The 215,972-nt window shown below is 61.9% G+C and carries 196 protein-coding genes, 2 tRNA genes, 1 other RNA gene, 2 pseudogenes and 1 riboswitch; of the genes and pseudogenes, 119 read left to right on the top strand and 82 right to left on the bottom strand.

The genetic code is table 11. From position 1 onward, the window contains the following. The 4 genes from NCCP436_RS17640 to NCCP436_RS09245 all read right to left on the bottom strand — a co-directional run. Positions 1-139 (bottom strand): hypothetical protein (locus NCCP436_RS17640; protein ID WP_259651436.1); only part of this gene is annotated, 139 nt, incomplete at its 3' end. 76 nt (positions 140-215) lie between these two features. Continuing rightward, positions 216-1,043 carry a phosphonoacetaldehyde hydrolase gene (gene phnX, locus NCCP436_RS09255; RefSeq protein ID WP_220803701.1) on the bottom strand — a complete coding sequence of 276 codons (828 nt, stop codon included), beginning with the start codon at positions 1,041-1,043 and terminating at the stop codon, positions 216-218. A 38-nt stretch (positions 1,044-1,081) separates the two neighbouring features. After that, complete coding sequence (locus NCCP436_RS09250) at positions 1,082-2,428, bottom strand: MFS transporter (RefSeq protein WP_220803700.1); 1,347 nt, start codon at positions 2,426-2,428, stop codon at positions 1,082-1,084. Between the two features lie 146 nt (positions 2,429-2,574). Continuing rightward, complete coding sequence (locus tag NCCP436_RS09245) at positions 2,575-3,735, bottom strand: 2-aminoethylphosphonate--pyruvate transaminase (protein ID WP_220803699.1); 1,161 nt, start codon at positions 3,733-3,735, stop codon at positions 2,575-2,577. A 130-nt stretch (positions 3,736-3,865) separates the two neighbouring features. On the opposite strand from NCCP436_RS09245, the gene NCCP436_RS09240 reads away from it, so the two are divergent. Genes NCCP436_RS09240 through NCCP436_RS09225 form a run of 4 tightly spaced genes read left to right on the top strand, consistent with a single transcriptional unit; the run spans position 3,866 to position 7,109 of the window. Next, positions 3,866-4,783: a LysR substrate-binding domain-containing protein gene (locus NCCP436_RS09240; protein WP_220803698.1), complete on the top strand. Its 918-nt coding sequence runs from the start codon at positions 3,866-3,868 to the stop codon at positions 4,781-4,783. 51 nt (positions 4,784-4,834) lie between these two features. Then, positions 4,835-6,190 carry a UDP-N-acetylmuramate:L-alanyl-gamma-D-glutamyl-meso-diaminopimelate ligase gene (mpl, locus tag NCCP436_RS09235; RefSeq protein WP_220803697.1) on the top strand — a complete coding sequence of 452 codons (1,356 nt, stop codon included), beginning with the start codon at positions 4,835-4,837 and terminating at the stop codon, positions 6,188-6,190. Further along, positions 6,191-6,820, top strand: a complete 630-nt coding sequence (gene ubiX / locus NCCP436_RS09230) for a flavin prenyltransferase UbiX (protein WP_220803696.1) — start codon at positions 6,191-6,193, stop codon at positions 6,818-6,820. Next, positions 6,813-7,109 carry a YceK/YidQ family lipoprotein gene (locus NCCP436_RS09225; RefSeq protein WP_220803695.1) on the top strand — a complete coding sequence of 99 codons (297 nt, stop codon included), beginning with the start codon at positions 6,813-6,815 and terminating at the stop codon, positions 7,107-7,109. Before ubiX ends, NCCP436_RS09225 begins: the two co-directional genes overlap by 8 nt. A gap of 8 nt (positions 7,110-7,117) precedes the next feature. Here the strand turns inward: NCCP436_RS09225 and NCCP436_RS09220 are convergent, their stop codons facing one another. From NCCP436_RS09220 to NCCP436_RS09195, 6 genes are all read right to left on the bottom strand, one after another. After that, positions 7,118-7,603 carry a YbaK/EbsC family protein gene (locus NCCP436_RS09220; RefSeq protein ID WP_220803694.1) on the bottom strand — a complete coding sequence of 162 codons (486 nt, stop codon included), beginning with the start codon at positions 7,601-7,603 and terminating at the stop codon, positions 7,118-7,120. Positions 7,604-7,709: 106 nt separating this feature from the next. Then, positions 7,710-8,576, bottom strand: a complete 867-nt coding sequence (locus tag NCCP436_RS09215) for an MBL fold metallo-hydrolase (protein ID WP_220803693.1) — start codon at positions 8,574-8,576, stop codon at positions 7,710-7,712. Between the two features lie 78 nt (positions 8,577-8,654). Beyond that, positions 8,655-9,833, bottom strand: coding sequence for an acetyl-CoA C-acetyltransferase (locus tag NCCP436_RS09210; protein WP_220803692.1), 1,179 nt, complete (start codon positions 9,831-9,833; stop codon positions 8,655-8,657). A 163-nt stretch (positions 9,834-9,996) separates the two neighbouring features. Continuing rightward, the gene (locus NCCP436_RS09205) at positions 9,997-11,769 is read right to left on the bottom strand and encodes an acyl-CoA dehydrogenase C-terminal domain-containing protein (protein WP_220803691.1); all 1,773 of its coding nucleotides are present in this window, start codon (positions 11,767-11,769) and stop codon (positions 9,997-9,999) included. Between the two features lie 59 nt (positions 11,770-11,828). Further along, positions 11,829-13,202 (bottom strand): solute carrier family 23 protein, encoded by a 1,374-nt coding sequence (locus NCCP436_RS09200; protein WP_220803690.1) that lies wholly within the window; start codon positions 13,200-13,202, stop codon positions 11,829-11,831. Between the two features lie 98 nt (positions 13,203-13,300). Continuing rightward, positions 13,301-14,920: an acyl-CoA synthetase gene (locus NCCP436_RS09195; protein ID WP_220803689.1), complete on the bottom strand. Its 1,620-nt coding sequence runs from the start codon at positions 14,918-14,920 to the stop codon at positions 13,301-13,303. A 140-nt stretch (positions 14,921-15,060) separates the two neighbouring features. Here NCCP436_RS09195 and NCCP436_RS09190 point away from each other — a divergent pair, with 140 nt between their 5' ends. Both NCCP436_RS09190 and NCCP436_RS09185 read left to right on the top strand, forming a co-directional pair. Then, positions 15,061-17,361: a PAS domain S-box protein gene (locus NCCP436_RS09190; RefSeq protein ID WP_220803688.1), complete on the top strand. Its 2,301-nt coding sequence runs from the start codon at positions 15,061-15,063 to the stop codon at positions 17,359-17,361. A 22-nt stretch (positions 17,362-17,383) separates the two neighbouring features. After that, the gene (locus NCCP436_RS09185; RefSeq protein WP_220803687.1) at positions 17,384-18,016 is read left to right on the top strand and encodes a response regulator transcription factor; all 633 of its coding nucleotides are present in this window, start codon (positions 17,384-17,386) and stop codon (positions 18,014-18,016) included. A 20-nt stretch (positions 18,017-18,036) separates the two neighbouring features. On the opposite strand, the gene NCCP436_RS09180 is transcribed toward NCCP436_RS09185, so the two are convergent. The 4 genes from NCCP436_RS09180 to NCCP436_RS09165 all read right to left on the bottom strand — a co-directional run bounded on the left by NCCP436_RS09180 (position 18,037) and on the right by NCCP436_RS09165 (position 21,366). Next, positions 18,037-18,354, bottom strand: coding sequence for a DUF5629 family protein (locus NCCP436_RS09180; RefSeq protein ID WP_220803686.1), 318 nt, complete (start codon positions 18,352-18,354; stop codon positions 18,037-18,039). A gap of 3 nt (positions 18,355-18,357) precedes the next feature. After that, entirely contained in the window at positions 18,358-18,999 is a 642-nt protein-coding gene (locus NCCP436_RS09175) for an oxidoreductase (RefSeq protein ID WP_220803685.1), read from the bottom strand. 62 nt (positions 19,000-19,061) lie between these two features. Then, on the bottom strand, positions 19,062-20,777 hold the full coding sequence (locus NCCP436_RS09170) for a C13 family peptidase (RefSeq protein ID WP_220803684.1): 1,716 nt from the start codon (positions 20,775-20,777) through the stop codon (positions 19,062-19,064). Positions 20,778-20,910: 133 nt separating this feature from the next. After that, positions 20,911-21,366, bottom strand: a complete 456-nt coding sequence (locus NCCP436_RS09165) for a MaoC family dehydratase (RefSeq protein WP_220803683.1) — start codon at positions 21,364-21,366, stop codon at positions 20,911-20,913. 266 nt (positions 21,367-21,632) lie between these two features. On the opposite strand from NCCP436_RS09165, the gene NCCP436_RS09160 reads away from it, so the two are divergent. The 3 genes from NCCP436_RS09160 (at position 21,633) to NCCP436_RS09150 (ending at position 23,420) form a co-directional block, all read left to right on the top strand. Then, positions 21,633-21,992, top strand: coding sequence for a CidA/LrgA family protein (locus NCCP436_RS09160; protein ID WP_220803682.1), 360 nt, complete (start codon positions 21,633-21,635; stop codon positions 21,990-21,992). Then, positions 21,989-22,705: an LrgB family protein gene (locus NCCP436_RS09155; RefSeq protein WP_220803681.1), complete on the top strand. Its 717-nt coding sequence runs from the start codon at positions 21,989-21,991 to the stop codon at positions 22,703-22,705. The genes NCCP436_RS09160 and NCCP436_RS09155 overlap by 4 nt, the downstream gene beginning before the upstream one ends. 127 nt (positions 22,706-22,832) lie before the next feature. Continuing rightward, positions 22,833-23,420, top strand: a complete 588-nt coding sequence (locus tag NCCP436_RS09150; RefSeq protein WP_220803680.1) for an LON peptidase substrate-binding domain-containing protein — start codon at positions 22,833-22,835, stop codon at positions 23,418-23,420. Here the strand turns inward: NCCP436_RS09150 and NCCP436_RS09145 are convergent. Together NCCP436_RS09145 and NCCP436_RS09140 are read right to left on the bottom strand one after the other, a co-directional pair. Then, on the bottom strand, positions 23,414-24,730 hold the full coding sequence (locus tag NCCP436_RS09145; RefSeq protein WP_220803679.1) for a bifunctional DedA family/phosphatase PAP2 family protein: 1,317 nt from the start codon (positions 24,728-24,730) through the stop codon (positions 23,414-23,416). The two genes, NCCP436_RS09150 and NCCP436_RS09145, sit on opposite strands and share 7 nt — an antisense overlap. After that, positions 24,727-25,443: a DNA-3-methyladenine glycosylase gene (locus NCCP436_RS09140; protein WP_220803708.1), complete on the bottom strand. Its 717-nt coding sequence runs from the start codon at positions 25,441-25,443 to the stop codon at positions 24,727-24,729. The genes NCCP436_RS09145 and NCCP436_RS09140 overlap by 4 nt, the downstream gene beginning before the upstream one ends. 158 nt (positions 25,444-25,601) lie before the next feature. Between NCCP436_RS09140 and NCCP436_RS09135 the strand changes: the two genes are divergently transcribed. The 11 genes from NCCP436_RS09135 to lipB all read left to right on the top strand — a co-directional run bounded on the left by NCCP436_RS09135 (position 25,602) and on the right by lipB (position 35,788). Beyond that, positions 25,602-26,867 carry a glutamate-5-semialdehyde dehydrogenase gene (locus NCCP436_RS09135; protein ID WP_220803678.1) on the top strand — a complete coding sequence of 422 codons (1,266 nt, stop codon included), beginning with the start codon at positions 25,602-25,604 and terminating at the stop codon, positions 26,865-26,867. Continuing rightward, positions 26,868-27,551 (top strand): nicotinate-nucleotide adenylyltransferase, encoded by a 684-nt coding sequence (nadD, locus tag NCCP436_RS09130; protein ID WP_220803677.1) that lies wholly within the window; start codon positions 26,868-26,870, stop codon positions 27,549-27,551. 69 nt (positions 27,552-27,620) lie between these two features. Further along, the gene (gene rsfS / locus NCCP436_RS09125) at positions 27,621-27,974 is read left to right on the top strand and encodes a ribosome silencing factor (RefSeq protein ID WP_259651473.1); all 354 of its coding nucleotides are present in this window, start codon (positions 27,621-27,623) and stop codon (positions 27,972-27,974) included. Between the two features lie 9 nt (positions 27,975-27,983). After that, positions 27,984-28,451, top strand: coding sequence for a 23S rRNA (pseudouridine(1915)-N(3))-methyltransferase RlmH (gene rlmH / locus NCCP436_RS09120; RefSeq protein ID WP_220803675.1), 468 nt, complete (start codon positions 27,984-27,986; stop codon positions 28,449-28,451). An 18-nt stretch (positions 28,452-28,469) separates the two neighbouring features. Next, positions 28,470-30,365, top strand: coding sequence for a penicillin-binding protein 2 (mrdA, locus tag NCCP436_RS09115; protein ID WP_220803674.1), 1,896 nt, complete (start codon positions 28,470-28,472; stop codon positions 30,363-30,365). Positions 30,366-30,403: 38 nt separating this feature from the next. Next, positions 30,404-31,507, top strand: coding sequence for a rod shape-determining protein RodA (gene rodA, locus NCCP436_RS09110; RefSeq protein WP_220803707.1), 1,104 nt, complete (start codon positions 30,404-30,406; stop codon positions 31,505-31,507). 17 nt (positions 31,508-31,524) lie between these two features. Beyond that, a complete protein-coding gene (mltB, locus tag NCCP436_RS09105) occupies positions 31,525-32,535 on the top strand; it encodes a lytic murein transglycosylase B (RefSeq protein WP_220803673.1) in 1,011 nt (336 codons plus the stop codon). Continuing rightward, positions 32,532-33,545, top strand: coding sequence for a septal ring lytic transglycosylase RlpA family protein (locus NCCP436_RS09100; protein ID WP_220803672.1), 1,014 nt, complete (start codon positions 32,532-32,534; stop codon positions 33,543-33,545). Before mltB ends, NCCP436_RS09100 begins: the two co-directional genes overlap by 4 nt. 109 nt (positions 33,546-33,654) lie before the next feature. Then, on the top strand, positions 33,655-34,815 hold the full coding sequence (locus tag NCCP436_RS09095; protein ID WP_220803671.1) for a D-alanyl-D-alanine carboxypeptidase family protein: 1,161 nt from the start codon (positions 33,655-33,657) through the stop codon (positions 34,813-34,815). Positions 34,816-34,886: 71 nt separating this feature from the next. Beyond that, the gene (locus NCCP436_RS09090; protein WP_220803670.1) at positions 34,887-35,165 is read left to right on the top strand and encodes a DUF493 domain-containing protein; all 279 of its coding nucleotides are present in this window, start codon (positions 34,887-34,889) and stop codon (positions 35,163-35,165) included. Continuing rightward, positions 35,165-35,788 carry a lipoyl(octanoyl) transferase LipB gene (gene lipB, locus NCCP436_RS09085; RefSeq protein WP_220803669.1) on the top strand — a complete coding sequence of 208 codons (624 nt, stop codon included), beginning with the start codon at positions 35,165-35,167 and terminating at the stop codon, positions 35,786-35,788. Before NCCP436_RS09090 ends, lipB begins: the two co-directional genes overlap by 1 nt. Positions 35,789-35,832: 44 nt before the next feature. On the opposite strand, the gene NCCP436_RS09080 is transcribed toward lipB, so the two are convergent. Continuing rightward, positions 35,833-36,264, bottom strand: a complete 432-nt coding sequence (locus tag NCCP436_RS09080) for a YhcB family protein (protein WP_220803668.1) — start codon at positions 36,262-36,264, stop codon at positions 35,833-35,835. A 274-nt stretch (positions 36,265-36,538) separates the two neighbouring features. Here NCCP436_RS09080 and NCCP436_RS09075 point away from each other — a divergent pair, with 274 nt between their 5' ends. From NCCP436_RS09075 to zapE, 3 genes are all read left to right on the top strand, one after another. After that, positions 36,539-37,168, top strand: coding sequence for an alpha/beta hydrolase (locus NCCP436_RS09075; RefSeq protein ID WP_220803667.1), 630 nt, complete (start codon positions 36,539-36,541; stop codon positions 37,166-37,168). Between the two features lie 37 nt (positions 37,169-37,205). Next, positions 37,206-38,552, top strand: coding sequence for a tryptophan--tRNA ligase (locus tag NCCP436_RS09070; protein WP_220803666.1), 1,347 nt, complete (start codon positions 37,206-37,208; stop codon positions 38,550-38,552). Between the two features lie 107 nt (positions 38,553-38,659). Further along, a complete protein-coding gene (gene zapE, locus NCCP436_RS09065) occupies positions 38,660-39,754 on the top strand; it encodes a cell division protein ZapE (RefSeq protein ID WP_220803665.1) in 1,095 nt (364 codons plus the stop codon). Positions 39,755-39,778: 24 nt separating this feature from the next. Here the strand turns inward: zapE and NCCP436_RS09060 are convergent, their stop codons facing one another. After that, on the bottom strand, positions 39,779-40,684 hold the full coding sequence (locus NCCP436_RS09060; RefSeq protein WP_220803706.1) for a GlxA family transcriptional regulator: 906 nt from the start codon (positions 40,682-40,684) through the stop codon (positions 39,779-39,781). A gap of 241 nt (positions 40,685-40,925) precedes the next feature. On the opposite strand from NCCP436_RS09060, the gene NCCP436_RS09055 reads away from it, so the two are divergent. Next, positions 40,926-42,062, top strand: a complete 1,137-nt coding sequence (locus tag NCCP436_RS09055) for an acyl-CoA dehydrogenase family protein (protein ID WP_220803664.1) — start codon at positions 40,926-40,928, stop codon at positions 42,060-42,062. Between the two features lie 48 nt (positions 42,063-42,110). On the opposite strand, the gene NCCP436_RS09050 is transcribed toward NCCP436_RS09055, so the two are convergent. Next, a complete protein-coding gene (locus NCCP436_RS09050) occupies positions 42,111-43,148 on the bottom strand; it encodes an NADP(H)-dependent aldo-keto reductase (protein ID WP_220803663.1) in 1,038 nt (345 codons plus the stop codon). A 278-nt stretch (positions 43,149-43,426) separates the two neighbouring features. Here NCCP436_RS09050 and rplM point away from each other — a divergent pair, with 278 nt between their 5' ends. The 7 genes from rplM (at position 43,427) to NCCP436_RS09015 (ending at position 48,298) form a co-directional block, all read left to right on the top strand. Then, complete coding sequence (gene rplM / locus NCCP436_RS09045; RefSeq protein WP_220803662.1) at positions 43,427-43,855, top strand: 50S ribosomal protein L13; 429 nt, start codon at positions 43,427-43,429, stop codon at positions 43,853-43,855. A 14-nt stretch (positions 43,856-43,869) separates the two neighbouring features. After that, positions 43,870-44,262 (top strand): 30S ribosomal protein S9, encoded by a 393-nt coding sequence (gene rpsI, locus NCCP436_RS09040; RefSeq protein ID WP_220803661.1) that lies wholly within the window; start codon positions 43,870-43,872, stop codon positions 44,260-44,262. 254 nt (positions 44,263-44,516) lie between these two features. Then, the gene (gene petA / locus NCCP436_RS09035; protein ID WP_220803660.1) at positions 44,517-45,110 is read left to right on the top strand and encodes a ubiquinol-cytochrome c reductase iron-sulfur subunit; all 594 of its coding nucleotides are present in this window, start codon (positions 44,517-44,519) and stop codon (positions 45,108-45,110) included. Next, positions 45,110-46,321: a cytochrome bc complex cytochrome b subunit gene (locus NCCP436_RS09030; RefSeq protein WP_220803659.1), complete on the top strand. Its 1,212-nt coding sequence runs from the start codon at positions 45,110-45,112 to the stop codon at positions 46,319-46,321. The genes petA and NCCP436_RS09030 overlap by 1 nt, the downstream gene beginning before the upstream one ends. Continuing rightward, the gene (locus NCCP436_RS09025; RefSeq protein WP_220803658.1) at positions 46,321-47,100 is read left to right on the top strand and encodes a cytochrome c1; all 780 of its coding nucleotides are present in this window, start codon (positions 46,321-46,323) and stop codon (positions 47,098-47,100) included. Before NCCP436_RS09030 ends, NCCP436_RS09025 begins: the two co-directional genes overlap by 1 nt. 151 nt (positions 47,101-47,251) lie before the next feature. Beyond that, entirely contained in the window at positions 47,252-47,869 is a 618-nt protein-coding gene (locus tag NCCP436_RS09020; protein WP_220803657.1) for a glutathione S-transferase N-terminal domain-containing protein, read from the top strand. Positions 47,870-47,884: 15 nt separating this feature from the next. Next, positions 47,885-48,298 (top strand): ClpXP protease specificity-enhancing factor, encoded by a 414-nt coding sequence (locus NCCP436_RS09015; protein ID WP_220803656.1) that lies wholly within the window; start codon positions 47,885-47,887, stop codon positions 48,296-48,298. A 71-nt stretch (positions 48,299-48,369) separates the two neighbouring features. Here NCCP436_RS09015 and NCCP436_RS09010 read toward each other — a convergent pair whose 3' ends face one another. The 4 genes from NCCP436_RS09010 to NCCP436_RS08995 are packed head-to-tail and all read right to left on the bottom strand — an operon-like array spanning position 48,370 to position 51,686. Then, on the bottom strand, positions 48,370-48,903 hold the full coding sequence (locus NCCP436_RS09010) for a BON domain-containing protein (RefSeq protein WP_220803655.1): 534 nt from the start codon (positions 48,901-48,903) through the stop codon (positions 48,370-48,372). Continuing rightward, the gene (locus tag NCCP436_RS09005; RefSeq protein WP_220803654.1) at positions 48,900-49,493 is read right to left on the bottom strand and encodes a phosphoheptose isomerase; all 594 of its coding nucleotides are present in this window, start codon (positions 49,491-49,493) and stop codon (positions 48,900-48,902) included. The genes NCCP436_RS09010 and NCCP436_RS09005 overlap by 4 nt, the downstream gene beginning before the upstream one ends. A gap of 28 nt (positions 49,494-49,521) precedes the next feature. Next, positions 49,522-49,878, bottom strand: coding sequence for a YraN family protein (locus NCCP436_RS09000; RefSeq protein WP_220803653.1), 357 nt, complete (start codon positions 49,876-49,878; stop codon positions 49,522-49,524). Next, on the bottom strand, positions 49,875-51,686 hold the full coding sequence (locus tag NCCP436_RS08995; RefSeq protein ID WP_220803652.1) for a penicillin-binding protein activator: 1,812 nt from the start codon (positions 51,684-51,686) through the stop codon (positions 49,875-49,877). The genes NCCP436_RS09000 and NCCP436_RS08995 overlap by 4 nt, the downstream gene beginning before the upstream one ends. A 90-nt stretch (positions 51,687-51,776) precedes the next feature. Between NCCP436_RS08995 and rsmI the strand changes: the two genes are divergently transcribed. From rsmI to lpxC, 18 genes are all read left to right on the top strand, one after another. Continuing rightward, on the top strand, positions 51,777-52,676 hold the full coding sequence (rsmI, locus tag NCCP436_RS08990) for a 16S rRNA (cytidine(1402)-2'-O)-methyltransferase (protein ID WP_220803651.1): 900 nt from the start codon (positions 51,777-51,779) through the stop codon (positions 52,674-52,676). Between the two features lie 47 nt (positions 52,677-52,723). Further along, positions 52,724-53,073: RNase P RNA component class A (gene rnpB / locus NCCP436_RS08985), an RNA gene on the top strand. A gap of 306 nt (positions 53,074-53,379) precedes the next feature. Further along, a complete protein-coding gene (gene mraZ, locus NCCP436_RS08980; protein ID WP_220803650.1) occupies positions 53,380-53,835 on the top strand; it encodes a division/cell wall cluster transcriptional repressor MraZ in 456 nt (151 codons plus the stop codon). A gap of 3 nt (positions 53,836-53,838) precedes the next feature. After that, complete coding sequence (gene rsmH / locus NCCP436_RS08975; RefSeq protein ID WP_220803649.1) at positions 53,839-54,783, top strand: 16S rRNA (cytosine(1402)-N(4))-methyltransferase RsmH; 945 nt, start codon at positions 53,839-53,841, stop codon at positions 54,781-54,783. Then, positions 54,780-55,070, top strand: a complete 291-nt coding sequence (gene ftsL / locus NCCP436_RS08970; RefSeq protein WP_220803648.1) for a cell division protein FtsL — start codon at positions 54,780-54,782, stop codon at positions 55,068-55,070. The genes rsmH and ftsL overlap by 4 nt, the downstream gene beginning before the upstream one ends. After that, positions 55,067-56,794, top strand: coding sequence for a penicillin-binding protein 2 (locus NCCP436_RS08965; RefSeq protein ID WP_220803647.1), 1,728 nt, complete (start codon positions 55,067-55,069; stop codon positions 56,792-56,794). The genes ftsL and NCCP436_RS08965 overlap by 4 nt, the downstream gene beginning before the upstream one ends. Beyond that, positions 56,794-58,257: a UDP-N-acetylmuramoyl-L-alanyl-D-glutamate--2,6-diaminopimelate ligase gene (locus NCCP436_RS08960; protein ID WP_220803646.1), complete on the top strand. Its 1,464-nt coding sequence runs from the start codon at positions 56,794-56,796 to the stop codon at positions 58,255-58,257. Before NCCP436_RS08965 ends, NCCP436_RS08960 begins: the two co-directional genes overlap by 1 nt. Further along, the gene (gene murF, locus NCCP436_RS08955; RefSeq protein ID WP_220803645.1) at positions 58,250-59,620 is read left to right on the top strand and encodes a UDP-N-acetylmuramoyl-tripeptide--D-alanyl-D-alanine ligase; all 1,371 of its coding nucleotides are present in this window, start codon (positions 58,250-58,252) and stop codon (positions 59,618-59,620) included. The genes NCCP436_RS08960 and murF overlap by 8 nt, the downstream gene beginning before the upstream one ends. Continuing rightward, the gene (gene mraY, locus NCCP436_RS08950; RefSeq protein ID WP_220803644.1) at positions 59,620-60,702 is read left to right on the top strand and encodes a phospho-N-acetylmuramoyl-pentapeptide-transferase; all 1,083 of its coding nucleotides are present in this window, start codon (positions 59,620-59,622) and stop codon (positions 60,700-60,702) included. The genes murF and mraY overlap by 1 nt, the downstream gene beginning before the upstream one ends. Before the next feature lie 6 nt (positions 60,703-60,708). Further along, positions 60,709-62,055: a UDP-N-acetylmuramoyl-L-alanine--D-glutamate ligase gene (gene murD / locus NCCP436_RS08945; protein ID WP_220803643.1), complete on the top strand. Its 1,347-nt coding sequence runs from the start codon at positions 60,709-60,711 to the stop codon at positions 62,053-62,055. Beyond that, the gene (ftsW, locus tag NCCP436_RS08940; RefSeq protein ID WP_220803642.1) at positions 62,055-63,272 is read left to right on the top strand and encodes a putative lipid II flippase FtsW; all 1,218 of its coding nucleotides are present in this window, start codon (positions 62,055-62,057) and stop codon (positions 63,270-63,272) included. The genes murD and ftsW overlap by 1 nt, the downstream gene beginning before the upstream one ends. Next, positions 63,262-64,332 carry an undecaprenyldiphospho-muramoylpentapeptide beta-N-acetylglucosaminyltransferase gene (gene murG / locus NCCP436_RS08935; RefSeq protein WP_220803641.1) on the top strand — a complete coding sequence of 357 codons (1,071 nt, stop codon included), beginning with the start codon at positions 63,262-63,264 and terminating at the stop codon, positions 64,330-64,332. The genes ftsW and murG overlap by 11 nt, the downstream gene beginning before the upstream one ends. Before the next feature lie 34 nt (positions 64,333-64,366). Further along, a complete protein-coding gene (murC, locus tag NCCP436_RS08930) occupies positions 64,367-65,767 on the top strand; it encodes a UDP-N-acetylmuramate--L-alanine ligase (protein WP_220803705.1) in 1,401 nt (466 codons plus the stop codon). Then, positions 65,764-66,705 carry a D-alanine--D-alanine ligase gene (locus tag NCCP436_RS08925; protein ID WP_220803640.1) on the top strand — a complete coding sequence of 314 codons (942 nt, stop codon included), beginning with the start codon at positions 65,764-65,766 and terminating at the stop codon, positions 66,703-66,705. The genes murC and NCCP436_RS08925 overlap by 4 nt, the downstream gene beginning before the upstream one ends. Before the next feature lie 3 nt (positions 66,706-66,708). Then, positions 66,709-67,575 (top strand): cell division protein FtsQ/DivIB, encoded by an 867-nt coding sequence (locus tag NCCP436_RS08920; protein ID WP_220803639.1) that lies wholly within the window; start codon positions 66,709-66,711, stop codon positions 67,573-67,575. A 15-nt stretch (positions 67,576-67,590) separates the two neighbouring features. Next, entirely contained in the window at positions 67,591-68,838 is a 1,248-nt protein-coding gene (gene ftsA / locus NCCP436_RS08915; protein ID WP_220803638.1) for a cell division protein FtsA, read from the top strand. A gap of 42 nt (positions 68,839-68,880) precedes the next feature. Beyond that, positions 68,881-70,074 carry a cell division protein FtsZ gene (gene ftsZ, locus NCCP436_RS08910; RefSeq protein WP_220803637.1) on the top strand — a complete coding sequence of 398 codons (1,194 nt, stop codon included), beginning with the start codon at positions 68,881-68,883 and terminating at the stop codon, positions 70,072-70,074. A gap of 111 nt (positions 70,075-70,185) precedes the next feature. Next, a complete protein-coding gene (gene lpxC / locus NCCP436_RS08905; RefSeq protein WP_220803636.1) occupies positions 70,186-71,097 on the top strand; it encodes a UDP-3-O-acyl-N-acetylglucosamine deacetylase in 912 nt (303 codons plus the stop codon). 124 nt (positions 71,098-71,221) lie between these two features. On the opposite strand, the gene NCCP436_RS08900 is transcribed toward lpxC, so the two are convergent. Next, positions 71,222-71,677, bottom strand: coding sequence for a DUF721 domain-containing protein (locus NCCP436_RS08900; RefSeq protein ID WP_220803635.1), 456 nt, complete (start codon positions 71,675-71,677; stop codon positions 71,222-71,224). Positions 71,678-71,754: 77 nt separating this feature from the next. Between NCCP436_RS08900 and NCCP436_RS08895 the strand changes: the two genes are divergently transcribed. The 4 genes from NCCP436_RS08895 (at position 71,755) to NCCP436_RS08880 (ending at position 78,169) form a co-directional block, all read left to right on the top strand. Next, positions 71,755-72,675, top strand: a complete 921-nt coding sequence (locus tag NCCP436_RS08895) for a M23 family metallopeptidase (protein WP_220803634.1) — start codon at positions 71,755-71,757, stop codon at positions 72,673-72,675. A 225-nt stretch (positions 72,676-72,900) separates the two neighbouring features. Next, positions 72,901-75,636: a preprotein translocase subunit SecA gene (gene secA / locus NCCP436_RS08890; RefSeq protein WP_220803633.1), complete on the top strand. Its 2,736-nt coding sequence runs from the start codon at positions 72,901-72,903 to the stop codon at positions 75,634-75,636. Between the two features lie 150 nt (positions 75,637-75,786). Then, the gene (gene argJ / locus NCCP436_RS08885; RefSeq protein WP_220803632.1) at positions 75,787-77,004 is read left to right on the top strand and encodes a bifunctional glutamate N-acetyltransferase/amino-acid acetyltransferase ArgJ; all 1,218 of its coding nucleotides are present in this window, start codon (positions 75,787-75,789) and stop codon (positions 77,002-77,004) included. Between the two features lie 217 nt (positions 77,005-77,221). Further along, positions 77,222-78,169 carry a Nudix family hydrolase gene (locus NCCP436_RS08880; protein ID WP_220803631.1) on the top strand — a complete coding sequence of 316 codons (948 nt, stop codon included), beginning with the start codon at positions 77,222-77,224 and terminating at the stop codon, positions 78,167-78,169. A gap of 30 nt (positions 78,170-78,199) precedes the next feature. Here NCCP436_RS08880 and NCCP436_RS08875 read toward each other — a convergent pair whose 3' ends face one another. The 4 genes and pseudogenes from NCCP436_RS08875 to NCCP436_RS08860 all read right to left on the bottom strand — a co-directional run. Further along, the gene (locus NCCP436_RS08875; protein ID WP_220803630.1) at positions 78,200-78,775 is read right to left on the bottom strand and encodes a cob(I)yrinic acid a,c-diamide adenosyltransferase; all 576 of its coding nucleotides are present in this window, start codon (positions 78,773-78,775) and stop codon (positions 78,200-78,202) included. 3 nt (positions 78,776-78,778) lie between these two features. After that, positions 78,779-80,794, bottom strand: a complete 2,016-nt coding sequence (locus NCCP436_RS08870) for an ATP-binding protein (protein WP_220803629.1) — start codon at positions 80,792-80,794, stop codon at positions 78,779-78,781. Between the two features lie 72 nt (positions 80,795-80,866). Next, a complete protein-coding gene (locus NCCP436_RS08865) occupies positions 80,867-81,778 on the bottom strand; it encodes a putative 2-dehydropantoate 2-reductase (protein WP_220803628.1) in 912 nt (303 codons plus the stop codon). Further along, a pseudogene (locus NCCP436_RS08860) lies at positions 81,775-82,746 on the bottom strand (response regulator); the annotation flags it as partial. The pseudogene NCCP436_RS08860 and the gene NCCP436_RS08865, both read right to left, overlap by 4 nt. Positions 82,747-82,875: 129 nt before the next feature. Here NCCP436_RS08860 and NCCP436_RS08855 point away from each other — a divergent pair. Beyond that, a complete protein-coding gene (locus NCCP436_RS08855; protein ID WP_220803626.1) occupies positions 82,876-83,355 on the top strand; it encodes a YajQ family cyclic di-GMP-binding protein in 480 nt (159 codons plus the stop codon). Positions 83,356-83,417: 62 nt separating this feature from the next. Here the strand turns inward: NCCP436_RS08855 and NCCP436_RS08850 are convergent, their stop codons facing one another. Both NCCP436_RS08850 and NCCP436_RS08845 read right to left on the bottom strand, forming a co-directional pair. Further along, entirely contained in the window at positions 83,418-85,229 is a 1,812-nt protein-coding gene (locus NCCP436_RS08850; RefSeq protein WP_220803625.1) for an AmpG family muropeptide MFS transporter, read from the bottom strand. A gap of 187 nt (positions 85,230-85,416) precedes the next feature. Then, positions 85,417-85,779 carry an MGMT family protein gene (locus tag NCCP436_RS08845; protein WP_220803624.1) on the bottom strand — a complete coding sequence of 121 codons (363 nt, stop codon included), beginning with the start codon at positions 85,777-85,779 and terminating at the stop codon, positions 85,417-85,419. A 136-nt stretch (positions 85,780-85,915) separates the two neighbouring features. Here NCCP436_RS08845 and NCCP436_RS08840 point away from each other — a divergent pair, with 136 nt between their 5' ends. Then, positions 85,916-86,929, top strand: a complete 1,014-nt coding sequence (locus NCCP436_RS08840; RefSeq protein WP_220803623.1) for a DUF481 domain-containing protein — start codon at positions 85,916-85,918, stop codon at positions 86,927-86,929. A 35-nt stretch (positions 86,930-86,964) separates the two neighbouring features. Here the strand turns inward: NCCP436_RS08840 and NCCP436_RS08835 are convergent, their stop codons facing one another. Both NCCP436_RS08835 and upp read right to left on the bottom strand, forming a co-directional pair. Further along, the gene (locus NCCP436_RS08835; protein WP_220803622.1) at positions 86,965-88,236 is read right to left on the bottom strand and encodes a uracil-xanthine permease family protein; all 1,272 of its coding nucleotides are present in this window, start codon (positions 88,234-88,236) and stop codon (positions 86,965-86,967) included. 2 nt (positions 88,237-88,238) lie between these two features. Next, positions 88,239-88,877, bottom strand: a complete 639-nt coding sequence (gene upp / locus NCCP436_RS08830; protein WP_220803621.1) for a uracil phosphoribosyltransferase — start codon at positions 88,875-88,877, stop codon at positions 88,239-88,241. Positions 88,878-89,115: 238 nt separating this feature from the next. Between upp and NCCP436_RS08825 the strand changes: the two genes are divergently transcribed. After that, positions 89,116-89,673, top strand: a complete 558-nt coding sequence (locus NCCP436_RS08825) for a hypoxanthine-guanine phosphoribosyltransferase (RefSeq protein WP_220803620.1) — start codon at positions 89,116-89,118, stop codon at positions 89,671-89,673. A gap of 6 nt (positions 89,674-89,679) precedes the next feature. Here the strand turns inward: NCCP436_RS08825 and dauA are convergent, their stop codons facing one another. Beyond that, the gene (gene dauA, locus NCCP436_RS08820) at positions 89,680-91,428 is read right to left on the bottom strand and encodes a C4-dicarboxylic acid transporter DauA (RefSeq protein WP_220803619.1); all 1,749 of its coding nucleotides are present in this window, start codon (positions 91,426-91,428) and stop codon (positions 89,680-89,682) included. A gap of 158 nt (positions 91,429-91,586) precedes the next feature. Between dauA and NCCP436_RS08815 the strand changes: the two genes are divergently transcribed. Continuing rightward, positions 91,587-91,877: a PA4642 family protein gene (locus tag NCCP436_RS08815; protein ID WP_220803618.1), complete on the top strand. Its 291-nt coding sequence runs from the start codon at positions 91,587-91,589 to the stop codon at positions 91,875-91,877. Positions 91,878-91,942: 65 nt separating this feature from the next. Here NCCP436_RS08815 and NCCP436_RS08810 read toward each other — a convergent pair whose 3' ends face one another. Continuing rightward, positions 91,943-92,149 carry a hypothetical protein gene (locus NCCP436_RS08810; RefSeq protein ID WP_220803617.1) on the bottom strand — a complete coding sequence of 69 codons (207 nt, stop codon included), beginning with the start codon at positions 92,147-92,149 and terminating at the stop codon, positions 91,943-91,945. A gap of 273 nt (positions 92,150-92,422) precedes the next feature. Here NCCP436_RS08810 and NCCP436_RS08805 point away from each other — a divergent pair, with 273 nt between their 5' ends. Next, positions 92,423-92,707 (top strand): hypothetical protein, encoded by a 285-nt coding sequence (locus NCCP436_RS08805; protein WP_220803616.1) that lies wholly within the window; start codon positions 92,423-92,425, stop codon positions 92,705-92,707. Between the two features lie 39 nt (positions 92,708-92,746). On the opposite strand, the gene NCCP436_RS08800 is transcribed toward NCCP436_RS08805, so the two are convergent. Continuing rightward, the gene (locus NCCP436_RS08800; RefSeq protein WP_220803615.1) at positions 92,747-93,910 is read right to left on the bottom strand and encodes a 1-acyl-sn-glycerol-3-phosphate acyltransferase; all 1,164 of its coding nucleotides are present in this window, start codon (positions 93,908-93,910) and stop codon (positions 92,747-92,749) included. A gap of 127 nt (positions 93,911-94,037) precedes the next feature. On the opposite strand from NCCP436_RS08800, the gene NCCP436_RS08795 reads away from it, so the two are divergent. Together NCCP436_RS08795 and NCCP436_RS08790 are read left to right on the top strand one after the other, a co-directional pair. Continuing rightward, positions 94,038-94,298, top strand: coding sequence for a putative signal transducing protein (locus tag NCCP436_RS08795; RefSeq protein WP_220803614.1), 261 nt, complete (start codon positions 94,038-94,040; stop codon positions 94,296-94,298). 27 nt (positions 94,299-94,325) lie between these two features. Next, positions 94,326-94,943, top strand: a complete 618-nt coding sequence (locus NCCP436_RS08790; protein ID WP_220803613.1) for an SOS response-associated peptidase — start codon at positions 94,326-94,328, stop codon at positions 94,941-94,943. Between the two features lie 22 nt (positions 94,944-94,965). On the opposite strand, the gene NCCP436_RS17830 is transcribed toward NCCP436_RS08790, so the two are convergent. The 6 genes and pseudogenes from NCCP436_RS17830 to NCCP436_RS08765 form a co-directional block, all read right to left on the bottom strand. Continuing rightward, positions 94,966-95,808 (bottom strand): methyl-accepting chemotaxis protein, encoded by an 843-nt coding sequence (locus NCCP436_RS17830; protein ID WP_375709480.1) that lies wholly within the window; start codon positions 95,806-95,808, stop codon positions 94,966-94,968. Between the two features lie 12 nt (positions 95,809-95,820). After that, a pseudogene (locus NCCP436_RS17825) lies at positions 95,821-96,024 on the bottom strand (HAMP domain-containing protein); the annotation flags it as partial. 1,245 nt (positions 96,025-97,269) lie between these two features. Then, entirely contained in the window at positions 97,270-97,713 is a 444-nt protein-coding gene (locus NCCP436_RS08780; RefSeq protein WP_220803611.1) for an ester cyclase, read from the bottom strand. Positions 97,714-97,802: 89 nt separating this feature from the next. Next, a complete protein-coding gene (locus NCCP436_RS08775) occupies positions 97,803-98,396 on the bottom strand; it encodes a TMEM165/GDT1 family protein (RefSeq protein WP_220803704.1) in 594 nt (197 codons plus the stop codon). Between the two features lie 80 nt (positions 98,397-98,476). Continuing rightward, a riboswitch (yybP-ykoY riboswitch) is annotated at positions 98,477-98,606 on the bottom strand. A 39-nt stretch (positions 98,607-98,645) separates the two neighbouring features. Further along, a complete protein-coding gene (locus NCCP436_RS08770) occupies positions 98,646-99,644 on the bottom strand; it encodes a class I SAM-dependent methyltransferase (protein ID WP_220803610.1) in 999 nt (332 codons plus the stop codon). A 29-nt stretch (positions 99,645-99,673) separates the two neighbouring features. Then, positions 99,674-100,639 (bottom strand): 2-hydroxyacid dehydrogenase, encoded by a 966-nt coding sequence (locus NCCP436_RS08765; RefSeq protein ID WP_220803609.1) that lies wholly within the window; start codon positions 100,637-100,639, stop codon positions 99,674-99,676. Between the two features lie 79 nt (positions 100,640-100,718). On the opposite strand from NCCP436_RS08765, the gene NCCP436_RS08760 reads away from it, so the two are divergent. Then, complete coding sequence (locus NCCP436_RS08760; RefSeq protein ID WP_220803608.1) at positions 100,719-101,348, top strand: LysE family translocator; 630 nt, start codon at positions 100,719-100,721, stop codon at positions 101,346-101,348. A gap of 48 nt (positions 101,349-101,396) precedes the next feature. Here NCCP436_RS08760 and NCCP436_RS08755 read toward each other — a convergent pair whose 3' ends face one another. The 5 genes from NCCP436_RS08755 to NCCP436_RS08735 form a co-directional block, all read right to left on the bottom strand. After that, positions 101,397-103,235 (bottom strand): long-chain-acyl-CoA synthetase, encoded by a 1,839-nt coding sequence (locus tag NCCP436_RS08755; RefSeq protein WP_220803607.1) that lies wholly within the window; start codon positions 103,233-103,235, stop codon positions 101,397-101,399. 103 nt (positions 103,236-103,338) lie between these two features. Continuing rightward, complete coding sequence (locus NCCP436_RS08750; RefSeq protein ID WP_220803606.1) at positions 103,339-103,998, bottom strand: iron-containing redox enzyme family protein; 660 nt, start codon at positions 103,996-103,998, stop codon at positions 103,339-103,341. A gap of 67 nt (positions 103,999-104,065) precedes the next feature. Continuing rightward, entirely contained in the window at positions 104,066-104,491 is a 426-nt protein-coding gene (locus NCCP436_RS08745) for an ester cyclase (RefSeq protein WP_220803605.1), read from the bottom strand. Beyond that, positions 104,488-105,231, bottom strand: coding sequence for a hypothetical protein (locus tag NCCP436_RS08740; protein WP_220803604.1), 744 nt, complete (start codon positions 105,229-105,231; stop codon positions 104,488-104,490). Before NCCP436_RS08740 ends, NCCP436_RS08745 begins: the two co-directional genes overlap by 4 nt. Positions 105,232-105,657: 426 nt before the next feature. Then, a complete protein-coding gene (locus tag NCCP436_RS08735; protein WP_220803603.1) occupies positions 105,658-106,833 on the bottom strand; it encodes an acetyl-CoA C-acyltransferase in 1,176 nt (391 codons plus the stop codon). Positions 106,834-107,024: 191 nt separating this feature from the next. On the opposite strand from NCCP436_RS08735, the gene NCCP436_RS08730 reads away from it, so the two are divergent. The 7 genes from NCCP436_RS08730 to NCCP436_RS08700 all read left to right on the top strand — a co-directional run bounded on the left by NCCP436_RS08730 (position 107,025) and on the right by NCCP436_RS08700 (position 117,567). Next, on the top strand, positions 107,025-108,707 hold the full coding sequence (locus NCCP436_RS08730) for a fatty acid--CoA ligase (RefSeq protein WP_220803602.1): 1,683 nt from the start codon (positions 107,025-107,027) through the stop codon (positions 108,705-108,707). Between the two features lie 222 nt (positions 108,708-108,929). Beyond that, complete coding sequence (locus tag NCCP436_RS08725) at positions 108,930-110,930, top strand: DUF1302 domain-containing protein (RefSeq protein WP_220803601.1); 2,001 nt, start codon at positions 108,930-108,932, stop codon at positions 110,928-110,930. A gap of 32 nt (positions 110,931-110,962) precedes the next feature. Beyond that, positions 110,963-112,330 carry a DUF1329 domain-containing protein gene (locus tag NCCP436_RS08720; RefSeq protein WP_220803600.1) on the top strand — a complete coding sequence of 456 codons (1,368 nt, stop codon included), beginning with the start codon at positions 110,963-110,965 and terminating at the stop codon, positions 112,328-112,330. A 148-nt stretch (positions 112,331-112,478) separates the two neighbouring features. After that, complete coding sequence (locus tag NCCP436_RS08715) at positions 112,479-115,223, top strand: LuxR C-terminal-related transcriptional regulator (RefSeq protein WP_220803599.1); 2,745 nt, start codon at positions 112,479-112,481, stop codon at positions 115,221-115,223. A 165-nt stretch (positions 115,224-115,388) separates the two neighbouring features. Further along, the gene (locus NCCP436_RS08710) at positions 115,389-116,033 is read left to right on the top strand and encodes an MBL fold metallo-hydrolase (RefSeq protein WP_220803598.1); all 645 of its coding nucleotides are present in this window, start codon (positions 115,389-115,391) and stop codon (positions 116,031-116,033) included. A 65-nt stretch (positions 116,034-116,098) separates the two neighbouring features. Then, positions 116,099-116,767: an OmpA family protein gene (locus NCCP436_RS08705; RefSeq protein ID WP_220803597.1), complete on the top strand. Its 669-nt coding sequence runs from the start codon at positions 116,099-116,101 to the stop codon at positions 116,765-116,767. A gap of 143 nt (positions 116,768-116,910) precedes the next feature. Beyond that, on the top strand, positions 116,911-117,567 hold the full coding sequence (locus tag NCCP436_RS08700) for an OmpA family protein (protein ID WP_220803596.1): 657 nt from the start codon (positions 116,911-116,913) through the stop codon (positions 117,565-117,567). Positions 117,568-117,612: 45 nt separating this feature from the next. Here the strand turns inward: NCCP436_RS08700 and NCCP436_RS08695 are convergent, their stop codons facing one another. The 4 genes from NCCP436_RS08695 to NCCP436_RS08680 all read right to left on the bottom strand — a co-directional run bounded on the left by NCCP436_RS08695 (position 117,613) and on the right by NCCP436_RS08680 (position 122,435). Continuing rightward, positions 117,613-118,509, bottom strand: a complete 897-nt coding sequence (locus NCCP436_RS08695; protein WP_220803595.1) for an acyltransferase — start codon at positions 118,507-118,509, stop codon at positions 117,613-117,615. A gap of 222 nt (positions 118,510-118,731) precedes the next feature. Beyond that, positions 118,732-120,825, bottom strand: a complete 2,094-nt coding sequence (pta, locus tag NCCP436_RS08690) for a phosphate acetyltransferase (RefSeq protein ID WP_220803594.1) — start codon at positions 120,823-120,825, stop codon at positions 118,732-118,734. A 7-nt stretch (positions 120,826-120,832) separates the two neighbouring features. Then, on the bottom strand, positions 120,833-122,017 hold the full coding sequence (locus tag NCCP436_RS08685) for an acetate kinase (RefSeq protein ID WP_220803593.1): 1,185 nt from the start codon (positions 122,015-122,017) through the stop codon (positions 120,833-120,835). Between the two features lie 10 nt (positions 122,018-122,027). Then, positions 122,028-122,435, bottom strand: coding sequence for a DUF3565 domain-containing protein (locus tag NCCP436_RS08680; protein WP_375709479.1), 408 nt, complete (start codon positions 122,433-122,435; stop codon positions 122,028-122,030). Here NCCP436_RS08680 and NCCP436_RS08675 point away from each other — a divergent pair. The 4 genes from NCCP436_RS08675 to clpB all read left to right on the top strand — a co-directional run bounded on the left by NCCP436_RS08675 (position 122,328) and on the right by clpB (position 126,989). Further along, on the top strand, positions 122,328-122,813 hold the full coding sequence (locus NCCP436_RS08675; protein ID WP_220803591.1) for a peptidylprolyl isomerase: 486 nt from the start codon (positions 122,328-122,330) through the stop codon (positions 122,811-122,813). The genes NCCP436_RS08680 and NCCP436_RS08675 overlap by 108 nt on opposite strands. Before the next feature lie 146 nt (positions 122,814-122,959). Continuing rightward, on the top strand, positions 122,960-123,469 hold the full coding sequence (locus NCCP436_RS08670) for a glutathione peroxidase (RefSeq protein WP_220803590.1): 510 nt from the start codon (positions 122,960-122,962) through the stop codon (positions 123,467-123,469). A gap of 88 nt (positions 123,470-123,557) precedes the next feature. Further along, a complete protein-coding gene (locus NCCP436_RS08665; RefSeq protein ID WP_220803589.1) occupies positions 123,558-124,295 on the top strand; it encodes a nitroreductase family protein in 738 nt (245 codons plus the stop codon). A 129-nt stretch (positions 124,296-124,424) separates the two neighbouring features. Beyond that, positions 124,425-126,989, top strand: coding sequence for an ATP-dependent chaperone ClpB (gene clpB / locus NCCP436_RS08660; RefSeq protein WP_220803588.1), 2,565 nt, complete (start codon positions 124,425-124,427; stop codon positions 126,987-126,989). A gap of 283 nt (positions 126,990-127,272) precedes the next feature. Here clpB and NCCP436_RS08655 read toward each other — a convergent pair whose 3' ends face one another. After that, a complete protein-coding gene (locus tag NCCP436_RS08655; RefSeq protein ID WP_220803587.1) occupies positions 127,273-127,593 on the bottom strand; it encodes an RnfH family protein in 321 nt (106 codons plus the stop codon). After that, positions 127,586-128,020, bottom strand: a complete 435-nt coding sequence (locus NCCP436_RS08650; RefSeq protein WP_220803586.1) for a type II toxin-antitoxin system RatA family toxin — start codon at positions 128,018-128,020, stop codon at positions 127,586-127,588. The genes NCCP436_RS08655 and NCCP436_RS08650 overlap by 8 nt, the downstream gene beginning before the upstream one ends. A gap of 161 nt (positions 128,021-128,181) precedes the next feature. Here NCCP436_RS08650 and smpB point away from each other — a divergent pair, with 161 nt between their 5' ends. Beyond that, entirely contained in the window at positions 128,182-128,664 is a 483-nt protein-coding gene (gene smpB / locus NCCP436_RS08645; protein WP_220803585.1) for an SsrA-binding protein SmpB, read from the top strand. 25 nt (positions 128,665-128,689) lie between these two features. Here smpB and NCCP436_RS08640 read toward each other — a convergent pair whose 3' ends face one another. Next, positions 128,690-129,457 carry an FCD domain-containing protein gene (locus NCCP436_RS08640; RefSeq protein WP_220803584.1) on the bottom strand — a complete coding sequence of 256 codons (768 nt, stop codon included), beginning with the start codon at positions 129,455-129,457 and terminating at the stop codon, positions 128,690-128,692. A gap of 286 nt (positions 129,458-129,743) precedes the next feature. Here NCCP436_RS08640 and NCCP436_RS08635 point away from each other — a divergent pair, with 286 nt between their 5' ends. From NCCP436_RS08635 to dld, 3 genes are all read left to right on the top strand, one after another. After that, a complete protein-coding gene (locus NCCP436_RS08635; RefSeq protein WP_220803583.1) occupies positions 129,744-131,438 on the top strand; it encodes an L-lactate permease in 1,695 nt (564 codons plus the stop codon). 81 nt (positions 131,439-131,519) lie between these two features. Continuing rightward, on the top strand, positions 131,520-132,659 hold the full coding sequence (gene lldD, locus NCCP436_RS08630; RefSeq protein ID WP_220803582.1) for an FMN-dependent L-lactate dehydrogenase LldD: 1,140 nt from the start codon (positions 131,520-131,522) through the stop codon (positions 132,657-132,659). Positions 132,660-132,663: 4 nt separating this feature from the next. Then, positions 132,664-134,397 (top strand): D-lactate dehydrogenase, encoded by a 1,734-nt coding sequence (gene dld / locus NCCP436_RS08625; protein WP_220803581.1) that lies wholly within the window; start codon positions 132,664-132,666, stop codon positions 134,395-134,397. Positions 134,398-134,842: 445 nt separating this feature from the next. Here dld and NCCP436_RS08620 read toward each other — a convergent pair whose 3' ends face one another. Then, positions 134,843-135,361, bottom strand: coding sequence for an outer membrane protein assembly factor BamE (locus tag NCCP436_RS08620; RefSeq protein ID WP_220803580.1), 519 nt, complete (start codon positions 135,359-135,361; stop codon positions 134,843-134,845). Positions 135,362-135,455: 94 nt separating this feature from the next. Between NCCP436_RS08620 and fur the strand changes: the two genes are divergently transcribed. Continuing rightward, positions 135,456-135,860, top strand: coding sequence for a ferric iron uptake transcriptional regulator (gene fur / locus NCCP436_RS08615; protein ID WP_220803579.1), 405 nt, complete (start codon positions 135,456-135,458; stop codon positions 135,858-135,860). Positions 135,861-135,943: 83 nt separating this feature from the next. On the opposite strand, the gene recN is transcribed toward fur, so the two are convergent. Next, positions 135,944-137,620, bottom strand: coding sequence for a DNA repair protein RecN (gene recN, locus NCCP436_RS08610; RefSeq protein WP_220803578.1), 1,677 nt, complete (start codon positions 137,618-137,620; stop codon positions 135,944-135,946). Between the two features lie 156 nt (positions 137,621-137,776). Between recN and grpE the strand changes: the two genes are divergently transcribed. From grpE to NCCP436_RS08570, 8 genes are all read left to right on the top strand, one after another. Then, positions 137,777-138,355: a nucleotide exchange factor GrpE gene (grpE, locus tag NCCP436_RS08605; RefSeq protein WP_220803577.1), complete on the top strand. Its 579-nt coding sequence runs from the start codon at positions 137,777-137,779 to the stop codon at positions 138,353-138,355. A 98-nt stretch (positions 138,356-138,453) separates the two neighbouring features. Then, positions 138,454-140,370, top strand: a complete 1,917-nt coding sequence (dnaK, locus tag NCCP436_RS08600) for a molecular chaperone DnaK (RefSeq protein WP_220803576.1) — start codon at positions 138,454-138,456, stop codon at positions 140,368-140,370. Between the two features lie 116 nt (positions 140,371-140,486). Next, a complete protein-coding gene (gene dnaJ, locus NCCP436_RS08595) occupies positions 140,487-141,611 on the top strand; it encodes a molecular chaperone DnaJ (protein ID WP_220803575.1) in 1,125 nt (374 codons plus the stop codon). 62 nt (positions 141,612-141,673) lie between these two features. Further along, the gene (dapB, locus tag NCCP436_RS08590) at positions 141,674-142,477 is read left to right on the top strand and encodes a 4-hydroxy-tetrahydrodipicolinate reductase (protein ID WP_220803574.1); all 804 of its coding nucleotides are present in this window, start codon (positions 141,674-141,676) and stop codon (positions 142,475-142,477) included. Between the two features lie 360 nt (positions 142,478-142,837). Next, entirely contained in the window at positions 142,838-143,986 is a 1,149-nt protein-coding gene (carA, locus tag NCCP436_RS08585) for a glutamine-hydrolyzing carbamoyl-phosphate synthase small subunit (RefSeq protein ID WP_220803573.1), read from the top strand. 36 nt (positions 143,987-144,022) lie between these two features. Continuing rightward, positions 144,023-147,244, top strand: coding sequence for a carbamoyl-phosphate synthase large subunit (gene carB, locus NCCP436_RS08580; RefSeq protein ID WP_220803572.1), 3,222 nt, complete (start codon positions 144,023-144,025; stop codon positions 147,242-147,244). Next, on the top strand, positions 147,241-147,717 hold the full coding sequence (gene greA, locus NCCP436_RS08575) for a transcription elongation factor GreA (RefSeq protein WP_220803571.1): 477 nt from the start codon (positions 147,241-147,243) through the stop codon (positions 147,715-147,717). The genes carB and greA overlap by 4 nt, the downstream gene beginning before the upstream one ends. 94 nt (positions 147,718-147,811) lie before the next feature. Next, positions 147,812-148,138: a DUF4149 domain-containing protein gene (locus NCCP436_RS08570; RefSeq protein WP_309295059.1), complete on the top strand. Its 327-nt coding sequence runs from the start codon at positions 147,812-147,814 to the stop codon at positions 148,136-148,138. Between the two features lies 1 nt (position 148,139). Here NCCP436_RS08570 and yhbY read toward each other — a convergent pair whose 3' ends face one another. Then, positions 148,140-148,451, bottom strand: coding sequence for a ribosome assembly RNA-binding protein YhbY (yhbY, locus tag NCCP436_RS08565; protein WP_220803569.1), 312 nt, complete (start codon positions 148,449-148,451; stop codon positions 148,140-148,142). A gap of 347 nt (positions 148,452-148,798) precedes the next feature. Between yhbY and ftsH the strand changes: the two genes are divergently transcribed. From ftsH to pnp, 14 genes are all read left to right on the top strand, one after another. Further along, positions 148,799-150,712 carry an ATP-dependent zinc metalloprotease FtsH gene (gene ftsH / locus NCCP436_RS08560; protein ID WP_220803703.1) on the top strand — a complete coding sequence of 638 codons (1,914 nt, stop codon included), beginning with the start codon at positions 148,799-148,801 and terminating at the stop codon, positions 150,710-150,712. A gap of 8 nt (positions 150,713-150,720) precedes the next feature. Next, entirely contained in the window at positions 150,721-151,572 is an 852-nt protein-coding gene (gene folP / locus NCCP436_RS08555; protein ID WP_220803568.1) for a dihydropteroate synthase, read from the top strand. 126 nt (positions 151,573-151,698) lie between these two features. Next, positions 151,699-153,036: a phosphoglucosamine mutase gene (glmM, locus tag NCCP436_RS08550; RefSeq protein ID WP_220803567.1), complete on the top strand. Its 1,338-nt coding sequence runs from the start codon at positions 151,699-151,701 to the stop codon at positions 153,034-153,036. Between the two features lie 65 nt (positions 153,037-153,101). Continuing rightward, the gene (gene tpiA, locus NCCP436_RS08545; protein ID WP_220803566.1) at positions 153,102-153,857 is read left to right on the top strand and encodes a triose-phosphate isomerase; all 756 of its coding nucleotides are present in this window, start codon (positions 153,102-153,104) and stop codon (positions 153,855-153,857) included. A 3-nt stretch (positions 153,858-153,860) separates the two neighbouring features. Then, positions 153,861-154,238 carry a preprotein translocase subunit SecG gene (gene secG / locus NCCP436_RS08540; protein WP_220803565.1) on the top strand — a complete coding sequence of 126 codons (378 nt, stop codon included), beginning with the start codon at positions 153,861-153,863 and terminating at the stop codon, positions 154,236-154,238. A gap of 7 nt (positions 154,239-154,245) precedes the next feature. Then, positions 154,246-154,331, top strand: a tRNA-Leu gene (locus NCCP436_RS08535). Between the two features lie 97 nt (positions 154,332-154,428). Continuing rightward, positions 154,429-154,505, top strand: a tRNA-Met gene (locus NCCP436_RS08530). A 259-nt stretch (positions 154,506-154,764) separates the two neighbouring features. Then, on the top strand, positions 154,765-155,223 hold the full coding sequence (gene rimP, locus NCCP436_RS08525) for a ribosome maturation factor RimP (RefSeq protein WP_220803564.1): 459 nt from the start codon (positions 154,765-154,767) through the stop codon (positions 155,221-155,223). A 117-nt stretch (positions 155,224-155,340) separates the two neighbouring features. Next, a complete protein-coding gene (gene nusA, locus NCCP436_RS08520) occupies positions 155,341-156,822 on the top strand; it encodes a transcription termination factor NusA (RefSeq protein WP_220803563.1) in 1,482 nt (493 codons plus the stop codon). Positions 156,823-156,849: 27 nt separating this feature from the next. Continuing rightward, positions 156,850-159,336, top strand: a complete 2,487-nt coding sequence (gene infB / locus NCCP436_RS08515; RefSeq protein WP_220803562.1) for a translation initiation factor IF-2 — start codon at positions 156,850-156,852, stop codon at positions 159,334-159,336. Between the two features lie 110 nt (positions 159,337-159,446). Beyond that, positions 159,447-159,833: a 30S ribosome-binding factor RbfA gene (rbfA, locus tag NCCP436_RS08510; protein ID WP_220803561.1), complete on the top strand. Its 387-nt coding sequence runs from the start codon at positions 159,447-159,449 to the stop codon at positions 159,831-159,833. A 2-nt stretch (positions 159,834-159,835) separates the two neighbouring features. Continuing rightward, positions 159,836-160,756 (top strand): tRNA pseudouridine(55) synthase TruB, encoded by a 921-nt coding sequence (truB, locus tag NCCP436_RS08505; RefSeq protein WP_220803560.1) that lies wholly within the window; start codon positions 159,836-159,838, stop codon positions 160,754-160,756. Between the two features lie 195 nt (positions 160,757-160,951). Further along, complete coding sequence (rpsO, locus tag NCCP436_RS08500; RefSeq protein WP_220803559.1) at positions 160,952-161,221, top strand: 30S ribosomal protein S15; 270 nt, start codon at positions 160,952-160,954, stop codon at positions 161,219-161,221. Between the two features lie 171 nt (positions 161,222-161,392). Next, positions 161,393-163,495, top strand: coding sequence for a polyribonucleotide nucleotidyltransferase (gene pnp / locus NCCP436_RS08495; RefSeq protein WP_220803558.1), 2,103 nt, complete (start codon positions 161,393-161,395; stop codon positions 163,493-163,495). A 59-nt stretch (positions 163,496-163,554) separates the two neighbouring features. Here pnp and adeC read toward each other — a convergent pair whose 3' ends face one another. The 3 genes from adeC to NCCP436_RS08480 are packed head-to-tail and all read right to left on the bottom strand — an operon-like array spanning position 163,555 to position 169,292. Then, the gene (adeC, locus tag NCCP436_RS08490) at positions 163,555-164,988 is read right to left on the bottom strand and encodes an AdeC/AdeK/OprM family multidrug efflux complex outer membrane factor (protein WP_220803557.1); all 1,434 of its coding nucleotides are present in this window, start codon (positions 164,986-164,988) and stop codon (positions 163,555-163,557) included. Next, positions 164,985-168,128 carry an efflux RND transporter permease subunit gene (locus tag NCCP436_RS08485; protein WP_220803556.1) on the bottom strand — a complete coding sequence of 1,048 codons (3,144 nt, stop codon included), beginning with the start codon at positions 168,126-168,128 and terminating at the stop codon, positions 164,985-164,987. The genes adeC and NCCP436_RS08485 overlap by 4 nt, the downstream gene beginning before the upstream one ends. Positions 168,129-168,143: 15 nt before the next feature. Next, on the bottom strand, positions 168,144-169,292 hold the full coding sequence (locus tag NCCP436_RS08480; RefSeq protein ID WP_220803555.1) for an efflux RND transporter periplasmic adaptor subunit: 1,149 nt from the start codon (positions 169,290-169,292) through the stop codon (positions 168,144-168,146). Between the two features lie 179 nt (positions 169,293-169,471). On the opposite strand from NCCP436_RS08480, the gene NCCP436_RS08475 reads away from it, so the two are divergent. Further along, positions 169,472-170,110: a TetR family transcriptional regulator gene (locus NCCP436_RS08475; protein ID WP_220803554.1), complete on the top strand. Its 639-nt coding sequence runs from the start codon at positions 169,472-169,474 to the stop codon at positions 170,108-170,110. A gap of 3 nt (positions 170,111-170,113) precedes the next feature. On the opposite strand, the gene NCCP436_RS08470 is transcribed toward NCCP436_RS08475, so the two are convergent. Further along, entirely contained in the window at positions 170,114-171,130 is a 1,017-nt protein-coding gene (locus NCCP436_RS08470; RefSeq protein WP_220803553.1) for a zinc-binding alcohol dehydrogenase family protein, read from the bottom strand. Between the two features lie 116 nt (positions 171,131-171,246). On the opposite strand from NCCP436_RS08470, the gene NCCP436_RS08465 reads away from it, so the two are divergent. From NCCP436_RS08465 to NCCP436_RS08440, 6 genes are all read left to right on the top strand, one after another. Then, on the top strand, positions 171,247-172,161 hold the full coding sequence (locus tag NCCP436_RS08465) for a LysR family transcriptional regulator (RefSeq protein ID WP_220803552.1): 915 nt from the start codon (positions 171,247-171,249) through the stop codon (positions 172,159-172,161). A 97-nt stretch (positions 172,162-172,258) separates the two neighbouring features. Beyond that, complete coding sequence (locus NCCP436_RS08460) at positions 172,259-172,645, top strand: DUF2946 domain-containing protein (RefSeq protein WP_220803551.1); 387 nt, start codon at positions 172,259-172,261, stop codon at positions 172,643-172,645. An 81-nt stretch (positions 172,646-172,726) separates the two neighbouring features. Next, positions 172,727-174,121, top strand: coding sequence for a PepSY domain-containing protein (locus NCCP436_RS08455; RefSeq protein WP_220803550.1), 1,395 nt, complete (start codon positions 172,727-172,729; stop codon positions 174,119-174,121). A 45-nt stretch (positions 174,122-174,166) separates the two neighbouring features. Then, positions 174,167-174,661 (top strand): copper chaperone PCu(A)C, encoded by a 495-nt coding sequence (locus NCCP436_RS08450; RefSeq protein WP_220803549.1) that lies wholly within the window; start codon positions 174,167-174,169, stop codon positions 174,659-174,661. After that, the gene (locus tag NCCP436_RS08445; RefSeq protein WP_220803548.1) at positions 174,661-175,035 is read left to right on the top strand and encodes a DUF2946 domain-containing protein; all 375 of its coding nucleotides are present in this window, start codon (positions 174,661-174,663) and stop codon (positions 175,033-175,035) included. The genes NCCP436_RS08450 and NCCP436_RS08445 overlap by 1 nt, the downstream gene beginning before the upstream one ends. A 59-nt stretch (positions 175,036-175,094) precedes the next feature. Next, positions 175,095-177,179, top strand: a complete 2,085-nt coding sequence (locus NCCP436_RS08440; RefSeq protein WP_220803547.1) for a TonB-dependent copper receptor — start codon at positions 175,095-175,097, stop codon at positions 177,177-177,179. Between the two features lie 45 nt (positions 177,180-177,224). Here NCCP436_RS08440 and NCCP436_RS08435 read toward each other — a convergent pair whose 3' ends face one another. From NCCP436_RS08435 to dksA, 14 genes are all read right to left on the bottom strand, one after another. After that, positions 177,225-178,172, bottom strand: coding sequence for an adenosine deaminase (locus NCCP436_RS08435; protein WP_220803546.1), 948 nt, complete (start codon positions 178,170-178,172; stop codon positions 177,225-177,227). A 116-nt stretch (positions 178,173-178,288) separates the two neighbouring features. Next, positions 178,289-179,467: an acetyl-CoA C-acetyltransferase gene (locus NCCP436_RS08430; RefSeq protein ID WP_220803545.1), complete on the bottom strand. Its 1,179-nt coding sequence runs from the start codon at positions 179,465-179,467 to the stop codon at positions 178,289-178,291. 84 nt (positions 179,468-179,551) lie between these two features. Continuing rightward, positions 179,552-180,418: an oxygenase MpaB family protein gene (locus NCCP436_RS08425; protein ID WP_220803544.1), complete on the bottom strand. Its 867-nt coding sequence runs from the start codon at positions 180,416-180,418 to the stop codon at positions 179,552-179,554. A 70-nt stretch (positions 180,419-180,488) separates the two neighbouring features. Then, entirely contained in the window at positions 180,489-182,426 is a 1,938-nt protein-coding gene (gene acs, locus NCCP436_RS08420; RefSeq protein WP_220803543.1) for an acetate--CoA ligase, read from the bottom strand. Positions 182,427-182,632: 206 nt separating this feature from the next. After that, complete coding sequence (gene pgi / locus NCCP436_RS08415; protein WP_220803542.1) at positions 182,633-184,297, bottom strand: glucose-6-phosphate isomerase; 1,665 nt, start codon at positions 184,295-184,297, stop codon at positions 182,633-182,635. Between the two features lie 78 nt (positions 184,298-184,375). Continuing rightward, positions 184,376-185,233 carry a pantoate--beta-alanine ligase gene (gene panC, locus NCCP436_RS08410; RefSeq protein WP_220803541.1) on the bottom strand — a complete coding sequence of 286 codons (858 nt, stop codon included), beginning with the start codon at positions 185,231-185,233 and terminating at the stop codon, positions 184,376-184,378. Further along, complete coding sequence (gene panB / locus NCCP436_RS08405; RefSeq protein ID WP_220803540.1) at positions 185,230-186,030, bottom strand: 3-methyl-2-oxobutanoate hydroxymethyltransferase; 801 nt, start codon at positions 186,028-186,030, stop codon at positions 185,230-185,232. Before panB ends, panC begins: the two co-directional genes overlap by 4 nt. Positions 186,031-186,235: 205 nt before the next feature. Then, positions 186,236-186,736 carry a 2-amino-4-hydroxy-6-hydroxymethyldihydropteridine diphosphokinase gene (gene folK, locus NCCP436_RS08400; protein ID WP_220803539.1) on the bottom strand — a complete coding sequence of 167 codons (501 nt, stop codon included), beginning with the start codon at positions 186,734-186,736 and terminating at the stop codon, positions 186,236-186,238. A 2-nt stretch (positions 186,737-186,738) separates the two neighbouring features. Beyond that, on the bottom strand, positions 186,739-188,136 hold the full coding sequence (locus NCCP436_RS08395; RefSeq protein ID WP_220803538.1) for a polynucleotide adenylyltransferase PcnB: 1,398 nt from the start codon (positions 188,134-188,136) through the stop codon (positions 186,739-186,741). 834 nt (positions 188,137-188,970) lie between these two features. Continuing rightward, positions 188,971-190,398 (bottom strand): sigma-54 dependent transcriptional regulator, encoded by a 1,428-nt coding sequence (locus NCCP436_RS08390; protein WP_220803537.1) that lies wholly within the window; start codon positions 190,396-190,398, stop codon positions 188,971-188,973. A gap of 53 nt (positions 190,399-190,451) precedes the next feature. Further along, positions 190,452-193,406: a sensor histidine kinase gene (locus NCCP436_RS08385; RefSeq protein WP_220803536.1), complete on the bottom strand. Its 2,955-nt coding sequence runs from the start codon at positions 193,404-193,406 to the stop codon at positions 190,452-190,454. Then, positions 193,390-193,566: a hypothetical protein gene (locus tag NCCP436_RS08380; protein WP_220803535.1), complete on the bottom strand. Its 177-nt coding sequence runs from the start codon at positions 193,564-193,566 to the stop codon at positions 193,390-193,392. Before NCCP436_RS08380 ends, NCCP436_RS08385 begins: the two co-directional genes overlap by 17 nt. A gap of 84 nt (positions 193,567-193,650) precedes the next feature. Next, positions 193,651-194,535: a tRNA glutamyl-Q(34) synthetase GluQRS gene (gluQRS, locus tag NCCP436_RS08375; RefSeq protein WP_220803534.1), complete on the bottom strand. Its 885-nt coding sequence runs from the start codon at positions 194,533-194,535 to the stop codon at positions 193,651-193,653. Between the two features lie 176 nt (positions 194,536-194,711). Beyond that, positions 194,712-195,158 (bottom strand): RNA polymerase-binding protein DksA, encoded by a 447-nt coding sequence (gene dksA, locus NCCP436_RS08370; RefSeq protein WP_220803533.1) that lies wholly within the window; start codon positions 195,156-195,158, stop codon positions 194,712-194,714. Positions 195,159-195,405: 247 nt separating this feature from the next. Between dksA and NCCP436_RS08365 the strand changes: the two genes are divergently transcribed. Together NCCP436_RS08365 and sfsA are read left to right on the top strand one after the other, a co-directional pair. Then, the gene (locus NCCP436_RS08365; protein WP_220803532.1) at positions 195,406-196,587 is read left to right on the top strand and encodes a pyridoxal phosphate-dependent aminotransferase; all 1,182 of its coding nucleotides are present in this window, start codon (positions 195,406-195,408) and stop codon (positions 196,585-196,587) included. Continuing rightward, the gene (gene sfsA, locus NCCP436_RS08360; RefSeq protein ID WP_220803531.1) at positions 196,577-197,284 is read left to right on the top strand and encodes a DNA/RNA nuclease SfsA; all 708 of its coding nucleotides are present in this window, start codon (positions 196,577-196,579) and stop codon (positions 197,282-197,284) included. Before NCCP436_RS08365 ends, sfsA begins: the two co-directional genes overlap by 11 nt. A 54-nt stretch (positions 197,285-197,338) precedes the next feature. Here sfsA and NCCP436_RS08355 read toward each other — a convergent pair whose 3' ends face one another. Then, positions 197,339-197,662, bottom strand: a complete 324-nt coding sequence (locus NCCP436_RS08355) for a Rieske (2Fe-2S) protein (RefSeq protein WP_220803530.1) — start codon at positions 197,660-197,662, stop codon at positions 197,339-197,341. A gap of 117 nt (positions 197,663-197,779) precedes the next feature. Continuing rightward, the gene (locus NCCP436_RS08350) at positions 197,780-199,993 is read right to left on the bottom strand and encodes a TonB-dependent hemoglobin/transferrin/lactoferrin family receptor (protein WP_220803529.1); all 2,214 of its coding nucleotides are present in this window, start codon (positions 199,991-199,993) and stop codon (positions 197,780-197,782) included. Between the two features lie 186 nt (positions 199,994-200,179). Here NCCP436_RS08350 and NCCP436_RS08345 point away from each other — a divergent pair, with 186 nt between their 5' ends. The 6 genes from NCCP436_RS08345 (at position 200,180) to NCCP436_RS08320 (ending at position 205,379) form a co-directional block, all read left to right on the top strand. Next, positions 200,180-201,244: a hemin-degrading factor gene (locus NCCP436_RS08345; RefSeq protein WP_220803528.1), complete on the top strand. Its 1,065-nt coding sequence runs from the start codon at positions 200,180-200,182 to the stop codon at positions 201,242-201,244. A gap of 64 nt (positions 201,245-201,308) precedes the next feature. Next, positions 201,309-202,208 carry a hemin ABC transporter substrate-binding protein gene (locus NCCP436_RS08340; protein WP_220803527.1) on the top strand — a complete coding sequence of 300 codons (900 nt, stop codon included), beginning with the start codon at positions 201,309-201,311 and terminating at the stop codon, positions 202,206-202,208. Positions 202,209-202,258: 50 nt separating this feature from the next. Next, a complete protein-coding gene (locus NCCP436_RS08335; RefSeq protein WP_220803702.1) occupies positions 202,259-203,245 on the top strand; it encodes an iron ABC transporter permease in 987 nt (328 codons plus the stop codon). After that, positions 203,245-204,012 (top strand): heme ABC transporter ATP-binding protein, encoded by a 768-nt coding sequence (locus tag NCCP436_RS08330; protein WP_220803526.1) that lies wholly within the window; start codon positions 203,245-203,247, stop codon positions 204,010-204,012. Before NCCP436_RS08335 ends, NCCP436_RS08330 begins: the two co-directional genes overlap by 1 nt. Before the next feature lie 13 nt (positions 204,013-204,025). Then, positions 204,026-204,910 carry a ChaN family lipoprotein gene (locus NCCP436_RS08325; protein WP_220803525.1) on the top strand — a complete coding sequence of 295 codons (885 nt, stop codon included), beginning with the start codon at positions 204,026-204,028 and terminating at the stop codon, positions 204,908-204,910. Positions 204,911-204,971: 61 nt separating this feature from the next. After that, positions 204,972-205,379 carry a nuclear transport factor 2 family protein gene (locus NCCP436_RS08320; protein ID WP_220803524.1) on the top strand — a complete coding sequence of 136 codons (408 nt, stop codon included), beginning with the start codon at positions 204,972-204,974 and terminating at the stop codon, positions 205,377-205,379. Positions 205,380-205,603: 224 nt separating this feature from the next. Here NCCP436_RS08320 and NCCP436_RS08315 read toward each other — a convergent pair whose 3' ends face one another. The 4 genes from NCCP436_RS08315 to NCCP436_RS08300 form a co-directional block, all read right to left on the bottom strand. After that, on the bottom strand, positions 205,604-206,401 hold the full coding sequence (locus tag NCCP436_RS08315) for a cyclic nucleotide-binding domain-containing protein (RefSeq protein WP_220803523.1): 798 nt from the start codon (positions 206,399-206,401) through the stop codon (positions 205,604-205,606). 105 nt (positions 206,402-206,506) lie between these two features. Next, on the bottom strand, positions 206,507-206,779 hold the full coding sequence (locus NCCP436_RS08310) for a TfoX/Sxy family protein (RefSeq protein ID WP_220803522.1): 273 nt from the start codon (positions 206,777-206,779) through the stop codon (positions 206,507-206,509). Positions 206,780-206,862: 83 nt separating this feature from the next. Further along, positions 206,863-207,207: a pentapeptide repeat-containing protein gene (locus tag NCCP436_RS08305; protein WP_220803521.1), complete on the bottom strand. Its 345-nt coding sequence runs from the start codon at positions 207,205-207,207 to the stop codon at positions 206,863-206,865. An 82-nt stretch (positions 207,208-207,289) separates the two neighbouring features. After that, positions 207,290-208,852, bottom strand: a complete 1,563-nt coding sequence (locus NCCP436_RS08300) for a bifunctional aminoglycoside phosphotransferase/ATP-binding protein (RefSeq protein WP_220803520.1) — start codon at positions 208,850-208,852, stop codon at positions 207,290-207,292. Between the two features lie 115 nt (positions 208,853-208,967). Between NCCP436_RS08300 and mrcB the strand changes: the two genes are divergently transcribed. Genes mrcB through NCCP436_RS08285 form a run of 3 tightly spaced genes read left to right on the top strand, consistent with a single transcriptional unit; the run spans position 208,968 to position 212,348 of the window. After that, complete coding sequence (mrcB, locus tag NCCP436_RS08295) at positions 208,968-211,286, top strand: penicillin-binding protein 1B (protein ID WP_220803519.1); 2,319 nt, start codon at positions 208,968-208,970, stop codon at positions 211,284-211,286. A 43-nt stretch (positions 211,287-211,329) separates the two neighbouring features. After that, positions 211,330-212,019, top strand: a complete 690-nt coding sequence (locus NCCP436_RS08290) for a tetratricopeptide repeat protein (RefSeq protein WP_220803518.1) — start codon at positions 211,330-211,332, stop codon at positions 212,017-212,019. After that, a complete protein-coding gene (locus NCCP436_RS08285; RefSeq protein ID WP_220803517.1) occupies positions 212,019-212,348 on the top strand; it encodes a YqcC family protein in 330 nt (109 codons plus the stop codon). Before NCCP436_RS08290 ends, NCCP436_RS08285 begins: the two co-directional genes overlap by 1 nt. An 18-nt stretch (positions 212,349-212,366) precedes the next feature. Here NCCP436_RS08285 and NCCP436_RS08280 read toward each other — a convergent pair whose 3' ends face one another. Continuing rightward, positions 212,367-212,801, bottom strand: coding sequence for a DUF4124 domain-containing protein (locus NCCP436_RS08280; RefSeq protein ID WP_220803516.1), 435 nt, complete (start codon positions 212,799-212,801; stop codon positions 212,367-212,369). 403 nt (positions 212,802-213,204) lie between these two features. Here NCCP436_RS08280 and NCCP436_RS08275 point away from each other — a divergent pair, with 403 nt between their 5' ends. Both NCCP436_RS08275 and ilvN read left to right on the top strand, forming a co-directional pair. After that, the gene (locus tag NCCP436_RS08275; RefSeq protein ID WP_220803515.1) at positions 213,205-214,929 is read left to right on the top strand and encodes an acetolactate synthase 3 large subunit; all 1,725 of its coding nucleotides are present in this window, start codon (positions 213,205-213,207) and stop codon (positions 214,927-214,929) included. Next, positions 214,930-215,421, top strand: a complete 492-nt coding sequence (gene ilvN / locus NCCP436_RS08270) for an acetolactate synthase small subunit (protein ID WP_220803514.1) — start codon at positions 214,930-214,932, stop codon at positions 215,419-215,421. Between the two features lie 304 nt (positions 215,422-215,725). Here the strand turns inward: ilvN and NCCP436_RS08265 are convergent. Then, the coding region (locus tag NCCP436_RS08265) for an integrase core domain-containing protein (RefSeq protein ID WP_220803513.1) at positions 215,726-215,972 on the bottom strand (247 nt) is incomplete at its 5' end.

Here is a 215,972-nt window from a genome sequence, read left to right as displayed (position 1 = left end):
TTACCGAGCCATCGACCGGGCTGGTGTTGGTGAAGTACTGGCCGCTGAGCGGGGCGACGAACTCACCGCCGATGTAGTTGCCATAGCGCGGCTTGAGGGTAACGAGGGAGCCTGGGGTACCCGGTTTGGCGTAGATCATGGGTTCTGTCCTCTGTTGTTATAGGCGTGAGGCTGCGGCATCCCGGCCGCCAGTGACGGCCGGGAGCGGGGCAGGGTCAGCTGTTCTGGGGCATCTCGCCACGCGCCAGGCGTGCGTTGATGTCCGCGATCACCGCCGGCAGTTCGGCGATGGTGTCGATCAGGTAGTGCGGACGAGCGCCTTCGAACATGGCGGCGATGCGGGCGCGCTCCTGCTCGAGTTTTTCCTGGGGCAGAGCCTTGTACTCGTCGTAGGTCAGCCCCAGAGCGTTGCCGGAGCAGGTCAGGGCAACGGTCCACATACCGGCGCTACGGCCTTCGAGGATGCCCGGCCAGGTGTCGTCGACCTTGACGCAAGCAGCGACATCGCTGATGCCGAGGGCGATGACGTTGGCCAGTGACTGTGCCGGATGGGGACGGCCGTTGGGCACCTCATCGGTGGCGACCACGTGGTCGGGCTTGTAGCCGTTGCGCTCGGCCAGCTCGACGACCTTGCTCATGACCACGGCGGGGTAGCCGGAGCAGGTACCGATCTTCAGGCCTTCTTCGCGCAGTTGGGCGATGACGTCGAGGGCGCCCGGGATCAGCGCCGAGTGTTCGGCAATTTTTTCGATCTGCAGGGGCATGAAGCGCTCGTAGATGGCGGTGACATCGTCATCGGTCGGAGTGCGGCCGAACTTGGCGCGGTAGCGCTCGGCGATTTCCGGGATGTCGCAGAGTGTGCGGATGTGATCCCACTTGCCCATGCCCATGGGGCCGCGAGCTTCGGCGAGGCTGACCTGTACACCGAACTCGGCGAATGCCTCAACGAAGATCTGGGTCGGGGCGAAGGAACCGAAATCGACGACGGTGCCGGCCCAGTCGAGGATCACGGCTTGCAGTTGGCTGGGTTGCTGGTAGTTCATGTGGATAACTCCGTTCAATGGTATTGGGGTAGAGGGCTTCAGGCCTTGACGCGTACGTCGCTGACCGAGCCAGAGGCTGCGGACGGGTTTTGGGGTTGGGGGGTGTTATCGGGACGCTTGTTCCAGTACGGGATCATCATCACCGTGGCGACCAAGGCGGTGCCGGTGAAGACGATGAACACGGTCTCGGTGTCGAAGTAGCCGGGCAGCAGGCCGCCGAGGATGGCGCCGATCGAGCCGCAGCCGTTGACGAAGCCCGCAGCGGTACCGGCGGTACCCTTGCCGAAGTCGATCGCGGCCGCACCGCTGATCATGGCGTCCGGGCCGTAGAGAGTCAGGCCCATCATGAACAGCAGGCCGACAACCAGATAAACATTGCCACTGGCCATGGTCGGCACGAACAGGGCCAGGCACGCTGCCAGTGCCAGCAGACTGACGATGCAGGCGGGGAAGCGACGAGCGCCGAATACCTTGTCCGAGATCAGGCCGAGGATGATCGGACCAATCAGACCGGCCACTTCAAAGGAGGTCGGCACGATGGCCGAGGCGACCTTGCCGATTTCCGGCATGCGCTCGTAAACCATCACCGGGCCCCAGAACAGGATCGCGTAGCGCGCCGGTTTGAGCAGGAAGTAGGCCAGACCGAGGATCAGTACGGTGCGGTTGCCGATGATGGTTTTCAGGCATTCGATGAAGCTGGCCCGCTTGCCGTTGGCGTCGGTTTGCGGGGTATCCGGGGTTTCACCTTCCACGGGCGGCAGTCCGACGTCGGCCGGGGTGTTGCGCTGGAAGATGAAGAACAGCACGGCCACACCCAGCACGACGATGGCGCTGGAAATGAAGGCCGCCTTCCAGTTGCCGTATATCTGATAGGCCCACCAGCCGGCGAAGGGCGAGGCCACCAGGCCACCAAAGGCGTAGCAACTGCTCCACAGGCCGAGAATACGGCCGCGTTCGCGGGTGGCGAAGAAGCTGCCGATGTTCTTGCACAGGCCGGACCAGCCGGTGGACTGCGCCAGACCCTGAACGATCATGCAGGTGACGAAGATCGGCAAGGTGGCAAAGGTACCCATCAGCAGAGCAGCCAGTGCGGAAATGATCAGGCCTCCCAGCACTACGACGCGCGGGCCGAAGCGGTCGGCGAGGATACCCCAGGTGAACTGACCAACCGCGTAGGCGCCCAGGTAGAGGGCGTCGAGGTTGGCCATGGTGGCCCGATCAAGTTCGAAGTTTGGATCGTCCTCAATACCCAGCTTGGCAACCGAGAACGCCTTGCGGGTGAAGTAGAAGGCGGCGTATGCAATCCAGGTGATGGCGAAGATCTGCCATCTCCAGCGGAACAGGGAGCCAGGGCCGAACAAGGAAAAACCTTGAGACTGATTCACGCTACTAATCTCCGATATGAAGGTGCTGGCAGTTCGTCGACTGCCTGTTTTGTTCTTGTCAAAGCACTTCAGTCGCCATCAGGCGTTTTGTGCCCCGCATGCAAGCACGCGGGGCAGACGGTGCATCCATGCACCGCCTTGCGGGCTCAGGCTGCAGGGCTGCAGTCGTCGACGCCCATTACTTCCAGGCTTTCGCGGATGGCTTCCAGCAACTGACCGACGATGTGGGTGTCGATCTGACCGATACAGCCGATGCGGAAACTCTCGGCGATGGTCAGCTTGCCGGGGTAGATCACAAACTGGCGGGCCTTCAGTTCATCGTAAAAACGCTTGAACTCGAAGTTCGGGTGTGCCGGGCAGAAGAAGGTGGTGATGATCGGCGACAGCCAGTTGTCTTCCAACAGGGTTTTGAAGCCCATGGCGCGCATGCCAGCGACCAGTTTGTCGCGGTTGCTGGTGTAGCGTGCCAGACGACCGGCTACACCACCTTCAGCGGCATGTTGCTCGAGAGCCTTGTGGAACGCCACCACGCTGTGAGTCGGTGGGGTAAAGCGCCACTGTCCGGTGCGCTCCATGTAGCGCCACTGCTCCAGCAGATCCAAGCTCAGTGAGTGCGCGCGACCGGTGGCCTGTTCCAGCAGAGCGCGACGGATAATGACGAAGCCGAAGCCGGGAATGCCTTCGATGCACTTGTTGGCCGAAGAAACCAGCACGTCGAACGGTACCTGATCCACGGTTACCGGAACCGCGCCGAAGGAACTCATGGCATCAACAATCAGGCCCTTGCCGCGTGCTTTAACTACGGCGGCGATTTCGCGCAGCGGGTTGAGGATGCCGGAGCTGGTCTCGCAGTGAACGAGGAATACGTCGGTGATTTCCGGGTGAGCGTCGAGCAGTTCGGCCACTTCCTCCGGTTGCGGCGGCAGGTAGTCACCCTTGTCCAGAGTCAGGTAGTCGCGACCCAGATAGTCGAGGGTCTGCGCAGCCCGCTTGCCGTAGGCACCGTTCATCAGCAGCAGAGCCTTGCCATTGCGGGCGATGGCGGTGGCCAGGGCGGCCTCGACGGAGAAGGTGCCGCTGCCCTGCAGGGGGACGCAGGTGTAGCTGTCGTCCTGCACGCCGGCCATGGCGACCAGTTGCTTGCGGACTTCGGCGGTAACACGGTTGAAGTCGGCATCCCACGAGCCCCAGTCACGCAGCATGGCTTCCTTGGTGGCCATGGAAGTGGTCAGCGGGCCAGGCGTCAGCAGATAGGGTTCACCCAGGGCGGGGGCGGGGATGGCTTGCAGGAGTTCAGCTTTGCTCATGTCGGGTCTCCAGAGCTGTTGGGGATGTGGCGATGTGCCGCGCTGGAGATGATCAAACCAAGCTGCATTGAATAAATAAAATCGATTTATAGTATTTCAGAAATAAGTTCTTGTTATTAGTGAGGTGGTCATGGCGGTATCCAACGCTCAATTGCGCGCCTTTCACGCTGTTGCCGTATATGGCAGTTTCACCAAGGCGGCTGAGCACCTGTTTCTAAGCCAGCCAGCGATATCTGACCAGGTACGCAAGCTGGAAGAGCACTACGGAGTTCTGCTGTTTCAGCGCAACAAGCGTTCGGTGCAGCTAACTGAACTGGGCGAACAGTTGCTGGGAATCACCCAGCGTCTCTATGCGGTAGTGGCCGAGGCGCAGGAGCTGCTAGCCAGCTCGCAGGCCCTGCGCAAGGGGCGGCTGATCCTGGCGGTCGATTCGCCTCTGCACGTGTTGCCCTATATCGCCAGATTCAACGAACTTTATCCGGGGATTCAATTCAATCTGGTCACGGGCAACACCGACGAAGCCCTGGCGCGGTTGTTTGAGTACAAGGCCGACTTCGCCGTACTGGGGCGTCCGGTGGAGGATGATCGGCTGGTTTCCCATGTGCTCAGCCGTGCGCCGCTGGTGGCCTTCGTCGCTCCCAGCCACCCCTGGGCACAGCGCAAGTCCATCACCCTGTCTGATCTCGATGGCACGCCGCTGGTGCTGCGTGAGCGTGGCTCTATGACCCGCCAACTGATTGAAGAGGAAATGAACGAGGCAGGACTGCGGATCACCCCGTCGATCGAGGTGGAGGGACGCGAGGCGGTGTTCGAACTGGTGGCCGCAGGCCTGGGGGTCGGCATCGTCTCGGCGGCGGAGCTGGGCGTCGGGCACAGGCTCCATGTGCTGCCGATCAGTGATGGAACGCGCAGCATGACCGAGACGCTGGTGTGCCTGCGTGACCAACGTGATCGGCGCATCGTGGTGACCTTTCTCGATCTGGTGCGGTCTGACGCCGGCAGCCAAGGCAGCACCGGCGGGATTGCGCCGGCGGGACAAGGCTCCTAAGCTGCCTCGAGTTTTTACCGGCTCCCTGCGGGCCCGTTGCAGAGGTTATTCATGCATATCCACATTCTCGGCATCTGCGGCACTTTCATGGGCTCGCTGGCCGTTCTGGCCAAGGAGTTGGGACACCGCGTCACCGGTTCCGACGCCAACGTCTACCCGCCCATGAGCACCCAGCTCGAAGCCCAGGGCATCGAGTTGATGCAGGGCTACGAGCCGGCGCACCTGCAGCCCGCACCGGATCTGGTGGTGATCGGCAATGCCATGAGTCGCGGCAATCCTGCAGTGGAATATGTGCTCGACCGGGGGCTGCCCTATGTCTCCGGCCCGCAGTGGCTGGCCGACCACGTGCTGCAGGGACGCTGGGTGCTGGCGGTGGCCGGCACTCACGGCAAGACCAGCAGCTCCAGCATGTTGGCCTGGGTTCTGGAGTATGCCGGCATGGCGCCGGGTTTTTTGATCGGTGGCGTTCCGCAGAACTTTGGGATTTCGGCGCGCTTGGGTGACACGCCGTTCTTCGTGGTCGAGGCCGATGAGTACGACAGTGCTTTCTTCGACAAGCGCAGCAAGTTCGTTCACTACCGTCCGCGAACCACCATTCTCAATAATCTTGAGTTTGATCATGCGGATATCTTTCCGGATCTTGCGGCGATTGAACGGCAGTTTCACCATCTTGTGCGTACCGTGCCGGGCTCTGGCCTGATCATCCATCCGGCTGCCGAAACGGCGCTGGTCAGGGTCATCGAAATGGGCTGTTGGACCCCGGTGCAAACCACAGGCGAGGGTGGCCAGTGGCAGGCGCGCCTGCTCAGTGCCGATGGCTCGCGCTTCGAGGTGAGCTTCGAGGGCAAGATCGAGGGTGTGGTGGACTGGCAACTGACCGGCCGGCACAACGTCGCCAATGCTCTGGCGGTGCTGGCGGCAGCGCGCCATGTGGGCGTGCTGCCGGCGCTGGGCATCGAGGCGCTGGGCAAATTCATCAATGCCAAGCGGCGCATGGAAAAGGTCGCCGAGGTGAACGGCGTGACCATCTTCGATGATTTCGCCCACCACCCGACCGCCATCGCCACTACTCTGGACGGCCTGCGCAAGCGTGTCGGTGACGACACCCAGGTGATCGCCGTCATCGAACCGCGTTCCAATTCGATGAAGCTCGGTGCCCATCGCGACGGTCTGGCTGAATCCGCCGAACAGGCCGATGCGGTGTTCTGGTATGCGCCGCCGAATCTGGGTTGGGATCTGGCCGCCACCGTGGCGCAGGCGCGCAACCCGACGCGCGTGTGCGATTCGCTGGAGTCGATCATCGAGGGTGTGAAGGCCTTGGCGCGCCCCGGCACCCAGGTGGTGGTGATGAGCAACGGCGGTTTCGGTGGCCTGCATGGCAAGCTGGCCGAGGCTCTGGAGGGATAGATGTCGGGACCGGAACGCATAACGCTGGCGATGACCGGCGCCTCAGGCGCGCAATACGGTCTGCGCCTGCTCGATTGCCTGGTGCAGGAAGAGCGTGAGGTGCACTTTCTGATCTCCAAGGCCGCACAGCTAGTGATGGCCACCGAGACCGACGTGGCACTGCCGGCCAAGCCGCAGGCGATGGCGCAGTTTCTCACCGAGTACACCGGCGCTGCACCCGGGCAGATCCGCGTCTACGGCAAGGAGGACTGGATGGCTCCGGTGGCCTCCGGCTCCGGGGCGCCGGCGGCGATGGTGGTGGTGCCGTGCAGCACCGGCACGCTGTCGGCGATTGCCAGCGGTGCCTGCAACAACCTGATCGAACGTGCCGCCGACGTGGCACTGAAGGAGCGGCGCCAACTGATTCTGGTGCCTCGCGAAGCGCCCTATTCGAGCATCCATCTGGAGAACATGCTCAAACTGTCGAACCTGGGCGTGACCATTCTGCCGGCATCGCCCGGTTTCTATCATCAGCCGCAGACGCTGGATGATCTGGTGGATTTCGTGGTGGCGCGGATTCTCAACTGCCTGAATATTCCCCAGGACATGCTGCCACGCTGGGGCGAGCATCATTTGGTGTCGGATGACTAAGAAAACCCGCCTGTTTGTATGCGCCGTACTGCTGTTGAGCCAGGGCGGCTGCGCCACTGTGCGCACCTTGGATGCGGCCAAGCCCGGTGCGCCGGTGGTCTACGCTGGTACGCGGCTGGACTGGTATGCGCTCACTGATGGCTGTTGCCCAATGGATCACTTCGGCGCTGAGGCACCGCGCTATCCGGGGCTCGATCTGCCTGGCAGCGTGCTGCTCGATACCCTGTTGCTGCCCCTGTCGCTGCCTGCGGCAATAGGGGCCAGCGTGCGCATTTCCGGCGGCAGTTGAAGGCCGTCTCAGCCGGCTTCGGCCTCGGCGGTTACCTCCTGGCAGACATCGATCCATTGAGCGTCGACCAGTTCGGCCATGCGCAGCGGGGTGATGCGCACTGCGCTGTGAATGTCGCCGGCGGCGGGTATTACTTCATCGAAGGCCAGCAGTGAGCGGTCGCAATAAACGCTCAGCGGGGTGGCCAGGCCGAACGGGCAGACGCCGCCGACCGGATGCCCGGTCAGGGCCATCACGGTTTCGGCATCGAGCATCTTGGCCTTGGTGCCGAAGCATTCTTTCATCTTGCGGTTGTCGATTCGGGCATCGCCACGGGCGACGATTAGCACCTCACGCTCGCCGATGCGAAAGGCCAGAGTCTTGGCGATCTGCCCTGGAGCGACGCCGTGAGCGGCTGCGGCCAGTGCCACGGTGGCGGTGCTGGTTTCCAGCTCGATGATGGTGATGTCCGGCGCCTTGTCGGCAAGAAAGGCGCGCACGGATGCCAGGCTCATGTAATGACTCCCGATCTGTGGTAACTGGAGTGGCCCGAAGCACTTCGGGCCACTGAGAAAAATGCCGATGCTGTCGCCACAGTCCGTGCAGCGTCAAGCGCCGGCATTAGCCGGCCAGGGCGCGAACTGTCGGATATTGCTCGCTGAGGCAGTAGCGACCCTTGTCGTCCCGGGCCACGCGGCCCATGGCGGTGGTCGGGTCATGGGTGAACACCAGGCGGCCGCCGCGCTCCAGCAAGTCCGCCAGCAGTGCCTGCTTTTCCTCAATCAGGCCTTCGGGGAAGCGGTCGTAGCCCATGGTGATTGGCAGGTGAACCCAGGGCGCACCGGGGATCAGGTCGCCCGGGAAGACCACCGGGCCGCCCGGCATGGCGACTTCCGGCAGCAGCTGGCCCGGGGTGTGGCCGTCGCTCCAGTGCAGGCGCCAGTCCGGGCCGAGCAGCTCGCAGTGGCTGCCTTCGTCGATCAGCTCCAGACGGCCGCTGGCCTCCAGCAGGTCGAGCAACTCCGGAATATAGGAGGCACGGTCACGGGCGTGCGGCTGGCGCGCACGTAGCCATTGACGACGGCCGGTGAGGAAACGGGCGCTGGGAAACAGCAGGCGCGCCGGCTGGCCTTCTTCCCAGGCCGCGAGCAGGCCACCGGCATGATCGAAGTGCAGGTGGGTCAGCACCACGATATCGATGTCGGCATCGCTCAGGCCGAGCTTTGCCAGCTCGTCGAGCAGTACGTGATGGTCTTCCTGCACGCCGAAGCGCTGCTTCATCTCGGGGCTGAAGAAGGCGCCGATGCCGGTTTCCACCAGGATGTTGCGTTCATCCTCCTGCACCAGCAGGGCGCGGCAGCCGAGGTCGATGCGGTTCAGCTCGTCGGCCGGCATCCAGCGCTGCCAGAGCGCCTTGGGCGCGTTGCCGAACATGGCGCCACCATCGAGTTTCTGGCTGTTGCCGGTCAGGGTGGTCAGGGTTCGCATGGGGTCTCTCTTGTTCTTGTCAGTGAAGGAAAGGGGCGGGGGATCGGCAGCTGCGATCCACCCGGGTTGGCGATTGTTTCAGCGTTCGACCGCCAGCGCCACGCCCTGGCCGCCGCCGATGCACAGCGTGGCCAGGCCGCGGCGAGCGTCGCGGCGCTGCATTTCGTGGAGCAGGCTGACCAGGATGCGGCAGCCGGAGGCACCGATGGGGTGGCCGAGGGCGACGGCACCGCCGTTGACGTTGACCTTGGCGCTGTCCCAGTGCAGTTCGCGGCCGACGGCAATGGCCTGGGCGGCGAAGGCTTCGTTGGCCTCGATCAGGTCCAGCTGCTCCAGGCTCCAGCCAGCACGCTCCAGCGCCTTGCAGCTGGCGAACACCGGGCCGATGCCCATCACCGCCGGGTCTACCCCGGCGCTGGCGTGAGCAGCGATGCGCGCGAGCACCGGCAGTTGCAGTTCGGCGGCCTTCTCGGCGCTCATCAGCAGTACGGCAGCGGCGCCGTCGTTGAGGGTCGAGGCGTTGCCGGCGGTCACCGTACCCTCACCCTTGAATGCCGGACGCAGCTTGGCCAGGCTTTCCAGGCTGGTGCCGGCGCGTGGTTGTTCGTCCTGGGCAAAACGCAGCGGCTCGGCGCCGCGCTGGGGAATTTCCAACGGGACGATCTCGTCGTCGAAACGACCGGCCTCGATGGCGGCCTGGGCGCGCTGCTGCGAGCGCAGGGCGAAGGCGTCCTGCTCGGCGCGTGACACGCCGTACTGTTCGGCCAGGTTCTCCGCGGTGATGCCCATGTGGTAGTCGTTGAAGGCGTCCCACAGGCCGTCCTGAATCATCGTATCGACCAGTTGTGCATGGCCCATGCGCAGGCCGCTGCGTGCGCCCGGCATGACGTAGGGCGACAGGCTCATGTTCTCCTGGCCACCGGCGATGACGATCTCGGCATCGCCGCCGCGAATGGCCTGGGCGCCGAGGATGACCGCCTTGAGGCCGGAGCCGCAGACCTTGTTCAGAGTCATGGCCGGCACGGTGTGCGGCAGACCGGCGAGCAGTACGCTCTGCCGCGCCGGGTTCTGCCCGCTGCCGGCGGTGAGCACCTGGCCGAGGATCACCTCGTCGACCTGTTCGCCCTCGATGCCGGTACGAGCCAGCAGTTCGCGGATCACGGTCGCACCCAGCTGCGGTGCGGGAATACGGCTCAACGAGCCCTGGAAGCTGCCGATGGCGGTACGGCAGGCGGCGACTATCACAACTTCACGCATAACATTTCCTCGCCGATGTCCGGCGCATGCTTGGGTCGCGCGACCCACTACGGGAATAAAAAAGCGCGGCGCCGAGGCAGCCGCGCAACACGCTCAACAGTTGCTGAATCTGTTCTTGGTCTTGCGAGTCGGGGCCGACGCGCAGCTGACCATGCGCAGGTTCTCAGAATTGCTCGGCGGCCAGGCCATACAGCGGCTGGCTACCGGCACGGATGCTCGCTTCCAGGCTTAGAGTGCGTGGCAGCAGGCGGGTGAAGAAGAACTCGGCGGTGGCGAGCTTGCCGCCGTAGAAGGCTTCATCCTCTGCCTGCTTGTTCTGCGCCACCGCCGCCATGCGTGCCCACATGTAGGCGTAGGCGACGTAGCCGAACAGGTGCAGGTACTCCACCGAGGCTGCGCCGACTGCGTTGGGCTCAGTCTTGGCCTGCTCCAGCAGCCAGCCGCTGACGGCTTCCAGACGCTCCAGCGCCTCAAGCAGCAGGGCGCCGTAGGTGGCTTCGTGATCATGGGCGAAGGCGCGCACCTCGGCGGCGAACAGGCGCAGCGCGGCACCGCCGTTGGCCACCACCTTGCGCCCGAGCAGGTCGAGGGCCTGGATGCCGTTGGTGCCTTCGTAGATCTGTGCGATGCGCACGTCGCGCACCAGTTGCTCCTGGCCCCATTCGCGGATGTAGCCGTGGCCGCCGAACACCTGCTGGCCATGCACGCAACTTTCCAGGCCGGTGTCGGTGAAGAAGGCCTTGGCCACAGGAGTGAGCAGGGCGACCAGTGCCTCGGCATTCTGCCGCTCGTCGGTATCGTCGGCGTACTTGGCCAGATCCAGCTGCTGGCCGACATAGCAGGCGAACGCGCGGCCGCCTTCGGTCATGGCCTTCATGGTCAGCAGCATGCGGCGCACGTCCGGGTGCACGATGATCGGATCCGCCAGCTTGTCCTTGGCTACCGGGCCGGTTGGTGCGCGGCTTTGCAGACGATCACGGGCGTAGGCCACAGCCGACTGATAGGACGCTTCGGCGCAGCCGATGCCCTGGATGCCGATGGACAGGCGTTCGTAGTTCATCATGGTGAACATCGCCGCCAGGCCGCGGTTGACCTCGCCGATCAGGTAGCCGGTGGCGCCGTCGAAGTTCATCACGCAGGTCGCCGAGGCCTTGATGCCCATCTTGTGCTCGATCGAGCCGCAGCTGACGGCGTTGCGTTCGCCGAGACTGCCGTCGGCACCCACCATCACCTTGGGCACCAGGAACAGCGAGATGCCCTTGGGACCTGCCGGGGCGTCCGGTAGTTTGGCCAGCACCAGATGGATGATGTTCTCGGTCAGATCCTGCTCGCCGCCGGTGATGAAGATCTTGCTGCCGGTGACCTTGTAGCTGCCGTCGGCCTGAGGCTCGGCGCGGGTTCTGATGATGCCCAGGTCGGTGCCGGCATGGGCCTCGGTCAGGCACATCGAGCCGGCCCAGCGGCCTTCGTACATCGGCGGCAGGTAGGTGGACTTCAGTTCCTCGCTGGCATGGGCGTCGATGGCCAGGCAGGCACCGGAACTCAGCGCCGAGTACAGCGCAAAGCTGGAGCCCGCGGCGTAGAGCATTTCCTCGAAGGCCACGGCGAGCATCTTGGGCATGCCCATGCCACCGTACTCCGGGTTGCCGGACAGGCCCACCCAGCCGCCTTCGGTGTAGGTGGCGTAGGCCTCCTTGAAACCCTGCGGGGTGGTAACCACGCCGTCATGCCACTGTGCGCCTTCCTCGTCGCCGCTGCGGTTGAGCGGAGCGATCAGGCCGCCGGTGACCTTGGCCGCCTCTTCGAGGATGGCGTCGGCGGTGTCGGCGTCCACCGTTTCCGCCAGGGCCGGCAGGCGTGCCCACAGGTTGGGGGCCTGGAACACCTCATGGAGGACGAAGCGCATGTCGCGCAGCGGGGCGTTGAACTCGGGCATGGTGCAACCTCGACAGCTGAGGCGCCGCGACAGGCACGGCGCTGGGTGAACGGATGAACTCAGTCGGCTTCGGCCGCTTCGTTCGGTTTGTCCTTGATGCTGGTGAATTTAAGCAGATGGGTGCGCTCGACCAGGATGTACAGCGCGGCACCGGCGGCCAGGCCCCAGCCCGCGCCGTAGACGGCAAGCACTACCCCCATGGTGCCGGCGATGCCGCGCTCGGTGTTGTTGTTGAGCTGCTCGAACCCGACCATCAAGCAGATGTAACCGGTGAGGATCAGGGTCAGTGACAGGGCGATCGGCAGTACCGGCTGGAAGAAACTGACCAGCGGCAGCATGAACAGGGCGGCGAAACCGGTGATCCAGAAGGTGCCGGCGCCGCTGTAGATGGAATCCATTGCCTTGCGCCCGTACTTGTAGCGCTCGGCCATGGTTGCCGCCACTGCCGTCCACAGCGGGCCGGCCAGGCCCGGGTAGGGCGCGAAGAAGGCGTGCAGGGCGTTGCGGATGGCGGTTACCAGGTGTACACGGTCGACGTTGTTTTCGATCACTTCGTCGGTACGCAGTTCATCGGCGCGCTGCATCAGCGACTGGCCGACGATGATGTCACCGAAGGCGATCACGTAAGCGATCACCGCGGTGGGAACGGCCAGCAGGAAGACATCCAGGCCGGGGAAACCGACGTTGAACGGCAGGTAGTTCCACATCTCGCCGAAGGCCGGCGCAGTGATGCCCCACTTCACGTCCGGCATCTTGTACTCGCCCACACCGATGCCGATGAAAATGGCGATCAGCATGCCCGGCACCATGCCGTAGTTGACGATCTTGCGGGCGAAGGGCACGCGCTCGGTCAGCCCCTTGAACGACACCGAGAACATCAGGTACAGGCAGATCAGGCTGCCCAGCACCAGGGAGATCGGGGTGTTGGCCAGGCGGCCGCCGGCGCTGATCTCGCCCATCAGTGCCGCGATACCGGCACCGATGATGATGCCGCCCTTCATCGAGTTGGGAATCAGCCGTACCAGGGCACTGCCCAGGCGGGTGACGCCAAGCACGAGGAAGATCACGAAGACCAGGAACTGCAGGGCGAACAATGCCTGGATCGCCTGCGGGCCGGGCTCGTAGTTGCCGAGAAACAGCAGTACCACGGGGATGCCGGGGGTGATCCAGCCGGGTACGAAAGGTACGCCGAGCAGCGCCGGCAGCATGAAACCGATGCCGCACACCACCACGTAGGCCAGGGCCACGTCATAGGGCAGGCCGAGATACTTTTCCAGCAGCGGGATCATCGCCAGGCTGACCACGAACATGATCAGCGCCTGCAGCATCTCCGCGGTTTCCCAGCGGTAATGCACGAAGGGCAGGCGCACCTTGAACGGGCCGAAGGGCCAGTGCGGTTGTTCGTCGCCGTCACGGCGCTTGAAAATTTGCATGAGGGATCTCCGTCGGCCGCCTGGGCCGTTTCTTGTTGTTGTGAAAACGGTTCATTCGGCTCTCCCCCGCGAGTGGGGGAGAGCGAGAGGAGGTGTCGTTACAGAGCCTTGGCCATGTCGCGCAGGACGAACTTCTGGATCTTGCCGGTGCTGGTCTTCGGCAGTTGGGTGAAGACCACGGTCTTGGGTACCTTGAACCCGGCCAGGTGTTCACGGCAGAAGGTCATGATCTCGCTGTCGCTGACCTGCTGACCGCTCTTCAGGGTGATGAAGGCGCAGGGCGTCTCGCCCCATTTCTCGTCCGGGCGGGCGACTACGGCGGCTTCCAGCACGGCAGGGTGGCGATAGAGCACGCCTTCGACCTCGATGGTGGAGATGTTCTCGCCGCCGGAAATGATGATGTCCTTGAGGCGGTCGCGGATTTCCACGTAGCCGTCCGGATGGCACACGGCCAGGTCGCCGGTATGGAACCAGCCGCCCTCGAAGGCTTCGGCGGTGGCGCTGGGGTTCTTCAGGTAGCCTTTCATCACAGTGTTGCCGCGCATGAAGATCTCGCCGATGGTCTGGCCATCGCGTGGTACCGGCTCGAGGGTTTTCGGGTCGGCGACCATCACCCCTTCCAGAGTCGGGTAGCGCACGCCCTGGCGGGCCTTGATGGTGGCGCGTTCCTCCAACGGCAGTTCGTCCCATTCGGCGTGCCAGGCGCACAGGGTCACCGGGCCGTAGACTTCGGTGAGACCGTAGACGTGAGTGACGTGGATGCCCATTTCCTCCACCGCGCCGATTACCTTGGCCGGTGGCGCGGCGCCAGCGACCATGGCCTTGACCGGGTGGTCGATGGCAGCCTTGGCTTCTGGCGGCATGTTGACCAGCGCATTGAGCACGATGGGCGCGCCGCACAGGTGAGTGACTTGCTCGTCGCGAATCAGGTTGAGGATCTTTGCCGGGTCGACGCGGCGCAGGAACACGTGCACGCCGGCCAGCGCGGTCACCGTCCAGGGATAGCACCAGCCGTTGCAGTGGAACATCGGCAGGGTCCACAGGTAGACCGGGTGGTTGCCCATGTTCCAGGTCATCTGGTTGCCCAGCGAGTTCAGGTAGGCGCCACGGTGGTGATAGACCACACCCTTGGGATTGCCGGTGGTGCCGGAGGTGTAGTTGAGGCTGATGGCCTGCCATTCGTCTTCCGGCCACTGCCAGGCGAACTCGGGGTCGCCCTCGGCGAGGAAGGCTTCGTAATCCAGGTCGCTGACCGGCTGGCCTTCGCCGTACTCGGGGTCATCGACGTCGATCACCAGTGGCGGGTGGTCGAGCATGCCGATGGCGGCGTGAATGACATCGAAGAACTCGCGGTCGGCGATCACCACCTTGGCTTCGCCGTGCTGCAGCATGAAGGCGATGGCCTCGGCGTCCAGGCGCACGTTGAGGGTGTTGAGCACCGCGCCGATCATCGGTACACCGAAATGCGCTTCGAGCATGGCCGGGATATTTGGCAGCATCACTGCCACCGTGTCGCCCTTGCCGATGCCGCGGCCGGCCAGTGCCGAGGCCAGGCGGCGGCAGCGCGCGTAGGTCTCGGCCCAGTTGCGGCGGATCGAACCATGCACCACGGCCGGGTAGTGCGGATATACCGCCGCGGTACGCTCGATGAAGCTCAGCGGGCTGAGGGCAACGTGGTTGACGGCGGCGCGGCCGAGGCCCTGTTCGTAGATCGACATGGCGGATACACCTTTGGCTGATTGTTAGCTCTGGTAATACCGGTAATGATGTGGGCTTTACCGGATTGCTCGGGACGGATTTATAGGATCTTTTCCTGGATTATGGAAATAGCACCAAGGTTTTATAGAATAATTACTATATGAAAGCCGATGACCTGTCCCTTTCGGCTGCAGCCCTGCAGTCCTGGCTGCGTGTCCAGCGCGAGGCGCCGCCGCTCGCGGCGCGTGCCACGGCGTTGCGCGGTGCCCTGCTGGGCTGTCCGCAGGTACGTCAGGTCTGGTACCTGGCCTGGCAGCCGAGCAGTTGTACCTATGCCCAGGAAGACGACGGGCCAAGTCTGCCGCCCGGGCAGGGCGATCCACTGCAAGCCAGTGACCAGGCACTGATCGAGGCGCTGGAGGCACGGCCCTGTCTAAGTTTCGAGGTGCTGCGCCAGTTGCCCTGCTGGCTGGCCGGGCGGTTGCGCCGGGCGGCGCTGCACCACGGCCAGGCGCTGGCGCTGGAACTGCAGCCCGGCCAGCCCGGGCTGCTGCTGCTGCAGGTGGATGAGGCCGCCGGGCTGGAGTGGCTGCCCTGGCTGCGCGAACTGCTGGAGCAGATGATCCGCCTGGCCAGCGGGCTGGCGCGCACGGCGCCGCTGTTGTCGGACGATCCACTGCCGGCTGTGCTGCTCGATGCTGAGGCCCGGCCGTTGGATAGCAACGTCGCCCTGCAGTCCTTGCTGGGCCAGCGCTCGCTGGCCCAGCTTGGCGAGCTGCTGCCGGTCAATCACCTGCCGCTGATTCGCGCCTGTCTGCAGCAGAACCGCGCCATCGAGTCGGTGGAAACTCAGGACGGTGAGCGCGTACTGGTCTGGAGTTTTATCCCGGATCAGGCCGACAGGCGCGTGCTGGCCCGTTGCCGCGAGGCTACCCGGGAGATCCGCGAGAGCCGCGAGGCGGCGCGGGCTCAGCGGTTGTACCGGCTGATTACCGAGAACACCACGGATCTGATTTCCAGACATACCCCTGACGGGGTTTTCCTCGATGCCTCGCCGGCCAGCTGGACGCTGCTCGGCTACTGGCCGGAAGAACTACGCGGAGTGTCCGTGACCAGTCTGCTGCACCCGCAGGAGTCAGGCCTGCAGATTCGCCAGGCGGCCGAGGCGCTGGAGCAGGACGGCTACCACACCATGAGCTTCCGTATTCGCCATCGCGAAGGCCACTACCTGTGGTTCGAGACGGCCAGCCGGGCGATCCGCGAGACCTATACCGGCGCGGTGGTGGAGGTGGTCAGCGTTTCGCGTGACATTACGGCGCGGATCCAGGCAGAGGAAAACAAGCGCCGTCTGGCCGAGGTGGTGGAAGCCAATACGGATCTGGTGCTGTTTGTCGAGCCGGGTGGGCGCCTGACCCATCTCAATCCCTCTGCCCGCCGGGCGCTGGGCATTGCTTCGGAGCAGGTGCTGCCGGAGCTGGGCTGCTTGCTGCTGAGTGAGGACCTGGCGCGTTTGGAGCGTGAAGGCTGGACGCGTGCCGACGAGTGCGGAGTGTGGAGCAGCGAGGCGCGCCTGCTGCCGCTGAGCGGTGGTTCGTTGCCGGTGTCGCTGGTGCTGCTGGCGCACCGTGGCGCGGGGGAGGAGCGCTACTATTCGCTGGTGGCACGCGACATGACCGAACGCGAGCTGCGCGAGGCGCAGCAGCGCAGGCATCAGGACGAACTGGCACATACTGCTCGGCTGGTGACGCTGGGCGAACTGGCCTCGGGCATTGCTCACGAGATCAATCAGCCGCTGGCTGCGGTGGTCAACTATGCCAGTGCCAGTCAGCGCTACCTGCAGCAGGCGGCCAGTGATACGGCGGCGCTGGACAAAGTCAGCCAGGGGCTGGCGCGCATTACCGAGCACGCCAACCATGCCTCGGAGGTGATCAAGCGGTTGCGTGCTTTCCTGCGCAAGGGCCAGCGGCGCATGCAGGCGCTGAATCTGGCCGAGGTGGCGCGTGAGGCGGTGCGACTGTGCCAGTGGGAGGCTGGAGCGACGCAGGTGGCCGTGCTCGACCTGCTGCCGGACGATTTGCCGCCGGTCTATGCGGATCGGGTATTGCTTGAGCAGGTGCTGCTCAATCTGCTGCGCAATGCCATCGACGCCAACCGTGAAGTCCATGCCGGGTCTGCTTCGCAGATTCGTCTGGAGGTCCGCGAGCACGTCGGGAGTCTTGCAATACGGGTGATTGATCAGGGGCCCGGGGTCAGCGAGGAGCATCTGGGCAAGCTGTTCACTCCGTTCTACACCAGCAAGGCCGAGGGGCTGGGGCTGGGCCTGTCGATGAGCCGCAGCATCATCGAGGGGTTTGGCGGGGCACTGGAGGCCAGTCCGGCGGCCGGTGGCGGCTTGTGTCTGGAATGCCGTCTGCCGTTGGGGCGTGGGGAAGAGGCCGAGGGCGAAGCTGGCCAAACATAACGACAAGAGGAGCTACAAGCAGATGCGACAACTGGTTTACGTGGTCGATGACGATCAGGGCATGCTCGAATCGACCCTCTGGCTGCTGGAGTCGGTGGGGCTGACCGGCGTGCCCTTCACCAATGGCCGCGATTTTCTCGAAGCCTGTGATCCACGGGCCCACGCCTGTGTTCTGCTCGATGTGCGCATGCCCGGTATGGGCGGGCTGAACGTGCAGGAGGCCATGCGTGCCCGTGGCATTGAGCTGCCGGTGATCTTCGTCAGTGGGCATGCCGATGTGCCTATTGTGGTCAGGGCGTTCAAGGCCGGCGCGGTGGATTTTATCGAGAAGCCCTACAACGAGCAGTTGCTGCTCGACAGCGTTCAGCAGGCGCTGGAGCAGCGACCGCGTTCGGGCCGTCATGACCCGCGATTGGCCGAGGTGCAGACGCGACTGAAGCAGCTTACTCCACGCGAGCGTGACGTGCTGTTGCCACTGGTGCGTGGCTACACCAATCGCGAGGTGGCCGAGCAACTGGCTATCAGCGTGAAGACGGTCGATCTGTATCGCTCGCGGGTGATGAAGCGGATGCAGGCCGAAACCCTGCCGGAGCTGGTGGGCATGGTGATTGCCGCCGGACTGGTCGATCCTCTGGCGCTGCGCGCCGGCAGCTGAGCTGTCCGGGCGGCGTAGCTTCAGATTGCAGCGTCGTCTTCCTCGTCGAGGTTGTCGCCGCAGAAGGCGGCAAAGCATCTGAGCAGGTGCGAACTCCCGGCATCGGCGAGCAGCCAGGCGTCGCTTTGCGCATCATGGCTGGCCGCCTGCACGGCCGCCAGGCTGAATTGCCAGCGCCGTGGCGTGCGGCCGTCGATGCATTCGATCCACAGTACCGGTTGTTGCGCATCAGCCTGCGGATCGCTCAGCAGCGCACTGTCCAGCTCGAACTGCCAGGCATGCAGGCCGTCGATCTCGAGCATGTCCGCATTGTTCAGTGCTTCGATCAGGGTGCTCATGCTCTACCTCCCCAGGCGCCGCAGTTCGGCGGATTCGACGATACGCACGCCGTTGCCGGTTTCCAGTGCCAGGCGCCACAGTGCCCGCGCCAGGACACTGGCCTCGATGGCACGGTAGCGTCCCGGCAGACAGCGCAGCAGCGGAGCGGCCAGACGTTCGCCGAGGCGGAATTCGCGCCGCGCACCGAGCAGCAGCGACGGTCGGGCAATGGTCAGCTGTGGCCAGTCCATGGCGCGTAGGGAAACTTCCGTCTCGCCCTTGACGCGGTTGTAGAAAACCGAGGACTGCGGATTGGCACCAAGGGCGCTGATCAGGATCAGGTGGCGGGCTCCCAGTTCACGGGCGCGGTGGGCGAAGGCCAGTATCAGGTCGTGATCGACACGACGGAAGGCGGTCTGCGAACCTGCTTGGCGCAAGGTGCTGCCGAGGCAGCAGAAGACCGTATCCAGCGGGCCGTTCAACGCCGGCAGCAGTGTCTCCAGTTCGCCCACCGGGTTTTCCAGGTGCGGATGATCTGCCAGTTGCCGTCGACTGGGAGCCAGTACGCGAGTCACGGTGGGTTCGTTGAGGAGGCGGTCGAGCAGGTACTCACCGGTCAGGCCGGTGGCACCAGCGATAAGGATGTGTTGCGGAGTCTGGTGCATTCAGTCGTCTCGTATCTGTGAACGGGTCGGATGCAGCCCCTGCTGGCCTGAGCTTAGCCCTTTCAGCGGGCCTCGGTCACGTTCTCCAGTGCCCGTTTGGCCTGACTTTCGCGCAGGCTCCGCCAGTGCTCGAGAACCCCGCGTGGAGCCCAGATCTGCGGTTCGGAGGCTTCGAAACCGTCGCTTTGTTCTCGTTCGGCGACTCGCTCGCTGGCGAGCTCGAAGGCGCGCTCAAGGTTGTCGGTCTCGCCCAGGGCCTCAGCAAACAGGGCACGGCCGAAATAGGTGAAGTCGTTTTCCTCGCTGCAACCGAAGGACACTCGATCGGCACGCGCGGCAGTCATTACCAGGGTCTTGTCGTCCTTCAGTGGCGGGATGAAGCCGCCGGAATAGCAGGCCGAGATCACCACTACCTTGTTGCGATCACGCAAAGGCTGCAGCAGGGCGGCCAGCTCGGTGGCCGGCAGATCCGCCAGTTGCAGGCGTGGCAGGTCGAGGTTGAGTTCGTGACGGTGCGAGCCGTGGCTGGTCAGGTAAATGAAGATCAGGTCTTCCGCGCCGCTGCGCTCGGCCAGAGCCTGTATGACGCGCGTTAGGTTCTCGCGGGTGGCCAGTGGCCGATCGGCAAGATGGTCGCGGTGGTTGATCAGGCTGATGCTGCCGTGGGCGCCGAAGCGCTCGCGCATCAGTTGGGCGACGTACTCGGCCTCGCGCATGAACACGCTCTGCCTGCCGTCGCCGGCCAGCGTCAGGGCATAGAGTTCGCGTTCGGCGGTGGAGGCGGGCAGGGCGGCAATGGCTTCGTCAAGCAGACGGCCCTGCAGCAGCAGACCCAGTTCCAGGCTGTCCGGCACGGACCGGCCCTGCTCGTCGCGCACCAGGCGGCCGCGCTGCCAGATGCCGCTCTGGCGGCTGCCGTCGGCCAGGGTCAGGGTGCCCTTGCCATGGTATTCCCCCATGGCAAAGCTGCCCTGGTAGACACTGCCATCGGTCAGGGTCAGCAGACCTTCGCCTTCGTAGCGCCAGTCTTCGAACTGGCCGAGGTAGCGACTGCCATCGCTGCGCTGGTGCTCGCCATTGCCCTGCAATGCCCCTGCGACAAATTCCCCGGTCCAGATATCGCCGTCGGCGCTCTGGTAGCGACCTTTGCCGTGAAACTCGTCATTAGCTAACTCGCCGTTGTAGCTGTCGCCGTCGGCTCCGCTGTAGTTGCCCTGGCCGTTGAGCGCGCCCTCGCTGAATTCGCCACTGTAGCGGTTGCCGTAAGCGTCGGTGCGTACGCCCGGGCCATGGGGAACGCCTTTGGCGAACTGGCCCTGGAAGCTGCTGCCATCGGTCAGCTCCAGTTTGCCCAGTCCGTCGAACAGATCATTGGCAAAGCCGCCCTGATAACGCAGGCCGTTCTGTTCTAGCTGGCCCTCGCCATTGAAGCGGTTCTGCACGAATTCGCCGCTATAGCGGCTGCCGTCGGTGTAGGTCAGGGTGCCCTGGCCGTGGAACATGCCCTGCCGGAATTCGCCCTGATAATGCTCGCCGGCAGGCCCTTGCCATTCGCCCGGACCTTCGTAGAGGCCGTCCTTGAACTGGCCTGAGAACCAGCTGCCGTTGGCATATTCGAGGCGTCCGGGGCCCTGTAGCAGGCCATCGACGATCTCGCCGTGATAGCGGGCGCCGTCAGGCAGGATGGCATCGGGCGGTGTCAGCTGGCGAACCTCGTCGCAGGCGACGAGCAGGAAACTCAGGCAGAGGGGCGCTAGGCGCAGGGCAGGCGAGATCATCAGGGCATCCGGGTCGGGACATAGGCGGTCAGTATGCCGCAAGCGCAGACGGCGGCGCGGATGCGCCGCACAGTTGCGGGTGTTGCGACCTGTTATCGCCGCTGGCGCGGCAGGTCGTCAACCGGAGGGCGGATCAGATGAAGCAGAGGGTCAGCGGCTCGGCGATGTAGGCCGGTTTCTCCTGGCCTTCGATCTCCAGCACGGCGCGGGCCTTGAGCAGCCACTGGCCCGGGTTCTTCTCTGTCGCTTCGGTAAGGCTGAGTGCCAGGCGAACGCGCGAGTTGACCTTGACCGGCTGGATGAAACGCACACTGTCCAGACCGTAGTTGACGGCCATCTTCAGGTCGTCGGGCAGCACCATGATGTCCTGGATCAGCATCGGGATCAGCGACAGGGTGAGGAAACCGTGCGCGATGGTGGTGCCGAAAGGAGTCAGCTTGGCCTTTTCCGGATCGACGTGGATGAACTGGTGGTCGCCGGTGCAGTCGGCGAACTGATTAATGCGTTGCTGATCGATGGTCAGCCACTCGGATTTGCCGAGCTCCTTGCCAACATAGTCCTTGAGTTGCGCTACGGGTACTGACGGCATGGTTCCTCCTGGAGGATGCGTGTGTTGTTATTATGGTCTGCCTGTTCCGGCGGCTGCTCGCGGAGTCAGGCAGGCGGCCGTTGCGCGCTAGGTCCGCATGCGGGCGGCAACGGGGCAAGCTCGTACCATGGTACTGAATGGCACGTCATGAAAAGGCAAGAGCCGGGCTGGCATGCTTATAATGGCCGGGATGCCCTCAAGGATGCCCGTTATCCCCTGTCCCGGGGCGATGATGGCTCCTGCCTGTTTTCTCGGAGACTTCAATCATGCTGCTTCGCGGCCTGTCCTGGCTGGTGCTGTGCCAGTTACTCGGTACTGCTCTCAACGCACTGCTGCTGCCCATGCTGCCAGGGCCGATCATCGGCATGCTGCTGCTATTTGCCTTTCTTCTGCTACGTGGTGAGGTGGGCGAGTCGCTTAATGAAGCCTCCACCAGCCTGCTTCGCTATTTGCCGCTGATTCTGGTGCCTCCGGCCGTGGGGGTGATGGCTTATGCGTCCGATATCGCTGCCGATTTCTGGGCGGTGGTCGGCGCGCTGGTTCTCTCACTGCTGTTTTCCGTGGCCCTGTCCGGCTGGTTGATGCAGCGCCTGATCGATCGCCAGCAATCGCGGGAGGACGCATGAATCTCGACTGGGCAGGCGCCTGGCAGGCGCTGACGCATCACCCACTGTTCGGCATCGGTATTACTTTGGGGGGCTATCAGTTGGCCATGGCTGCCTACGAGCGCACTCGCTGGGTGTTTCTGCAGCCGGTGCTGGTGTCAATGCTGGCTGTGATAGGAATCTTGCTGCTATGCGGACTGAGTTTTGCCGAGTACCGCCGCAGTGTCGAGGCGCTGACCCTGCTGCTCGGGCCAGCCACGGTGGCACTGGCCGTGCCGCTTTATCTCAATATGCGGCGTATCCGCCAACTGCTCTGGCCGATTCTGATAACCCTCGGCGTGGCCGGGACTATGGCCACCGTGCTGGGTTTTGGTCTGGCCTGGCTGTTTGGGGCCGAGTCGCTGATGATTCGCAGTATGGCGCCGAAGTCGGTGACCTCGCCCATCGCCATGCTGGTAGCCGACCAGATTGGCGGGATTGCCGCGCTGGCCGCGGTGTTCGTGATGCTTACCGGGGTAATTGGAGCTATCATTGGCCCGTCGCTGTTGCGCCTGTGTCGTGTCCGTCACCCGGCAGCGCAGGGTATGGCGCTAGGTATTACCGCTCATGCGGTGGGTACGGCGCGGGCGTTGCAGGAGAGCGACGAATGCGGTGCCTTTGCCGCCCTGGCCATGAGCCTGATGGGGGTGATTACCGCCGTGTTGCTGCCGCTGGCCTTCGTTCTGCTGGTTTAGCCCCGGCTGGAAAAGTGTCTGGCCTCGCCTCCGGCCGCCGGGGGCGAAGTCTGTGGTTGCCGCGGCTGGGAAGCAGCGGGCGGGGCTGGCACACTGCAGGCGGAGTTCCTGCTGAAGGCGTGCGACCATGATGCTGCCCCTGTTTCCTCTCAACACGGTTCTGTTCCCGGGCTGTCTGCTCGATTTGCAGATCTTCGAGGCCCGCTATCTGGACATGATCAGTCGCTGCATGAAGCAGGATAGCGGCTTTGGCGTAGTGTGCATTGTCGAGGGTGAGGAGGTCGGCACTGCAGCCAGCCGCTTTGCTGCTGTGGGCTGCGAAGCGCGGGTGTGTGACTTCCAGCAGCGGCCCAATGGCTTGCTGGGTATCAGGGTCGAGGGCAGACGGCGCTTTCGGGTCGGGCGAGCGCAGGTGTTGCCGGATCAACTGACTATTGCCGAGGTGCAGTGGCTCGACGAGGGTGAGGATCGTCCGCTGCTCGGAGAGCATGCCGAACTGGCGGCACTGCTCGCCGCGCTGGCGCAGCATCCGCTGGTGACAGGCCTGGGGATGTCCGGTTTGGCTGCCAGCCAGTCGCAACTGGCCAATCAGCTTGCCTACCTGCTGCCATTCGAGGCCCAGCAGAAGCAGCAGTTGCTGCAGCTCGACGATCCTCGGCAGCGTCTGGAACGCCTGCGGGCTCTGCTCGACGGCCTGCAGCAGGAGTTTCAGTAGCTATAGCGCAGCAGCGCGGCGGAAAACTGCCAGGTGGCCATGACCCCGAGCAGCGCCAGGCAGGCTGGCAGCACCAGCCACCAGACCCGGGCGGGCAGAGGTTGTAGCGGCGCGGCGCGTTGGCACAGTGTCAGGCATAAGGCGCAGCCAGTGCTTGCCAGCAGAGCGCCGGCAATGATGTCGGTGGGCCAGTGGACGCCCAGGTAAACGCGCGACAGGGCAATGGCCAGCGCCGGCAGGCTGGCGATCACTAGCCAGGCCAGGCGGGTGCGTGCGGCGCTCCCGCGTCCGGCCAGTATCCCCAGCACCAGGAAGAAGGCGAAGGCCGCCGAGCTGTGGCCGCTGGGCATGCTGTAGCTCTCCAGCGGCTGGAGCAGTATCTCCGGGCGGGGGCGCTCCAGCAGATGCTTAAGGGCAGTTGTGACGCAGGCAGCCAGCAGCAGGCTGCTTCCGGCCAATATCCCGGCTTGCCATTGGCGGCAGGCCAGCAGCAGCGCCACCAGCAGCACCCCGGCGGCCAGTTGCAGATTAAAATCGCCAAAGCGGGTGATGAATACGGCGACCGGATCGAGGGGCGCCTGACGTTCTGACTGTAGCAGAGCCATCAAGCCCTGATCGAAGCTGTCCAGTTGGCTGAATCCGGCCAGCAGTGCGGCCAGCGTCATGGCACCCAGCAAAGTGGCCAGGGCGCTGCTCCAGCGCCGCTCGTGCAGACTGGCCTGGATCACCAGCAACAGGCATGTCGCCAGCACGCCGCAGACAATTCCGGCGGCACTCCAGAAGCCTTCCGGCAATGGCAGGCGCAGTGCTGCTCCAGTGGCCCAGCCAGGCAGCAGATAGGCCACGGCCCAGCCGGCAGCGGCCAGCAGGCTGACCAGCATGAAGCGCAGCAGCGGCATGTCGAGCATGCCTGCCACCATTGGCAGCATTGGGCGTAGCGGGCCGATGTAGCGCCCAATCAGCAGGCTCATCACTCCGTAGCGTTGGAAATAGCGCTCTGCCGTCACCAGCCATTGCGGATGCTCGCGTAGTAGCGGTAGTCGCCGGATGTTCTGATGGAAGCACCGCCCCAGCCCGTAGGACAGTGCATCGCCAAGCAGCCCGCCGGCATAGCCCAGCAATAGCACCTGCCACAGTGGCACGGCACCGCTGCCGGCCAGAACCGCCAGGCTGAACAGCAACAGGACACCGGGCACCACAATTCCGGCCACGGCCAGGCATTCCAGGCAGGCGCTCAGGAAAATGGCCAGAGCCAGCCAGTGCGGGTTGCCCTGCAGCCACAGGGTGAGTCCGTCGAACCAGTGCATCATGCTTGCGAGGGCTCCGCTGTCAGCATTCGATAATCACGACCTTCGACCTGGCCGCGACGCAATGGGTTGCGTGTGCAGTGACGGGTGTAGTCGGCATCGACGAAACGGTAAGGCAGATGCTCGTCGCGGCCTTTAGGAATTCCCAGGCGTGCGCACTGGATGATGGCCGCAGGCTGTTCGCCAACGTCCTCGACGAACAGGCGCTTGAGGTCGAAGCGTTGCGCATCCCAGTCCCGTACTTTCAGGCCCAGAGCCCGGCACAGCAGGGTCTGGCCAGCGCACAGGCGCTCGGCTGGCCTGGGTTGGCCGTGGCCGTCCGGATTGTTGCGCTGCATCGTGGCCAGGGCTTCGGGGCCGCTGTGCGCGTCCAGCCAGGGGTAGGCGGATTTGATCAGAACTGCGTTGCCCGGACCATGGGCGCTGAAGTTCAGGGAGTCGCCACCACGGGCGTAGTACATGTAGATATGGCCGCCGTCGGCGAACAGCGCACGGCGCTTTTCGGTGTAGCCGAGTGAGGCATGACTGCCCTTGTCGACCAGATAGTAGGCTTCGGTCTCGATGATGCGGGCGCTGAGCCAGAGTCCGCCGAAGCGGTGGCGGATCACCTTGCCGAGCAGTTCGCGCGCCAGTGTCTGGGCATCGCGGTTGAAAAAGGCGTCAGGCAGTGGTCGAGCTCCGGGCCAGGGTAGATCCGGAGCAAGGGCGACAGGCATGGTTGGTTGCATGGTCTTTCAGCTTGATTCGGAGGCGCGAGCATATCAGTCGGGGCTCTGTAGCTGCATTCGGAGCTAGGCCGCCAGACGCCGCTGGGCGTGGCTCTGCGAGCCGGCTATAATCAGCCCCTTTTTCCATTTCCCAGATCTACTCCGCCATGACCGAGTCCGTGCACGATTACATGTCCCGCCTGGGCCAGGCCGCCCGTCAGGCTTCGCGGGTACTTGCCCGGGCCAGCACCGCGCAGAAGAACCGCGCATTGCTGGCCGCCGCTCAAGCCCTCGACGCCGCCCGCGCCGAGCTGGCTACCGCCAACGAACAGGACCTGGCCGCTGCGCGCGCCAATGGCCTGGCGCCGGCCATGATCGACCGGTTGGCGCTGACTCCGAAGGTGATCGACGGCATGATCGAGGGCCTGCGCCAGGTAGCCACGCTGCCTGACCCGATTGGCGAGATCCAGGACATGCGCTACCTGCCTTCCGGTATCCAGGTGGGCCGTATGCGCGTACCGCTTGGGGTGATCGGCATCATCTACGAATCGCGGCCGAACGTGACCATCGAGGCGGCCAGCCTGTGCCTGAAATCCGGTAACGCCACCATCCTGCGCGGCGGCTCCGAGGCCATCCATTCCAATCAGGCGATTGCCCGCTGCATTCGTCAGGGGCTGGCGGAGGCCGGCTTGCCGGACGCCAGCGTGCAGGTCGTGGAAACCACGGATCGCGCCGCGGTGGGTGAGTTGATCAGCATGCCGGAGTTCGTCGACGTAATTGTGCCGCGCGGTGGCAAGGGGCTGATCGAACGTATCAGCCGCGATGCCAAGGTGCCGGTGATCAAGCATCTGGATGGCGTCTGCCACGTCTATGTGGATATTGCGGCTGACCTCGACAAGGCTATTCGCGTTTGCGATAACGCCAAGACCCAGCGCTATTCGCCGTGCAACGCCATGGAAACCTTGCTGGTGCACCAGGCTATTGCCGAGCGTCTGCTGCCGCCGCTGGCTGCCATCTATCGCGAGAAGGGCGTGGAGCTGCGTGGCGATGCGGCTACCCGTGCGCTGCTGGGTAGTGATGTGCTGGAGGCGAGCGAGGACGACTGGTACGCCGAGTACAACGCGCCGATCCTGGCGATTCGTATCGTCGACTCGCTGGACGCGGCGATCGAGCATATCAATCACTATGGTTCGCAGCACACCGACTCGATCATCACCGAGAGCCTCACGGATGCGCGGCGCTTTCTCACCGAGGTGGACTCCGCCTCGGTCATGGTCAACGCCTCGACGCGCTTTGCCGATGGCTTCGAGTACGGCCTGGGGGCGGAGATCGGTATCTCCACCGACAAGCTGCATGCGCGTGGCCCGGTTGGCCTGGAGGGGCTGACCAGCCAGAAGTACGTAGTATTCGGCGACGGACATATCCGCACCTAGATGAAGCATAGCGACGCCTCTGGCGCCCGAACCCCGTACGCCCGGCGCATTGGCCTGTTGGGCGGAACCTTCAATCCGGTGCATAACGGCCACCTGCGTGCAGCGCTTGAGGTGGCCGAGTTAATGGTGCTGGACGAGCTGCGGCTGGTTCCCAGTGCGCGGCCGCCGCACCGCGAGATGCCGCAGGTCAGTGCCGAGCAGCGACTGGCCATGGTCAAGCTGGCGGTGGCCGATGAATCACGGCTGTCGGTGGACGACCGAGAGCTGCGACGCGACCGGCCGTCCTACACCATCGACACCCTGGAGTCGCTGCGTGCAGAGTTGAGTGCGAGCGATCAGGTATTTCTGCTGCTGGGCTGGGATGCCTTCTGTGGTCTGCCGAGCTGGCATCGCTGGCAGGCGCTGCTGGAACACTGTCATCTGCTGGTGTTGCAGCGGCCGGATGCCGGCAGCGAGGCGCCGGAGGCGCTGCGCGATCTACTGGCGGCACGTAGTGTCAGCGACCCGCTGAGCCTGGCCGGGCCTGGCGGACAGATCAGTTTCATTTGGCAGACACCGCTGGCGATTTCCGCTACGCAGATCCGCCAGTTGCTGGCCACCGGCCGCTCGGCGCGCTACCTGCTGCCGGACGCGGTGCTGGCCTATATTCAGGCGCATCGGCTTTATGCCGTGCCCGAAGCTTGAAGCGCGGCGCTCGAAGGCGCAGCGTCCACCCTATATGAGGCAAATGAGTCGAACATGAGTAAACAGAAAATGCCCAGCGCTGAGCTGGTCAAGATTGCCGTTGCGGCACTGGAAGAAATCAAGGCGACGGATATCACCGTCATCGACGTCAAGGAAAAGACCAGCATCACCGATTTCATGGTTATTGCCAGCGGCAGCTCCGGCCGACAGGTCAAGGCTCTGGTGGACAACGTGCTGGAAAAGGTCAAGGAACAGGGCGTGCGGCCGATTGGCAGTGAAGGTCTGGATGCCGGTGAGTGGGCGCTGCTCGACCTGGGCGACGTGGTGGTGCACGTGATGCTGCCGGCCACTCGCCAGTTCTACGATCTCGAGCGCCTGTGGCAGGGCGCCGAGCAGAGCCGCGCCCAGCACAGCGCCGAGTAAGGTTCGCTCATGCGCATCAGGCTGATTGCCGTCGGCTCGCGCATGCCGCGCTGGGTCGAGGAGGGCTGGCAGGAGTATGTCAAGCGCCTGCCGCCGGAGCTGCCGCTGGAGCTGGTGGAAATCCCGCTGCAGACGCGCGGCAAGAATGCCGACGTTGCCCGGTTAATCCGCCAGGAAGGCGAGGCCATGTTGAGCAAGGTGCAGCCGGGCGAACGCATTGTCACTCTGGAGGTCAATGGCAGGCCATGGAGCACCGAGCAACTGGCTGCCGAACTGGATCGCTGGCGCCTGGAGGCGCGCAACGTCAACCTCATGGTCGGCGGGCCGGAAGGGTTGGCCCCGGAAGTCTGCGCGCGCAGCGAGCAGCGTTGGTCGCTGTCGCCTCTGACCTTGCCGCATCCGTTGGTTCGAGTGTTGCTGGGCGAACAAATCTACCGTGCCTGGACCGTGTTGTCCGGCCATCCCTACCACAAGTGAAGTAGGCACTGCCTGGCGATGCCCCACCAGCCGATTCGCATCAAGGACCACGAGAAAGACGCGCGCGTAGTGCGCGGCCGTGTGCTGATTGGGGTGATGCTCATTGTGCTGCTGATCTGCGTACTGATTGCGCGCATGTACTACCTGCAGGTGATCCAGTACGAGCATCACAGCACCCTGGCGGAGAACAACCGCATTCATGTGCAGCCGCTGCCGCCGACCCGTGGTCTGATCTTCGACCGCAACGGGGTGATCATCGCCGACAACCGGCCCAGTTTCAGTCTGACGGTGACTCGTGAGCGTGCCGGAGACTGGCTCAGCGTGCTTGATACCGTGGTCGAAGTGCTGGAACTGAGCGCTGACGAACGCGAGTTGTTCGAGCGCCGCGTGCGTCAGGGGCGCCGGCCATTTGAGCCGGTGCCGATCCTGTTCGAGCTGAGCGAGGAGCAGATCGCCCGTGTGGCGGTCAACCAGTTCCGCCTGCCAGGTGTGGAGGTGGCAGCACAATTGGTACGCCACTATCCGCAGAGGGAGCATTTCGCTCATTCGGTCGGTTATGTCGGACGTATCAACGAACAGGAGCTGAAGCGCCTGGATCCGACCGACTATGCCGGCACCCACCACATCGGCAAGACCGGTATTGAGCGTTTCTACGAGGATGAGTTGCACGGCGAGGTAGGCTACGAGGAGGTCGAGACCAATGCTCGTGGGCGGGTGCTGCGGGTGCTCAACCGCATTGATCCGAAACCGGGCAAGGACATTGTTCTGAGTCTCGATGTACGCCTGCAGGAGGCCGCAGAGAGTGCCTTGGGTGGTCGACGTGGGGCGGTGGTGGCCATTGACCCGAACACTGGCGAGGTGCTGGCGATGGTCAGCCAACCGAGCTTCGACCCCAATCCCTTCGTTACAGGGATCAGCTTCAAGGCTTACGGCGAGTTGCGTGATTCCATCGATCAGCCGCTGTACAACCGGGTACTGCGCGGGCTTTATCCGCCAGGCTCGACGATCAAGCCGATGGTGGCTGTGGCAGGCCTGGATGCCGGCGTAGTCACACCCACCTCGCGGGTGTTCGACCCGGGCTTCTACCAACTGCCCAACCACAGTCACAAGTACCGCAACTGGAACCGCAATGGCGACGGCTGGGTGGATCTGAACCTGGCGATTGCCCGTTCCAACGACACCTATTTTTACGATCTGGCGCACAAAATGGGCGTGGATCGTTTGCACGAGTACATGAGCCGCTTCGGTCTCGGCCAGCGCGTGGCGCTGGACATGTTCGAGGAGACCGCCGGGCTGATGCCTTCGCGCGAATGGAAGCGGGCCCGTTACCGCCAGCCCTGGTACCCGGGCGAGACGTTGATTCTCGGCATCGGTCAGGGCTACATGCAAACTACGCCACTGCAGCTGGCTCAGGCCACGACACTGATGGCCACCCGTGGCAAGTGGATTCGCCCGCATCTGGCCAAGAGTATCGATGGTCGCCGTCCGGTGGACGAGAATCCGCTGCCGGATATCGTGCTGCGTGATCCGAAGTTTTGGGACTACGGTATCCGCGCTATGGAGGAAGTCATGCACGGTGCTCGCGGTACGGCACGCAAGGTGGGTGAGGAGGCGGCCTACCGTATTGCCGGCAAGAGTGGTACGGCGCAGGTGGTGGCCATCAGGCAGGGCGAGAAGTATGACCGCAACAAGCTGCAGGAGCGTCATCGCGATCATGCCCTGTTCGTTGCTTTTGCTCCGGTGGAAAACCCGCAGATCGCGGTGGCGGTGATGGTGGAAAACGGCGAGTCTGGTTCCGGGGTCGCCGCACCGGTGGTCAAGCAGGTGATGGATGCCTGGCTGCTGGATGACAACGGGCAGCTCAAGGCCCAATTCGCCAGTTCACCTGCCAATGCCGAGGTTACCCAGCGATGAAGAGCAATTTCGACCGGGTGCTGTCCGACGAGGATGTGCTGCGCCGCCGTGCCAGTCTGCTGCAGCGTCTGCACCTCGATGGCTGGCTGCTGCTGTTGCTGCTCATGCTCGGCGCCGGCGGTTTGTTCATCCTCTATTCGGCCAGTGGCAAGAATGTGGATCTGCTGCTCAAGCAGGCCTCCTCTTTCGGTATCGGCATGGCCGCTGTGGTGGTGATTGCCCAGCTCGATCCACGTTTTATGGCGCGTTGGGTGCCGCTGGCCTATGTGATCGGCGTCGCTTTGCTGGGGGTGGTTGAGGTAATGGGGCACACGGCGATGGGGGCCACGCGCTGGATCAACATTCCCGGGGTGATCCGCTTTCAGCCCTCGGAACTGATGAAAATCATCATGCCGATGACCATTGCCTGGTACCTGTCCCGGCACAGCCTGCCGCCGAGGTTCAAGCATGTGCTGATCAGTCTGGCGATGATCGGCGTGCCTTTCGTGCTGATCGTCAAGCAGCCGGATCTGGGCACTTCGCTGCTGATTCTTGCTTCTGGCGCCTTCGTTGTTTTTATGGCCGGGCTGCAGTGGCGCTGGATTGCTGGCGCGGCGGCTGCGGTGGTGCCGATTGCCGTGGGCATGTGGTACTTCGTCATGCATGACTACCAGAAGCGCCGGGTGCTGACTTTCCTCAATCCGGAAAGTGACCCTCTGGGTGCGGGCTGGAACATCATTCAGTCGAAAGCTGCCATCGGTTCCGGCGGAGTGCTGGGCAAGGGCTGGCTGCTGGGTACTCAGTCGCACCTGGACTTTTTGCCGGAAAGCCATACGGACTTTATCATCGCCGTGCTGGCTGAAGAGTTCGGGCTGGTTGGTGTCTGTTTGTTGCTGTTGTTGTATTTGCTGTTGCTCGCGCGTGGTTTGGTAATTACCGTCCAGGCTCAGTCGCTGTTTGGCAAGCTGCTGGCCGGAGCGCTGACCATGACCTTTTTCGTCTATGTCTTTGTCAATATCGGGATGGTCAGTGGGTTGCTGCCAGTCGTAGGGGTGCCGTTGCCGTTCATCAGCTATGGGGGTACTCATCTGGTGACGCTGTTGGCCGGCTTTGGAGTTTTGATGGCGATCCATACCCATAGAAAGTGGATCGCCCAGGTTTGATCGGGAGTTTTGAATCGATGCATGCATTGCGCAGTTGGGCGGCTCGAACGCTGCTGGGGATTGGCCTGGCCGGTGCGTTGGGTACCGCTGCCCAGGCCGTGGCGGCCGACTATCAGGGGGCGCCGCAGGTGGCCGAGTTCATCGACGAACTGACCCGCGACTACGGCTTTGCCAGCGAGCAGTTGCAAGGGCTGTTTGCTGAAGTGGAGCGCAAGCAGGCGATTCTCGACGCCATTTCGCGTCCGGCGGAAAAGGTCAAACCGTGGAAGGATTACCGGCCGATCTTTATCACCGACAAGCGCATCAGCCAGGGAGTGGAATTCTGGAGCCGCAACCAGGCTGCGCTGGAGAAGGCCGAGGCCGAATATGGTGTGGCACCTCAGTTCATTGTCGCCATCATCGGTGTGGAAACCTTTTATGGCGGCAATACCGGTAGCTGGCGGGTAATGGATGCCTTGTCGACCCTGGCTTTCGACTATCCGCCGCGTGCGCCGTTCTTCCGCAAGGAGCTGCGCGAGTTTCTGCTGTTGGCCCGTGAGGAACAGGTCGACCCGCTCTCGCTCAAGGGTTCTTATGCCGGCGCCATGGGACTGCCGCAGTTCATGCCCAGCAGCTTCCGGGCCTATGCCGTGGATTTCGACGGCGATGGACGCATCAATATCTGGAGCAACCCGACCGATGCCATTGGCAGCGTCGCCAGCTATTTCAAACGCCACGGCTGGCAAGCAGGCGGCCAGGTGGCCAGTCGTGCCGAAGTCAGCGGCGAGCGGGTCGATGAAGGGCTGACCCAGGGGCTTGATCCGGTAAAGAGCGTTGCTGAGCTGCGTGAGCTGGGCTGGCGCAGTGCCGATGTACTGGCCGATGAGACACCGGTCACGGCGTTTCGTCTGGAAGGTGCTGAAGGTGACGAATACTGGTTCGGTCTGCCCAACTTTTTCACCATCACCCGTTACAATCGCAGCGTGATGTACGCCATGGCCGTCAATCAGCTGGCCGAGGCGCTGGTCGAAGCACGGGGTAAGCAATGACTGTGTCCAAACTCATGCCGCTGGCTGCCCTCCTGGGTGCCACCCTGCTGCTGGTGAGCTGTTCCAGCAATCGCCCGGCGCAAAGTACCGTTGCGCCTAACCAGGGCGGCTCGATCTCCGGTCCAAGCGATTTCAGCCGGCCGCACCAGGATGGCGCGCCCTGGTGGGATGTGGACGTGTCGAAGATTCCGGATGCCATCCCCATGCCGCACTACGGGCCGGTCAAGGCCAGTCCCTACGTGGTGTTCGGCAAGCAGTACTATCCGATTCAGGATGCCCGTCGCTATGTCGCGGTGGGCCCGGCCTCCTGGTACGGTACCAAGTTCCATGGCCAGGCCACTGCCAACGGTGAAACCTACGATCTGTACGGTATGACCGCTGCACACAAGACTCTGCCGTTACCCAGCTACGTACGGGTGACCAATCTGGAGAATGGCAAGAGCGTGATTCTGCGGGTCAACGACCGTGGGCCGTTCTACTCTGATCGCATAATTGACCTGTCCTTTGCGGCGGCCAAGAAGCTTGGTTATGCCGAGAAGGGAACCGCACAGGTGCGGGTCGAGGGTATTGATCCGCACGAATGGTGGGCTCAGCAGGGGCGGCCAGTGCCGATGGTGCTGGCCAATGCGCAGCCAGCCAAGGCGATGGTCGCCGAGCCGGTGGCCAAGGCGATACCACAGGTGGTCGAACAGTACTCGCCGCCGCCCGAGCAGCATGCCGCGGCCATCCTGCCGGTACAGGTGGACGTAAAAAAAAACGATTCACTCGCAGCCTCTGGCCTGTATCTCCAGGTGGGAGCCTTCGCCAATCCGGACGCTGCGGAGCTGCTCCGGGCCAAGCTGAGCCAGACTACCAGTGTCCCGGTATTCGTCAGCTCAGTGGTACGCAACCAGCAGATCCTGCATCGCGTACGTCTCGGGCCGCTGAGCAATCAGGGCGAGGCTGAGCAGCTGCAGAGCAGCGTCCGCCTGGCTAACCTGGGGCAGCCGACTCTGGTACAGGGTGACTAACTGGCAACTTAAGCGTTTTTTACCGGACTAACTTCCTGGCCTGCTCGGGCAGGCCAGTCGATGACCCTGAGGGGTCGCTCAACTCAAGCAACACATTTTCGAGAGACGGATGAACATCACCAGCTTCGCGCAACGTGCTTTCTTCTTCCTGGGTCTGTTGACTGCTCCGCTCGTCGGAGCCAGCCAGCAAGTGATCCCCGCGCCGCCGCAACTGGCGGCGACATCCTATGTGCTGATGGACGCGGCCAGCGGCCAGGTGCTGGTGGAAAGTAACGGTGACCAGCGTCTGCCACCGGCCAGCCTGACCAAGCTGATGACCGCCTATATCGCCACGCAGGAGATCAATCGCGGCCAGATCAAGGAAACCGACATGGTGCGCGTCAGCGAGAAGGCCTGGCGCATGGGCGGCTCGAAGATGTTCATCGAGGTTGGCAAGGAAGTCTCGGTGAACGACCTGCTGCACGGCATCATCATCCAGTCCGGCAACGATGCCAGTGTCGCCATTGCCGAGCACATCGCTGGTAGCGAGGACGCCTTTGCCGACATGATGAACACCCATGCCCGGCGCCTGGGGATGACCAACACGTTCTTCGTCAACTCCACCGGCTGGCCGGATCCGGATCACTACTCCTCGGCACATGACATGGCCAAGCTGGCTCGCGCAATCATCTTCGATGATCAGGAGCACTACGCCATCTACAAGCAGAAGGAGTTCCTCTGGAACGGTATCAAGCAGCCCAATCGCAACCTGCTGCTGTGGCGCGACAGTACCGTTGACGGGCTGAAGACCGGTCATACCGAGGAGGCCGGTTACTGCCTGGTGGCCTCTGCCGTGCGTGACGGCCAGCGACTGATCGCCTCGGTGTTCGGTACCGTTAGTGAGCAGGCGCGGGCGGCCGAGGTGCAGAAGCTGCTGACCTATGGTTTCCGCTTCTTCGAGAGTCGCACCTTCTACCAGAAGGGCGCTGAACTGGCTCAGGCAATCGTTTGGAAGGGCCAGGCTTCGCAGGTCAAGGCCGGTCTGGCCGAGGATTTGACCCTGACCATGCCCAAGGGGCAGTTGGAGAAATTGCAGGCGAGCATGGTGCTGGAGCCGCAACTGGTGGCGCCTATCCAGCAGGGCGACGTGATTGGCAAGGTCGAGGTTCGACTCGGTGACGAGGTGGTGCGCAGTACTGACCTGGTTGCGCTGGAAACTGTCGAGGAGGGCGGCCTGCTGCGCCGTCTGTGGGACAGCATCCGCCTGTTCTTCTACGGCCTGTTCAACTAGAGAGCCACGACACGAGCCGGCCGCTTGCCATGGGCGGCCACCGGAGGACGGGCCGTGGGCCCGCATGAGATATGAGTGATAGCGACATTCAAGCGCCGAAGATCGAGTTTCCCTGCGATCGCTACCCGATCAAGGTGATCGGTACTGCTGGCGAGGGCTTTTCCGAGCTGGTCATCGAAGTAATCCGCCGCCACGCCCCGGATCTGGACAGCTCTACCCTGATGATGCGTGACAGCCGCAACGGCAACTTTTTGTCGGTACAGGTACTGATCACCGCCACCGGGGTTGAACAGTTGCAGGCCATCCATGCTGACCTGCGTGCCACCGGGCGCGTGCATATGGTGCTCTAGTGGCGTCGCTGATCGTTCGCCATCTGGGCCTGGTCGACTACCAGCCGACGCTGGAAGCCATGCGTCGGCTGACCCGTGAGCGTGATGAGCAGACGCCGGACGAGATCTGGTTGCTGCAGCATCCGCAGGTGTTCACCCAGGGCCAGGCCGGCAAGGCCGAGCATCTGCTGGCGCCGGGCGATATTCCGGTGGTGCAGGTCGAGCGCGGCGGCCAGGTGACCTACCACGGCCCCGGCCAGCTGGTGGCCTATCTGATGCTCGATTTGCGCCGCCTGGATCTGGGCGTGCGCGAGCTGGTCACCGCGATGGAGCAGAGTCTGGTCGATCTGCTGGCTGGTTACGGCATCGTTGCAGCACCCAAGGCCGATGCTCCAGGGGTCTATGTCAATGGCGACAAAATCGCCTCGCTGGGACTGCGGGTCAGCCGCGGCTGTTCCTTCCATGGCCTGGCGCTGAACGTAGACATGGACATGACCCCCTTCCTGCGCATCAATCCTTGCGGCTACGCCGGGCTGAAGATGGTACAGATGAAGGATTTGCTGAACAGTCCGGTCTCGCTGGACGAGGTGGCTCAGCGCCTTGAGCAGGCGTTGCGGAATCGCCTGGGTTACAGCGCCGGTTGAGGCGCAAATGAAGAGCCCCGCCGGAGCGGGGCTCTGTGCAATGGTTACTTCTTCAGACCGTAGCTCTCGTCGAGCATGCCCGGGCCATCGCTTTTCGGCGCATAGTCTTTGGGCATCTCGTAGTTCTTTGGCGGAGTCAGGCGCTCGCGCTTTTCTCCTGTATCAACGCTATTGAGCGTGGCCAGCAGACGCTGTCGGGTCAGTTCGTCCAGGGCCAGACGGTTGGCGCCGTCTGACAGGTGCTCCTGGACCTCCTGGTAGCTCTGGGTGAGCTTCTTCACCAGGCTGGCGGTGGTATTGAAGTGAGTTACCACTTCGTTCTGGTAGGCCTCGAAGCGTGCCTGCATTTCGTCCATCTGCCGCTGGCTGCGTCCCGGTGCTGCATTGGGTGCCAGTCGGGCGAGGAGAAAGCCCACGGCGATGCCGACCACCAGGGTCAGGGCGGGTATCAACCAGGCAGTAAGTGTCTGTTCCACGAGTCCTTCCTCTCAAAACGGCTTTGCTTTACGTTAGCGGCTTGAGCCTGCGCTGTATACGGTCCGGAGTGATTCGGCGCCGGCAGCACCCGGCTGCGAATGCGCACAATCGGCTCGGAATGGAGGTTTACACCGCGTAAACTCCCTTTCCTCGCTTTGCCATCGGGCTGCCGGTTGGGCTGCCCTTGGCGGCGCAGGATTTTCTGTGTTCACGTCTGCTTTGCAGGCAGTCTGCTAGACGAGTCGACCCGTTACGGGGTCACGGAGTTCAGTGTTGCTCAGTCGCGAAACCCCCGTTTTCATTCCAGGTCCACAGGGCCAGCTGGAAGCCCTCCATCTCGAAGTGCCGGCCGCCCGTGGTGTGGCGCTGGTTTGTCATCCCAATCCGGTGCAGGGCGGAACCATGCTCAACAAGGTGGTCTCAACCCTGCAGCGCACCGCGCGCGACTGCGGTTATCACACCTTGCGCTTCAACTATCGCGGTGTGGGTGCCAGTGCCGGTAGTCATGACATGGGCAATGGCGAGGTGGATGACGCCGAGGCGGTGGCCGACTGGTTGCGGGAGCGCTATCCGGACTTGCCCGTAACCCTGCTTGGTTTTTCCTTCGGTGGTTTCGTTGCCGCCGCGTTGGGCGGCCGGCTGGAGGCCCGAGAGCGGGTTCCGCAGGCTCTGTTCATGGTGGCACCTGCCGTGCACAGGCTGACTGCAGACAATCCGCCGGCCAGCCGCTGTCCGCTAGTTGTGATTCAGCCGGAAGACGACGAAGTGATCGAAGCTCAGGCCGTTTACGACTGGTCGGCCGGCCTCGGGCGTGCCCACGAGCTGCTGAAAGTGGCAGAATGCGGCCACTTTTTTCATGGCCGGCTGACGGATCTGAAAGAACTTCTGCTGCCGCGCCTGTAAGTTTCCGATCCTTTGCGTACGAATTCAGGCAAACCTCATGACAACCCGTATTCTTACCGGTATCACCACTACTGGCACTCCGCATCTGGGCAACTACGCCGGTGCCATCCGTCCGGCCATTGCTGCCAGCCGCGATCCGCAGGCTGACTCTTTCTACTTTCTGGCCGATTACCACGCGCTGATCAAGTGCGACGACCCGGCGCGTATCCAGCGCTCGCGCATGGAGATCGCTGCCACCTGGCTGGCCTTGGGGCTGGATACCGACAAGGCGACCTTCTATCGCCAGTCCGATATCCCCGAGATTCCCGAGCTGTGCTGGCTGCTTACCTGTGTCGCCGGCAAGGGCCTGCTCAACCGTGCCCACGCCTACAAGGCTTCGGTGGACAAGAACGTCGAGGTCGGTGAAGACCCGGACGCGGGTGTCACCATGGGCCTGTTCAGCTATCCGGTGCTGATGGCTGCTGACATCCTGATGTTCAATGCGCAGAAGGTGCCGGTTGGTCGTGACCAGATCCAGCACGTAGAGATGGCCCGCGACATCGGCCAGCGCTTCAATCACCTGTTCGGCAAGGGGCGTGAGCTGTTCGTCCTGCCCGAGGCGGTGATCGAGGAAAACGTGGCTACACTGCCGGGCCTCGACGGCCGCAAGATGAGCAAGAGCTACGACAACACCATCCCGCTGTTTGGCAGCAGCAAGCAGCTCAAGGATGCAGTCGCGCGGATCGTCACCGATTCGCGTGCGCCGGGCGAGCCGAAAGACGCCGACAGCTCGCACCTGTTCAGCCTCTACCAGGCCTTCGCAACTCCGGAGCAGCAGGCAGGGTTCCGAGCTGATCTGGAGGGCGGATTGGCCTGGGGCGAAGCGAAGAACCGTCTGTACCAGTTGCTTGAAGACACCCTGGGTGAGGCGCGTGAGCGCTACAACACGCTGATTGCCAAACCGGCCGACCTGGAGGACATCCTCCTCGCCGGTGCCGCCAAGGCGCGCAGGATTGCCACGCCTTTCCTTGGTGAGCTGCGTGAGGCAGTGGGCCTGCGCTCGTTCCGTGAGCAGGTGCAGGTGGCCGGTAGCGAGAAGAAAAAGGCAGCCAAGAGTGCGCGCTTCGTCAGTTTTCGCGATGAAGACGGCAGCTTCCGTTTCCGGCTGCTGGACGCCAGTGGCGAGCAGTTGCTGCTGTCGAAATCCTTTGCCGATGGAAAAACCGCTGGTCAGGCCAGCAAGCGCCTGCAGTCTGGTGAAACGCTGGATGTGCGCAGTGAGGGACTGGGTTTCACGGTCTGGATTGATAACCAGGCAGTCGCCTCCAGTCCCGAGTTTGCCGATGCGATGGCACTGGAGGTGGCCATCGCTCGTCTGCGCGAAACGCTGGCTGTGCAGGACTGACCCGTGGTTCCCGCCGGACGAGCATCCGTCCGGCGTGCCCCGATTGCCATTCAGCGGGGGCGTCGCTAAAGTGTCGCCCCCGTTTTTAGTTGCCCGGCTAACGAATCATGACTCCTCTCGAGCGCTATCAGGCCGACCTCAAGCGGCCGGAATTCTTCCATGATGCGGCCCAGGAAAACGCCGTTCGCCATCTGCAGCGTCTGTATGACGATCTGCTCGCGCGCGAGCGGGGCAAGTCCGGGCTGCTGGGCAAGCTGTTCGGCAAGAAGCCGCAGGAGCCGGTCAAGGGCCTGTACTTCTGGGGTGGCGTAGGCCGTGGCAAGACCTATCTGGTCGATACTTTCTTCGATGCGCTTCCCTTCGAGCAGAAGATGCGTACGCACTTCCACCGCTTCATGAAGCGCGTGCACGAGGAGATGAAGACTCTCAAGGGAGAGAAGAACCCGCTGACCATTATTGCCCGGCGCTTTGCCGACGAGGCGCGGGTGATCTGTTTCGACGAGTTCTTCGTATCCGACATCACCGATGCGATGATCCTTGCCACCTTGCTGGAGGAGCTGTTCAACAACGGCGTCTCGTTGGTGGCCACCTCCAACATCGTGCCGGACGGTCTTTACAAGGACGGCCTGCAGCGCGCCCGCTTCCTGCCGGCGATTGCTCTGCTCAAGCAGCACACCGAGATCGTCAACGTCGATAGCGGCATTGACTATCGTTTGCGTGCGCTGGAGCAGGCCGAGCTTTATTACACGCCGTTGGGCCCGGAAGCCGATGCCAGTCTGGAAAAGAGCTTCCGCAGTCTGCTGCCGGAGAAGGTCGTTATTCGTGATAACGATGTGCTGCTGATCGAGAATCGCGAGATTCGAGCGCGCAAGGTGGCCAGTGACGTGGCTTGGTTCGAGTTCCGCGAGCTTTGTGATGGGCCGCGCAGCCAGAACGATTACATCGAGCTGGGTAAGATCTTCGGTGCAGTGATGCTCTCCAATGTCGAGCAGATGGGCGTGGCCAAGGATGATATGGCGCGGCGCTTTATCAACCTGGTGGACGAGTTCTACGATCGCAACGTCAAGCTGATCATTTCCGCCGAAGTGGAACTCAAGGATCTCTACAGCGGCGGGCGGCTGAACTTCGAGTTTCAGCGAACCCTCAGCCGTCTGCTTGAGATGCAGTCGCACGAGTTCCTCGCCCGGCCGCACCGTCCCTGACGGCGGCGCGGCAGTGCGGCCGTTTCAGGCGCCGCTGTCCTTGTGGCGGAACTGGCGACGATACTGGTTGGGTGACAGTTCGGTGTGCTGGCGGAACAGCCGGGCGAAGAAGCTGGCATCGTCATAACCCACTTCGTAGCTGATTGTCTTGATGCTTTTGCGGGTGGACGAAAGCAGGCTCTTGGCCGTTTCAATGCGCAGTCGTTGCAGGTAGTGCAGCGGTTTGTCGCCAGTAGCGGCCTGGAAGCGGCGCATGAAGTTGCGAATGCTCATGCCATGCTCGCGGGCTACGTCCTCGAAGCGGAATTTATCGGCGTAGTGCTCCTCCAGCCACTGCTGGATCTGCAGTATGGCAACGTCCTGATGCAGTTTTTGTCCGCCGAAACCAAGGCGCCCGGGGGTGTAGCTGCGCTGCACCTCGTAGAGGATGTCGCGGGCCACGCCCTGTGCCACGCCGGCGCCGCAATAGCGCTCTATCAGGTAGATGTAGAGATCGCACGCCGAGGTGACGCCGCCGGCGCAGTAGAGGTTGTCGGCGTCGGAGATGTGCTTGTCCTGATTCAGGTTTACGCGCGGAAAGCGCTCGGCGAACTCCTGGAAGAAACGCCAGTAGGTGGTCGCCTCCTTGCCGTCCAGCAGGCCGGCTTCGGCCATCCAGAATACCCCGGTGGCTTCACCGCAGATGGCCGTACCGGCGGCGTGACGCTCGCGCAGCCAGTCCAGAATCTGCGGATGGCGCCGGCTTAAGGTGTCGAAGTCGTCCCAGAAGGGCGGCAGGATGATTACGTCACAGGGCTCCAGTGCGGCATCGACTGGAACCCGGACCGTGCTGAAGCTGTTCACGGGCTGTCCGTCAGGGCTGACCAGAAGGATCTCGAAAGGGGGTTCGTGGCCGAGCCCCTGTTGTCTGGCATAGCGGATGCCTGCCATGTGAAAGAAATCCTTGGCTTGCATCAGGGTGGAAGCAAAGACACCGTCGGTAGCGAGAATGCTGACGCGTCGCAGGGGGGCGCTGGGCTGGGGGATCACCATAGGTATTGTTCTTATTCAAGGCTAAGTGGTCATGCAGCGGCTGGATCGTCTTATTTTTTGGCGCTTGTGTCCAGTGTGACCAAGCGTTTGCTTGGCTAAAGTCAGGGCCTGACTTTTTTGGCCTGACACAGGTAGCGCCATGATCCCCAGAACCCTATTCAGTTCCGATCACGAGTTGTTTCGCGACAGTGTGCGCAAGTTCTTCGAGCAGGAGGCGGTGCCTTACCACGCTCAGTGGGAGAAGGATGGCCACATCGATCGTGCCCTGTGGAACAAGGCAGGCGAAGCGGGGCTGCTCTGCTCGCACATTCCCGAGGAATACGGCGGTATGGGCGCCGACTTCCTCTACAGTACCGTGGTCATCGAGGAGCAGGCGCGTCTGGGGCTGACCGGGGTCGGCTTTTCCCTGCATTCCGACATCGTTGCGCCCTACATCCTCCATTACGGCTCGGAAGAGCAGAAGCGCCACTATCTACCCAGGCTGGTCAGTGGCGAGCTGGTTACTGCCATCGCCATGACCGAGCCGGGCACCGGTTCCGATTTGCAGGGGGTGAAGACCACCGCCGTGCTGGATGGCGACGAGTATGTGATCAACGGTTCCAAGACCTTTATCACCAACGGCTGGCTGGCCGACCTGGTGATAGTCGTGGCCAAGACCGATCCCAGGGCCGGCGCCAAGGGCATCAGTTTGTTCCTGGTGGAAGCCGGCACGCCGGGCTTTTCCAAGGGCAAGCGTCTGGAAAAGGTCGGCATGAAAGCTCAGGATACCTCCGAGCTGTTTTTCCAGGATGTACGTATTCCCAAGGCCAATTTGCTCGGCAGAGAGGGCATGGGCTTCGTCTACCTGATGCAGGAACTGCCGCAGGAGCGTCTGACCGTGGGGGTCGCGGCACTGGCATCGGCCGAGGCAGCGTTGAAGTGGACGCTCGATTACACCCGCGAACGCAAGGCTTTCGGGCGTGCTGTGGCGGACTTCCAGAACACCCGTTTCAAGCTGGCGGAAATGGCTACTGAAATCCAGGTTGGCCGGGTATTCGTCGACCGCTGTCTGGATCTGCATCTGAACAAAAAACTCGATGTGCCGACTGCGGCAATGCTCAAGTACTGGGGAACCGACCTGCAGTGCAAGGTGATCGACGAATGCGTACAGCTGCATGGCGGCTACGGCTTTATGTGGGAGTACCCTATCGCTCGAGCCTGGGCCGACTCGCGGGTGCAGCGTATTTATGCCGGCACCAACGAGATCATGAAGGAAATCATCAGCCGCTCGCTGTAAGCACGACTGCTGCGAAAGAAAAGCCCGGTATCTACCGGGCTTTCTCGTTCAGGGGGCCGGGTTCGGCTGCGCCTTGTGAATCGCCTCGATGCCGGCGAGCACCTCTTCAGAGAGCTTCAGCTCGGCGCTGGCCAGGTTGCTGTTCAGTTGTTCCAGGCTGGTGGCTCCGATGATGTTGCTGGTCACGAAGGGCTGCGCGGTAACAAAGGCCAGTGCCATCTGAGCCGGATCCAGGCCGTGTTCTCGGGCCAGGCTGACGTAGCGAGAGCAGGCCGCCTCCGCCTGCGGGTTGGTATAGCGGGAGAAGCGGCTGAACAGGGTAATGCGGGCGCTGGCCGGGCGGGCGCCGTCTTCGTACTTGCCGCTGAGCATGCCGAAGGCCAGTGGCGAGTAGGCCAGCAGGCCGCATTGCTCACGGATCGCCACTTCCGCCAGGCCCACCTCAAATGTGCGATTGAGCAGGTTGTAAGGATTCTGGATCGAGACTGCCCGCGGCCAGCCGCGGCTTTCAGCCAATTGCAGGAACTTCATGGTGCCCCAGGGCGTTTCGTTGGACAGGCCGATGTGACGGATCTTGCCGGCGCGCACCTGCTCGTCGAGCACTTCCAGGGTTTCCTCCAGCGGGGTGAACTCCGTCTCCTGGTGGCGGTAGCCGAGCTGGCCGAAGAAGTTGGTTGGACGCTCCGGCCAGTGCAGCTGGTAGAGGTCAATCCAGTCGGTCTGCAGGCGCTTGAGGCTGGCGTCCAGTGCGGCGACGATGTGCTTGCGGTCGAACTTCAGCTGTCCATCGCGGATGTGACTGATGCCGTTGCCGGGGCCGGCGACCTTGCTCGCCAGGATCCAGTCAGCACGGTCACCGTGTTGGCGGAAGTAGTTGCCGATGATTTGCTCGGTGCGGCTGTATGTTTCGGCGCGAGGTGGTACCGGGTACATCTCGGCGGTGTCGATGAAATTGATCCCGCCGGCCTTGGCGCGCTGAATTTGGGCGAAGCCCTCGGCCTCGCTGTTCTGTTCTCCCCAGGTCATGCTGCCCAGGCACAGGGCGCTGACTTTCAGGTCGGTGCGGCCGAGCTGACGGTATCGCATTGAATACTCCTCGTTGACTGCAGGTGAAGGGTTCACATCAAAGCAGGTTGCTATTTTCGCTGCAATCGGCATAATTTCGCAGCTCTCGACGCGGGAATGCCTAGCTCGCCAAGAGAGAAGGTGGGGATGCCTAGTCCACCGAACCCTCCGCCGTAGCGGACGCGCTGACCCGAGCCCCCGATAGCGTCTGTTTCCGGCCGTCTTTGACTTGTCAAAGCAAGCACCATTCAGTAAGATCCGCCGTCTTATTTTCAGGGCGGCCCCTGAGGCTATAGCGAATGAAGACTTTTACTGCAAAACCGGAAACTGTTAAGCGCGACTGGTATGTCGTCGACGCTGCAGGCCAGACCCTGGGTCGTCTGGCCACCGAGATCGCAAGCCGTCTGCGCGGCAAGCACAAGCCCGAGTACACCCCTCACGTCGATACCGGCGACTACATCGTCGTCATCAATGCCGAGCAGGTTCGTGTCACTGGCGCCAAGTCTAGCGACAAGAAGTACTACTCCCACTCCGGTTTCCCGGGCGGCATCAAGGAAATCAGCTTCGAGAAGCTGATCGCTCGTGCCCCTGAGCGTGTGATCGAGACCGCGGTTAAAGGCATGCTGCCGAAGAATCCGCTGGGTCGCGACATGTACCGCAAGCTGAAGGTGTACAAGGGTGCTACTCACCCGCACACTGCCCAGCAGCCCCAAGAACTGAAGATTTAACGGAATAGTTCACTATGTCGGCGACTCAAAATTACGGCACTGGCCGTCGTAAGACCGCAACCGCTCGCGTATTCCTGCGTCCGGGTACCGGTAACATCTCCATCAATAATCGCAGCCTGGACAACTTCTTCGGTCGCGAAACTGCTCGCATGGTCGTACGTCAGCCGCTGGAGCTGACCGAGACTGTCGAGAAGTTCGACATCTTCGTCACCGTTGCCGGTGGTGGTGTCAGTGGTCAGGCCGGTGCCATCCGTCACGGCATCACCCGCGCTCTGATCGAGTATGACGAAACTCTGCGCAGCCCGTTGCGTAAGGCCGGTTACGTCACTCGTGACGCCCGTGAAGTCGAGCGTAAGAAGGTTGGTCTGCGCAAGGCGCGCAAGCGTCCGCAGTACTCCAAGCGTTAATTTCGACTACGCTTGCAAAGGCGCCCAGTTTCCTCACGGAGCTGGGCGTTTTTTATGGTGGCGCGGAAGTTGTGCGACAACGTGCCGCAGCTGCGCAAGGCGCGTGCGACAAGGGTTTCGCCGAAGGGGTGGCGGGTAATTACCTTGTCAGAAAAGGGGCTTTTCTTTACCATTTGGCGAATTTTTTGCGCGGCCCGATTTTTATTTAGTAGAGGCCTGAACAACAGGCCACAAAGCTGATGGGAGACGACTGAATGAGCAATGACGGCGTGAATGCAGGCCGGCGTCGCTTTCTGGTTGCAGCCACCTCTGTGGTGGGTGCGGCAGGAGCGGTAGGTGCTGCGACTCCGTTCGTGGGGTCATGGTTCCCCAGTGCCAAGGCCAAGGCGGCCGGGGCACCGGTGAAGGTGAACGTCAGCAAGATCGAGGCGGGTCAGCAGATGGTTGCTGAGTGGCGCGGTCAGCCGGTATTCATCGTGCGCCGTACCGAGGAGATTCTGGCGAACCTGAGCAAGATAGAAGGTAGCGTGGCCGATCCCGAGTCAGCCGCGTCCGTGCAGCCGGAATACGTCGACAAGAAGACTCGTTCGATCAAGCCGGAATTGCTGGTGCTGGTTGGTCTGTGCACTCACCTGGGTTGCGCACCGTCCTTCCGTCCGGAAGTGGCGCCGGCCGACCTAGGCCCGGACTGGGTCGGCGGCTATTTCTGTCCCTGCCACGGTTCCCGTTACGACCTCGCAGGCCGCGTGTACAAGGCGCAGCCGGCTCCGCTGAATCTGCCGGTGCCGCCGCACAGCTACGAGACGGATGATGTGATCATCATCGGTGTGGACCAGGAGAACGCCTGATGAGCAAATTCATGGAATGGGTGGATGCGCGCTTCCCGGCCACCAAGATGTGGGAAGACCATCTCTCCAAATACTATGCACCGAAGAACTTCAACTTCTTCTACTTCTTCGGCTCGCTGGCCCTGCTGGTGCTGGTCAACCAGATCCTTACCGGCATTTGGCTGACCATGAGCTTCGAGCCGTCCGCCGAAGGCGCCTTCGCTTCCGTCGAGTACATCATGCGTGACGTCGAATACGGCTGGATCCTGCGCTACCTGCATTCCACCGGTGCTTCCGCGTTCTTCATCGTGGTGTACCTGCATATGTTCCGCGGCCTGCTCTACGGCTCCTACCAGAAGCCCCGCGAGCTGGTGTGGATCTTCGGCATGCTGATCTACCTGTGCCTGATGGCGGAAGCCTTCATGGGTTACCTGCTGCCCTGGGGGCAGATGTCCTACTGGGGTGCCCAGGTGATCATTTCGCTGTTCGGTGCCATCCCGGTGATCGGTGATGACCTGACCCAGTGGATCCGTGGTGACTACCTGATTTCCGGGATTACCCTGAACCGCTTCTTTGCCCTGCACGTGATCGCTCTGCCGATCGTTCTGCTCGGCCTGGTTGTGCTGCATATTCTCGCGCTGCACGAAGTCGGTTCGAACAACCCGGACGGCGTCGAGATCAAGAAGAATAAGGACGAGAACGGCGTTCCGCTGGATGGCATTCCGTTCCACCCGTACTACACCGTTAAAGATATCGTCGGTGTCGTGGTCTTCCTGTTCGTGTTCTGCTTCGTGGTGTTCTTCTTCCCTGAGATGGGCGGTTACTTCCTCGAGAAGCCGAACTTCGAAGCAGCCAACCCGTTCAAGACCCCTGAGCACATCGCTCCGGTTTGGTACTTCACCCCCTTCTACGCAATTCTGCGTGCGGTACCGGACAAGCTGCTCGGCGTTATCGCCATGGGCGCCGCCATCGCCGTGCTGTTCGTGCTGCCATGGCTCGACCGTAGCCCGGTCAAGTCGATGCGTTACAAGGGATGGCTGAGCAAGATCTGGCTGCTGGTATTCTGCATCTCCTTCGTCATCCTCGGCGTACTGGGCGTGCTGTCTCCGACCCCGGGTCGTACCCTGCTGTCGCAGATCTGCACAATCCTGTACTTCGCGTATTTCATCCTGATGCCGTTCTACACCAGGATGGAGAAGACCAAACCGGTTCCGGAAAGGGTGACTGGCTGATGAAAAAGCTCTTCGCTGCATTTGTATTCGCTGCGCTGCCGGCGCTGTCCATGGGGGCTGCCAGTGACTATCCGCTGGACAAGGTCGATATCGATCTGACCGACAAGGCTGCCATGCAGGACGGTCTGCGTACCTTCGCCAACTACTGCATGGGTTGCCACTCGGCCCAGTACCAGCGTTATGAGCGTGTTGCCGACGACCTCGGCATCCCGCACGAGGTCATGCTGGAGAACGTCGTATTCAATGATTCGAAGATCGGCGACCACATGAAGATCGGCATGACGCCGAATGACGCCAAGGCCTGGTTTGGTGCTGCTCCGCCCGACCTGACCCTGGTGGCGCGTGTTCGCGGTACCGACTGGTTGTACACCTACCTGCGTACTTTCTACGAAGATGAGAAGCGTCCGCTGGGTGCCAACAACAAGCTGTTCCCGAACGTCGGTATGCCCAACGTGCTGGTCGGCCTGCAGGGCCGTCAGGTGATCGGCTGCAAGCAGGTGCAAGTGGTTGAAGACGGCAAGAAGCAGTATGACCCGCTGACTGGTGCGGCGATTACCGCTGAGTCGTGCGATCAGCTCACCGTTGTGCCGAACACTGGCAAGCTGAGCGAGGCTGAGTTTGACGAGAAGGTGAAGAACCTGGTGACCTTCCTCGCTTATTCGGCCAACCCGGTCAAGCTGGAATCTCAGCGCATCGGTACCTACGTGCTGCTGTACCTGGCCTTCTTCTTCGTGTTCGCCTACCTGCTCAAACGCGAGTACTGGAAGGACGTTCACTGAGTCGTTCCGTAACCTGCGCACCCTTTAGGGCGCGCAGGTGCTTCTACCCTGCCATTTCGTTGCCGCTCCAGCGGAGTTACGGCAGCGGCATCTGAAAATTGCTGCGGCAATTTTTCGTGTTTCTGAAAAGCCGAAAGCGAGGAGGATCGCCATGGCGGTGACCAATCGGTTGACCTGCTATTCCGACCCCGCCGATCACTATTCCCATCGTGTGCGCATGGTGTTGGCCGAGAAGGGCGTCAGTGTCGAGATAATCGACATCGAGGCCGGGCAGTGTCCGCCGAAGCTGGCCGAGCTCAATCCCTACGGCAGCCTGCCTACTCTGGTTGATCGAGACCTGGTTCTGTACGAACCGGGCGTGGTGATGGAGTACCTGGACGAGCGCTATCCGCATCCGCCGTTGCTGCCGGTCTATCCGGTGGCGCGTGCCAACAGCCGTCTGCTGATGCATCGCATCCAGCGCGACTGGTGTGTTCTGGTTGACCGGATTCTTGAGCCGCGCAGCAAGGAGAGCGAGCGTCAGCAAGCACGTAAGGAGCTTCGCGAGAGCCTGAGTGGCGTCTCGCCGCTATTTGCCGAAAAGCCGTTCTTCCTCAGTGATGAGCTGAGCCTGTTGGACTGTTGCTTATTGCCCATCCTTTGGCGCCTGCCGTTGCTGCAGATTGAGTTGCCGCGTCAGGCCAGGCCGTTGCTTGAGTATATGGATCGGCAGTTTTCTCGTGCCAACTTCCAGGCGAGCTTGTCTGCAGCCGAGCGCATCATGCGCTGAATTTTGGAGAATGCCATGAATTCCAGTCGTCCCTATCTCGTTCGTGCCCTCTATGAATGGATTGTCGATAACGATTGCACTCCGCACTTGCTGGTTAATGCCGAATATCCGGGCGTACAGGTACCGGCCGGGTTTGCCAGTGATGGCCAGATCGTGCTGAACGCATCGCCCAGCGCGGTGCGTCATCTGCATATGGACAATCAGGCGGTGAGCTTTGAGGGGCGTTTTGGCGGCGTGGCCCACAGTCTGTACATCCCTGCCGAAGCCATCATGGCTATCTATGCGAGGGAAAACGGCCAGGGCATGGTTTTCGACATGGAGCCGCCCCTTGCCGGCGGGTCGCAAGAGTCCGGTCCGGAGGATGACGGCCCAGGTGGTAACGAGCCGCCACGCCCCAGTGGCCGGCCCAGCCTCAAGGTGGTCAAATAAGGCTCGTGGAGTACAGGTTGTGAACGAAAAACGGGCGCCATTGGCGCCCGTTTTTTATTTCGCAGTTGGCTTCAGTTGGTGTATTCGAAAAGTCGTACGACCTTCTGCACCCCGGATACGCCCTGAACGACGCGAGTGGCGGCGTTGGCTTCCTCACGGCTGATCACGCCGAGCATGTAGACGATGCCGTTTTCGGTGATGACCTTGATGCGAGTGCTCGGCACATTGCTGTCAGCGAGCATCTGGGTTTTGATCTTGGTAGTCAGCAGCGAGTCGTTGCTGCGTGCCAGTAGTGAGGAGGGCTGCTGCACCTGCAGTTCGTTGTAGATCCGCTTCACGCCTTGCACGCGGCGGGCGGTCTGAGCGGCTAGATCCTTCAGTTCGCTGCGTGGTGTCTGGCCGGCCAGCAGGATGACGCCGTTGTAGCTGGTAACGACAATTCGGGAGGTCGGGCTGGACAGATCTGCATGAGCCTTGCTGATCTGCGAGGCAACATCCGGGCCGAGGAACTGGTCGTCGATCTTGTTGCCGATGCTGCGGTTACCGCAGCCGGCCAGGCTCAGCATCAGGGTCAGGATGGTTAGAATTAGGGCGCTGCGCTTCATTCTTCACTCCCAAACAGTTGGCTGTCGATCAGGTCGCACAGGCAGTGGATGACCAGCAGGTGGACTTCCTGGATGCGTGCGGTGATTTTGGACGGTACGCGAATCTCTACATCTTCCGGCAGCAGCAGCGAGGCCATGCCGCCGCCGTCGCGGCCGGTGAGGGCTACTACGGTCATCTCGCGGTCGTGGGCGGCCTGGATGGCCTGGATGACGTTGGCCGAGTTGCCGCTGGTGGAGATCGCCAGCAGCACGTCGCCAGGTTGGCCGAGTGCCCGGATTTGCTTGGAGAACACCTCGTTGTAGCTGTAGTCATTGGCGATCGAGGTGATGGTCGAGCTGTCAGTGGTCAGGGCGATGGCCGGCAGGCTGGGTCGTTCACGCTCGAAACGGTTGAGCAGCTCCGAGGAAAAGTGCTGAGCATCGCCGGCCGAGCCGCCGTTCCCGCAGGCGAGGATTTTCCCTTCATTGAGCAGCGCCTGAACCATCACCATGCTGGCATGCTCGATGTAGGGGGGCAGGACTTCCATTGCCTGCTGCTTGGTTTCGATGCTGGCTTGGTAGAGCTGGCGGATTCGGAATTGCATGTCCATCGGATAAACCTTGAATGTGGTGCGATCGTCAGGCGTCGAAGGCGTTCTGGATCCAGTCGAGGTGAGCGCTGCCGGTTTGGATGGCAACGACGTCGAAGCGGCAGGAGTGACGTGCCCAGCGAGGCTGTTGCTGGAGAAAGAGCTCTGCGGCCCGGATCAGCTTGCCGCGCTTGCGCGCATCGACACTCTCCAGAGCCCCGCCCCAGGCGCTGTGACGGCGGGCGCGGACTTCGACGAATACTACTGTATCGCCGTCGAGCATGACCAGATCGAGCTCGCCCAGGCGACATCTCCAGTTCTGTTCGATCAGGCGCAGGCCATTATGTTCCAGATGTAGCCGTGCCGCTTGTTCGGCGGCGCGGCCCTGGTCGTTATGACTGCTCAAAATGTGTCGTCGGGAAGCCGTTGGATCCGCCCACCACGGAACTCAGCCCAGGGCAGTTGCCGTTCGATGCGCTGAGCAGGATTCAGGCTGAGATTGCCTGACAGGCCTTCGATGCGCGACTCCGGCAATGCCTTGAGCTGGGTCAGGCGCGGTGCCAGGCGGTAGGCATCTACACCCATGGCATAGAGCCGGCCAAGACTGCCACCGGCCTGCGGCCATTGCTGGCTGACTGCCTGGCGCAGCGGGGCATGGTTGTCCAGTAGCCAGGGAGTTTCGCAAAAGCGGATACCTTCCAGATCCTGATACTGAGCGTGGCTATGGTTGCCGGTAAACAGATGCGAGGTGGCATAGACTGGAACGTCACCAGCGTACTGGAAGGCCAGTGTCGGCTTGATTTGCTGGGCCTGTTGCGGCGTCGCGGCGAGGAATATGAAGTCGATGTCCTGGCGGCGTGCCGGCTGGGCTTCGATGCCGGTGCCGAGGGTGGCCTGCAGGCGTTGGGCGCGGGCTTCGCTCTCGCGCAACTTGAATAGCTCGCCAATCTGTCGGGCCAGCTCTACTGGCTGATCGATGTGTTCGGCGGCGATCAGCGTGCCGCCTTGAGCCTGCCAGTGCTGACGGAAGGCTTCCAGTACGCGGTCGCCCCATTCGCCGCGCGGCACCAGAGCGACAGCGCGGCGCATGCCGTCGGCCCAGGCGCGGCGAGCCGCTTCGCGGGCTTCGTCTTCAGCAGCCAGGCCGAACTGGAACAGCTGGGCCGGGCCTTCGCCGCCAACATCGCTGTAGTTCAGCGCCAAGGTGGTGATTGGCAACTGCTCGCGGTCGCTGAGCTGCTTGACCAGCGGCTTTTCCAGTGGGCCGACTACCAGCTGTACGCCGTCGGCCTGCGCCTGCTGGTAGAAAGCGTCCAGTGAGCCGATACGGGAGCTGTCATAGAGACTGATCTGGGGTGTCTGCTGATAGTTTTGCTGTGCTTCGTAATGAGCTGCCAGAAAGCCGTCACGCAGGGCACGGGCTACGCTGGCGAGTTGGCCTTCCTGAGGTAGCAGCAGGGCGATGTGGGTCAGCGGCTGGCTGGCCAGTTCACGCAGTTTGATCAGCGCTTCGGGAAGTTGTACGGCGGCTGGGTGCTGTGGATTACGGCTAATCCACTGGTCGATGGCCGTCTGCTGCTGCTCAAGAGTGGCGCTGCCTTTTGTGATGCGGGCCAGTTCCAGCCAGCCGGCGAGATCGTTGTCGAGGCTGCTCGGGGTGTCCTGAGCTGGCAGTCGGGTCGCCAGAGTCCAGATGCTCTCATGGTTGTCGTGGGCCGTCTCGCCGCTGAGCAGTGGTGCAATAAATACGCGTTCGCGTATGGCAGCCAGTAGCTGGCCGTTGGCCTCCAGAACGCGTGCGTGTACCAACTGGGTGCGCGCCTGCTGTTCCAGGGGTAGTTCGCCCAGGCGTTCGAAACTAGGATGTTGCAGCGCTTTCAGAGCGCTTCTCGGTTGCTGGCGAGCCATGGCCAGTTCGGCCTGTAGGGTGCTGGCAAAGATCTGCTGCGCCGGTTGCAGGCTGGTAATGTCGACCAGCTCGAGGATGCGCGCAGAGCGGGCGATGTCCTGCTGCTGATAGGCCTGATCAGCGGCGGAAAGGCGCAACAGGGCGGCCTGCTCCGGCTTGCTCGAGTCGGCCTGCTGGAGCATCTGCTCGATGCTGGCCTGTGGCGTGCGCGGCAGTTGGCCCAAGGTGTTGGTCGGCGAGTTGGCGCAAGCGGCGAGCAGGCCGGCCAGAACAAGGGCGGAAAGTGGGCGCAGGCTGGCGATCATCGGGTCATCCTGATACGTAAGCAAAAACGAGTTGGGATTGTACCCAAGGGGCGACATCCATGCGATGCCGCCTGGCATTAACCGGCTAGAATGAGCGCTCTTTCAATAAGTGAGGTGTTTCCCGTGACTCAGCCCGCTGCCGACAGTGTTCGCTCTGGCATTCTTTATGTGGTGGCGACGCCCATTGGCAATCTGGACGACATCAGTGCCCGGGCCTTGCGGGTGCTGCGAGACGTAGCGCTGATCGCTGCCGAGGATACTCGTCACTCCTCCCGGCTGTTGCAGCACTTTGGTATCACGACGCCGCTGGCAGCCTGTCATGAGCATAATGAGCGTGAGCAGGGAGGACGCTTTCTGGCTCGCCTGGCGGTGGGTGAGGATGTGGCGCTGATTTCCGATGCCGGAACGCCGCTGATTTCAGATCCGGGTTTCCATCTGGTGCGCCAGGCGCGGTCTGCCGGTTATTCGGTGGTGCCGGTGCCCGGGGCCTGTGCGTTGATTGCGGCGCTGTCGGCTGCGGGGCTGCCGTCGGATCGTTTCGTCTTCGAGGGCTTTCTGCCGGCTAAGGCAGCGGCGCGTCGGGGGCGTCTGGAGCAGGTTCGTGAGGAGGCACGTACGCTGATCTTCTACGAGGCGCCGCACCGCATCCTCGAATGCCTGCGGGATATGCGAGAGGTGTTCGGCGGCGCACGCCAGGCTGTGTTGGCTCGTGAGTTGACCAAGACCTTCGAGACCCTTAAGGGACTACCGCTCGATGAGCTTTGTGCCTGGGTGGCTGCCGATGCCAATCAGCAGAAGGGCGAGTGCGTGGTGCTGGTGGCCGGCTGGCAGGCACCGGAAGGTGAAGAAACCGTCAATGTTGAGGCGCTGCGCGTGCTTGATCTGTTGCTGGCGGAAATGCCTCTCAAGCGAGCGGCGGCGCTGGCGGCGGAGATCACCGGTGTGCGCAAGAACCTGCTCTACCAAGTGGCACTGGAGCGCAAGGGTTAGTCGTTCGGCTTGCAGCTTGCCATCACCCTCGGTACCCTTGCCGGCGGAGAGTCGATCGGACAGTCGCTGCCTTCTTTGATGAAGGGGGAGGAAAGTCCGGGCTCCATAGGGCGGAGTGCCAGGTAACGCCTGGGAGGCGTGAGCCTACGGAAAGTGCCACAGAAAACAACCGCCTAAGCGCTTCGGCGCCGGTAAGGGTGAAAAGGTGCGGTAAGAGCGCACCGCACGGCTGGTAACAGTCCGTGGCTAGGTAAACCCCACTCGGAGCAAGACCAAATAGGGTTCCATCGGCGTGGCCCGCGCTGGAACCGGGTAGGTTGCTAAAGGCGTGCAGTGATGTACGTCGTAGAGGAATGACTGTCCTCGACAGAACCCGGCTTACAGATCGACTCTCCTTCCTTTTCGCTTCTGCTTCTTCTAATTCCCGCTCGTCTGATACTGAAAAATTCTTACTCTTAAGAAATTACTTTAAGTTCGAACTTCAGCTGTTTGGAGTGGCTGGTATTTGCCTGTCATTTATCCGGTTCGACGTCCTTTTTTCCTTCCTCTTTGTTGGCTAAATCTCCGTCCTGTAAGGATTTTTCCGTTCTGGCGCGCCTTGACGGTGGGGTACGCGCATTCCTATAGTGTGCGCAGGTGGTAAAAAGTGGATTGAAGTGGGTTTTTATGGGTGCGGTAAGCTAGTTACAGGGGAAGTGCAACCGTGTTTCGCGGAGCTAACGCCATTAGTCTCGACGCCAAGGGGCGCCTCGCGATGCCGAGTCGGTATCGCGATGAGCTCGTTTCGCGTTTTGGCGGCCAGCTCATCGTCACCATCGATATCAATGACCCCTGTTTGAACATCTATCCCCTCAGCGAGTGGGAGCGGATTGAAGAGCGACTCAGTGCCCTTGCTTCTCTTGACGAGAAAAACCGCATCCTCCAGCGCCTGCTGGTGGGCAATGCGGTGGATCTGGAGATGGATGGCAGTGCGCGGATACTGATCCCTTCCCGCCTGCGCGAGCATGTCAGGCTGGACAAGCACGCGATGCTTGTCGGTCACCTGAACAAATTCCAGCTCTGGGATGAGCAGACCTGGAACGATCAAGCAGCAAACGACCTGGCCGCCATCAAGCAGCCGGGAGCTCTTTCCGATGAACTTCGTAGTCTGATTCTGTAAACCATGACCGATAGCAGCTTTCGCCATGTCACCGTGCTGCTCGACGAGGCTGTCGAGGGTCTCGCCGTGCGCGAGGGCGGCTGCTACGTCGATGGTACCTTTGGCCGTGGCGGGCACAGTCGGTTGATCTTGCAGAGACTTGGGCCAGAGGGGCGGTTGCTGGGGTTCGATAAAGATCCTCTGGCGATAGCCACTGGGGAAGCGCTGGCGGCCGAAGACGGCCGCTTTGTCGTTGTGCAGCGCAGTTTTGCGGAACTTGCCGAGGAGCTTGTTGTCCGCGGCTTGGCTGGCTCGGTCTCGGGGGTTCTGCTGGATTTGGGCGTTTCCTCGCCTCAGCTCGATGATCCCGAGCGCGGCTTCAGCTTCCTCAACGATGGTCCGCTGGACATGCGCATGAACCCGGATGCCGGGCAGAGCGCGGCGCAGTGGATTGCCACGGCGGAGGAAGAGGAAATCGCCCGCGTGCTAAAGGATTACGGCGAAGAACGCTTTGCCCGTCGCATGGCGCGCGCCGTGGTGCAGCGCCGTGTCGAGCAGCCCTTCACCCGCACGGCCGATCTGGCGCAGGTGCTGGCTGCGGCCAATCCTGCCTGGGAGAAGGGCAAGAACCCGGCTACCCGGGCATTTCAGGGCATTCGCATCCACATTAACAACGAACTGGGTGACCTTGAGCGTGGTCTGGCTGCTGCTCTTGAAGTACTGGAGGTGGGCGGTCGTCTGGTGGTGATCAGTTTCCATTCGCTCGAAGACCGCATCGTCAAGCAGTTCATGAAGCGTCAGGCCAAGGGCGAGGCGGACAAGCTGCCGCGTGACTTGCCTATTATCCCCAAGGCCTTCGAGCCGCGTCTGAAACTGATCGGTAAGCCGGTCTATGCCAGCGAAGCCGAGGTTCGCGCCAATCCGCGCTCGCGCAGCGCGGTAATGCGTATTGCGGAGAAGCTGCGATGAGTCGGTTGAACCGCAGTATGCCGGCCGGCAGCTTCCTGCTGCTTGTGCTGTTTATCTTCATTCTGTCGTCGGCGCTGGCAGTGTCCTACAGCGCACACTGGAATCGCCAGTTGCTCAATGAGCTGTATGCGGAGCTCAGCGTGCGTGACAAGGCGCAAGCCGAGTGGGGACGGCTTATCCTGGAGCAGAGCACCTGGACCGCGCACAACCGCATCGAGGTGCTGGCCACCGAGCAGTTGAAGATGCACATCCCTGATCCCGCCGCCGTGCGCATGGTGCAGCCATGATCGGGCTTGAAGGCGCGCTCTATCCCTGGCGTTTCCGTCTGGTGCTGGCGTTGCTGGCGCTGATGGTTGGTGTCATCGCCTGGCGCATGCTTGATCTGCAGGTGCTCGACCATGACTTTCTCAAGGCCCATGGTGATGCGCGCAGTGTGCGACATATCCCGATTCCGGCACATCGTGGTTTGATCACGGATCGCAATGGCGAGCCGCTGGCCGTCAGTACGCCGGTTACTACCCTGTGGGCCAATGGCAAGGAGCTGCAGGCAGGACGCGAACACTGGCCGGCGCTGGCCGCTGCGCTGGGGCAGGAACCGGCCGGTTTTGCTGCACGCCTTGAACAGAACAAGGAGCGCGAGTTCATGTATCTGGTGCGCGGTCTTACCCCGGAAAAGGGGCAGAGCGTGCTGGATCTGAAGGTGCCTGGGGTCTACGCGATGGAGGAGTTCCGTCGTTTCTACCCGGCGGGCGAGGTGGCTGCACATGTGGTCGGCTTCACCGATATCGACGATCGTGGCCGCGAGGGCATGGAGCTGGCCTACGAGGAATGGCTGGCCGGTATTCCCGGCAAGCGCCAGGTACTCAAGGATCGGCGCGGCAAGTTGATCAAGGATGTGCAGGTCACGCAGAACGCCAAAGCCGGCAAGTCGCTGGCGTTGTCCATTGACTTGCGGTTGCAGTATCTCGCCCACCGAGAGCTGCGCAATGCCTTGCTTGAGAACGATGCCAAGGCTGGCAGTCTGGTGATGGTTGATGTGAAAACCGGCGAAGTGCTGGCGATGGTCAATCACCCCACTTACAACCCGAACAATCGTCGCAATCTGACTCCGGCGGCAATGCGTAACCGGGCCATGATCGATGTGTTCGAGCCCGGCTCTACCATCAAGCCGCTGAGCATGGCGGCAGCACTGGAAACCGGCCGCTGGAAATCCAGTGACGTGGTGCAGGTGGGCAACGGCAGCCTGCAGATCGGCCGCTACACCATCCGCGATGTCTCCCGTACTCAGGGGGCGGCTCTGGATCTGACCGGCATTCTGATCAACTCCAGTAACGTCGGGATGAGCAAGATCGCCTTCGACGTGGGGGGGGAAACGTTGTACCAGGTCATGAGCAAACTTGGCTTTGGTCGCGACACCGGCCTGGGTTTTCCTGGCGAGCGGGTCGGCAACCTGCCAAATCACCGGCAGTGGCGTCAGGCCGAGACAGCCACGCTGTCCTACGGTTACGGCTTGTCGGTCACTGCAGTGCAGTTGGCTCATGCCTATGCGGCCCTGGCAAACGGCGGCGACATGGTGCCGCTGTCGATGATTCGTGTGGACGCGCGCCCGGATGCCATGCAGGTGGTCTCGCCCGAGGTGGCGAAGACCCTACAGGGCATGCTGCAACAGGTGGTCGAAGCGCCGCGAGGTGTGTTTCGCGCCCAGGTGCCGGGCTATCACGTGGCCGGCAAGAGCGGTACTGCGCGCAAGACCAATACCGGGGCCAAGGGGTATCAGAGCAACTCCTACCGCTCGCTATTCGCCGGTTTTGCCCCGGCGCAGGATCCGCGTGTGGCTCTGGTCGTGGTGATCGACGAGCCGGGCAAGGGTGCCTACTACGGCGGACTGATTTCTGCTCCGGTGTTTAGCCGGGTGATGGCTGGCACGCTGCGTCTGATGAACATCGCACCGGACAACCTGCCGCCAGCCGAGCAGAAGACCGTGGCTCTTGGTTCGGGAGGTCGACGCTGATGCCCATGCCTCTGAATCAGTTGCTGCCGCTGGCTGAAAGCCCGGTGCTGATCCGCGAACTGACTCTCGACAGTCGCAAGGTGCGCCCGGGCGATCTGTTCCTGGCTGTGCCCGGGGTTCAGCAGGACGGTCGCAATCATATTGCCGATGCCATTGCCCGTGGTGCGGCTGCAGTGGCCTACGAGGCAGATGGCGCACCATCGCTGACTGCCGGAGAGGCTCTGCTGGTTCCTGTGCGCGGCTTGGTCGGGCAGTTGTCGGCGATTGCTGGGCGCTTCTATGGCGAGCCGAGTCGTGGCGTACGCCTGCTAGGCGTAACAGGCACCAACGGCAAGACCAGTGTCAGTCAACTGCTAGCGCAGGCTCTGGATCTGCTCGGTGAGCGGTGCGGTATTGTCGGCACCCTGGGCAACGGCTTTTATGGTGCCCTGGAGCAGGGGCGGCACACCACGCCGGATCCAGTTGGTTTGCAGGCAACCCTGGCGGGGCTGAGGCAGGCCGGTGCCCGCGCTGTGGCCATGGAGGTGTCCTCCCACGGGCTGGATCAGGGGCGCGTGGCGGCTCTGGACTTCGACGTAGCGATATTCACCAACCTGTCGCGTGACCATCTCGACTACCACGGCAGCATGGAGGCCTATGCCGAGGCCAAGGCCAGGTTGTTCGCCTGGCCGGATTTGCGCTGCCGGGTGATCAATCTTGACGATCCGTTCGGTCGTAAGCTGGCTGATAGGCCTCATCCGTCGCGCCTGATCGGCTACAGCCTGGATGATACCAACGCCTTCCTTTATTGCTGTGAGGCGCGTTTCGACGATCACGGTGTGCAGGCGCGTCTGATTACGCCACGCGGTGAGGGGGTACTGCGTAGCAGCCTGTTGGGCCGCTTCAACCTGAGCAACCTACTGGCGGTGGTCGGTGCGTTGTTGGGCATGGGCTACGCGCTGGACGAGATTCTCAGGGTGCTGCCGCAGTTGCAGGGGCCGATCGGCCGCATGCAGCGCCTGGGCGGCGGCGACAAGCCTCTGGTGGTGGTGGACTACGCGCACACGCCGGATGCTCTGGAGAAGGTGCTTGGAGCCCTGCGTCCGCACGTGACCGGGCGCCTGCTGTGTCTGTTCGGCTGTGGTGGCGACCGCGACCGCGGCAAGCGCCCGCTGATGGCGGCCGTAGCCGAGCGCCTGGCCGATGTGGTGTGGGTGACCGATGACAACCCGCGTGGCGAGAAGCCGGCACATATTCAAGACGAAATTCGCAGTGGCTTTGTCGCGCCGGAGCAGGTGATGTTTGTGCTCGGCCGCGGACAGGCTATTGCCGGCCTTATCAGGCAGGCGGCTGCCGGTGACGTGGTGGTGTTGGCTGGCAAGGGGCATGAGGACTATCAGGAAATCCACGGTGAGCGCCTGCCGTTTTCCGATCTGATTGAAGCGAGCAAGGCCCTGGCGGCCTGGGAGACAGCTCATGCTTAAACCCTGGTTGCTGAGTGAAGTCGCTGCCGACCTGAGCGCCCGCCTGATTGGCGCGGATGTAGCCTTCTCCGCTGTTGCCACCGACAGTCGCAGCATTGCCGCCGGTCAACTGTTCGTGGCGTTGACCGGGCCGCGTTTTGACGGTCATGACTATCTGGCCGAGGTTGCAGCCAAAGGCGCGGTGGCGGCACTGGTGGAGCGTGAGGTGGAGAATGTCCCGCTGCCACAACTGCTGGTGCTCGACACTCGGCTCGCGTTGGGCCAGCTTGGGGCGCTGAATCGTCAGGCCTTTCCCGGCCCGCTGGCGGCAGTAACGGGCTCCAGCGGCAAGACCAGCGTCAAGGAGATGCTGGCTTCCATTCTGCGTGCCGGCCTGAATGGCCCGGTACTGGCCACTCGAGGCAATCTCAATAACGATCTTGGGGTGCCCCTGACGTTGCTGGAGCTGGCTGCAGAGCACCGTGCCGGAGTGATCGAGCTGGGCGCCAACCATATCGGTGAGATCGCCTATACCGTCAGCCTGACGCGGCCACAGGTGGCCATCATCACCAATGCCGGCAACGCCCACGTTGGCGAGTTTGGCAGTCCGGAGCGGATCGTCGAGGCCAAGGGTGAGATCCTCGAGGGGCTGTGCCGGGACGGCGTGGCTGTGCTTAATCTCGAAGATCGCGCGTTTCCCGTCTGGCAGCAGCGGGCTGCCGGGCGAAAGATCCTCAGTTTCGCCTTGCGCGATGTCCGTGCCGATTTCCATGCCAGCGAACTGACTCGCGATCAGCGCGGCTGCCTGGGTTTCACCTTGCACAGTCCGCAGGGCAGTGCACGCATCCAGCTGAACTTGCTGGGCGAGCACAATGTAGCCAATGCTCTGGCCGCCTGTGCCGCCGCGCATGCCCTGGGCGTACCGGTGCAGGCCATGGTGCGTGGTTTGGAGATGGTGCAGCCGGTCAAGGGGCGTGCCGTGGCCCAGATGACGACGGGCGGCGTGCGGGTGATCGACGACAGTTACAACGCCAACCCCGTATCCATGTGTGCGGCGGTGGATATTCTCGTCGGTTTCTCCGGTCGTACCGTGCTGGTGCTTGGCGACATGGGTGAGCTGGGCGAGTGGGCCGAACAGGGGCATCGCGATGTCGGCCGCTATGCTGCCGGCCGGGTCGATGCGCTGTACGCAGTGGGGCCGCTGATGCGCCATGCGGTGGAGGCGTTCGGCGACAAGGGGCGTCATTTTGCCGATCAGGCTGCTCTGATCGAGGCGCTGCGTGTCGAACAGACTGGTAGCACATTACTAATCAAGGGTTCACGCAGCGCAGCCATGGACAAGGTCGTGGCGGCGCTGTGCGGCGTATCTGGGGAGAATCACTAATGCTGCTGCTGCTGGCGGAGTACCTGCAACAGTTCTACAAGGGCTTTGCCGTCTTTCAGTACCTGACCCTGCGCGGCATTCTTGGCGTGCTTACCGCGCTGGCGCTGGCGCTGGCGCTGGGGCCCTGGATGATCCGCACGCTGCAGGTTCGGCAGATCGGCCAGGCCGTGCGCAACGATGGCCCGCAATCGCACCTGTCGAAGAAGGGCACGCCGACCATGGGCGGTGCGCTGATTCTTACCTCCATCGCCATCAGCACGCTGCTTTGGGCAGATCTGTCCAATCGCTACGTCTGGGTGGTGCTGGCCGTGACCCTGCTGTTCGGTGCCATCGGCTGGGTCGACGACTATCGCAAGGTGATCGAAAAGAACTCGCGGGGCTTGCCGAGCCGCTGGAAGTATTTCTGGCAGTCGGTATTCGGCCTGGGCGCGGCCTTCTTCCTTTATATGACGGCGCAGAATCCGGTAGAAACAACCCTGATCGTGCCGCTGCTCAAGGATGTCAGCATCCCGCTGGGCATCGGCTTCGTGGTGCTGAGCTACTTCGTCATCGTCGGTTCGAGCAATGCGGTGAACCTTACCGACGGCCTGGACGGCCTGGCCATTCTGCCGACCGTGATGGTCGGCGGGGCCTTGGGGATCTTCTGCTACCTGTCGGGTCACGTGAATTTTGCCGAGTACCTGCTGATCCCCTATGTGCCGGGAGCCGGTGAGCTGATTGTGTTCTGCGCTGCGTTGGTCGGGGCCGGTCTGGGCTTTCTGTGGTTCAACACCTACCCGGCGCAGGTGTTCATGGGGGACGTAGGTGCGTTGGCGCTGGGGGCTGCACTGGGAACCATCGCGGTGATAGTTCGCCAGGAGATCGTGCTGTTCATCATGGGCGGCATTTTCGTGGTTGAGACGCTGTCGGTAATCATCCAGGTCGCCAGCTTCAAGCTGACCGGCAAGCGCGTATTCCGTATGGCACCGATTCATCACCATTTTGAACTCAAGGGCTGGCCCGAGCCGCGAGTGATCGTCCGCTTCTGGATCATCACCGTGATTCTCGTGCTGATCGGCCTGGCCACCCTGAAACTGAGGTAATTGAGCGTGTCGTTGATCGCTTCCGACCAGTTCCGCATCGTTGTCGGCCTCGGCAAGAGCGGTATGTCCCTGGTGCGCTTTCTGGCGCAGCAGGGCGTGCGCTTTGCCGTGGCCGATACGCGCGCGAACCCGCCGGAGCTGGAAACGCTCAAGCGTGACTACCCGCAGGTGGAAGTCCGTTGCGGCGAACTGGACGTGGATTTTCTCTGCCGCGCCTCGGAGCTCTACGTGAGCCCGGGTCTGGCCATCGCCGCCCCGGCGCTGGCCGAGGCCGCCGCGCGTGGTGTGAAGCTGTCCGGCGACATCGACCTGTTTGCCCGTCATGCCAAGGCGCCGATCGTCGCCATCACCGGCTCCAATGCCAAGAGCACCGTCACCACCCTGGTCGGTGAGATGGCAGCAGCGGCCGGCAAGCGCGTCGCCGTGGGCGGCAATCTCGGTACCCCGGCGCTGGACCTGCTGGCGGATGATGTCGAACTGTACGTGCTGGAGCTGTCCAGCTTCCAGCTGGAGACCACCGACCAGCTCAATGCCGAAGTGGCCACCTGTCTCAACGTCAGCGAAGACCATATGGACCGTTACAGCGGCCTGCCGGCCTATCACCTGGCCAAGCACCGGATCTTCCGTGGTGCCCGACAGGTGGTGATCAACCGTGATGACGTGCTGTCGCGTCCGCTGATCGCCGATCAGGTGACCTGCTGGGAATTCGGTCTGGGCAAACCCGACTTCAAGCGCTTCGGCCTGCTCGAAGAGAACGGCGAGAAGTGCCTGGCGTTTCGTTTCGACGCGTTGCTGCCGGTGAGCCAACTGAAGATCCGTGGTGCACACAACCAGTCCAACGCCCTGGCGGCGCTGGCGCTCGGTCATGCCGTCGGCCTGCCGATGGACGCCATGCTGGCCACCTTGCGCCAGTTCGCCGGCTTGCCGCACCGCTGCCAGTGGGTCGGTGAGCGCGCCGGAGTGAATTACTACGACGATTCCAAGGCCACCAACGTGGGTGCTGCGCTGGCGGCCATCGAAGGCCTGGGCGCGGACATCGCTGGCAAGCTGGTGCTGATCGCCGGCGGTGATGGCAAGGGCGCCGATTTCTCCGCGCTAAAGGCGCCAGTTGCGCGCTTCTGCCGCGCTGTGGTGCTGTTGGGCCGTGATGCCGAACTGATCGCCGCATCCCTGGGCGACGCTATAGCGCTGCTGCGAGTTGGCACATTGGATGAAGCCGTGCTGCGCTGTGCCGAGCTGGCCGAAGCCGGTGATGCAGTACTGTTGTCGCCGGCCTGTGCCAGTCTCGACATGTTCAAGAACTTCGAGGAGCGCGGGCAACTGTTTGCCCGGGCGGTGGAGGGACTGGCCTGATGCTGAGCTTCCTCCGTGTCCGTCCCTCCCCGCTACTGGGGCGCGGCCTCGATGTCGATTTCCCGATGCTGGCCGGCTGCCTGGCGCTGCTTGGTCTGGGGCTGGTGATGATCGCTTCGGCATCTTCTGAAGTGGCGGCGGCGCAGTCGGGTAACCCGCTCTATCACATGGTGCGCCATCTGGTTTACCTGGCTGTCGGCTTGGGCGCGGCAGGTGTGGTGCTGATGATTCCGATGAGCTTCTGGCAGCGCTATGGCTGGATGATGCTTCTGGCGGCCTTTGGTCTGTTGGTGCTGGTGCTGATCCCGGGCATCGGACGCGAGGTCAACGGTGCGCGGCGCTGGATCGGCTTCGGCGCATTCAACGTACAACCGTCGGAAATCGCCAAGGTGTTCGTGGTGGTCTATCTGGCCGGCTATCTGGTGCGCCGTCAGGAAGAGGTGCGCGAGAGCTGGGCCGGTTTCTTCAAGCCGTTCGTGGTGCTGCTGCCGATGGCCGGTCTGCTGCTGCTGGAGCCGGATTTCGGTGCCACCGTGGTGATGATGGGCTCGGCCATGGCCATGCTGTTCCTCGGTGGTGTCGGCCTGCTGCGCTTCGGCCTGATGGTGGCGTTGGCGGTGGGGGCGGTGTTCGTCCTGGTGCAGACTCAGGAGTATCGCCTGCAGCGGCTGATCACCTTTACCGACCCCTGGGCCGACCAGTATGGCTCGGGCTACCAGTTGACCCAGGCGCTGATCGCCTTCGGCCGTGGCGAGTGGTTCGGCGTCGGCCTGGGCAACAGCGTGCAGAAACAGTTCTACCTGCCGGAAGCACACACCGACTTCGTCTTCTCGGTACTGGCCGAGGAGCTGGGGCTGGTTGGTGCGCTGCTGACTCTGGCGCTGTTCGTCTTTGTTTGCGTGCGTGGCTTGTACATCGGTCTGTGGGCGGAGAAGGCCAGGCAGTATTTCGCCGCTTATGTGGCCTACGGCCTGTCGTTCCTGTGGATCGGCCAGTTCCTCATCAATATTGGCGTGAATACCGGTTTGCTGCCGACCAAGGGGCTGACCCTGCCGTTCCTCAGTTATGGCGGTTCGTCGCTGGTGATCTGCTGCGTCAGCCTGGCGCTTCTGCTGCGTATCGAGTGGGAGCGACGCAACGTGCTGGGCAGCGAGGATGTGGCATTCAGCGAGGACGATTTCGCCGAATTGGAGCAGGAGGTATCCCATGCGCGGTAACGTGCTGATCATGGCCGGCGGTACCGGCGGGCACGTGTTCCCGGCCCTAGCCTGCGCCCGTGAGTTCCGGGCGCGCGGTTATAGCGTGCACTGGCTGGGCACTCCGCGCGGTATTGAGAACGAGTTGGTGCCGCAGGCAGGTCTGCCGCTGCACCTGATTGATGTCAGCGGCCTGCGAGGCAAGGGCAAGCTGTCTCTGCTCAAGGCTCCGTTCCAGTTGCTGCGTGCACTGTGGCAGGCGTGCCGCATAGTGCGCCGTCTGCAGCCAGTGTGCGTACTGGGCATGGGCGGCTATGTCACCGGGCCTGGCGGTTTGGCGGCGCGTCTGGCCGGTGTGCCGCTGGTGATCCACGAGCAGAACGCCGTGGCCGGCACTGCCAACCGCCTGCTTTCGCACATTGCCACGCGCATCTGCGAGGCATTTCCGAACACCTTCAAGGCCTCCGATAAGCGTCGTACCACCGGCAATCCGGTGCGCGAGGAATTGTTCCTGGAAACTCCGCGCGAGCCGCTGGCCGGTCGCCGGCCGAAGTTGCTGGTACTCGGCGGCAGCCTTGGCGCCGAGCCTCTGAACAAGTTGCTGCCCGCCGCGTTGGCAAAACTGCCGGAGGCACTGCGGCCGCAGGTGTTCCATCAGGCTGGCCGGCAACATGCCGAACTTGCTATGGAGCGTTATCGAGAGGTCGCGGTCGAAGCGCAGGTTGCGCCCTTTATCCAGGACATGGCCCGGGCCTACGGCTGGGCCGACCTGGTTATCTGCCGTGCTGGTGCGCTGACTATCAGCGAGCTTGCCGCCGCAGGTCTGCCGTCGTTTCTCGTGCCCTTGCCGCATGCCATCGATGATCACCAGACCCGCAATGCCGAGTTTCTGGCGAAGGAGGGCGCGGCTGTCCTTCTTCCACAACATGCTACTGACGCGGACAGGCTTGCCGCGCAGCTTTCCGAGGTTTTGATGCAGCAGGAAAAAATTACCGCCATGGGCGCTACCGCGCGTCGTCTGGCCAAGCCCGATGCCACCCGCACGGTGGTCGATACTTGCCAGGAGGTGATGCGTGGCTAAGTCGCCTGCTGCAGTCAAGGCCGAGGTGCGGCGCATGCGCCGTATCCGCCGCATCCACTTCGTCGGCATCGGTGGTGTGGGTATGTGCGGTATCGCTGAGGTGTTGCTGAACCTCGGTTATGAGGTGTCGGGTTCCGATCTCAAGGCATCAGCGGTGACTGAGCGTCTGGAAAGCTTCGGTGCCACTGTGTTTATCGGCCATCGTGCCGAGAATGCCGAGCAGGCCGACGTGCTGGTGGTTTCCAGCGCAATCAATACCAGTAACCCGGAAGTTGCCACCGCTCTGGAGCGGCGTATTCCGGTCGTACCGCGGGCCGAGATGCTTGCCGAACTGATGCGCTATCGCCACGGTATCGCCGTGGCCGGAACCCATGGCAAGACCACTACCACCAGTCTGCTGGCCTCGGTGTTCGCCGCCGGCGGTCTGGATCCGACCTTCGTCATCGGTGGCCGTCTGAACGCGGCCGGCACCAATGCTCAGCTCGGTTCCAGTCGCTTCCTGATCGCCGAGGCCGACGAGAGCGACGCCAGCTTCCTGCATTTGCAGCCGATGGTTTCGGTAGTCACCAACATCGACGCCGACCATATGAGCACCTATGGCGGCGATTTCAATGTGCTGAAGAAGACCTTCGTCGACTTCCTGCACAACCTGCCGTTCTACGGTCTGGCGGTGCTCTGTGTGGACGATCCGGTGGTGCGTGAATTACTGCCGCAGATCGGTCGTCCCACCGTGACCTATGGCTTCAGCGAAGACGCTGACGTGCGCGCGATCAACGTCCGCCAGGAGGGCATGCGCACCCATTTCACCGTACTGCGCCCGGACTGCGAACCGCTCGACGTGTCGGTCAACATGCCGGGCAATCACAATGTTCTGAATGCGCTGGCGACCATTGCCATCGCCACAGACGAAGGCATCGACGATGCTGCCATCGTCAACGGTCTGTCTGGCTTCCAGGGCGTGGGCCGGCGCTTCCAGGTCTACGGCGAGCTGCCGGTGGACGGTGGCAGCGTAATGCTGGTGGACGACTACGGTCATCACCCGCGTGAAGTGGCTGCGGTGATCAAGGCCGTGCGTGGTGGCTGGCCGGAGCGCCGTCTGGTGATGGTCTACCAGCCGCACCGCTATACACGGACCCGCGACCTGTACGACGACTTCGTGCAGGTGCTGAGCGAGGCCAATGTCCTGCTGCTGGTGGAGGTCTATCCGGCCGGCGAAGAGCCGATTCCGGGAGCCGACAGCCGGCAGATGTGCCACAGCATTCGTCAGCGCGGTCAGCTCGACCCGATCTATGTCGAGCGAGGCACGGATCTGGCTCCGCTGCTCAAGCCGCTGTTGCGTGCCGGTGACATCCTGCTGTGTCAGGGCGCTGGCGACATCGGCGCGGTGGCGCCGCAACTGATCAAGCACCCGCTGTTTGTGGGAGAGTCTAAATGAGTCTGCACAATACCCTCGATCCCAGGGCCTTCGGACGTGTCGCCGTACTGTTTGGTGGCAACAGCGCTGAGCGTGAGGTCTCGCTGAAGTCCGGCAATGCGGTACTCAGTGCGCTGCAGTCGGCCGGGGTGGACGCCTTCGGCATTGATGTCGGTGCTGACTTCCTGCAACGCTTGGCCAATGAACACATCGACCGCGCCTTCATCGTCTTGCACGGGCGTGGGGGCGAGGATGGTTCCATGCAGGGGCTGCTCGAGTGTGCCGGCATCCCCTACACCGGCAGCGGTATCCTGGCCTCGGCACTGGCCATGGACAAGCTGCGTACCAAGCAGGTTTGGCGCAGTCTCGGCCTGCCGACCCCGCGACATGCGGTGCTGAGCAGTGTGGCCGATTGCGAGGCTGCGGTGGCCGAACTGGGTTTCCCGCTGATCGTCAAACCGGCCCACGAGGGTTCCAGCATCGGAATGGCCAAGGTGGAAAGCCTTGAGGCGTTGGTTGCTGCCTGGCAGGACGCAGCCTGCTACGACAGTCAGGTACTGGTTGAACAGTGGATCACCGGGCCGGAGTACACCATTGCCATGCTGCGCGGTGAGGTACTGCCGCCAATCCGGCTTGGCACCCCGCATACCTTCTACGACTACGACGCCAAGTATCTGGCTGATGACACCCAGTACTGCATTCCCTGCGGCCTGTCGGCAGAGAAGGAAGCGGAGTTGAAGGCATTGACTGCGCGCGCCTGCGAAGCAGTCGGCACCCAGGGCTGGGCCCGTGCCGATGTGATGCAGGATGCCGACGGTCAGTTCTGGCTGCTGGAGGTGAATACCGTGCCAGGCATGACCGATCACAGTCTGGTGCCAATGGCCGCGCGTGCCGCTGGGCTGGACTTCCAGCAACTGGTGCTGGCGATTCTGGCCGATAGCGTCGAGGCGAGGGGTTAAGTCATGACAGTGGCTTTGCGTCACCAGGACTCGCTGAGGGCTCCGCTGCGCGGCAAGCCCGCGCCGCGCGGTGCCAGCCGTCTGGTGGCCAAGGAACCGCTGCGCCAGCGCTTGCCCAGGCCGGATTTCTCCTGGATGCGGCGGTTGCTCTGGCCGCTGTTGCTGGTCGGACTGGGTGTCGGTGCCTACGAGGGCGCACAGCGGCTTCTGCCTTATGTGGATCGGCCGATTGCGCGAATCAGTGTGCAGGGTGATCTGGCCTATGTCAGTCAAGAGGCTGTACAGCGGCGTATTGCACCGTTTATCGAGGCGAGCTTCTTCCGCGTCGACCTCGCCAGCATGCGTGAGGAGCTCGAGCGTATGCCCTGGATCGCCCATGCCGAAGTACGGCGGGTCTGGCCGGATCGGATCGAAGTGCACCTAGATGAACAATTGCCCATCGCCCGCTGGGGCGACGAAGCATTGCTCAACAACCAGGGGCAGGCTTTCGCTCCGCAGGAGCTGAATAACTATCAGCATCTGCCACAGCTTTCGGGGCCGACCCGGGCGCAGACCAGGGTGATGCAGCAGTATCAGATGCTCAGTCAGCTTCTGCGGCCGATGGGCTTCACCGTGGCCGGACTGCAGCTGCGCGAGCGTGGCAGCTGGTTCCTTTCGGCCATCGAGAATACCAGCGGACAGCGCATCGACATCCTGCTGGGGCGTGATCACGTGGTGGAAAAGATGCGTCGCTTCGCCGCCATCTACGAGCGGGAACTAATTGATAAGAGCGCGAACATCGCGCGCATCGACCTGCGCTACGCCAATGGCCTGGCCGTGGCCTGGCGCGAGCCGATGGAGCCGGCTGCGGCCGAGCAGAAAGTGAATTGAGGAGAGACAGGACTAATGGGTAGCGCGCAGAGCGGCAAGATGATCGTTGGCCTGGATATCGGGACCTCCAAGGTAGTGGCGCTGGTAGGTGAGGTGACGGCCGATGGCCAATTGGAGATCGTCGGTATCGGCACTCACCCGTCGCGTGGGTTGAAGAAGGGGGTGGTGGTCAATATCGAGTCCACCGTGGCGTCGATTCAGCGCGCCGTGGAAGAGGCGCAACTGATGGCTGGTTGCCGTATTCACTCGGCTTTCGTCGGCCTGGCCGGCAACCATATCCGCAGCCTCAACAGCCACGGAATTGTCGCCATTCGCGATCGTGAGGTGAGCCCGGCGGATATCGAACGCGTGCTCGACGCCGCCCAGGCTGTCGCCATTCCGGCCGACCAGCGCGTGCTGCATACCCTGGCGCAGGACTATGTGATCGACAACCAGGAGGGTGTACGCGAACCGCTGGGCATGTCCGGAGTGCGCCTGGAGGCCAAGGTGCATGTGGTCACCTGCGCCACCAATGCTGCGCAGAACATCGAGAAGTGTGTGCGCCGCTGTGGTCTGGAGGTGGATGACATCATTCTCGAACAGTTGGCTTCGGCCTATTCGGTACTGACCGAGGACGAGAAGGAGCTGGGCGTGTGCCTGGTGGACATCGGTGGCGGCACCACTGACATCGCCATCTTCACCGAAGGTGCGATCCGCCACACTGCGGTGATTCCGATTGCCGGCGACCAGGTCACCAACGACATCGCCATGGCCCTGCGTACCCCGACCCAGTACGCCGAGGAAATCAAGATCCGCTATGCCTGCGCCCTGGCCAAGCTGGCCGGTGCAGGGGAAACCATCAAGGTGCCGAGCGTCGGTGACCGGCCGCCGCGTGATTTGTCGCGTCAATCGCTGGCCGAAGTGGTCGAGCCGCGTTATGACGAGCTGTTCACCCTGATCCAGGCCGAACTGCGACGCAGCGGTTACGAGGATCTGATTCCGGCCGGCATCGTGCTGACCGGTGGTACGGCGAAGATGGAAGGTGCGGTGGAACTGGCCGAAGAAATTTTCCACATGCCCGTGCGTCTGGGCGTGCCGCACAGCATCAAAGGCATGGCCGACGTAGTGCGCAACCCGATTTATTCCACTGGCGTGGGACTGCTGCTGTACGGGCTGCAGAAGCAGAACGATGGCATTTCCATGTCGGTGGGCAGTCCTTATCAGGACGAAGGCAAACCCCCGGTACTCGAGCGCATCAAGCGCTGGGTACAAGGCAATTTCTGATTTGCAGTAGGCGTTACAACTAAAAAGGAAAGGAGAGGGATCATGTTCGAACTCGTAGACAATATTCCGCAGAGCGCGGTGATCAAGGTCATCGGTGTCGGTGGTGGCGGCGGCAACGCGGTCAATCACATGGCGGCCAGCAACATCGAGGGAGTCGAGTTCATCTGCGCCAACACCGATGCTCAGGCGCTGAAGAACATCGGTGCGCGCACCGTGCTGCAGCTCGGCCCGGGCGTGACCAAAGGACTGGGTGCCGGCGCCAATCCGGAAGTAGGCCGTCAGGCTGCCCTGGAAGATCGTGAGCGCATCGCTGAAGTGCTTGCCGGCACCGACATGGTGTTCATCACCACTGGTATGGGTGGTGGTACCGGTACCGGCGCTGCTCCGGTGATCGCCGAGGTGGCCAAGGAACTGGGCATCCTCACTGTGGCCGTGGTTACCCGGCCGTTCCCGTTCGAAGGCAGAAAGCGTATGCAGATTGCCGAAGAAGGCATTCGTGCGCTGGCCGAGAGCGTTGATTCGCTGATCACCATTCCCAACGAGAAGCTGCTGACCATCCTCGGCAAGGACGCCAGCCTGCTGTCTGCCTTTGCCAAGGCTGACGATGTGCTGGCCGGTGCCGTGCGGGGCATTTCCGACATCATCAAGCGTCCGGGCATGATCAACGTCGACTTTGCTGACGTGAAGACCGTCATGAGCGAGATGGGCATGGCGATGATGGGCACTGGCTGCGCCAGTGGTCCGAACCGTGCCCGCGAGGCCACCGAAGCGGCCATTCGCAACCCGCTGCTGGAAGACGTCAACCTGCAGGGCGCCCGCGGTATTCTGGTGAACATCACTGCTGGTCCGGATCTGTCGCTGGGTGAATACTCCGACGTAGGTAGCATCATTGAGCAGTTCGCCTCCGAGCATGCCACTGTCAAAGTCGGTACCGTGATCGACGCCGACATGCGCGATGAGCTGCACGTGACCGTGGTTGCCACTGGTCTCGGTGCGCGCATGGAGAAGCCGGTCAAGGTAGTCGACAACACGGTACAGGTCGCCGTCAGTCAGCCGGCTGCCCAGCAGACTGCCGCGCCCGTGCGCAGCGAGCAGACGGTGAACTACAAGGACTACGAGCGTCCCACCGTGCAGCGTCAGAGTCACAGCGGCGCGGCCACTGCGGCCAAGCTCAATACCCAGGAAGATCTGGATTATCTGGATATTCCGGCGTTTCTGCGTCGTCAGGCTGATTGATGGAGTGTATCAGGAGTATAGGGCTGATTGGTGTTCAGCAAAGATCGGTTCTGCTATCATCACCGACCATTGTTGAAAACAGTTCGCAACTAGCGCTATAGCGGCCAAGCCATGATCAGACAACGCACCCTGAAGAACATCATCCGTGCCACCGGCGTTGGCCTGCACTCGGGGGAGAAGGTCTACCTGACCCTGAAGCCGGCACCGGTGGATACCGGCATCGTGTTCCGTCGCACCGACCTCGACCCCGTGGTGGAAATCCGCGCGCTGGCCGGTAACGTCGGTGAAACCACCATGTCGACCACTTTGGTCAATGGTGATGTCAAGGTGGATACGGTAGAGCATTTGCTTTCGGCCATGGCAGGCCTGGGCATCGATAACGCCTACGTCGAGCTCTCCGCATCCGAAGTGCCGATCATGGATGGCAGCGCCGGTCCCTTTGTATTCCTGATTCAATCCGCCGGCCTGCAGGAGCAGGACGCGCCGAAGAAGTTCATCCGCATCCTGCGCGAAGTGACTGTGGAGGAGGGCGACAAGCGCGCCACCTTCGTGCCCTTCGACGGGTTCAAGGTGAGCTTCGAGATCGACTTCGATCATCCGGTGTTCCGCAACCGCACGCAGAGCGCCAGTGTGGACTTTTCCAGCACCTCCTTCGTCAAGGAGGTCAGCCGGGCCCGCACCTTCGGCTTTATGCGTGACATCGAGTTCCTGCGTTCGCAGAACCTGGCACTCGGCGGTAGCGTGGAAAACGCCATCGTGGTCGACGAGAACCGCGTGCTCAACGAAGACGGCCTGCGTTACGAGGACGAGTTCGTCAAACACAAGATTCTCGATGCGATCGGCGACCTGTATCTGCTGGGTTACAGCCTGATTGGCGAGTTCAAAGGCTTCAAGTCCGGTCATGCGCTGAACAATCGTTTGTTGCGCAGCCTGATCGAACAGACTGATGCCTGGGAGATGGTGACCTTCGAGGACGCCACGCTCGCGCCAATCTCCTACATGCGTCCGGTTGCGGCCGTGTAGCGAACTCTCTTTCCTGTTCCAATTGGCGGCCACCTTCGGGTGGCCGTTTTTTTGGGGCCACCGCATTTTGTTCGGATGGTTCGGTTGGGGCTTTCCGGATTATCCGACGAATGGCAAGTTTGTCTCAGGCGTCCTTTTTTCCATGACTGGCCAGTCGCTCAAGGGCAGCACGCAGGCGCGGATCACGGATGCCTTCGGCGGTGGACTGGAGGTATTCGGCTGCCAGGCTCGACAGTTGCGGAGTGCGCGCAGCTTCACGGTTATGACCTGTGCGCGGTTGCACCTTGAACAGAATTTTCGTTAAGTTCGCGAATTCTTCGAGCGTCTGCAATTGACGCAGCAGTCTTTTCTGCTGGTAGCGCAGGCGTGTTGCCCAGTGACCGTCGGTCACAATCAGGAGTAGGCAGCCATTGTTCCAGGACGCAACATGACAGTGCGCCCGGGCAGCAGGCTGCAGCTGGCTTTCGACAAGACGCTGCAGATGTGTCAGGCGCTGGGTCTGACCGAATAGCGCTTTCAGGGGCTTGGCTTCGCGTAGCAGCGTAGCAGGCGCCTGGGCCGGCAAGGGACGGAACGTCATGGCAGGAGGCCTTGAATTACAGAACCCTCATGGTAGCAGAGCCTGCTGCCGCTTCGTGCTCTGTCGGGAGGGGCATCATGCATATCATTCTTCTCAACGGTCGGAACGGCTCGGCCCGCACCATCAGCCTGAACCTGGGCTGGCTGTTGCTGGCGCTCTTCCTGCTCCTGGCTGCCAGCATGGGCGTTGGTGCCACATTGGGGGCCCGCTGGCTGATGCCCGAGGTGGCAGTCGATAACTCTCTGGCCGAGGCGCTGGATCGTCAGCGTGAGCAGGTCGGGATGCTGCGCCAGGATGCCCAGCGCCAGCTGGATGCCTTTGCCGTGCATGTGGCCGAGCTGCAGGCGCGTCTGACGCGGCTTGACGCTTTGGGGGAGCGACTGACCGAGCTGGCGGAGCTGGATGCCGGAGAGTTCGACTTTTCTCTCAGCGTCGGTCAGGGGGGGGGCGAGGAGGCGTTTGGCGCTCCGGCCTATGCAGCACCGCCGTTCATGGAGACCCTGGATGAGCTGGCACTGCAGGTCGAGAGTCGTGAGCATCAGTTGAAGGTTCTTGAGCAGGTGCTTGGCGAGCGACGCCTGAGTGAGGCCGAGACACTTTCCGGTCGGCCGGTGCTGCAGGGCTACGTGTCGTCACCGTTTGGCCGTCGCGTGCATCCCCTGACGGGGCGAGTCAGTATTCACAGAGGCATGGACTTCGCCGCCAAGCCCGGTAGCGATGTCGTTGCGGTTGCTGCCGGGGTGGTGACCTACTCCGGCAGAAAGAGTGGCTATGGCAATACCGTGGAGATCAGCCACGCCGACGGCTACGTGACGCTCTATGCGCACAACCAGAGCAATCTGGTGCAGATCGGAGATCTGGTGCGGCGCGGTCAGACCATTGCCAAGGTGGGGCGTAGCGGTCGCTCCACCGGTTATCACGTGCATTTCGAAGTCAGCAAGGATGGCCGTCAGGTCAATCCGGCCCTGTACATCGCGAGGGCGGACGACAGTGAGTGACAGGGCAGCTTGCCCCCTTGAATTGTGCGCCAGCGTCCCCATCTCGACCTTCATGCCTGGTCGCGGCGACGTTACCGTCGTGCCCGGTTCGTGTCACTTTGGGGGCACATTGGGCTGACAACGTCACTTTCCTCCCCGACTTTTCCGGGTAGAATGATCCCTTCGCCCGCAGCCATGGCCGGTTTTTCGCCGGCCTCCATCCATTCGCTGGAAGATCCTGTCGATATGTTTGCGCCTCTTTTGAAAAAACTTTTCGGAAGCAAGAATGAGCGTGATGTAAAACGCATGCTCAAGACGGTACAGGCCGTCAACGCCCTCGAAGAGCAGATGATCGCCCTCTCGGACGAGCAACTGCGCGGCAAGACCGAAGAGTTCAAGGCCCGCCTGGCCAAGGGCGAAACACTCGATCAGTTGCTTCCCGAAGCTTTTGCCGTGTGCCGTGAGGCTGGCAAGCGGGTGATGGGCATGCGCCACTTCGATGTTCAGCTGATCGGCGGTATGACTCTGCACGAGGGCAAGATCGCCGAAATGCGCACCGGTGAGGGCAAAACCTTGGTGGGCACCTTGGCTGTTTACCTCAATGCTCTGTCCGGCAAAGGAGTGCACGTGGTGACGGTGAACGAATACCTGGCCCGCCGTGATGCCAACTGGATGCGTCCGCTATACGAGTTCCTCGGCCTGTCGGTGGGCATCGTCACGCCCTTTCAGCCGCCGCAGGAAAAGCGTGCCGCCTACGCCGCCGACATCACCTATGGCACCAACAACGAATTTGGCTTCGACTACCTGCGCGACAACATGGCCTTCAGCCTGGAAGACAAGTTCCAGCGTGAGCTGAATTTCGCAGTGATCGACGAGGTGGACTCCATTCTTATCGACGAGGCCCGGACTCCGCTGATCATCTCCGGTCAGGCCGAGGACAGCTCCAAGCTGTATATCGAAATCAACAAGCTGATCCCGCGCCTCAAGCAGCATATTGAGGAAGAGGAGGGCGTGGTCACCCAGGAAGGTCACTACAAGGTCGACGAGAAGGTTCGCCAGGTCGAGCTCAATGAGGCCGGTCACCAGTATGTCGAGGAAATGCTCACCGCAGCCGGTCTGCTGACTGAAGGAGAGAGCCTGTACTCGGCGCACAATCTTGGTCTGCTGACCCATGTCTACGCTGGTCTGCGCGCGCACAAGCTGTTCCATCGCAACGTCGAGTACATCGTACAGAACGGCCAGGTAATCCTGATTGACGAGCACACCGGCCGTACCATGCCGGGCCGCCGACTGTCCGAGGGCCTGCACCAGGCCATCGAGGCCAAGGAAGGAGTGCAGATTCAGGCCGAGAGCCAGACCCTGGCCTCGACTACCTTCCAGAACTACTTCCGCCTCTACAGCAAGCTGTCCGGCATGACCGGTACTGCTGACACCGAGGCTTTCGAGTTCCGTCAGATCTATGGTCTGGATGTGGTGGTGATTCCCACCAACAAGCCGATCGCCCGTAAGGACTTCAATGACCTAGTCTATCTGACTCAGGAGGAGAAGTATCAGGCGATCATTGCCGACATCAAGGAGTGCCAGGGCCTCGGTCGCCCGGTTCTGGTCGGCACGGCCTCGATCGAGACCTCCGAGTACGTCAGTCAGCTGCTGCAGCGTGAAGGTATTGAGCACAAGGTGCTTAATGCCAAATACCATGACAAGGAGGCAGAAATCATTGCCCAGGCCGGTCGTCCTGGGGCAGTGACCATCGCCACCAACATGGCCGGTCGCGGTACCGACATCCTTCTCGGCGGAAACTGGGAGGTGGAAGTTGCCGCGCTGGAAAATCCGACCGACGAGCAGGTCGCGCAGATCAAGGCCGACTGGCAGAAGCGCCACCAGCAGGTAATCGAGGCTGGCGGTCTGCACGTGATTGCTTCCGAGCGTCACGAATCCCGCCGCATCGACAACCAGTTGCGTGGTCGTGCCGGTCGTCAGGGCGACCCGGGCTCCAGTCGCTTCTACCTGTCGCTGGAAGACAGTCTGATGCGCATCTTCGCCTCGGATCGGGTGAAGAACTTCATGAAAGCGCTCGGCATGCAGTCCGGCGAGGCCATCGAGCACCGCATGGTCACCAATGCCATCGAGAAGGCCCAGCGCAAGGTCGAAGGGCGCAACTTCGACATGCGTAAGCAGTTGCTGGAATACGACGACGTGGCCAACGAGCAGCGCAAGGTTATCTACCACATGCGCAACAGCCTGCTGGCCGCCGACGATGTTGGTGAGACCATCGCCGAATTCCGCGAGGAAGTGTTGACTGCGGCCATCAACAACCACATTCCACCGCAGTCTATGGCCGAACAGTGGGACATTCCGGGGCTGGAAGCCACGCTGTACAGCGATTTTGGCCTGCAGTTGCCGCTGCAGCAGTGGCTTGACGAGGACGACAAGCTCTACGAGGAGACCCTGCGTGAGCGCATCCTCGCCGAGCTGTTGGCTGCCTATCAGGAGAAAGAAGCCCTGGCCGGCGCCGAGACCCTGCGTGCTTTCGAGAAGCAGATGCTGCTGCGGGTGCTGGACGACCTGTGGAAGGATCACCTGTCCACCATGGATCACCTGCGTCATGGCATTCATCTGCGCGGTTATGCGCAGAAGAACCCGAAGCAGGAGTACAAGCGCGAATCCTTCAGCCTGTTCCAGGAGTTGCTCGAGTCCATCAAGCGCGACACTATCCGCGTGCTGTCCCATGTGCAGGTTCGTCGTGAGGATCCGGCCGAGGAGGAGGCGCGTCTGCGCCGCGAGGCCGAGGCGCTGGCCGAGCGTATGCAGTTCCAGCATGCCGAGGCATCGGCTCTGGCGACCGAGCAGGACGGTGGCGAGGAGTCCGAGGTAGCGGTGGCCAATGCTCCGCTGCGAGTCGAGAAGCGGGTCGGCCGCAATGAGCCGTGCCCCTGCGGTTCCGGCAAAAAATACAAGCACTGCCACGGCCAGATCAGCTGATCCGACGGCCTGACAGCTTGCAGTAGAAGGCGCTTCGGCTATGCTGTTGGCGCCTTAATGGACGCCGCGACCGGTTTTTCCGCTCGCGGCGTTTTGTCTTTCCCGTCAGGCCGCTACGGCGGCCGCCCCCGTACTGAAGGAGCGTTCCTCATGGCTGTTGGTCTTGGCCCGCTGTCTACCCTGCATCCGGTTCCAGGTTTTGAACTGGGCGTCGCTTCAGCCGGTATCAAGCGACCCGGACGCAAGGATGTGGTGGTGATGCGATGTGCCGAAGGCTCGCGGATTGCCGGGGTGACCACCACCAATGCCTTCTGTGCCGCGCCGGTACTGATTACCCGCGAGCGCTTGGGGGGTGAGGTGCGCTATCTGCTGACCAACACCGGTAACGCCAACGCCGGTACAGGTGCCGACGGCCTGGCCCGTGCCCGCCGTGCCTGCGCCCGCCTGGCCGAGCTGGCCGGAGTGGCGGAAAGTGCCGTACTGCCGTTCTCCACTGGGGTGATCGGCGAGCCGCTGCCGGTGGAGAAAATCGAGGCCGTACTTCAGGCTGCTCTGGACGATCTGCGCGAGGATAACTGGGAAGCTGCTGCCACCGGCATCATGACCACCGACACCCAACCCAAGGGGGCCAGTCGCCAGTTCGTTCATGACGGTGTGACCATCACCGTTACCGGTATCTCCAAGGGTGCCGGGATGATCCGGCCGAACATGGCCACCATGCTCGGTTACATTGCCACCGACGCGAAGGTGGCCAAAGGCGTGCTGCAGGATCTGGTGCGCGATGCGGCGAACAAGTCGTTCAACCGCATCACCATTGATGGAGATACCTCCACCAACGACTGCTGCATGCTGATCGCCACCGGCCAGGCGGCGCTGCCGGAAATCACCGAGGCCAGCGGCGAACTGTTCGCCAAGCTCAGGCAGGCAGTGTTCGAGGTGTCCATGGAGGTGGCGCAGGCCATCGTCCGTGACGGTGAGGGGGCTACCAAGTTCGTCACCGTACAGGTCAACGGTGGAGGCACCCATCAGGAGTGCCTGGATGTCGCCTACGCCGTGGCTCACTCGCCGCTGATCAAGACCGCGCTGTTTGCTTCTGACCCCAACTGGGGGCGTATCCTCGCGGCTGTCGGCTATGCCGGTGTTCCGCAGCTGGACGTGGGCAAGATCGATGTGTTCCTCGGTGAGGTCTGCATTGCCAGCAAGGGTTGTCGTGCCGCCAGCTACACCGAGGAGCAGGGCGCTGCGGTGATGGCTCGCGAGGAAATCACCATTCGCATCGAGCTGGGGCGTGGTAGCTGCAGTGAGACTATCTGGACCACAGATCTGTCCCACGAGTATGTGAAAATCAACGCCGAATACCGCACCTGAGCGCTTTTCGGCTCCGCTATTCCCGCCGCCCATGCCCGAGGAGCAGCGGGAATTTGTGTTTTGCGGCAGGGGCTTTCAACGTCCGCAAGCTCGGCTATTTGCCGAGAAGAGCCGCTGCCGCAGCTACCGCCTGGCGGAATGGCGGCGATTATGTCGAGACCTTCTATCGGTGGCCGGCTTTTAAGAGCTGGCAGGCCGACCTTAAGGAGATTCGTGGATGAAGCGCATTCATGTGGCCGTAGCGGTCATTCAGGCCGAAGATGGTCGCATCCTTATTGCCCGCCGTCCGCAGGACAAGCATCAGGGCGGGCTTTGGGAGTTCCCGGGGGGCAAGGTGGAAGACGGCGAAGATGTGCGCCTCGCCCTGGCCCGTGAGCTGGAAGAGGAGCTGGGAATCCGTCCGACTGAAGCGCGTCCGCTGATTCAGGTTCGTCACGATTACCCGGATAAGCGGGTACTGCTGGACGTGTGGAAGGTCACAGCCTTTAACGGTGAGCCGCATGGCGTCGAAGGGCAGCCACTGGTCTGGGTGCGCCCGCGGGAGCTGGGTAGCTACGAGTTCCCTGCGGCCAACCAGCCGATCGTGGCCGCTGCCAGCCTGCCATCGCGCTATCTGATCACTCCGGACGGGCTTGAGCCTGCCGAGCTGATCGCGGGGGTGCGCGCGGCACTGGAGCAGGGGGCGCGGATGATACAGCTGCGTGCGCCCGGAATGTTCGATCCGCAGTACCGTGATCTTGCCGTGGATATCCAGGGCCTGTGCGCCGGCAAGGCGCAACTGATGCTCAAGGGACCGTTGGAGTGGCTTGGCGACTTTCCTGCGGCCGGCTGGCATCTGACGGCCGAACAGCTGCGCCGCTATGCTGCCAATGGACGTCCCTTCCCGTCTGAGCGCTGGCTGGCTGCTTCCTGCCATGGAGCCGAAGAGTTGGCGCTGGCGGCGCAGATGGGGGTGGATTTCGTCACCCTGTCGCCGGTACAAGCCACGGCCAGTCACCCCGAGGCCGCCCCGCTGGGCTGGGAGGCCGTCACCGAGTTGCTGCAGCAGAGCAATATTCCCGCCTATCTGCTCGGTGGTATCGGCCCGCAGGACGAGGCAAGGGCCTGGCAGACCGGTGCGCAGGGGGTAGCCGGCATCCGGGCCTTCTGGCCGCGGCAGGGCTGAGAAGCGGAACTCTCGCGTTCCTGCTGTGATCTAGGGCTTGGTGGCAGCCCGCCAGAGGATTTCGGCTACGCCGGTGCGCCGTGCAATCAGGCGGGCGGCGACGAACAGCAGGTCGGAGAGCCGGTTGAGGTAGGCCAGCCCCTCAGCGCGCAGCGGCTCCTCGGCGTTGAGGTGCTGGCAGTGGCGTTCGGCGCTGCGTGCCTGGCTGCGGCAGACATGGGCCATGGCCACCAGCCGTGAGCCGCCGGGAAGAATGAAGTTTTCCAGTGGGCCGACTTCTTCGTTCCAGCGGTCTATGGCTGTTTCCAGACGCTCCACCTCGTCCATCTGCAGGGCCTGGTAGTCAGGCATTGCCAACTCGCCACCGAGGTCGAACAGGCGATGCTGGCAGGGTGCAAGTACTTCGTGTAGTTCACCCAGCGAAGGGTGCCCGGAACCGGCCAGTTGTAGCTCTGCCAGCAGTAGGCCGAGCTGGCTGTTGAGCATGTCGAGCTCGCCGATGGCGGTGATTCGCGGGTGATCCTTGCTGACGCGGCGGCCGTCGGCCAGGCCGGTTTCACCGCGGTCGCCGGTGCGGGTGTAGATGCGGGACAGGCGGTAGCCCATGAGTCATTGTCCTGTGCTGGAAGGAGAATTGAGAGGCAGGCGCAGAGTGAAGCAGGTGCCTTGTCCGGCAACCGATTGCACTTCCATCTGGCCTTTGTGGTTGTTGGTGATGATGAAGTAGGAAACGGCCAGGCCAAGCCCGGTACCCTGACCCACCTCCTTGGTGGTGAAGAAGGGCTCGAAAATACGCTTGCGCACGGCTTCGCTCATGCCGGTGCCGTTGTCCTCCACCTGGATCTCTGCCCAGTTGCCGACCTGGCGTGTGCGCAGAGTGATGCGCCCGGCTTCACTGGCATCGTCGCGCTGGTGAATGGCCTGGGCGGCGTTCTTCAGCAGATTGAGCAGCACTTGTTCCAGTTCGTTGGCGGTAGCCGGCACGCTGCCTAAACCTGGGTCGAATTCACGGTTGATCTGCAGCGTCTTGAAGTCGAAGCTGTCGGCCAGATCGAAGTCGTTGCTGGCGATCTCCAGTGCCTGATCGATCAGCGCGGGGAGTTCGCAGGGGGCCAGTTGGCGGTCGCTGCGGCGGCTGAAACTGAGCATGTGGGTGACTATTTTGGCGGCGCGTTGACCGGCGTGCTGGATACCGTCGAGCAAGCGTGGGATCTCGCGAGCCTGCAGGTAGTGTTCGATTGCCTGCAGACTGATACCGGAGTGTTCCGCCTGCTCGCGGTTTTTCTCCAGTTCGGGCGACAGGCGCCGGCGAATGTTCTGCACGTTGTGCAGGATGGCACCCAGCGGATTGTTGATTTCGTGGGCCATGCCGGCCGCCAGACCGCCGACCGAGAGCATCTTCTCCGACTGCACCATCATTTCCTCAAGCGACAGGCGCTGGGTGATGTCATCAATGCGGATCACCACGCCGCGACCGTTGCCTCCCATCAGCGGATAGAAGGTCAGGGCGTAGTGGCGGGGTTCGTCGTCCTTGGGCCAGGTCACTCGTTCGATCTTCTCTACCCGGTGCTGTTCTGCGGTGTTGCGCAGCTTGTCGAGATAGGGCTTGAGTGGTGGAAAGGCAAGAAACACCGGCTGGTTCATTGCCTCGTTCAGGCTGGTACCGGACAGGGTGCTGGCCTCCTGATTCCACTGGGTGACGTAGAGCTGTTCGTCGAGCGCGATCAGTGCCGAAGGCATGGAGTCGATGATACTGTTGAGGTAGTTCTGGAAACCGGTGAGCTTTTGCTCGATCTTGCTGCGCACCTGTACTTCCCGTTCCAGCTTGCGGTTGGAGTGGCGGGTTTCCTCGGCCAGGCTCTGGGCCTGATCAAAGGCCCGCTGGGCATCGTCGCGGGCGCGGCGGAGCTGCTGCTCGCGAGCCTCCATGCGCATCAGCATGGTGTTGAAGGCGTCGGCCAGGCGGCCGATTTCGTCAGCGTTGCCACGCTCGGCGCGCAGGGCGTAGTTTTCCTCGCGGGTGACCTGGCGGGACAGTTCCTCAAGGTTGCGGATCGGCCGGGTGACCAGGCGCTTGATCTGCCGCGCCACCAGCAACCAGAGCAGCATGCTTAGTGCCAGGATCCCCAGGCTGGCGGTCAGGGTGCCGGTATAGAAAGCCCCCGGCAGTTCACTGGAGGCCACCAGCAGCAGAGCCCCGGGTCTGCCGCTCGGATGTGGCAGCTCCACCAGCAGGTTGGTGCGAAAGGCTGTTTCACGCCAGCTTTCCAACTCATCAAGCTGCTGCGGTACGCCCAGTTTCTCGCCGCGATGCAGTTGCGCCAGGCTGTGACCGTTGCTGTCGTAAATCACTGCGGCGCGCAGTGGTGTGTAATCATCCAGCCGCTTGAGCAGCGCTTCGGCCGAGGCAGAAGAGTGCAGGGCTTCCTGGCTCAGCGCCGGGCTGGCAATCAGTCTGCCCAGGGTATGCAGGGCCTGGGGCGCCATGCTCTGTTGGGTGATCCAATAGGCAGCACTGATAAAGGCCAGGTTGGCGATCAGCAGCACGGCGGCTACCAGTACCAGCAGGGCGGCGAGCAGCTTGTGGCCAACCGGAAGATTCTCAAGGTGCTTGCGCAGGCGCATGGTGCAGTCGCAGGTTCAGGATCTGCAGGCAGGGTAACGCGCCAGGGCTGCCTTTTCCATGTCTGTGGTGGCTCAGTCCAGAGGCAGACCACGTGCCTGTAATGCGGATTGCAGACGTTGCTGCAGCTCTTGCAGGTGTGGCAGTTGCAGCTCCTGCCGCCGGGCAGCGCTGCAGGCGTAGCCGAGCAGGTAGCGAATTTCTGTGCGTCGGCCACGGGCTACATCCTGGTGCATGGAGGAATAGTTGGCAGCCGTAGCGGTAATCACCCGCTGCACCTCCTCGTGCAGACCTTCCGCTGCAGCATTCTGGCCACAGGCACGCAGCAACAGTTGCAGTTCGTCGCATAAGGTTGCCACCTCGCTGGCCAGATTGCGCAAGTCGCCGTTGCGGCAGTCGTGCAGCACTGTCAGCGGGTTTATCGCGCAGTTCAGCGCCAGCTTGCGCCATAAGCGCATGAGGATGTCCGGACTCCATTGGTGGGGGATGCCCGCCAGTTGCAGATCCGCTAGCCAGGCTGGTGGCTGGGGATCTTTTGGGTCGCCAAGCCAGGTCATACCCTGGCCGGCAAATACTACGTCGAAGTCGCCCTGGCGGAATGCGCCTTCCGTGCTGGAGGCAAACAGGCAGCGGCGTCCCGGCAGCAGATCCGCCACGGCCTGTTGGCTTCCCAGGCCGTTCTGCAGCAGGATCAGTTCGGCATCTGCTGCCAGTCGCGGAGCCAGTTCGGTGATGGCAGGCTCTGCATCATAGGCCTTGCAGGCCAGCAGCAGTCGATGGATGGGCATTTCTCCGGCCGGTAGCTCGGCTTCCAGGGCATGACACTGCGTGTTTCCTGCCTCGCTCAGGCGCAGGCCACCTGCCGTTCGGTAGGCAGCCAGACGAGCGGGATCACGTAGTATCAGACGCACTGGCAGGCCGGCTCTGGCCAGGCGAGTCGCCCAGAGTGTACCCAGACTGCCGGCGCCGAGTATGTGCCAGATCATGAGCGGTGCAGGCGCGTGGTGGTTACCCGGCCACTGGCATAGGATTCGCTGAGCAGGGCTTCGGCTTGCTGCATCAGCTGTTCGGGAGTGGTGGGCAAGGCCTTGGCATCGAGACCGATCAGGCCGATGCCGGCCTTGAGCGAGATAAAGCCTTCACTGGTCTTGAACGCCTTCAGATTGAGCCCTTCATGCAGGCGTTTGAAACTGCCTGGCGAGCATTCCTGAAGCTCGTCGATGAGGGTGAGCACGGCAAAGTGCTCGTCGTCCAGTCGGGCCAGCACGTCCAGCGGGCGTACCAGTTGCTGCAGGCGCCGTGCCGTGTTCTGTAGCAGCTCGTTGTAGAACTGGTCGCCATACTGGTGGCGTAGACGGCTGATTTCCGGCAGGCCGATCAGCAGGTAGCAAAGTGCGCCGCCACGTGACTCGATCTGGCGCAGGGTGTCACTCATTTTTTGCCGTAGATAGCGTGGGTTGCCCAGGCCAGAGAGCGGGTCGATCAGGTTGCGTTGCTCCAGGCTGGCGATGTTCTGCGCCAGCATGCGGTTTTCATTGAGCAGGCGCTGCAGCGTATTGCACAGCCGGTCGGCAGCGTAGACGCGCGGCACCAGTTGCTCGTTCATCGCCGCCTTGCTGATGAAGTCGTCGACACCGCGGTCGAAGGCCTCGCTCTGGACGTTTTCGCCCTCCTTGCCGGTCAGCAGCACGACGTAGGTGTAGTGGTTGGCCTGTTCGTCCAGCTGGCGTACCCGTGAGGTCAGTTCCAGGCCATCCATTTCCGGCATCAGCCAGTCGGCCAGCAACACGCTGGCGGGACGCTGTTCCAGTTGCCGCAGCGCTTCGGCGGCACTGCTGGCAAAGCGCAGATCCTGATAGCCGGCCTGGGTCAGGGTGCGGCCGATCATGGCACTGGAAAACTTGGCATCGTCCACCACCAGAATGCTGAGATGGGGATTGGGCATGGGCAGGCTCGCGATGTGGAAAGGAAGGCCGCCAAACGGCGGGTACTGAGTGCGGTTATAATGATCGCCTCAAAGTCAACGTCAAGTCGGGCGCGTTCACTCCGTGAAGAGGGTCGCGCCAAGCAACAGGAGCAAGCCATGCCTTCTTTCGACGTGGTGTCGGAACTGGACAAACACGAATTGACCAACGCGGTCGACAATGCCATCAAGGAAGTCGAGCGGCGTTTCGATCTGCGCGGCAAGTGCAGCATCGAAAGCAAGGACAAGACCCTGACCGTGACGGCAGAGGCCGAGTTCATGCTCGAACAGGTGCTGGACATCCTGCGCAATAGCCTGGTCAAGCGCAAGATTGATTGTCAGTGCATGGAGATCAAGGATGCCTACGCTTCGGGTAAGGTGATGAAGCAGGAGGTGATCTTCCGCGAGGGCATCGACAAGGAGCTGGCGAAGAAGATTGTCGCTCATATCAAGGATGCCAAGCTGAAGGTGCAGGCCGCTATCCAGGGTGAGCAGGTACGGGTTACCGGCAAGAAGCGTGACGACCTGCAGGAAACCATCGCTCTGCTGCGTGGCCATGAGTTCGGCATGCCGTTGCAGTACACCAACTTCCGCGACTGATCTGCCTGCGGGGCCGAAGGCGACAGAAAAACCGCGACTGCCGTCAGGTATCGCGGTTTTTTTCAGGTTCTGACCGTGTCGGAGTCTTTGGCGTCTGTCGCTAGCGGTTCGCCAGGCCCTTGCTGGCGGTCGCGGCGCCACTGCATCAGGATCAGAATCAGTGTCGGGATACCCATCAGCGCGGTGACGAGGAAGAACTGTGCGTAGCCGAGTTTTTCCACCAGCACCCCGGAGTAGCCGCCAATCAGTCTGGGCAGCAGCAGCATGATGGAGCTGAGCAGGGCGTACTGAGTGGCGGAGAACTTCAGGTTGGTGAGGCTCGACAGGTAGGCAACGAAGGCTGAGGTGGCCAGGCCGGCACTGAAGTTGTCGGCGGAGATGGTCAGTATCAGCATCGGCAGATGGGCGCCCATACTCACCAGCAGCATGAACAGCAGGTTGGTCAGCGCCGAGGCGGCGGCACCGACCAGCAGGATCGGCATGATGCCGAAGCGCACGATCAGAAGGCCGCCCACGCCGGCCCCGAGCAGGGTCATGACTAGGCCGAACAGCTTGCTCACACTGGCGATCTGATCCTTGCTGAAACCCTGGTCTATATAGAAGACGTTGGCCATGACGCCCATGACCGTATCTGACAATCGATAGGTGGCGATCAGTGCCAGTAGCAGCAGGGCCTGCCAGCGATAACGCAGGATGAAATCGTTGATGGGGGTTAGCACTGGCGCCATGCCGCCCCAGAACAGGCTGGAAATGGAAAGCCCAGCGAGAATGGTGTAGAGCAGGGCGCGCAGGAAGGCGCGATCTTCGTAGAGCAGTTCCGTCAGGCTGAGCTGACCGTGCCAGACCAGGTGCAGATCGCTATCGTAATACTGGGTGAACATTGCCGGCAGCGAGATCAGCAGGATGATCAGCAACAGCACCGACAACAACTGGTGGAAGAAACCGTAACGCTCGGTGGCGGTTTTCAGTACCGGCGCCAGTCCACCCCAGGCCAGCCCCGACACCGAGATGCAGGCCAGTGTGGTGTAGAGCATGGCACGTAGGAAGGCGCGATCCTCATACAACAGTGCCTGCGGGGTGAGGTGCCCCTGCAGCATCAGCATCAGGTCGCTCCGATAGAACTGGATGAACATGGTCGGCAGCGACACCACCAGAGTGAAGACCGCCAGCAGAGCCAGTGTCTGGTGCAAAAAGCCATGTCTGGGAGGAGTGCTGCGAATCGGTGCCGGAACGATGGGCTCGCGCATCCACAGGGTGGTGATCAGTCCCGGCAGCATAAGCAGGGCGAACACCAGGTAGGTGCCGGTCCAGGCGCTGAACTGGTAACTGTCTACGGTTGAGCCAAAGCCTTCGGCCAGGTATAACGCGCCAGCGGTGGCCAGCAACGCTGCAACCCGGTAGCCGGCCATATAGGCTGCAGCCAGTGCGGCCTGGCGGCTGTCTTCGGCGATCTCCAGGCGATAGGCGTCCACAGCGATGTCCTGGGTGGCCGAGGCGAAGGCCACCAGCACGGCCAGGGCAATCAGAGTGCTGAGGTGGGTCTGCGGGTCGAAATGGGCCATCCCCAGCAGCCCCGCGGCAATCAGGCACTGCGATAGTACCAGCCAGGATCGGCGCCGGCCGAGCTTGCCCAGCAGCGGCAGCCGCCATTGGTCGAGCATTGGCGCCCAGACCCACTTGAAGGCGTAGGCGAGGCCGATCAGACTGGCGAAACCGATGGTTTCCCGGGCTACGCCGGCCTCGCGCAGCCACACCGAGAGGGTTGAGAAGACCAGCATGTAGGGCAGGCCGGCGGCAAAACCGAGCAGGAGCAGCGCCAGTGTCGCGGGACTGGCATAGGCAGCGAGGGCTTCTCGCCAGGATGTGCGTGGCATTGGCTCGAATCTGGGACGGGGTGGTTCGAAGCCCGCACTCTAGGGGCTGTTGCCGCTGCAGTGCAAGCCGTGTCGCTGCGTCAGATGATGCCCGGTCAGGTGCGTAATGCCGGTTGTAAGATGTTCTTGGCACGTTCTGCAGCAAGGCAGGCAGTGCATCTTCTCGCAAGCTGAAATGGCACAGTCTCTAGTTTTGCTCCGTCGGTTTCCAGCCGTGTCGGCGCATATCCACGCGGTCGTTCAGGATACTGACACCTTCGGCGCGCAGGCGAGCACGCTGCTCGGTGCCGGAAGGTGTACCGGGTGCCAGGCTCAGGCGGCCATCGGCGGCGATGACCCGGTGCCAGGGCAAGCGCGAGCCTTCCGGCAACTGGCTCAGAGTGCGTCCGACCCAGCGTGCCGCACGTCCCAGTCCGGCCATGCGTGCCAGCTCGCCGTAGCTGACCACCCGCCCCGAGGGAACCTGCGCCAGAACCAGAAACAGCGCCTCGCGGCGAGCTTCTGCGCTCTCCGTTGAGGAGGTCGGCCAGGCAAAATCCGAGGTAGGCATGAGGTTGATGTTCCTGCTGGGCGATACAGCCGGAGGTCGGAACTCTGCCGGCGTATGCCGGTCACCTGTTGTTCTTGAGCCGGCTGCTCGATAATGCCTGGCTTTTCCATTGACTCTCAACCTGACTCTCACGTCCATGTCGCGTTCCTTATCCTTGCCCCTGTTTGGCCTGAGCCTCGTGCTGGCTAGCACCGTTTCTTACGCCGATACCGTCTGGCTGACCAATGGCGACCGTTTGACCGGCACCATTCGCTTTTTCGATGGCAGCAAGCTGCTGCTGCAAACCGACTATGGCGGTGCCATCGCGCTGGACTGGAAGAAGATTGCTACGCTGCAAAGTGAGCACGAGCTGCTGGTCAAGCTCGGGCCGGTCGAGGGCAAACGTGCCCGCGCGCTGCTGGCCGCAGACACTGGCCGCGTGACCCTGGCCAATGGTGAAGCACCGCAAACTATAGAACTGACGAAGATCGAGCAGATAATGAAGCCCAAGCCACTGGTGGAGGACTTTACCTGGAAGGGCAACATTGACCTGGGGGTTGACTACAAGCGCGGTGAGCGCGACTCCGACGACTATGACATTAGCCTCAAGACTCAGGCGCGTCATGGCCTCTGGCGACACAATGCAACGGCAGAGTACAACCGCGAACTGAAAAACGACGTGGTCAGTACCGACAATTGGAGTGCGGAATACGCGCTGGATCGCTTCATTACCGAGCAGTGGTTCTGGCAGGGGCGTTTCGAATACAAGCGCGACCGCATTGAGGAAGTGGAGCGTCAGCGCACCCTTGGTAGTGGTCCTGGCTACCAGTTCTGGGACGACGAACTGGGGGCGCTGTCCGTGGCAACGCTGATAAACCGCAGCGACTACCGCTACGACAACGGCAGGCAGGATCGTTTCTACGCGCTGAGCCTCAAGTGGGACTACAACCGCTACCTGGTCGGCAAGAGTATCGAGCTGTTCAGTGTCGGGGAACTTGGCCGACCGCTCGGAAATGTGGCCGACTACAGCCTGGATGCCGAGGTGGGGCTGCGCTACAAGGTCACCGACTGGGCGTCGCTGAATATGAAGGCAGAGAAGGATATGGTTAGCGGTGCCGAGGGGGATCTCGATGAGACCCGCTATACCCTGGGCTTCGGCGTGGGCTGGTAGAAGAGCCGCCCCGGGAAGCCGGGGCGGCAGGGCGCTCAGGAGTCCTGCGAGTCTTCCAGCGCCTTGTTCCGCCAGCCGGTCCCGCCCGGCAGTAGCAGGTTGAGCAGCAGGGCGACGATGGCGCACAGGGAAATACCGGAGAGCGCGAACTCTTCGCTGCCGATCACCATGCCGCCGATACCGAATACCAGGGTGACCGAGACGATAATCAGGTTGCGCGCCTCGGACAGATCCACCTGATGGCGAATCAGCGTGTTCAGGCCGACCACGGCAATGGAGCCGAACAGCAGACAGAGAATGCCGCCCATTACCGGAACCGGAATGCTCTGCAGTGCAACACCGAACTTGGCGATGAAGGCCAGGGCGATGGCGAACAGGGCTGCCCAGGTCATGATCTTCGGGTTGTAGCTCTTGGTCAGCATCACCGCGCCGGTCACTTCCGCGTAGGTGGTGTTGGGCGGGCCGCCGAACATTCCAGCCGCGGAGGTGGCCAGTCCGTCACCCAGCAGGGTGCGGTGCAGTCCCGGCTTTTTGACGAAGTTCTTGCCGGTGACCCCGCCGATGGCGACGATGCCGCCGACGTGCTCAATGGCCGGCGCCAGAGCTACCGGTACCATATAGAGGATTGCTCCCCAGTGCAGCTCTGGGGCAACGAACGCCGGCAGTGCCAGCCAGGGCGCGTTGGCTATGGCGGTGGTGTCGATCACACCTAGCAGACCGGCCAGTACGCAGCCAACGACGATACCGGCGATGATGGGTACCAGTCGGAAGATGCCACGGCCGAGCACGGCGACCAGCAGGGTGGTGATCAGTGCCGGCATGGAGATCATCATCGCTGTACCATAGGGCACCAGTTGCACGCTGCCATCGCCGGCCTTGCCCATGGCCATGTTCACCGCCACTGGCGACAGCGCCAGACCGATAGAGATGATTACCGGGGCGATCACCACGGGAGGCAGCAAACGGTCGATAAAACTTGGGCCTTTTACTTTGACAGCTGCCGACAGCAGTACGTAGACCAGTCCCGAGGCGATGATGCCGCCAAGCACTGCCGGTAGGCCAAACTGTTCCTTGGCTACCAGAATCGGCGCGATAAAGGCGAACGAGGAGGCCAGGAACACCGGTACCTGACGCCCTGTGGCAAGCTGAAACAGCAGGGTACCGATACCGGCGGTGAACAGTGCCACGTTGGGATCCATACCGGTGATCAGCGGCATCAGCACCAGTGCGCCGAAGGCGACGAAGAGCATCTGAGCGCCGGACAGTCCCTGGCGCCAAAGCGGATCGTTGAATTCCTGCTGGCTCATGTTCAGGCGTCCTTCTGCTTGGTTCCGAATATCTTGTCGCCGGCATCACCGAGCCCGGGGATGATATAGCCGTGCTCGTTGAGGCACTGGTCGACCGAGGCGGTGTAGATGAGCACGTCCGGGTGGGCGTCCGCGACCTTTTTGATGCCTTCTGGAGCGGCGACCAGGACCATGGCGCGAATTTCCTTGCAGCCGGCCTTCTTCAGCAGGTCGATGGTGGCGACCATGGAGCCGCCGGTGGCTAGCATCGGATCGACGATCAGGGCCAGGCGCTCATCGATTTCCGGGGCCAGCTTTTCCAGATAGGTGTGAGCCTGCAGGGTCTCCTCGTTACGGGCGATGCCCACGGCGCTGACCTTTGCGCTGGGGATCAGGCTGAGCACGCCGTCGAGCATGCCGATGCCGGCGCGCAGGATCGGCACCACGGTGATCTTCTTGCCGGCGATCTTCTCCACCTGCACCGGACCGGCCCAGCCATCGAGCTGGTAGTTCTCCAGCGGTAGATCCTGGGTTGCTTCGTAGGTCAGCAGTGCGCCCACTTCCTGGGCCAGTTCACGGAAGTTCTTGGTGCTGATGTCGGCACGGCGCATCAGGCCGATCTTATGACGGATCAGCGGGTGGCGGATCTCGCGGACGGGCATAGGCTGGGGTCTCCAACGGGTCTGGTAAAAATCGCGTTAGAGTAAAGCATTGCCGGCGGCAAGTGGTGAGTGACTAATCGGTCATCACTGCGGATGAATCGGTCTGACAAGACGGTTTCGCCAACGCTTGGCAAGTTCGATGCGGAACTGTACCTTTGCCGGCTTTTACCTGACGAGATGATCAGCTTTTTAGTGGCCGATCCTCCCAGACACCGCTCCCAACAAGAGGGAAATCATCATGCCCGCCGATCTCGAGCACATTCGCCAAGTCATGGCGGAGGCCGATTGTCTATACACCGAAGCCGAAGTCGAAGCAGCCATCGACCAGGTAGCCAGGCGTATCAGCGCAGATCTGGCCGAGCGCAATCCGGTGGTATTTTGCGTCATGAACGGCGGCCTGATCTTTTCCGGCAAGTTGTTGACGAAGCTGGACTTTCCGCTGGAGGCGTCATACCTCCACGCCACCCGCTACCGCAACGAAACCAGTGGTGGTGAGCTGTTCTGGAAGGCCAAGCCGGAAATATCCTTCATCGACCGCGACGTGCTGATCATCGATGACATTCTCGATGAAGGGCACACCCTGAGTGCAATCATCGACTTCTGCCGGCATGCCGGCGCCCGTGCAGTGCATACGGCTGTGCTGATCGACAAGGATCACCAGCGCAAGGCGCATCCGCAGCTGAAGGCCGATTATGTCGGCCTGCGCTGCGTCGATCGTTATATCTTCGGCTACGGCATGGACTACAAGGGCTACTGGCGCAACGCTGCCGGTATCTACGCGGTCAAGGGCCTGTAGCAAAGCCTAGGAGGAGGTCGGCGCTGTCTGTCCTGTCTCCTCGGCACGCAGCCAGCGCAGGGCCTTCTCCCGCGCCTGCGGCAGATCGTGAACGTAGGCGAGCTGGCTAGCCTTGCGATGGATGCCGGCACGGCGCAGCTTTAGCCGCACCTGAGCGCTGGGGCCACAGAGGATCAGCGCTACGCCCTGGCGACGGTATTCGCTCAGCAGGCTCTCCAGTGCGGCGATGGCGGTCATGTCCAGCAGAGGGACGGCGCTGATGTCGACGATCATCACCCGTACCTCGGGGTTTAAACGTCGCAGAGTGCTCAGTGCCTTCTCGGCGGCGCCGAAGAACAAAGGCCCGCGGATCACATAGACCATCACTTGTTCCGGCAGATCCTGCAGGATTTCGAGTTGGCGGCGATTCGGCGCGGCGGTGTCAGTCAACTCGCTCATGCGTTTGATGAACAAGCCGGCAGCCAGCAACAGGCCGACGGCCACAGCCAGCACCATATCGAACAGCACTGTCAGTACCAGGCAGGTGAGCAGCACCAGTACGTCGCCCCGTGGGGCAATGCGCAGGGTATGGACGATATGCCGGGCCTCGCTCATGTTCCAGGCCACCATCAGCAGCAATGCAGCCAGTGCGGCCATCGGCAGATAGCTGAACAGCGGTGCCAGCAACAGTACTGCGGCCAGCACGACGCCGGAGTGAATGATCGCCGCCAGTGGGGAAAAGGCTCCGGCCCGTACGTTGGCAGCGGTACGGGCGATGGCGGCGGTGGCGGTGATACCGCCGAAGAAGGGGGCTACCAGGTTGCCGATTCCCTGGCCGACCAGCTCGGCATTCGGATCGTGCTTACTGCCGGTCATGCCATCGGCCACTACCGCGCAGAGCAGCGACTCGATGGCGCCGAGCATGGCGATGGCGAAAGCCGGCGCCAGTAGTTGGCGGAACAGTTCGAACGACAAACGGAGCGGCTCGCCGTTCGGGCCTGGTAGAGTCCAGGGCAGCGCCGGGGTTGGCAGCATCGGCGGGATGCCCGGGTGCTTGAGACCATCGAGCACGTAGCTGAAGCGTTCTCCGAGGGTGGCCACCGGCAGACCCAGGTTTTCCAGACCCAGAGCCAGTACAGCGCCGATGGCTAGGGCCAGCAGCGGTGCCGGCAGACGCGGTAGGCGACGTGGAGCAATCAGCAGAATGGCCAGGGTACAGAGACCGACCATGGTGTCACCGGCCTGTACGCCAGGCAGAGCCTCGGAAAGCAGTACCAGCTTGTCAACAAAGTGTTCGGGCGTGGTGGACAGCTCCAGACCGAGCAGATCCTTGATCTGCAGGGTAGCGATGACGATGCCGATACCGGCGGTAAAGCCCAGAGTGACCGGGTAGGGGACGAATTCGATCAGACGGCCGGCGCGCAGGAGTCCTAGGCTGATCAGGATGCCGCCCGCCATCATGGTGCATAGCAGCAGACCGCCAAGGCCGTGCTGCTGGGTGATCGGCAGCAGGATCACCACGAAGGCGGCGGTGGGGCCGGAAATGTTGAAGCGTGAGCCGCCGCACAGAGCAATCAGTGGCGCTGCAATCAGTACGGTGTAGAGGCCGTGTTGTGGCGCAGCTCCGACGGCGATTGCCAGCGCCATGGCCAGTGGAATGGCAATGATGCCGACTGTGAGGCCGGCACCGAGATCGCCACGTAGAGCCTTCCACGAATAGCCGGCACGTAGTGCCTGGCGCCAGGCAACGAACAGCGGTAACGGTCTTGAGGACATGGACTCTCCCGGGAGACGAGGGGGTGTTACAGGCAAGAGAGATCGTAGCGCGTCTGTATCAGCCTGTCGGCGAATGCAGACCAGCGCGCAGCGCGTTGAGCCAGGCAGGTGTCAGCGCTAAACTGCCGACCCTCTGTAATATTTGGTTGGAGCGGGCGATGCGTAAAGACAAGAAGCAGGTCATCGGGGAAGAAATCAGTGATGACGCGATCAAGGTGTTTCTCACTTTTGAACCGGCCGATGAGACCACGCCGCCCTCGCTGCACAAGCTGATCAAGGCCTACCGTGGGCTGCGGGTCGATGATTTCGAGCGTTTCGTCGGCTTCTTTATCGAGGCAGGTTATGACCTGTCTGCGGTAGATGCCAAGGGCAACGATTTCGTTGCCCTGATCGAGGATCAGCGCAACGCCGCGCCCTATATTGACATCATTCGCGCAGTCCGGGGTTGATCCGGATCAATCCGGCTGTAGGCAGGCGCCCCGGCTGAGCCGGGGCGTTTTGTTTTGTGGCCGGGTCAGGCTGCCTCGTCGTAGAACTCCGGCAGGCTCAGGCCAGTGCGGTTGTCGATGTGCGGCTGATCATGCTGTTCGTGTCCACCCAGGCAGCAGTACACCAGCCAGTGCTGATCCTGAACGTTGAAGGAGAGCTCATTGACCACTGCGTCCACTTCATCCAGTGAGTCGATCGGGTATTTGCGATCCAGCGGTTGAGGGTTGAGCATGACAAGTCCTCCGAGGACAGGAGATGGGGCTCCCGTGACAGTCTCTACTGTCCGGTCAGCTCGGTAGATTCAAGGCTCGGGCCAGGCTCCTGGCGGTTCTCATACGAATTGGAGATAGTCACTCGCGTTCGTCGGAAACGAACCGCATAAAAGCGGGAATTCAGTACACTGCGCGGCGATTTTTTGCGAGTCGAAAGCCTTGTGTTTCCGACCAGGTTCCCCATTTTGGTGCGGTTTCGCTCTTGCTGCGCCATGCTGATTCCGAGGTGCTGCATGTCGCTGCAGGTGTTGTGGTCGCTGGTTGTCGTCCGTCCGGCAGGTGCGCTGAACGCGCTGGCACTGTTTTTTGCCCTGGCGGGCGCCTGGCTCTGGCTGATGACGCGCCTACGTGAGCAGCGAGGGCAGGCGCGCGTGCTGGCTCAGGGGCAACTGGAGGAACTCGGTGAGGAGAGTGGGGCGGATGAACGTGCCCAGCGCATCAACCGATTCTTCTATCGTTTCGGTGGCTGCTGCCTGGGCATGGCGCTGATCCTGTCCTGGGGCAGCACTCATTTATAAAGGCTGGCGCTGTCGGCCGCCGGGGCGGCCGGGCAGTCGTTAAAGAGGCAGACCTGCCTTGATTCGGTACTGATTGCGCACCGGATTGGCGTACTGCAGGATCAGGTACGGTCTTTCCTCGGTGCTGCAGCCAGCCAGCCGGCGTTTCCACTCGACTTCGGCCTTGGCTAGTTCGGCAGTACCGAACAGCTCACTGGCTGGCGGCACATCCAGTTCGGCTTCGCGGCTTTCCCACATGGCATAGGCCAGGTAGTGCACCGGGAACAGCCGGTATTGGCCGAGGATGTGTCGATCCAGCTCCTGCGCCAACTGCTTGGTATCCTCCATGCCGGCCACCGGCTGGCCGAAGTGAATGTGCACCCGCCCCTTGTAGCCGGTGATGCCCAGGGCAATGCTGGCGTCGTCCTCGCCTGGCGCCTTGGTATAGCTGCCGGTGCTGGCGCGAATGTGCAGCTCGCGGGCCTTTGCCTGGTCGCAGGGGTCGTATTCGTAGCTGATTGACACCGGGATCAGGTTCAGCGAGTCGATCACCTCGGCGAACGGCTCATCCTTACGGCTCATGTGGAACATCTTGAGGATGGCTGAATCGGTGCGATCGTCACCGTCCTTGGCGCGTCCCTCGGCCTGAGCGATCCACACCGATTCACCGTCAACCCGGATCGAATGGTTGATATAGGCCGACAGTAACTGGTAAGCCGCCAGCTTCTCGCGCCGACCGCTGATCGAGCGATGGACGATGAAGCTCTTGTTCAGGCGCATCAGGTCGCTGACGAAAGGTCGTTGCAACAGGTTGTCGCCGATGGCGATGCGTGGGGTCTGCAATCCGGCATGGTAAACGGCGTAATTGACGAAGGCCGGATCCATGACGATGTCACGGTGATTGGCCAGGTACAGGTAAGGCTTGCCGGCCTGCAGGTGTTCCAGCCCTGAATAGGTTATGCCGTCCGTGGCCCGCTCAATGCTGCGGTCGACGTAGGGCTCGATCCGATCCTGCAACGCAGCCACCGAGTCGATGTCCTTCAGTTCATGGCGCAGCCGGTTGGCGACCAGCGGTTTCAGCAGCCAGCCCAGAGGTCCGGCCAGGCGCGGGAAGCGGAAGCGGGTAAGGGTGTCGAGAAATGCCGGATCGGCGATCAGGCGTGCCAGTACGGGGCGTACCTCGGCATCGGCATAGGGTCGGATGGCATCGAATGCGCCCATCATGCTCTCTTGTTCTAGAACGGCTATGGTTGAAGTCGTGTAAGCGGTTCAGCAGTAGACCGGCGATTATAACGCCAAGTCACAGCCGAACCGCGAGGTCGCCCGTCCTGGACCGTGGTGGAGGGTCTCGATGCAGCGAATTTATGAGCCGGAAAACCTGCTGGAAGGCCAGCTGCTGGTCGACATGCTGGCCAGCGAAGGCATTGAAGCACATCTGCTGGGGCAGCATTTGCTCGGCGCAGTCGGAGAGTTGCCGGCTGGAGGCCTGCTCGGGTTGCTGGTATGCGACGCCGATGCCAAGCGGGCGCGACAACTGATAGCCGGTTACAATGCAGCACAACCTGTGACCGGTGACGAGCCGGAATCCTACCTGGGCGTGCTGTTGTGCTGAGACGCCCGTTGCCTGCCGAGTCGTTTCATGTGTGGACGTTATGCCTTGTTCCGCTGGTCGCCTGCCTTTGCGGCTTTGTCAGGTTTTCCGGCTGGCCAGCAGCCGCGCTGGAATCTGGCACCCGGCGATCCGGTATTGATGTTGCGAGCTGGTGCTCAGGGGCCTGAACTGGCTCAGGCTCGCTGGGGGCTGACTCCGATCTGGCTGCAGGATCTGTCGAAAACTCCGGCCCATGCCCGGGCGGAAACCCTTGCCGAGCAGCCAATGTTCCGTGAACCGTTCCGCCTGCGTCGTGCGCTGCTTCCGGCCAATGGCTTCTATGAGTGGCGCGGCTCGGCCCGCAAGCGCCCCTACTGGATGAGCAGCGGCGAATCGCTGATGTACTTCGCCGCGCTGTGGGAGGTCTATCCTGTGGCCGAGCACAATTACCTGAGCGTCGCGCTGGTCACTCAGGCCGCAGCCTCGCTGCGCCGCCCGCTTATCCTCGATGCTGACGAGCAGGCGCTCTGGCTGGACGCGAACACTCCGCGAGAAACGCTGCTAGCACTGCTCGGCAAGCCGCCTGTGGCGCTGCGCGAGCGTGCGCTGGCGACACTGGTCAATGATCCGCAGCTCGATGCGCCGGAGTGCCTGACCCCGGCCTGAGCCGGGATCTGCACGGCTTGTGCTACACCCTGAACTGATTGATCAGGCGCCGCTGCTGCTCGGCCAGGCTGGTCAACTGAGCGCTGGCCTGACTGGCCTCATCGGCACCGCCGGCTACCTCGTTAGCGACCTGACCGATATTGGTGACGTTGCGGTTGATGTCCTCGGCTACTGCGCTTTGCTCCTCGGCGGCACTGGCGATCTGGGTATTCATGTCGTTGATCACCGACACCGCCTGTGTGATGGACTCCAGCGAGTCGGCGGCCTGGCTGGCATGCGCGACGCTGTCGTCGGTCTTTTGCTGGCTCTGCTCCATCACCTTGACCACCTCGCGGGTGCCCTGCTGGAGCTGTTCGATCATGCTCTGGATTTCTTCGGTGGCCTGCTGAGTTTTCTGCGCCAGATTACGCACCTCGTCGGCCACCACGGCGAAGCCGCGGCCCTGTTCGCCGGCACGGGCGGCCTCAATGGCGGCGTTGAGCGCCAGCAGGTTGGTCTGTTCGGCGATGCTGCGGATGGTGACTAGGATGGCGTTGATGTTCTCGCTGTCTTTGGCCAGGTTCTGCACCACAGCCACTGCTCGGGTGATCTCGCCGGCCAGTACGGTGATCGCGGCCGAGGTTTGCTGAACCACCTGCTTGCCATGGTTGGCCGCCTGGTCGGCATGGTTGGCTGCCTCGGCAGCATGGGTGGCGTTGCGCGCGACATCCTGAGCGGTTGCCGTCATCTCATGTACGGCGGTGGCCACCAACTCGATTTCTGCCAGTTGTCGCTGTACGCCCTGGTTGGTGCGGATGGCGATATCGGCAGTATGTTCGGACGAGTCGCTGACCTGCTGCACCGAAGTCACCACTGCGGCGATCATGGCCTGCAGTTTGCTCAGGAAGGCATTGAAGCCGCGAGCGATCTGGCCCAGCTCGTCGGCACGATCCACCTCCAGACGAACAGTGAGATCGCCTTCGCCTTTGGCGATATCTTCGAGCATGCCGACCATCTGGCGCATCGGACGAGCGATGCCGTAGCCGACGAACCACACCACCAGCAGGCCAAGAGCGGCGATCAGCAGGCCCACCAGGGTCATGCCGATGGCATCGTTGCGCGCCTGCTCGGCCAGGCCTGCCTGCAGTTGCTGGAGTTCGGCAAATACCACGGCGGTGGGCAGGGTGATGGCCAGTGTCCAGCGGGTGGCGGTACCGGCTACTTCGAAGGGGAACAGCAGCTCAAATGATTGCTGGGACTGGTTGTGATGCACGATAGGCGTATTGCCGGTGAGCCCCTGAAGCAGATTCAACAGTTCACTCGATAGTGCTTGCGAGGCTGGCTGGCTAATCAGCGAGGCATCCTGGGTGGCGGCAATCAGGCTGCCGTTGGCGGCGATCAGGGCCAGTTCGCCGGCACCGTCGTAGAGATCGCCCTTGACCGATTGCAGCAGCTCCTGAATGAAGTCCAGAGCCAGGTCGTTGCCGACGGAGCCGAGGAACCTGCCCTCCACCACGATAGGGGCGTTGAAAGAGGAAACCAGAATCTGCCGGCCACCGTAATCATAGGCAGCCGGGTCGATAACGCAGGGACGCAGGGTGTTTTTCGGGCACAGGTAGTACTCGCCCTCGCGGATGCCGGTGGGCAGCCGTTTTTCGCTTTCCATCTGCTCGGCAGTTAGTGGCAGTACCTTGAAGTCGTTACCCTCGCGGTACCACCAGGGCATGAAGCGGCCGGTGTGGTCATAGCCCTCGGCTTCGCGGCCGGCGTAGCGCTGGTCATCCTGATCGAAGACGTTGGCTTCCCAGCCGATGAAGAAATCCAGCAAAGCCGGGTTGTCGCGCAGGTAACGAACCAGAAGGGCGGACAACTCTTCGCGGCTCACGGACAGCGTTGCAGTGCCATCGGCGCGCCGAGCCATCTGGCTATTCAGGCTGGCGACCGACTTGGCCAGAGTCATGGGAATCTCGAACTGGCGTTGCAGCTTGCCGACTTCGGCTTCGGCCAGTGCAACCAGACGTTTTTCGATAACCTGCTGCAACAGGTACTCGGTGCGCTCGTTGACCACCTGTTGGGTGCGCGAACTGGCAAACAGCGCGTAAAGCACCAGGGCGATGACGACCGTAAGGATGCTGGCTCCGGCCAGTACGGCGATGGAAAACTGGATCGACCTGAACTTCATGGGAGCCCCCGGCTCGTTGAAAACTCCTGTGGTTAACGGCCATAAGGTGGTGGAACTTGAGCCCAAAGGCGCAATTGGCTCAGATGATGGCGTTTTTGAATTATTCCATCGGCAGGTTTGATCTTGACTGCTTCGGTGCGCAGGAAGGCTGCCGTTGATGAAGGATCAAGGCAGAGCCTTCTCGGAGAAGGGGCGGGTATCCAAACCCAACTGCGAACGGAAACTTTCCATGTCGAACATGGTGCAAATTTCCTGGATCTCGTTGCTGGGCGTCAGCGTCCAGAAGGCCATGGCGGAGATGGTCAGGATCTTATCGCTGGGTGTGTAGCCCAGTGCGGGCTTCTCCAGGGTGCCGATCAGGGTGCTCCAGGTCACCACCTTGTAGCCTTCGGCGATACATTCTTCCACTATCACCTGCAGATCCGGCATGGCCTCGCGGATTTCCTGCAGCGTCCGCATAAAACCGGCACTGTTCAGGGGCTGACCGACGAAAGAGCTTTTGTAGACAAAATCGCGGCTGTGCAGTTGTTCAGCCAGTGCCAGGCGACCCCGATTCCAGGTCAGCTCCACATGCTGGCGTACTACCTTTTTGCGTTCTTCCAATGGCATTGGATCCTCCTGGCGCGAGTCCATTCCCTATGGGCTGCCGCCTACTTTTACCGCAGGCGGCTGGGGCGCAGGATTGGCCGAACTGCCGGTTATCCGGCTGCTGGGGCCAGTGCGCCCAGGTTCAGTGCCTGATAGGCAGCGTAGAGGGCCAAGGCGGCAAAGGCTGCTGCGGCCAGGCGACGAATCAGCGTCAGAGGCAGGCGCTCGGCAGCGAAGTTGCCGGCCAGCACCACCGGCACGTTGGCCAGCAGCATGCCCAGAGTGGTGCCAATTACCACCAGCACGAAGTGCGGGTATTGCGCTGCCAGCATGACTGTGGCGACCTGAGTCTTGTCGCCCATCTCGGCCAGGAAGAAGGCGATCAGCGTGGTAAGGAAGGGGCCATATTTCTTCAGCCCTGAGGTTTCGTCGTCATCCAGCTTGTCGGGCACCAGTGTCCAGATGGCAACCGCGATAAAGCTGGCGGCAAGAATCCAGCTCAGTGTGGCAGGCGAGAAGAAGCCGGCTACCCAGTTGCCGATGGCGCCTGCAGCGAAGTGATTGGCCAGAGTGGCGACGACGATACCCCAGATAATCGGCCAGGGGCGGCGAAAACGTGCAGCCAGCAGCAGGGCAAGTAACTGGGTCTTGTCGCCGATTTCCGCGAGGGCAACGATCAGGGTCGGAATGAAGAGGGATTCCAGCATCAGGCTTCCTAAAGGGGCGGGTCGACACGGCTTATGACACGAACGACCTTCCCGCCCCGGGTGAGGTCGTTCGTGTCATAGGTCTTGTCAAACCGCAGGCCTCTACGTGGGCCTTGGGTCGCATGCGCCATGCTCTGCGGAGCAAGTGTGTTGACGCATGCCGGGCGAGCTGGCGCTCGCGGGAGACTACTCCCCTAGGACGGGCGCCATTGTGCCCAAGGTCCGGCGGCAGGGCAAGCCCGTTGCTTAGCGCCGGTATGCCGAATAGATGCGAAAACCGTCGGCTTCGGCCAGTGTGCGGCAGGGGCCAAGATGCTGTTCGATCAGTGGCGGATACCTGAGGAAGCTGTTGGCGACGATGCGCAGCTCGCCGCCGGGCTGCAGATGTTGAGTCGCCCGCAGCAACAGGTCTTCGCTGGCCTGATAGTGGGTATGTACGCCCTGATGGAAGGGCGGGTTGCTGACTATGGCGCTGAGTTTCTGCGGTGCTGATTCGATACCGATGCCGGCGATCAGTTCAGCCTCCAGACCGTTGCGGATCAGGGTCTGCCGGCTGCTTTCCAGAGCGAAGGCATCCACATCAAGCAGACTCACATGGCTGTCCGGGTAACGCCGTTTCAGTGCGGCGCCGATTACGCCGGCGCCACAGCCGAAGTCCAGCAGATGACCTGAGGGCAGATCCTGCAGGTGTTCGAGTAGCAGAGCACTGCCGCGATCCAGCCGGCCATGGGCGAAAACGCCGGGCAAGGTGACGATCTCAAGGTTGCCGTCACTCAGGGGAAGTTCGTAACACTGCGCAAGAGCCTGCAGATCCGGCTGAGCGGGTGCCTGTTCGACATGCACTGCCCATAGTTGACAATGCCGAGCGCTGTCCAGCTTGCGCGGTTTGCCGTAGATGTTCAGCTGCTTGGCCGCTCGCTCGATGCCGCCGCGCTTTTCACCGACCAGGTAGAGTTCGCCACCCTGCAGGCCCGCCGCCAGGCTCTGCAACAGGTATTCACCCAGCTCGCGTGATTTCGGCAGAAACAGCACGGCTGCGCTGTAGTCGCCAGCCGGGCGCTGCGTGTCGAAATGGCTGCGTCCGGGAAAGCGGGCCTCGAGCATCGCCTGCTCACCGGCATGCCAGCTCCAGCCGTGGGCTTGCGGCAACGCTCCGAGCAGGTCGTCGGCCGGCAGTCCGGCCAGTAGCAGGTCGTCATTGAAGAGTTCGGCCTGGCGCAAGAGAACTTCGCTTCGCGGATCCATGGTATGTGTCCCGGGAAAAGCTGCGCAGCTTACCCGACCACTCGCAGTGGCGCACCGGAGAAGAATGCGGCGGCATTCTCCACGGTCTGGGTGACGATGCGCTGGCGTGCCTCGCGACTACCCCAGGCATTGTGCGGCGTGACGATCAGCCGTGGGATATCGCCGGCCAGCAGTGGGTTGCCTGACTTCGGCGGTTCCTGTGTCAGAACGTCGGTAGCGGCACCGCCGAGATGGCCACGGCGCAGCGCATCGGCCAGTGCCTGTTCGTCAACAAGACCGCCCCGAGCAGTGTTGATCAGTAGTGCTTGCGGCTTCATCAGAGCCAGTTCGGTGGCGCCGATCAGATTGCGAGTCTGCTCGGTGAGCGGGCAGTGCAGGGTCAGTGCATCGACCTGTGGCAGCAGTTCGTGCAGGGTAAGGCGGCCGGTGCGTGGCGGTCGGCCCGGCAGTTGCCCGAGCAGTACGTGCATGCCGAAGGCCTCGGCCAGGCGGGCTACGGCGCTGCCGAGTTCGCCATGGCCGAGCAGGCCGAGAGTCTTGCCTTCGAGTTCGATGATGGGATGGTCGAGCAGGCAGAACTGGCTGGCCTGCTGCCAGCGCCCGGCGGCAATGTCGCGTTGGTAGTCGGGCAGGCGTGTCGCCAGGGCCAGCAGCAGCATCAGGGTGTGCTGGGCCACTGACGGGGTGCCGTAGCCCTGGCAGTTGCTGACGGTCACTCCATGAGCACGGGCGGCGGCGAGGTCGATGTTGTTGGTGCCGGTGGCGGTGACCAGCACCAGTTTCAGCGCTGGACAGGCGGCGAAGGTTGCAGCGTCCAGCGGCACCTTGTTGCTGATGGCGACCTGAGCACCTTGCAGGCGTTCGGCGACCTGATCCGGACGCGTCTGGGCGTGCAGGGTCAGCTCGGCGAAGGCCTGATGCAGCGGTTGCATGTCGAGGTCACCAAGGTCGAGGGAGGCGTGGTCAAGGAAGACGGCGCGTGGGCTGTTGCTCATCAGCTGTACCTTTTCGCAGAGGAGGCGCAAGAGTAGATTGGCGAGCCTAACAGACCTTAACCGTCGATGCGGAGCCGCCATGTACTGGACCGAGTTTCTAACCGTTGCCCTGATTCACCTGCTGGCCGTGGCCAGCCCCGGGCCGGACTTCGCCATCGTCGTGCGTGAGAGTGTCGGCTACGGTCGCCGCGCCGGTCTGTTCACGGCCTTTGGTGTCGGCACTGGCATTCTGGTGCACGTGACCTATTCCCTGCTGGGGATCGGCCTGATCGTGTCGCAGTCCATCGTGTTGTTCAACGCGCTGAAGTGGCTGGCCGCCGCTTACCTGCTTTACATCGGTATCAAGGCGCTGCGCGCGAGTCCTTCCGACCCTGCCAGTGCCGAACAGAATCTGGCGGCAGGTGAGCGCAGCCGTCGGGGTGCCTTCGTTACAGGGTTCATCACCAATGGGCTAAACCCCAAGGCGACGCTGTTCTTCCTGTCGCTGTTTACCGTGGTGATCAACCCGCATACCCCGGTTGTGGTGCAGGCCGGCTATGGCCTCTACCTGGCGCTGGCGACCGCGTTCTGGTTCTGCCTGGTGGCCTGGTTGTTCAGTCAGCAGCGCGTGCGCGCCGGTTTTGCCCGCATGGGGCACTGGTTCGACCGGTTGATGGGGGTGGTGCTGGTTGGTATCGGGGGCAAGCTGGCGCTCAGTGAAATGCGCTGAGCGCCGCCCCTGCGCCGCCGTGCCGGTGGTACGCGCAGGAGCATGGCCTCAGTAGCGGTGCTGACCGCGGATGATGCTGTCGAAAAGCTCGTCGTTGACCGGCACATAGCGGTCGCTGCCCGGCAGCCAGGCATAGACCGGTTCATCGCCAGCCTGGCGGGGGTCGAAGGCTTCCTGTTTCAGCGCTTTCTTCTGGTACTTGAAGGTACCGGTGGTCTCCATGCTCTGCTTGATGCGCAGGAACAGCGGTACCGCGTAGGGCGGCAACTGGCGCCTGGCGTAACTGAGCAGCTCCTGCATGTCCACCGGGGTGTGGGGATCCTGCAGGGTGATTGCGGCCATGCCCGCACAGCCATTGGTGTTGGGGATGTCCACGCCGTAGACCACCACCTCGGCGATGCGCGGATGCTGGATCAGCAGGTTCTCGACCTCGGTGGTCGAGACGTTCTCGCCCTTCCAGCGAAAGGTATCGCCCAAACGGTCGACAAACTGGGCGTGGCCGAAGCCGATGCTGCGCAGCATGTCGCCGGTATTGAAGTAGCGATCGCCCGGCTCGAACACGTTCTCGAGGATCACCTTGCGAGTCTGCTCCGGATCCGTGTAGCCGTCCAGCGGGGTCTTCTCGTCGACCCTGGCCAGCAGCAGGCCGGGCTCGCCGCGGCCGACCCTCTTCAGAAAGCCGTTGGCGTCGCGCACCGGCTCACCCCTTTCCCGATCGTATTCGACCAGTGCCCAGGGCATCAGTGAGAAGCCGATGGTGTTGTCGAAGTTCAGGACGTTGCTGAAGCCGATGTTGCCTTCGCTGGCGGCATAGAACTCGCAAACGTGCTCCACGCCGAAGCGTTCCTTGAACGGGCCCCAGGCGCCCGGGCGCAGGCCGTTGCCGAGCATCTTGCGCACCGGGTTGGAGTGATCGTCCGGCCGTTCCGGCTGATCCAGCAGGTAGCGGCAGAGTTCGCCGACGTAGCCGATCACCGTGGCATTGAAGGCCCGGGTATCGTCCCAGAAGCTGCGTGCGCTGAACTTGCGGCGGATGGCGAAGCCGGATGCCCCGGCAATCGCCGAGCCCCAGCAGACGCAGAGCCCGGTGCCGTGGTAGAGCGGCAAGGTGGAGTACATGACGTCATCGGGCTGCATGTCCATGGCGATGATGCCGAAGCCGCCGTAGATCTTCATCCAGCGACCGTGCTTGACGATGCCAGCCTTGGGCAATCCGGTGGTGCCTGAGGTGTAGATGTAGAAGCAGGGATCGTTGCCCTGAATCTGCCGGGTCGTGGCTGGGTTGTGTTCAGAGGCGCTGCGCGTCTCGTCCAGCAGGTTCAGGTAGCCTGCCGGCGTATCACCCGGAGCGGCGAAGGCATCCTGGTCGGCGATGTAGTAGAGGCCCTTGTTCAGCGCCTCGGTGCTGCCGCGTACTTCCTCGAAGGCCGCCAGCAGTTCCTCGCCTATCACCAGGGCAACGGGTTTGACCAGGTTGATGCTGTGCAGCAGCACGTTCTGCGTCTGGGAGGTGTTGAGCATGGCGCTGATAGCTCCCAGCTTGGCCAGCGCCAGCACCGTCACCAGCAGTTCCGGACGGTTTTCCAGGAATACGCCGACCACGTCGCCCTTGCCGATGCCACGTGCCGCCAGGTAGTGGGCGATCTGGTTGGCACGTTGGTTGAACTGCCGGTAGCTGTAGCGACGATCCTCGTAAAGCACGGCGACTCCGTCGGGGTTGCGTTGCGCAGCCTGTTCAAAGGTCAGGCCAAGTCCGCAGGGCTGTCCGGGAGCCGAGTTGTTGGAAAGCCGCAGGCCTCTGATGATCCGCGGCAGGCTCCTGAGGATCTGCGGAGTCTTGTGTAGCACCTGGCCCAGGCTGATGAATTCGTTGTTGTTCTGGCACATGGCGGATTCCTCGACTGCTGGGGACGTCCGCCGCTCTGGCGTTCGTCGTCCGTTGTTGGGGGCGGGCAATGACGCGCCCTGTCCGGGCAGGGCGCGCACGGGGTCAGAACTCGTTGGCGACAGATTCGAGAATCTGTCCGGTCAGATAGAGCGTGGTGCGGGCGACCTGCTTCACTGCCTGCCGATCCTGCTCCGTGGCGACCCAGCGTTGGATGGCCTTGTTGACATCGTCGGCATGCTTGGCGTCGATCACGGAGTGGGCGATGAAGAAACTCAGCTGCTTGTCGCTCAGTTTTAGCTGGTTCTTGCAGACCTCCAGCAGCGGGGCCAGGTGCTCGTAGGAGTCTTCCGCCCAGAAGCTGTAGCCAAGGCGCGGAATCACCCCGCCGCGGATGGCCAGGCTGTAGAGATAGCCGTTGAGAGCTTCGGTGGCGGGTAGCGGCGGGTTGTCGAAGACCGAGTCGTCAATCCCGATGGAGGCCAGGTCGCTGACCACCATGTTCTCGTGGCCCAGCTCCTCCAGCGCGTGCTTCATGGCAAAACGCAGCAGACCGATCCGCCTGTGGTCTTCGTTGAAGGTAGCGGCGGCTTGGTTGATGGCGTTGTTCTTGGTGTAGTGGTACACCTCGACCATGGCGCGGATGTAGAGCTGGCGTTGCAGTTCCGGTGTCGAGGTCTGCACCATGCGGTAAAAGCGTCCGGCTTTTATCTTGGTCCATTCCTGGTCGCAGACTTCTTTCAGTTCATCAAGAAAACTGGTCATGCTTAATTCCCTTTACTGAGTTTCCAATTGGTTATGGATGTGGCGGGTGTTATGGGGGAGGTACTCCTTACAGGCGCAGCAGCGACTTGATCAGGTACATGAACTTGGAAAAGAAGCCGATGCCTTCGATGGTGTCCCAGTGCTCGACGAGGACACCATTTCTTACGCGATAGATGTCAATGACTTTGTAGTTGACGCGATAGAGCCGGTTGGCTGCCCAGTGATCGGCATAGAGAAAGACATATTCGCCTTCACCGCATACGCGTTTTATCCGGGTGCCGGTGTCCGGAAAAGTCTTAAAATAGCGGGTGAAATATTTCTTGAAGCCGTCGCGGCGCGGTGGAATGAAAACATTGTTGTGCTGTACGTAGTCTTCGCTGATCAATTCGTCGGCAACACTCAGATCGCGTTCGCCGAACATGCGTTCGTAGAACTCGATGACGACTTTCTTGTTCTGTTCCACGACTGACGGAAAGGTGGAGATGCTGTTCATACGGCCTCGGCAAGTTGGGAGTGGGCGATGCGCTCCATGAGCACATCGATGCTGGTCAGTTGTTCGGGCTGACAATCGAGCTTGAAAAAGTCGATCACGGCGCTGAGCAGGTTGCCCTTGAACAGCGCGTAGGCATGTTCGCCGCGTTCCGGAATGCGGAAGTGCAGCGCGCCCTGGTCGAAGGCGAACTGGGTAAAACGCTCTTGCAGGCGCGGCTTGACGTAGGTGATGTAGTGCGAATAGTGGGTGTTCAGTGCCACCAGCACCCCGGCGGTGCTGGCCAGCGCGTCCACCGCGTTGCGGATCGGGCTGGTCTTGTCGATGATCAGGCGCGAGAACTCGACGCAGTTCTGCGGGTAGCCGCTGCCGGCAAATGCCAGCAGTTGTTCGCGGGGGATATGGCGCGCCGCTTCATGGGGGGTGGGCGTGACGCGCTGGGTGCCGATGATCTGTTCGTCATGGAAGAGGGCGAAGATATAGGAATGGCGATCGGTTTCATCCAGTGCGCAAGTGTTGCCGAACAATGACTCGTAGTATTTCTTGCGTTGTCCGTACAGGCGCAGGCGGGCGCTGGACAGTGCGGCCAGTTCATCACGGCTGACCAGTTGACGGACGCGAATCCGGTTCGTGCCGTAGCGCTGCTGGAACAGTCTGTCGAAAAAGGCATAGACCTGTTCGCGTTTTTCACGATCTGCGATGAGGTGGGGTTTGGTAGTGGCTGATGATGCATGGTCGTTCATCAAACAAAGTCCTTTTGTTTGGAGCACATGAGAATGCCTGCCAATAAGGGGGCTGGCAGGTATTTATCGCGTTATCTGATATCGACTTGTGCGTTAAATTTTGTTGCGCAGGAACAGCAGGAACGTCCCGGAACAGGGGCGTGACAGAAAAGGGGAAATTGCGATGTGGCGGCTAATGCAATCCATGGCAATGTGCTTCCGTTCTTGTTGTGCACGTTGAATGCTGCGTTTCATTGCGGGCAAGCATGTCATTCCACTCGACATACGAATGCAAGACTAGAAGGGTATGAGGGAAAGTTGTTGTAATTTTTTGTCAGGGTGTCGCTGCTGTTTGTAACGCAGCGTCCGGTACACCGGAAAACAAGCACTTGGTGCGGGGCGAGTATTGAGGCCGATGCGCCGCCTGTGGCGACGCACCGGTGCTGTTCAGAGCAGTTCGATGGCTACCGCGGTGGCCTCGCCACCGCCGATGCACAGCGAGGCAATGCCGCGCTTGCCGCCCTTCTTCTGCAGGGCGTTGATCAGGGTGAGGATGATTCGCGAGCCGGTCGAGCCGACCGGGTGGCCCTGAGCACAGGCACCGCCGAACACGTTGACCCTGGCGTGATCCAGAGAGTGTTCGCGCATCGCCAGCATGGTGACCATGGCGAAGGCCTCGTTGATCTCGAACAGATCGACCTCGTCCTTGTTCCAGCCGGTCTTCTTCAGCAGGTTGCTCATGGCACCGATGGGCGCCAAGGTGAATTCGCTCGGCTCCTGGCTCTGAGTCGCGTGGGCGACGATCCTGGCCAGCGGCCTGAGGCCGCGCCTGGTCGCTTCCTCGGCGGTCATCAGCAGCAGGGCGCTGGCACCGTCGGAGATCGAGCTGGCGTTGGCGGCGGTAATGGTGCCGTCCTTCTTGAAGGCAGGCCTGAGGGTGGAAATCTTGTCCAGACTGGCCGTCAGGGGCTGCTCGTCATCCTTGACCACTACCTCGCCTTTGCGGGAAGTGATGGTTACCGGAACGATCTCGGCATCCAGCGAGCCGTCCTTGATCGCAGCCTGGGCGCGCTTGAGCGATTCGATGGCATAGGCGTCCATCTCTTCGCGGGTGATGCCGTACTTGTCGGCCGTTTCCTGAGCAAAGGAGCCCATCAGGCGCCCGCTGCGTGCGTCTTCGAGACCGTCCAGGAACATGTGGTCCTTGATCTCGCCATGGCCCATGCGCAGGCCGCTGCGGGCTTTTTCCAGTACATAGGGAGTGTTGGACATGCTTTCCATGCCGCCGGCAATCATCACCTGGTTGCTGCCGGCCTTGAGCGAATCGAAAGCCATCATCACCGCTTTCATGCCTGAACCGCACAGTTTGTTGATAGTGGTGCAGCCAGTGGCAGGAGGCAGACCTGCGTTGAGCGCGGCCTGACGTGCCGGCCCCTGCTTGAGGCCAGCCGGCAGCACGCAGCCCATGATCACTTCCTGTACATCGTTCGGCTCGATACCGGCACGCCTGACTGCCTCGCGAATGGCGGTGGCGCCCAGCTCGACGGCCGCTACGCTGGCCAGACTGCCTTGGAATCCGCCCATGGGAGTGCGGGCACCGCTGACGATAACGATATCTGACATGGTGTTACCTCTAGCGAAAGGATAGTTCGATACAGCCGTTTTCAGTACTGGCTGCTTGAATCGATTCTATCTTGTGACTGAAAGCGCCAAAAGGGTCGCGGTGGAAATCATTCTTTGGGCTGATTTCGCTCGCCAGGCAGCTCTCTAGAGTCGCTGCATAACTATTCCTCGCGTGCTTTAAGGTGACTCTCATGCTGCAGACCCGGTTGCTCCCTCCCGCTGACAATGCACATACCTATCCGCTTCTGATTAAGAGTCTGTTGTTGTCCGGGAGTCGTTACGAGAAGACCCGTGAGATCGTCTACCGCGACAAGCTGCGCTACAGCTACGCTAGCTTCACCGAGCGGGTCGCCCGGCTGGCCAACGTGCTCAGTGAAGCGGGGGTGCGGGCAGGCGATACCGTTGCGGTGATGGACTGGGACAGCCACCGCTACCTGGAATGCATGTTCGCCATTCCCATGCTCGGTGCGGTACTGCACACCATCAACATCCGCCTGTCGCCGGAACAGATTCTCTACACCATGAATCATGCTGAAGACCGTTTTGTGCTGGTCAACAGCGACTTTGTGCCGCTTTATAACGGCATCCAGCAGCAGCTTGAAACAGTACAGAAGACTTTGCTGCTGACCGATGGCCAGGAAAAGACCGCGAATCTGCCGAATCTGGTGGGTGAATATGAGAGCCTGCTCGCTGCTGCTAGCCCCCACTACGACTTTGCCGACTTCGACGAGAACTCGGTGGCCACCACCTTCTATACCACCGGCACCACCGGCAACCCCAAGGGAGTGTATTTTTCCCATCGCCAGTTGGTGCTGCATACCCTAGCCATGGCCGCTACGCTCAGCTCACTGGACAGCATCCGCCTGCTTGGCAGCGACGACGTGTACATGCCGATCACACCGATGTTTCACGTGCATGCCTGGGGGGTGCCCTATGTCGCTACTTTGCTCGGTATCAAGCAGGTCTACCCGGGGCGCTATGAACCGGACATGCTGTGCCGGCTAATTCGTGAGGAAAGGGTCAGCTTCTCCCACTGCGTGCCGACCATTCTGCAGATGCTGCTGTCGGCCCCGGGGGCTCAGGGGTACAACTTCGGTGGACTGAAGATGATCATCGGTGGCAGTGCGTTGAACCGTGCGTTGTATGAGGCCGCACTGGCGAAGGGCATTCAATTGACCGCAGCCTACGGCATGTCCGAAACCTGCCCGCTGATCTCCTGCGCCTACCTTAACGAGGAACTGAGAGCTGGCAGCGAGGGCGAGCGAATCACTTATCGCATCAAGGCCGGTATCCCGGTGCCTCTGGTAGAGGCGGCAATCATGGATGCCGATGGCCGGCGACAGCCGCATGATGGCGAGTCCCAGGGCGAGCTCGTGTTGCGTGCTCCCTGGCTGACCCAGAGCTACTTTCGCGAGGCGGAGGAGGGCGAGGAACTCTGGGCCCATGGCTGGTTGCATACGGGCGATGTAGCGACTATCGACGGCATGGGGTTTATCGAGATTCGTGATCGCATCAAGGACGTGATCAAGACCGGTGGCGAGTGGATATCCTCCCTGGAGCTGGAAGACCTGATCAGTCGACATCCTGCAGTGCGCGAAGTGGCAGTGGTGGGAGTAGCCGATCCGCAGTGGGGAGAAAGGCCCTTTGCCCTGCTGGTGCTGCATGATGGTCAGGCGTTGGATGCCAAGGGACTAAAGGAACACCTTAAGCCATTCGTCGAGCAGGGAAACATCAACAAGTGGGCGATTCCCTCACAGGTGGCGCTTGTTACTGAAATTCCCAAGACCAGTGTTGGCAAGCTGGACAAGAAGCGTATCCGCGTGGAAATCGCCCAGTGGCAGGAGGCTGGCAGTGCCTTTCTCTCTACGCTGTAAGTACCTCAATAGGTGGGTTGCGAGGGTGACTGATCAGTCAAACAAGCGTTTGGCTTGCTAATTGCTGTTTCCTGTCCATGCTTGGATATGGAGGTAGGCTGAAAGCCGCAAGGCAGAGTGCTCCGGGGGGGGATGGCAAATCACACTTTCGGGGGATCAGGCGGTGCTACCTGCTAGCTATAGTTCCAGGCATCCATAACAAAAACACATGGAGTAGCGTCGATGACAACAAGAACAAAACCCTGCTGGCGCCTGGCAAGATTGCCGCTGGCCGTCAGCCTCGCTTCTACCCTGGCCGCCCCGGCGTTCGGCGTCACTTTCAATATCGGTGAGATCGAAGGACAGTTCGACTCCTCGCTGTCAGTTGGCGCCAGCTGGTCTACCTCCAAGGCGGACAAGGATCTCATCGGCTTCAACAACGGTGGTACCGGTCTTTCCCAGACGACCGACGATTCGCGCCTGAACTTCAAGCGGGGCGAGACCTTCTCCAAAATCTTCAAGGGTATCCATGACCTGGAGCTGAGGTACCGTGACACCGGTTTGTTCGTGCGCGGCAAGTATTGGTATGACTTCGAACTGAAGGATGAGAGCCGTCTGTTCAAGGACATCAGTGACCATAACCGCAAGGAAGGCGCGCAATCCTCCGGTGGCGAGATTCTCGACGCCTTCATCTATCACAACTATGCCATTGGCAATCAGCCGGGCTCCGTTCGGCTAGGCAAACAGGTGGTGAGCTGGGGTGAGAGCACCTTCATCCAGAACAGCATCAACGCCATCAACCCGGTCGATGCGGCTGCGTTTCGCCGTCCGGGCGCCGAGATCAAGGAAGGTCTGATCCCGGTCAATATGTTCTACGTGTCGCAGAGCCTGACCGACAACCTCTCCATGGAAGCGTTTTATCAGCTGGAGTGGGATCAGACTGTGGTGGACAACTGCGGGACCTTCTTCGCCCAGGGCGACGTGATCGCTGACGGTTGTACCGACAACCTGGCTGCGCTGAGTCCGGCACTGGGCAACCCGCAGTTTCTGGCAGCGGCCGAAGCGGCCGGCTATCCCTATCGGGTGACCTCCGAAGGGGTAATCATCCCGCGTGGTGGCGACCGCGATGCCCGTGATGACGGGCAGTGGGGCGTTGCCTTCCGCTACATGTTCGAACCGCTGGATACCGAGTTCGGTTTCTATGCGATGAACTATCACAGCCGTACCCCGGTATTCAGCGGCCAGGCCGGTCCGGCAGGGGTCTATGCCGCCGCTCCCGGGGTTGGGCAGGGGGTCGTGCAGGGGCTGATCGGGCCGTCGGTTCAGGGTCTGGTGACCCAGGCGTGCCTGGGTGGTCATCCGCTGTGCCCGGGCGGTGTGCCCGATCCGCAGCTGATTGCCACGATCACCAGCCAGGTGCTGGCTTCTCCAGCCGGTCAGGCCGCCGCAGCCGCCGGTACGGGCGTCGCCACGGCGATGATCGCGGGCGCCGGCAACTACTTCATGGAGTATCCGGAAGATATCCGCCTGTATGGTCTGAGCTTCTCCACCACCCTGCCTACCGGTACGGCGTGGAGCGGTGAGATCAGCTATCGTCCCAATGCGCCGGTGCAGCTCAACACCGTCGACGTGCTCTACAGCGGTCTGACTCCGGTGCGTCCGGACGTGTCGGTACTGCCGGGAGCTCCGGGCGGCACCACTCATGGCTACCGCCGCAAGGAGATCACCCAGTTCCAGACTACCTTCACGCACTTCTTCGATCAGGTGATGGGGGCAAGCCGCCTGACGCTGGTGGGCGAAATTGGTGTAACCCACGTTGGTGGCCTGGAAAGCACCAGCAAGGCGCGTTACGGCCGTGATCCGGTATTCGGCTCCGGTGAGCTGCCCAATGGCGAATGTCAGGCCCTGGCCATTAGCACCAAGGGTTCGCCCAGCAAGCACTGCAACAATGAGGGCTTCGTCACTTCCACTTCGTGGGGCTACCGTGCTCGTGCCATCTGGGATTACCCGGACGCGCTGGCCGGGGTGAACCTGCGGCCGAGCATTTCCTGGGCGCATGACGTTGACGGCTACGGCCCCAACGGCCTGTTCACCGAAGGTGCCAAGGCCGTCAGCTTCGGTCTGGATGCCGACTACCAGAATACCTATACCGCAAGTCTGTCCTACACCGACTTCTTTGGCGGCAAATACAACACGGCGGTTGATCGCGACTTCATTGCTCTCAGCTTCGGTATGAACTTCTGAGCGGTCGGGAACTTCGAGGAATCATGATGCAAATGAAAACAACGAAAACTCTGTGGCAAAGTGGTGTCCTGACCCTGTCGCTGTTGGCAAGTGGTGTCATGGCGGCAGTATCGCCGGACGAAGCAGCCAAGCTCGGCACCACGTTGACTCCGCTGGGCGCGGAGATGGCGGGTAATGCTGACGGCACGATTCCGGCCTGGACCGGCGGGCTGCCGACCAATGCCGGTACGGCTGACGCGCGAGGCTTTCTGTCCGATCCGTTTGTTACCGAACAGCCGCAGTTCATCATCACTGCGCAGAACGCAGAACAGTACAAAGACAAGCTGACTCCGGGCCAGATGGCGATGTTCAAGCGTTACCCGGAAACCTACAAAATGCCGGTCTACTCGACCCATCGGTCGGCCACTGTTCCGGACTCGGTGATCGAAGCGACCAAGCACAACGCGGTCAATACCAATCTGATCGCAGGTGGCAACGGTCTGGAAAACTTCCGTACAGCCAACCCGTTCCCGATTCCAAAGAACGGTCTGGAAGTCATCTGGAACCATATCACCCGCTACCGCGGCGGCAGTGTCCGGCGCCTAGTGACGCAGGCCACGCCTCAGGCCAACGGCTCGTTCTCGCTGGTGTACTTCCAGGACGAGTTTGTCTTCCGTGATGCGTTGACCGACTACGACCCGAGCAAGGAGAGCAACGTTCTCTTCTACTTCAAGCAGCGAGTGACAGCTCCGTCGCGTCTGGCCGGTAACGTGCTGCTGGTGCATGAAACACTCGACCAGGTAAAGGAACCGCGCCTGGCCTGGCTGTACAACGCCGGACAGCGCCGTGTGCGCCGTGCGCCTCAGGTGTCCTATGATGGTCCGGGTACCGCTGCAGATGGTCTGCGCACATCCGATGCGCTGGACATGTTCAACGGCGCTCCTGACCGTTACGACTGGCAGCTTATTGGCAAGAAGGAGATCTACATCCCCTACAACGCCTATAAGCTGGATTCGCCAAGCCTGAAATACACCGACGTCATCAAGGCCGGCCATATCAATCAGGATCTGACTCGTTACGAACTGCACCGCGTATGGCATGTGACCGCAACCCTGAAATCAGGTGAGCGCCACATCTACAGCAAGCGTGACTTCTACATCGATGAGGATACCTGGCAAGCCGCGCTGATCGATCATTACGATGGTCGTGGCACCCTGTGGCGCGTGGCAGAGGCTCATGCCCAGTACTACTACGACAAACAGGTGCCCTGGTATACCCTCGAAACCCTGTACGATCTGCTGTCCGGCCGCTATCTGGCATTGGGTATGAAGAACGAGGAGAAACAGGCCTACGACTTCAACTACAAGGCGTCCAGCAGCGACTTCACTCCGGCAGCCCTGCGCCAGGCGGGTGTGCGCTAGAGCATAGTTCCTGCACGACGAAAAAGCCGGCATCACGCCGGCTTTTTCGTTACGGTCTGTAGCCGAGGCTTCAAATGCCCATGGCAAATCGCTAGGCTGATCCGAGTCGCGCCCGTGGTGGCCTCAGTGGATCGTCAAGAGTCGGCCGATGACAGATTTTTCCCGTTTGTCAGATTCTCCGTACGTGCCGGCAACGCCGGTCGAGGCCCGTTTCTTTCGTCCTCCGCTCCCAGCCGGGCATGTAGCGCGCCCCCGTCTCTGCGAGCGACTGGAGCAGGGGCTGCAGGGGCGCTTGTTGCTGGTCTGCGCACCGGCCGGCTTCGGCAAGAGTTCTTTGGCCATCGAATTCTGCGAGCGTCTGCCGTCTCACTGGCGCAGCCTCTGGCTGGGGCTTGGCGAGCGTGACGAGGATCCTGGACGCTTTCTTGAGCGTCTGCTCCAGGGGATGCGGCAATTCTTCCCGCAACTGGGCGATGAGGCGCTGGCGCTGCTGAAGATGCGTCAGCGCCACCAGCCTTTTGCCTATGAACAATGGCTGGACGATGTACTCGACGAACTGAATCGCGAGCTGGATGACGGTCAGCCGCTGCTTTTGGTGCTGGATGACTACCACCTGGCCCAGGGGGCGGTGCTCGATCGCTGTTTGCAATTTCTCCTCAATCATCTGCCGCCGGGCGTATTGCTATTGGTCACCAGCCGGCAGCGACCGGACTGGCATCTGGCGCGGTTGCGCCTGTCCCGGCAATTGCTGGAAATGAGCGAGAATGATCTGCGGCTGACCGCCAGTGAGCTGGAGGCCCTGCTGTCGAGCCAGGGCGCGCGGCTGGGGCAGTCCCAGCTCATGGGGCTGCTGGAGCGCAGCGAGGGGTGGGTGGCAGGTATGCGTCTTTGGCTGCTGGCGGCGCAAGCGCAGGACGAAGAGTCAGGGGAAGGCCTGCCGCTGCAGGGGCGGGAAGGCCTCATACGCGAATACCTGCTGGAAGAGGTGATTGAGCGTCAGCCAGTGCACGTACAACAGTTTCTCTACGATACGGCTTGTCTGGAGCGCTTCTGCGCTGAGCTGTGTGATGCGGTTCGCGACAGTCATGACAGTGCCGCAATCCTTCACCATCTGCAGTCCCATCAAGTGTTTCTCGTACCACTGGACGAGCATGGCCGTTGGTTCCGCTATCACCACCTGTTCTCGGATTTGCTCAATGCCCGTCCGGCCGAGGACTTGAGCGTTTCACTCGGTAGTACCCACCTGCGTGCCTGCCGCTGGTTCACGGCGCAGGGCATGCTGGATGCCGCCATCGAACAGGCGCTGCTGGCCGGCCAGCCCGATGTCGCCGCCAGCCTGGTGCAGAACCTCTCCGAGGAGCAGATGCTGGCCGAGCAGAATATTGTCCAGCTACTTCGCTGGAAGGCGGATCTGCCGGAAGATCTTCTGGCCAGTACACCGCGACTGATCATGCTCTATGGCTGGGCGCTGGCGCTCGCCTGCCAGTTGGATGCGGCCCAGGATCTGCTCGATCGGCTAGGACGCTTTCTACCGGCGGCCGACGACCAACAGCAGCGCAGTTTGCTGGCTCAGTGGCAGGCTCTTGACGGCATCATTGCCCGTGGCCGTGGCGATGCTGAGCGGGCCGAGCGGCAATGTAGCGAGGCACTTAGCGGTCTGCCGGACGACCGTTACGGGCCACACTTTATGTGTCTGATGGCACTGGCCAACCTGGCCATGGCACGGGGCGACCTGTGGCGTACGCGCAGTCTTAATCGCGAGGGGCTGGAGTTGGCCCAGCGTATCGGCAATCCGTTGCTTGAAGCGGTGGCTCATCACGAGCGTGCCCGTGTCTTGCAGGCCCGCGGCGAGGTACTGCGGGCTCTCGGCGAGGTGCACCAGGGCTTGGCCTGTCTACAGAATTTGGCGCCGCAGCGCGGTTACTCGGTGCGGGCGCGACTTGCCCTGCATGAAGGATATTTGCTCAGTCAGCGTCTGCAGCCGGAGGCAGCCGAGCGCTTGCGTGCCGGAATTGCCGAGGCGCGTGCTTGCCGCGATGTCGGGGTGGTCGTCGGCTATTGCGTGCTGGCCAGTCTGGAAGGGCGACAGCGACGTACGGCCGAGGCTTTCGCCTTGCTCGCAGAGGCCGAGCGGCTGATGCATGTCTGGGATGTCCCGGCGATTTACTACCTGGCCATGATCACCCTGATCAAGTGCGAGCTCTGGCTGTGCCAGGGCCAGGTGGAGCTGGCTGCAGCCTGGTTGCCGCAGTTGGAAGAAATCTATGGCGAACAGGACGGGGCCTTGGCTCCGGAGCTGCATACGCAGTTGGCGCTGCATATCGACCTGCAGCAGGCCGCGCTGGAGCGTCATTTGGGACGGCCCGAGGATGCCGAGCGACGCCTTCGGGCCCTGCATCAACGTGCCCAGGGGATCGGTGGACAACTGGTCGGTCTGATGGCTCAGGCGCAACTGGCCCAGTTACTACGCCAGAGCGGTCGTGAGCGTGAAGCGCAACAACAGCTTGACGGCTGTCTGCGAAGCGCTGAAGGCGGTGCGCTGCTGCCTTTCATCGAGCTAATTCATCATCAGCCACAGTGGCTGCGCGAGAGATTGCTGCTTAATCCGCCAGGCCCGGTACGTGATGCTTTGCTGCGCCATCTTCCCGGAGGGCAGCCCGCTGAAAGGCCAGTGTTGGGAGATGTCGAAGCGCTGCCCGAGAAACTCAGCAGCCGCGAACTGGCAGTGTTGCAGTTGATCGCCCGCGGCTGCTCCAATCAGGAAATCAGCGAGCAGTTGTTTATCTCGCTGCATACGGTCAAGACGCATGCCCGCCATATCAACAGCAAATTGGGTGTCGAGCGGCGTACCCAGGCGGTGGCGCGGGCCAAGGCTTTGGGTCTGTTGCCCTGATTCAGGCAGCGTGCGGCCGCGCGGCGCCGACATTGCCAGCAGCGAGGTGTTGAAAGTTCTGGGCGGTTGCAGTCACCCTTCACACCTGTGCCCGGAGCTCTCCGTCGGTAGGCCCCAAGTGCCTGCGTTACGCCGGATATTGCTCTTCGTCCTATAGGAATTCCCATGCAAGTCGAACAACCTGCACTCATACGCGAAACCTTCCCTGTCGGCCCCTTGCAGTGCAACTGCACCATCATTGGCGATCCGCTGACGAAAAAGGCCATTGTGGTTGATCCGGGCGGTAACCCGGATCTGATCATGGCGCGGCTGGAGGCTCATGGGCTGAAGGTGGTGAGCATTATTCACACCCATGCCCATCTCGATCACTTTCTGGCTTCCGGGCAGTTGAAGGAAAAAACCGGGGCTACTCTGCATCTGCACAAGGACGACCAGTTTCTCTGGGACAACCTGGAGATGCAGTGCAACATGTTTGGTGTGCCCTACACTCCGGTGCCGGCCCCGGATCGCTGGCTGGCCGATGACGAGGAGCTGGCCTGCGGCTGTGGAGTAGCCCTGCATACTCCGGGACATACACCGGGCTCGATGAGCTTCTGGTTCGCTGATGCCAAGCTGCTGATCGCCGGCGACACCCTGTTCCGCAGGGGGATTGGCCGTACCGATCTGTGGGGTGGCGACTATGCGACCATCGAACGTTCGATCAGGCAGCGACTGTATCGGCTTGACGAGGAAGCCACCGTAGTGACGGGGCACGGCCCGGATACTCGGCTGGGTGACGAGATGCGCGAGAACCCTTTTATTCGGGCATGACGCGGCACTAATAGGCATCACAAGCACTCAAAAGGCCATCAGTCATCGTACATGGAGATGCCCTTATGTATCGCTTTCCTCTTGTCGTCCTGTGTTCTTCGGCGTTGCTGCTAAGTGGCTGCGCTTCTCAAAATCCCTATGACCAGCAGGCGTCGGGCAGCAACCGCACCGCCAGCTACGGCGGGCTGGGAGCGTTGGCCGGCGCGGCGGCCGGAGCGCTGATCAATCATGACAATCGCGGCAAGGGGGCTTTGATCGGGGCGGCTGTGGCTGGAGCTGCAGCAGCGGGGTACGGTTACTACGCCGACCGTCAGGAGCAGGAACTGCGTCGCAGCATGGAGGGCACAGGGGTTGAGGTGCAGCGTCAGGGGGATGTGATCCAGTTGATCATGCCGGGGAATATCACCTTCGCTACCGATTCGGCGCAGATCGCCAGCAGCTTCTACCAGCCGCTGAATAATCTGGCCAACTCCTTCCGTCAGTATCAGCAGAACAGCATCGAAATCGTCGGGCATACCGACAGCACCGGCTCACACAGCTACAACATGGGGCTGTCGCAGCGTCGAGCGCAAAGCGTGGCTGATTACCTGCTGGCACAGGGTGTTGACCCGGAGCGGATCAGTATCCGCGGCGTTGGTCCGGATCAGCCAGTGGCAAGCAACGCCACCGCCGACGGGCGAGCGCAGAACCGCAGGGTTGAGGTGACACTGCGGCCGTTGCCTGGCGCTCAGTGAGTGTGCTGCAGCCGACAGAACGGCAGCCTGCCGCGATTCACAGTCGTGTCGGTAGGTAAACTCAGCGGAACTTGGCCAGCGTAGACGGCTCGAAGCAGCCGGCACGTGTGCCATGTAGCCCAAGCAATACTTAAGGAAGTTCTATGAAAACCAGGCGTAATCTGATCGCCTCCACGGCTTTGCTGGCTATCTTGGCCGGCTGTACCAGTAATCCCTATACCGGTGAGCAGCAAGCCGGCAAGGCGGGCATCTATGGCGGTATCGGTGCCGCAACCGGGGCCGTAATCGGTGCGGCCACTTCAAGCAAGAAGGACCGGGCCAAGGGCGCGCTGATCGGCGCGGCCGTGGGAGGCGCGGCTGGTGGTGGCTATGGCTACTACGTCGACACCCAGGAAGCCAAGCTGCGCCAGACCCTGCAGGGCACGGGGGTGCAGGTGCAGCGCAATGGCAACGATCTGACGCTGATCATGCCGGGCCACATCACCTTTGCCAGCAACTCGGCCGACATCTCCAGCAGCTTCTACCCCACACTCAATTCGTTGGTTCGGGTATTCAAGGAGTTCGACAAGAACGGCGTGAACATCGTTGGTCATACCGACAGCACGGGCTCCCAGGCGCTCAACCAGAGCCTGTCCGAGCGCCGTGCGCAGAGCGTGGCCAGTTACCTGATGGCCAACGGCGTGTCCGGTCAGCGGATTTCCGTGTATGGCGCCGGCCCCAGCCAGCCGATCGCCAGTAACGCCAATGAGGCTGGTCGGGCGCAGAACCGCCGCGTCGAGATCAACCTGCAGCCGCTTTGATCCGTTTCACGGCCCCCGGTGCGGGGGCCGTTTCCTGCGAAGGTCTCAGGCTGCGTTGCGCAGGCTCTCCAGCTCGGCGTCCTTTTCCTCCCACAGACGATTGACCCATTGCTGGAAGGCCAGGCGATAGGCTTCATCCTGATCGTAGTTGCGGCCGAGGAACTCCTGTGGAATCTCCACCTGCCTCAGACGTACCTGTACGGCGTCCAGACGCCCGCAGAGAATGTCCCAGAAACCCGGTACGCCGTGCGGGTAGCGGATGGTGACGTTGACGATGGCGTGCAGTTGCTCGCCCATGGCGTCAAGCACGAAGGCGATGCCGCCGGCCTTGGGCTTGAGCAGGTGACGGAACGGCGACTGCTGCTGGGCGTGTTTGGCCAGGGTCAGGCGCGTGCCCTCGAGGAAGTTGAACACCGCCACCGGATTGGTTTTGTAACGCTCGCAGGCCTTGCGCGTGGTGGCCAGATCCTGGCCGCGCTTTTCCGGGTGTTTGGCCAGATATTCCTTGCTGAAACGCTTCATGAAGGGGAACTCCAGTGCCCACCAGCACAGCCCTATCACCGGTACCCAGATCAGCTCCTGCTTGAGAAAGAACTTCAGCAGCGGCATGCGCCGATTGAGCAGGTACTGCAGCACCAGGATGTCGACCCAGCTCTGGTGATTGCTGGTCACCAGATAGGAATGGCGGGTGTCGAAGCGCTCCAGCCCTCTGACGTCCCAGTCGATGCGGCCGACCAGGCGGATCCAGAAGTTGTTGAAGCCGATCCAGCTTTCGGCGATGCCGTGCATGACAGAGCGCAGTGTGCGCTGTGCCGGGGCAAAGGGCAGCAACAGCTTGAGCAGGGCCACCAGGAACAGCGGCCAGCACCAGAACAGGGTGTTGAGCCCCAGCAGCAGGCTCGCGATCACGCCACGTAGCGGCGCGGGAAGGAAGTGCAGCATTGAATGAACGCCTCCGTGGCCAGGTTGCGCAGTTATAGCGGCCTGGGTACGGGGCGTTTCCGGGCCCCGTATCGATCAGAAATGGCTGCGGCATTCCATGCGACGAGCCGGTTGGGCTGCCAAGGTTAACGCTTGTGCACTGACCTGCAAGTGCCAGATCTGACCGCGTGGTGCCGGCGACGGCGTGGTACAGCCCCTCGATGTACGCCGCCAACGCTGCTCTTAGTGTGCCTGGCTGGCCGCCTGGATGGCGGTCAGAGCGATGGTAAAGACGATGTCGTCGACCAGCGCGCCGCGCGAGAGATCGTTGACCGGTTTGCGCAGCCCCTGCAGCATCGGCCCGACGCTGATGCAGTCGGCGCTGCGTTGCACGGCCTTGTAGGTAGTGTTGCCGGTGTTCAGATCCGGGAACACGAACACTGTGGCGCGGCCGGCCACTGGGCTGTGTGGCGCTTTCTGCCGGCCGACGCTCTCGATAGCGGCAGCATCGTATTGCAGAGGACCGTCCAGCAGCAGATCCGGGCGTTTCTGGCGAGCCAGGCGGGTGGCCTGGCGCACTTTTTCCACTTCCTCGCCGCTGCCGGAGTCGCCGGTGGAGTAGCTGAGCATGGCCACCCGCGGGGTGATGCCGAAGGCCTGCGCCGACTCGGCACTCTGCAGGGCGATCTCGGCCAGTTGCTCGGCGTCTGGATCCGGGTTCACCGCGCAATCGCCGTAGACCAGTACCTGATCCGGCAGGAGCATGAAGAACACCGACGACACCAGGTTGTAACCCGGTGCTGTCTTGATCAGTTGCAGGGCAGGGCGGATGGTGCTGGCGGTGGTATGGACGGCACCGGAGACCAGGCCGTCCACTTCGTCCAGCGCCAGCATCATGGTGCCCAGCACCACTGTGTCCTCCAACTGTGCTTCGGCCATCGGGGCGTTGAGCCCCTTGCCTTTGCGCAATTCGACCATGGGTTCGACGTAGCGGCTGCGAATCAGATCCGGATCAAGGATCTCCAGACCTTCAGGCAACTCAATGCCCTGCGAGCGTGCCACGGCCTGAACTTCTTCCGGCTTGGCCAGCAGTACGCAGTGGGCAATGCCGCGCGCCTGGCAGATTGCGGCGGCCTGCACGGTGCGCGGTTCGGCACCTTCCGGCAGGACGATACGCTTGGCTGCGGCCTTGGCCCGCTGCACCAGCTGATAACGGAATGCCGGTGGCGACAGACGCCGTTCGCGAGCATTGCCGCAGCGGCTGCTCAGCCAGTCGTGATCAAGGTGGCTGGCGACGAAATCGGCGACAGTCTTTGCCCGCTCGCGGTCATCCAGCGGGATTTCCTTGTTCAGGCGGTTGAGGTTGGTGGCGGTATCGTAGGAACCGGTGCTCACCGTCATTACCGGCAGACCGCCGGCCAGTGCGCCCTGGCACAGCTCCATGATGCGTGGGTCCGGTACGAAATCGCTGCACAGCAGCAGGCCGGCCAGAGGTACGCCGTTCATCGCTGCGAGGCTGGCGGAGAGAATGATGTCGTCACGGTCGCCAGGAGTGACCACCAGGGTGCCGGGCTTGAGGAGCTGCACGCTGTTGGCCACGGCGCGGGCACAGAGCACGATCTTCATCATTCGCCGCTGCTCGTAGTCACCGGCGTTGAGAATGCGTGCACCAAGCAGTTCGGCCACGTCCTTGGTGCGTGGCGCGTTCAGCTCGTCGCGCCAGGGAATGCAGCCGAGCAGGCGGAAATCGTCGGTCCTGAGCAGTGGCGAGAGCTCCTGCAGGCGTTCGGTGAAATCTTCGATACCGTCCTCGCTACGCACCTTGTTGAGAATTACGCCGAGTACCTTCGGATCCCTGGGGCCTCCGAACTGCTGGGCCTGGATCTCGATACGATCGGAAAGCTCGGTCAGCGTCTCGTCTTCCGGCGCACTGACCAGAATCACGTCTGCATCCAGGCTTTTGGCCAGGTGGAAGTTGACGCGCGCGGCGTAGCTGGCATGGCGGGTTGGCACCATGCCTTCGACGATCACCACGTCCTTGCCCTCGGCTGCCTGCTGGTAGAGGCTGATGATCTCCTCCAGCAGCTCGTCGAGCTGACCGTCACCGAGCATGCGTTCGACATGGGCCAGTGGCAGGGGGGGCGGCGAGTTCAGGCCGTGAGTGCGGGCGACCAGTTCACTAGAGCGCTCCGGCCCCAGGTCGCCGGCATGCGGCTGGGCGATGGGCTTGAAGAAGCCCACCTTGAGGCCGCTGCGTTCGAGGGCGCCGACCAGGCCCAGGCTGATGGAGGTAAGACCGACACCAAAGCCGGTGGGGGCGATGAAGAAAGTATGCATGTGAGCCTCAGTCGAGCAGGGCGAGCGTGTCGAGGGCGATCTGCCGCTCTTCGTTGGTGGGGATCACCAGGATTCGTGGATGGCCTTCGGCGTGGATGGCGCTGGCGACGCCACGGGGACAGCGGCAATTGGCCTGCTCGTCCAGCTTCAGGCCGAGCAGGGTCAGGTGTTCCAAGGTCTTGCTGCGCACCAGTGCGGAATTTTCGCCGATGCCGCCGGTGAAAATCAGGCCGTCCAGTTGCCGTAGCGCGCAACTCATGGCCGCCAGCGACTTGGCCAGGCGGTAGCAGAATACCTCGATAGCCAGTGTAGCGCCTGGGTGGCCCTGTTCGCGGGCCTGCTCCAGAGTGCGCATATCATTGGACAGCCCAGAGAGGCCGAACAGGCCGCTTTCCCGGTTTAACATGGCGTCGATCTGCTCCAGGCTCCAGCCCAGTGTGCGTGCCAGGTGGCTGTACAGATTGGGGTCGACATCGCCGCTGCGTGTGCCCATGACCAGGCCTTCCAGCGGAGTCAGGCCCATGCTGGTGTCCCGGCTGAGGCCGTTCTCGATGGCGCAGGTGGAGCAGCCGTTGCCCAGGTGGGCGACCAGCCAGCTGCTGGCGCTGAAGGAAAGTCCGCAGAGATGTGCTGCCTGCTGGCCGACGTAGCGATGGCTGGTGCCGTGGAAGCCGTAGCGACGCACGCCGTGCTCACGGTACATCACCTCGGGTAAGGCGTAGCGATAGGCATGCTCTGGCAGAGTCTGATGAAAGGCCGTATCGAATACCGCAACCTGTACCAGTTGGGGAAACAGCTTCATGGCCGCTTCAATACCCAGCAGGTTGGCCGGGTTATGCAGTGGCGCCAGTGGTGCCAGTTTACGGATGGCCTGCAGGCTGACTTCGTCCAGCCGGCAGGCACCAGGAAAGTCTTCGCCACCATGCACCACGCGATGGCCGATGCCGTGGAGTTGTCCGCCGGCCACGCGCTGGGCGATCGGCAGCAGGTGCGACAGCGCCTGTCGATGGTTGGCGCCGGCAATGACCTGGCTGTCGCGCTGCTCGCCCTGTTGCCAGTGCAGCACTGCCTCGGGACTGCCGAGGCGTTCGGCCAGGCCGCTTAGGGTGAACTCCTCCTGAGCCTCGTTGACCAGGGCGAACTTGATTGACGAACTGCCGCAGTTGATCACCAGAATATTGCGTGCAGACATTTACACTTCCTTAGATTGCTTCATTCGACTGCGCCTGTGCACACCAGCCGCAGGGAAAAAAGTTGCCCAGACGAGTCTGGCGCTGAGCAGAATCGAGAACCCACGGGCGATTCTGCCAGGGAGGGCTGTGACGCAGGTGTTGAGTATGCCCGCAGGACAAGACTGCCACCCAGTCGCCCTGTTCGTCCTGACGGAAGTCAAGCAGGCGCACGGTGTCGATCCGGGGCCGTTTGTCCGCCCTCGGGTCGCATTCGCCGGCTGCCTTGGTTAAACTCGACCGTTCATCATTCTCTTGCAAAAGGTCTCCCCCATGCTGATCGCCGCCAACAAGGCTGTCTCCATCGACTATACCCTGACCAACGATGCCGGTGAGGTGATCGACAGCTCGGCTGGCGGCGCTCCGTTGGTGTATCTGCATGGTGCAGGCAACATCATCATCGGCCTGGAAAAGGCCCTGACCGGCAAGCAAGTCGGCGATGAGCTCGAAGTCTCGGTTGAGCCGGAAGAAGCCTACGGCGAATACAGCGCCGAGCTGGTTGCTACCCTCAATCGCGCCATGTTCGAAGGCGTCGATACCCTGGAAGTCGGCATGCAGTTCCATGCTTCCGGCCCGGATGGCAGCATGCAGATCGTCACCATCCGCGATATTGATGGCGACGACGTAACCGTCGATGGCAACCACCCGCTGGCTGGCCAGCGCCTGAACTTCAAGGTCAAGGTGGTTAACGTGCGTGACGCCAGTGCCGAAGAAGTGGCGCACGGTCACATCCACGGCGAAGGTGGTCACCACCACTGAGTCATTGCCCGGGCGACTTGCGGTCGCTCGGTCGGCAGCATCCGCTGCTAAGCTCAAGCTTGCGTTCAGGGCGCCTTAAGGGCGCCCTTTTCGTGTGGAACCGGCAGCCTGGCGCCGCCGCACTGAATTCGCCGAGGATGTTCGACATGAGTGTCTTTCACAGTCTTAATCTGCGCGCGCTGGATGGTCAGGATCTGCCACTGGCGTCCTACAAGGGCCAGGTGATGCTGGTGGTCAATGTGGCTTCCCGGTGTGGGCTGACCCCGCAGTACGCCGGGCTGGAAAAACTTCACCAGCAGTACCGCGACAAGGGATTCTGCGTGCTGGGGGTTCCCTGCAACCAGTTTGCCGGGCAGGAGCCGGGCAGCCCCGAGGAAATTCGCGAGTTCTGTTCCACCCACTACGGCGTGAGCTTTCCGCTGAGCGGAAAGATGGACGTAAACGGTGCTGACCGCCATCCGCTATATCGCCTGCTGGCTGGTGAGGGCGCGGAGTTTCCGGGCGACATCAGTTGGAACTTCGAGAAGTTTCTGGTCGGGCCGGATGGTCGGGTACTGGCGCGTTTCTCTCCACGGACTACGCCGGAAGATCCGGCTCTGGTCCAGGCTGTGGAGAAGGCCCTTGGCCTGACCAGTGAGGCCGCAGAGCGCGGCTGATCAGCCAATCTGGCGGCTATTTCCTCCTCTGGCCTTGCCTGCTGCGGCAGCCGGCTGCTTAATCGGTCAAGCGGTCGAGGAGTGTGTCATGACTCAATTGCCCCATCAGTCCGACCAGGCCATGGCTTCGCCGGCTGCGCTGCGGGCTTTGATCGAAAGTCGTCGTGCTGTACGCCGTTTCACTGCCGAGCCGGTATCGGATGCGGTAATCCGCGACTGCCTAGAGCTGGCGATGCTGGCACCCAGCTCTTGCAACCTGCAGCCGTGGAGCTTTCAGGTGATCCGTGAGCCGGCGCTGCTGGCCCGGCTGCATCGGGTATGCATGGGGCAGAATGCGGCGCGGGCACCGTTGATCATCGTTGTGCTGGCGCGTCCGGATACTTGGAGTCAGGCCTGTAGCAGGATCATCGAATACTGGCCGGAGGCCGAGGTGCCGCCGCGTATCCGGCACTTTTATGGCAAGACTGCACTGTTGCAGTACAACCAGGGGCCACTGGGCTTGTTCGGGTTGTTGAAACGTCAATTGGTGCGCCTGGTCGGCTTGCGCAGGCCACTGATGCGCAGGCCCAACAGTCATGCCGACATGCGTTTATGGGCGGTCAAGTCCACTGCGCTGGCGGCGCAGAATCTGATGCTTGCCTTCCAGAGTCATGGTTACTCCAGCTGTCCGATGGAGGGCTTCGACGAGAAGCGCCTGCGCCGCATGCTGGACATCCCCCGCCGGGCGCTTCCGGTGATGCTGCTGGCGGTGGGGCGCCAGGGCGAGAAAGGCGTGTATAACCCGCGCCTGCGCTTCCCGCAGGATCAGCATGTCACCTGGCTGTAGGCCGGTTTGACCTGGATCAAGAATGGGGTGGTTGAATACGGCGTAATCGTCCTTATCTAGGCTTCATCTCGGCGGGTTTCTGTGTTCGGGGAGTCAATCCCGGCCCGCTCTTCTGAAGGAAGGACAACTATGCGTATCGACCGATTGACCAGCAAGCTTCAGCTTGCACTCTCCGATGCCCAGTCTCTGGCGGTGGGCATGGATCATTCCGCCATTGAACCTCTGCACCTTATGCTGGCACTGCTAGACCAGCAGGGCGGTTCGATCAGGCCTCTGCTGATGCAGGTCGGCTTTGACGTGACCAGCCTTCGGCAGGCCCTGACCCGCGAGCTGGATCAGCTCGGCAAACTGCAAAACCCTACCGGCGACATCAACCTGTCGCAGGAACTGGCCCGTCTGCTCAACCAGGCAGACCGCCTGGCGCAGCAGAAGGGTGACCAGTTCATCTCCAGTGAGCTGGTACTACTTGCTGCCATGGATGAGAACACCCGACTGGGCAAGCTGCTGCTTGGCCAGGGCGTGTCGAAGAAGGCGCTGGAGAATGCTATCGCCAACCTGCGCGGCGGCCAAGCAGTGAACGACCCCAATGCCGAAGAGGCGCGCCAGGCGCTGGACAAGTACACGGTCGACCTGACTAGGCGGGCCGAGGAAGGCAAGCTCGATCCGGTAATTGGCCGTGACGATGAGATCCGCCGCACCATCCAGGTGCTGCAGCGGCGCACCAAGAACAACCCGGTGCTGATCGGTGAACCTGGCGTCGGCAAGACCGCCATCGCCGAGGGGTTGGCCCAGCGCATTATCAATGGCGAGGTACCGGACGGGCTCAAGGACAAGCGTCTGCTGGCGCTGGACATGGGGGCGCTGATCGCTGGTGCCAAGTTCCGCGGTGAGTTCGAAGAGCGCTTGAAAGCCGTGCTCAACGAGCTGGCGAAACAAGAAGGGCGGGTGATCCTGTTTATCGACGAGCTGCACACCATGGTCGGTGCCGGCAAGGCCGAGGGGGCGATGGATGCCGGCAACATGCTCAAGCCGGCACTGGCCCGTGGCGAGCTGCATTGCGTGGGCGCCACAACCCTCGACGAGTACCGTCAGTACATCGAGAAGGACGCCGCCCTGGAGCGTCGCTTCCAGAAGGTGCTGGTGGACGAGCCGTCCGAGGAGGACACCATCGCCATCCTGCGTGGTCTTAAAGAGCGTTACGAAGTGCACCACGGTGTGACCATCACCGACGGTGCGATCATTGCGGCGGCCAAGCTCAGCCATCGCTATATCACCGACCGCCAGTTGCCGGACAAGGCCATCGATCTGATCGACGAGGCCGCCAGCCGCATCCGTATGGAGATCGACTCCAAACCCGAAGAGCTGGATCGCCTCGACCGCCGCCTCATTCAGTTGAAGATTGAGCGTGAAGCGCTGAAGAAGGAAGACGACGAGGCGACCAGGAAGCGATTGGAAAAGCTGGAAGAGGACATCGCCAAGCTGGAGAAGGAATACGCGGACCTGGAGGAGATCTGGAAGTCGGAGAAGGCCGAGGTACAGGGCTCGGCACAGATTCAGCAGAAGATCGAGCAGGCCCGTCAGGAGATGGAGGCGGCGCGGCGCAAGGGCGATTTGGAAACCATGGCGCGCATTCAGTACCAGACCATCCCGGATCTGGAGCGCAGCCTGCAAATGGCCGAACAGCATGGCCAGGTGGAAAAGCAGCTGCTGCGTAACAAGGTTACCGACGAGGAAATTGCAGAGGTGGTGTCCAAGTGGACGGGCATCCCGGTGAGCAAGATGCTCGAAGGCGAGCGCGAAAAACTGCTGAAGATGGAGGCACTGCTGCACCAGAGGGTGATCGGCCAGGACGAGGCGGTGGTGGCCGTGGCCAACGCTGTGCGCCGTTCTCGTGCAGGGCTTGCCGACCCGAACCGGCCGAGCGGTTCATTCCTCTTCCTCGGCCCGACCGGTGTGGGCAAGACCGAGCTGTGCAAGGCGCTGGCCGAGTTCCTCTTCGATACCGAGGAGGCACTGGTGCGCATCGACATGTCCGAGTTTATGGAGAAGCACAGCGTCGCCCGTCTGATCGGGGCACCGCCCGGCTATGTTGGCTACGAGGAGGGCGGCTATCTGACCGAAGCGGTGCGCCGCAAGCCTTACTCGGTGGTGCTGATGGATGAGGTGGAAAAGGCTCATCCGGACGTATTCAACGTGCTGTTGCAGGTGCTGGAAGATGGCCGCCTGACCGACAGCCACGGGCGCACGGTGGACTTTAAAAATACCGTGATTGTGATGACCTCCAACCTCGGCTCGGCGCAGATTCAGGAGCTGGCCGGTGACCGTGAAGCGCAGCGTGCTGCGGTGATGGATGCTGTTGGCAGCCACTTCCGTCCAGAATTCGTCAACCGTATCGACGAGGTGGTGGTGTTCGAACCGTTAGGCCGCGAGCAGATCGCCGGCATTGCCGAGATTCAGCTGCAGCGCCTGCGTGGTCGCCTGGTCGAGCGCGAGCTGAGCCTGGAGCTGACGCCGGAGGCGCTCGACAAGCTGATCGCCGTCGGCTACGACCCGGTGTATGGTGCGCGGCCGCTCAAGCGTGCGATCCAGCGCTGGATCGAGAACCCGTTGGCGCAGCGCATCCTGGCTGGCGACTTTGCTCCGGGTGCTCAGGTGCAGGCGAAGGTGGAGGGCGAGGAAATTGTTTTTGCCTGATCCCGCTGCAAACTGGGTCTAAGGCAGTTCACGAAAGCCGTGCAGCATATTGTTCTCACCGCCCCTGCCAATGATGACCGCGGGCGGTGATTCAGTGTGTCTGGGCATGCTTATGCCCGAGCTGCGCAATGCCGTCCCGGCTTTCTTTATAGCCAGAGTCAGGGGGCTGTAAGCGAAGTCGTCGTGGGAGGCCGGGCAAGTCAGAAACGGGCGAGGAGGCGTAGTCTAGGTGCTGTAAATGAGCATTCTGAGCCTGCTCGCAGCACTGAGGCTCGCATAAAGCCTAGGAATCAGCTTCGCCTGCAGCCCTTGCCCTGGCCCGGGCTGCTCGTAGCTTGCGCACTTCCTTGGGGTCGGCAACCAACGGGCGGTATATCTCTACCCGCTCGCCACCTTCCAGCACATATTCCTCCGGCTTCAGGATCCGCTTGCCGAAGATCCCGAGAGGAGCAGTCTGCAGGTCAAACTCCGGAAAAGTCTGCTGCAAACCGGAAGCCTGCGCCGCCTCGCGCAGGGTGGTGCCTGGCGCTACGTTCAGGCGCAGCAGCATCTGCCGCTGCGGCAGGGCGCAAGCCACCTCGATGGCAATGCATTGCTCAGCCATAGAGCTGTCTTGCTCGCTGACAGAAGGCATCGACCATGGTGTTTGTCGCCTGGTTGAACAGTGGACCAAGAGTCGCCCGTACCAACGAACCGGCGTAGTCGAAGCTCAGATCCAGGGTGATTTTGCAGGCCTTGTCGCCCAGGGCCTTGAACTCCCAGACTCCGTGCAGGCTGGTGAAGGGCCCTTCCTTGAGATTCATCTCTATACGCTGTCCTGGTTGCAGGGTATTGCGGGTGACGAAGCGCTGGCTCAGACCACCCTTGGCCACCTCCAGGCTGGCCACCATGTGCGTCTCGCTGGCTTCCATGACCTCGCTGGCGGCACACCAGGGCAGGAACTGTGGATAACTGGCCACGTCGTTGACCAGATCGAAAAGCGCCTGCGCCGGATAGGGCAGCAGGGCAGAACGTTGAATGCGAGTAGTCATGCAGATCAGCTCCGCCACGGGTACTGCGTGCGCTCAGTCGGCGTCGGCTCCATGGCGAACCGGCACTGCGCAGGAAGAAGCGCACATTGTCCGGGATATGCTCACTCGGCTCAAGCGCGCCCATGGCGCCGGCGCCGGCGACTCCCTATAATGCCCGCCCTATGGCTAAGCAAAAGAAACATCCCCAAGGCACCATCGCGCTGAACAAGAAGGCGCTGCACGACTATTTCATCGAGCACAAGTTCGAGGCTGGCGTCGCTCTGGCCGGCTGGGAGGTCAAGAGCCTGCGCGCCGGCAAGGCGCAACTGGTGGACAGCTACGTGCTGCTCAAGGACGATGAGGCATGGCTGATGGGCGCGCACATCACTCCGTTGAAGACCGCCAGCACCCACGTGATCGCAGACCCGACCCGCACCCGCAAGTTGCTACTGAACAAGCGCGAGCTGGATAAACTGTTCGGCGCCGTGCAGCAGAAGGGCTACACCTGCGTAGCGCTTTCGCTTTACTGGAAGCAGCACTTGGTCAAATGCGAAATTGCCCTGGCCAAGGGTAAGAAGGATTTCGACAAGCGCCACGTCGAGAAAGAGCGTGACGCCAATCGTGAAGTCCAGCGAGCTATGCGCAGCAAGGGCAGGGACGACTAAACGTCAGCAGGCGACGCCGTCTGGCTCACAGGCTCTGGCGGCGTTGCGCCCGAGCCAGTCGCTGGGCCTCCAGCTGCACTTCCGACAATACCTCCTGCACATAGTCGATATGCCGCTGGGACAGCTCGCGGGCATCCTCGGCCCGTCCCTCCATGATCGCTTCGTAGAGTGCCCGGTGCTGTCGGATCAGCATGTCGCGGGTTTCCTCGCGTTGGGCGTACATGCCGCCAATATTGGTCACCACGTTACGTTTGAGCAGGTCGAACAGTCCGCGGATGGTATGCAACAGCACCGCATTGTGACTGGCCTCGGCGATAGCCAGATGGAAGCGCGCGTCGGCCGCTCCTTCTTCGGATCGGGTTACTTTGCCAGCCCGCTCATAGCAGTCCTGTAGCGCCTGGAAGGCATCGCTCAGTCGCTGGCGGTCGATGTCGGTGGCACGCCGGGCGGCATAGTAGGCGCAGGAGCCTTCCAGGGTGTGGCGAAATTCGAGCAGGTCGCGCTGGGCATCTTCCTTATTTTCCAGCAGTTGCAGCAGTGGGTCGCTGAAAGTCGAACCGAGTGACTCGGCAACGTAGTTGCCGCCCCCCTGGCGACTGGTGAGCAACCCCTTTGCCACCAGCTTCTGGATTGCTTCGCGCAGCGAAGGCCGTGACACGCCGAACTGCTCGGCCAGCGCCCGCTCGGCCGGCAACCGCTCGCCGGCGCGCAGGGTGCCTTCAAGAATCATGGTTTCCAGCTGCGCGACGATGTCGTCGGAAAGGCGGCGCTGCCGTACCACCCCAATTTCCATCTCTCGAAATCTCCATTGGTTTGACCAACATTGCGCAAGCCTATAGCGCTGCCCATCGTCGGACAAGGCGACCCTTTACGACCAAAGTCTTAGAGATCCCGTTTGACAGCCAACTGATCGACTTTTAACCTGAGTCTGTCTGCATGTAAATTGGTATGACCAATTTATTCTAACCAAGAACAAGAACCAGTTCCCGAGGAGATCTCTCATGATCGACCGTAACGCTATGCGCCGTGCCCTGTCTCTTTTGTTGCCTCGCATGCGCTCTGCAGTGGAGTAAGAACCAATGTCCAACGGTATCCTTGCCCTGCTGGCGTTTTCTCCCATCCTGCTGGCAGCCATCCTGCTGATAGGCCTGCGCTGGCCCGCCAAGCGCACCATGCCTTTGGTTTATCTGGTGACGGTGCTCATCGGTCTGCTGGTGTGGGACATGAGCTTCAATCGTATCCTTGCTTCTACCCTGCAGGGGCTGATCATCACTGGCGGCGTGCTGTGGATCATTTTCGGCGCGATCCTGCTGTTGAACACCCTCAAGCACTCTGGGGGTATCACTGCCATTCGCGCCGGTTTTGCCACCATCAGCCCGGATCGTCGCATCCAGGCGATCATCATTGCCTGGCTGTTCGGTAGTTTCATTGAAGGTGCATCAGGCTTTGGTACGCCGGCCGCTATTGCGGCTCCGCTGCTGGTCGCCATCGGCTTCCCGGCTATGGCCGCGGTATTGCTGGGTATGCTGGTGCAGAGTACTCCGGTGTCTTTCGGTGCGGTGGGGACGCCAATCCTGATTGGCGTTAACACCGGTCTGGATACCGCCAGTATTGGTGCTCAACTGGTTGAGCAAGGTTCTTCCTGGGCGCAGTTCCTGCAATTGATCAGCAGCGAGGTAGCGATCATCCACGCCATTGTTGGTGTACTGATGCCGCTGATCATGGTGCTGATGTTGACCCGCTTCTTCGGAGAAGAAAAAAGTTGGAAAGCAGGCCTGGAAGTGCTGCCTTTCGCCCTGTTTGCCGGCTTGGCATTTGTCCTGCCCTATGCGGCCACTGGCGTTTTCCTCGGCCCGGAATTCCCGTCGCTGCTTGGTGGTCTGATTGGGCTGGCCATCGTCACCAGCGCGGCTCGCGTCGGTTTCCTGGTGCCCAAGCGCACTTGGGACTTCGCCCCGGCGGACAAGTGGCCGAGCGAGTGGTTGGGCAGCGTGGAAATGAAGCTGGATGAACTGACCTGCAAGCCGATGAGCGCATTTCGCGCTTGGTTGCCCTATGTGCTGGTCGGTGCTCTGTTGGTGATCAGCCGGGTCTTCCCCGAAGTCGGCGCCACGCTCAAGTCGGTAGTGGTGGTGTTCCCCAATCTGTTGGGCGAGGCCGGCATCAACGCGGACTTCCAGCCACTCTTCCTGCCGGGTGGAATCCTGGTTGCGGTGGTGCTGGCCACTTATTTCCTGCACGGTATGAAGGCTCGTGAGCTGGGCCGGGCGGTGAAGGAGTCGTCCAGTGTGTTGCTCAGTGCCGGCTTCGTGTTGTTGTTCACCGTACCGATGGTGCGCATCCTGATCAACTCCGGCATCAACGGTGCTGAACTGGCCAGCATGCCGATTCTGATGGCCCGCTGGGTGGCCGACAGTGTCGGCGGCGTCTACCCGCTGCTGGCTCCGAGCATTGGGGCACTGGGGGCCTTTATTGCCGGCTCCAATACGGTCAGCAATATGATGTTCAGTCAGTTCCAGTTCGGCGTGGCCAGTAGCCTGGGTATCTCCGGAGCACTGATCGTATCGGTACAGGCCATTGGCGCAGCCGCTGGCAACATGGTGGCAATCCACAATGTGGTAGCCGCTTCTGCAACCGTTGGTTTGCTTGGTCGTGAAGGCAGCACGCTGCGTAAGACCATCTGGCCGACGCTGTACTACGTTCTTTTCAGCGGCATCATTGCGCTGTTGGCTATTTATGTGCTCGGTGTTAGCGACCCGCTGGTCGGTCTCTGACAGTTCCAGCCTGATGCGCCCCGGCCTGCCGGGGCGTCTTCCGTCAGGCCATGACCTTTCGTTCAGCAACAGGATACGTTCATGATCATTTCCGCCTCCACCGACTATCGTCGCGCTGCTCAGCGCAAGCTGCCGCCTTTCCTGTTTCACTACATTGATGGTGGCGCCTATGCCGAACACACCCTGCGCCGAAATGTGGAGGATCTGTCGGGCATCGAGCTGCGTCAGCGGGTGCTGAAGAATATGTCGGAACTCAGCCTTGCCACCGAACTGTTCGGCGAGCAGCTGGCACTGCCGGTGGCGCTGGCTCCGGTCGGACTGACTGGCATGTACGCCCGCCGCGGCGAGGTGCAGGCGGCCAGGGCCGCTGATGCCAAGGGTATTCCCTTCACCTTGTCCACCGTGTCGGTCTGTCCGATCGAGGAGGTCGCGCCGGCCATCAACCGACCGATGTGGTTCCAGCTCTATGTGCTCAAGGATCGCGGCTTTATGAGAAACGCCCTGGAGCGGGCCAAGGCCGCCGGCTGTTCGACTCTGGTGTTCACCGTAGACATGCCGGTGCCGGGTGCCCGCTACCGTGATGCGCACTCGGGGATGAGCGGCCCCAATGCGGCGATGCGCCGCTACCTGCAGGCGTTCATGCATCCGCGCTGGGCTGTGGAAGTCGGCCTGCTCGGTCGTCCACACGATCTGGGCAATATCTCCACCTACCGTGGCCATGCCATCGGCCTGGAAGACTACATGGGCTGGCTGGGCAACAACTTCGATCAGTCGATCTCCTGGAAGGATCTGGAGTGGATTCGCGATTTTTGGGATGGCCCGATGGTGATCAAGGGCATTCTCGATCCGCAGGATGCCCGTGACGCTGTGAAGTTCGGGGCCGATGGCATTGTCGTGTCCAACCATGGTGGTCGTCAGCTCGACGGTGTGCTGTCCAGCGCCCGCGCTCTGCCGGCCATTGCTGATGCGGTCAAGGGCGAGCTGAAGATCCTTGCCGACTCCGGTATCCGTACAGGTCTGGACGTGGTGCGTATGCTGGCCCTGGGCGCTGACACCGTGATGCTTGGTCGTGCCTTCGTCTATGCCCTGGCTGCTGCCGGTGGTGCCGGAGTGAGTAACCTGCTCGATCTTATCGAGAAGGAAATGCGTGTGGCCATGGTGCTGACCGGCGCCAAGTCTATCGCTGAAATCAATCGTGATCTGCTGGTACGGGAGCTTTGAGCGCATGACTTGCAGTAGCGCGAACAGCATCAGTGCCGAGGCTTTGCTTGGCCAGTTGCGTGAGATCGTCGGCGGTGCCCATGTGCTTACCGATGAACAGTCGACACGGCGCTTTCGCAAGGGCCACCGTACCGGAGAGGGCAGTGTTCTGGCAGTGGTGCGCCCGGGTTCGCTGCTGGAGCAGTGGCGTGTGCTGCAGGCTGCCGTCGCGTCTGATCGTATCGTCATCATGCAGGCCGCCAACACCGGCCTGACCGGGGGCTCTACACCGGACGGCGATGATTACGATCGCGAGATCATCCTAGTCAATACTTTGCGCATTACGGGTGTCCAACTGATCAACAATGGCGAGCAGGTGGTCTGCTTGCCGGGGGCCACGCTGGATCGCCTGGAGCAGGCACTGGCACCGCTGGGGCGTGAGCCGCACTCGGTGATCGGTTCGTCCTGCATCGGTGCTTCGGTACTCGGCGGTATCTGCAATAACTCTGGTGGCGCTTTGGTACGCCGCGGCCCGGCCTATACCGAGCTGGCGCTATATGCCCAGGTCAAAGCTGATGGCTCGCTGGAGCTGGTCAACCATTTGGGTATCGATCTGGGCAGCAGTCCGGAGGAGATTCTTACCCGTCTGCAAAACGGCGACTACGGCCCGAAGCATATTCGCAACGAAGGTACCAGCAGGGCCTCCGATGCGCGCTATGGCGAGCACGTGCGAGATGTGGACGCCGATACTCCGGCTAGATTCAACGCTGATCCGTCGCGTCTGTTCGAGGCTTCCGGCTCGGCTGGCAAGTTGTGCCTGTTTGCCGTGCGTCTGGATACCTTCCCGAAGGAGCCGAGCACGGTGTTCTACATCGGCAGCAACGATCCACACGATCTGACCGAGGTGCGCCGTCACCTGCTGGCCAGATTGCCGCGCCTGCCGATCGCCGGAGAATACATTCACCGCACTGCCTTTGATATTGGCGAGAAGTACGGCAAGGATACTTTCCTGATGATCGACAAGTTCGGCACTGCCAAGGTGCCGGCTGCCTTTGCCATGAAGAGCCGGATCGACGGGTTTTTCGAGCGCTTTGGTCTGCGTGGCGTTACGGATCGAGTGATCCAGGCGTTGATGAACCTGCTGCCCAGTCATCTGCCGTGGCGCATGCGCGAATATCGTGATCGTTTCGAGCACCATCTGTTGGTGCGGGTTTCCGACGATACTCTGGAGCAGACCCGAGACTTTCTCAGCGAGTATTTCGACGGTCGCCAGAGCGGAGCTTTCTTCCAGTGCGATGCCGAGGAGGGGCGCAAGGCCTTCCTTCACCGCTTCGCCGTCGCTGGCGCGGCGATTCGTTACCGCGAAGCACACAGGCACAGCGTTGAGGACATCCTGGCGCTGGATATCGCCCTACGCCGCAACGACCGTGACTGGGTAGAAACTTTGCCGCAGGAGCTGGAGGACAAGATTATCCACAAGCTCTACTACGGCCACTTCTTCTGTCACGTGTTCCATCAGGACTACATTGTCAAGAAGGGCAACGACCCAATCGAGATGGAGCATCAGATGTGGAAGCTGCTCGATGAGCGTCGTGCCGAATATCCGGCTGAGCACAACGTCGGTCATCTTTATGTGGCCAAGCCCGCGCTGGCCGGTTTCTACCGCGAGCTGGATCCGACCAATACCTTCAATCCGGGCATCGGTCACACCTCCAAGCACAGACACTGGGGCGGTTGCTGCGGGCAGGAGCACGGATAGCTCTTGCATAAATACCAAGAGCAGATCGTTTATCGGTAGTGCGAAACCAGGCCCTGGCAAGCAGCACGCTATTCACCAGGATTTGGAGCCATGGCTGAAGCATCTCGTGCGGCATCGGGTTTTGGGATGTTCTTCCATTGGTCGCTGTCTGGTTCCGGGCAACCTGCTCCACTGGGTGTAGTCAGCTTGCGCATCTTGTCATCGATGCGGGCACTTCAAGTTCAGCGGCATATGGCGGGTTTTGCCAATGGAGAATTAGAGCCTTGGTTTGCAGGGAGTCAGATCAGGCTGCTGGTCTGCTGCAAAATCGGCATAAGTACGCCTGATCCTGATGTGGAGGGGGGGGGCTGAGCCGCCGTCCGTGCTCGTCAAGATACGTGACGGTAAATCGATCGCAATGCTGCCTGGACGGAGGGGCGGCATTGCGATCGGCGCCTGAGCGGGTTTATTGCGGGTCGATGTCCAGCGGTTCGGGAACCGGTACTGGAACCGTCTCCACCTGATCCACCTCGCGCTGGATCTGTTCCAGCAATGAGCCCGGAGCTGCCGGAGTTTCTTTGGTCGTCTCGGGGCGGGACTGCGGTGTGCTGACGTCGCTGCCTTCGCCGAGAATCGCCCGGTCGCGACTGACCCCTGGAAGGAAGTCGCCGGAAAGACCGACCAACTGGTCGTTGCCGTCAAAGACCAGGCTTACACGTTCCTGGTAACGCTGCAGACCACCCGGCTGGATGCTGTAGAGATAATCCCAGCGGTTGGCGTGGAAGGTGTCGGTAATTAGCGGGTTGCCCATGATGAAGCGCACCTGGCGGCGCGTCATGCCGGGACGCAGTTGGTCGATCATGTCCTGCGTCACGACATTGCCCTGCTGGATGTCGATCTTGTAGACCCCGGGGAACGAACAACCGGCGAGTGCGAAGAGCCCGGTCAGCGACAGGCTGGTCAGCAGGAGCTTGGTTTTTTGCATCGGAGGGTGACTTCCACTATCTTGGGCAACTTGAACCCCTGATCATACCCGGATTGAAGGATGCTGCGAAGCAGCATCCGTGAGAAAGCAGACCATGGTTGAAAATAACGAACTTCGCAAAGCTGGGCTGAAGGTGACGTTGCCGCGCGTCAAGATTTTACAAATGCTCGATAACGCGGAAAATCGCCACATGAGCGCCGAGGATGTCTACAAGTCGCTGATGGAGGCGGGGGAAGACGTGGGGCTGGCCACTGTCTATCGGGTGCTGACCCAGTTCGAGGCTGCCGGCCTTGTGGTGCGTCACAACTTCGATGGCGGCCATGCCGTTTTCGAGCTGGCTGACAGCGGGCATCACGATCACATGGTCTGCGTGGATACCGGCGAGGTCATCGAGTTCTTCGATGCCGAGATCGAGCGTCGGCAGAGGGAAATCGTCGAGCAGCATGGTTTTGAGTTGGTGGATCACAATCTGGTGCTCTACGTAAGCAAGAAGCGTTGAGGTATTGGCTTGCATGAAAAAAGGCGACCTTTGTGTCGCCTTTTTTCATGCTGCAGGTTCTTGCTCTGCCCGCGCCGGTCTGTTCAGGCGCTTTGAACGTTGGCGACCATCCGGCGGGCATGGGCCAGCGATTCTTCGGTAAGGTCGACGCCGCCGAGCATGCGGGCAATTTCCTCCACACGGCCGTTATCATCGAGCTGGCTGACGGTGGTGGAGGTGACATTCTTGCCGCGGCGTTTGTGCACAAACAGATGCTGGTGTCCCTGGGCTGCCACCTGGGGTAGGTGAGTCACGCACAGTACCTGGCCGCGCTCGCCCAGACGGCGCAGCAACTGGCCGACCACTTCGGCAGTAGGGCCGCCGATCCCTACGTCCACTTCGTCAAAGACCAGAGTTGGCACTCGCGACGTTTGTGCGGTGATCACCTGGATGGCCAGGCTGATGCGCGACAGTTCTCCGCCGGAAGCAACCTTGGCCAGTGGGCGCAGGGGTTGGCCCGGGTTGGCACTGACCAAAAACTCCACGTTTTCCAGTCCATTGACCTGGGGATCGTCGCTCGATGTGGGTTGCAGTTGCACGCTGAAGCGGCCGCCGGGCATCCCCAGTGCCTGCATTTCCCGCTCGACCGCCTTGGCCAGGCGCTCGGCGGCGCGCTGGCGACGGCTGCTAAGCTCGTCGGCCCTGTCCCGATAATGGCGCGTGTAGGCTTCCAGTTCCTCGGTCAGGCGCTCGCTGGCCTGGTCGTCGGCATTGAGACTTTCCAGTTCCTCGAACAGCCGCTGTTGCAGTCCGATCAGTTCGCCTGGCTGGATGCGATGCTTGCGGGCCAGTGTATAGATGGTGTCGAGTCGCTCATCCAGATATTGCTGGCGCTGTGGGTCCGCGTCGAAGTGGTCGGTAAAACGGTTGAGTTCGCCCACGGCCTCCTCGACCTGGATTTGCGCTGACGCCAGCAGGTTGCTGGCTTCGGCCAGTGCACCATTCTGGTCGGCAAAGCCACCGAGTCGATTGAGGCAGGCTGTCAGTGCCGAAAGCACATTGCCCGCGTCGCTCTCGCTGCACAGCTCCACCACCTGGCGGCACGCGCTGAGCAGGGCCTCGGCATTACTAAGAGCCTTGTGCTCCTGCTCCAACTGCTCCAGCTCGCTCTCGCCGAGCGCCAGATTTTCCAGTTCCTCCAGTTGATAGCTGAGTAGCTGATGGCGGGCTCGCTGTTCGTCGCTGGCGTTGGTCAGTCGTTCCAGCTCCTGGCGGGTCAGCTTCCAGCGTTGAGCGGCTAGCTGTACCTGGCGCGCCAGCTCCTGATTGCCTGCGTACTCGTCAAGCAGGCGGCGGTGGGTGTCGGTCTTGAGCAGCGACTGGTGTTCGTGCTGGCTATGAATGTCGATCAGCAACTCGCCAAGCGCCTTGAGATCGCTCTGTGGGCAGGGTGTGCCGTTTATATAGCCTCGCGAGCGCCCCTCGGCGGTTATCACGCGACGCAGGATGCATGGGCCGTCGCTGTCCAGGTCGCGCTCGGCGAGCCAGGCGCGGGCTTCGGGAATTTCGCTTAGGTCGAAGCTGGCGAGCAGATCCGCCTTGTCAGCCCCTGGGCGTACTACGCCAGCCTCGGCTCGGTCACCCAGGCATAGGCCGAGGGCATCAAGCATGATCGACTTACCGGCGCCGGTCTCGCCGCTGATGGCGCTCATGCCGGCGCGCAACTCGAGATCCAGATGCTCAACGATGGCGTAGTTGTGAATGGACAGGTGCACCAGCATGGCGAACGCTCCCGAGTGGTTTCTGGTTATTTATACAGTGTTTTTTCTTTCGCTGACAATCCTCGTCTTTACCCTTGAAACAGGAGCAATCGACTCCATATAGGCGGCAGGAGCGCGAACCGGTATCGCGCCAGTTTTTTCTACGAGGAGAAAGGCATGGCTGACGAACAGACCCTGGATACGCAGAATCCCGAGGAGCAGGCCGCTGAGGCTGCCGAGGTCTCTGCGCCGGACGAGGATCTGGCTGCTCGCGTGCAGGCCCTGGAAGAGCAGCTGGCTGCCGCGCAGGATCAGTCGCTGCGTATGGCAGCCGATCTGCAGAATGTGCGCCGCCGCGCCGAGCAGGATGTGGAAAAGGCGCATAAGTTTGCCCTGGAGAAATTTGCTCTTGATCTGCTGCCGGTCATCGACAGCCTGGAGCGCGGTCTGGAGTTGTCCAGCCCGGACGATGAGGCGATCAAACCCGTGCGCGATGGTCTGGAGCTGACCCTCAAGCTAATGCTCGATACCGTGGCGCGCTATCAGGTGCTGCCGGTGGATCCGCTGGGCGAGCCGTTCAATCCCGAGCACCACCAGGCCATGGCTATGGAAGAAAGTGTCAGTGCCGAGCCGAATTCGGTGCTCAAGGTTTTCCAGAAGGGCTATCTGCTCAATGGTCGTTTGCTGCGTCCGGCCATGGTCGTGGTCAGCAAGGCTCCGGTTACGCCGCCGCCAAGCATCGACGAGCAGGCTTGAAATCCGCTGAGTCATCCCCATTTCTGAGTCAAGCGCTTTAGTGCAGCCGCGGCCCTAGAAGCGAGGCGGCGGGAAATCCAAGTTTCGGGAGAACATTCATGGGCAAAATCATTGGTATCGACCTGGGGACCACCAACTCCTGCGTCTCCATTCTGGAAAACGGCAACGTCAAGGTTATCGAGAACGCCGAAGGCGGCCGTACCACTCCTTCCATCATCGCCTATGCCAACGACGGCGAAATCCTCGTCGGGCAGTCGGCCAAGCGTCAGGCGGTGACCAATCCTCACAACACCCTGTATGCGGTCAAGCGCCTGATCGGTCGTCGTTTCGACGAGGGCGTGGTGCAGAAGGACATCAGCCTGGTGCCCTACAAGATCGTCAAGGCTGATAACGGTGACGCCTGGGTCGAGGTCAACGGCCAGAAGATGGCTCCGCCGCAGATCAGTGCTGAAGTGTTGAAGAAGATGAAGAAGACCGCCGAGGATTACCTGGGCGAGCCGGTGACCGAGGCAGTGATCACTGTCCCGGCCTACTTCAACGACAGCCAGCGCCAGGCCACCAAGGATGCTGGTCGCATCGCCGGTCTGGATGTCAAGCGGATCATCAACGAGCCGACCGCGGCTGCTCTGGCTTACGGCATGGACAAGGCCAAGGGCGACCGCACCGTGATCGTTTACGACCTGGGTGGCGGTACCTTTGACGTGTCGGTGATCGAGATCGCCGAGGTTGACGGTGAGCATCAGTTCGAGGTGCTGGCTACCAACGGCGACACCTTCCTCGGTGGTGAAGACTTTGACATTCGCCTGATCGATTACCTGGTCGACGAATTCAATAAAGAAACCGGCATGAACCTTAAGGGTGACCCGCTGGCCATGCAGCGTCTGAAGGAGGCTGCCGAGAAAGCCAAGATTGAGCTGTCCTCCAGCCAGCAGACCGACGTCAACCTGCCGTACATCACGGCCGATGCCAGTGGTCCGAAGCACCTGAACGTGAAAATTTCCCGTTCCAAGCTGGAGTCGCTGGTTGAGGATCTGGTGCAGCGCACCCTCGAGCCCTGCCGCGTTGCGCTCAAGGATGCCGGTATCGATGTCGGCGCGATCAATGATGTGATTCTGGTCGGTGGTCAGACCCGTATGCCGCTGGTGCAGAAGGCTGTGGCCGACTTCTTTGGCAAGGAAGCGCGCAAGGACGTCAACCCGGACGAAGCCGTGGCCATGGGGGCCGCCATTCAGGGCGCCGTGCTGGCCGGTGACGTGAAGGACGTCTTGCTGCTGGACGTGACTCCGCTGACCCTGGGCATCGAGACCATGGGTGGTGTGATGACCCCGCTAATCGATAAGAACACCACTATTCCGACCAAGAAGTCGCAGGTGTTCTCCACTGCCGACGACAACCAGAGCGCCGTGACCATCCATGTACTGCAGGGCGAGCGCAAGCAGGCTGCGCAGAACAAGTCGCTAGGCAAATTCGACCTGGCTGACATTCCGCCGGCGCCGCGCGGCGTACCGCAGATCGAAGTGACCTTCGATATCGATGCCAACGGTATCCTGCATGTGTCCGCCAAGGACAAGGCCACCGGCAAGCAGCAGTCCATCGTGATCAAGGCCAACTCCGGTCTGTCCGAGGAGGAAATCGAGCAAATGGTGCGTGACGCCGAGGCCAATGCCGAGGAAGATCGCAAGTTCGAGGAGCTGGCCACCGCGCGCAACCAGGGTGACCAGCTGGTGCATGCCACCCGCAAGATGCTCAACGAGGCCGGTGACAAGGCAACTGCCGATGAGAAGGCCGCTATCGAGAAGGCCATCGGTGAGCTGGAAGCGGCCATCAAGGGCGACGACAAGGCAGCTATCGAGGCGAAGATGAACGCCCTGTCCGAGGCGACCACTCCGCTGGCACAGAAGATGTACGCCGAACAGCCGCAGCCGGGTGCTGCCCAGCCTGACGCGCACGACGCCAAGGACGCCGGTGACGACGTGGTCGATGCCGAGTTCGAAGAGGTCAAGGACAACAAGTAAGTCGGACTTGCTTGGGCTCCAGCGTGCGCTTCGGCGCACGTCCGATTCGCTGCGCGGGGGCTTGCTCCCGCGTCTGCGTGTCTGGAGGGTGCGAATTTCAAAGGTACAGATAACCCATGGCTAAACGCGATTATTATGAAGTGCTCGGTGTCGAGCGCGGTGCCAGCGAGGCGGAGCTGAAGAAGGCCTATCGCCGTCTGGCGATGAAGTACCATCCGGACCGCAATCCGGGCGACAAGGAGGCTGAGGAGAAATTCAAGGAGGTCAATGAGGCCTACGAGGTGCTCTCTGATGCCACCAAGCGTTCGGCCTACGATCAGTACGGCCATGCTGGTGTCGATCCGCAGATGGGCGGAGCCGGCGGTGGTTTCGGTGGGGCCAACTTCTCCGATATCTTCGGTGACGTGTTCAGCGACTTCTTTGGTGGTGGTCGCGGCGGCTCGCGTGGCGGCGCCCAGCGTGGCAGCGACTTGCGCTATTCTCTGGAGCTGGATCTGGAGGAGGCGGTACGTGGCACCAATGTGACCATCCGTGTGCCGACCCTGGTCGGCTGCAAGGCCTGTGATGGGACTGGTGCGAAGAAGGGAACCAGTCCGGTCACCTGTACCACTTGCGGTGGCATCGGTCAGGTGCGCATGCAGCAGGGCTTCTTCTCGGTACAGCAGACCTGTCCGCGCTGTCATGGCAGTGGCAAAATGATCACGGATCCCTGCGGCAGCTGTCACGGGCAGGGACGCGTGGAGGAGAGCAAGACGCTGTCGGTCAAAGTGCCGCCAGGGGTCGATACCGGCGACCGCATCCGCCTGTCCGGCGAGGGCGAGGCCGGTACTCACGGCGGGCCGGCTGGCGATCTCTATGTGGTGGTCAATGTGCGCGAGCACCCGATCTTCCAGCGTGACGGCAAGCACCTGTACTGCGAGGTGCCGATCAGTTTCGCCGACGCGGCGCTGGGCGGCGAGCTGGAAGTGCCGACCCTGGACGGTCGGGTCAAGCTGAAGATCCCGGAGGGAACTCAGACCGGCAAGCTGTTCCGTCTGCGTGGCAAGGGCGTATCGCCTGTGCGTGGCGGTGCGCCGGGCGACCTGATGTGTCGTGTGGCAGTGGAAACCCCGATCAACCTGACCAAGCGCCAGCGCGAGCTGCTCGACGAGTTCCGCAAGTCGCTGCAGGGTGATGATTCCCACTCGCCCAAGGCCAGTGGTTGGTTCGAGGGCGTCAAACGTTTCTTCGGCGACGTATAAAATCGCGCATTCGCAGCAGGCTGGCGGCCTGCCTGGATGCATCAGCTTGGAGCCGCATGGCTATGCAACGTATCGCAGTAATGGGCGCCGCCGGGCGCATGGGCAAGATTCTCATCGAGGCCGTACGGCAGGCCGAGGGCACGCAACTGTGCGCCGCGATTGATCGTCCGGATAGCAGTCTGATCGGCGCCGATGCCGGCGAACTGGCCGGTATCGGTCGCATTGGTGTCAGCCTGGTTGGTGATCTGGCGGCGGTAGTGGACGAGTTCGATGTGCTGATCGACTTTACCCATCCCACCGTGACCCTGAAAAACCTGGAGGTCTGCCGTCAGGCCGGCAAGGCCATGGTCATCGGCACCACCGGTTTCTCCCCGGAGGAAAAGCAGTTGCTGGTCGATGCCGCTAAGCAGATTCCCATCGTTTTTGCTGCCAACTACAGTGTTGGCGTCAATCTGTGTCTGAAGCTGCTGGATATGGCGGCCCGGGTGTTGGGTGATGAGGTGGATATCGAGATCATCGAGGCGCACCACCGGCACAAGGTTGATGCGCCGTCCGGTACCGCCCTGCGTATGGGGGAGGTGGTGGCCAATGCACTGGGGCGCGACCTGCAGCAGGTTGCGGTATACGGTCGTGAGGGGCAGACCGGCGCTCGCGCACGGGAGGCCATCGGCTTTGCCACCGTGCGCGCCGGAGATGTGGTGGGCGATCACACCGTGCTGTTCGCTGCTGAGGGCGAGCGTGTGGAGATCACTCACAAGGCATCCAGCCGCATGACCTTCGCCCGTGGCGCGGTACGCTCGGCTTTGTGGCTGGCTGGTCGCGAAGCTGCCTTGTACGACATGCAGGATGTGCTCGGCCTGCACTGACTGTCTTCGGTGCGCAGGCTGTCCGGTCTGCGTGCCTGGCATGTGGGCGATGCGATGGTGGCGTCCCGTTTTTCCTTTTTCCTTCTGTACTGAAGGAAGAGGAAGCTGTGAGGTTATTCCACAATCGTCAGGAGGCGGCTTTCTTTCGGGGTGACCAGTGTCGGAGCCGGTTTTTCCCAGGGGGAAAAAGGTCATTGCGCCTTTTGATTTTCAGGCCTTTCCTGTAGACTTCCTGTTTTAGTGTGTCCACTAAAAGTTACGCAGAATGGCTCAAATAAAAAAGCGGGATGACCTTCACACGTCATCCCGCTTTTTTACAACCTGCGTTTGCTTCAAGCCTTGATTGAGACGGAGGTCTTCTTGACTAAGCCAGCCCCCAAAACCGCCATTCTGGCCCTTGCTGACGGCAGTATCTTTCGCGGCGAATCCATAGGGGCCGATGGTCATACCATCGGTGAGGTGGTGTTCAACACCGCCATGACCGGCTATCAGGAAATCCTTACCGACCCTTCCTATGCTCAGCAGCTCGTAACGTTGACCTACCCGCATATCGGCAATACCGGCACTACGCCGGAAGATGCGGAGTCCAGTCGCGTATGGGCGGCCGGCCTAATCATCCGTGACCTGCCACTGATTTCCAGCAACTGGCGCAACAAGCAGCCGCTGGATGAGTATCTGAAGGCCAGTGGCACCGTCGCCATCGCTGGCATTGATACTCGCCGATTGACCCGCATTCTGCGCGAGAAGGGTTCGCAGAACGGCTGCATCCTGGTCGGGGCTGATGCCACCGAGGAAAAGGCTCTGGAGCTGGCTCGCAGTTTTCCGGGCCTCAAGGGCATGGACCTGGCCAAGGAAGTTACCTGCGATAAGGCTTACGAGTGGCGCTCCAGTGTCTGGAACCTGGTAAGCGACAGTCATCCGGAAATCCCGGCTGGCGAGCTGCCGTATCACGTCGTCGCCTATGACTACGGCGTCAAGCTGAACATCCTGCGTATGCTGGTGGCCCGCGGTTGCCGCCTGACCGTGGTGCCGGCGCAGACTCCGGCCAGTGAAGTGCTGGCGTTGAATCCCGATGGCGTATTCCTCTCCAACGGCCCTGGCGACCCGGAACCTTGCGACTACGCGATCAAGGCCATCCAGGAGATTCTTGAGACAGATATCCCGGTATTTGGCATTTGTCTCGGTCATCAACTGTTGGCCCTGGCCTCCGGCGCCAGAACCCTGAAAATGGGGCATGGCCACCACGGTGCCAACCATCCGGTGCAGGACCTGGACAGCGGCGTGGTTATGATCACCAGTCAGAACCACGGTTTTGCCGTGGATGAGAGTAGCCTGCCGGCCAATCTGCGTGCCACTCACAAATCGCTGTTCGACGGCACCCTGCAGGGCATCGAACGTACCGACAAGGTCGCCTTCAGCTTTCAGGGTCACCCCGAGGCGAGCCCGGGGCCGCACGATGTGGCCCCGCTGTTCGATCGCTTCATCGAAGCCATGGCCAAGCGCCGCTAAGCCTCGCCGACTGACCCAAGGATTCGAGTAAAGAACATGCCAAAACGTACAGACATCAAAAGCATCCTGATCCTCGGCGCCGGCCCCATCGTCATCGGCCAGGCCTGCGAGTTCGACTACTCCGGCGCCCAGGCCTGCAAGGCGCTGAAGGAAGAAGGTTTCCGTGTCATCCTGGTGAACTCCAACCCGGCCACCATCATGACCGACCCGGCCATGGCCGATGCCACCTACATTGAGCCGATCAAGTGGGCCACTGTGGCCAAGATCATTGAGAAGGAGCGTCCGGACGCCCTGTTGCCGACCATGGGCGGCCAGACCGCGCTGAACTGTGCGCTGGATCTCGAGCGCCACGGCGTGCTGGAGAAGTTCGGTGTGGAGATGATCGGTGCCAACGCCGACACCATCGACAAGGCCGAGGATCGTTCGCGCTTTGACAAGGCCATGCGCGCCATTGGCCTGGAGTGCCCGCGCTCCGGTATTGCCCACAGCATGGAAGAGGCCTACGGCGTGCTGGAGCAGGTCGGTTTCCCCTGCATCATCCGTCCGTCCTTCACCATGGGCGGCACCGGTGGCGGCATCGCCTACAACCGCGAGGAGTTCGAGGAAATCTGCGCCCGCGGCCTGGACCTGTCGCCGACCAACGAGCTGCTGATCGACGAGTCGCTGATCGGCTGGAAGGAATACGAGATGGAGGTGGTCCGCGACAAGAAGGACAACTGCATCATCGTCTGCTCCATCGAGAACTTCGACCCGATGGGCGTGCACACCGGTGACTCGATCACCGTGGCCCCGGCACAGACCCTGACCGACAAGGAATACCAGATCATGCGCAACGCCTCCCTGGCGGTGCTGCGCGAGATCGGCGTGGAAACCGGCGGCTCCAACGTGCAGTTCGGCATCTGCCCGAACACCGGCCGCATGGTGGTGATCGAGATGAACCCGCGGGTGTCGCGTTCCTCGGCACTGGCCTCCAAGGCCACCGGTTTCCCGATCGCCAAGATTGCCGCCAAGCTGGCGGTCGGCTACACCCTCGACGAGCTGCAGAACGATATCACCGGCGGTCGTACCCCGGCATCCTTCGAGCCGTCCATCGACTACGTGGTGACCAAGGTCCCGCGTTTTGCCTTCGAGAAATTCCCCAATGCCGATGCCCGTCTGACTACTCAGATGAAGTCGGTGGGCGAGGTCATGGCCATTGGTCGTACTTTTCAGGAATCGGTACAGAAAGCTCTGCGCGGCCTGGAAGTCGGTGCCACCGGCTTTGATCCGAAGCTCGATCTGAATGATCCGGAAGCCGAGAGCACCCTGCGTCGTGAGCTGACCGTGCCGGGTGCCGAGCGCATCTGGTACGTGGCCGATGCCTTCCGCGCCGGCAAGAGCGTGGAAGACGTATTCGCCCTGACCAAGATCGACCCCTGGTTCCTGGTGCAGATCGAGGATCTGATCAAGGACGAGGAGCGGGTCAAGACCCTTGGCCTGTCCGGCATCGACGCCGAGCTGATGCGCAAGCTCAAGCGCAAGGGTTTCTCTGATGCGCGCCTGGCCACGCTGCTGGGTGTTACCGAGAAGAGCCTGCGTGCGCATCGCCACAAGCTCAAGGTATTGCCCGTGTACAAGCGGGTGGACACCTGTGCCGCCGAATTCGCCACCGACACCGCCTACATGTACTCGACCTATGAGGAAGAGTGCGAGGCCAATCCGTCCAATCGCGAGAAGATCATGATTCTCGGCGGTGGCCCCAACCGTATCGGCCAGGGCATCGAGTTCGACTACTGCTGTGTACACGCGGCCCTGGCCATGCGTGAAGATGGTTACGAGACCATCATGGTCAACTGCAACCCGGAAACCGTTTCCACCGACTACGACACTTCCGACCGCCTGTACTTCGAGCCGGTGACCCTGGAAGACGTGCTGGAGATCGTTCGCGTCGAGCAGCCGAAAGGCGTCATCGTGCAGTACGGCGGGCAGACCCCCCTGAAGCTGTGTCGTGCCCTGGAAGAGGCCGGCGTGCCGATCATCGGTACCAGCCCCGAAGCCATCGACCGTGCCGAAGATCGTGAGCGCTTCCAGCAGATGGTGCAGCGTCTGAACCTGCGTCAGCCGGCCAACGCCACCGCACGCAGCGAGGACGAAGCGTTGAGCCTGTCGAAAAACATCGGTTATCCGATGGTGGTGCGTCCGTCCTACGTACTCGGTGGTCGGGCGATGGAGATCGTCTACCAGGAAGAAGAGCTCAAGCGCTACATGCGCGAGGCGGTGAAGGTATCCAACGATAGTCCGGTGCTGCTGGATCACTTCCTCAATTGCGCCATCGAGGTGGACGTCGACGCGGTGTGCGACGGCGAGACCGTAGTGATCGGCGCGATCATGCAGCACATCGAACAGGCCGGCGTGCACTCCGGTGACTCGGCCTGCTCGCTGCCGCCGTACTCGCTGCCCAAGCACATCCAGGACGAGATCCGCGAGCAGGTCAAGAAAATGGCCCTGGAGCTCGGCGTGGTCGGCCTGATGAACGTACAGATGGCCGTGCAGGGTGAGGATATCTACGTCATCGAGGTGAACCCGCGCGCTTCGCGTACCGTGCCGTTCGTCTCCAAGTGCATCGGCGAGTCGCTGGCCAAGGTGGCTGCTCGTGTCATGGCTGGTAAGTCGCTGGCTGAGGTGGGCTTCACCGAGGAGATCATTCCGCCGTTCTTCAGCGTCAAGGAGGCGGTGTTCCCGTTCAACAAATTCCCGGGCGTCGACCCGATTCTCGGCCCGGAAATGAAGTCTACCGGCGAGGTGATGGGTGTTGGTGACAGCTTCGGCGAAGCCTTCGCCAAGGCCCAGTTGGGTGCCAACGAGATTCTGCCGAACTCCGGCTGCGTCTTCATCAGCGTGCGCGAGGATGACAAGGCCGAAGCGGTACAGGTAGCCCGTGACCTGATTGCGCTGGGCTTCGAGGTTGTTGCTACCGCTGGTACGGCGAAGGTGATCGAGGCAGCTGGGTTGCCGGTACGCCGGGTGAACAAGGTGACCGAAGGTCGTCCGCATGTCGTCGACATGATCAAGAACGATGAGGTTACCCTGATTATCAATACCACCGAAGGGCGTCAGTCCATCGCTGACTCCTACTCGATCCGTCGTAACGCCCTGCAGCACAAGATCTACTGCACCACCACCATCGCGGCGGGGCAGGCGGTCTGCGAGGCGCTCAAATTCGGTCCGGAGAAGACCGTGCGCCGGCTGCAGGATCTGCATGCAGGAATCAAGGCATGAACAAGTACCCCATGACTGTCCAGGGCGCTCGCGCCCTGGAAGAAGAGCTGGCGCACCTGACTAAGGTGCGTCGCCCTGCCCTGAGCCAGGCTATCGCCGAGGCTCGTGAGCTGGGTGACCTGAAGGAAAACGCCGAATACCATGCTGCGCGCGAGGAGCAGGGCATGGTTGAGGCGCGCATCCGCGATATCGAGGGGCGTCTGCAGAATGCGGTGATCATTGACGTCACTGCCATCGAGCGCACTGGCAAAGTGATTTTCGGTACTACCGTGGAAATCGCCAATGTCGAAACCGACGAGAGCGTGACCTACCAGATCGTCGGTGAGGACGAGGCCGACATCAAGCAGGGCAAGATCTCGGTCGCATCACCCATCGCTCGGGCCCTGGTTGGCAAGAGCGAGGGGGATGTGGTGGCAGTGCAGACGCCCAGCGGTCTGGTCGAGTACGAGATTGTCGAAGTTCGCCATATCTAGTCGCGCAGCCCGCTCTTCAGCGAAGCCAGCTGCCATTCTCTGGCAGCTGGCTTCTTCGCTTTGGGTTGGTGGTTTGTGGGCATGGCAGCTGCTTGTGCAGCCAGGGCTGTCACGTACCGGTCTGGCGCCGTTATTGGTGCAGGAAGTCGAGATTCAGTTCAGTGCATTGCTGGTGGCGCTGGCGGCGTTTTGCTGCGGGTTGCAGGCAGTGATCCTGCTGTGTTGCGAGGGACTGAGCGGCCTTTGGCGGGATTTCCGCGGGCAGTTGTTGCTGGGCGCCCTGCTGATGGCGCTAAGCTACTGGCTGGTGCCCTGGCTATGGGGTGAGGCGCCGCGCTGGCTGCGCTTTAGCTACCATCTCATGGCATTTTCCGGGCTGCTGCTGGTGCTGCAGCCCGTGCCGGTGCGCCGAGGCGGATGACTCAGCCCTGGTGGCGGATGACGTTGGAGAGGTTGCGGTTGGGCTTGGGATTCTTGCGGTAGAGCAGCGCCACCTTGCCGATGCTCTGTACCAGTTCGGCCCTGCCTGCCTCGCATAGCGCGGCGATGGCAGCTTGGCGATCTTCACGTTCGCCAAGGCGCAGTTGCACCTTGATCAGTTCGTGATCGTTCAGGGCGCGCTCCAGTTCCGCCAGAACCCCCTCGGTCAGACCGTTGTCGGCCACGATCAGAACGGGTTTGAGGTGGTGGCCGATGGATTTGAACTGTTTCTTCTGCTCCTGAGTGAGCGGCATAATCTGACCCCTAGGTTCGGTCTGGAAAAACGGTGCCTATCTTACCCGAGCCCGCGTAGTTATTCATGATCTGCCGGCAAGTGCAGGTACCGGTGTATCTGCCCTTGTGATTGCCGGAAAAGCCCCCATATGACGTTCAAGGCTTCTGTTACCGCTGTCCGCGCGGCTGTCTGTGTGCGAAGAAGGCGGGTGGGATGCGGTCGTCGGTTGTGTAAACCTCATAAAGGGTTACAGACGGTGCCTGCCAGAAGCGGGCGTTTGGTGTAACTTAGGACGGTAATCACTGGTCGTCATGGGAAGCTCGCTTCGCCACGAGGCCTGCTTCAGAGGGTAGCTAATTGAACGACATGGCAAAGAATCTGATCCTGTGGCTGATCATCGCAGCGGTGCTGGTCACGGTGATGAACAATTTCTCCAGCCCGAGCGAGCCGCAAACGCTGAGTTATTCGCAGTTCATCGAGCAGGTCAAGGAGGGGCGTGTTGAGCGTGTGGTCGTCGACGGCTACGTGATCACCGGCAAGCGCACCGATGGCGAAGGCTTCAAGACCATTCGTCCGGCCATTCAGGATGGCGGCCTGATCGGCGATCTGATCGATAACAACGTGGTCATCGAAGGCAAGCAGCCGGAGCAGCAGAGCATCTGGACCCAGTTGCTGGTGGCCAGCTTCCCGATCCTTGTGATCATCGCCGTGTTCATGTTTTTCATGCGCCAGATGCAGGGTGGTGCTGGCGGCAAGGGTGGGCCAATGAGCTTTGGCAAGTCCAAGGCGCGCCTGCTTTCCGAAGATCAGGTCAAAACCACCTTTGCCGACGTTGCCGGTTGCGACGAGGCCAAGGAGGAGGTCAGCGAACTGGTTGAATTCCTGCGTGATCCGGGCAAGTTCCAGCGTCTTGGCGGGCGTATTCCGCGCGGAGTGCTGATGGTTGGTTCGCCGGGTACCGGTAAAACCCTGCTGGCCAAGGCCGTGGCAGGTGAGGCCAAAGTGCCGTTCTTCACCATTTCCGGTTCCGATTTTGTCGAGATGTTCGTCGGTGTGGGGGCGTCCCGCGTGCGCGACATGTTCGATCAGGCCAAGAAGCACGCCCCGTGCATCATCTTCATCGACGAGATCGATGCCGTTGGTCGCCACCGTGGTGCTGGCATGGGCGGTGGTCATGACGAACGTGAGCAGACCCTCAACCAGTTGCTGGTGGAAATGGACGGCTTCGAGATGAACGACGGCATCATCGTCATCGCCGCGACCAACCGTCCGGACGTGCTCGACCCGGCACTGCTGCGTCCCGGGCGTTTCGATCGTCAGGTGGTGGTCGGTCTGCCGGATATTCGCGGCCGCGAGCAGATTCTCAAGGTTCACATGCGCAAGGTGCCGCTGGGCGAGGATGTCAATGCTGTGGTCATTGCCCGTGGTACACCCGGCTTCTCCGGTGCCGATCTGGCCAACCTGGTCAACGAGGCCTCGTTGTTCGCTGCCCGGGCCGGCAAGCGCCTGGTGGAAATGAAGGAGTTTGAGCTGGCCAAGGACAAGATCATGATGGGCGCCGAGCGCAAGACCATGGTCATGTCCGACAAGGAGAAGCTCAATACCGCCTACCACGAGGCAGGTCACGCTATCGTCGGTCGTCTGGTGCCTGAGCATGACCCGGTCTACAAGGTTTCCATCATTCCGCGCGGTCGAGCCCTGGGCGTGACCATGTTCCTGCCGGAGGAGGATCGCTACAGCCTGTCCAAGCGGGCGCTGATCAGTCAGATTTGCTCGCTGTTTGGCGGGCGCATCGCCGAGGAAATGACCCTGGGCTTTGACGGTGTCACTACCGGTGCTTCCAACGACATCATGCGCGCCACGCAACTGGCGCGAAACATGGTGACCAAGTGGGGGCTGTCCGAGAAGCTCGGCCCGCTGATGTACGCTGAGGAGGAAGGCGAGGTATTCCTGGGGCGCAGTATGGGTAGTCAGAACACCAACGTGTCCGGCGAGACTGCGCGCCTGATCGACGAGGAGGTGCGTCGCATCATTGACGAATGCTATGAGACGGCCAAGCGTCTGCTGATCGAGAACCGCGACAAGCTCGACGCCATGGCCGCTGCGCTGATGAAGTACGAGACCATCGACTCGGAGCAGATCGACGATATCATGGACGGACGTGAGCCCCGCGAGCCCCGTGGCTGGGGGGATGGTGACTCCGGTTCGTCTCCGCAGTCCGACGTCGATGAGGTTTCCCGTCCCGAGAAACCTATAGGTGGCCCTGCTGCCGAGCATTAAGGTTTTCCATGTCTGAAACGCAACTCCCGAGCCGGCTGCCTTGTGGCAGCCGGCTTCTTGATTTGTCCCGTCCGCAGGTGATGGGAATTCTCAATGTCACGCCTGACTCCTTTTCTGATGGGGGGCGCTACGCTCGGCGTGATGCTGCGCTGCGTCATGCTGTGGCGATGGTCGAGGCAGGCGCTACATTGATCGATGTCGGCGGCGAGTCGACCCGGCCGGGAGCGCGAGTTGTATCGCCGGTTGAGGAACTGGAGCGAGTTGCTCCGGTCGTAGAGGCGATCGCGCGTGAGCTGGACGTGATCATTTCGGTCGATACTTCAACGCCTGCAGTGATGCGTGAGACGGCCCGTCTTGGTGCCGGGCTGATCAATGATGTGCGCTCTCTGCGGCGTGATGGTGCGCTGGATGCTGCGGCTGACACCGGTTTGCCGGTGTGCCTGATGCATATGCGCGGTGAGCCCGGAAACATGCAGGACGATCCTTGCTATCCCGACATCTATGAGGAAGTGCGCGACTTTCTCGTCGAGCGCATGACGGCCTGTGCTGCAGCCGGTATTCCGGCGGATCGGCTGGTGCTGGATCCGGGATTTGGCTTTGCCAAGACGCTGGAGCATAACCTGTCGCTGTTTCGTCGCATGGATCAGCTTGCCGAGCTGGGTCGGCCGCTGCTGGTAGGTGTTTCGCGCAAGAGCATGATCGGTAAGGTGCTCGGCCACGAAGTGGAGGGGCGTCTGTACGGAAGCTTGGCGCTGGCTGCGCTAGCCTTGAGCAAGGGCGCGCATATCCTGCGAGTGCACGACGTGGCGGAAACCGTCGATGTGGTGCGCATGATTACGGCGGTCGAGAGCGCCTCCTAGCGCCCGTCGCCCTGGGGGGGCTGGAGCTTCTCCGTTTCGGTGCCCGTGGGCGCCTGTGGAGCGTTCTGCTGACTCAGACAGATCGTGTGGCTCCTTTCAGGAGGGGTCGCCAACAAGGAAAAGGCTATGGCTAGAAAATATTTCGGCACCGATGGCATTCGTGGGCGCGTCGGGCAGTACCCCATCACTCCGGATTTCATGCTTAAACTTGGCTGGGCTGCAGGAATGGCCTTTCGCAGGCAGGGCAAGTGCCGGATTTTGATCGGCAAGGACACGCGTATCTCCGGCTACATGTTCGAGTCGGCTCTGGAGGCCGGTCTGGCTGCGGCCGGAGTTGACGTGCAGTTGCTCGGGCCAATGCCGACACCGGCGATAGCCTATCTGACACGTACATTTCAGGCAGAGGCTGGGATCGTCATCAGTGCTTCGCACAACCCGCACGACGACAACGGTATCAAGTTCTTTTCCGGCGAGGGCACCAAGTTGCCGGACGAGGTGGAGCAACTGATCGAGGAATTGCTCGATCAGCCGATGGCCGTAGTCGACTCGGCCAGCCTGGGCAAGGCGTCGCGGATCAATGACGCCTCTGGGCGCTACATTGAGTTTTGCAAGAGTAGTGTGCCCAGTGGTACCAGCTTCAAAGGGCTGAAACTGGTCGTCGATTGTGCCAATGGAGCAGCCTATAAGGTTGCGCCCAGCGTGTTTCGCGAGTTGGGTGCTGAGGTGCGAGTGATTGCTGCGCATCCGGACGGTCTTAATATCAATGACGGCTGTGGCTCGACTCATATTGCTGCGCTACAGGCGGAGGTGGTGGCGCAGCAGGCCGACATGGGTATTGCTTTCGATGGTGATGCCGACCGGGTGCTGATGGTGGATCAGCATGGCTCGGTAGTCGACGGTGATGAGCTTCTGTTCATCATTGCGCGAGACATGCAAGAGCGCGGCTGCCTGCATGGCGGTGTGGTTGGAACGCTGATGAGCAATCTCGGTCTGGAGTTGGCGCTGGTCGAGCTGAATATTCCCTTTGTGAGAGCGAAGGTCGGGGATCGTTATGTGATCGCTGAGCTTTTGGCGCGCAACTGGTTGCTTGGTGGGGAGAACTCAGGGCATCTGGTTTGCTTCCAGCACACCACTACCGGCGACGCCATAATTGCCGCGCTTCAGGTGTTGATGGCGCTCAAACGTCGTGAACAGACACTGGCTGAGGCGCGGGCCGCGCTGTGCAAGTGTCCGCAGGTGCTGGTTAATGTGCGTTTTTCCGGTGAGACGGACCCGCTTGAGCATCCGTCGGTCAAGGAGGCTAGCGCGAGAATTACCGAGCGGATGGCCGGGCGTGGTCGCGTGCTGCTGCGCAAGTCGGGAACCGAGCCGTTGGTGCGAGTAATGGTCGAAGGTGACGACGAGCATCAGGTGCGCGCCTATGCCGATGAATTGGCAGGAATTGTTGCGCAGGTCTGCGCATGATTACGCTTGCTAGGCAGGGTGCTCTTGGGTAACATCTGCGCCCTCTTTGATCGATGAGGTAAGTCATGCGTTGCCCCATGGTCGCCGGTAACTGGAAAATGCAAGGTACCCGCGCCAGTGTCGCAGAGCTGATCGAAGGGTTGCGCAGGCAGGAGTTGCCTGAGGCGGTTGAAGTTGCAGTGTTTCCTTCGATGCTGCATCTTTCCCGGGTTTCAGATGCTTTGGCCGGTACTGTGCTGAGAGTCGGGGCGCAGGATTGCGCTGTCCAGTCCGAGCAGGGTGCGTTGACCGGTGAGGTGGCTGCAAGCCAGTTGGTCGATGGCGGTTGCAAGTTGGTGCTGGTCGGTCACTCCGAGCGACGCCTGATTCTTGGAGAGTCGGACTCGGTGGTTGTGCGCAAGTTTGCTGCGGTGAAGTCGACAGGTATGACGCCGGTGCTATGTGTTGGCGAGACTCGTGAGCAGCGCGAGGCAGGGTTCACGCTGGCGGTGGTGGCGGCCCAGCTTGCGGCGGTGACGGACGCCTTGGGTGTTCAGTCGCTGCACAATGCGGTGGTGGCTTATGAGCCGGTCTGGGCTATCGGTACTGGGCTGACAGCTACTCCGGAACAGGCGCAGGCAGTTCATGCTTCTATCCGTGCTCAGGTAGCTCGGTTGGATGCTGAGATTGCTGAGGGTCTGAGAATTCTGTATGGCGGCAGTGTGAAGGCCGCCAACGCAGCCGAACTGTTCGGTATGCAGGATATCGATGGGGGGCTGGTAGGTGGGGCCTCTCTGAATGCGGATGAATTCGGTGCGATCTGTCGCGCTGCGGGAATGTGAAGAATGCTGGAAACAGTCATTATTGTTCTGCATCTGCTAGGTGCGATTGGTATTGTCGTGCTGGTGCTGTTGCAGCAGGGCAAAGGGGCGGACGCTGGTGCGTCGTTCGGTGCGGGTGCTTCGGCAACTGTATTCGGAAGCCAAGGTTCTGCTACCTTTTTGAGTAAGTTTACTGCTATACTTACCGCAGCTTTTTTCAGTACCAGCTTGGGCTTAGCTTACTTTGCTAAGGAAAGAGCTGAGGCGCTGAGTCAAGTTGGTCTTCCAGATCCTGCGGTTCTGGAGGTTCAGCAAAAGCCGGTTGTCGAAGACGTTCCGGTGCTCGAGGAGCAGGCGCCCGCCGCTGGTTCGGCGGATGTGCCGGAAGTTCCAGGGCAGTAACAGTTTTGCCGAGGTGGTGGAATTGGTAGACACGCTACCTTGAGGTGGTAGTGGCCACAGGCTGTAGGGGTTCGAGTCCCCTCCTCGGTACCATATTCAAGAAAGCCCGCAATAATGCGGGCTTTCTTGTTGTCGCAGTGTTGGTTGACCCTTTGAGGGGTGGGTCGTATAATTCCGGCCCAGCTTTAGGCGCGGGGTGGAGCAGTCTGGTAGCTCGTCGGGCTCATAACCCGAAGGTCGTTGGTTCAAATCCAGCCCCCGCAACCAGTTCCAGAAGCCCCTGTTCAGGGGCTTTTTGTTGGAACCTTGATGGTCATGTGCCGGTTTTGTCGTGATGAGCGGCGGGTGCATGGCTGCTACGATCGAATTTGAACCCGCTCGTCTCTTGCTGTCTTTTTAGCAGGGTTTCGGTTGGCAGCGTCGTAATAGGTTCTTCGCTGGATACACTGTCCGCCGATCGTGGTGGATCGAAGGGATGGGCGTTTCGCCCATTTTTTATTTGCACAGCATGCACGAGGGCCGTTAAGTGTCGAGCAAGCTAGAACAGTTGCAGGCCTTGTTGGCCCCGGTAATCGAAGCTCTCGGTTACGAATGTTGGGGCATCGAGTTCCTGTCGCAGGGGCGCCATTCTCTGTTGCGCGTTTATATAGATAAGGTGGATGGCATCCTTATTGACGATTGCGAGATCGTCAGTCGTCAACTCAGTGGTGTGCTGGATGTCGAGGATCCGATCAGTTCGGAATACACCCTTGAGGTCTCTTCGCCCGGCATGGATCGGCCGTTGTTCACCCTGGAACAGTTTGGCAGGCACGCGGGCGAGCAGGTGAAGATCAGGTTGCGCTCGCCGTTCGAGGGACGACGCAATTTTCAGGGTCTCCTCCGTGGTGTGGAGGAGCAGGACGTGGTGGTGCAGGTGGATGACCACGAATATCTGCTGCCGGTCGATCTGATCGACAAGGCCAACATTATCCCCCGGTTTGATTGAGGCGCGTATCCCGCGTCTGTGCATGCGGGTTCCGCGAGGAACAGGCGAGTTGCGCAGAGGTTGCGTCAGGGGCGCGGGCTGCGCAGGTCCAATGGATTGCGAAAGGCGAGGCGTACGATGAGCAAAGAAGTACTGCTAGTTGTTGAGTCGGTATCCAACGAGAAGGGTGTACCGCCAGGCGTTATTTTCGAGGCGCTGGAGCTGGCTCTGGCGACTGCCACCAAGAAGCGTTTTGAGGACGAGGTCGACCTGCGCGTGTCGATCAACCGGCAGAACGGCAGCTACGAGACTTTCCGTCGCTGGACTGTAGTCGACGACTCCGAGTTCGAGGATCCGGCCTTTCAGGTGACCGAAGATATGCCGCGTGCCCTTGAGGCGGGCGCCAAGATCGGTGACGTTCTGGAAGAAAAAATCGAGTCCATCGAGTTTGGCCGCATTGCCGCGCAGACCGCCAAGCAGGTGATCGTGCAGAAGGTGCGCGAAGCTGAGCGTGCGCAAGTGGTTGATGCCTATCGCGAGCGTGTTGGCGAGATCATCTCCGGTACCGTGAAGAAGGTCACCCGTGACAGCGTTATCGTGGATCTGGGCAATAATGCCGAGGCACTGCTGGCTCGCGAGGACATCATCCCGCGCGAGACCTTCCGTGTTGGCGTGCGTCTGCGTGCCCTGCTCAAGGAAATCCGTACGGAGAACCGCGGGCCGCAGCTGATCCTGTCGCGTACCGCACCGGAAATGCTGATCGAGCTGTTCCGTATTGAGGTGCCGGAAATCGCCGAGGGTCTTATCGACGTCAAGGCGGCTTCCCGGGATCCGGGCTCGCGCGCAAAGATCGCCGTGCGCTCAAAGGACAAGCGTATCGATCCGCAGGGTGCCTGCATCGGCATGCGCGGCTCGCGTGTTCAGGCCGTCTCCGGAGAGTTGGGGGGCGAGCGTGTTGATATCGTGCTGTGGGACGACAACCCGGCGCAGTTCGTGATCAACGCCATGTCGCCCGCCGAAGTGGCGGCGATCATCGTCGACGAAGACGCCCACGCCATGGATATCGCCGTGGCCGAAGACAATCTGGCGCAGGCCATCGGCCGTGGCGGTCAGAACGTACGCCTGGCCAGCCAGCTGACCGGATGGACGCTCAATGTGATGACCGAAGCCGATATCCAGGCCAAGCAACAGGCGGAAACCGGCGACATCATGCAGTCCTTCATCGACGAGCTGGAGGTCGACGAGGAACTGGCTCAGGTTCTGGTTGAGGAAGGGTTTACCAGTCTCGAGGAGATTGCCTACGTACCCATGGAAGAAATGCTCAGCATTGATGGCTTTGACGAAGAGATCGTCAACGAGCTGCGTGCACGAGCCAAGGATCGTCTGCTGACCAAGGCGATCGCCAACGAGGAGAAGTTGGCCGATGCCCATCCGGCGGATGACCTGCTGGAAGTTGAGGGTATGGACAAAGCGCTGGCTCTGGAGCTGGCGCTGCGCGGCGTGATTACCCGTGAAGACCTGGCCGAGCAGTCGATCGACGATCTGCTCGACATCGACGGCATCGACGAAGAACGTGCCGGCAAGCTGATCATGGCCGCTCGAGCCCATTGGTTCGAGTAAGCGGTTGCGGCCTGAGGAGAAAGATGCATGACGCAAGTCACGGTGAAAGAATTGGCTCAAGTGGTCGGTACGCCGGTAGAACGTCTGCTGCAGCAGATGCGTGAAGCCGGCCTGCCCCACAAGAGCGCCGAGCAAGTAGTGACCGACAGTGAGAAACAGGCCCTGCTGGCCTACCTCAAGAGCAGTCACGGCGACCGAGTTGAAGAACCGCGCAAGATTACCTTGCAGCGCAAGACCACCAGTACCCTGCGGGTTGCTGGTAGCAAGACCATCAGCGTGGAAGTGCGCAAGAAGAAGACCTTCGTCAAGCGCAGCCCGGAAGAGCTGGAAGCTGAGAAGCAGCGCGAGCTGGAAGCGCAGCGAGCTGCCGAAGCCGAGGCCGAGCGTCTGAAGGCTGAAGAGGAAGCTAAGCGCCGCCAGGCCGAAGAAGAGGCTCGCCGTCAGGCAGAAGCTGCCGCTGCCCAGGCTGCGCCAAGCGCTCCGGCAGAGCCGGCCGAGCCGGTTGTGGCTGCGCCAGTGGTGGAAGCTGAGCGCAAGAAGGAAGAGCCGCGCCGTCCCGAGAAGGCGCGCAGCGATGATGACGAGCGCCGCGAGCGCAAGCAGGCCCATCGCCCGAACCTCAAGGAGAAGGTGCCGGCACCGCGTGTTGCTCCACGTAGCCTGGATGAGGAAAGTGACGGTTTCCGTCGTGGCGGCCGTGGCGGCAAGTCGAAAATTAAGAAGCGCAACCAGCACGGCTTCCAGGCTCCGGCCGGGCCGGTGGTGCGTGACGTGGTGATCGGCGAAACCATCACTGTGGCCGAGCTGGCCCAGCAGATGTCGATCAAGGCTGCCGAAGTCATCAAGTTCATGTTCAAGATGGGCTCGCCCGTCACGATCAACCAGGTCCTGGATCAGGAAACCGCGCAGCTGGTGGCTGAGGAGTTCGGTCACAACGTCAAGCTGGTCAGTGACAACCTGCTTGAGGAGCAACTGGCCGAGTCCTTGAAGTTCGAGGGTGAAGCCGTATCCCGTGCACCTGTTGTGACCGTGATGGGTCACGTCGACCACGGCAAGACTTCGCTGCTCGACTACATTCGTCGTGCCAAGGTGGCTTCCGGTGAGGCTGGCGGCATCACCCAGCATATCGGCGCGTACCACGTGCAGACCGACCGCGGCATGATCACTTTCCTCGACACTCCCGGCCACGCCGCGTTCACTGCGATGCGTGCCCGCGGTGCCAAGGCTACCGACATCGTCATCCTGGTGGTGGCGGCTGACGACGGAGTGATGCCGCAGACTCAAGAGGCCGTGCAGCACGCCAAGGCTGCTGGTGTGCCGATCGTTGTGGCGGTGAACAAGATCGATAAGCCCGAAGCCAACCCGGACAACATCAAGAACGGCCTGGCTGCTCTGGATGTTATTCCCGAGGAATGGGGTGGCGATGCGCCCTTCATTCATGTTTCCGCCAAGGTTGGTACCGGTATCGACGAACTGCTGGAGGCCGTGCTGCTGCAGGCCGAGGTGCTGGAACTGAAGGCTACGCCGTCGGCTCCGGGCCGGGGCGTGGTGGTTGAGTCGCGCTTGGACAAAGGCCGTGGCCCGGTGGCTACCGTGCTGGTTCAGGACGGCACCCTGCGTCAGGGCGACATGGTGCTGGTCGGCGTCAACTATGGTCGCGTGCGCGCCATGCTCGACGAGAACGGCAAGCAGATCAAGGAAGCCGGACCGGCTATCCCGGTCGAGATCCTCGGCCTGGACGGTACGCCGGAAGCCGGTGACGAAATGATGGTGGTAGCCGACGAGAAGAAAGCGCGTGAAGTGGCGCTATTCCGTCAGGGCAAGTACCGCGAGGTCAAGCTCGCTCGGGCTCACGCCGGCAAACTCGAGAATATCTTCGAGAGCATGGGCCAGGAGGAGAAGAAGACCCTCAATATCGTGCTCAAGGCTGACGTTCGTGGTTCGCTGGAGGCCCTGCAGGGCTCGCTCAGCACTCTCGGCAACGACGAGGTGCAGGTACGCGTGGTCGGCGGTGGCGTTGGTGGCATCACCGAGTCCGACGCCAACCTGGCGCTGGCCTCCAACGCTGTGCTGTTCGGCTTCAACGTCCGTGCCGATGCCGGTGCGCGCAAGATTGTCGAGTCCGAAGGCCTCGACATGCGCTACTACAACGTCATCTACGACATCATCGAGGACGTCAAGAAAGCGCTCACAGGTATGCTCGGCAGCGATGTTCGCGAGAACATCCTGGGCATCGCCGAGGTGCGCGACGTGTTCCGTTCGCCGAAGTTCGGTGCCGTGGCCGGCTGCATGGTCGTCGAGGGTACCGTCTACCGCAACCGTCCGATCCGCGTATTGCGCGAGGACGTGGTGATCTTCGAGGGCGAGTTGGAATCGCTGCGCCGCTTCAAGGACGACGTTGCCGAAGTCCGCAATGGCATGGAGTGCGGTATCGGCGTGAAGAGCTACAACGACGTCAAGGTCGGCGACAAGATCGAAGTGTTCGAGAAGGTTCAGGTGGCGCGCAGTCTGTAAGGGCGTCATGCCGATCATGCAGCGCCCGGCCCCGCTTTGCGCGGCCGGGCGTTTGCTGCTTTTGCGTCCGCCACTGGCTGCAGTGGCGGATGAAGGAAAGGTAAGTAGAAATGGCCAAAGACTATAGCCGTACCCAGCGGGTCGGCGACCAGATGCAACGCGAACTGGCGGTGCTGATCCAGCGCGAGATCAAGGATCCGCGTCTGGGCCTGGTGACCATCACTGCTGTGGAAGTGAGCCGCGACCTGTCCCATGCCAAGGTTTTTATCACCGTAATGGGCAAGGACGATCCCGAGCAGATTCTCCTGAATCTGGAAATCCTCAGTGAGGCGGCAGGCTACCTGCGCATGTTGCTGGGCAAGCTGATGAAGGTACGTAGCATTCCGCAGTTGCACTTCCACTACGATGCCAGCATTCGTCGTGGTGCCGAGCTGTCGGCACTGATCGAACGGGCCGTGGCGGAAGACCGCAGGCATCAGGACGGCGGTGAGGAGTAGGTGTGGCTCAGGTCAAACGTGTTCGCCGCAAGGTTGACGGCATCATCCTGCTCGACAAGCCTCACGGCTTTACCTCTAACGGTGCCCTGCAGAAGGTGCGTTGGCTGCTCAATGCGGAGAAAGCCGGACATACCGGTAGCCTTGATCCACTGGCAACCGGCGTGTTGCCGTTGTGTTTCGGCGAGGCGACCAAGTTCTCCCAATACCTGCTTGATGCCGACAAGGGCTACGAGACGGTTGCCCGTCTGGGGGTCACCACCAGCACTGGTGATGCCGAGGGTGAGGTAACCGGGAGTCAGCCGGTGACCGTCGGTCGCCCGGAAATCGAAGCCGCTCTGGCCGGCTTTCGCGGGAAAATCAAGCAGATACCGCCGATGTACTCAGCGTTGAAGAAGGATGGGCAGCCGCTCTACAAGCTGGCCCGTGCCGGAGAGGTAGTGGAGCGCGAAGCGCGTTCTGTTACTATTGCGCGCTTGGAGTTGCTGGCGTTCGATGGAGACCTGATCCGGTTGGCCGTCGACTGCAGCAAGGGTACCTACATTCGGACTCTGGTCGAGGATCTCGGCCAGGTGCTCGGCTGTGGCGCGCATGTCGCCGAGCTACGGCGTACCAAGGCCGGGCCTTTCGAGCTGGCCGGCACTGTAACTCTGGAGGCGCTGGAAGCAGCCCACGCCGAAGGCGGCAGTGAGGCGCTGGATCGTTTCCTGCAGCCGGTGGACAGCGGGTTGTGTGACTGGCCGTTGCTGCAGTTGTCCGAGCACAGCGCTTTCTACTGGCTGCAGGGGCAGCCGGTGAGGGCACCACAGGCACCAGCGTTTGGCATGGTGCGGGTGCAGGATCACAATGGTCGCTTTATCGGGATCGGTGAAGTGAGCGACGACGGGCGGATTGCGCCGCGTCGACTGATTCATACCGGTGCCTAGCGCCGGCGAACGTCACCGGCAACGGTGGCGTGCACGATTCGGCCAAATGGCCGAAGGTTCACTGGTGGTGTTACCACCAGTGGGCAGTTGAGGGTGGCTGTTAATAGGCATGGTCATGCCTCTTTTTAAAACACGGGGAGTGATTCCCGGCCTATTGAGACTGCTTCGGCAGTTTCCTGAATGGAGGAAGCCAACATGGCACTCAGCGTTGAAGAAAAAGCCCAGATCGTTAACGAGTTCAAGCAAGCTGAAGGCGATACCGGTAGCCCGGAAGTGCAGGTTGCCCTGCTGACCGCCAACATCAACAAGCTGCAAGGTCACTTCAAGGCCAACGGCAAGGATCACCACAGCCGTCGTGGTCTGATCCGTATGGTTAACCAGCGCCGCAAGCTGCTGGATTACCTGAAGGGTAAGGACACTACTCGTTACAGCGCCCTGATCGGTCGCCTGGGCCTGCGTCGCTAACAGACGCGAGCTGCACAAGTTGGAAGCTGGGAGTTCGCAGCGGCAAGTGGGGACAGGTTCCCGGCTTGCCGCTGCGGGCTTCCAGCTTCTGGCTTTTCGAAGGAAGCATCGGGTCCGACTCCCGTGCCGCCTTCAGATTTCCCCCAAGGCAACACAGAGAAGGAAAACACCGTGAACCCGGTAATCAAGAAATTCCAGTTCGGTCAGTCGACCGTTACCCTCGAGACGGGCCGAGTTGCCCGCCAGGCCAGCGGCGCCGTGCTGGTGAGCGTCGATAACGACGTTACCGTACTGGTCACCGTAGTCGGCGCCAAGAGCGCAGATCCGAGCAAAGGCTTTTTTCCCCTGTCCGTGCACTACCAGGAGAAGAGCTACGCCGCAGGCAAGATTCCTGGCGGCTTCTTCAAGCGTGAGGCGCGCCCGAGCGAGAAGGAAACCCTGACTTCACGCCTGATCGATCGCCCGATCCGTCCGCTCTTTCCGGAAGGCTTCCAGAACGAAGTGCAGGTTATCTGCACCGTGCTGTCCACCAGCAAGAAGACCGATCCGGACATCGCCTCGATGATCGGCACTTCGGCCGCTCTGGCCATCTCCGGGATTCCCTTCAACGGTCCGATCGGTGCAGCCCGCGTGGCTTTCCACCCGGAAACCGGTTACCTGCTGAACCCGACTTACGATCAGCTCAAGGCTTCCAGTCTGGACATGGTCGTGGCCGGCACCAAGGACGCCGTGCTGATGGTTGAATCGGAAGCCCGGGAGCTGACCGAAGACCAAATGCTGGGCGCCGTGCTGTTTGCCCATGAGGAATTCCAGGTGGCCATCAAGGCCATCGAGGAGCTGGCTGCCGAAGCCGGCAAACCGCGCTGGGACTGGACTGCGCCCACCCCGAACACCACTCTGCTGGATGCCATTCGCAGTGAGTTCGGTGAAGCCATTTCCCAGGCCTACACCATCACCGTCAAGCAGGAGCGCTATGCCCGCCTGGACGAGCTGCGTGAGCAGGTTGTAGCCCGCTTCGCCAGCGAGGAAGGCCCGAGCGCCGGTGAGGTGAAGGAAGCCTTCGGCGAGATCGAATACCGCACCGTGCGCGAGAACATCGTCAACGGCAAGCCGCGTATCGATGGCCGTGACACCCGTACCGTACGTCCGCTGCACATCGAAGTCGGCGTGCTGGACAAGACCCATGGTTCGGCGCTGTTTACCCGTGGCGAAACCCAGGCTCTGGTGGTTGCCACCCTCGGCACCGCACGCGACGCGCAGATTCTCGACACCCTTGAGGGCGAGAAGAAGGATAACTTCATGCTGCACTACAACTTCCCGCCATACTCGGTGGGCGAGTGTGGTCGCATGGGGGCTACCGGCCGTCGCGAGATCGGCCATGGCCGCCTGGCCCGTCGTGGTGTTGCTGCCATGCTGCCGAGCGCGGACGAGTTCCCGTACACCGTTCGCGTAGTCTCGGAAATCACTGAGTCCAACGGTTCGTCCTCCATGGCTTCGGTCTGTGGTGCCTCGCTGGCACTGATGGACGCTGGTGTGCCGATGAAGGCACCGGTAGCCGGTATCGCCATGGGACTGGTGAAGGAAGGCGAGAAGTTTGCCGTTCTGACCGACATCCTCGGTGACGAAGACCACCTGGGCGACATGGATTTCAAGGTTGCCGGTACCGCCAAGGGCGTCACCGCGCTGCAGATGGACATCAAGATCCAGGGCATTACCGAAGAAATCATGGAGCAGGCGCTGGAGCAGGCGCTGGAAGCCCGCCTGAACATCCTCGGTCAGATGAACCAGGTGATCAGCCAATCGCGCAGCGAACTGTCGGCCAACGCTCCGACCATGCTGGCGATGAAGATCGACCAGGACAAGATCCGTGATGTGATTGGCAAGGGCGGCGCCACCATCCGTGCCATCTGCGAAGAGACCAAGGCCTCGATCGACATCGAAGACGACGGCTCGATCAAGATCTTTGGCGAAACCAAGGAAGCGGCCGAGGCTGCCAGGCAGCGTGTACTGGCCATCACTGCGGAAGCCGAGATCGGCAAGATCTACGTCGGCAAGGTGGAGCGCATTGTCGACTTCGGTGCGTTCGTCAACATCCTGCCGGGCAAGGACGGTCTGGTGCACATCTCCATGCTGAGCGATCAGCGCGTGGAGAAGGTCACGGATGTACTGCAGGAAGGCCAGGAAGTGAAGGTTGTGGTACTGGACGTGGACAACCGCGGCCGTATCAAGCTATCGATCAAGGATGTGGCGGCAGCGGAAGCAGCTGGCGTCTGAGTCAGGCAGAAATGAAAAAGGCTCCCTCGGGAGCCTTTTTTGTTGCCTGTAGGCCGGGGTTAGCCCTGCGTGACTGCCTCCGTGGAGTCTGTCCAACCGCCACCGAGGGCCTTATACAGCTCCACTTCACTGTTGAGTTGGGCCAGGCGGTCGATGATCGCCTGCTGGCGCACGGTGAACAGTTGGCGCTGTGCATCGAGCAGTGCCAGGTAGCTGTCGACGCCGGTTCGGTAGCGTCGCTCGGCCAGCTCGTAGTAAGTCTCGGTGGTGGCAAGCAGGGCGCTTTGAGCCTCCAGTTGCTGACGGTAGGTGGTGCGAGCAGCCAGACGATCCGCGACTTCCTGGAAGGCTACCTGGATCGCCTGTTCGTACTGCGCCACGCGGATGTCCTTCTGCAGCTCGGCATAGTCGAGGTTGGCACGCAGGCGACCAGCGTTGAAGATCGGCAAGCTGATCTGTGGCTGGAACAGCCAGGTGCCGGAGCCGCTGTCGAACAGGCCGGATAGCTGGGTACTGGTGGTGCCGGCGTTGGCGGTCAGGCTGATGCTGGGGAAGAACGCCGCGCGGGCCGCACCGATATTGGCGTTGGCCGCCTTCAACTGATATTCGGCCTGGAGCAAGTCCGGACGACGTTGCAGCAGCTCGGCGGGCAGGCCGGCAGGCACCGTTTCGAGAATTTCCGTTTCCAGCGCCAGTCCCTGCGGCAGGTCGGCAGGTACGGCAGTGCCGAGTAAGAGAGCAAGGGCGTTGCGGCTCTGTTCGGTCTGGCGCTGGTACTGCGCCAGGCTTACCCGGGCGCTGTCTACTGCGCTGCGCGCCTGGCTCAGGGTCAGGGCATCGGCAACGCCGACGTCGAAGCTGCGCTGAGTCAGTTGATAGCTTTCCTCGAAGGTCTTCAGGGTGTCCTGGGTCAGTTGCAGCAGTGCCTGATTGGCCTGCCACTGCAGGTAGGCGTTGGCCACGCTGGCTATCAGACTGATCTGCGTGCTGCGCGCTGCCTGTTCGGTGGCCAGATACTGCTGCAGGGCCTGTTCGCTGAGGCTGCGGATACGGCCGAAGAAGTCCAACTCCCAGGCACTGACGCCCAGTGTCGCGCTGTATTGACCGCTGGTCTGCGCTTCGCCGGTCGGGCTCAGATCCGCCGGCAGGCGCTGGCGGGTGCCGCTGCCGTTGGCCGAGACCGAAGGCAGCAGGTCGGCGCGCTGGATGCGGTACAGCGCGCGGTAGGCCTCGACGTTCAGTGCGGCGACGCGCAGGTCGCGGTTGTTCTCCAGCGCTACCTGTACCAGTTGCTGCAGGGCCGGATCACGGAAGAACTCGCGCCATTGCAGATCGGCCGCGGAGCGGCTGCCTTCGCTGGCGGCGCTGCCATAAGCTGTGCCTTGCGGCCAGTCGGCTGCGACCGGGGCTTCCGGCCGCTGATAGTCAGGGATCAGGCTGCAACCACTAAGTAGAGCGGTGGCTACGGCCAGGGACAACAGGGACTGCCTCATTGCAGTGCCTCCTTTTCATTTGCGCCAGTCTGCTCGGGGCGTTTCCTCTCGAACAGCGAGCAGACCACCACGTAGAACAACGGGATCCAGAAAATTGCCAGCACCAGGGCGCTGAGCATGCCGCCGATTACCCCGGTTCCGATGGCATGCTTGCTGCCAGCGCCGGCACCACTGGCGATGGCCAGCGGCAGCACGCCGAGAATGAACGCCAGCGAGGTCATCACGATTGGTCGCAGACGCATACGACAGGCCTCCAGAGCCGCGTCGGCCAGGTTTCTGCCTTGTTCGTACTGGGCTTTGGCGAATTCCACGATAAGAATCGCGTTACGCGCAGACAGGCCAATCGTGGTGAGCAGGCCGACCTGGAAGAACACGTCGTTGGACAGGCCGCGACCATAGGTCGCCAGCAGCGCGCCGATAATCCCCAGTGGTACCACCAGCATCACCGAGAAGGGGATCGACCAGCTCTCGTACAGCGCTGCCAGGCAGAGGAACACCACCAGCAGGGAAATGGCATACAGCGCTGGGGCCTGGGCACCCGACAGGCGTTCCTCATAGGACAGGCCGGTCCAGGCGTAACCCACGCCCTCGGGCATCTGTGAGGCGATTTCCTCGACTGCGGCCATGGCGTCGCCCGAGCTGTAACCGGGGGCTGGCGCACCGAGAATCTCCACCGCCGAGACACCGTTGTAGCGTGACAGCTTGGGCGGCCCGTAGACCCATTCGCCGCTGGCGAAGGCGCTGAACGGAACCATCTGTCCGGCATTGTTTCGTACGTGCCACTTGTTCAGGTCTTCCGGCGTCATGCGAGATTCCGGAATACCTTGCAGGTAGACCTTCTTCACCCGGCCGCGGTCGATGAAGTCGTTGACGTAGCTGGCGCCCCAGCCAATCGACAGGGTGCTGTTGATATCCGCCAGCGACAGGCCGAGGGCACGGGCGCGTTCGTCGTCGATCAACAGTTGGTATTGCGGTTCGTCGCGCAGGCCGTTGGCGCGCACGCTGTCCAGTACCGGATGGGCATTGGCCAGCTGCAGGAACTTGTCGCGCGCTTCGTTGAGTACCTCATGACCGACGCCCGCCTGATCCTGAAGGAACAGGTTGAAGCCGGTGGCATTGCCCAGCTCCATCACCGCCGGGGGGGCGAAGGCGAACACCAGGGCGTCGCGGAAACTGAAGAAATGCTGTTGCGCACGCCGGGCTAGCGCCGCAACGCTGTTTTGCTCGCCCGGACGCTCTGCCCAGGGCTTGAGCATGATAAACGCCATGCCCGAGCTCTGACCGCGACCGGCAAAGTTGAAGCCGGTGACGGTGAACACGGATTTAACCGTATCGCTTTCCTCTTCCAGCAGGTAAGTACGCATCTTGTCCACCACCACCTGGGTTCGCTCGGCGCTCGAACCAGCAGGGGTCTGCACCTGGGCGAACAGCACGCCTTGGTCCTCCTCGGGCAGGAAGGCGGTGGGGATGCGGGTGAACATCCACATCATCACGCCGACGATCACCAGGTACAGCAGGACGTACGGCGCCTTGCGCCGCAGCATGGCCGCGACGCCGTGCTGGTAGGCGTTGCTGCCGCGCTCGAAGGTGCGATTGAACCAGCCGAAGAAACCACGCTTGGCATCGTGGTGTTCGCCGTCAATGGGCTTGAGCAGTGTGGCGCACAGTGCCGGGGTGAAGATCAGTGCCACCAGCACGGAGAGGCTCATGGCCGAGACAATGGTGATGGAGAACTGCCGGTAGATCACCCCGGTAGAACCACCGAAGAAGGCCATTGGCAGGAACACTGCCGACAGTACCAGAGCGATACCGACCAGAGCGCCCTGGATCTGCCCCATGGACTTGCGCGTGGCTTCGCGCGGCGACAGGCCGTCCTCACGCATCACCCGTTCGACGTTTTCCACGACGACGATAGCGTCATCCACCAGCAGACCGATGGCCAGCACCATGGCGAACATGGTCAGGGTGTTGATGGAGAAGCCGAAGGCCGCCAGTACGCCGAAGGTGCCAAGTAGTACCACCGGTACCGCCAGGGTGGGGATGATTGTGGCCCGAAGGTTCTGCAGGAACAGGAACATCACCAGGAACACCAGAATGATAGCCTCGAACAGGGTTTGTACCACCCCTTCGATGGAGGCCGAGATTACCGGCGTGGTGTCGTACGGATAGACCACTTCCACGCCCGGAGGGAAGAAGGGTTCCAGAGAAGCGATGGTTTCGCGCACTGCTTTGGCAGTATCCAGCGCATTGGCACCGGTAGCCAGTTTGATCGCCAGGCCGGAAGCCGGCATGCCGTTGTACAGGGCGTTGATGGCGTAGTTCTCACCACCCAGCTCGACTTTGGCGACATCGCCTAGGCGTACCTGCGAACCGTCGTTGTTGACCTTCAGCAGGATGTTGCGAAATTCCTCCGGGGTTTGCAGGCGGGTCTTGCCGATGATGGTGGCGTTGAGCTGGTTGCCGGGGGCCGCTGGCAGACCGCCGAATTGTCCGGAGGATACCTGTACGTTCTGCGCCTGAATCGCGCTCCTTACATCCACCGGAGTCAGCTGGACGCTGTTGAGCTTGGCCGGATCCAGCCAAATACGCATGGCATACTGAGCGCCGAACACCTGGAAGTCACCGACACCCTTGGTTCGCGAGATTGGATCCTGCAGATTGGAAACGATGTAGTTGGCCAGGTCATCCTTGGTCATGCCACCATCGGTGGAAACCAGGCCGATGACCATCAGGAAGTTCTTCACCGACTTGGTTACGCGGATACCCTGTTGCTGGACTTCCTGCGGTAGCAGCGGTGTGGCCAGTTGCAGTTTGTTCTGCACCTGCACCTGGGCGATGTCCGGGTTGACCCCTTGCTCGAAGGTCACGTTGATCGACATGCTGCCGTCGGAGTTGCTCTCCGAACTGATGTAGCGCAGGCCGTCAATACCGTTGAGCTGTTGCTCGATCACCTGTACCACGGTGTCCTGAACCGTCTGCGCCGAGGCACCCGGGTAGCTCACCTGGATGCCCACAGCTGGTGGAGCAATGCTTGGATACTGGTTGATTGGCAACTTGAGGATAGACAGGCCGCCGGCCAGCATGATCACCAATGCAATCACCCAGGCGAAGATCGGCCGGTCGATAAAAAACTTGGACATTCAGCGATTCTCCGTTTAGCCCTGGCCATTGGTCGGCTTATCGCCTGACGCTGTGGTGTCGTTGTTCACGTTGCTCGCCGGCTCTGCCTTGACCTTAATGCCAGGCTGGATGAATTGCAGACCTTCGGTGATCAGTCGGTCACCTTCGTTCAAACCTTCGAGGATCAGCCAGTTGTTGCCGGCGGTACGCTCGGCCTTGAGCACGCGCAGCTCGACCTTCTCGTCGGCGCCGACGACCAGGGCGGTAGGTTCTCCGCGGGGGTTGCGGGTTACACCCTGTTGCGGAGCAAGAATTGCCTGCTCACGCACGCCCGATTGCAGTTGGGCGTGTACGAACATGCCCGGCAGCAAGAGATGATCGGGATTGGGGAATACTGCGCGCAGAGTGACCGAGCCGGTACCTTCATCCACTGCTACCTCAGAGAATTCCAAGGTGCCCGGGTGCTCGTAGAGACTGCCATCTTCCAGTTTCAAAGTGACCCGGGCAGAGCCGTCTGCGGCCTGTTGCAGGCGGCCTTCGGCCAGTTCACGGCGTAGACGCAGCAACTCCTTGCTGGATTGGGTGACATCGACATAGATCGGATCGAGTTGCTGAATGGTGGCCAGAGCGGCCGCCTGACCGTTGCTAACCAGTGCACCTTCAGTCACCGCGGAACGGCCGATGCGACCAGCAATAGGCGCCAGGACGCGGGTGTAGCGCAGATCGATGCGAGCTTGCTCAAGCGCTGCCTCGGCCTGCAGGCTGGCAGCGCGAGCTTCGTCGTAGGCCTGTTGGCTGACGGCCTTGTCGGCAACCAGCAGCTTGTAACGATCAGCCAGGGCCTTGGCCGAGATCTGTGTGGCCTGAGCGCTCTTGAATGCGGCCTCGTAACTGGACGGATCGATCTGATACAGCTGTTGACCAGCCTTGACCTCGCTGCCCTCGGTGAACAGGCGCTTCTGGATAATGCCGTTGACCTGTGGGCGTACCTCGGCGATGCGGTAGGCGCTGGTGCGCCCGGGTACTTCGCTGGTCAGGGTATAGGGCTGTGCCTTCAGGGTGACGATGCCTACTTGAGGTGTCTGCTGAGGCGGTGGGGTGCTTTCTTCCTTACAGCCGGCGAGGCTGAGAAACAGCACCGTGGCGACAGAAACCCAGGCGGCAAGGACTGGCTTCGAATGCATCTGAGAACCTCGTTTTAGTGAATCCGGGCCCGAAGGGCTAAGAGTGCAAAGGCGGGATAAGGGATCAGAGAGGAATATACTTACATGCATGAATGTTTGTAAATGAATAACCATGCCTGCATACTCACACATGTCCCTCTTTACCAAGAATTTACAGTCAGGTGGAGTCAGGTAGGTAGATGGCCAGAAGAACCAAAGAGCAGGCGCAGGAAACTCGAGTGCAGATTCTGGACGCTGCCGAGCAGGTATTTTATGCCCAAGGCGTCTCGCGAGCCTCTCTGGGAGAAGTGGCAAGGGTAGCAGGGGTCAGCCGGGGCGCCATCTATTGGCATTTCGAGAACAAGATCGATTTGTTCCAGGCCATGCTTGACCGTCTGCGTTTGCCGCTGGAGGAACTGGCGCGTGCCAGCGAAAGCGAGGATGAGCCTGATCCTTTGGGCTGCATGCGCGAATTGCTGATCTGTGCACTCACCCGTCTGGCTGAGGATACGCAGAGCCGCCGTATCCATGACATCCTGCGCTACAAGTGCGAATACAGTGGTGAGCTACTCGGTTTGCGCGATCGTATGCAGGAATTGGCTCGTGAATGCGACCAGCGCATCGCCAAGGCATTGAGCAACGCTGTGAGCCGTGGGCAGTTGCCGACCGATCTGGACTGCCGGAGTGCAGCCGTCTGTTTGCATGCCTACATGGAGGGCATCGAGAGTCACTGGCTGCTGGCGGCAGATTTCGATCTGGCAGGGCAGGCTGCCTCACTGGTAGATGCTGCGCTCGACATGCTGCGCAACAGCCCGGCGTTGCGCAGCCAGGCCGATTAGGTTTCAGAACCCTTCGAGCACGATCTTGCCTTTCGCCTTGCCGCTTTCCAGCAGTGCATGGGCGCGGCGCAGGTTGGAGGCCTCGATGCGGCCGAAATGCTCACCGAGGGTGGTTCTGATCACGCCGCTGTCGACCAGTTCGGAGACCCGTTGCAGCAGCCGATGCTGCTCGATCATGTCGGCGGTCTGGTATAGCGAGCGGGTGAACATCAGTTCCCAGTGCAGCGACAGGCTCTTGCGCTTGAGCTGCATCACGTCCAGCGGTTGCAGCGGGTCATCGATCAGCGCCAGGCGGCCCTGCGGCAGCAGGCACTCGATCAGTTGAGCGTAGTGCTGATCGGTCTGGGTCAGGCTGGCGACATGGGTGACCTGGCCGACACCGACGCGCGCCAGTTCCTCGCTCAGCGGCTTGCTGTGATCGATCACGTGATGCGCACCCAGCTCGCGGACCCAGGCCTGGGTTTCCGGACGCGAGGCGGTGCCGATCACGGTCAGGCCGGTCAGGCGCCGCGCCAGTTGAGTGAGGATCGAACCGACACCCCCGGCGGCACCGACGATCAGCAGGCTCTGGCCCTGATCGGCCGAACCTTCGGCGATCTGCAGACGCTCGAACAGCAGTTCCCAGGCGGTGATGGCCGTCAGCGGCAGCGCTGCCGCTTCGGCGAACGACAGGCTGGCGGGCATGGCGCCGACGATGCGTTCATCGACCAGGTGCAGCTCGCTGTTGGCCCCGGCACGGTCGATGGCACCGGCATAGAACACCCGGTCGCCGGGGTGGAACAGGCTCACTGCACTGCCCACCGCCTTGACCACACCGGCAGCGTCCCAGCCGAGTACCTTGGCTGCGCCGTTCTCCGGGGTGACGCCCAGGCGGATCTTGGTGTCGACCGGGTTGACCGAAATCGCTCGAATCTCCACCAGCAGGTCGTGCGGCCCAGGGGAGGGGGCATCCAGTTGCACGTCCAGCAAGGCTTCGGGATGGTCGGCCGGAAGGGATTGGTAGTAGGCGACGGCTTTCATGCTAGGGCTCCTCTAGTGGATTCAGGCAACGCATTCATGGTCATCCGTTCTGCTGGTTGAAAAAATCGCCTGCCGGTAGAGTCTCTTTCATCATTATTTTGAAAGTGAGTCGCCCCATGCTGCGTTTCGATGACCTACAACTCTTCGTGCGCACTGCCGAAACCGGCAGCCTGTCGGCTGCGGCGCGGCTACTCGACGTATCGCCGGCGGTGGCCAGCGCCGCGCTCAAGCGTCTCGAGCAACAACTGCAGGTGCGCCTGCTGGCGCGTTCGACGCGCAGCCTGCGCCTGACGCCCGAGGGTGAGCTGTATCTGGTCCACGCCCGCCTGGCCTTGCAGAGCCTGGAGGAGGGGCGCCAGCAACTGGCCGGCAGCCAGGACGGCATTCGTGGCGTGCTGCAGCTGTCGGCACCCTCGGACTTCGGCCGTAACACGTTGCTGTCCTGGCTGGACGAGTTCCAGGGCGAGCATCCGCAACTGCAGCTGCGCCTGCTGCTGGCCGACCGTGTCGCCGATCTGTTCCGCGAGCCGGTGGATATCGCCCTGCGCTATGGCGCGCCGGAAGACTCCAGCCTGGTGGCCCTGCCGGTGGCGCCGGACAACCGCCGGGTTCTTTGCGCTTCGCCGGCCTATCTGGCCAAGCACGGCGCGCCGCATACGGTGGAGGATCTGCGCCAGCACAACTGCCTGCTGTACATGCTGCACGGTCGCGTGCATGACCGCTGGCGCTTTCAGGACGGCAAGCGCGAGGTGGTCATGAGCGTTGCCGGCAACCGGGTGTGCGACGATGCCGATGTCACCCGGCGCTGGGCCGTGGCCGGGCAGGGCGTGGTGTACAAGTCCTGGCTGGACGTGGCCGACGACGTGCGGGAGGGGCGGCTGCAGGTGCTGCTGCCCGCCTGGTTGGGCGAGCCGACGCCGCTGTATCTGGTCTGTGCGCACCGCGCTCAGCTGAGCAAGGCGGTGCATCTGCTGCGCGAGTTCCTCCAGTTGCGCTGCGGGACCCTGCTGGCCGCGGCGCCCTGGCGTTGACGATAAAGTGCCGGGCGCCTGCTAGACTCTCGTACCAGGCTTCTGCGGCAACGTACCGCAGTGTCGCGCTGCCATCCTCTGTTTAGAGTCACGCTCCATGAAACTGGCCCGCAAAGACCGCTCACTGACCGCCTGGGTGCTGTACTTCAGCATTCTGTTCAGTGCGTTCGTCTGCGCCATCAGCCACGGCCAGATGGCCGGCTTGCAGCTCAGCGGTCTGGACGGTCAGTACTGTTCGTTCGAGGGCAACTTCGGCGCAGGGGCTGATCTGGATGGCTCCGGCATCGTCGCCTCTAACCCGGCCACCGGCTCCAACTGCGCTCTGGCCAGCCTGTTCAGCGCAATCATTCTCGCGGCCTTCTTCGGCCTGTTCGGGCGGCTGGCCGGCGAGCGCGGCTGGCCGCTGCCCGCGCTGCATCTGCCGCGCATCACCCGCTATCGCTGGCCTCCGGCCAATCCCCGCGCTTCTCCCTTTTTCGCCTGATCCGTCCGCCCGTTCCGGGCGTCCCTATCATGCGAATGCCTGACCGTGCGTCGACGACCGCGGTGGGCTGGAGAAAGCTTCATGGCGTCTTCCCTCGATTGCACCGCACCTGCTCGTGCGGCACCGTCTTTCTACAACCTGGCCTGGCGCTGGCATTTCTATGCCGGGTTGTTCGTCATCCCGCTCATGATCCTGTTGTCGATCACCGGGATGATCTATCTGTTCAAACCGCAGCTCGACACCTGGCTGTACCCGCACCTGATGCTGGTACCGGCGGCCGAGCAGCGAGTCAGCGCCGACCAGCAGCTGGCCTTGGTCGAGCAACTGTATCCCGGTGCCTCGGTGAGCAAGTACCTGCCCCCGATCGGCGAAGGGCGCAGCGCGCAGTTCGTCATCGAGCATGATGGTCGATTGCTCAACCTGTTCGTCGATCCCTACCGCGGCACCCTGCTCGGCGAGCAGGACGGGCAATGGAACCTGCAGGCCGTGGCGCGCACCCTGCACGGCGACCTGATGATCGGCACCCTGGGCGACCGGCTGATCGAACTGGCTGCCGGCTGGGGCATCGTGCTGGTGGTGTCCGGCCTGTACCTGTGGTGGCCGCGCGGCAACAACCCGGCCGGCATAATCTGGCCGCGCCTGCATGCCCGAGGGCGCCTGCTGTGGCGTGACCTGCATGCGGTAACCGGATTCTGGGGCTCCCTGCTGCTGTTGTTCATGCTGCTCACCGGGATGACCTGGACCGGCTTCTGGGGCGCCCAGTTCGCCGGTGCCTGGAACCGGTTTCCTGCGGCGATGTGGGATGACGTGCCGAAGTCCGGGCAGCTTGCCGGCAACCTCAACAGCAGCCGCGAGCAGACCGTTTCCTGGGCAGTAGAGGTTACGCCGCTGCCGGCATCCGATGCGCATGCCGCGCATCGCGGCCATGCCGACCATGACCAGGGTCCGGCGGCGCCACGCATCAGCCTGCAGCAGGTGGTTGATAGCGCCGATGCGCGTGGTGTGCAGCGCGGCTACAGCATCAGCTTCCCGAAGGGCGCCAGCGGCGTTTACAGCGTCGCGTTGTTCGCCGATGACCCGCGCAACGACGCCACCCTGCACCTGGATCAATACAGCGGCGAGGTGCTGGCCGATGTGCGCTGGGCGGACTACGGCATGGTGGCGCGGGCGGTGGAGAGCGGGGTGAAGCTGCACGAAGGCAAGATGTTTGGCCTGGCCAACCAGATCCTGATGGCGCTGGTCTGCCTGCTGATCCTCTTCAGCGCGCTCAGCGGCCTGGTGATCTGGTGGAAACGCCGTCCGGCCGGTCGCCTCGGTGTGCCGCCGCTGCGCCATGACCTGCCGCGCTGGAAGGCCGCCATCGGCGTGATGATCCTGCTGGGCATGGTCTTTCCGCTGGTGGGCGCCTCGCTGTTGCTGATGTGGGCGCTCGACCGTTCCTTGGGCCTGCTGCCCGGAACCCGACTCACCAACTGAAGACGTGCCATGTTTTTCAACGATACCAACCCGGAGACAACTCATATGAACCTGCGCAAAACCCTGCTGGGCCTTGCTCTGATCCTGCCCGCAACGCTGGCCCAGGCCCACGAGTACGAAGTCGGCCAGCTGCATATCGATCACCCCTGGTCGCGCGCGCTGCCACCGGTGGCACCGACCGCCGCGGCCTATTTCGTCGTGCACAACAAGGGTAGCGAGGCCGATCGCCTGCTCGGTGCCAGTACCCCGGTGGCCGGAAAGGCCGAACTGCATGAGCACGTACACCAAGATGGCGTGATGAAGATGCAGCAGGTGCAGGATGTGGCCATACCCGCCGGTGGCGAGGTGAAGTTCGAGCCCATGGGCTACCACGTCATGCTGTTCAACCTGAAGCAGCAGGCCAGGAACGGTGAACGCTTCCCGCTGACCCTGACCTTCGAGAAGGCCGGCAGCGTCGAGGTGGAGGTGGCCGTGCAGCAAGAGGCTCCGGCCGGCCATGACCATGCTGTCGGCCACGACGCAGGCAAGCACCAGCACTGATGATGATCACGGCGCGCAGACGGATCTTCGCCGCCCATCTCGGGCTGCTGGCGTTCGTCCTGATCGTGCTGGCGCCTCTGGCGTCGCAACTGCGCGCCGAGCCGGCCGACTGGCGCTGGCTGAACGAACTGGCCTGCCATGAGGGTGGGGATCCCGAACAGCTTGCCCGCGATGGTGGCCGGCCGGTGCTGCAGGTGGATGCCTGCGGCTACTGCTCGCTGTTCTCCCACTGTCCTGCTCTGGCAGACAGCCATTGGGCCGTCGCCTTGAGGCAATCCTCCTCTCGGCAAACAGGTGGCGCGCTTGCGCTTGCGCCGCTGTCCTGCACCCATTTCCCGCGCGCACTGTCACGTGCGCCTCCCATGCACGCCTGATTTCTTCTCCCGCGAGGGCTAGCTGGCCCTTTGTGCAAATCGACCATTCAGGTATCCGCATGTCCGTTTCCTTCGTACCGTGCGCCGTTTCCGTGCGCGCTCGTTTTCCCCTGTCCACCCTGGCCATCGCCTGTGGCCTGTGCACCATTACTGCGTTGCATGCCGAGGAGCATGTTCACGAACTGCCGCCCACGGTGATCACGGCAATCCAGCAGAGCTCGCCGCTGACCGTGGTGGCCGACCCCAAGGATCCACGCCAGCCCGTGCCGGCCAGTGATGCCGCCGACTACCTCAAGACCATTCCCGGTTTCTCGGCGATTCGCAGCGGCGGCAGCAACAGCGACCCTGTGCTACGCGGGATGTTCGCCTCGCGCCTGCTGCTGCTCACCGATGGCGGCCAGATGCTTGGCGCCTGCCCCGGACGGATGGACGCCCCCAGCTCCTATATTGCTCCGGAAACCTATGATCTGCTGAACGTGACCAAGGGGCCGCAGACGGTGATCTGGGGCCCCGGCGCCTCGGCTGGCGTGGTGCGCTTCGAGCGCGAGCCGGAGCGTTTCGGCGAGCTCGGCGCACGCCTGCATGCCAGTGTGCTGGCTGGCTCCAACGGCCGTTTCGATCGTCTGCTCGACGGCGCCGTGGGTGATGAGCAGGGCTACCTGCGACTGATGGCCAACCGTTCGCATTCGGATGACTACGACAACGGTGACGGCGACACCATCGGCTCGCGCTGGGACAAGTGGAATACCGACGTGGCGCTGGGCTGGACGCCGGATCCTGACACCCTGATCGAACTCAGTGCGGGTCGTGGCGATGGCGAGGCACGCTACTCCGGGCGCGGCATGGATGGCACCCAGTTCAGGCGCGAAAGCCTGGGCCTGCGCATCGAGCGCAGCAACCTCGGCGGCGCGTTGGATAAGGTCGAGGCCAGGGTCTACTACAACTACGCCGACCACATCATGGACAACTTCCGCCTGCGCGTGCCCGATCCGAGCAGCATGATGGCCATGCCCATGGCCTCGCAGGTCGACCGGCGTACCCTTGGTGCCCGGCTGGCGGCAACCTGGAAGTGGCACGACCTCGAGCTGATCGCCGGCGTCGATGCGCAGCGCAGCGAGCACCGTGGCCGTCGTTCCACCTACAGCATGATGACGGGCTACACGGACGCTGACCGCTACCCCTGGAGCAAGGACGCCCTTATGCACAATTACGGCGCCTTTGTCGAGGCTACCTGGAGCCTGACCGAGGGTGATCGGCTGGTCTCCGGTGTGCGTGTGGATCGCGCCTCGGCCAAGGATTACCGGCAGAGTTTTCGCAGCATGATGGGCATGGACAAGGTCAATCCGACGGCGGGTGAGACACGCGCTGAGACTCTGCCCAGCGGTTTCGTGCGCTATGAGCACGATATGGCCAGCTCGCCGACCACTCTCTATGTCGGAATCGGTCATGTGCAGCGCTTCCCGGACTACTGGGAGCTGTTCTCCGCCGGGCTGAACGGCCCGGCCGGTGCGCTCAATGCGTTCGACGGCATCGAGCCGGAGAAGACCACCCAGTTCGATATCGGCGTCCAGTACCAGGACGACAAGCTGCAGGCCTGGGCATCGGCCTATGCCGGGCAGGTGCGTGACTACATCCTGTTCGACTATCGCGGCATGGGCACCCAGGCCGACAACGTCGACGCACGCATCATGGGCGGTGAGCTGGGCATGGCCTACGCCTTCGCTTCCAACTGGAAGGCCGATGCGACCCTGGCTTACGCCTGGGGCAAGAACAGCTCGGATGGTGAAGCGCTGCCGCAGATGCCGCCGCTGGAAGCGCGTCTGGGTCTGAGCTACCAGCGTGATGACTGGAGTATCGGTGCGCTCTGGCGTGCGGTCGATGGTCAGGGCCGCGTTGCCGAGGGGCGTGGCAACGTAGTCGGGCGCGATCTGGGGGAAAGCGCCGGTTTCGCTGTGCTCTCGCTAAACGGCGCCTACCGCGTCAGCCGGCAGGTCAAGCTCAGTGCCGGGGTGGATAACCTGTTCGACAAGCAATACGCCGAGCACCTCAACCTGGCAGGCAATGCGGGCTTCGGTTTCCCGGCCGATACCCGCATCGACGAACCAGGGCGTACGCTTTGGGCCAAGGTCGATTTCGACTTCTGAGGCAGGTGGGGCCATGCCCGGCAGGATCGTCCTGCCGGGCATGCTTCAGGCTAGGCGCGCGTCCAGGCTGTTCTGCGCCAGACGCCTGGCCTGATCCTCGGTCATGCCCAGGTGCTCGTGCAGGGCGGCGAAATTCTCGCCGACGTAGCCTCCGAAGTAGGCCGGATCGTCCGAGTTCACCGTCACCTTCACGCCGCGCTCGAGCATTTCCAGGATGTTGTGCTGGCTCATGTGCTCGAACACGCACAGCTTGATGTTGGACAGCGGGCAGACGGTCAGCGGGATCTGCTCGTCGATGATGCGCTGCATCAGGCGTTCATCCTCGATGGCGCGCACGCCGTGGTCGATGCGCTTGATCTTGAGCAGGTCCAGCGCCTCCCAGATGTATTCGGGCGGGCCTTCTTCACCGGCGTGCGCCACCGCGTGCAGGCCTTCGCTGCGCGCCTTGGCGAATACCCGTTCGAACAACCGCGGCGGGAAGCCTTTCTCCGAACTGTCGAGCCCGACGCCGATAAAGGCATCGCGAAACGGCATGGCCTGTTCCAGGGTCTTGAACGCCTCTTCCTCGGGCAGATGGCGCAGGAAGCTGAGGATCAGCCCGTGACTGATGCCCAGTTGCTTCTCGCCGTCACGCAGCGCCTGCTGGATGCCGCGAAGCACCACCTCGAAGGGAATGCCGCGGTCGGTGTGGGTCTGCGGATCGAAGAACGGCTCGACATGGATGACGTTCTGTTCCTTGCACCTGAGCAGATAGGCCCAGGTCAGGTCGTAGAAGTCCTGCTCGTAGCGCAGCACGTTGGCGCCCTGGTAGTAGAGGTCGAGAAACTCCTGCAGGTTGTTGAAGGCATAGGCCGCGCGCAGGGCTTCGACATCGCTCCAGGGCAGGGCGATCCGGTTGCGTTCGGCCAGGGCGAACAGCAGCTCGGGCTCCAGCGAACCCTCCAGATGCAGGTGCAGTTCCGCCTTGGGCAGAGCATTGAGCCATTCGGGCATGGTGGACTCTCGTCTTCAGGCTAGTATCGAACCGAAGTCTAACCGCTGGGACAGGATTTTGCCGCACCCCCCGCAGCGGCATGCCGAACCGCTGCGGGGGGGCGTCATCTCGGGCGTTAGCGCTCGATGGCCAGCGCCACGCCCTGACCGCCGCCGATGCAGAGGGTGGCCAGGCCCTTTTTCGCATCACGACGGATCAGTTCGTGCAGCAGGCTGACCAGCACGCGGCAGCCCGAGGCACCAATGGGGTGGCCGAGGGCGATGGCGCCGCCATTGACATTGACCTTGGCACTGTCCCAGCCCAGCTCTTGGCCGACAGCCAGAGCCTGAGCAGCAAAGGCCTCGTTGGCCTCGATGAGATCGAGGTCGGCCAGACTCCAGCCGGCCTTTTCCAGGCAGCGGCGGGTTGCCGAGACCGGACCGATGCCCATGATCGCCGGATCGACACCAGCGTTGGCGTAGGCAGCGATCTTCGCCAGTACCGGCAGGCCGAGCTTCTGAGCCTTGCCGGCGCTCATCAGTAGCACTGCGGCGGCGCCGTCATTGAGGCTGGAGGCGTTGCCGGCAGTGACGCTGCCATCCTTTTTGAAGGCAGGCTTGAGCTTGGCCAGGGACTCGGCAGTAGTGCCGGCACGCGGCTGTTCGTCACGCGTGAACGCAATCGGATCGCCTTTGCGCTGCGGAATCAGCACGGGAGTGATCTCGGTGTCGAAGCGGCCGGCCTCGATAGCCGCCACTGCCTTCTGTTGCGAGGCTGCGGCAAAGGCGTCCTGCGCCTCGCGGCTGATGCCGTACTTGTCCACTAGGTTCTCGGCGGTGATGCCCATGTGGTAGTCGTTGAAGGCATCCCACAGGCCATCCTGGATCATGCTGTCAATCAGTTGACCGTGGCCCATGCGCAGGCCAGTGCGGGCCTTGGGCAGTACGTAGGGGGACTGGCTCATGTTCTCCATGCCGCCGGCAATCACCACCTCGGCATCGCCGCAGCGGATGGCCTGGGCCGCCAGGTGCAGGGCCTTGAGGCCGGAGCCGCAGACCTTGTTCAGGGTCAGGGCCGGCACGGCATGCGGCAGGCCGGCGCGGATGGCGGCCTGGCGTGCCGGGTTCTGCCCGCTGCCAGCGGTCAGCACCTGGCCGAGGATCACTTCGTCGACCTGGGCACCGTCCAGGCCAGTCTGCTCCAGCAGGCGGCGGATGACGATGGCACCGAGCTCGGGAGCCGGAATATCGGCCAGGCTGCCCTGGAAGCTGCCGATGGCGGTACGGGTGGCGGCGACGATGACGACGTCTTGCATGTACGGATCCTCGATACGGTTCAGTCTGTGACCGGAAACCGCTGATGGTCGCACAGCCGGTATCGGGCCGGCCAGTGTGTCACTTCAGGCTGCCATGCGCCGCCGTGCCCGCTGGGCTGCGCTGTTGCGCATGGCCCAGCGCACCAGTACGGCGGTGCGCTGAACGGCAGCACGGATCAGTGGCCGGCGCCAGTCCGGCAGGCGCTCGCCGAGCAAGTCGCTGCCCCAGTCTGGTAGCAGTTCGACGCCGGCATGCATGACCAGGCTGCCGAACGGGCGGGCCAGCAGGCTGGGCATGGGGGCGGCATACAGTAGTCGCACCACCTCGCGGGTGCGCTCGTCGCAGAGCAGCTGTGGGCGCATGCGCTGCAGATAGTCGGCGACAGACTGAGTCGACTTGGGTACATCCTGTGCGCCGAGGCGCTCGGCGATCAGCGCGACTTCCCCGTAGTAACGATCCTGTTCGGCCGGCGATAGCTGTGGCGCGACATAGCGCAGGTGAGCGGCGAGGAACTGGCTGACCTCGGAAACATGCACCCAGGTCAGCAGCTCGGGATCGCTGGCGCTATAAGGGCGGCCGTCCGGTGCCTGACCGACGACCTGCAGGTGGATATTGCGTACCTTGCGAATCAGCTGCTCGGCATCCTGGCGGCTGCCGTAGCTGGTGCCGGCAATGAACAGGCTGGTGCGGCGCAGGCGGCCGATCATGTCCTGGCGGAAGTTGGAATGATCCCAGACTCCGGCCAGGGCCAGCGGATGCAGCATCTGCAGCAGCAGTGCGGAAACCCCGCCAACCATCATCGAGGTAAAGTCGGCGTGAACTTTCCACACCATGCTTTGCGGGCCGAACAGGCCGGGGTCGCCCCTTGGCTGATCGAAGTCGATCAGCCCCAGCGAGGCGCCGGTGAGGCTGTGTATCTGTTTTTCAATGCGTTGACGCAAGCGTTCCATGCGCACAGTGTCGTCGCCAGGCCAGGGCAATACAAGTGCGCCCGGCCCGTTGAGGCCGGGGCGTGCCGGTTCAGCGATTCAGCCGATGCTCGATGAGGCTGTCGACCACGCTGGGGTCGGCCAGCGTCGAGGTGTCGCCCATGTTCTCCAGCTCGTTGCAGGCGATCTTGCGCAGGATGCGGCGCATGATCTTGCCCGAGCGTGTCTTCGGTAGGGCTGGTGCCCACTGGATCAATTCCGGCTTGGCGAAGCTGCCGATCTCTTTGCCTACCAGCGCCAGCAACTCGTTCTTGAGAGAGTCGCTTAGTTCCGCACCGAGTACCGGGGTAACGAAGGCGTAGATGCCCTGACCCTTCACATCATGCGGGTAGCCGACCACGGCGGCTTCGGCCACGGCATCGTGCAGCACCAGGGCGCTTTCCACCTCGGCGGTGCCGATGCGGTGGCCGGAGACGTTGATCACGTCGTCGACACGCCCGGTGATCCAGTAGTAGCCGTCTTCGTCGCGGCGTGCACCGTCGCCAGTGAAGTAGTAGCCAGGGTAGGGTTTGAAGTAGGTGTCGATCATGCGCTGGTGATCGCCGTAGACGCTGCGGATCTGGCTTGGCCAGCTGGCCTTGATCGCCAGCACGCCGCTGCCGGGGCCGTTGATTTCCTTGCCCTGATCGTCCAGTAGCACTGGCTGCACGCCGAAGAACGGCCGGGTTGCCGAGCCAGGTTTGAGATCCGTGGCGCCGGGCAGCGGGGTGATCAGAATGGAGCCGGTCTCGGTCTGCCACCACGTGTCAACGATGGGGCAGCGCTGGTCGCCGACCACATGGTAGTACCACTCCCAGGCCTCGGGGTTGATGGGCTCGCCTACCGAGCCTAGAAGGCGCAGGCTGGCGCGACTGGTTTGCTTCACCGGTGCTTCGCCTTCACGCATCAGCGCGCGCAGGGCGGTGGGGGCGGTGTAGAAGATATTCACCTGGTGTTTGTCGATTACCTGCCAGAAGCGTGAGGCATCCGGATAGTTCGGCACACCCTCGAAGATCAGCGTAGTGGCACCGTTGGCCAGCGGACCGTAGACGATGTAGCTGTGCCCGGTGACCCAGCCGACATCGGCGGTGCACCAGTAGATGTCGCCCTCGTGGTAGTCGAACACGTACTTGTGGGTCATGGCCGCGCCCAGCAGGTAGCCGCCGGTGGTGTGCAGCACACCCTTGGGTTTACCGGTGGAGCCGGAGGTGTAGAGAATGAACAGCGGATCTTCGGCGTCCATCGGCTCGGCCGGGCACTCGGCATCGACTTCCTTGAGCGTCTGGTGATACCAGAGGTCGCGGCCCTCCACCCAGGCCACATCGCCCTGGGTGCGTTCGACCACCACCACGGTAGACACGTTCGGGCAGCTCTGCAGGGCCTTGTCGACGTTGTTCTTCAGCGGGATGTACTTGCCGCCGCGCACGCCTTCGTCGGCGGTGATCACGGTGCGGCAGTCGGCATCGAGGATGCGGTCGCGCAGGGCGTCGGGGGAGAAACCGCCGAACACCACCGAATGCACAGCGCCGATGCGTGCGCAGGCGAGCATGGCGTAGGCCGCTTCCGGGATCATCGGCATGTAGATGCATACCCGGTCACCCTTTTTCACGCCGCGGCTCTTCAGTACGTTGGCCAGGCGGCTGACGTTATGGTGCAGCTTGTTGTAGGTGATGTGTGCCGACTCGGCTGGATTGTCGCCCTCCCAGATGATGGCAATCTGTTCTCCGCGTTTTTCCAGGTGGCGATCGATGCAGTTGTAGGCGACGTTGAGTAGGCCGCCCTTGAACCATTCGGCACGGCCCTGTGAGAGGTCGCTGCTGTGCACCTGATCCCAGGGCTTGAACCAGTGCAGGAAGGTACTGGCCTGCTCGGCCCAGAACTGTTCGGGCTGCTCGACGGATTGTCGGTACAGCCGCAGGTAGGCGTCGTTATCCAGATGCGCACGCTGGCGCAGCGCGTCTGGCACGGGATGGCGGGTGATCTCGAACATGGCGGGTTCCTTGTAATTGTTTGTCCGCAACAGTCACAAGGGTGCACCCAAGCAGGTGCTTGGTTCAAGGGGAGGTTGTGCCAGAGGGTGGCGCATTCGTAATGTCAGTTGACCCATCGCAGGTTGCTGGCTCTGCCAATGTCTGGGGCACGGGGTTGAGAGTGGCCATCAATGTGAAAGGCCACGCTCCTCCCTCTGAGCTGTGGCTAACCCCGGTGATGCTGACGGAAGTGCTCGATCAGGCCCTGGGTGGAGGCATCGGCGGCTGGTTCCTGCACCTGGCCGGTCAGCCGCTGGTAGACCTCCTTGCCCATCTCCTTGCCTAGTTCCACGCCCCACTGGTCGAAGGCATTGATGCCCCAGATGGCGCTCTGCACGAATACCTTGTGCTCGTATAGTGCTACCAGGGCACCAAGATTGAAGGGGGCGATGCGGTTCATTACCAGGATATTGCTCGGACGGTTGCCGGGGATAACCTTGTGCGGCGCCAGGCGCTGTACTTCCTCTTCCGGCAATCCTCGGGCACGCAGTTCGGCTTCGGCTTCTTCACGGGTTTTGCCCTGCATCAGGGCCTGGGCCTGCGATAGGCAGTTGGCGAACAGCCACTGGTGATGGTCGGACAGCGGGTTGTAGCTGTTGACTGGGACAATGAAGTCGGCCGGCACCAGCAGACGGCCCTGATGCAGCAGTTGGTGGTAGGCGTGCTGGCCGTTGCAGCCGACGCCGCCCCAGATTACCGAGCCGGTGGTGATCTCTAGCGGTGTACCGTCCTGACGCACGCTCTTGCCGTTGGACTCCATGTCCAACTGCTGCAGGTGCTTGGTGAAGTTCCGTAGATAGTGGTCGTAAGGTAGGATGGCGTGGCTCTGAGCGCCCCAGAAATTCGAGTACCAGATCCCCAGCAGGGCCATCAGCACCGGCATGTTGCCGGACAGCGGTGTCTGTGTGAAATGCTGATCCATGGCATAGGCGCCGGCCAGCAGCTCCTTGAAGTTGGAGACGCCGATGGACAGTGCGATGGGCAGGCCGATGGCCGACCACAGCGAGTAGCGCCCGCCGACCCAGTCCCATAGTGGGAAAATGTTTTCCTCAAGAATGCCAAACTCTACGGCGGCCTGACGGTTGCTGGTCACGGCGATGAAGTGACGGTGCAGTTTGTCCTCGGGGCCGCCCATGGCCAGGTACCAGTCACGTGCGGCCAGGGTGTTCTTGAGGGTTTCCAGCGTACCGAAGGACTTGCTGGAGACAATGAACAGCGTGGTTTCCGGGTTGAGTCGAGCGGTCAGTTCGCGGAATTCGCTGCCGTCGATATTGGCCAGGTAGTGGCAGCGCACGCCGCGCTGGGTGAACGGGCGAAGAGCCTCGGAAACCAGCTGTGGGCCCAGAAAGGAGCCGCCGATGCCGATGTTGACCACCTCGGTGATCGGTTTTTCGCTGTAGCCGCGCCACAGGCCGCTGTGTACGCGGCTGACCAGTTCGGTCATCTGATACAGCACGCGATGCACTTCGGGGATGATGTCGACGCCGTCCAGCTCCAGGCGTCGGCCAATCGGGCTGCGCAGGGCTGTGTGCAGAGCCGCGCGGTTCTCAGAGGCATTGACCGGCTTGCCCTGGGACAGCGCCTGAATGGCCTGCGGCAGGCCAGCCTGCTCGGCCAGCTGGATCAGCAGCTCCAGGCTGTTTTCGGTGACCAGATTCTTCGAGTAGTCCAGAAGCAGGCCGCAACTGTCCAGAGAGAAACGCTGAAAGCGTGTGGCATCGGCGGCAAAGGCTTCGCGCATGCTGAAGTTGGCCATTTCCTGGCGATGCTGATGCAGTGCCTGCCAGGCGGGCAGGGCGGTGACATCGTGAGGCTGCTGGTAGTACGCCATCTGAACTCCTGATCCGCGAAAAGCAAGGGGCCCGGCTGAACCGGGCCCAAGAGTTTAGTCGGCTTGCTTTGACAATGGCTACTGAGCGGGCAGCTCTAGCAGCAGATTGTCGATCAGGCGGGTATGGCCGAGGTAGGCTGCAGTGAGGATCACCAGATGACGGTCGTCGATAGCTGCCGGCTGCAGGGTGACGGCATTGCGGATTTCCAGGTAGTCGGGCTCGAAACCGGCAGCGCGCTGCCGGGCCTGGGCCGCATCGATCAGCCGGGTATAGTCGCGTGCGCCCCGGCGCAGTTCGGCCGCGATCTCTTCCAGGCTGCGGTACAAGGCGGGGGCAATGGCGCGCTGCTCGGTACTGAGATAGCCATTACGCGATGACAGGGCAAGACCATCCTCGGCGCGCTGGGTGGGGGCGCCGAGAATCTGGATCGGCATATTCAGGTCGCGCACCAGGGTGCGGATCACTGCCAGTTGCTGGTAGTCCTTCTCGCCGAATACGGCCAGATCCGGCTGCACCATGTTGAGCAGCTTGGTGACCACCGTGGCCACACCTTCGAAATGGCCGGGCCGGCTGGCACCGCAAAGGCCCTCGGAAACACCGTTGACGATGACGCGGGTCTGGCTCTGCAGGCCACTGGGATACATCTCGCTGACATCCGGATGGAACAGCAGGTGGCAGCCGGCAGCCAGCAGCTTCTCCTGATCGGCGGCAAGTGTGCGCGGGTACTTGTCCAGATCCTCGCCGGCACCAAACTGCAGCGGGTTGACGAAGATGCTGGCAACCACGAAGTCGGTGCGTTGGGCGGCGATTTCCACCAGAGACACGTGACCGGCGTGCAGGTTGCCCATAGTCGGCACGAAGCCGATCTGCTTGCCTTCGGCCCGTGCCTGGGAGATGGCGGCGCGCAGCTCGCGCAGGGTCTTGACCGTGTTCATGCCGAGAAACCGTGCTCGGGAGTGGGAAAACTACCGTCCTTGACAGCCTGGACGTAAGCGCTCAGAGCCGCCTGAATGCTGCTCGCACCACTCATGAAGTTGCGGACGAACTTCGGTGAGCGGCCCGACAGTGACAGACCGAGCATGTCGTGAAGTACCAGTACCTGACCATCGGTATGAGGCCCGGCACCAATGCCGATGACCGGGATTCTCACCGCCTGGGTGATTTCGGCGGCCAGTTCGGTGGGGACGCATTCGAGCAGCAGCATGGCGGCTCCGGCCTCTTCCAGTGCCATGGCATCGGCCCGCATTTGACGTGCCTGGGCTTCCTGGCGTCCCTGAACCTTGTAGCCGCCAAGGATGTTTACGGCCTGCGGTGTCAGGCCCAGGTGGGCACAAACCGGTACGCCACGCTCAGCCAGCAAGCGGATCGGTTCTGCCAGCCAGCCGGCACCCTCCAGCTTGACCATGTGCGCGCCAGCCTGCATCAGCCTGGCGCTGTTGAGTAAGGTCTGTTCGCTGGTGGCATAGGCCATGAATGGCAGATCAGTGATGATCAGTGAACCGGTGTTACCTCGTTTGACGCTGGCAGTGTGGTAGGTCATCTCCTCGACAGTCACCGGCAGGGTGCTGTCGTGTCCCTGCAGTACCATGCCCAGGGAGTCGCCGACCAGCAGCACTTCAGCACCGGCCTGGCTGCAGGCCTGGGCGAAAGTGGCGTCATAGGCGGTCAGCATGGCGATCTTTTCACCATTCTGCTTGAGGCTTTGCAGAGTGGTCAGGGTAACGTCAGGCATTTCAGATATCCTCGCTCAGGCCTGGTATACAGCTTCTTGGTCGGCTGCAATCCGGCCTGGATTGGCATAAGGGTGCGCCCGACGCGGGGCGACGGGACGCCTATAGTCCTGATGGGGGGGCATGAAGTCAATTGTGGGTGTTACCGCCCTGTTACTGACGTTACCGCCGTGATGGCGGGCTGAGTGCCAGGACAGAGCGGCTGTATCAGGATTGCCCGGGCTCTTTCGGTAGCCGCTCCAGCCCGGTGAAAGGGCAGACCTGCAGCATATCCTGCAATGACTGGCCGTTTGGCAGGCGCAGTGAGGGATCGAGTTCGGCCAGCGGATAGAGTACGAAGGGGCGGGCGTGCATATGGTAGTGCGGTACTGTCAGGCGTTCGTCACTGATGATTCGTTCACCGAATAGCAGGATGTCCAGATCCAGTGTGCGTGGTCCCCAGCGCTCGGCCTTGCGCACTCGGCCCTGAGCCTGTTCGATCCCCTGCAGGGCATCGAGCAGTTGCCAGGGCGTCAGCTCGGTGTCCAGAGCTGCTACGGCATTGACGTAGCGCGGCTGATCAGGAGGGCCGAGCGGGTCACTGGCGTAGAGTGAGGAATGTGCAGCCAGATGGCTGTGGGGCAGGTTGGCCAGGGCCTCGAACGCGGCCGCCAACTGCTGGCGCGGTGTGGCCAGGTTGCTACCCAGACCGATATAGACGCGTTCCATGGCTATTCTGCTGCGGCGCTGCCGCCCTCACTACGTTTGCGACGGCCATTGCTGCGACGGCGCTTGCGTGGGGCATTGCCGCCTGCCTCGGACTTGCCGGCCAGGTCTCGGATCATCTGTCGGCGCTGGCTGTCACTGGCTTCCTGGTATGCAGTCCACCAGGCTCCCAGTCCGCCGGTGTCTTCGCCAGCCAGTTCGCGCAGCAGAAGGAAGTCGTAGCCAGCACGGAAGCGTGGGTTTTCCAGTAGCAGATCGGCACGCTTGCCGCTGCGGCGTGGCAGGCGTTCCTGCATGTCCCAGATCTCACGAATCGGGATGGTGAAGCGCTTGGGTACGGCAATCCGCCGGCATTGCTCGGTGATCAGATCGTGGGCGGCTTCCTGCATTGCCGGGATTGGCGGCATGCCGCGCTCCTGCAATTGCAGTACGCGGGCCGGCAGAGCGGGCCAGAGCAGAGCGGCGAAAAGGAATGCCGGAGTGACCGACTTGCCGCTGTGGATGCGTTCGTCGGTGTTGATCAGTGCCTGGCGGATCAGCTTCTCGGTGTATTCGGGATTCTGCTGCAGGGCTTCGCCGCTGGCCGGGAACAACTGGGCAAAAAGGTCGTGCTCGAGCAGCAGATCGAAGGTGTATTCGGCGTAACCGGCGAGAAACAGCTTGAGTACTTCGTCGAACAGGCGTGCCGCCGGGATGTCGCGCAGCATCGGCGCCAGTCGGCGGATCGGCGCGGCACTGTGCTTCTCTATATCGAAGTCCAGCTTGGCGGCGAAGCGTACTGCACGCAGCATCCGAACCGGATCCTCGAGATAGCGCTGCTCGGGGTCGCCGATCAGGCGTACCAGATGGTTGCGCACGTCGTGCATGCCGCGGGCGTAGTCGAGGATATGTTCCTGCGTCGGGTCGTAGTACAGCGCGTTAATGGTGAAGTCGCGGCGCTGGGCATCGTCTTCCAGCGTGCCGTAGACGTTGTCGCGCAGAATGCGGCCGCTTTCGTTGCGGGCTGCACGGCTGCTGTCGGCCTCGTCGCTACCTTGCGGGTGATTGGCGCGAAAGGTGGCAACTTCGATGATCTCGCGGCCGAAGTGAACATGTACCAGCTTGAAGCGACGGCCGATCACCCGGGCATTGCGGAACTCGGCGCGCACCTGCTCGGGAGTGGCGCTGGTGGCGACATCGAAATCCTTCGGGTCGATGTCCAGCAGCAGATCACGTACGCAGCCGCCGACCAGATAGGCCTGATAGCCGGCCTTCTGTAGACGCTCGACTACGCTGATGGCGTTGCGGCTGATCTCGTTGCGGTTGATAGGGTGTTGTCGGCTGCCGAGCACCTCTGGCGTGCTGCGTGGGCGTGAGGCGCGGCGTAGGGGGGAACGGAGAGACTTGAACAGCTTTTTCAGCATGGGATGCACTGTTTGATGTGGTGGCCGGTCAGCCGCGTGCAACTGGAAACGGCCGGTGCGGGCGGCGCAGCTTCAGGAGCAGTCTTGCAGACGGGGCAGGTAAATCTGTGCATGAACCTCCGCCGCATGGGCTGCCTTGCCTTGTATCGACGCGCCTGGCGACGATTTTAACGGCATGCGAAACGTTAACCGCATGTTTGCTACGGATTCTAGCACCGTGGCGGGACGAGGTGTGCAGGAAGAGATGGCAGGCGGGGGATTTGGGGGCCAGAAGCTACTGGGGGAGCCGAAGCTCCCCCCCAAGTTGGTGCGTGCTCTGTTCTTGTTGTTATTGAGGGCCTGTTGTTTTTCTTGTCGAGCCCTTCCCGGTTTGCCGTGGCTTGCCGGGCACTCCCCAAGGGAGGGAGTCAATAGCAAACGGATTGCTTTGGACGCTGATGCTGCCAGCTTTCAATCAGTTCAGGTGCTGTCTGAGGACAGTTTTATTATTCTCGGCCTGACCGAACGGGGCGAACCCCTGTGGCAACTCCTCTCCAAAAGAATCAGTTAGCTGCGCCTCCTAGCATTGTTGTTTTTGTTGTTCTGGAGTCGTTACGTCTTGTTCTTATTGTCTAGGGCATTGCTTGTTATTGTTGTTGTGCCAGATATAAAGCAGTTGCCGTGCCAGTTTTTGAAAATCCTTTAAATTCAATGGGTTGGTAAGTCTTCGGATGGCTGGTTCAGAAACGGAGGCCGGCTTTTCGTTACCGTTAGACCCGGCCTTTGTTACGAAATATTGAAGCGGTAACATCCTGTGGAACCTCGGCGTCTGCCCGCTGTCACCGCTGGCAGAAGTCAAGAGCCGCTGGTCATGCTCGCCTTGCGACGAGGAATGCCCAGGCGCTGGCGACGTTCCCACAGGCACTTGCGGCTGATACCAAGCTTGCGCGCCAGCTCGGTCTCGGTCATGTGATCCTGGTGCTCGAGGACGAAGTGCTGGAAGTAGTCTTCCAGCGACAGATCCTCTGTCGGCTCGTGATTGTTGCTGGCAGTGGACTGTGACGGCAGTTCGAAGCTTTCCTCGTCCAGATCGTCCAGTTCGATATCAATACCCAGCAAATCCGCAGTGATCTCGGTGCCTTCGCAGAGGATGACCGCCCGTTCGATGGCGTTCTCCAACTCTCGCACGTTGCCTGGCCATGAGTAATGGCGGATTGCCTGCTCGGCATCGCTGGCGAAGTGCATAGGCTCGCGACCCATGCGGGTGCATTGGCGCTCCAGGAAAGCCCGGGCGATTTCGCTGACGTCGCCGTCCCGTTCACGCAGGGCCGGCAGTCTGAGAGCAATCACGTGCAGCCGGTAATAGAGGTCTTCGCGGAACTGGCCGGTCTTCGACAGGGTCTTCAGGTCTCTGTGGGTGGCCGCGATCAGGCGCACATCGACCTTCTGCGATTGCACCGAGCCGACTCGGCGGATCTCGCCTTCCTGCAGCACCCGCAGCAATCGGGCCTGGGCTTCCAGTGGCAGTTCGCCGATCTCGTCGAGGAACAGGGTGCCGCCGTCCGCCGCCTCCACCAGACCGGCGCGGCCGGCGCTGGCGCCAGTGAACGCGCCTTTCTCGTGGCCGAACAGCTCTGACTCGATCAGCGTTTCCGGGATGGCCGCGCAGTTCACCGAGATCATCGGTGCCTTGGCGCGTCGCGACAGGTTATGCAGTGCGCGCGCTACCAGTTCCTTGCCAGTACCGGATTCGCCCTGGATCAGTACGTTGGAGTCGGTCGGAGCGACTTTGCGGATCTTGCCGAAAAGCTCCTGCATGGCTGCACAGGAGCCGATGATGCCGATCTCGCCGTTGGCATTGTTGGCTGCGCGCTCTGCCGTGCCGCTACGGGTGGTTGGCGATGCCGGTGCGGCCGACGCCTGGCTGTTTTCCTGACGGTCACGCAGGATGCGGGCCACGGCCTGAAGCATTTCGTCGTGGTCGAAGGGTTTGGCGATGTAGTCGACAGCGCCCATTTTCATCGAGTCCACGGCCGAACGCAGGCTGGCATAGCTGGTCATGATCAGCACCGGGGTGCCTTCAGCCAGCTTGATCAGTTCGGTGCCGGGAGCGCCCGGCAGACGTAGATCGCTGACGATCAGGTCGAAGGTGGGAATGCTGTAGCGCTCCTGGGCTTCCTGGACGGAGCCGGCCTCACTGACCTGATACTGGTTGCGCTCAAGCAGACGGCGCAGGGCAGAGCGGATGATGGTTTCGTCTTCGACGATCAGAATGTGTGGCATCAATACGGTCTCTCGACGGTCACGAAGGTGCGGCAGGCACCTGCATTCGCTGTTTACATCGCTACGGACGTCGTCTCGACATGACGCGGCAGGGTTACGCGAATTCGAGTGCCCAACTGGCGCTCGGGGTCTGCCGGGCTGTCGATGGTTATCTGTCCATAATGCTCTTCCACGATCGAATAGACCAGCGCAAGGCCCAGACCTGTTCCTTCGCCCGGATCCTTGGTGGTGAAGAAGGGCTCGAACAGGCGGTCGATGATGGCCTTGGGAATGCCGCTACCCTCATCTTCCACGATCAGGTCGACGGTGTGCTCGCCGGCCTCGCTGCGTACACGGATGGCGCCGCCGGGCGGTGAGGCGTCGCGGGCATTGGAAAGCAGGTTGATCAGCACCTGGGCCAGGCGTTGAGGGTCGCCGCAGACCAGGTGCTCGGGAGCGCACAGGTTGTAGAACTGGATGTCGAAGTTGCGCTTGTTCAGCGACAGCAGGCCGATGGCATCCTGCGTTACGTCGGCCAGGCAGACTGGCTCGTCGCTACGCTGGTGGCTACCGGAGTGGGCAAAGCTCATCAGTGACTGGACGATACGTGATACACGCCGGGTCTGTTCCAGGATCTGCCCGCTGATCTCGGTCAGCTCGGCATCGTTCTCGCGCTCTTCGCGCAGATTCTGCGCCAGGCAGGCGATACCAGTGATGGGGTTGCCGATCTCGTGCGCCACGCCGGCAGCCAGGCGGCCGATGGAGGCCAGGCGTTCGGAGTGCACCAGCTTGTCTTCGAGCAGTTGAGTCTCGGTCTGATCCTCGACCAGCAGTACCAGGCCGCTGTTTCCGGGAGCCAGCGGCTCGTCGATGGCGGCCTTGTGCAGGTTGAGCCAGCGAATCTGCCCGTCAACTTCCAGGTGCTGCTTGTGCAGGTGCTGATCTGGTCGTTCGATAAAGTCCTGAAGCAGGCTTTGCCAGGGCTCGCTCAGGGTGCTCAGGCGCGAGCCGACGATGCGCTGGGCAGGTATCTCGGTGAGTTCCTCCATTGCCCGGTTCCACATCAGAATCTCCTGATCCTTGGCCAGTGAGCAGACGCCCATGGGCAGTTCCTGCAGCGTCTGGCGGTGGTAGCGGCGCAGTGCGTCGAGCTCGGCGGCAAGACCGGTAAGGCGCGATTGGTAGTCCTCCAGCCGGCTTTCGATGAAGTGAATGTCCTCGGTGACGTAACCCTCGCTGCCGGATTTGTACGGCAGGAAGGTCTCGACGATGTCCTGCGCCACGCTCGGTCCCATCAGGCCCGAGAGGTTGGCCTCGATACGGTCGCGCAGGCGGCGCAGGGCATAGGGACGGCTTTCGTCGAACGGCAGGTGCAGGTCGCGCAGGGCCTGCTCCACCTCGCGCTGTGCCGTTTTGGCGCCCAGCGGTTTGGCCAGTTGTGCGGCAAAGTCCTGTGGCGATACGGCGACCAGTTCACGGCGTTGCGGGCGGCGCACGTTGTCCACTGCACAGGCTTCGGCGGCGCTCTTCTCCTCGGGACTGGCCTCGGTAAACAGTGAAACCAGAGTGAATGCCAAGACGTTGGCGGCTAGCGAGGCGATGGCCGCCAGGTGCCAGCTGGCATCGTCGAGCACATAGACAATGTTGAGCAGTGGCAAGTAGAAACCATCCAGATTGCCGAGCAGTGGCAGCAGCATGCCCAGAGTCCAGACCGTAATGCCGGCCAGCAGTCCGGCCAGGAAGCCGCGTCGGTTGGCTGTCTGCCAGTACAGTACCGAGAGCACCCCTGGCAGGAACTGTAGGGTAGCGACGAAGGCGACGATGCCAAGGTTGGCCAGATCCTGCTGGGCACCGAGCAGTAGGTAGAAGCCGTAACCGGCCATGATGATGAAGACGATCAGCGTGCGCCGTGTCCATTTCAGCCAGCGGTAGATGTTGCCTTCGGCCGGTGGTTGGTACAGCGGCAGTACCAGGTGGTTCAGCACCATTCCCGAGAGGGCCAGGGTAGAGACGATGATCAGTCCGCTGGAGGCGGAAAGCCCGCCGATGTAGGCGAGCAGGGCCAGGGTTTCGTTGTTGATGGCAATACCCAGACCGAGGGTGAAGTATTCCGGATTGGTAGTGGCCCCCAATTTCAGACCTGCCCAGAGGATCAGCGGTACAGCCAGGCTCATCAGCAGCAGGAACAGCGGCAGGCCCCAACTGGCGCTGACCATGGCGCGGGGGTTGAGATTCTCGGTGAAGGTCATGTGGTACATGTGCGGCATGACTATGGCTGAGGCAAAGAACACCAGCAGCAGGGTACGCCAGGGACCTTCCTGCAGCGGGGTGTGCAGGGTCGATAGCGCCGCCTGATTCTGCACCAGCCACAGTTCCAGTTCGCGTGGGCCGCCGAATACTTCGTACAGCGCGTACAGGCCAATGCTGCCGAGCGCCACCAGCTTGACCAGCGACTCGAAGGCGATGGCGAACACCAGACCTTCGTGCTTTTCGCGGGTGGCGATATGACGGGCGCCGAAGAGGATGGTGAAAAGGATGATCAGTGCGCAGTAGCCCAGCGCCACTTTTTCCTGTAACGGCTCGCGGCTGAGTATGCCGATGGAGTCGGCCACCGCCTGGATCTGCAGGGCCAGCAATGGCAGTACGCCGATCAGCATGAACAGGGTGGTCAGCGCGCCGGCCCAGGTGCTGCGGAAGCGGAAGGCGAACAGGTCGGCCAACGATGACAGTTGGTAGGTTCGGGTGATGCGCAGGATCGGATAGAGCAGCACTGGGGCCAGCAGGAAGGCTCCGGATACTCCCAGGTAGCTGGCGAGGAAACCGTAGCCGTACTGGTAGGCCAGGCCGACGGTGCCGTAAAAGGCCCAGGCGCTGGCATACACGCCCAGCGACAAGGTGTAGGTCAGCGGGTGGCGAATGATCCGGCGTGGGATCAGGCCGTGCTCGCTGAGCCAAGCCACGCCAAAGAGTATCAGCAGGTAGCCGGCGCTGATCAGAATCAGCTCGCTCAGGCTATAGCTCGTCAGCATCGCGTTGGCTCTGCAGGATGAAGGTTACGACGATCAGGATCAGCCACAAGAGGTAAGGCCGGTACCAGGCGCCATGAGGGTCGATCCACCAGTCCATGATGGCCGGTGAGAACAGATAGATTCCCACCACGAGGATCAGAACCAGTCGATAGATATACATGTGATGCCTCGTCCAAAGCTGCCCCGATGGTAAAGGAAGCCGGGGCGATCCGGCCACTCGCTGCTGCCTGGGACATGCTGGCGCTTAGCGCAGTTCGGCTTCTGCCAGAGTTCGTTGGCGCGGAATGCGAGTGACATCCCAGTGGCTGACCCCCCAGGCCAGCAGTTGCCCTGGAGGGCAGCCTTGCAGTTCAGGTGGTGGCTGTTGCCCCAGTGCCCGTAGCGCGCGTTGCAGCAGTGGCCCGGCCTGATCCGCAGAGAGCGGAGGGGAGCGGTAGCTCTTGCCGAGCTTGTGGCCGTCCGGTTGGATCAGCAGGGGAACGTGCAGGTAACGCGGTTGCGGCAGGCCAAGTAGTTCCTGCAGGTAGAGCTGGCGCGGGGTGGAGTCAAGCAGATCGGCACCGCGCACCACGTCGGTCACGCCCTGCCAGGCGTCATCCAGTATCACCGCCAACTGGTAGGCAAACAGTCCGTCACGACGGCGGATCACGAAGTCGCCTACTTCATGGCTCAGATGCTGGCGAAACTCGCCTTGTACGCGATCCGTGAACTGGTACTGCAGATTTGGCACGCGCAGGCGGATGGCAGCGTCCTGTTGCGGGTGGCAGGCGTTGCGGCAGAAACCGGGATAAATGCCGGCGTAGCCCTCGAGTTGTCGGCGTGAGCAAGTGCAGGCATAGGCCAGACCCTGGTCGTAGAGTCGCGTGAGTACCGCAACGTAATCGGCTATACGTTCGCTCTGGCGCACTATCTCGCCGTCCCATTCAAAGCCATAGGCTTCAAGTGTGCGTAGGATCGCATCCTGGGCACCGGGCATTTCACGTGGCGGGTCGAGATCCTCCATGCGCAGCAGCCAGCGCCCGCCTGCGGCACGGGCGTCTAGATAGGAGGCCAGGGCAGCGACCAGCGAGCCAAAGTGCAGGTAGCCGCTGGGCGTGGGGGCGAAACGCCCGATATACAGGGTGCTCATCGGATTCTGTGGGTTCGCTTCATACAATCCTGCGTCTGTTGTTGCGGCGCAGGCCTGCAGTTTAAAGCGTCCGAGTGCTTTTTCGGATATTGCACGTGGCCGGCGGGCGCAGCGGAGACCTCGCTCGGCAGCAGACGAATACTGAACGGGGCGCCTAAGCGCCCCGTTTTTGCCGATCAGGAACCGATCTGCTTTTCCTTGATTTCCGCCAGAGTCTTGCAGTCGATGCATAGGGTGGCGGTGGGGCGCGCTTCGAGGCGGCGGATACCGATTTCCACTCCGCACGACTCGCACCAGCCGTACTCATTGTCTTCGATCAGTTGCAGGGTATCGTCAATCTTCTTGATCAGCTTGCGCTCGCGGTCGCGGGCGCGCAGCTCCAGGCTGAACTCCTCTTCCTGACTGGCGCGGTCGGCCGGATCCGGGAAGTTGGCTGCTTCGTCCTGCATGTGGTTCACGGTGCGATCCACTTCCTGCATCAGCTCCAGCTTCCACTTGTTCAGGATGCTGGTGAAGTGAGCGCGCATCGGCTCGCTCATGTATTCCTCGCCCTTCTTCTCTTGGTAGGGCTCGAAACCACGAATCAGCTGGCTGGTGCTTTTAGCTTTTTCTTTTGTGGGCATGATGGCGCCTCTCACTCATTCAAGTCCATCGCGCAGGTTATTCCATTGCCAGACATTTGTCCGGCCCTGCGACTGAGAACGGGCGAACTTACCAGATCGCTTCGGGGGGCGCTACTCCCCCTGTATTGCTTCTCGCACGTGGGTTGCAGAGAAATACCGACGAGGGCGTTGATGGCGGAGCTACGCCTTGTAGTGCGGCGAAGCAGGGCTGTTAGAATCCGGGCTCCGCAACTCTTAAGACAGAATTATGGCTCAGCTCTATAGCGGGCGCAGTCGCGCCATCGAACCCTTTCACGTGATGGCTCTTCTGGCCAGGGCCAACGAGCTGCAGGCAGCCGGTCACGATGTTATTCATCTGGAAATCGGCGAGCCGGACTTCACGACTGCCGAGCCGATCGTGCGTGCCGGGCAGGCTGCACTGGCTGCCGGCCATACCCGCTACACCGCCGCTCGTGGGCTGCCGCAGCTGCGCGAGGCGCTGGCCCGTTTCTACGCCGAGCGTTATCGGGTGGAGCTGGATCCTCAGCGCATTCTCATCACCCCTGGCGGCTCCGGTGCGCTATTGCTGGCATCCAGCCTGCTGGTGGATCCGGGGCGACACTGGCTGCTGGCCGATCCTGGATATCCGTGTAATCGCCACTTCCTGCGACTGGTCGAGGGGGCGGCCAAACTGGTGCCGGTAGGCCCCGAGGTACGCTACCAACTGACACCACAACTGCTGGAGAAGCATTGGGACGGCGATAGCGTCGGTGCCCTGGTAGCCTCGCCGGCCAATCCCACTGGCACTCTGCTGCACCGGGAGGAACTGGCCGCGCTGTCGAGTACCCTCAGGCAGCGCGGTGGCCACCTGGTAGTGGACGAGATCTACCACGGTCTGACCTACGGCTGCGACGCGCCCAGTGTGCTGGAGGTGGACGACGATGCCTTTGTGCTTAACAGTTTCTCCAAGTACTTCGGTATGACCGGCTGGCGCCTGGGCTGGCTGGTGGCGCCAGAGAACGCGGTGCCGGAGCTGGAGAAACTGGCGCAGAACCTCTACATCAGCGCTCCGTCCATGGCTCAGCATGCGGCCCTGGCCTGCTTCGAACCGGAAAGCCTGGCAATCTTCGAGCAGCGTCGGCATGAATTCCAGCGCCGTCGTGATTTCCTGCTACCGGCTCTGCGCGAGTTGGGTTTTGGCATTGCCGTGGAGCCGGAGGGGGCCTTCTATTTATATGCCGACATCAGCGCCTTTGGCGGCGATGCCTTTGCCTTCTGCCGGCACTTCATCGAGACCGAGCACGTGGCCTTCACCCCGGGGCTGGACTTTGGCCGTCACCAGGCCGGCCATCACGTGCGCTTTGCCTATACCCAGAGCGTCGAGCGTCTGGAACAGGCGGTTCAGCGTATCGCCCGTGGTCTGCAGAGCTGGAATCCCGATGCAGTTTGACCCGCCGCTGGAGGAAGGGCGCCTGCTGCGGCGCTACAAACGCTTTCTCGCCGACATCGAGACCGCTGGCGGAGAGCAGATGACCATTCACTGTGCCAACACCGGCTCGATGCTCAACTGCATGAGCGAAGGCTGCAGGGTGTGGTTCAGTCGCAGCAACGACCCGAAGCGCAAGCTGCCCGGCAGTTGGGAGATCAGCGAAACGCCCCAGGGGCGGCTGGCCTGCGTCAACACTGCGCGCGCCAATGGCCTGGTGGAGGAGGCGTTGCGGAGCGGCGTGATCCGGGAGCTGGCCGGCTTTACCGCATTGCGTCGGGAGGTGCGTTATGGCGTGGAAAACAGTCGCGCCGACTTTCGTCTGGAGTACGCGGAGGGAGCGGCCTATGTCGAGGTAAAAAACGTCACCCTCGGCTTCGACGATACATCGGTGGCAGCCTTCCCCGATGCCGTGACCGAGCGTGGCGCTAAGCACCTGCGCGAGTTGGCGGCGCTGGCCCGCGCCGGAGTGCGAACCGTGCAGTTGTACTGTGTGACTCTGTCGGGCATCAGTGCGGTACGGGCGGCCGGGGAGATCGATCCGGTCTATGCAGCCGGGCTGCGTGAGGCAAAGGCGGCCGGGGTCGAGGTACTGGCTTATGCGGCGCAGATCAGTCCCGGCGGAATCCACCTGCAGCGAAGGATCGAGGTGCTGCTCTAGGTTTCTTACAAGCAGTGCCTGTGCCGCTGGGAGAACCTTGTCGGTTGTGGTCGATCAGGGCGGCGGGAGTATCCAGATACCTTCGGCATCCTCTCGGCAGGGAATGGCTTGCAGTGACTGTCCGGCGCAAGGGCCGGCCACGCATTCGCCGCTTTCTATAAGAAACAGTGCGCCATGGGTGGCACAGCGGATCAGGCTGCCGCTGTCATCGAGAAAACTGTCCGGCTGCCATTCCAGCGCAATGCCTCGGTGTGGGCAGCGGTTCAGATAAGCGTGTACCTGGCCGTGGCGGCGGACGGCCAACAGATTCAGGTGTTCAAGCAAAAAGCCCCGGCTCTGGCCTTCGGTCAGTTCGCAGGGGGAGCACAGTCGGATCATCGCGGTCTCCATGGCGGATGCCGTGATTATCCCGCAGGAAAAAGGGGGGCGCATCCTTGCGCCAAGTGGAGCGGGCTTCTCGGCATGGTGCGCCGCTGGACGACGCACCATGTCGGATCAGAACTGCCAGGATGCAGACACTCGGAAGGAGCGGCCGGGCTCGCTGTAGTAGTCGACCGGTTGCGGCGTCGTGCGGCCATTGCTGCTGCCTGGAACGTTGATGGCGTTCCAGTACTTCTTGTCGAACAGGTTGAACAGGCCTGCCTGCAGGCGAACTCCTTCCAGTGCGGCCGGCTGCCAGTAACCGGTCAGATCAATCACGCCATAGCCGGGCGCTTTGAAGTCGTCGTCGTTTTCTACCTTGTCGCGACGGCGGGCGGAGGTAAGCGTCAGATCGGCACCGTGATTCTGGCGGGTGTAGCTCAGGCCCAAAGTGGCAGTGAGCGGGGCGACAGAGTTCAGGTGCTGATTGGTTTCGCGATCCTTGCCCACGGCCCAGGCGATGCTGCTCCAGGCTTTCCAGTCCGGGGCGAACTGCCAGTGAGCAGTGCCTTCGGCGCCGTAGATACGCACCTTGCTACGGTTTTCCATGATCTCGAAGAAAGTTGGAAATTCTCCGGGCTGGAAACCATAGTCCTCTTCATTGGCGGTGATGGAGTCAATGAAGTTGCGATAATGGTTGTCGAACAGGCTGATGGAACCGCCTGCGCGCTCGTCACCCAGACGTGCGCCGACTTCGTAGCCAGTGCTTTTCTCGGGCTTGAGGTTGGGGTTGCCGACTCGGGCATAGCCCATCCCGGAGTTGATGAAGGTGCTGTAAAGCTCATTCACGTCCGGTGCGCGGAAACCTTGTGCCCACTGAGCGTAGAAGGTGGCCAGCTCGCTGGCTTGCCAGCTCAGTAGCAGGCTGCCGGACCAACTGGAGTCCTTGTTGTCAGTGATCATTACGCTGTCACCAGCGAGCACGTAATCGCTAGTGCCGCTTTCAGGCCGGTACTCGTAACGGTCGTAGCGGATTCCGGGGGTCAGGGTCAGATTGTCGGTCAGGCTGATCTCGTCCTTCAGGTACAGGCCATAGAGGGTGCCCGGGGTCTTCGGCATTTCCGCTTGGTTGGTGTGCAGGTTGATGCAGGAGTAGTAGATGCCGGCCGGCGTGCTGTCCGGACGGGGCGGGAAGGGCGGCACCAGGTTGCTCGGGCAGGCGTCGTAACCACCACTGTACTGTTCGGCTACCACTCGGCTCCATTCCACGCCTAGGCTCAGATTGTGCTGGCCCAATTGCTTGCCGAGGGCGCTGGTAATGCCGTATTGGCTCTTCTCGATCTCGTTTTGGCGTCCGAACGGGCCGGCAAGTGTGCCGGCGCGGGTGGCCTTCACCTGATCTTCGCGGTACAGCTTCTGCCAGTAGACGATGGTATCTGCCCAGTCGAGCAGGCTGTTGTTGTCGGCGGCGCGGTACTGGTGGTCTACCGAGAAGCGCCGGCGCTCGTTGGTCTCACGGGTGTCATAGTGGTTCGGGTAGTTGGCGGTGCCCTGGTTGATGCGGCTGTCGAAGTCTTCCACGCGCTCGAACCATTCGGCGGTCAGCCCTAGGCGATGTTCGTCACTCAGCTTCTGTTGGAGCTTGAACAGCAGGTTCTGCTGATCGCTGTCGGCCGGGTTGCTCTTTGTGCGTTCTGTGCCGAGTACGCCGTTATTGCCCCGATTTTCCAGTTCGTGCCCGCGGCGACCACCGGCCTGCAGCAGCCAGGAGGTGTCGTTGATGCGCCCGGCAAGGGCCGCATTCAGGCCTCGGCTGTGGTCGGCACTGTCGTAGTCGCTCTTGATCAGGCCGGCGAAGTCGTCTTGTTCGCCGAGCAGGTCATCCGGGCTCAGAGTGTGCAATTGCAGGGCACCGCCCAGGGCGCCCGAGCCAAACTGACTGGAGTTTGCTCCGCGCACTACATCGATGCTCGACAGGCTTTCGAAACCGATGCTGTCCAGGCCGCCGTTGACATCGCGGACGACGTCGTTCAGCCAGGGCAGGCGGATGCCGTCCAGAGTCGTCAGGACACGATCCCGATCCAGTCCACGGATATTGATGCTGTTGTTGTTGCGGTTGAAGTTCACACCGGGTTCGGCCCGTCGTGACAGATCGTCAAAGCTGCGGATCTGCCGACGCTCCAGGGTTTCCGCAGTTGTGCTGGTGGTGCCGGGCTTGGCCTCCGGATCAGTGGTGGCAGTTACCTCTACGTAAGGCAGTTCGGTCGTCGTGGCTGCCAGAGCCAGGGAAGGGCACAGCAGCAGAAGAGCGAGCCATGGGCGGCGGGCAAAGGGTGGGCAAGCGGGCATGAAGAGACTCCATCATTGCGGTGGGCAGTTCTGCGACTGCCTGGTTGGCGATTGCCGCAAACACTAATCATGTCGTATGGCTAATGCAAATACTTCTCATGTATATTCTGTTTTTTCGCCTGTGCCGGAGATGACGTGGCCTGTCGTCCTGGTCGGCAATCGTCCGTGAAGAAGGGGAATGACCTGATGAACAGCGCAACTGCCAACACAGCTGTCCAGCCAACTGCCGACCTGTACCAGGCCTGGCAGCTACTTCGTCAACAGCAGCCACGTCTGCGTGCCCGTGAGGCAGCCGCTCGACTTGGGGTCAGCGAGGCTGAGCTGGTGGCCAGTCGCTTGTCAGTCGATGCCGTGCGCTTGCGTCCGGATTGGGCCGAGATGCTGCCGTCGCTCGGTGAGCTGGGTACGGTGATGGTGCTGACTCGCAATGAACACTGTGTGCACGAGCGCAAGGGTGTTTATCGCGAGGTGAGCGTAGCGGCTTCCGGTCAGATGGGGCTGGTAGTTTCTGCCGATATCGACCTGCGGCTGTTCCTTGCCGGCTGGGCCAGCGTATTTGCCATCACCGAAGATACCGATCGCGGGCTGCAGCGCAGCATTCAGGTGTTCGATCAGCAAGGCGTTGCCGTACACAAGGTCTTTCTGACCGAGCGCAGCGAAGTGGCTGCCTGGCAGCCGTTGGTCGAGCGTTTCCGTGGAGAGCAGGACGCCGATCTGCAACTGCAGGCACCCGCACCTGCACCGCAGCTTAAAGACGACGCCGCGATTGATGTGCAGTCGCTGCGTGAAGGCTGGGCGGCTCTGAAGGATACGCACCATTTCTTCGCGCTGCTCAAGCGTCATGAGGTGGCTCGTACCCAGGCACTGCGTCTGGCGGGTGTGCAGTGGGCCGAGAAACTTCCCCTGTCGGCGCTGACTGCTTCGATGGAGCAGGCCGCCGCTGCCGCCATGCCGATCATGGTGTTTGTCGGCAACCGTCACTGTATTCAGATTCATACCGGAGTCGTGCAGAACCTGCGCTGGATGGATAGCTGGTTCAATGTGCTTGACCCCGAGTTCAACCTTCACCTGCAGACCGCCGGCGTTACGGAGTTGTGGCGAGTGCGTAAGCCAAGCAGCGACGGCGTGATCACCAGCCTTGAGGCTTTCGATGCCGAGGGTGAACTGGTGATTCAACTGTTCGGGGCGCGCAAGCCTGGCGTGCCAGAGCGTGATGACTGGCGCGCGCTAGTTGAGGCCCTGCCGGCGTAGAGCTGATCGTGCATCCGGCTGGGCTTAGCGCCTGGCCGGTCAATCTCGTGTGAAGGAGAGAGTCATGCGTCTTGCGCATATTCTGGGCGGCCTGATGGCCGCCCTGATGTTTCCCGGTCTGCTGCTGGCTGGCGAGTCGCTGCCGCAACGCTGGGTAAGTTCCGGTGGTGCGCTCAGCGAATGGGTGGTGCGACTGGGGGGGGAGGCGCGTCTGGTGGGGGCCGACACTACCAGTCGTCATCCGCAGTCTTTGACCCAGCTGCCAAGTATCGGCTACCAGCGACAACTGGCGGCTGAAGGGATTCTGGCTCTGCGTCCGGATCTGCTATTGGGAACGGAGGAAATGGGGCCGCCGCCGGTGCTGGAGCAACTCAAGGCCGCCGGTGTGCGTATTGAGCAGCTGAGTGCCCGGCCCGAACTGGATACCCTGCAAGCCAACCTACAGCGACTGGGTGTGCTGTTGGGGGATGAGGCTGCAGCGCAGAGCGCTTTCGCCGATTATCAGGAGCGTTTGCAGGAGCAGCAGCGCTGGGTTGAACAGGCTCAGCGTGAGCAGGATGCGCCTGCAGTCCTGCTGTTGCTCGGGCATGCTGGCGGTACGCCGATGGCTGGAGGGCGGGAAACAGTCGCTGACTGGATGATCCAGCATGCCGGTGGGCGTAATCTGGCTACCCATCCGGGGTTCCGCGGTCTTTCCAATGAGGCGCTGTTGGCGCTTGATCCGGAAGTAGTGATTATTGCCGACCGTGCTCTGGAGGGGGAGGCCGCCAAGCGTGCGCTGCTGCAGCAAAACCCGGCTCTGGCGCAGACTCGTGCCGGGCGTGCGGGGCGATTGCTGGTGCTTGATCCGACTCTGCTGGTCGGCGGTCTCGGGCCGCGCATGCCCGATGGCCTGGCGATGCTTGCCGCAGGCTTCTATCCTGCCAGCCCGTCTCTTGCCGTCGAGGTCGGGCGCCAGCTATGAGTTCTTCCAGTCGGGCACGCCCGCTTTTCATCGTCCTGGGTCTGACGCTACTGCTGGCTCTGTGGTTGTCTCTGGCGCTTGGGCCTGTCAGCTTGCCGTTGGCTGATACCTTGCGGGTGTTGCCGCGCCTGTTGGGCTTGCCACTGGCAGGGGATCTGGCCGGCAGCCAGGTCGAGCTGATTCTCGAGCAGATCCGCATGCCTCGCACCCTACTGGGGTTGGCGGTAGGCATGGTGCTGGCGCTGTGTGGTGTAGCCATGCAGGGGTTGTTCCGCAATCCGCTGGCTGATCCCGGTCTTGTAGGGGTTTCCAGCGGTGCGGCGCTTGGCGCAGCGCTGGCCATCGTCGGTGGTTCTGCGCTGGGCGGCTGGCCGGAGTGGCTGTCCCCCTACCTGTTGTCGGCATTTGCCTTTGCCGGCGGTCTGCTTGTGACGGCTCTGGTCTATCGCCTGGGGCGGCGCGATGGACAGACTAGCGTGGCAACCATGTTGCTGGCCGGTATTGCTCTCACGGCCCTGGCCGGTGCGGCCATCGGCCTGTTCACCTATCTGGCTGACGATGCCACTCTGCGTACTCTTACCTTTTGGAACCTGGGTAGTCTCAATGGTGCCAGCTATGTCCGGCTGTGGCCGCTGCTGCTGGCTACGCTGGTCGTGGCGCTTTGGCTGCCGCGGAGGGCTCGGGCGCTCAATGCCCTGCTGCTGGGCGAGTCGGAGGCGCGGCACCTTGGCTTCGATGTCGAGCGACTCAAGCGTGAGCTGGTGTTCTGCACGGCGCTGGGAGTGGGCGCAGCCGTGGCTGCAGCCGGGATGATCGGCTTCATCGGTCTGGTGGTGCCACATCTGATGCGTCTGCTGGTTGGTCCTGATCATCGCCTGCTATTGCCAGCCTCGGCGCTGGCAGGAGCGAGCCTGCTGTTGCTGGCCGATCTGGCGGCACGCCTGGTGCTGGCTCCGGCCGAGCTGCCTATCGGGATTGTCACCGCGCTGATCGGTGCGCCGTTTTTTCTCTATCTGCTGATGCGGGGAAGACACTGATGCTCCAGGTCGAACAATTGGAAATCCGCCGGGGCCGGAGCCTGGTACTTAGCGGTATCGACCTGCAGTTACTGCCGGGGCAGGTGTTGGGGGTGCTGGGGCCGAATGGAGCAGGCAAGAGCACGCTGCTGGCGGCGATGGCAGGCGAGCTGTCGGCCAGTTCCGGGCAGGTTCTGTTGGAGCAGCGGGCGTTGTCCGAGTGGATAGGGGCGGAGAGGGCCCGTCGTCTGGCGGTATTGCCGCAGAGTTCGACGCTCGGCTTTGCCTTTCGTGTCGAGGAAGTCGTGGCCATGGGCCGTCTGCCGCATGCCAGTGGTCGTGCCCGCGATGCCGAGATCGTCGAACAGGCGTTGCAGGCTGCCGATGCCGGACATCTGACCGGGCGCAGCTATCTGGCCCTGTCGGGGGGCGAACGTCAGCGCGTGCACCTGGCGCGGGTGCTGGCGCAGTTGTGGCCAGGCGGCCAGGGGCAGAGTCTACTGCTAGATGAGCCAACCTCAATGCTTGATCCGTTGCATCAGCACACCTGCCTGCAGACGGTGCGCAAGCTGGCCGAATCGGGTGTGGCGGTGTTGGTGGTGCTTCACGACCTCAACCTGGCCGCACGCTATTGCGACCGTCTGCTGCTGCTGGAGCAGGGAAGACCTCATGCCCTGGGTACACCGGATGAAGTGCTGCGAGCCGAGTCGCTGCGAGCCGTGTTCGGTCTGGAGGTGCTGGTGCAGCACCACCCTGAGCGGGGACATCCGCTGATCATTGCACGCTGAAAACGGGGGCGTCATGCGAATCCTGCTGCTGAGTTGTTTGTTGCTACTGACGGCATGCCATCGCTCGCTGGCTCTGCCGCCACCGGAGCCGTTGGTGCCCTTGAGTGACAAACAGGCGGATGTGGGGCGTATCGTCGAGCTGGCCAGCGGTAAGACGCTCAGCCCGCAGCAGCTGTTGGAGCGGTTGGCGCCGGCCCGTCGGGTGCTGGTGGGCGAGCGACACGATCATCCGGATCACCATGCCCTGCAATTGTGGCTGCTGCGTGAGTTGTCACGGTTGCGTCCGCAGGGCAGCGTGTTGATGGAAATGCTCGATCCTGGCCAGCAGGCGCAAGTGCAGCAGGTGCAGGAACAGGCTCGGGCTGGCCATGTCCCGCATGATCTGTATACCGCGCTAGCCTGGCAGGCGTGGTGGGACTGGTCGCAGTATGGGCCGCTGGTCGTGCATCAGTTGCGTCAGCCCTACCCGCTACTGGCAGCCAATCTTGAACGCCACGAAATCACCCGCATCTACTGGGAGCGACCCGTACTGCAGGGGCGTCGCTCAGGTGCTGAGCAGGTGAAGGCGAAGCTGCTGCAAATCATCTCTGAGTCGCACTGCGGGTTGTTGCCCGAGAGTCAACTGCCGGCAATGCTGGGGGTTCAGCAGCAGCGTGACCGGCGCATGGCCGAGGCGTTGCAGGCGGCGCCACAGCCCGGCCTGTTGCTGGCGGGGAGCTACCATGTGCGCAAGGATCTGGGGGTTCCCCTGCATCTGGCGGATCTTGGCGAGCAGGATCAGGGGGTGGTGCTGATTCTGGCCGAAAGCGGCCGCCCGCTGGATGCGACCATGGCCGATTACGTCTGGTACACGGCGGCGCTGCCGGAGCAGGATCACTGCGTCAAACTGCGACCCTAACCGCTATTTACTGGCGACAGGCAGGCTATTCTCCGCGCTTTGCTACTCGGGAGCCCGTGTCATGTCCGCTGATGTCCGTGACCTGCTGCAACGCTACTTCAACGCCCTTAATGATCGGGATCTGCGCGCCTGCCTGGCGCTGGTACACGACGATTTGATCCTGGAACCCAACCAGGGTTTTATCGAGCGGGGGCGGGAAGCCTTTGCCGCCTATCTCGAGCGGTACCTGCGCTGCTACCGGGAAAACTGCGAGCAACTGGTGATCCTGAGCGATCCTCACGGCCATTACGGAGCCTGCGAATACCAGGTCAGCGGCGAGTACCTCGATACCGATGAGGGACTGCCCGAGGCCTGCGGCCAGCACTATCGGATGCGAGTGGCTGCCTTCTTCGAAATTCGCGATGGTTTGATCGTCCGTATCAGTCTGCATTTCAACCTGCCGCAGTGGCTGGCGCAGGTAGATGAGTGAAGTGGCGGAAGGGGCGTTTCGTACAGGCAAAAAAAGACCCGGCAAAAGCCGGGTCAATAACCGTGATTAGCCTGATGAGGAGATAACCTGAAGAGTCCGACTGAAGGTCTCTTTAGCTTATCGGCTGATCTCGCGACCAGTTGGGTTAATAATAACTATTCTCATTTATAAGTCAAGGCTTTTTTTGAGAAATCTTCTCAGCTGCTATCAGGGGATGGCGTAGATCAGTGTTCATCGGCCATGCGCAACTGGGTAACCTCCTTATTTAGTAGGTCGATTCGCCGTGCCATGCTCTCGATCAGGCTGTGGGCGATACGTGGGTTGCTCTGCATCAGGCTGAGGAATTGATCCTTGGGAATAACCATTACTGTACAGGGTTCGCTGGCGATAACTGTGGCACTGCGTTTTTCCCGAGTGAACACAGCCATTGCTCCGAAAATTTCGTCCTTCTGTACGTCACCAACCTTCTGCCCGTCGACCCAGGCTTCGGCATGTCCTTCAATAATGATGAATACGTGGTCGGCTTCATCTCCCTGGTGAATCAGCGGCTCGCCGGCGGCGAAGTGCTGAAAGCCTGTGGCTGGGCGGATCTCTGGCTGCCTCAAGCGGGCCAGGGCGTCGGAGAGCAGGGCGGTATGGCCGACAAGATAATGGATGAACTGTTCCTGGCGCTGTTCGCTGGCATAGATGTGCTGGAATACCTCGCTGCGCAGGTAGGGAATCAGGCTGATGGGTTCTTCGCTGCTATAGCGGCAGCTGGGTAGCTCGATACCCTGGCGCAGACCGACCAGGTCGCCCTCCTGCAGGTAGAACAGCGGGCGTTCGTCGACCACCGCATGCAGCAGGCCGCTTTCGATGATGAAAAGCTGGTTGCTCGGCAATTGTCGGGCCAGATCTTCAGTTCGCTCCAGACGCAGCGTCTCCCCGGATTGCTGCAGACCCTCCAGTAGTTGGCAAGGGATGCTCTGCAAGCGACTGATCAACTGATCGGCGTAGGCCGGTTGCTCACCGAGTAGATACATGACGGTAGTTCCTTGAACGGGCTGGGCTGTTTGACACCACGAACGTCCCCAAAACGATAGGCCGCGCCGCGATCCGAGTAAATCTCCGTGCAATGGTGTTGTGAGCTAGCTCCTGTTGTCACTTCGGGCAGCGGTCAGTTTGGCATTCAGTCCGGCTTTGTGTTCTGGTGACAGTGCAGTCCAGGGTATGTCCAGCAAAGCTCCCTCAATGGCATAGAGCAATACCCGCGAAGCTCCGAAGCCACGGGCATGTACGGCAAGAAAGGCTCCGACGGCGCCGTGGCGGCGCAGATCATCGAGACTATGAATGCCTACGGCATGTAGCCACTGGGCTGAGGTTTTGCCTATGTTTCGGAGGTTCTGAAGTTCGTCGTTCATCGGATCATCCTGCTGGCACTGGCGGCTCCTTCGACGAAGGCCGGGTTCAGGCGGGAACCTGGAGTTTGCCGGATATCGGTAATTCAACGGTTGCGGTAGCGCAGGCGGGTACCAAAGTTGACCGACATGAGGATTTCGTCGGCCCCTAGTTCGACGGGGAAGTAGGCGCCGGAAATCTGTGTGTGGGCCAGGCTGGCGCCCTCCAGTCGGCTCTCTCGCAGATCCAGACCGCGCAGATCCGCACCGCGGAAGTAGGCGTTACTGAAGTCGACGTTGCGGGCGTTCATGTTGCGCAGGTCGAGCCCGCGGAAGTCACCGCCAGACAGGTCGATGACCTGATCTTCGGGCTTATGGGCATTGAAGCCCTTTATGTCTTCGCTATGCAGGAATTGGTAGAGCGGATGATCGAGCTGACGTGGCTGGGTCATGGCTGATACCGGTGATGGGCTCACCGGCAGTATAGAAGCTCTGCCAGGCTTTGCCTGGCAGAGCGCCAGTTGATAGCGCCGGTCAGATTCCCGGGAGGCGCTGGCGAATCCGTTCCAGTAGCGCATCCAGGCTGGCGCTGTCGTGAGTGTCAACTCGCCTGCTGTGGGCCAGCTCCTCTGCATCGAGCGCTTCGCGTCCGGCCTGTTGTGCCTGCACCACCTCCTGAGTAGCCTCGGAAGGATCCAGACCTTCGCGCTGGCGTTGCTCCAGTCTGCCGGAGATAACCGCGTCGGGTGCCTGGCAGTCGATGATCAGGAAAGGGCTGCCGGTCTCTTCGGCGATTTCACTGGCAGCCTGGCGTTGTGCAGCCTTGAGGTAGGTTGCGTCGATGACCACCGGGAAGCCGGCGAGCAGCGCCTCGCGGGCCAACTGATGCAGGCGCTGGTAAGTCGCCAGGCTGGCCTCGGTGCCATAAATGCCACCTTCTAGCTGGCCTTGCGCGGATTCCGGCTGAGCGCCGAACAGGCGTTTGCGCTCGACATCCGAGCGCAGACGGACGGCTCCGAGAGCTTCGACCAGGCGCATGGCTACATGACTTTTTCCCACAGCGGATACCCCATGGGTGATGGCCAGGAAGTGTGAGGGGATGCGGCTGTAGCTTTCCGCCAGAGAGGCATAGTTACGATATTGGCGCAGGATGACGGCGCGTTGCACCGGGTCCTGTTCCTGCCCCAGGCGGAACAGTGCGACCTTGCCGCGCACCATGGCCCGGTAGGCCTTGTAGAAATCCAGCAACTGCAGTGCGGCGTAGTCGCCGGTGTGTTCCAGCCAGTTGTTGATGAAGCGTCTGGCCAGGGACTTGAGGCCACGATCCTCGAGGTCCATCGCCAGGAAGGCGATGTCGGCGGTGACATCGATCAGGCGGAACGGCTCGTTGAATTCGATGCAGTCGAACAGCACCACGCGCCCGTCGATCTGCGCAGCATTACCCAGGTGGATGTCGCCGTGGCATTCACGGATGAAGCCCTTCTGCTTGCGTTCGGCAAGCAGCGGCAGCAAGCGCTCGTAGCTGGCCTGTGCCCAGTCCTGCAGAGCGTCGAGCTGCTGCAGGTCTGCCTTGTCGGTGAGCAGCGGGCGAATCTGTTCGAAATTCTGCAGCACCGGCTGCATCACGGCTTCGGCGCTGCCCAGCGGATGTTCCAGCGGTACTCGCGGGGCTTGCTGGTGGAAGATGGCAATCTGTTCTGCCAATGCATCGATATGCGCGGCGGCCAGCTCGCCGCGGGCCTGCAGGGCGCTAAGCAGCTGCTCCTGGGGGAACTGACGCATTTTCAGCGCGTACTCGATGGCGGGAGTGTCTCCAGTCAGGCAGGGCGTGTTCTCGCTACCGCCGATCGGGATTACCTCCAGGTACAGATCCTGAGTCAGGCGCTGGTTGAGGCGCAGCTCTTCTTCGCAGAAATGACGGCGGGCGTCGAGGGTGGTGAAGTCGAGAAAACCGAAGTTGGCCGGCTTCTTGATCTTGTAGGCATAGGAGCCGGTGAGCAAAACCCAGGAAATGTGGGTCTCAATGACCTGAAACCCTTCCACGGGATGCGGATACAGGGCCGGGTTCTGTAGGGCGGCAATCAGGGCTTGGCTCACGTGCGATCCTTGTGCTGGGACTGTTCGAACTCGGCATTATGGCTGCTGTGAGCCTCTGTGCAAACCTTTCGGGCGGCGCTGCCGACCCTCATTTCAAAGTGCGTATAATTCGCCCATGACTCGACAACGCTCCTCTCGCTCAAGCAAGAAACCTCGCTCATCCGGTGTTCGCCCATGGATCGTCTGGGGCGGCAAGCTCGCTCTGGTCGGCCTGGTGGTTCTGGCTGGCTTCGCCATCTATCTCGACGCGGTCGTGCAGGAGAAGTTCTCCGGCAAGCGCTGGACTGTGCCGGCCAAGGTTTACGCCCGTCCGCTGGAATTGTTCGTTGGCCAGAAGCTGGACAAGGGTGACTTCTTGCGTGAACTCGATGCCCTGGGGTATCGCCGCGAGAGTGCCGTGAGCGGGCCGGGAGGTGTTTCGGTATCCGGCAATCAGGTAGAGCTGCACAGCCGCGGTTTTCAGTTCTACGAGGGGGGCGAGCCGGCACAGCGGGTTCGAGTGCGATTTTCCGGCGACTACGTGGCAGGCCTGAGCCAGGCTGATGGCCGCGATCTGGCGGTGGCCCGTCTGGAGCCCTTGCTGATTGGTGGTCTGTATCCAGCGCACCAGGAGGATCGCATTCTGATCAAGCTGGATCAGGTGCCGGCATATCTGATAGACGCACTGGTGGCGGTGGAAGATCGCGATTTTTTCGATCACTTCGGGGTTTCACCCAAGGGCATTGCCCGGGCGCTCTGGATAAACGCCTCTTCCGGGCGCCTGGTACAGGGTGGCAGTACCCTGACCCAGCAATTGGTGAAGAATTTCTACCTGACCAACGAGCGTACGCTGCTGCGCAAACTCACCGAAGCCATGATGGCGGTGTTGCTGGAGCTGCACTACGACAAGCAGGAAATTCTTGAGGCCTACCTTAATGAAGTGTTCCTTGGTCAGGATGGTCAGCGCGCGGTTCACGGTTTTGGCCTTGCCAGTCAGTATTTCTTCAGTCAGCCGGTTTCCGAACTGAAGCTCGATCAGGTGGCCTTGCTGGTAGGAATGGTCAAGGGGCCGACCTACTACAATCCGCGTCGCAATCCTGAACGCGCCATGGCGCGGCGCAATCTGGTACTGGATCTGCTGGCCGAGCAAGGCTCGATTACGCCTGAAGAGGCTGCTGCGGCCAAACAGAAGCCGTTGGGCATCACCACGCGCGGCAGTATGGCTGACAGCTCTTTCCCGGCGTTTCTTGATCTGGTCAAGCGTCAGTTGCGCGAGGACTACCGGGAGCAGGATCTGACCGAGGAGGGGCTGCGCATCTTCACCAGCCTGGACCCGGTTCTCCAGCTCAAGGCTGAAGAGGCACTGGCCGAGACCCTCAAGCGTCTGGAAGGGCGCAAGGGAGTGGACGAGGTGCAGGCCGCAATGGTGGTTACCAACCCGGAAACGGGCGAGATCCAAGCGCTGATCGGCAGTCGCCAGCCACGCTTTGCCGGTTTTAACCGGGCGGTGGATGCGCTGCGACCAATCGGCTCGCTGATCAAACCGGCAGTTTATCTGGCCGCGCTGGAGAGGCCGAGCCAGTACACCCTGACCAGTTGGTTGAAGGATGAGCCCTTTTCCATCAAGGGGAAGGACGGTCAGGTATGGACGCCACAAAACTATGACCGCAAAGCTCACGGCACCATTTACCTGTACCAGGGCCTGGCTCAGTCCTACAACCTTTCCACGGCCAGGCTTGGTTTGGCGATTGGCGTGCCTGAGGTGCTCAAGACACTTGAGCGGTTGGGGGTGGAGCGCAAGTGGCCGGCCTATCCGTCGATGCTGCTTGGTGCCGGTGCGCTGACACCGATGGAAGTAGCGGGCATGTACCAGACGCTGGCCAACGGCGGTTTCAATACGCCGCTGCGTGGCATTCGCAGTGTGCTGACCGCCGACGGTCAGCCGCTCGGGCGCTATCCGTTCCAGATCCAGCAGCGTTTCGACCCGGGAGCCATCTACCTAGTGCAGAACGCCATGCAGCGGACTATGCGCGAGGGTACCGGCCGCTCGGTTTACAACCAGTTGCCAGCCTCGCTGAGCCTGGCTGGCAAGACCGGAACCAGCAACGATTCGCGCGATAGCTGGTTTGCCGGTTTCAGCCAGGATCTGCTGGCCGTTGTCTGGCTTGGACGCGATGACAACGGGCCGACGCCGCTGACCGGGGCGACCGGTGCCCTGCAGGTATGGGCCGGCTTTATGCGCAAGGCCGATCCGCAGCCACTGCAGATGCCACAGCCGGACAATGTGACTCTGGCCTGGATCGATCGGCAGAGCGGTTTGGGATCGGCCTCCGGCTGCCCGAATGCGGTGCAGATGCCTTATATTCGCGGCAGCGAGCCGGCTCCCGGTCCTGCCTGCGGTATTCAGGCACCGGTTGAATCGGTGATGGACTGGGTGCGCGGCTGGTTGGAATGAAAGCCGGGTCGTGCGGCCCGGTGTGACCTGAAGAGGATTGGATGTGAACAAGAAGTGGTTTGCCAGCCTGCTGGCAACGGCGGTTCTGGGGGGATGTACCACGGTTCCGCAGGGGGCGATCCCGGTTATTGATGCCGGTACTCCGCTTTCTCCCGGTGCATCCGGCCCGGCACTAGCGCCTGCCCCGGCTGCCGCGCCGCAACGCATCGAAGAAGACACGGGGGTGGTGGTGATGGTGCCGCAGGGAGTGGTTTCCAGCCCACTGCAGACCGATCCGCAACCGTTGGACAGCAGTAGCGGCCTGACTTTCGACCCGCCCGCACAGATGTCGCAGGATGTTTTGGGCGCGCAACAACCTGCCATGCCCAGCGGAATTCCGCTCTCCGGTGCGTTGGCAGCCGATGAGCAACTGGACGGGCCGGTGCTGGCGCTGCTGACTACCGCGCAGCAGCAGCAGGGCGGCGGTGACCTCAATGGTGCGGCGTCCAGTCTCGAACGTGCTCAGCGCATTGCGCCGCGCGAGCCGCAGGTGCTCTACCGCCTGGCCGAGGTGCGCTTGGCCCAGGGCGATGCCGCGCAGGCCGAACAACTGGCCCGACGTGGACTGACCTACTCTAGCGGTCGTCCGGCTTTGCAGGCTAGCTTGTGGAACCTCATCGCTCAGGCCCGCGAGCGGCAGGGGGATCCGTCTGGTGCTGCGCAGGCCCGTGAGCGTGCCAGGGTCAGTCTGTAATGGATGAGCGCAGTGGGCAGGTGGCTGAGCAGTTGCTGCTGATCGAGCGTGAGCTGCGCATGCTGGGCTGGTGGCAGGAGGAGGCGCCGAGTGCCGAGGCGCTGGCCAGTCGCGAGCCGTTCTGTATCGATACTCTGACTTTTGAGCAGTGGCTGCAGTGGATATTTCTGCCACGTATGAAGCAACTGCTGGAAAGCGCTGCGCCGCTGCCGCCGGTTTCGGGGATTCAGGCCATGGCCGAGGTGGTGTACCGCGAACAGCCAGGCCTGACGCAGCGGCTGCAGGCGCTGCTGGGCGAATTTGACCGGTTGATCACGCGTACGTCCTGAGGACGTACGCAGGCTGTATCAGTTGCAGTGTTCCGCGATGGACTTCTTCAGGTCGGCGATGCGCTGCTGACGCTCATTCTCGTCGATGCGACGAACTTCGCCTTCCTCCTCAATGCGTAGGCGCGGGTTGTTCTCCAGCTGAGCCAGGTTGGTGCGGGCGTTCTCGCAGAACTGCTTACGCTCGGCTTCCTCTGCAGCTACTTGCTCCTTGACCTTTTTATCGATGGCCGCCTGCTCGGGGTCGAGCGGCTCTTCGTTGCTTGGTGCCGGCTCGCTGGTCGTAGGGCGGGGGGCTGGTATGGATGGATTTACCGTGGTTGCCTGCTGACCTTGTGGAGGCTGTGCGCCAAAGTGAGTTACGCCTTGCTCGTCCACCCACTTGTAGATCTGTCCGGCCATGGCCGTCGTGCTCAGGGCAAGCATCAGGGTGCCAGTGAGAATCATGTGGCGCATGCGGTTTCCTTAAATCGAGAGCTGCGGTGCTGGCGGTTACTATAACCAAAAGCCGGCGCTCGTCATCCTGAGCTGCGTCACAGCAGAGACGTGAAGATTAGGCTAAGCATCTCTTGACTTGAACTCCCCGAAGTCGAACAATTCACCCCTTCCTCCGTAGTGGAGTCCGCCGCAAGCGTCCTTCAGCTCGGGGGAAAAAGGCGCTACCCGCGCCGCACCGCGACACCCGCAACGCGTTACCTCGCGCTGGGAGGGTCAGCCCCGCAAGACCATGGGCTGCTCCGTTACTCGTCAAGCTGATGTTCCGAATCCACGATCATCCTCGTGTGTGTCTGCTGACAGTAAGAACCTACATAGGGCTGCCCGTTGCGGGTGGCATTCTGGCGTTTAAGAGGTGAACAACGTGGAGCTTTTATCCGGCGCTGAAATGGTCGTCCGCTTCCTGCGAGACGAAGGCGTGAAGTACATCTACGGGTACCCGGGCGGTGCTCTCCTGCATATCTACGATGCCCTGTTCAAGGAGCCGGCGGTAACGCATATCCTGGTTCGTCACGAGCAGGCAGCCACTCACATGGCCGATGGCTATGCGCGTGCGACCGGCAAGGCCGGCGTCGTGCTGGTTACCTCCGGTCCGGGAGCTACCAACGCCATTACCGGTATCGCCACTGCCTATATGGACTCGATTCCGATGGTGGTGATTTCTGGTCAGGTGCCGAGCGGCATGGTGGGCACCGACGCCTTCCAGGAAACCGACATGGTCGGCATTTCCCGCCCCATCGTGAAGCATAGTTTCATCATCAAGCACCCGTCGGAAATTCCCGAGGTGCTGAAGAAAGCCTTCTATCTTGCCGAGTCTGGTCGCCCCGGTCCGGTGGTGGTTGACATTCCCAAGGACATGGGTGACCCGACCCAGAAGTTCGAATACGTCTATCCGAAAAAGGTCAAACTGCGTTCCTATAGCCCGGCCGTACGTGGCCATTCCGGGCAAATCCGCAAAGCGGCAGAGATGTTGCTGTCGGCCAAGCGTCCGGTTCTGTATTCCGGCGGCGGCGTGATCATGGGCAATGCCTCGGCACCGCTGACCGAGCTGGCGCAGATGCTCAATCTGCCGGTGACCAATACGCTGATGGGCCTTGGCGGCTATCCGGGAACCGATCGCCAGTTCCTCGGCATGCTCGGTATGCACGGCAGTTACACCGCCAACCTGGCGATGCACCATGCCGACGTGATCCTGGCTGTTGGTGCGCGTTTCGATGACCGCGTGATCAATGGCGCGGCCAAGTTCTGCCCGAATGCCAAGATCATCCACGTCGATATCGACCCTGCCTCGATCTCCAAGACCATCAAGGCCGACATCCCGATTGTTGGCCCGGTCGATAGCGTGCTGACCGAGATGGTCGCCATTCTTAAGGAAATTGGTCAGGCTCCAAATAAGGACAGCGTGGCCAGCTGGTGGAAGCAGATTGATGAGTGGCGCGGTGGTGGTCGCCTGTTCCCCTATAACGAGGGCGATGGTTCGATCATCAAGCCGCAGACTGTTATCGAGACCCTGTGTGAAGTGACCAGGGGCGATGCCTACATCACTTCCGATGTCGGCCAGCACCAGATGTTCGCGGCGCAGTACTACAAATTCAACAAGCCCAATCGCTGGATCAACTCCGGAGGCCTGGGCACCATGGGTTTCGGTTTCCCCGCTGCGATGGGCATCAAGCTGAACTTCCCGGACGCCGATGTGGCATGCGTGACCGGTGAGGGCAGCATTCAGATGAATATTCAGGAAATGTCGACCTGTCTGCAGTACGACCTGCCGGTGAAGATCGTCAACCTGAACAACGGCGCACTGGGCATGGTTCGTCAGTGGCAGGACATGCAGTACAACAGCCGCTACTCGCATTCCTACATGGAGTCGCTGCCTGATTTCGTCAAGCTGGCTGAGGCCTATGGCCACGTCGGCATGCGCATCACCGAGCTGAAGGATCTCAAACCGAAGATGGAAGAGGCCTTCGCGATGAAGGATCGTCTGGTATTCCTCGACATCGCGGTGGACTCCAGCGAGCACGTCTACCCGATGCAGATCAGGGACGGTGCGATGCGTGACATGTGGCTGAGCAAGACGGAGCGGACCTAAATGCGACACATCATTTCCCTGCTGCTGGAAAACGAGCCGGGCGCACTGTCCCGCGTGGTCGGTCTGTTCTCCCAGCGCAACTACAACATCGAAAGTCTCACCGTGGCTCCCACCGAGGATCCGACGCTATCGCGCCTGACCCTGACTACTATTGGGCAGGACGAAGTGATCGAGCAGATCACCAAGAACCTCAACAAATTGGTCGAGGTGGTCAAGCTGGTCAACCTGTCGGAGAGCGCGCATATCGAGCGTGAACTGATGCTGGTGAAGATCAAGGCCACCGGCGCCCAGCGTGCCGAGGTCAAGCGCACTACCGACATCTTCCGCGGCCAGATCGTGGATGTGACCAGTAGCGTCTACACCGTGCAGCTTACCGGCACCAGTGACAAGCTGGACAGCTTCCTGCAAGCCATCGGTACGGCCTCCATTCTGGAAACCGTGCGCAGCGGTGTCACCGGCATTGCCCGGGGAGACAAGGTGCTGAGTATCTGATTCTGCCGGCCGCTCCGGCTACAGACTCAGGTTGTCAGAAATGGCCAACGCCCCGACTTGTTCGGGGCGTTGGCGTTTTACGTCGACCTTTCTCTTGCGCCTGACGAGGCTTCGCCTGGATCTCAACTACACCATGTCCCGGGACGTAATCTACCCGCCGTGGTGATTGTTGGTTGCAGCAGTTTTAGCAGGCCAGAATGTATGGCTGTTGGCATACGCAGCTACTTCACCGATCACCAGAATCGCCGGGCTTTTCAGGTGGAAGTGAATCGCCCCGGCTTTTGTGGAGGCCGTTTCGTTTAAGTCAGGCCGCCATGGCCTGACCTGCTTGTTGCTGGTGGAAGTTTGCCTCAGCCTCCGCTGGCGGGATATAGCCGATTGAGCTCAACAGCCGCTGGTGGCTGTACCAGTGCACCCATTTCAGGGTCGCCATCTCAACAGCTTCGCGGCTCTTCCACGGCTGGCGGTAAATCAGCTCGGCCTTGTACAGACCATTGATGGTTTCGGCCAATGCGTTGTCGTAGCTGTCGCCCTTGCTGCCAACCGAGGGC

It is taken from the genome of Pseudomonas sp. NCCP-436, assembly GCF_019656335.1.
In the GTDB taxonomy this organism is placed as follows: Bacteria; Pseudomonadota; Gammaproteobacteria; order Pseudomonadales; family Pseudomonadaceae; genus Aquipseudomonas.
This window is presented reverse-complemented; position numbering and strand designations above follow the sequence as displayed.

What these genes read in the sequence shown, in the direction of transcription:
- phnX (WP_220803701.1), bottom strand. Translation starts at nt 1,043, where the DNA reads ATGAACTACCAGCAACCCAGCCAACTGCAAGCCGTGATCCTCGACTGG.
- NCCP436_RS09245 (WP_220803699.1), bottom strand. Translation starts at nt 3,735, where the DNA reads ATGAGCAAAGCTGAACTCCTGCAAGCCATCCCCGCCCCCGCCCTGGGT.
- NCCP436_RS09240 (WP_220803698.1), top strand. Translation starts at nt 3,866, where the DNA reads ATGGCGGTATCCAACGCTCAATTGCGCGCCTTTCACGCTGTTGCCGTA.
- mpl (WP_220803697.1), top strand. Translation starts at nt 4,835, where the DNA reads ATGCATATCCACATTCTCGGCATCTGCGGCACTTTCATGGGCTCGCTG.
- ubiX (WP_220803696.1), top strand. Translation starts at nt 6,191, where the DNA reads ATGTCGGGACCGGAACGCATAACGCTGGCGATGACCGGCGCCTCAGGC.
- NCCP436_RS09225 (WP_220803695.1), top strand. Translation starts at nt 6,813, where the DNA reads ATGACTAAGAAAACCCGCCTGTTTGTATGCGCCGTACTGCTGTTGAGC.
- NCCP436_RS09220 (WP_220803694.1), bottom strand. Translation starts at nt 7,603, where the DNA reads ATGAGCCTGGCATCCGTGCGCGCCTTTCTTGCCGACAAGGCGCCGGAC.
- NCCP436_RS09215 (WP_220803693.1), bottom strand. Translation starts at nt 8,576, where the DNA reads ATGCGAACCCTGACCACCCTGACCGGCAACAGCCAGAAACTCGATGGT.
- NCCP436_RS09210 (WP_220803692.1), bottom strand. Translation starts at nt 9,833, where the DNA reads ATGCGTGAAGTTGTGATAGTCGCCGCCTGCCGTACCGCCATCGGCAGC.
- NCCP436_RS09205 (WP_220803691.1), bottom strand. Translation starts at nt 11,769, where the DNA reads ATGCCCGAGTTCAACGCCCCGCTGCGCGACATGCGCTTCGTCCTCCAT.
- NCCP436_RS09200 (WP_220803690.1), bottom strand. Translation starts at nt 13,202, where the DNA reads ATGCAAATTTTCAAGCGCCGTGACGGCGACGAACAACCGCACTGGCCC.
- NCCP436_RS09195 (WP_220803689.1), bottom strand. Translation starts at nt 14,920, where the DNA reads ATGTCGATCTACGAACAGGGCCTCGGCCGCGCCGCCGTCAACCACGTT.
- NCCP436_RS09190 (WP_220803688.1), top strand. Translation starts at nt 15,061, where the DNA reads ATGAAAGCCGATGACCTGTCCCTTTCGGCTGCAGCCCTGCAGTCCTGG.
- NCCP436_RS09185 (WP_220803687.1), top strand. Translation starts at nt 17,384, where the DNA reads ATGCGACAACTGGTTTACGTGGTCGATGACGATCAGGGCATGCTCGAA.
- NCCP436_RS09180 (WP_220803686.1), bottom strand. Translation starts at nt 18,354, where the DNA reads ATGAGCACCCTGATCGAAGCACTGAACAATGCGGACATGCTCGAGATC.
- NCCP436_RS09175 (WP_220803685.1), bottom strand. Translation starts at nt 18,999, where the DNA reads ATGCACCAGACTCCGCAACACATCCTTATCGCTGGTGCCACCGGCCTG.
- NCCP436_RS09170 (WP_220803684.1), bottom strand. Translation starts at nt 20,777, where the DNA reads ATGATCTCGCCTGCCCTGCGCCTAGCGCCCCTCTGCCTGAGTTTCCTG.
- NCCP436_RS09165 (WP_220803683.1), bottom strand. Translation starts at nt 21,366, where the DNA reads ATGCCGTCAGTACCCGTAGCGCAACTCAAGGACTATGTTGGCAAGGAG.
- NCCP436_RS09160 (WP_220803682.1), top strand. Translation starts at nt 21,633, where the DNA reads ATGCTGCTTCGCGGCCTGTCCTGGCTGGTGCTGTGCCAGTTACTCGGT.
- NCCP436_RS09155 (WP_220803681.1), top strand. Translation starts at nt 21,989, where the DNA reads ATGAATCTCGACTGGGCAGGCGCCTGGCAGGCGCTGACGCATCACCCA.
- NCCP436_RS09150 (WP_220803680.1), top strand. Translation starts at nt 22,833, where the DNA reads ATGATGCTGCCCCTGTTTCCTCTCAACACGGTTCTGTTCCCGGGCTGT.
- NCCP436_RS09145 (WP_220803679.1), bottom strand. Translation starts at nt 24,730, where the DNA reads ATGATGCACTGGTTCGACGGACTCACCCTGTGGCTGCAGGGCAACCCG.
- NCCP436_RS09140 (WP_220803708.1), bottom strand. Translation starts at nt 25,443, where the DNA reads ATGCCTGTCGCCCTTGCTCCGGATCTACCCTGGCCCGGAGCTCGACCA.
- NCCP436_RS09135 (WP_220803678.1), top strand. Translation starts at nt 25,602, where the DNA reads ATGACCGAGTCCGTGCACGATTACATGTCCCGCCTGGGCCAGGCCGCC.
- nadD (WP_220803677.1), top strand. Translation starts at nt 26,868, where the DNA reads ATGAAGCATAGCGACGCCTCTGGCGCCCGAACCCCGTACGCCCGGCGC.
- rsfS (WP_259651473.1), top strand. Translation starts at nt 27,621, where the DNA reads ATGCCCAGCGCTGAGCTGGTCAAGATTGCCGTTGCGGCACTGGAAGAA.
- rlmH (WP_220803675.1), top strand. Translation starts at nt 27,984, where the DNA reads ATGCGCATCAGGCTGATTGCCGTCGGCTCGCGCATGCCGCGCTGGGTC.
- mrdA (WP_220803674.1), top strand. Translation starts at nt 28,470, where the DNA reads ATGCCCCACCAGCCGATTCGCATCAAGGACCACGAGAAAGACGCGCGC.
- mltB (WP_220803673.1), top strand. Translation starts at nt 31,525, where the DNA reads ATGCATGCATTGCGCAGTTGGGCGGCTCGAACGCTGCTGGGGATTGGC.
- NCCP436_RS09100 (WP_220803672.1), top strand. Translation starts at nt 32,532, where the DNA reads ATGACTGTGTCCAAACTCATGCCGCTGGCTGCCCTCCTGGGTGCCACC.
- NCCP436_RS09095 (WP_220803671.1), top strand. Translation starts at nt 33,655, where the DNA reads ATGAACATCACCAGCTTCGCGCAACGTGCTTTCTTCTTCCTGGGTCTG.
- NCCP436_RS09090 (WP_220803670.1), top strand. Translation starts at nt 34,887, where the DNA reads ATGAGTGATAGCGACATTCAAGCGCCGAAGATCGAGTTTCCCTGCGAT.
- NCCP436_RS09070 (WP_220803666.1), top strand. Translation starts at nt 37,206, where the DNA reads ATGACAACCCGTATTCTTACCGGTATCACCACTACTGGCACTCCGCAT.
- zapE (WP_220803665.1), top strand. Translation starts at nt 38,660, where the DNA reads ATGACTCCTCTCGAGCGCTATCAGGCCGACCTCAAGCGGCCGGAATTC.
- NCCP436_RS09060 (WP_220803706.1), bottom strand. Translation starts at nt 40,684, where the DNA reads ATGGCAGGCATCCGCTATGCCAGACAACAGGGGCTCGGCCACGAACCC.
- NCCP436_RS09055 (WP_220803664.1), top strand. Translation starts at nt 40,926, where the DNA reads ATGATCCCCAGAACCCTATTCAGTTCCGATCACGAGTTGTTTCGCGAC.
- NCCP436_RS09050 (WP_220803663.1), bottom strand. Translation starts at nt 43,148, where the DNA reads ATGCGATACCGTCAGCTCGGCCGCACCGACCTGAAAGTCAGCGCCCTG.
- rplM (WP_220803662.1), top strand. Translation starts at nt 43,427, where the DNA reads ATGAAGACTTTTACTGCAAAACCGGAAACTGTTAAGCGCGACTGGTAT.
- rpsI (WP_220803661.1), top strand. Translation starts at nt 43,870, where the DNA reads ATGTCGGCGACTCAAAATTACGGCACTGGCCGTCGTAAGACCGCAACC.
- petA (WP_220803660.1), top strand. Translation starts at nt 44,517, where the DNA reads ATGAGCAATGACGGCGTGAATGCAGGCCGGCGTCGCTTTCTGGTTGCA.
- NCCP436_RS09030 (WP_220803659.1), top strand. Translation starts at nt 45,110, where the DNA reads ATGAGCAAATTCATGGAATGGGTGGATGCGCGCTTCCCGGCCACCAAG.
- NCCP436_RS09025 (WP_220803658.1), top strand. Translation starts at nt 46,321, where the DNA reads ATGAAAAAGCTCTTCGCTGCATTTGTATTCGCTGCGCTGCCGGCGCTG.
- NCCP436_RS09020 (WP_220803657.1), top strand. Translation starts at nt 47,252, where the DNA reads ATGGCGGTGACCAATCGGTTGACCTGCTATTCCGACCCCGCCGATCAC.
- NCCP436_RS09015 (WP_220803656.1), top strand. Translation starts at nt 47,885, where the DNA reads ATGAATTCCAGTCGTCCCTATCTCGTTCGTGCCCTCTATGAATGGATT.
- NCCP436_RS09010 (WP_220803655.1), bottom strand. Translation starts at nt 48,903, where the DNA reads ATGAAGCGCAGCGCCCTAATTCTAACCATCCTGACCCTGATGCTGAGC.
- NCCP436_RS09005 (WP_220803654.1), bottom strand. Translation starts at nt 49,493, where the DNA reads ATGGACATGCAATTCCGAATCCGCCAGCTCTACCAAGCCAGCATCGAA.
- NCCP436_RS08995 (WP_220803652.1), bottom strand. Translation starts at nt 51,686, where the DNA reads ATGATCGCCAGCCTGCGCCCACTTTCCGCCCTTGTTCTGGCCGGCCTG.
- rsmI (WP_220803651.1), top strand. Translation starts at nt 51,777, where the DNA reads ATGAGCGCTCTTTCAATAAGTGAGGTGTTTCCCGTGACTCAGCCCGCT.
- rsmH (WP_220803649.1), top strand. Translation starts at nt 53,839, where the DNA reads ATGACCGATAGCAGCTTTCGCCATGTCACCGTGCTGCTCGACGAGGCT.
- ftsL (WP_220803648.1), top strand. Translation starts at nt 54,780, where the DNA reads ATGAGTCGGTTGAACCGCAGTATGCCGGCCGGCAGCTTCCTGCTGCTT.
- NCCP436_RS08965 (WP_220803647.1), top strand. Translation starts at nt 55,067, where the DNA reads ATGATCGGGCTTGAAGGCGCGCTCTATCCCTGGCGTTTCCGTCTGGTG.
- NCCP436_RS08960 (WP_220803646.1), top strand. Translation starts at nt 56,794, where the DNA reads ATGCCCATGCCTCTGAATCAGTTGCTGCCGCTGGCTGAAAGCCCGGTG.
- murF (WP_220803645.1), top strand. Translation starts at nt 58,250, where the DNA reads ATGCTTAAACCCTGGTTGCTGAGTGAAGTCGCTGCCGACCTGAGCGCC.
- mraY (WP_220803644.1), top strand. Translation starts at nt 59,620, where the DNA reads ATGCTGCTGCTGCTGGCGGAGTACCTGCAACAGTTCTACAAGGGCTTT.
- ftsW (WP_220803642.1), top strand. Translation starts at nt 62,055, where the DNA reads ATGCTGAGCTTCCTCCGTGTCCGTCCCTCCCCGCTACTGGGGCGCGGC.
- murG (WP_220803641.1), top strand. Translation starts at nt 63,262, where the DNA reads ATGCGCGGTAACGTGCTGATCATGGCCGGCGGTACCGGCGGGCACGTG.
- murC (WP_220803705.1), top strand. Translation starts at nt 64,367, where the DNA reads ATGCGCCGTATCCGCCGCATCCACTTCGTCGGCATCGGTGGTGTGGGT.
- NCCP436_RS08925 (WP_220803640.1), top strand. Translation starts at nt 65,764, where the DNA reads ATGAGTCTGCACAATACCCTCGATCCCAGGGCCTTCGGACGTGTCGCC.
- NCCP436_RS08920 (WP_220803639.1), top strand. Translation starts at nt 66,709, where the DNA reads ATGACAGTGGCTTTGCGTCACCAGGACTCGCTGAGGGCTCCGCTGCGC.
- ftsA (WP_220803638.1), top strand. Translation starts at nt 67,591, where the DNA reads ATGGGTAGCGCGCAGAGCGGCAAGATGATCGTTGGCCTGGATATCGGG.
- ftsZ (WP_220803637.1), top strand. Translation starts at nt 68,881, where the DNA reads ATGTTCGAACTCGTAGACAATATTCCGCAGAGCGCGGTGATCAAGGTC.
- lpxC (WP_220803636.1), top strand. Translation starts at nt 70,186, where the DNA reads ATGATCAGACAACGCACCCTGAAGAACATCATCCGTGCCACCGGCGTT.
- NCCP436_RS08900 (WP_220803635.1), bottom strand. Translation starts at nt 71,677, where the DNA reads ATGACGTTCCGTCCCTTGCCGGCCCAGGCGCCTGCTACGCTGCTACGC.
- NCCP436_RS08895 (WP_220803634.1), top strand. Translation starts at nt 71,755, where the DNA reads ATGCATATCATTCTTCTCAACGGTCGGAACGGCTCGGCCCGCACCATC.
- secA (WP_220803633.1), top strand. Translation starts at nt 72,901, where the DNA reads ATGTTTGCGCCTCTTTTGAAAAAACTTTTCGGAAGCAAGAATGAGCGT.
- argJ (WP_220803632.1), top strand. Translation starts at nt 75,787, where the DNA reads ATGGCTGTTGGTCTTGGCCCGCTGTCTACCCTGCATCCGGTTCCAGGT.
- NCCP436_RS08880 (WP_220803631.1), top strand. Translation starts at nt 77,222, where the DNA reads ATGAAGCGCATTCATGTGGCCGTAGCGGTCATTCAGGCCGAAGATGGT.
- NCCP436_RS08875 (WP_220803630.1), bottom strand. Translation starts at nt 78,775, where the DNA reads ATGGGCTACCGCCTGTCCCGCATCTACACCCGCACCGGCGACCGCGGT.
- NCCP436_RS08870 (WP_220803629.1), bottom strand. Translation starts at nt 80,794, where the DNA reads ATGCGCCTGCGCAAGCACCTTGAGAATCTTCCGGTTGGCCACAAGCTG.
- NCCP436_RS08865 (WP_220803628.1), bottom strand. Translation starts at nt 81,778, where the DNA reads ATGATCTGGCACATACTCGGCGCCGGCAGTCTGGGTACACTCTGGGCG.
- NCCP436_RS08855 (WP_220803626.1), top strand. Translation starts at nt 82,876, where the DNA reads ATGCCTTCTTTCGACGTGGTGTCGGAACTGGACAAACACGAATTGACC.
- NCCP436_RS08850 (WP_220803625.1), bottom strand. Translation starts at nt 85,229, where the DNA reads ATGCCACGCACATCCTGGCGAGAAGCCCTCGCTGCCTATGCCAGTCCC.
- NCCP436_RS08845 (WP_220803624.1), bottom strand. Translation starts at nt 85,779, where the DNA reads ATGCCTACCTCGGATTTTGCCTGGCCGACCTCCTCAACGGAGAGCGCA.
- NCCP436_RS08840 (WP_220803623.1), top strand. Translation starts at nt 85,916, where the DNA reads ATGTCGCGTTCCTTATCCTTGCCCCTGTTTGGCCTGAGCCTCGTGCTG.
- NCCP436_RS08835 (WP_220803622.1), bottom strand. Translation starts at nt 88,236, where the DNA reads ATGAGCCAGCAGGAATTCAACGATCCGCTTTGGCGCCAGGGACTGTCC.
- upp (WP_220803621.1), bottom strand. Translation starts at nt 88,877, where the DNA reads ATGCCCGTCCGCGAGATCCGCCACCCGCTGATCCGTCATAAGATCGGC.
- NCCP436_RS08825 (WP_220803620.1), top strand. Translation starts at nt 89,116, where the DNA reads ATGCCCGCCGATCTCGAGCACATTCGCCAAGTCATGGCGGAGGCCGAT.
- dauA (WP_220803619.1), bottom strand. Translation starts at nt 91,428, where the DNA reads ATGTCCTCAAGACCGTTACCGCTGTTCGTTGCCTGGCGCCAGGCACTA.
- NCCP436_RS08815 (WP_220803618.1), top strand. Translation starts at nt 91,587, where the DNA reads ATGCGTAAAGACAAGAAGCAGGTCATCGGGGAAGAAATCAGTGATGAC.
- NCCP436_RS08810 (WP_220803617.1), bottom strand. Translation starts at nt 92,149, where the DNA reads ATGCTCAACCCTCAACCGCTGGATCGCAAATACCCGATCGACTCACTG.
- NCCP436_RS08805 (WP_220803616.1), top strand. Translation starts at nt 92,423, where the DNA reads ATGTCGCTGCAGGTGTTGTGGTCGCTGGTTGTCGTCCGTCCGGCAGGT.
- NCCP436_RS08800 (WP_220803615.1), bottom strand. Translation starts at nt 93,910, where the DNA reads ATGATGGGCGCATTCGATGCCATCCGACCCTATGCCGATGCCGAGGTA.
- NCCP436_RS08795 (WP_220803614.1), top strand. Translation starts at nt 94,038, where the DNA reads ATGCAGCGAATTTATGAGCCGGAAAACCTGCTGGAAGGCCAGCTGCTG.
- NCCP436_RS08790 (WP_220803613.1), top strand. Translation starts at nt 94,326, where the DNA reads ATGTGTGGACGTTATGCCTTGTTCCGCTGGTCGCCTGCCTTTGCGGCT.
- NCCP436_RS17830 (WP_375709480.1), bottom strand. Translation starts at nt 95,808, where the DNA reads ATGATCGCCGCAGTGGTGACTTCGGTGCAGCAGGTCAGCGACTCGTCC.
- NCCP436_RS08780 (WP_220803611.1), bottom strand. Translation starts at nt 97,713, where the DNA reads ATGCCATTGGAAGAACGCAAAAAGGTAGTACGCCAGCATGTGGAGCTG.
- NCCP436_RS08770 (WP_220803610.1), bottom strand. Translation starts at nt 99,644, where the DNA reads ATGGATCCGCGAAGCGAAGTTCTCTTGCGCCAGGCCGAACTCTTCAAT.
- NCCP436_RS08765 (WP_220803609.1), bottom strand. Translation starts at nt 100,639, where the DNA reads ATGAGCAACAGCCCACGCGCCGTCTTCCTTGACCACGCCTCCCTCGAC.
- NCCP436_RS08760 (WP_220803608.1), top strand. Translation starts at nt 100,719, where the DNA reads ATGTACTGGACCGAGTTTCTAACCGTTGCCCTGATTCACCTGCTGGCC.
- NCCP436_RS08755 (WP_220803607.1), bottom strand. Translation starts at nt 103,235, where the DNA reads ATGTGCCAGAACAACAACGAATTCATCAGCCTGGGCCAGGTGCTACAC.
- NCCP436_RS08750 (WP_220803606.1), bottom strand. Translation starts at nt 103,998, where the DNA reads ATGACCAGTTTTCTTGATGAACTGAAAGAAGTCTGCGACCAGGAATGG.
- NCCP436_RS08745 (WP_220803605.1), bottom strand. Translation starts at nt 104,491, where the DNA reads ATGAACAGCATCTCCACCTTTCCGTCAGTCGTGGAACAGAACAAGAAA.
- NCCP436_RS08740 (WP_220803604.1), bottom strand. Translation starts at nt 105,231, where the DNA reads ATGAACGACCATGCATCATCAGCCACTACCAAACCCCACCTCATCGCA.
- NCCP436_RS08735 (WP_220803603.1), bottom strand. Translation starts at nt 106,833, where the DNA reads ATGTCAGATATCGTTATCGTCAGCGGTGCCCGCACTCCCATGGGCGGA.
- NCCP436_RS08730 (WP_220803602.1), top strand. Translation starts at nt 107,025, where the DNA reads ATGCTGCAGACCCGGTTGCTCCCTCCCGCTGACAATGCACATACCTAT.
- NCCP436_RS08725 (WP_220803601.1), top strand. Translation starts at nt 108,930, where the DNA reads ATGACAACAAGAACAAAACCCTGCTGGCGCCTGGCAAGATTGCCGCTG.
- NCCP436_RS08720 (WP_220803600.1), top strand. Translation starts at nt 110,963, where the DNA reads ATGAAAACAACGAAAACTCTGTGGCAAAGTGGTGTCCTGACCCTGTCG.
- NCCP436_RS08715 (WP_220803599.1), top strand. Translation starts at nt 112,479, where the DNA reads ATGACAGATTTTTCCCGTTTGTCAGATTCTCCGTACGTGCCGGCAACG.
- NCCP436_RS08710 (WP_220803598.1), top strand. Translation starts at nt 115,389, where the DNA reads ATGCAAGTCGAACAACCTGCACTCATACGCGAAACCTTCCCTGTCGGC.
- NCCP436_RS08705 (WP_220803597.1), top strand. Translation starts at nt 116,099, where the DNA reads ATGTATCGCTTTCCTCTTGTCGTCCTGTGTTCTTCGGCGTTGCTGCTA.
- NCCP436_RS08700 (WP_220803596.1), top strand. Translation starts at nt 116,911, where the DNA reads ATGAAAACCAGGCGTAATCTGATCGCCTCCACGGCTTTGCTGGCTATC.
- NCCP436_RS08695 (WP_220803595.1), bottom strand. Translation starts at nt 118,509, where the DNA reads ATGCTGCACTTCCTTCCCGCGCCGCTACGTGGCGTGATCGCGAGCCTG.
- pta (WP_220803594.1), bottom strand. Translation starts at nt 120,825, where the DNA reads ATGCATACTTTCTTCATCGCCCCCACCGGCTTTGGTGTCGGTCTTACC.
- NCCP436_RS08685 (WP_220803593.1), bottom strand. Translation starts at nt 122,017, where the DNA reads ATGTCTGCACGCAATATTCTGGTGATCAACTGCGGCAGTTCGTCAATC.
- NCCP436_RS08675 (WP_220803591.1), top strand. Translation starts at nt 122,328, where the DNA reads ATGCTGATCGCCGCCAACAAGGCTGTCTCCATCGACTATACCCTGACC.
- NCCP436_RS08680 (WP_375709479.1), bottom strand. Translation starts at nt 122,435, where the DNA reads ATGCAGATACACCAACGGAGCGCCGCCAGCCGAGCTGTCGATCACCTC.
- NCCP436_RS08670 (WP_220803590.1), top strand. Translation starts at nt 122,960, where the DNA reads ATGAGTGTCTTTCACAGTCTTAATCTGCGCGCGCTGGATGGTCAGGAT.
- NCCP436_RS08665 (WP_220803589.1), top strand. Translation starts at nt 123,558, where the DNA reads ATGACTCAATTGCCCCATCAGTCCGACCAGGCCATGGCTTCGCCGGCT.
- clpB (WP_220803588.1), top strand. Translation starts at nt 124,425, where the DNA reads ATGCGTATCGACCGATTGACCAGCAAGCTTCAGCTTGCACTCTCCGAT.
- NCCP436_RS08655 (WP_220803587.1), bottom strand. Translation starts at nt 127,593, where the DNA reads ATGGCTGAGCAATGCATTGCCATCGAGGTGGCTTGCGCCCTGCCGCAG.
- NCCP436_RS08650 (WP_220803586.1), bottom strand. Translation starts at nt 128,020, where the DNA reads ATGACTACTCGCATTCAACGTTCTGCCCTGCTGCCCTATCCGGCGCAG.
- smpB (WP_220803585.1), top strand. Translation starts at nt 128,182, where the DNA reads ATGGCTAAGCAAAAGAAACATCCCCAAGGCACCATCGCGCTGAACAAG.
- NCCP436_RS08640 (WP_220803584.1), bottom strand. Translation starts at nt 129,457, where the DNA reads ATGGAAATTGGGGTGGTACGGCAGCGCCGCCTTTCCGACGACATCGTC.
- NCCP436_RS08635 (WP_220803583.1), top strand. Translation starts at nt 129,744, where the DNA reads ATGTCCAACGGTATCCTTGCCCTGCTGGCGTTTTCTCCCATCCTGCTG.
- lldD (WP_220803582.1), top strand. Translation starts at nt 131,520, where the DNA reads ATGATCATTTCCGCCTCCACCGACTATCGTCGCGCTGCTCAGCGCAAG.
- dld (WP_220803581.1), top strand. Translation starts at nt 132,664, where the DNA reads ATGACTTGCAGTAGCGCGAACAGCATCAGTGCCGAGGCTTTGCTTGGC.
- NCCP436_RS08620 (WP_220803580.1), bottom strand. Translation starts at nt 135,361, where the DNA reads ATGCAAAAAACCAAGCTCCTGCTGACCAGCCTGTCGCTGACCGGGCTC.
- fur (WP_220803579.1), top strand. Translation starts at nt 135,456, where the DNA reads ATGGTTGAAAATAACGAACTTCGCAAAGCTGGGCTGAAGGTGACGTTG.
- recN (WP_220803578.1), bottom strand. Translation starts at nt 137,620, where the DNA reads ATGCTGGTGCACCTGTCCATTCACAACTACGCCATCGTTGAGCATCTG.
- grpE (WP_220803577.1), top strand. Translation starts at nt 137,777, where the DNA reads ATGGCTGACGAACAGACCCTGGATACGCAGAATCCCGAGGAGCAGGCC.
- dnaK (WP_220803576.1), top strand. Translation starts at nt 138,454, where the DNA reads ATGGGCAAAATCATTGGTATCGACCTGGGGACCACCAACTCCTGCGTC.
- dnaJ (WP_220803575.1), top strand. Translation starts at nt 140,487, where the DNA reads ATGGCTAAACGCGATTATTATGAAGTGCTCGGTGTCGAGCGCGGTGCC.
- dapB (WP_220803574.1), top strand. Translation starts at nt 141,674, where the DNA reads ATGCAACGTATCGCAGTAATGGGCGCCGCCGGGCGCATGGGCAAGATT.
- carB (WP_220803572.1), top strand. Translation starts at nt 144,023, where the DNA reads ATGCCAAAACGTACAGACATCAAAAGCATCCTGATCCTCGGCGCCGGC.
- greA (WP_220803571.1), top strand. Translation starts at nt 147,241, where the DNA reads ATGAACAAGTACCCCATGACTGTCCAGGGCGCTCGCGCCCTGGAAGAA.
- yhbY (WP_220803569.1), bottom strand. Translation starts at nt 148,451, where the DNA reads ATGCCGCTCACTCAGGAGCAGAAGAAACAGTTCAAATCCATCGGCCAC.
- ftsH (WP_220803703.1), top strand. Translation starts at nt 148,799, where the DNA reads ATGGCAAAGAATCTGATCCTGTGGCTGATCATCGCAGCGGTGCTGGTC.
- folP (WP_220803568.1), top strand. Translation starts at nt 150,721, where the DNA reads ATGTCTGAAACGCAACTCCCGAGCCGGCTGCCTTGTGGCAGCCGGCTT.
- glmM (WP_220803567.1), top strand. Translation starts at nt 151,699, where the DNA reads ATGGCTAGAAAATATTTCGGCACCGATGGCATTCGTGGGCGCGTCGGG.
- tpiA (WP_220803566.1), top strand. Translation starts at nt 153,102, where the DNA reads ATGCGTTGCCCCATGGTCGCCGGTAACTGGAAAATGCAAGGTACCCGC.
- secG (WP_220803565.1), top strand. Translation starts at nt 153,861, where the DNA reads ATGCTGGAAACAGTCATTATTGTTCTGCATCTGCTAGGTGCGATTGGT.
- nusA (WP_220803563.1), top strand. Translation starts at nt 155,341, where the DNA reads ATGAGCAAAGAAGTACTGCTAGTTGTTGAGTCGGTATCCAACGAGAAG.
- infB (WP_220803562.1), top strand. Translation starts at nt 156,850, where the DNA reads ATGACGCAAGTCACGGTGAAAGAATTGGCTCAAGTGGTCGGTACGCCG.
- rbfA (WP_220803561.1), top strand. Translation starts at nt 159,447, where the DNA reads ATGGCCAAAGACTATAGCCGTACCCAGCGGGTCGGCGACCAGATGCAA.
- rpsO (WP_220803559.1), top strand. Translation starts at nt 160,952, where the DNA reads ATGGCACTCAGCGTTGAAGAAAAAGCCCAGATCGTTAACGAGTTCAAG.
- adeC (WP_220803557.1), bottom strand. Translation starts at nt 164,988, where the DNA reads ATGAGGCAGTCCCTGTTGTCCCTGGCCGTAGCCACCGCTCTACTTAGT.
- NCCP436_RS08485 (WP_220803556.1), bottom strand. Translation starts at nt 168,128, where the DNA reads ATGTCCAAGTTTTTTATCGACCGGCCGATCTTCGCCTGGGTGATTGCA.
- NCCP436_RS08480 (WP_220803555.1), bottom strand. Translation starts at nt 169,292, where the DNA reads ATGCATTCGAAGCCAGTCCTTGCCGCCTGGGTTTCTGTCGCCACGGTG.
- NCCP436_RS08475 (WP_220803554.1), top strand. Translation starts at nt 169,472, where the DNA reads ATGGCCAGAAGAACCAAAGAGCAGGCGCAGGAAACTCGAGTGCAGATT.
- NCCP436_RS08470 (WP_220803553.1), bottom strand. Translation starts at nt 171,130, where the DNA reads ATGAAAGCCGTCGCCTACTACCAATCCCTTCCGGCCGACCATCCCGAA.
- NCCP436_RS08465 (WP_220803552.1), top strand. Translation starts at nt 171,247, where the DNA reads ATGCTGCGTTTCGATGACCTACAACTCTTCGTGCGCACTGCCGAAACC.
- NCCP436_RS08460 (WP_220803551.1), top strand. Translation starts at nt 172,259, where the DNA reads ATGAAACTGGCCCGCAAAGACCGCTCACTGACCGCCTGGGTGCTGTAC.
- NCCP436_RS08455 (WP_220803550.1), top strand. Translation starts at nt 172,727, where the DNA reads ATGGCGTCTTCCCTCGATTGCACCGCACCTGCTCGTGCGGCACCGTCT.
- NCCP436_RS08450 (WP_220803549.1), top strand. Translation starts at nt 174,167, where the DNA reads ATGAACCTGCGCAAAACCCTGCTGGGCCTTGCTCTGATCCTGCCCGCA.
- NCCP436_RS08445 (WP_220803548.1), top strand. Translation starts at nt 174,661, where the DNA reads ATGATGATCACGGCGCGCAGACGGATCTTCGCCGCCCATCTCGGGCTG.
- NCCP436_RS08440 (WP_220803547.1), top strand. Translation starts at nt 175,095, where the DNA reads ATGTCCGTTTCCTTCGTACCGTGCGCCGTTTCCGTGCGCGCTCGTTTT.
- NCCP436_RS08435 (WP_220803546.1), bottom strand. Translation starts at nt 178,172, where the DNA reads ATGCCCGAATGGCTCAATGCTCTGCCCAAGGCGGAACTGCACCTGCAT.
- NCCP436_RS08430 (WP_220803545.1), bottom strand. Translation starts at nt 179,467, where the DNA reads ATGCAAGACGTCGTCATCGTCGCCGCCACCCGTACCGCCATCGGCAGC.
- NCCP436_RS08425 (WP_220803544.1), bottom strand. Translation starts at nt 180,418, where the DNA reads ATGGAACGCTTGCGTCAACGCATTGAAAAACAGATACACAGCCTCACC.
- acs (WP_220803543.1), bottom strand. Translation starts at nt 182,426, where the DNA reads ATGTTCGAGATCACCCGCCATCCCGTGCCAGACGCGCTGCGCCAGCGT.
- pgi (WP_220803542.1), bottom strand. Translation starts at nt 184,297, where the DNA reads ATGGCGTACTACCAGCAGCCTCACGATGTCACCGCCCTGCCCGCCTGG.
- panC (WP_220803541.1), bottom strand. Translation starts at nt 185,233, where the DNA reads ATGAACACGGTCAAGACCCTGCGCGAGCTGCGCGCCGCCATCTCCCAG.
- panB (WP_220803540.1), bottom strand. Translation starts at nt 186,030, where the DNA reads ATGCCTGACGTTACCCTGACCACTCTGCAAAGCCTCAAGCAGAATGGT.
- folK (WP_220803539.1), bottom strand. Translation starts at nt 186,736, where the DNA reads ATGGAACGCGTCTATATCGGTCTGGGTAGCAACCTGGCCACACCGCGC.
- NCCP436_RS08395 (WP_220803538.1), bottom strand. Translation starts at nt 188,136, where the DNA reads ATGCTGAAAAAGCTGTTCAAGTCTCTCCGTTCCCCCCTACGCCGCGCC.
- NCCP436_RS08390 (WP_220803537.1), bottom strand. Translation starts at nt 190,398, where the DNA reads ATGCCACACATTCTGATCGTCGAAGACGAAACCATCATCCGCTCTGCC.
- NCCP436_RS08385 (WP_220803536.1), bottom strand. Translation starts at nt 193,406, where the DNA reads ATGCTGACGAGCTATAGCCTGAGCGAGCTGATTCTGATCAGCGCCGGC.
- NCCP436_RS08380 (WP_220803535.1), bottom strand. Translation starts at nt 193,566, where the DNA reads ATGTATATCTATCGACTGGTTCTGATCCTCGTGGTGGGAATCTATCTG.
- gluQRS (WP_220803534.1), bottom strand. Translation starts at nt 194,535, where the DNA reads ATGAGCACCCTGTATATCGGGCGTTTCGCCCCCACGCCCAGCGGCTAC.
- dksA (WP_220803533.1), bottom strand. Translation starts at nt 195,158, where the DNA reads ATGCCCACAAAAGAAAAAGCTAAAAGCACCAGCCAGCTGATTCGTGGT.
- NCCP436_RS08365 (WP_220803532.1), top strand. Translation starts at nt 195,406, where the DNA reads ATGGCTCAGCTCTATAGCGGGCGCAGTCGCGCCATCGAACCCTTTCAC.
- sfsA (WP_220803531.1), top strand. Translation starts at nt 196,577, where the DNA reads ATGCAGTTTGACCCGCCGCTGGAGGAAGGGCGCCTGCTGCGGCGCTAC.
- NCCP436_RS08355 (WP_220803530.1), bottom strand. Translation starts at nt 197,662, where the DNA reads ATGATCCGACTGTGCTCCCCCTGCGAACTGACCGAAGGCCAGAGCCGG.
- NCCP436_RS08350 (WP_220803529.1), bottom strand. Translation starts at nt 199,993, where the DNA reads ATGCCCGCTTGCCCACCCTTTGCCCGCCGCCCATGGCTCGCTCTTCTG.
- NCCP436_RS08345 (WP_220803528.1), top strand. Translation starts at nt 200,180, where the DNA reads ATGAACAGCGCAACTGCCAACACAGCTGTCCAGCCAACTGCCGACCTG.
- NCCP436_RS08340 (WP_220803527.1), top strand. Translation starts at nt 201,309, where the DNA reads ATGCGTCTTGCGCATATTCTGGGCGGCCTGATGGCCGCCCTGATGTTT.
- NCCP436_RS08330 (WP_220803526.1), top strand. Translation starts at nt 203,245, where the DNA reads ATGCTCCAGGTCGAACAATTGGAAATCCGCCGGGGCCGGAGCCTGGTA.
- NCCP436_RS08325 (WP_220803525.1), top strand. Translation starts at nt 204,026, where the DNA reads ATGCGAATCCTGCTGCTGAGTTGTTTGTTGCTACTGACGGCATGCCAT.
- NCCP436_RS08320 (WP_220803524.1), top strand. Translation starts at nt 204,972, where the DNA reads ATGTCCGCTGATGTCCGTGACCTGCTGCAACGCTACTTCAACGCCCTT.
- NCCP436_RS08315 (WP_220803523.1), bottom strand. Translation starts at nt 206,401, where the DNA reads ATGTATCTACTCGGTGAGCAACCGGCCTACGCCGATCAGTTGATCAGT.
- NCCP436_RS08310 (WP_220803522.1), bottom strand. Translation starts at nt 206,779, where the DNA reads ATGAACGACGAACTTCAGAACCTCCGAAACATAGGCAAAACCTCAGCC.
- NCCP436_RS08305 (WP_220803521.1), bottom strand. Translation starts at nt 207,207, where the DNA reads ATGACCCAGCCACGTCAGCTCGATCATCCGCTCTACCAATTCCTGCAT.
- mrcB (WP_220803519.1), top strand. Translation starts at nt 208,968, where the DNA reads ATGACTCGACAACGCTCCTCTCGCTCAAGCAAGAAACCTCGCTCATCC.
- NCCP436_RS08285 (WP_220803517.1), top strand. Translation starts at nt 212,019, where the DNA reads ATGGATGAGCGCAGTGGGCAGGTGGCTGAGCAGTTGCTGCTGATCGAG.
- NCCP436_RS08280 (WP_220803516.1), bottom strand. Translation starts at nt 212,801, where the DNA reads ATGCGCCACATGATTCTCACTGGCACCCTGATGCTTGCCCTGAGCACG.
- ilvN (WP_220803514.1), top strand. Translation starts at nt 214,930, where the DNA reads ATGCGACACATCATTTCCCTGCTGCTGGAAAACGAGCCGGGCGCACTG.